We start from the raw sequence: 227,455 nt of genomic DNA on the forward strand, positions 1-227,455 counted from the left end.
CCGCTTTACCGCACCGGTCGTCTTGGAATCGAGTTCCCTTGGCTTCCAGCCGATCTGCGCACGGCGGACGTCCTCATGATGGACGAACATCTCATGAATGCTCGCCACCGGGTCGAGAATCTTGAACGCGGAAAACAATGGCGGCCCTGCGGCGAACAGTGCGATGAGGTCGTCCCACTTCGTCGAGGTGGTCAGCTTGTCCTGGACGCGCGCGGTGTAAGGCGCCAGCGGGCCGAACAAGATGCCGGGCAACGCATCTGGTCGGCGTTCGCGCACCAACAGGTGCGCGGTCAGATCGCGCGTCGTCCAGTCGCCACACAGGGTCGGGGCATCCGGCCCCACCGTACGGAAGGTCGCGACCATCGCGTCGCGTTCGCGTTGCACAATCGACATTCGCCCACGATATGCCGCCGCGGGGATGTGTGATCGGCATGGGCCGGTATCGACGTCTTCGCTACCCGGTCAGGATGACGGGAGAAACCGCAGCTAAGAGTGGTTCGGACCGTTAGTGCTACTTTTCGCTACAGCCAAGTGTTTGCGTTTGAAAGCAGCTCAGGAAACGCGGCCAGTGCTTCGTTGCTCCGGTAGCTGCCCTCTGCCTATGATGCGCTGACTGGCAAACAGCTGAGCACCTCGTGTGGGGTGCCTGTGCGCTCGGCGGGGATATCGGGGGATAACCATGGGGCAGCATCGCGCGCTTGAACAGGCATCCGGGGGAGGCGCGGCCAAGTACGTCGGCCGCGTTGGCGCATTGGCGGTGGCCTTGGGCATCGGGGCGTGGGTCGGCGGGGGCGCCGGTATTGCCTACGCCGACGACGGCACGGGCAGCTCGGACAGCGGCACCCATACGGCCAGCGGTGCGAGACCCTCAGGCTCAAACAGTGCAGGCACGGCCAACGCCAACGGGCCCGGTAAACCGGGAACCTCGCGAATCCCGCGCGCGGTCGTGAAGAGCAATGGCGGCGCGCAAACCGGTGCCGTACAGGGTGCACTCGATCCCGCCGCGGCACGGGTGACTGCAGCACCGAGCCAAGCCCGGCTCCATGTACCTCAACAGCGGGCCCGCGCAACCTCCGTCGGGCTTGCCGACGATCCCACGCCGGATCGCGTCAGTACCCAAACCGCCGACCTCACGCCTGCAGTCGCGTCGCCCGTGGCGGCTGCACTGCCGGCGAGGCAGATCGCCGCACCAGTCTCACGCCTGCAGGCCGCGGTCGGCATCGCCAAGCCCACCGGACTGACCTCGAATAGCACGCCGTCGTCGCCGTTGTCGGGGTTGTTCAACGCACTGCAGCTCATCCGTCGCGAAATCGAACACAGCCTCGCCAACCGGGCCCCACGATTCCCTGGCAACACGACCTCGGTGAGTACCTATGACGAAACCCCAGTCGTGGTACCGAATCTGGCCGCCACTGACGCCGACGGCGACACCATCACCTACAGCGCGCCCGGTGGGCCCAGCCACGGGACAGTAACCATCATCGGCAACACCGTCACTTACACCCCCGATGAGGGCTTTGTGGGTGAGGACAGCTTCACCCTCAAAGCCAGTGACGGCGCGAGCGTCAACGGCTTTCACTTCCACGGTTTGGCCAGCTTGTTGAATCCAGCCACCGCGCACGCTGACACTGAGGTCGTCAACGTCCACGTGGCGGCCGTGGATCCGCCGGCACCGCCTGATCCGCAAAACCCCTACACTCCCGACGTTCTGCACGAGGGCGATCCCGCCGGGACGGTGCGCGGTCACGTCAATGCCACTGACCCGCAGGGCCTTCCGATCACGTACAGCTACACCGGAGGGGCACCGGCCGACGGGAGCGCGCTGACTGTCGGCTCCGATGGGTCGTTCGTCTACACCCCCAGTGCAGCTGCCCGCCACGACGCGGCGAGCACCGACGCCGCCACAACGGGTGCCGACACTTTCGCGTTCACCGTCACCGCTACCAACAGCCACGGCGTCGCAGCCGACATCGCCATCAGCGTGCCGATAGATCCGGCGAATGAGGTTCCGGTGGCGCCGGTTTCGCCACCGGCTCCCACGGTCAGCGATCATGGCAGCGGGATCGCCACTGGCAGCGTGGGCTATGTGGATCCCGATGGTGATGCGTTGACCTACACCGGCCCGGTTGGTGGGCATACCAGCGGTGGGGGCGCCGTGACGGTCCATCCCGACGGCACCTATACCTACACTCCGGAGCCGGCTGATCGGCATGCCGCTGCGGCTGATGGTGCGTCGTTGTCGGATTCGTTTGATGTGACGATCACCGATGGGCATGGTTTCACTCAGACGGTGACGGTGCATGTGCCGATCGATCCGACGAATAAGGTTCCGGTGGCGCCGGTTTTGCCGCCGGCTCCCACGGTCAGTGACCATGGCAGTGGGATCGCCACTGGCAGTGTGGGTTACGTGGATCCCGATGGTGATGTGTTGACCTATGCCGGTCCGGTTGGTGGGCATACCAGCGGTGGGGGCACCGTGACGGTCAATCCCAACGGCACCTATACCTACACTCCCGATCCGGCTGATCGGCATGCCGCTGCGGCTGGAGGCGCGGCGGCGACGGATTCGTTTGATGTGACCATCGCGGACGGGCATGGTTTCACTCAGACGGTGACGGTGCACGTGCCGATCGATCCGACGAATAAGGTTCCGGTGGGGCCGATTTCGCCGCCGGTTGCGACTGTCGACCATGGTGGCGGATCCGTCACGGGAACCCTGGGTTATACCGATCCCGACAACGATGCGCTGCACTACGCCAATCCGGCAGGCGGCACCTCGACGAGTTGGACCACCGCGAGCGGTGGCAGCGTCACGATCGACCCGACCACCGGCGCGTACACCTATACTCCCGATCAACAACGACGCCTCGACGACTACGCAAGCGGGAACACCACTGACACTGACAGTTTCGATGTCGTCGTCACCGACGGACACGGTTTCACCAAGACGGTGACGGTGTCGGTACCCGTGGATCCCACCGCCGCCGCCGCCACGTCAGTGACTCGACTCGACACTCCGGACCAGGGTGGTGCCCTGGTGATCGCGAGTGACGGCACGATATACCGCGTGACCTTCCGCGGAGGGTTGGACGACTATACCGTGGTCTCCAAAGTCAATCCCACCACCGGCGCTCTCACGCCAATCGGCCAGCCGCTCAACGGTTACCCCAATGGCGACCCTGTTCTGGGCGCCGATGGAACCATCTATCAGGTCACTGGCGTGTTCGGCAACGATCCAGGAACGTCGACCACAACGGTGTGGGCGATCGATCCCGATACCGGAGTGACGACCGATCTTGCCGTCATCAACGACCGCGTCAATGGGCCGTTGACGGTTGGGTCCAACGGCACGCTCTACCAGAGCACGTACGACGTCGACGTCGACGGCAATGCCCATCTCCAACTGACGGTCATCGATCCGGCGCACTCCACCTCGGTCACGATTCCCATCGAGGGACAGGGCGGAAACAGCTTCACCGGATTGTTCACCAACGCCAATGGCAACGCCTACTTCGTGACCGTCAACGACACGAGTAGTTCCGATGACGACTCCAAGATCACCGTTGTCGTGATCGATGCGGATAACCCCACCGATGCCCATCCTGCGACGGTCGTCATCGACGGCTATCCGCGAGGCGTCACCGTCGCACCCGACGGCACGGCGTACGTGACCACCGACGACGAGACGTGGATGGTCGATCCCGATACCGCGGCCGCGACGCAAATCGCGATGGGAAGTTCGGCCATCAGGCCGTGGGGGGCGGTGGCAATCGGATCGGACGGCAAGGCGTATCAAGCTGTGTCCATCTACGACAACACCGACTCGCGACCGGCCGTCGTTCGCATCGACCCCGGCACCGCCACCGCGACCGTCGTCGCCACGACCACCGACACCGGTTATCCCATCGTCGGGCTGCAAATCGCGCCCGACGGCACCTACGTCGTTAGGGGGTACTACCCCGATGGCGTCAGTGCCAACTGGAAGCTGGTCGCCTTCCATCCGGACGGGACGTCGGCGAGTATCCCACTCGAGTTTCAGCCGTCGGATGCGATTGTGTTCCAGGGGGATAGGGCCTACTGGTCCACCTACGACTACACCCCGGACTGGGTGGCCCATTTCACCACCGTGGACCTGGCCGCCGGTACATCCACAACGACCAGCGTGCCTGGCCTACCGGGACCGGCGGTCGTTGGACCAGATGGGACGGGATACCTCACCGTCTCGTCGGCGTTCTCGGATAATGGCGTAGGCAGCACCCCAGTGGTACTAGTCAGCAATCCGGCGAACGGAACGACCACGGCAGTGCCCCTGCCGGATTGGCCCTTGGGACCGGTCACGTTCGGGGCGGACGGCACGGCCTACCAGCTCGTCAGCGACGGCACCGCGACCTACCTCCTCGTGATATCTGTCGCAGGTCCGACCACTGTGTCGGTCTGACCTGACCTGACGTTCCGGGGCGCCATCGGGCCGGACGGCATGATGGGCGTATGAATGCACGATCAACGAACCGGCCGCTTCGGGCCGTCGGGGCGGTCCTCGGCCTACTGGTGGCGCTACTCATGTGCGGACCGACCGGCGGAGTCGCGCACGCGGCCGTAGCGGCACCGGCAGGCGATGCGCTGTCGATAGGCGATCCCGACGCGCTGGCACAGATCGATCTGTACGTGGATCCGCTGTGCCCGTACAGCGGCAAGTTGGTGCGGGCTCAGGGCGACAAGATCGGTAGCCGCATCGAGGCCGGCACGCTGCGGGTCAATCTGCGATTCGTGGATTTCCTCGACAAGTACTCCGCCAGTGGCACATACGACAGCCGAGCGATCTACGCGGCGTACGTGGTGGCCGACCAATCGCGATCGAGTGACGTCACGTGGCGCTTCATCGAGTCGATCTATTCCTCAGATCATCAGCCCAAAGAGGGCGGCCCCACAGACCTGAGCAACGACCAACTGGCCGACATGGCCAATCAGGTCGGCGCGCCGCAACTGGCCCAAGACCTCATCCGGATCGGCCTGCCGATCGGCTTCGACCCGCATGTCATCGCGGCCAACAATCTTGTTGTGCTGCACCAATTTCCCGAGCCGGGAGTGCCGCTCATCGTGATCAACGACCAGCCGGTCGACGAAGATTCGGACTGGCTGTCTCAGCTCCCCGGCTGAGGAGAAAGGCCGTCCACGATCAGCGCGATCACACCGTCGCCAACTCCTATGTGAGTGGACTCTCCCTCGCCGACTGCATCGTCGCGGGCCGCCGTGCGGCACCAAGTGCGGTCCCAGGCGGCCAGGTCGAATGCTCTCATTGAGAGATACTTCGATTAGTGACGCAAACTCCTATCTTGATAGCTACTGTCAAACGGGAACTCACACATAGGGGCAACGGTGGCGAAATATACCGAACGCGAGTTGGAAGCACTCGAGTCCTATCGGCGCTATGTAGCGCAGCGCGAACGCTGCGTCGCGGGGGAAGCCGCTTGGTCGACCATCGGCGAATGGTTCACCGACGACGCAGTTTTCATCGACCCAGCCTGGGGCAGGGTGCAAGGCCGCGATGCGATTACAGCCTTCCTCGACCACTCGATGGCGGGATTCGAGGGCTGGAGCTTCCCGGAAGAATGGACCATGGTCGACGGCGACCGCCTGGTCACCTACTGGTGGAATCGCTTGCCCGGGAGTCGCGCAGACGGCACCCCGTATCAAGCACCAGCGTTCTCGCTGCTGCACTACGCGGGTGACGGCCTGTTCGATTATGAGCTGGACGTGCTGAATATCGCCGAGGTAGGCGATCTCGTGGTCGAATCCGCCTGGATCCCCGGTCCCGGCATATCCATGCCGGGGCCAGGCGCCGACCGAAATATCACCCCGCCACGCCTAACGGCACCCTGACCAAGGCGCCCGCAACCGCGCTGATGGATTGTTGGCCAACAATATTCGCGCGTACCTGGCCGGGCGTGCAAGATTGCATCTATCGCGGTGTGCGGCGATCCTGAATGGGCCAGAATCGGTAGGCCACCAGCAACGGCACGATTGCCCACGGCAGGTTCATGGGCAGGTAGGTCAGCAGGTGTGGGGGACTGTCGGGTCCAAGGAACGTCTGCATGAAATAGAAGTACATGTTCATCACCGCGCTGACGGCGTAGGCCAAGGCGAGGCCGCGGAGCCACGGCCACGGTTTGAGCTTCCAGACTCCGATGGTGAGTATTACGAGTAGCGGTAGTTGCACGAACGCGTCGTAGAGGAGCGAGGCCTGCAGGGCTGGCGGCATGACGAGGTGCTGCGGCTCCTGCTCGACGGCCCAGGTGTGGAGGGCACGTAACACCGGCCACGGGCTGTCAGGGGCGACAGGCAATCTGAGTGCTTCCGGGAGGCTCAGTAGGAGGGCGTTGACGATGCCGAGCACGAATGCCGGAATCAGGACGTAGTCGAGCCGATGACGGACGAGGGTGCCGGAGTTCACGATCATGCCCGTCGCCTGCGGGCTCGACTCGCCGGGATCGGCCCGGCAAGTCCCCGGGCCACCTGCTGGAGCGCCTGCTCGGTGAGGGCGTGCAGGGATTCGCTCTGGCCGTAGGTGAGCCACCATTCGTAGGCGTATTCGACCGCGGCGACTGCCGCGCGGACCAGCACTCCCGCGCGCATGTCGGCCGCAGGGTCGGTGGCGTCCAAGCGGGACGCCACTGCGCCGATGAGTTCGTCGCAGTCCTCACGATTGAGGATGGAGGCTCTTCGCAGCTCTGCCGGCGCCGAGGCCATCGCTCGCCGCCACAGTTCGAGCGTCTCGTCGTCGTCCACGAATTGCGAGGTGCGTGCGAGGATGGCCGCCGCGAGTGAGTCGACGATGTCCTCGTCCTGTGGGCGGCCGTGGAAGTTGGCTACTACCTTGGCTCGTCCCCGCTGGGTGGCCCCGAGCAACAGGTATTCCTTGCTCGGCACGTGGCGGAAGAACGTGCTCGGCGAGATGCCGACCGCCTCGGCGATCGCCTCCGTGGTGATGTTGTCGAAGCCCTGTTCGGCGAACATGCGCAACGCCGCTTGCTGGATGTCGGCACGAAGCGCGATGCGCTGCCGTTCACGCAACGAAACCAAGGCATTGCCCTCGGAAGGGCCGGGGCCGCTTTTGGTCGTCGTCATTCTCACGTCGTCCTTCTCGTCTCTCGCCAGGGCTTCATCTCTAGAACATGACGGTAGCTGTCATTTTCGATGTCACTGTTGTTTTGAACGTTATTGTCAGAGACCTGCGCCGGCAGGTTCCAGACCTCGCGGTGAACGCCACGCTGGTGCAGTCCGACCCGCATCGCGCAGCCGCGAAAAATGTTGCAAATCAATGACTCACGAGGCTTCCGCAATTTCGGTGATTTCGCGTCGGCTGGTTGCGCTCCCGGGATCCGGGTACTACCTGATCAACCAGGGCCAGCCCGCCCGCGTCACCACCCAGGAGTACCGATGCCGCCCCGCCGCAAGCCAGACCAAACCGCCCCCAAGCCAACAAGCCCCACCGGCAATTCCACCGGACAGGCCGGCGATCTCGACGCGCGCGCCCAGTCCGGGAAGCACCTCACCACAGCGCAGGGCCTGCGGCTCCCTGACACCGACCACTCACTCAAGGCCGGTGACCGGGGTCCATCTCTGCTCGAGGACTTCCACCTGCGGGAGAAGATCACGCACTTCGATCACGAGCGCATCCCCGAGCGCGTCGTGCACGCCCGCGGCGCCGCAGCACATGGGGTTTTCGAGTCCTATGGTGTCGCCGGGTCGGTCACCAAGGCCGGCTTTCTGGGGCGCAAGGGCAAGAAAACCGATGTGTTCTGCCGCTTTTCAACAGTTTTAGGTTCGCGTGGATCAGCCGATACGGTGCGCGATACCCGGGGCTTCGCGGTGAAGTTCTATACCGACGAAGGCAACTTCGACCTGGTCGGCAACAACATGCCGGTGTTCTTCATCCAGGACGGCATCAAGTTTCCCGACATCATCCACGCCGCCAAGCCCCAACCGGATCGGGAGATTCCCCAGGCGCAGTCGGCTCACGACACGTTCTGGGACTTCGTGTCGCTCCACACCGAGGCCACCCACCACGTCTTCTGGAACATGAGTGATCGCGGCATCCCGCGCTCGTTTCGGACGATGGAAGGATTCGGCGTCCACACCTTCCGGTTGGTCAACCGCAAGGGTGAAACCAGCCTGGTCAAGTTCCATTGGAAGCCGGTCGCCGGCGTGCATTCACTGGTGTGGGAAGAGGCGCAGATCGCTGCGGGTTGCGACCCCGACTTCCACCGCCGCGACATGGCCGACGGTATCGAGGCGGGCGCGTACTTGGAGTTCGAGCTCGGTATCCAGGTGATGCCCGACGACGGAACCGACAGCTACGAGGGCATCGACCTGCTCGACCCGACCAAGCTGGTGCCCGAAGAAATGGTCCCGGTCCAACTCATCGGGAAGCTCACCCTCAACCGGAATCCGACCAACTACTTCGCCGAGACCGAACAGGTGGCATTCCACACCGGGAACCTCGTGCCGGGCATCGAAGTGACCAACGACCCGCTGATGCAGGCCCGCTTGTTCTCCTACCTGGACACCCAACTCACCCGGCTCGGCGGCCCGAACTTCTCGCAGCTGCCGATCAACCGCCCGCACTGCCCGGTCAACGACATGTTGCGTGATGGTATGCACCAGAGCGCGATTCACACCGGGCAGGCGCCCTACCACCCGAACAGTATCGACAACGGGGAGCCTCTGGTCGCCGGTGCCGACGAGGGGGGTTACGTGCAGACACCGCGGCAGGTCGACGGACCGACGGTGCGCGCGCAACCGGCGTCTTTCGACGATCACTTCAGCCAGGCGGCGATGTTCTACCGCAGCCTGACCGACGTCGAACAGGCACACATCGTCGAGGCGTTCACCTTCGAACTCGGCAAGTGCTACGAGCAGTCGATCAAGGAACGCCAGCTCCAGGTGCTGGCCAATGTCGACGCCGACCTGTGTAAGCAGGTGGCCGTCGGACTCGGATTGCCTGCACCGAAAGGCAAACCGCCGCAAGACGTTGTCGAGTCGCCGGCACTGTCGCAGATTATCGACACGCCGGGCCCGATCGACGGCCGCAAGATCGGCATCATCGCGGGCGCAGACTCCGACCTGGCCGGTGTGGCCAAGCTGGTGGCATCGATTCAGCGTCTGGGGGCGACCCCGCTGGTGACCGCACCGCTGGGCGGTGTGCTCAAGTCCGGGCGGCGCAGCGTCATCGTGGAGCGGACACTGTTGACCGCGAGATCCATTGAGTTCGACGCGCTCGTCGTCGCCGCCGGAACGAAGCCGACCCGCGATATCAAGTTAATTGTCATGCTGCAAGAGGCATTTCGACACTGTAAGACCATCGCGGCGTGGGGTGACGGGGTCGACGCTCTCACCGCAGCAGGCATCGATCTCGATTCTCCCGGCGTGCTGGTCGCGGGCAGCGTGGACAAGTCGTTCACGGACGCGTTGGCCGATGGGGTTGGTCTGCATCGGGTGTGGGCGCGCGCCATCGACGTCATGGCCTCGGAAGTTGCGCCGGCGCGGTGACCGCGTTCGAAAGGGAAGTCATGACCTCTCCGTCGGAAAGCCGCAACCCGCTCGTCGTCACGCGAGACACCACAGCCTCCCGTCAACAGGTATGGGACGTCATCGCCGACGGCTGGACGTATTCACAGTGGGTTGTGGGCAACACCCGCATGCGCGCGGTGGACCCCTCCTGGCCGAACCCGGGCAGCAAAATTCATCATTCGTTGGGTGTGTGGCCCGTTGTTCTCGACGACGAGACGACTGTTGTCGCCTGTGAACCGCTCCGCGAAATCGTTCTGGCCGCCAAGGCGCGTCCGTTCGGGGCGGCGCGAGTCACCTTGCGATTACACGACATTGCCGAAGGGTGCCGGATCGAGATGTCCGAGGTGCCGATCAGCCGGCCGCTGAAATGGTTACCCCAATCGGCGACGCTAGCGGCGGCATGGCCGCGCAATCGGGAATGCACGTGGCGGCTTGCGGCTGTTGCTGAACGCCGCAAGCCCAACGAGCCTCACGACTGAAAGGGCCGCTCGCCAGCGACCGCCACTCATCGGAGCGTTTAGCCTGGTGAGCGGCGGGGTACACCGCAACGGCAGGTTCAGATTCGAGCCGGTGACCCCCTACGGCGAATCTATAGAGGAACTTGCTCATGCCTGCATCAAGTGTGTCCAATTCAGATTATTCGGAAGTGACGGACATGTTCCGGCGCCTCAAGCAACTTGACGAGGGATCGCCGGCATTTCGCCGTCTTCGGGAAGCCATCATCGAGGCCAGCCTGCCGCTCGCCGACCACATCGCACGGCGCTATCGCGGGCGTGGTGAACCCTTCGACGATCTTGTGCAGGCCGCACGAGTCGGCTTGGTCAACTCTGTGAACCGCTTCGACGTCGACACCGGTGCAGCGTTTCTGTCCTTCGCCGTCCCGACAATGATGGGCGAGGTGCGGCGTCACTTTCGTGACTACGGATGGGCCGTCAAAGTGCCTCGTGGTATCAAAGAGCTTCAGCCACAGATGATTAGGGCGCGCTCCGATCTGTCGCAGCGGTTGAACCGAGCGCCGACGGCCACCGAAATCGCGCAGTATCTCGGTATCGACCGGGAGCTGGTTGTGCAAGCGACCATCGGTGGCGGCAACTACGCCACTGTGTCAACCGATGCCCCTGCGGGATCAGGCGACGGCCCTAGAGTCATCGCCGATACCTTTGGTGAGGTCGACCCCAACCTGGACAGGGTGCTCAGCGTCGAGACGGTCCGTCCCCTGATCGCCACACTGCCGGAGCGGCAGCGAGTTGTTCTGGCGCTCAGGTTTTTCGATAACCTCACCCAGACTCAGATCGCCGAGCGCGTCGGCTGCTCCCAAATGCACGTCTCCCGTCTGCTCGCGAAGGCGCTCGAGACCCTGCGCACGTATGCCGGGGATTCCGAATTGGCGGCGACCGCATGAGGAAGTCGCGGTGTGACTGGTGACGGTTGCTAGCCGGCGCCCTTCCCGTTGTCGACGCGATACACCGCGCCATGAATAGCGGCGGCGGCATCGCTGGCAAGGAACGCGATGACGTTCGCGACGGACAGCGGCGACATCATCCCGCGTGGTGATGCAGTACGCATGATCAGGTCGAAGTTCGCACCTTCTGGCGCACTGAACTTCTCGATCTGAGGCGTGATCATGCCGCCTGGGCACACGGCATTCACTCGCAAACGATCTGCCGTGTACTCGACGGCAAGAGCACGGGTAAGCCCGACCAGTGCATGTTTGGCCGCACAATAACCGGCTGAGTAGGCCTGGCCCTCGACGCCGGCGATCGACCCGACATTGACGATGTTGCCACCACGTTCGAGCAGGTGCGGCAGCGCCGACCGGCAGAGATAGAACGGGCCGTCGAGATTGACAGCAAGGTCGTACCGCCAATCGCTGTCGGTCATCGACTCCGTGCGCCGCATCTGATGCTGCCCGGCAACATTGACGAGGATATCCAACGCGCCAAATTCGTTGAGGCACTGCTCGACTGCTGTCCGGCATGCCTCCGGGGAGGTGATATCCAACGAGGCGTACGAGCCGTTGTGAACGTCCGCGAAAACCGATGCCAGGCGGGCCTCATCCCGGCCGATCCCGAACACGGACGCGCCCTGCTCGGCGAATAGTCGCGCCGTGTCGGCTCCCAGACCTGACGAGGCGCCGGTGACCAGCGCGATCTTGCCTTGCAAAGCGGACACGAAGTCTCGCCTCTCTCATCGATTCTGCGGAGGTTCGGTCCTCAGCGAACGACCGCGCCGGACGCCGCGGATTCGCCTGCACGCCGGATGTTCTCGGCGACCTCGCGGTGCCAGACCGTGTTTGCGTGAGAGGTGTCGACCTCAACCTCGAAGCGATCGGTCATCTCGGGCGTCACGTCGTCGACGTCGACGTAAAACTGCTCGTACCAACGACGATGGTGATAGACCGGCCCGTCCTCTTCGGTGAGCAGTGGATTGTCGATACGCGCCTTGTGCTGCCAGATCCGGACGTCGTCCATAAAACCCTCGCCGAACGATTTCGACATCGAGGTTGCCAGCGATGCAGCCTTGGCGGCGGGTAGGCCCGGAAGGCTCTGAACGGCGACACCCCACTGAAGCACGAAGGAGTCCTGGGTAACCGGGTAGTGGCAGTTGATGAGGGCTACCTCGATGGTGAAATCCGGGGCGACGTCGTTGTGCAACCAGTTGATCATGTAGGCGGGACCGAAGTAGGTCGCCTCCGACCTCAGTTTCGTCCCCTCCCACAGGTTCTCGAAGTTCGGCGTGGTGTCGGGCCGCGGATTGGACTCCATGAACTGCGAGGCGGTGTGCCCTTCGATCACGTTCTTGAAGTACGTCGGGTAGGCGCGATGAATGTAGAAGAAGTGCGCCATGTCGACGTTGTTGTCGACAATCTCCCGACAGTGCGAACCCTCGATCACGAGCTTGCTCCACGCCCACGGTGACCAGGCTCCTTCGGAGTATCCCTCGATCTCGGGGGGAAAGAGCTCGGCGGGCGGGGATGACCCCTCGGGGTCGTGCCACACCAGGAGCTGGCCGTTGACTTCTCTGACCGGCCAGCGCCTGGTGCGGGCAAGGCGCGGTGTCCGCTTGGCGTAGGGAACCAGAGAGCAACGCCCGGTTGCCCCCTGCCAGCGCCAGTCGTGGAATGGGCAGGCGACTGAATCGCCCTTGACGGAGCCCTGGGAGAGATCGCCGCCCATATGGCGGCAGTACGCGTCCAAGACGTGAAGTTCGCCCGCGTCGTCTCGGAAGACAACGAGCTTGGTGCCGAACGCCTCGATGCCGTACGGGGTGTCGGCGGAGAAATCGTCGGCGAGTCCGAGGCAGTGCCAGCCCCGAGCAAACCTCCGCATGGGCACACCCGTGTCGATCTCGCGTACCGGAATGCTGTCGGCCATGTGATCGCTCCCTTATCGTCCGCTCTGATATTAAGCACTTTCGCTTAAACCGCAAGGGCGGGTGGGCCGCGTCGGCTTCCAAGGGGTGCCGGCTGCCGTCAGCCGGCCAACCCCAGCAGCCCGGGAACGAGGTACCGGCGTGCGAACGATCGGGCGGCGTCGTCGTCGCCGAGGGCGACGTTCTGCGAGGGCGTGAGCACGAACGACACGATGACCCGAACGGTCACCTCGGCGACCTCGAGCAGCTCGATCTGTGTGCGGCGGTCATTGGGCAGGGCCACGGCCAGCTGATGAGCGAGGAACGACGAGGCCGTCTGAATGACGCTGTCTCCCTCGACCGTGAGGAACGGCAGCACGGTCTCGGATTCGGTGGCGAGCAACCGCTGCAGAAGCGCGTGCTCACGCATCGTGGTCAGGGTGAACACAAACCCTTCGACCAGTTTGTCTTCGGCTTCGGCGTAGCCGCCGGCCTCCGCGGCGAGCTCGGAGAGGAACCGCCCGAGTTCACGCAACAGCACCGCCTCGACGATGGCGTCCTTGTTCGCGAAGGTCCGGTACAAGGTGACGCGGGCCAGCCCCGAGCGGCGGGTGATGTCCTCGACGGTGGAGCGGCGGATCCCGAACAGTTCGAACTGCTTGAGCGCCGCGTCGAGGATTCGTTCGGCGTTGCCTTCCGCCTTCGGCGACCCGAAACGCTGCACCGCCTTGGCGAGCAGGCCGCTGTGCTTCATCGGTGCAGTGTAAAGCCTGCATCGAACTATTGATACAAACAGACGCAGAATGTATCTTCAGTCTCAACGGCGCAGACACCCCGATGTGCAGGAGGCTCTTCCCATGGTCACGGCTCCTTCGAAGACGGCGACGACGCCGCCTAGTCGAGAAGAATTCAGCGACCGGCTGCTCCGGGGATCGGCCAAAAAGTCGTACGCCCCCGTCGTCGACATCGACTGGGAGTCGCCGGTCGAACCCGACAAGTTCTTCCTTCCGCCCCGCGTGGTGTCGCTGTACGGCACACCGATGTGGGCCGACATGACTCGCGAACAGCAGATCGAGCTGTCGCGTCAGGAATTCATCAACCTGCTCTCGGCCGGCGTGTGGTTCGAGAACATCCTGAATCAGGCGCTCCTTCGCGGCCTCATGCACGCCGACGTCACCTCGGCCTCGACCCACTATTCGTTGACCGAACTGGGTGACGAGACCCGCCACATGGTGATGTTCGGCCGCACCATCAAGGCTGTCGACGGAAAACCGTTCCAGCCCGGCCGCTTTCAGCGGATGATCATCAACACGCTGCCGTTGATGTTCCAGAAATCGGTGCTGTGGATCGCCGCGCTCGTCGGGGAGGAGATCTTCGACGCGCTGCAACGGCTGATCCTCGACGATCCCGAACTGCAGCCGATCGTGCGCCGCATCATGCGGATACACGTCACCGAGGAGGCGCGCCACATCCAGTTCGCCCGCGATGGTGCGCGCCGCGACGTCCCGATGATGCGGCGGCGGAACCGATTCCTGCTCGCCACGATTCACGGTGCCGGTGGGCCGTTCTACCGCTACCTGTTCACCAACCGCGCCGTGTACCGGCGGGCCGGCCTCGACGGCGTCCAGGCGCGTCGGCAAGCTCGCAGCAACCCGCATTTCCACCAGACGATGCGTACCGGATTCGCGCCACTGGCGGCATTTTTGGAGGAGATCGGGCTGATGAACCGAATCAGCCGGCGCATGTGGAAGCGCAGCAGCTTCCTGTGACAGCCATGGCGGATGAAAGCGGTGTCTTCGACGGCGACGCCGAATTGGACGCCGCCGGCGTGTGCTGCTCAGTCCGCGTCCGCCTTGCCGGTCACCTCAGTCCGATCGACGGGCGATACCACTGGCAGGGACTGATCTACGGAGCACCAGAGGATCTCCCGGCGGGCAAGGCGGCCCAGTTGCGAATCGGGAACCGCAGCGCGGCAGCGCGGCTCGTCGAGAAGATCCCCTCCGGCCAACTGATGGTCAGCGGCGTCGGTCCGCCGCCGTACGACCTGCTGCCCGCATAACAACCCTGAGGTGCCATCCGCGACCCCTTCAGTGACGAATCACTGTCATGGACGCGCGGCGGGAGATGCAGTCGACCGTCGCGACGCTGCCCCCGAAACGGGATCACGTGGCCTGCGGGGATTCAGCGGGATCCGGCACGGGTGTGTGGCTAGGCTATGGCTCGATGAACGGATCGTCGCAGCCACGCAATGAGCTGGAGACATTGCTGGGCCGGGCAGCGCATCAGGACGCTGAGGCATTCGCCCAGTTTTACGATCTGACCAAGGCGCGGGTCTACGGGCTGGTGTTGCGGATTCTGCGCGACCCGGGCTACAGCCAGGAAACCACCCAGGACATCTTCCTTCACGTATGGCGCAATGCCGCCAAGTACGACCCAGCGGCCGGATCAGCGATGGCGTGGCTCCTGACCGTTGCCCACGGGCGCGCCGTCGAGCGGGTGCGATCCGAGGAGGCCGGGCGTCGGCGCGAGGATCGCTACGGCGCGGCCACCGTCGACCGCCCAGGCGACGAGGTTGTCGACGCGGTGATTGGGGCAGAGGAGCGCCGCCGCGTCGCCGAGTGCCTCAGCTCGCTGACCGACGTCCAGCGGGAGTGCATTGACCTGGCCTACTACGGCGGACTGACCTACCCCGAAGTGGCGGCGCGGCTTTCGGCCAACCTGTCGACCGTCAAGTCGCGGTTCCGAGATGCGTTGCGCGGGTTACGTAACTGTCTGGCTGTGCCGTGACGGGCCCGGCGGATTTCGAGTTGATGGAACTCGCAGCGGTGTATGCCCTCGGAGCCATCGACGATCACCAGCGCGCCGACATCGACCGCCGTCTCGACGCTGCACCTGCGGCCGTGGCACACGCCTTTCACGACGAGGTCCGTGCCTGCCGCGAGACCATGGCCCTGGTGTCGGTCGGCACCGCCGTCGAGCCGCCGCCCGAGCTGCGGGAGCGGATCCTGGCGGCGGTGGCAGCGCAGGCCACGTCACCCCGGCGTGCCTGGCGCAGGCCGCTCATCGCCGCCGCTGCTGCGGTGGTCATCGGGCTCGGGGTGCTCAGTGCGGTCGTCGTGCTACGCCCCCCGAGCACCCCGACGGCCGCGCGAGTCCTCGAGTCTGCCGACGTGCGAACCAGCACCGCCAATATCCCGTCTGGCGGCGTCGCGACGTTGGTCTATTCACGAGACACCAATGCTGCGGTGTTGGTGATGAATAACGTCGCACCGCCCCCGCCGGGCTCGGTCTATCAGATGTGGTTGCTTGACGGTGGGACCCCGAGATCGGCGGGCACGATGAGCACCGCTGCAGTGCGGCCGTCGACGACGGCGGTGCTCACCGATCTCGGCAACACCAACACGCTGGCGTTCACCGTCGAGCCCGGGGAAGGTTCGCCGCAACCGACGGGCGAGATCTTCGCCAAGTTGTCGCTGACCTGATCCCGCCCGAGCCGCCGCGTCTGTACCCATCCGGCGGGTCAGCAGTGACGAATACCCAAGGTGAACGTTGCGCAGCGCCTCGAGGCACTCGTCGGTACGACACTCGAGATGGACCTGCCGGTCCGCATCCGGGCTTGGGATGGCAGCGAGGCCGGTCCAGTGGGCCCGGTCCTGGTCATCCGGTCACGGCGTGCGCTGCGCCGGTTGATGTGGGCACCAGGCGAACTCGGTCTTGCGCGTGCCTTCGTGGCGGGGGACCTCGACGTTGACGGCGATCTAGGTCAGGGTTTGCGTGAGGTGTGGCGTCGATCCGGTGGCAATACGCCCTCTGGTCGCGGCCTGACAGCACGCAGGCTGGCCGCCGGACTTCGGCTGGGGACACGGCTCGGGGCACTGGGCCCGCCACCGCGACCGCCGCGCACTGAAGCGCAGCTCCGCGGCCGTCGGCACAGCAGACGGCGCGACCGCGCCGCGATCGCACATCACTACGATCTCTCCAACGACTTCTATCGCCTGCTTCTCGACGACCATATGGCGTACTCGTCGGCATACTTCACCGACGACCAGCAGACCCTGCATGAGGCCCAGACCGCCAAACTCGACCTCATCTGCCGCAAACTCGGTCTCGCCGAGGGCATGCAGCTGCTTGATGTCGGCTGCGGCTGGGGCTCACTGATCCTCTTCGCTGCGCAGCATTACGGAGTGCAGGCCACCGGTATCACCTTGTCGGCAAGCCAACACGAGTTCGTGACAGCCCGAGTGGCAGAGCGCGGGCTGGCCGGTCGGGTCAGCGTGGTGCTGCAGGATTACCGCGAATTCGGCCTCGCACCTGAATCGTTCGACGCCGTGGCGTCGGTGGAGATGGGCGAGCACGTCGGCGAGGAGCACTACGGGACGTACGCCACGATGCTGTATCGGTCGCTCAAACCCACGGGCCGGCTATTGCTGCAACAGATGTCGCGGCGCGCTGACGCCGCGCCGGGTGGCGGAGCGTTCATCGAGTCCTACATCGCCCCCGACATGCACATGCGGCCGATGGCGCAGACCCTGAACCATCTGCAGGGCGTGGGTTTTGAGGTACGCGACGTCGAGGCGATGCGCGAACACTACGTACGAACCGTTGCCTGCTGGATCCAAACCTTCGAGGACCGTTACGCGCAGTTCGTCGCTCTGGCCGGCGAGGAGGTTTGCAGAGTCTGGCGGTTGTACCTGGTCGGCGGCGGGCTTGCCTTCGAGCAAGGCCGCATGGGTGTGGACCAAATCCTGGCCGTCAAGCCTGACGCCGGGGGAGGCGCCGCCATGCCGTGGGGACGGCCCTGGTCGATGTAGGCCGCGTCACCGCGCCCGCGACTTGGGCGGCAGCGGTACGAAATATGAGGTGCGCGAGCAGTATTCGCCGAAGCCAGGACGGTCTCTCATATAGCGTTCGGTCAGCCGTGCCCCGGTGACATGCACCAGGAAGTAGGTCATCAACACGGGGCTGGCCACAGTCGCTAGCGAAATCCATCCGGCGATGCTCACCAGCCACAGCCCCCACCACACACAGGCATCCCCGAAATAGTTCGGATGGCGCGTCCAACCCCACAGTCCGCGGTCCATGATCGTGCCCTTGTTCGCGGGATCGCGCTTGAACGACCGCAATTGCTGATCGCCCACCGCCTCACACGTCAGGCCGGCCAGCCACACCGCTACGCCGAAACCCGTCACGGCGACCGCATTCGTCGGCGTCGGGCCCAGCGTCGCCGACAGTACGAGAGGCAGCGCAACGAACAGCGTCGCTGCGGCCTGTGTGCCAAAGATCCGCCGGATCACATTGCCCGGTGCGAAGTTTCCCCCCAGCAGGTCGCGGTAGCGGGGGTCTTCGCCGTGGCCTTTGGTCTTGACGTACATGTGCCGGGCCAGTCGCAATCCCCACACCGAGGTCAGCGCCAGCAGTAGCAGCCGTCGAAACAGATCGCCGTTGCCGAGAACCGCGGCGACAGCGGCGACCGCCACAAATCCAAGTCCCCAGCTGATGTCCACAATGTTGTAACGCCCGATGCGTCTCGCGATCAGGAATGTCACACCGTGTACCACGACGATAGCCGCCACCGAAGCTGCGACGACGATGAGAAAGTTCATTGTGCGGCTCCAGTTGGGGCGAACGTCCATTGGTATACATCAAGGTATCCCGAGCGGAACCCGGCTTCCGAATAGGCCAGATAGAGTTCCCACATGCGGGTGAAGACGCCGTCGAAACCCAATGTGCCCAGCACATCTCGTCGTTCAATAAACCGCTGACGCCACAGTCTCAGGGTTTCGGCGTAATGATCGCGCAGCGACATCATGTCGACGGTACGCAGCCGGGTCTGGTCCTCGGTGATCGCAGCGATGGCTTGTGTGGACGGTAGTAGTCCGCCGGGAAAGATGTACTTCTGGATCCAGGTGTGGGTGTTACGGCTGGCCAGCATTCGAGCGTGTGGCATCGTGATCGCCTGGATCGCGACCCGTCCGCCAGGGCTGACAAGTTCGTCCAGAGCGCGGAAATACCCGGGCCACAACGAGTACCCGATGGCCTCGATCATCTCCACCGACACCACCGCGTCGTAGCGCCCCTGTACCTCTCGGTAGTCGGTCAGGTCGATGCGCACGCGATCGGACAGCCCGGCGGCGGCCACCCGCCGCAGCGCGTAGCGGCGTTGCTCCGCCGACAACGTGATCGAATGTACCGTTGCGCCTCGGGCGGCGGCCCGAACGCACAATTCGCCCCAGCCCGTGCCGATTTCGAGGACCCGGCTTCCCGCGCCGACCCTGGCCATATCGAGCAGGCGGTCGATCTTGCGGTGCTGCGCTTCGGCAAGCCGGTCCGTCGATGCGGGCAATTGGTCGAACAGCGCGGACGAATACGTCATGGTCTCATCGAGAAACTCGCCGAACATCGCATTGGACAAGTCATAGTGCGCGGCGACATTGCGTCTGGCCTGGGCCGGGCTGTTGCCTGCCGAGCGGGGCTGGCGGCTCAGCAGAAAGGGCCGCAGCCACTGCAGCCCGCGCGGCACAAAATCTGCGATCCCGGTTGCCAGCACGGTGAGTGCGCCGGCCAGATCGGCACAGTCCCACTCTCCGGCCATGTAGGACTCGCCGAAACCGATCAACCCGCTGGTGCCGACCCGTCGGGCCAACCGATCCGGTTGGTGCAGAATCAAACTCGGCAATGACGGGTCGGCGGCACCGACCACCGAACCGTCGGGGTAACACAACCGCAGCGGCAGCGCCGCAACGGTGCGGCGCAACAACCGGTCGGCCACCGCGCCGGAGATCGCCGCGAATGGTCCGCGGGGAACGCGTGCGACGCCCGCCCAGCGGGTGTCGTCAACGGTTCCGACGGACATTGCCGGGGACTCGATAGTCATCGCAGGACCGCCTTATCGTCGCGCCGTACGACCGGAACTCTTCGCAACCACAACGCAATCCCGTGTATCCGGATGGCCAGTGCCGCCATCAGCGGGGCCAACGGTGCGACCACCTGCAGTCGCAGGAGTTGGGCGGCGCTCACCGGCAACCGATCGCCCCGCAATGCCGCGACAAACGGCGGCTGGTCATCGCGCAGCAAGGTGATGGTCACGTCCAGGGTCTCGGCCGGGCGTGGCGCGTTGATCAGGTAGCGGCCCGAAACGTCGTTGAACGGAGACACGTAGAAGGCTTTGGCCACCGTGGCCAGCCGACCATCGCCGGTCACGACATAGGCGTGGCGGCCGCCGTAGGTGTTGTGTACTTCGGCGATCACGTGCCGCACAGCGCCGTCGGCATCATGAACCCAGTACAGGCTCAGCGGGTTGAACACATAACCGAGGACGCGAGCCTGAAGCAACGCAGTCACTTTCCCGCCGCAGGCATCCAGTCCGTGGCGATTCAGTTCGGCGTCGACGCGATCACGCAGCGAGTCCCCGGGCTGACCCTGGAGGTGGTCGCGCGCGTCGAACCGGGCGAAGGGGCGTAGCAGCAGTGGCAGCGTCGGAAGCTCATCGACATCCACGTACCAGCTGTAGCCCCGATGCCGAAATGAATACTCGACCGGCGCGCCCCGGCGATGCCAGATCCGGGTCCGATAAAGCGCGGGACTCAACTCGCAAGGCTTTCGACGTGATGTTCCGATTCGACCGCGGGCCAGTCGGCGCCCAGGCGGCGAGCCGCGCGCAGCCCCGACGCGGCGCCGTCCTCATGGAAGCCCCACCCGTCATAGGCGCCGGCGAAGACGAGTTGGGCATCACCGAGGGTGGGTAGAAGCTGCACGGCGGCAACCGATTCCGGGGTATAGAGCGGATGCTCGTAGGTCATCTCCGCCAGTACCCGGTTCGGGTCTATCTGGTGCCCATCGCCGAGGGTGACCAGGTAACGCCGCGGCCCAGTGAGGCCCATCAACCGGCTGACGTCGTAGGTGACCACCACCTCGTCCTGGTTGGCGGTGGCGAGATAGTTCCACGACGCGCGGGCCCGCCGCCGCCGCGGCAACACCGATTCGTCGGTGTGCAACCGCGCGTGGTTGGTGCTGTAGGGAATCGCTCCTAACACCCGGCGTTCGTCGGCGGTGGGCGCCACGAGCATCAGCAGTGCCTGGTCGGGATGCGTTGCGATCACCACCGAGTCGAACAGTTGCGGCCCCAGACAGCCTGCCGTCACCTCCACGCCGTCGTCGGTGCGCTCAACGGCGTGAACCCGCGCGCCCGCGTGCACTTCATCGATGTGGTCCGCCATCTTGGCGACGTAGGTGGCCGAACCGCCTTGGACGGTGCGCCATTTCGGCGAACCGGACACCGACAGCATGCCGTGGTGGTGCAAGAAGCCGAAGAGGTAACGCGCGGGGTACGACATTGCCGCACCGGGCGCGCATGACCATACGGCGGCGACCAGTGGTGTCATGAAATGCGTCACGAAGAACGGTGAGAAGTTGTGCCTGCTCAGGAACGAGCCGAGCGTCTCGAGGATGCCGGTGGGCTCGCTGGCCAGGAGCCCGGTCGCCGCCCGGTGAAACCGCTTCACCTCCGCGAGCATGCGCAAATACTGGGGCCGCGCCAACAACGCCAACGACGGGAACAATCCACCGATGCCGCGGGCGCCGGCGTACTCGAGTCCGATCCCGTCCGCGCGCACCGACATGGACATCTCGGTTTCGTGGGTGGCGATGTCCAGATCGTCGAACAGGCGGCACAACGTCGGGTACGTGCGGTCGTTGTGCACCAGAAACGCGGAGTCGACCGCGACCGTCTGCCCGTCGCCGCCATCGACGAAATGGGTGTGCGCGTGTCCGCCGATACGGCTGTCAGCCTCGAACAACGTCACCCGGTCACGCTGCGCCAGCACGTACGCGGCCGTCAGACCTGCAACCCCACTACCCACTACCGCGATTGATCGCCGACCAACAACACCGTGCCTCATAGCCGTCATTCGACGCCGCGACGTCATCGGATGGGCAGCAACCGCAACTAATTCTGAAGCCCAATCCGTCCACGACGTCGTCGGCGGCGAATACCCCGATATGAGCACATCGGAGTTTTCGGAGACCCGCGTCCTGACGCCGTATTTCGACGATGTTCAGGCGCACTACGACCTGTCCGATGAATTCTTTCGGCTGTTCCTGGACCCCACTCAGACCTACAGCTGCGCCTACTTCGAGCGCGACGACATGACCCTGGAACAAGCCCAGATCGCCAAGATTGACCTGTCGCTTGGCAAGCTGGGCCTGCAGCCGGGCATGACGCTGCTCGACGTCGGGTGCGGCTGGGGCGCGACCCTCAACAGGGCCGTGCAGCGCTATGACGTCAACGTCATCGGGCTGACGCTGAGCCGCAACCAGCAGGCCCGCGCGCAGCGGCTCCTCGACGAGAACCCCAGCGCACGAACCAAACGAGTCCTGCTGCAGGGCTGGGAGCAGTTCAACGAGCCCGTCGACCGGATCGTCTCCATCGGCGCCTTCGAGCACTTCGGCCGCGACCGCTACGACGACTTCTTCCGGACGGCCTACGCGCTGCTGCCGCCCGGTGGAGTCATGTTGCTGCACACGATCATCCGGCCGTCCGCCGGAGAATTCGCGGCGGACGGGCTACCCATCACGATGACCCTTGTGCGATTCGTCAAGTTCATCCTGGACGAGATCTTCCCCGGTGGTGACCTGCCCCAGCCGTCCGCTGTCCTCGAGCACGCGGACAGTGCGGGTTTCGAGTTTCAGCGAAGCCAGCGTCTTCGGCTGCACTATGCGCGCACGCTGGATCTTTGGGCAGCAGCGCTGACGGCCCGTAAGGACGAGGCGATCGCGCTGCAGTCCCAGGAGATGTACGACCGCTATATGCGCTACCTCACCGGTTGTGCCGAACTGTTCCGCGACGGCTACACCGACGTGTGTCAGTTCACGCTGACCAAGGCAGGTGCGCACCAAACTTGGGATGGCTCACCCCGTTGAGGACGCGGCGCCCGGTGTTCGCGAGTGCCGGGATGCCGGCCAGCCGATGGAATAACCGGCCGTTGCGGTACTCCCGACCCCACGTCGCGGTGATGCGCTGTTCGTAGTTGGTGAAGTCGCCGGGGCCGCCGTTGGTCAGCGCGGCGATGGCGCACTCGCCGGCAGCAAGCCCGGACTGCAGCGCCTTGGAAATACCGGCGCCCGACGCCGGCCTGGCCGCACCCAACGCGTCGCCGGCGAACAGCACGCCCGGGCGCCACGGCGGCCAGGCCGTGAAGCCCATCGGCAGCCGCCAGGCCTGCACAGCTTTGTTCTTCCGCAGCTCGTCGATGGGGGGCAGCTCCCACTCGGGAGGCAGCGTCGCGAGGAACTCGCCGAGCAGTTGGGTGACGTTGATCTGCTGCCAGCGTTTGTAGCTGTTGACGTAACCGAGTCCGATGTTGAGGCGACCCCCGCCCATCGGAAACACCCAGCCGTAACCGGGCAGCTGATCGCCCTGAAACGCCAGCTTCAGATAGATGTCGAGGGAGTCGGAGTCGGGACGGTTCGCCATCATCTCGGTGCGAATCGCGATCGCCGAGTAGCCGTTGTATCGCGAGGTCAGGCCGAGGCCCCGTTTGACGGGCGAGTAGGCGCCGTCGGCGGCGATCACCGCATCGGCGAATACCCGCTCCCCACCCTTGAGCATCAACCCCGTCACTCGGCCGTCGCCATCCATGATGGGGCCGGAGACCTCGGTGGACTGGCGCACCTCGGCGCCCGCGGACTGGGCGTTCTTGAGCAGCAGCGTGTCCAGTTCGCGACGTGGCGCACAGTGGCCATGGTTGGGCATGCCGGGCCGGCTGGGGAACGACAACTCCAACCGATTGGGACTGAAGACTGTCGCCCGATTGACGCGGTGGAATGTGTCAACCTCGCTGGCCAAGCCCATCTTCTGGATGAGACTGACCGCGCGCGCGGTCAGGCCGTCGCCGCACGGCTTGTCGCGCGGGAACTCGGCCTTGTCGAGCACGACCACCCGCGCTCCGCTCTGCACTGCCTGCCAGGCCGCGGAAGCCCCCGCCGGACCGCCGCCCACAATTGCCACGTCATATCGCTCCATATGCCGTATTCGAAGCTGTCGCGGTTGCGGACGGGTGTGAGCGCGATCGAACTCAGATCACATGCGGCAGGACCGCCCTAAACGGTCTGCGCCAGTCGCTCCGCCAGCAGCGTCGCGAACTTCGCCGGATCCTCCAGCGTGCCACCTTCGGCCAGAAGTGCTGTGCCGTAGAGCAGTTCGGCTACCTCACCCAGCGCGGCATCGCCGCCACGGCTCAAGAACCCGTCTCGCAATCCAGCGATCAACGGATGGCCCGGGTTGAGCTCGAGGATGCGTTTCTCCTGCGGCACCTGCTGCCCGGACGCCTCCAACATGCGCGCGAGCGCGGGCGTCATGCCGAAACTATCGGTGATCAGGCAGGCCGCCGACTCGGTCAGCCGGGTGGACAAGCGCACCTCTTTGACGTGGTCGGTCAGGGTTTCGGCCAGCCAGCCGAGCAAGTCGGCGTAGTCCTGCTCCAACTGCGAGCGCTCGGTCTCATGCGCGGTCTTGTCGTCCTCGGAGTCGAGGTCGACCTCACCCTTGGCGACAGACTGCAGTCGCTTGCCGTCGAACTCGGGCACCATGTCCACCCAGACCTCGTCGACCGGATCGGTGAGCAGTAGCACCTCATAACCCTTGGCCTTGAACGCTTCTAGGTGCGGTGAACTCAGCAGCTGCTGACGCGATGCACCAGTGGCGTAGAAGATCTGCTCCTGACCGTCTTTCATGCGACCGACATACTCGGCCAGCGTGGTGGGCTCCTCGTCGCTGTGCGTCGAGGCGAACGATGACACCGCCAGCAGCGTGTCCTTGTTGTCGATGTCGGACAGCAGGCCCTCCTTGAGGACCCGGCCGAATTGCACCCAGAACGTGCGGTAATTCTCCGGCCGCTCGGATTGCATCTCCTTGATCGTCGAGAGCACCTTCTTCGCGAGCCGGCGGCGGATCGCCTTGATCTGACGATCCTGCTGCAGAATCTCGCGAGAAACGTTGAGCGACATGTCCGCCGCATCGACGACGCCCTTGACGAAGCGCAGATACGACGGCAGCAGTTCGTCACAGTCGGCCATGATGAACACCCGCCGGACGTACAGCTGCACACCCACTCGGGCATCGGAGTTGAACAGGTCGAACGGGGCGTGCGACGGGATGAACAACAACGCCTGGTACTCGAAGGTGCCCTCGGCCTTCATCGGGATGACCTCCAGCGGGTCGTCCCAGGCGTGGGCGATGTGCTTGTAGAACTCCGTGTACTCCTCGTCGGAGACGTCGTCTTTGGACCTGGCCCACAACGCCTTCATCGAGTTGACGGTCTCCGTCTCGACGGTGACCACCTCGTCTCCGCCGTCCTCGGTCGCGGGGCTGCGTCGCTCGACTTGCATCCGGATGGGCCAGGCGATGAAGTCCGAGTACTGCTTGACCAGCGCCCGGATCTTTCGTTCGGCGGTGTAGTCGTGCAGCTCGTCCTCGGCATCCTCGGGTTTGAGGTGCAAGGTGACCGACGTGCCCTGCGGCGCGCCGTCGACGGCGGCCACCGTGTACGTGCCTTCGCCGCTGGACTCCCATCGGGTTGCCGAAGTCTCGCCCGCTTTCCGGGTGAGGAGGCTGACCTTGTCGGCCACCATGAACGACGAGTAGAAGCCGATCCCGAATTGGCCGATCAGTTCCTCGGACGCCGCGGCATTCTGGGCCTCCCTGAGCTGCTGGCGCAGTTCGGCGGTACCGGACTTGGCCAGCGTGCCGATCAGGCCGACCACCTCGTCACGGGTCATCCCGATCCCGTTGTCGCGGATCGTCAGCGTGCGGGCGTCCTCGTCGATGTCGATCTCGATATGCAGATCGGAGGTGTCGACATCGATGTCCTTGTTCCGGAACGCTTCCAGGCGCAGCTTGTCCAAAGCATCCGAGGCGTTCGAGATCAACTCCCGCAGGAACGAGTCCTTGTTGGAGTACACGGAGTGGATCATCAGATCAAGCAACTGGCGGGCCTCGGCCTGGAACTCCAGCTGTTCGACGTGTTCAGTCATGGTAAATCCGATCGAGAGGGACGACGATTGGTGCCGGCAGGATGATAGCGACTGTCAAATGACATGAGGCGCGATGAGCATGGTGGCACCCAGTACCACGAACCCGATCAGGAACGCGACGATCGTAAAGCCCATCACCTGACGGACATTGAGTTTCGCGATCGCCAGTAGGGGCAGCAGCCAGAACGGCTGGATCATGTTCGCGACGCCCTCGCCGACGGCCACCGCCATGGACATCAACCCGAGATAACCCGACGAGTGCTGACCGAGCGCCACCGCCGAGTCGACCGCGATCGGGCCCTGTACGGCCCAGTGCCCGCCGCCGGAGGGCACAAACAGGCTGATGATCAGCGAGCCGACGAAGGTCAGGAACGGCAGCGTGTATTCGGTCGCTCCGTTCACGAGCGCCTCGGCCAGCAGTGTCTGCAGCGGCTTGATGTCCTTGGCCGCCTGGTAACCCAGCAGGCCGATCAGCCCGCCGTACAACGGATATTGCAGCAGCAGTGGACCGGAGACTTTCGCGGCGCCGGTGAAGGCCCGAATGAACCGGATCGGGGTGCGGTGCAGCAGCGCACTGGTGATCGTGAGCAACATGATCATCGAGGAGATGTTCAGCGCGAAATCACTGATCCAGAAGTAGGCAATGCCCGCGGCGAAGATGAGGACGTTGAGGATCCACAGGTTTTCCAGCCACTCGGCGAACGACTTCTTGCCTTCAGGTTGAACGGGCGGTTGGTCTTCCTCCTCAAAAATCGCGGGATCGGGAGCAAGGGTCTGCGACGGCGCCATCCGCCAGATCGCCAGCGCCAGTACCGCGACCACGACGATCACCGACAGCCAGCTGTAGGGCTGAAAGATCGTGTCCGACAGGGGCACCGTCATGCCGGTGATCTTGTGGATCACGTTGATGGGGCTGCTGCCGTCGGTGTTCGCCAGCGCGATCGACGACGAGAGTCCCTGCGTCCAGATGAGGAAGCCCATGAATGACGCGGCGATGAGGTAGCCGAAATGTATGTCGGTGAGGCGCTTGGCGATCTGCCGGGCGATCAACGCACCGGCGACCAGGCCGAGCCCCCAGTTCAGCAGGTGCAGGGCAGCGCTCACGCCGAAACAGAGCAAGGCCGCCTGAACCTGATTGTTCGGCTTGCCGGCGATGTAGACGATGGCGCGCTTGAGGACCGGTGCCTCGGCGAGCGTGTAACCCGTGACGAGAATCAGCACCATCTGCAGGGCGAACGTGAAGATGTTCTGTGATCCCCACACGCCGCCGTACCACGCCTTGAGCATCCCGCTGGGCGTGGCGCCCTTCACCAGAAATGCGACCAGCGCGGCGACGATGATGGTGAGGACGACGGCGAATAGGTACGGATCAGGCATCAGCCGTTCGACGTAGCGGACCGAGACGTCGGTGAGGACCTGCATGACGCCGCGGCGTTTTGTTCTCGGTTCTTCGCTCGTTGTCATTGACCGCCCCCGCCGCTGTTTAGTGCCTGTTCGGCACGGACTCTAGCGCCTGCGTCCGCGGAATCCCGCGCGAAAACGGTGCAAGGTCGCCGCGCTATCCGACCAGAAGCCACTGGCGCCTTCCTGGCCTTTGCTGGTATCCATGAGTCAGCAGGTCTGAGGGGGATGGGATGTCGCTTCGGGTCAATATCGAGGATCTGGCCGCATCGGGTGTTGCGGTCACCGGTCACGGCGAGGACGTGGCCGCCAAACACGCGGCGGCCGCCAGCCGGATCGATGCCGCCCAGGTCGGGTGGCAGGGCACCTCGGCACTGGCCATGACCGCCCTGTCCGAGCAGTGGCTGGCCACCACCAGCACGCTGCTCACCCGCCTGAGTGATCACGCCCAGGGGCTGCACACCAGTGCCCAGGGCTTCGCCGAGATGGAGCAGCGCCACAGCCAGGCGCTGCAGGCACCCGCGCAGGCGGCGAACGCGATCGCCAGCCAGACCGATCTCTGAGCCGTCGTGACCCTGACCGTCGCCGACATCGAGCGCTGGAATGCCGGCGATGTCCGTGAGGTCTTTCACGCCGCCACCAGCCGCGCGCAGGCGGCCTTCGACGCGGCCGACGGCCTGGCGACGCTGCCGGCCCTCACCAGTTGGGGCGGCGAGTCTGCTGAAGCGGCCAAAGAAGCGATCGGGCAGACCCGCAAGGATCTGGACTCGCATGGCAATGAAGCGCTCGCGGTCGCCAACGCAGCCCGGGGTGCTGCGGACAACATCGAGAAGATCAAGTCGGAGCTGGCCACTCTGAAGGCCGATGCCGAATCGTTGGGGATGGAAATCGATCCCGTGTCCGGCACGGTGGTGCCCGGCCCGAAGATTCGCAACCCGATGGAGGCCGAACTCAAGCAAGCTCAGCTGCAGCCGCGGCTGAACAAGATTGTGGCCGAAGCCAATCTCGTCGACATGGCGCTGGCCAACGCCATCAGCATGGCTGGCGGTAAGACGCCGATCCCGCCGTCGCTACATGCCAATGACCCGGAGCTGCAGCAGGCGCTGAATCAGCCGCTGCCCGAGGACCCCAAGCAGTTTGGTGACCTGTGGGACAAGCTATCCCAGGAGGACAAGGACTTTCTCTACAGTCGCGACCACAGCATCGGCAATCACCCGGGCATGCCGTTCGTCGACAGGGACAAGTACAACCAGCAGCACCTCGGTGAGCTGATCCAGACCACGCAGACCAACATCGATTCCATGCAACGTCGCTATGACGAGCTGGCGCGCCAGGTGTACATGGGGGACAAGACCAACCAGACCGGCGGTGAACTCAACGCGCTGGGGTCGCAACTCTTGGCGGCTCGCCACAATATGGATGGCTATAAGGCCGTGCAGAATTCACTGCATCCGTCGACCGATCCGAATAGCAACGATCCGCTCGGCAAGGTTCCGCGGATGCTCGGCTTCATCGACGACCAGGGACATGCCGCCGTGTCGGTCGGCAATCCAGATACGGCCAGCCGCAACGCCATTCTGGTTCCGGGGACCGGCCAGGACATGGCCGCCTTCCAGGGGAGCAACGGCAAGTCGGAGGCGATGTTCCGGTCGACGCTGTTGGCCGATCCGAGCTTGTCGGCCAAGGACGTTTCGGTCACGACGTGGATGGGGTACGACCGGCCGATGAACCTCGCCGAAGCGGCATTCCAGGACCGGGCGGTCAACGGTGGCGCGGCGCTCGACTCCTACCTCAACGGCATGCACGGTTCGCACACCGGTCCGGCAGCCATCGACACGGTGATCGGGCACAGCTATGGCTCGACGCTGGTGGGCGGTGCGTCCAGCGGCGGCAATCACCTTGCCGCCGATAACGTCATCGGCGTCGGCAGCCCTGGCATGCTGGTGAAGCATGCGGGCGATCTCAATCTCGACCCAGGCGCGCACGTGTATTCCATGACGGCAAGCAACGACATCATCACCATGGCCACCGATACGACCCTGGGCCCCGATCCCTTCGGTCGGGACTTCGGGGCGACCCGATTGTTCGCCAACCCCGGCCCGAGCTGGGACCCGACAGGCATCATCGGCGACGTCGCCGCCCACAGCGCCTACTGGGACAGCCCCACCAATCCCGCGTTGCAGAACATGGGCGCCATCATCGCCGGTCTGCCACCGACCCAGATCGTCACACCCGACGGGGTGGTGCCGGGATCATGAGGTACGTGAGGGTGTGCACTCGCCGGGTGGCGGCACTGCTTGGGGCACTTACCTTGAGCGCCATGCTTTCCGGCTGTGGTGGCGGCACGCTCGGGCCGCCGAGCCCAACCGGCGCGACTGACATTGGAGGACCCACGATGACGTCCACACCACCGACACCGGACGGCTGGAACCCCAAAGATGTTGTGCCGCAGAGCCAGCAGCAGGCTCAAGACACACTGTTCGGCTATCTGCAACGAACCGTGAAAGGCCTACCGCCGGGAATCGCGTTCGACGCCACCAGGTTCGGCGGTGTCGGCAGCGGCAATGTCGGCTGTGACGACAATGCGGCGACGCCGGACGCTTCGATGCGCTTCAACGTCGCCTTCGATATCAAGGTGCCTCCGGGCACCGACAATGCGAACCTCATCCAGTCCATGGGCGGCGTATGGCGCAGTTGGGGCTGGTACGTCTATGAACGTGACGGGTTCCGTAAGCCGAACTTGTTCGGTTTCAGCCCGGACGGCTACGTCCTGCGGATTGTCACCGCGGCCCGTGACGGATTCCCGCCGGGCCTCGAGGGCTCAACGCCATGCTTCCCAGGCAACCTGGCGCGCAACGACATTGCGTTCCCCACAGTGGTTACGCCGTAATCGCGGCGATCGCTGACGCGGTGTCGAGATCACCGTAAGCGTTGGCATAACGTTGCGCCAGCGCGACAGCCACCTCGAGGCGTTGCCATAACCCGCCGCCACTGCTCGCGGTGGCCAGCCACAGCGCCAGCCCGTGCGCGACCGACGCGCGATACCGCAGCCAGACCTCGTCCATGCTGGGCAGCTCGACGGCAGGCAAGCCGAGCGCGTCGCGATATTCCTCCAGCAGCGCCCGCTCGTGCAGCCTGCGGTCCTCGACGGTCAGGGCGCCCTGCAGGAAATATCCGACGTCCAGTGACCAGTTGCCGCGGCGGGCGACCTGCCAGTCCAGGAAGCCGACCTCGCCGTCCGGCGTCACATAAGTGTTGCCGATATGCGGATCGCCGTGCAGCAGCGTCTGCGGCGAGGTGATCAACGTCCTGATGTACGGCTTCCACACCTCTTCGACCAACTGCTCGATCGACAGCGACAGCACCTCCGGGGGAGTGCTCGCATCGAGTTGTTCCAGCGCACTCGGCAGCGGCGCGTACTGCAGCCCGTCGAACGGCTCGAAGGGCTCCAGCCAGCCCAGTCCTGGCTCCTCGATGACGCGCGATCCCCAATACCGTCCATGCATACGTCCGAGCCCGCGCATTCCCGAGCGCGCCTCGTCGATTGTCAGGGGCCGCAACGAGTCCCGCGGGTCGGCCCCACGCGCGGTGAGGTCCTCCATGACGAGGCAGAAATCGTAGGCCTCTTCGTCGATGAGCGCGGCGTACACCACGGGATGCTCCAGCGGGAGTTCGACGCCGGAGCTGAACAGCCGCGGCTCGTGGAACATGCCGCTGGTCATCCGGATGAGTTCCTTGTGATCCGGGTCGGCGGCCTTGACGAACACGGTCGCCGGGCCCTCGCCCGCGGAATAGGACAGGCGAAGGCGCGCACGGCGATTGGTGCCGTCGTCGCGCAGATCGATGGCGACGTCGCTGACAGTGGCACCGGGATGGTGAGCAGCCAGGGCCTGCGTCATCCAGCTCGGCGAAACGTCGGCGAAGTCGGTGGGCACCGTCAGTTCGGGTGTGCTCATCGCGGGCGCGCTCCTGTGGTCGGCTCGTCTAGTATTACGACACGATATGGGTCGTAATAGCGGGAACCTACCGCACCCCATCCGCGACCGATAGTGAATCGACGAAGTTAGGCTCGCGACATGTCGCAACCGCCCGGCCGGCCCAGGGACGCCTCGCTGCACGCGGCGATCCTCGATGCCGTGCGCGAGCTGCTTCTCGTGTCCAGCTACGCCGAGCTGTCGATGGACGCCGTCGCGGCGCGCGCGCAGGTCGGCAAGAAGACGCTGTACCGGCGCTGGGCCTCGAAGGCGCCGCTGGTGGCCGAAGCGGTGCTGGATGCCTATGGGCGCGGCGGCTCGTTCGCGGTACCCGACACCGGCGACCTGCGCGCCGACCTACGCCGGTGGCTGATCGAGCACGGCGAGTTCATCGGCGAACCCGCCAATGCGAAACTCATCCGCGCTCTGGTTGCGGCGGCGGCCGCAGGTTCCGGCGACAGCGAAGCGCTTTACGAACAACTCAGCGTCCCGCAGCGCAGCGGACTCGTCGAGCGGGTGCGGCTCGCGGTGGACAGCGGAGCCGTCCGTGCCGAGATCGATCCCGACGTGGTCGCCAACGCCTTGATGGGGACGCTGCTGCTCCAAGTCATGAGCGGTCCCGTTCCGGGGGATCACGCTGTTGCGCAACATGTCCGGCTGGTGGATGCGCTATTGGACGGCATGGCCTAGAACATGCACCTCGAGGAACTCCAATGGTTCGTAGTGCTGGCCGAAACCGAACACGTCACCGAGGCCGCGGCCGAATTGGGGGTGAGTCAACCCACGCTGTCGCGTGCTTTGAGCCGGATCGAACAGAAGGCAGGCGCCCCACTCTTCGATCGCGTCGGCCGGCGTCTTCACCTCAACGAGTACGGCCGCATCATGCTCGAACACGCGCGCCGCAGCATCGCCGAAGTGCAGGCGGCACTCGATCGCATCGCTGCACTGCGAGATCCCGACACCGGCCGCGTCCGGCTGGCGTTCCTGCACTCGTTGGCGAACTGGTATGTGCCCGAGCAGCTTCGGCGGTTTCGCGAAGCCGCGCCGAGGATCGCGTTCGATCTGTTTCAGGGGCCGGCGCATGAGGTCGCGCAACGAGTTCTCGACGGCGGGGCCGATCTCGCGATCACCTCACCGCGCCCCGACCCGGCTGCCTTTACCTGGCATCGGCTGTATGTCGAGCGACTCTGCCTGGCGGTGCCGCCCGGACACCGGCTCGCGGCGCGCAGTCGGGTAAGCCTTTCGGTGGCGGCCGATGAATCGTTCGTCGCACTCGAGAAGCCGCTCGGCCTGCGGCAGCTGACCGATGACCTTTGGGCCGAGGCTGGCATCGACCCCGAGATCGTGTTCGAGGCCTCCGAGATTCCGACGATGGAAGGCTTGGTGGCGGCAGGATTCGGGGTCGCCGTCGTGCCGGTGCCGCGCGAGGGGGCCGACACCCGCGTGGTCCATGTCCCCTTGACGAACAGTCGTGCCAAGCGCGAGGTCGGCCTGGCGTGGGGACGTGACCGCCCACTGGCTCCGCCGTCGGAGCGGTTTCTGGACTTTCTTATCGGCACCTGACACGGGCTAGTCGCGTGCTTCAACTGCAGTCATGTTCTCAATGCATGAATGGTGAACTCTTCATGCATTGGACACATCAGTAGCCGATTCTTACCGTCGACTGAGTGACCATTGACCAATCCCTGGAACCTGCCTGGACCGGGCACACCCGGGGATCGGCGGCCTACGCGCGACTGCTGGCAGCGCTGTTCTGCGCAGGCGTAGCGACGTTTGCGCAGTTGTACTCACCGCAGGCAGTCCTTCCGCTGGTTGCGTCGGACCTCGGCATCGGGGCGGCCAATGCGGCGCTGGTGGTTTCGGTGTCCACCGCGGGGCTGGCGATCGGTGTCATTCCGTGGTCGGCGCTGGCCGACCGGATCGGCAGGGTCAAGGCGATCACGATCTCCGTGACGGGCGCGACGGTGGTCGGGATGCTGGTTCCGTTCGCGCCGACGTTCGGGCTGCTGATGGCCGGCCGGTTCGTCGAGGGTCTGTTGGTGGGAGGTGTGCCCGCCATCGCGGTGGCCTATCTGACCGAGGAAGTTGATCCGGTGCATGCCGCAAGGGCGGCCGGCACATTCGTGGCGGGTACGACGATCGGGGGTCTGCTCGGCCGGCTGGTGTCCAGTCCGATCGCCGAGATCGCCGGATGGCGAATCGGCGTCTTCACCGTCGCGGTGATCTGCGGGTTGGCGGCCATGGCCTTCGTCAAGCTGGCGCCCGCGCCGCGCGGCTTCACCCCGGCGTCGGGACGTGGCGCCAACCCCGAAGGGAACCTCGGCCATCGGCTGGCCGTCAACCTCCGCACACCCCGCCAGTTGGTGCTGTTCGCGCAGGGCTTTCTGCTGATGGGCGGCTTCGTCGCGCTATACAACTTTCTTGGCTTCCGCTTGACTGCCGCGCCGTTCCATCTGCCCCCGTCGTTGGTGAGCCTGGTGTTCCTGGCGTACCTGGCCGGGACGTGGGCGTCGTCGCGGGCAGGTGCCGAGGCCGCGCGCTTCGGCCGCAGGCGGGTGCTGCTGGTCTCAGTGCTGGTCATGATGGTTGGCGTCGCTATCACCCTGAGCGACAACGTGTTCGCGGTCCTCATCGGTTTGGTGGTCGCCACCGCAGGCTTCTTCGGAGCGCACTCCACGGCCGCCGGGTGGACCGGCCAGGCCGCACCGGTCGGCAAAGCCCAAGCCTCATCGCTGTACAACCTCTTCTACTACGCCGGCTCCAGCGCCATCGGCTGGTTCGGTGGAGTGGCGTTCGACGCTCGCGGTTGGACTGCCGTCGCCGTCACGATCCTGGTGCTGGCCGGCGTCGCCGCAGCACTGGCGGCTTTGGTCCTGCGCGACGCCTGAGGTCCAAGCGTCCCCACGCGCGCTTGACCGATCGGCTACTGTCGAGACAACAGTAAATATCTCAGTTTTGCTGGCCTGACCGAGAGAAGGTTGCCGTGAACAAAGACGACATGATTCTGATCAGCGTCGATGATCACATTGTCGAACCGCCTGGCATGTTCAAGAATCATCTGTCGACAAAGTACGTCGATGAGGCGCCCCGGCTGATCCACAACCCGGATGGCTCAGATTCCTGGCAGTTCCGCGATGTCGTGATTCCCAACGTCGCGTTGAATGCGGTGGCCGGTCGGCCTAAGGAGGAGTACGGCTTGGAGCCGCAGGGTCTCGATGAGATCCGGCCTGGCTGTTATGACGTCGATGAGCGGGTCAAGGATATGAACGCCGGGGGCATTCTCGGGTCGATGTGCTTCCCGTCCTTCCCCGGCTTCGCCGGCCGGCTGTTTGCGACTGAGGATGCGGAGTTCTCGCTGGCGTTGGTGCAGGCCTACAACGATTGGCATGTCGAGGAGTGGTGCGGGGCCTATCCGGCCCGCTTTATCCCGATGACGTTGCCGGTGATCTGGGATCCGGTGGCCTGTGCGGCCGAGATCCGCCGCAACGCCGCCCGCGGTGTGCACTCCCTGACGTTCAGCGAAAATCCCTCGGCGATGGGTTATCCGAGCTTCCATGACTTCGACCACTGGAAGCCGATGTGGGACGCGCTCGTCGATACCGACACGGTCCTCAACGTGCATATCGGATCGTCGGGCCGGCTGGCGATCACCGCCCCGGATGCGCCCATGGACGTGATGATCACGTTGCAGCCGATGAACATCGTGCAGGCGGCGGCGGATCTGTTGTGGTCGCGTCCGATCAAGGAATATCCCAATCTGAAGATCGCGTTGTCGGAGGGTGGCACCGGCTGGATTCCCTACTTCCTCGAGCGCGCCGACCGGACCTACGAGATGCATTCGACGTGGACGGGGCAGGACTTCGGCACGCAGAAGCCCTCGGAGGTGTTCCGGGATCACTTCCTGACGTGCTTCATCTCCGACAACGTCGGGGTGCAGCTGCGCAACGACGTCGGTATCGACAACATCTGCTGGGAGGCCGACTACCCGCACAGCGACTCGATGTGGCCCGGTGCCCCCGAGCAGCTCGATGAGGTGTTGAAGAAGCACAACGTGCCCGACGACGAGATCAACAAGATGACGTACGAGAACGCGATGCGCTGGTATCACTGGGATCCGTTCACGCACATCGCCAAGGAGCAGGCCACCATCGGCGCGCTACGCAAATCCGCTGAGGGACATGACGTTTCCACCCAGGCATTGTCCAAGCATGAGCACGCGAAGTCCGATCCGACCGCTCAACTCAAGGCGGCCACCAGCTCACAGCGATGACTCGCGGGCGGCGCTGATGAACGGCGACGCTTAGCCGGTACTAGCCGACGCGCAGGCTGATTGATGCTGGCATCGGCGCCGTCAACTGGGCGCGAGAACTACCGCCTGTGGGTCAACTTAGGCCCCTATTGGCCATCCAGGTCTGGTGTTTGATCGCCGCTTTACGGGCCTGCTTGGCCAACGCTCGGTCGGGCAGGTGCTGCCCGAGGGCTTCCAACACTGCGGCCGTCTCGGGTGCGCAATGATGCCAAAAGAATTCGAGCATGCCTGCGGGATCGTGGCCGCGAAGAAACTGCTCGCACAGCACGTCAGGGTGGTCGATCAGTTGTGCCAGGATGTCTACGATGATGGCTGGGGTAATGAACCCGCCGACGGCGTCGCCGTCCGCCAGTCCGTGGTCCAGTAACCAGACCGCGGCATGCCCCGCCGCCGCGGTGTCGAGCAGTTGCCGCATGTGCGGCTCTGCCACGGCGGCATCGAACATCCCTAAAAAGCGAAGGCCGACGAGTCGCATGCGTGCGTCCTCGGCTGCGGTGATCATTGCAGCAACGAGTCCGGCGCGTTCGGACGGCGGTAGCGCTGGCTTCCACACCGCGAGCATCGCCGAATGTCGTTCTGGCGGTTGGGTGGCCATCGCGTCCATCAGTTCGGCCAAGTCGACCTCGGCGAGGTCTGGCGCGGTGTGTTCGTCGATGCGCCGTTGCATCGCTGCCAGTAGTTCCTGGTCCGACATCGACTCCGAGCCCTCAATGTCGACCAACAGCGACTTGGCCATGCCGTAATTGCTCGGGTCAGCCATCTTCGAAGTCATTTTGCCGGCCAAGCCGTTCGTCGTCCGCATGAGAGCCCGGGCGCGCTCGGGACCACCGGGTAAACGGCCTGTGCCGCCGAGGAAGTGAAGTAGCTCCACCACGGTCTCGCACACCGACCAGGATTCGTCGGCGGGCAGTCTGAGGCGGCGTGGACACCAATCGAGAAGGAAGGAGCGAATGGCGTGCTCGTCGAGCGTCGCCAGTGAAGATTCCGCGTGCCAACGGAGGAAGGTCCGGGCATGGGAAACGTAGTTGATGCCGTGTCCCAGAGGCTGTTCGCAGAGCCAGTCCTCGAACTCTTCGATCAAATCGTCGGCCACTTCAGCAGTGTGGCTTGCAGTACCGACAAACGGCAGTCACCGTTGCCTTCTGTTGTGGAGCGTCTAGATAGCCAGTTAGGTACTACATATATGTACTACACTTGTCGGATGGCTGAGATACCGGTGCGCGTTCTGAATCAAGAGACCGCGAAGGTCCTCGCGCGGGTCAAGGCGGGTGAGGAGATCACCCTGACCGAGCGTGGCACCGTGATTGCTCGAATCGTGCCGGCCTCACCGGGTCCGCTCGACGATCTGGTCGCTGCTGGCCGGGTGCGGCCGGCCGCGGCGCACGGTCCGGCCCCTCGGCCGAAGATCCACGGCGGCGAGGATCTCGATGCAGGCGCTCTGCTGCGCAGCATGCGTGACGACGAACGGTACTGATCGACGTGATCTACCTTGATACGTCGGCGCTCGTAAAGTTGATTCGCGTCGAGTCAGAGTCCGGTGACCTGGCGGACTGGCTCGATGAGCGGATCGAAATGCCCTGGATCACATCGACTTTGGCCGAGGTGGAACTGCCAAGGGCGCTTATTCGGGCGGGTATCCCCGAAGGTCTACCGGCCGTGCCGAGCATACTGGCTCGCCTGGACATTTTCGAGATGGACCCTGTCGTGCGCTCTACCGCCGCAGCGTATCGAGATCCGGCGTTGCGCTCACTTGACGCGATCCACCTCGCGACGGCGCAGGTGGCCGCCTCGGCTGACACGCTCACTGCGTTCGTCAGCTATGACAATCGGCTGACGGAGGCCGCCGAGACGCTTGGTATGGCGACCGTCGCACCCGGCGTCAACTGAAAGTCCAAGCGGCACCGCCGGGCTCAGTAATCCCAGCTGGCCGGTACACACCGGAAGACATCGCCGGCGGGCGCCACGTGGCAGACCGACGGGAACGGCAGGTGGGTGGCCACCAGTGCCCCGCCAGTTGCCGCCAACTCTCGCAGGAGATTGACCCGGACGCGGGCCGCCTCTGCGGGATCGTGCTCAAAACCGTTCTGCCACTCGGGGTTATCGAATCCGACAGCGAACACCGCGTCCCCGGCGAACGTCAGCTGATCACCACGAGACTCCAGCCGGACGATGCTGTGTCCGGGAGTGTGACCACCGGTACGGCTGATGAGCACTCCCGGCACCACCTCGTACTCGGTCTCGAACGGCCGCAGCTGGCCGCGGTAATCGTTCAGGAACTGTGTTGCGGTCCGCCGCAACACGTCCGGTATCGGCTGCGGCATGACGGTTTGGGAGAAGTCGGGCTTCTCCCAGAACTCCGCCTCCGCGCTGGCCAGGTGGACTCGCAGGTCTGGGCGCAAGCGGGCCTTCAGCCCGTCGGTGAGGAGCCCGCCGATGTGATCCATGTGCAGGTGGGTCAGCACGACGTCGGTCACGGATCCGGGATCGATGCCTGCGGCTTCCAGTCGGTGGACGGTCTGCCCGGCCCGAGGAAAGTCCGGGAACTCCACCCCGAGACCGGCGTCGACCAGAATCGTCCGGCCGCCGGTACGCACCACGACCACGTTGAGCGGCCAGTCGACCACGTCACGCGGTAGGAACATGTCATCCAGCCAGCCACCCAACTCGGCCGACGCGACGTTGGTGCCCAGCGTCGAGGCCGTTATCGGTAGCACCCCGTCGCTGATCACCAGCACCTCGATGTCGCCGACCTGCACCGCGTAGCGCGACGGAACCAACTCGTCCACCTGCGAAATGTTGTCCACGCTCATGTCTGTTCTCCTGACCGCCTTGCCGGGCGACGTCGTGAAAGTGCTTCTCGACTGCCTGAACGCAAGGTGGTTCGACGATTCATCCCGTACCCCGAAGGTCATCCCGGCAGGGTCAGAATTCGCTTCGCCCGGTGATGTGTTCGAACGCGTTATTCAACCGTCGCGTCATGCGTCTCGTGTCGTGGAGATCGCGGTCGGGCTCGATGTCGGCGGAATCCCCAATGCCCGCCGCATAGGTGCCGGACACCACTGCCGACCACACCCTGACCGTGCGGAGTATCAAGGGGTCGTCCGGGTCCATGCCGTAGTGATCCGCCAGCGCGAGCGGCAGCGTCTGTTTACGTCGTTCCGCGATCGCGGTCGCCACGATGGGTGAGGCCATCGACAACAACCCCATCTGTTGCATCCGGTGCAGCGGGACCGCTCCGGTACCGGCGATGATCGCGCCCAGCATCTCCTTGTGGGCTCGGCTGAGTGCATCGACGAGATCTTCGTCCTGCTCGCCCTCGGCCAAGTACTTGACGACAGCCGTGAACATGTCGTCGACGATGGCGAGCACGTACGATTCCTTGGTGGGGAAGACCGTGGCGAGGGTCTGGACGGGTAGGCCACATGCTTCGGCGACGTCGTCGAGTGCCGTGGAACCGAATCCGCGCTCGAGGAACAACGCGAGTGCGCTATCGATCACCGCACCGCGATCAAACTCTGGTGTCGAATACATGGCCAGAGGATCGTAGGCCCGCCGCCGCGGTCACGCCTGTCGACTACGTCAATTCGAGTAAAGCCGGCCCCTGAAATTCGGCGCAATGCGAAGGTAGAGCAGATGTGTCGACGACCCTTCAGCGTGCCGCTCGCTGCCGCCGCGGCCGCGATGTTCCTGGCGGCCGCACCCGTGGCGGCGGCCCGCGATGATGACTGCAGCCTGCTCCTGCCGGCGGCCGATCGGTTGGAAGCCGTGTTCAATCAGCTTGCGCCGTCGGGAACTCCGCCGTGGGTGGCTGCCCAGGTTCGGGCCCCGTTGAGTCCGCTGCACAACTTGAGCAGCCCGCCAGGGATCGATCTGCGGATTCGGTCGAACATGGTGGCCTCCCAGATCGACAACAGCGATCCGTACCGGCCGGCGAGCCCAGAACGACTTGCCAGCGATCTGGCCAAGGCCAGGGATCTGTTGGTCGCGGTCCGTGACTACTGCGCGCCGTAGCGTTAGTTTCCGCCCAGGCCCCAGCGCTTGATCTGAACGCGTTCGGCGTCAGGCCAAATCGCTTTGGCGGCTGGCGAATTGCAGAAAAAATCCTCGGCTTGGCGGATGCTCATATCGACCGCGTGCAGGCCATCTTCCTGGTGGGCGCGGCAGTTGACGGTCAAGGCCCGGTTGGTGGCCGGATCGGCATCCAGGACTTCGATGGTCAACACCGTAACGAGCGTGTACCCCGCTCCGGTCGGCAGATAGAAGGTGAGGTCCCGGCTGGCCGGGCCGCCGCCGTTGCTGACCAGATAACCGTCTCCACTGGGATATACGGCCTGCCCGACCATTTGGGTGCGCTCGTAATGCCGGCTGTCACCGGGGGCGCGCCACACCGCGAACCGCGTGTTCGGGTTCCCGCCGTTGAGCAGATTCTGCGAGATCGGGATGATCAGCTCGTCGCGACCGTCACCGTCGACGTCCTGTAGCCCGACGCCTCCCGGGGTCGATGGCTCCAGGAGTTCATCGATCGTCTGCACCACCGCGCCCGAGGGATCGGTCACGGTGACTTTCACGGCTCTGGGCCGCGGCAATTCGGGCACACTCCAGTACTTGACCGCGAAGTCGAGATCACCGGAGTGCAGAGTGCAGTCGACCATTGGCGACGTGCCTGTCGGGGTGATCACCGGGTTCGATTGTGGGCAGGGTGGCAGCGTCGTATCCGCGCGCGCCGCGGGAGACACGGTGCTCGCGATCGCCATCGTCACGGCGGCGACGAATAGCGACGGCCGATTCACGGACGCGGTGCCGGTTTGGCCGGAGCCGGTGCCGGAGCAGGCGCGGGGGCAGGTGCCGGACCGGCGCCGGGCGCGGGAGCAGGAGGAGCGCCGGGCGCGGGCGGAGCGGCCGGAGCACCACCGCCCGGGATCTGTTGCTCCTCGGGTGCCTTGGTGCCGGTCTTGGGGCCGATATCGGTGACCTGCCAAGCATTGCCGACCTTGTTCACCGTGACTCGCAGCAGGATGATCGACACCTTCGGCGTCGGGTTCTGCAGATTGCGGGTGGTTTGATGGGCCGACACCACCACTTCGTAGGAGCCGTCGGGCGCAAGGACGGGATCGGTGGCCAGCACCTCGCCGGTGGAGCTGACCTGCGCCTGCAACATGACGGCTTTGAGTAGGTCGGTGGCGTTGACGTACTTGTCTTTAAGCTGCTGCGACACACCATCTTCGACGGAGTGGAAGAAGGCGTCGGGGTCCTCGAAGCTGTAGGTCAGTGACTTCATCGCGTAGTCCCTGGCGAGCTGAGCGGCGGCCGCGCGATCTGCCTCGCTCTGGCGCAGCTCGGCGAGCTGGCCGCTTGTCTGGTGGTATTTGATGAACCCGAACACGCCGCCGGCGATCAGCACCACAGCCAAAGCCACCGCGACCCAGAACCAGCGATTCTTCGATCCCTGTCGCGGCGCGGGGGAGTCGTCGACCGGCACAGCGTCGACGGCTGGCTCGGCCTCCTTGGCGGGCTCGGTCTCGACGGCGCTGGACGTTTCGTCATCGCCGGCAGTTGACTCGGTCATGTAGCGATCTTCCCTTGCTATTGCTTCGTTCGTGGTCACTCGTGCCACGCAGGTACGTTGAGTTGAACCCGCACGCCGCCGGTGTCGTTGAACGTCGATTCCCAGAAATCGAGCCAGTGCCCGGCGTCCACCTTAACGTCGTGCAGTGGAGCCATCGCGGGCTGCAGGATGGTGGCGAAAGTACCCAACGGGCCGGCCAGCATGTCGAGCCATTCGCCGAACTTGGCCACCAGGATCCCGGCCGGGTCCTGGGGGCCGATCACGCCGATGCCGGTGTGCGACAGGATCTCGATCTGGTGGATCAGCTGCAAGAACGCCGGCACCGACTTCGGCAGTATTTTGCCGGTCTCGCTGATGATTTCACCGGCATGGAGCTCGCCCAGGTTGGTGGTGAACGTGGACACATTGCTGAACAACGTGCCGAGCAGTTCCTTGTCGTCGCGGATCACCTTGGCGGTCAATCCGGCGGTGACGGCCAGGGAATCGATGGTCTCGTCGTTACCCTTGAACGCCGCCGACATGTCATTGATGATGCCGTGGATCTGGTCGAGGTTAAGCGCGGTGAACAAGACGTTGGCCTTGGTCAGCAGATCGCTGGCGGTGACGATCGGTGCGACCCGATCTGGGGGAATCACCGCCCCGTCGGTGAAGTACGGCGGCGCAATCAATTTCGGCCGAAAATCGATGTACTGCTCGCCGGCCGCCGAGAGGTTCTCCACGCTGATCATGCTGTCGGCGGGGACCTGGTACTTGCGGTCGACGTCCATCGACACGGCCAGACCGCTGTTGGTGGTCTGGATGCCGGTCACCCGGCCGACCTTGATGCCGCGCATCGTCACTTCCGAGGTGGGCATCAGGCCACCGGAACTGTTGAGCAGCAGGGTAAGTCGAGTGATCTGTTTGGTCGGGCCCATGTCGAGCACGCCGAACGACATGTAGGCCGCCCCGGCCAGCGTCATCACCACCAGGATGGCCAACGTGGTGCGCGCGCTGAATTTCATGGCACCAGCCCCATCGTCTGCATCGCCTGTACCGCCGCATCGGCCTTGTCGGCGGGATCGACGCCCTCGTGTCCGGTCGGTGCGTGAAGTTCGGTGATGGTGTATTTCGGGCCGCCGTCGCGGAAGAACCCGAGGAGCTTGTAGCGCAGCAGCGCGACGAACTTGTCGGCGATCACCGGAATCGTGGTGTCCGCGGTTGCCAACGTGTGGATCATCGGCGTGATGTAGGAGAGGATCTGCATCAAGTCACCGGCAATGGGGTTGATGAGATCGCCGCCGAGTTTGCCGACATCTCGAGACGCGCCGACCACGTTGAGGATGGCGATCGTGACCGCCGACAGGCCTTGGAGTTTCGCCGGACCTTCGGTGATCAGCCGGTTGAACACCTGCGTGTTGGCGGCAAACCCGGAGGTGATGTTCTCCATGCCGTCGAGCATCTCGTTGATGGTGTCCTGATTGGCGGCCAGATCGTTGAGTACGCCGGCGACGGTGTGCTGCATCCGGGTCAGCTCGCCGGGGTCTTGCGGAAACGCCTTGTTGACGTTGACCACGGTGGTTTGCAGCGTGCCGATCGCGCCGCCGGCCACCAGATTCGACATCGACCGCAACAAGTCTTCGACGTTGTCGGCCGGGGCGGTGTTGCGCAGCGGGATGGTGTCGCCATTGCGCAGTATCGGCCCCGACTTGTCCTCGGGCGGAAGCAACGCGACGTAAATATCGCCGAGCGGGGTGGCCTGGCGGAGTTCAGCGCGGGTGTTGACGGGAAGCTTTGTATCACCGGCTATTTCGACGTACGTGACCGCGGTGGTGCCCTCGAGCTGGACGCGGTCGAGCACACCGATCTGTACGCCGCCGGAGTCGACCTTGGCCCGGGCCGGCAGGTTGAGCACGCTGGCGAACTCGATCTTGATGTTGTAAGAGTGTCGCGGGGTGTAGGCGCCGGGGACCGGCAGCCGGGTCGGATCCAGGGAGCATGCCGCGGTCAGGCTCAGCGCCACGGTGGCCAGCAGCACGCACAGCGCGCGCAACGATCGTCGGGTCATGGCAGCGCCGCCCCCAGGACGAGATTGGTCAGGCCGAGGGTGACCGGGTCCGTCGGGGTTCCCGACGCGCATGCCGCGGCCGCGCCGGGGATATTGCGATCCTTGAGTCCTTGGCAGATGGCGCCGGCCTGGGTCGGGGCGATCGAGACCTGCGGTGGGATGTAGGTGACATTGTGGGTGCCCCACGACGGTTCGTAGATGTCGGCGATCCAATGGCTGAACTGCGGCCACGAATTGATCATCGCGGTGATGGCCGGGATGTGTCTGTTCAGCAGGTCCCGCAGCCCGCCGAACCGGACATCGAATTTCTCATACCACCGCGGTCCGAACCGGTTTATCGCTTCGATCAAGGTCGGAAGCAGGTGTGACACATAGGCCATCGCCGCACCGAAGTTGTCCGACAGGCCCTCCATCAATTGGGTGGTCACCGGAAGAGACTGGATCACCGAGGCGAAGCTGTCCCAGTGCGTGAGGAAGTCCGAGGTGAGGACTTCGCTGTTCTCGAACAGCGCGCGGTAGTCGGCGTCGGCCTTGTGCGGGTCGGCGAGCATGGTGACCAGATTGCGCATGGTCTTGTTGATGCCGGGGCCGGTGCCGTTGAGTGAATTGCTCGCCGCGGACAAGCTGTCATTGATCGCCTGCACACCCGGTGCCTTCGACGGGTCCTGGCCCGGTTGGGATCCCAGGATGGCGTCGGTGAGATTGCCGATGGCAGAGAATGTTTCGCTGACACTGATCGGGGTCTTGGTTGACTTCAGCTTGATGCACCCGGGCCCGGTGAATTTCGGGCCGCCGGTGTACGGCTTGGTCAGTTCGACATGGCGATCGGTGACGATCGATTGTGAGTAGGTGACCGCACCGACGTCGGCAGGCAGCACCAGATCGGCGGGCACGGTGAAGTCCACCTCGACGTGGTCGGGCTTGTTGACAATCGCGCTCATCGAGCCGATCTCGATACCCAGCAGCGCCACCTTGTTGCCCGGATACAGCCCTACCGCGTCGGTGAATTCGGCGCACATCGCGCGGGTGGGGTTGATTTTGGGCGACAGGATCTTGACACCCACAACGACCGCGACCGCGAGGATGGCAAGGATGGTCACTGTCACCGCGATAACCCGACGTGACCGTAGCCGCGAGCCGATACCCGACACCCTGGCCATGTCAGCAGGCCTTCATGATGCTGGGGAGACATAGGTCTTGGCCGGGGACCAGCCGGTTGTGCTCGTCGAACGTGACCCCGTTCCCGCTGAGCATCGGCCCGACGATGTTGAGCGTCTGCCCCAAGCCGTCGAGGGCCATGCCCCAACGCTCGGGGTGGGCCGCGAGTGTGTCACTGATGTCTTCGATTCCTTCGGCCATGGGCATCACATCTCGCCCGTACCACACCGTGAGGCGATCGAGGACGCGGGTCAATTCCTTGATCAGACTGAAGAATTCGACGATGTCGACGGCCTTCGAGGTGTACATCCGGCTGAGGATGTCGAACTGCTCGAACAGCGCGATGAGCTGTGCACGTCCGGCGGTCATGGCCCGCAGCCCGTCGTTGATGAAGTCCAGACCGCGATGGAAGTCGGTGGTGGATTTACTCATCGATTCGGTCAGCTGATCTGCGGACTGGAGAAGGTTGCGAATCGCGTCGGGATACCTGTTGGCCGCGTTGGCGACTTCGGCGAAGGTGTCGTGGATGACTTGACCGTCCACCTTTTTGACCACTGGCGTGGCTGCCTGGATGATGTCGTTGACCTCGAAGGGCAGGGTGACGCGCTGCGGTGGAATCCCGTTGCGGCCCAGCGGTGACGCGCCCTTGGGGTCCAGCGCCACGTAGTGGCCGCCCAGGGGGGTCAGCAGCTTGATGTCCAGGGTGGAGTCCAAGCCGACATGCACCGAGTTCTCGACGTCGAACGTCATCTCGACCAGCGCGCCGTCGAGACGAACGCCGGTGACCTTGCCGACCGGAATGCCGGCCACCCGGACCTGATCGCCGGCGCGCAGACCGGCGGAGTTGGGCATGTGCGCGGTATAGCGGCCCTCATCCGCCGGATTCAGGTAGGCCATCGCGGTGCCGGCGAGCGAGGCCATGATGACCGCGACGCCGATGAGGCCGTTTCGGCGATTGCGGATGGCGGTGGCGCGTTCGTCGCGCGACGCGTGCCGCCCGCCGATTCTCGCGCGCAATGCGCTGAGTCGATCGCCGCGATCCGTCACTGGCACACCACCAGGTTCTGTTGCGCGAACGAAACCTCGCCGATCCCTGGCAGGGTGACTTCGCCGCGCGAGCAGGAAAACGTTGGTGTCGCGGGTTGTTCGTCGACCAGCCAGTCCCGCATGCCCTGTACCAACGACGGGGCGAGCGACAGGCCCGCGATGATCGTCGGGGTCTGTGGCCACATCCGGCTGGTCAAGTCGTAGAGCGCTCCGGTGGTCCCGTCGAACGTGCGCTCGAAATATTGCATGACGTGGGTGGTGTTCCGTAGGACCGGCAGGCCGCTGTCCAGGGCGGCGCGGAATTCTTCGGCCTTGGAGCCGAACTTCGCGAGCACCTCGTTGAGCTGAGAGATGAGTGCAAACAGCTGCCCGGACTTGCCGCCCAGATCTTGGGAGATCGCGCTGAGATTGCGAATCATCGTGGTGATCACGACCTGGCGGTCGACCGCCAGTTTGGAGATCTCGTCGAGGTCGTGAAGAAACGGGCCGATGCCGGATTCGTCGCCCTGAATCAGCCGCAGCAGGTTCTCGCCCAACAGATTGAACTGGGCGGGGTCAAGCGTTTGGAACATTGGCTGAAACCCGTTGAACAACTTCGCGACATCGAATGACGGGATCGTCTGTCCGATGGGAATGGTGCCGCTGTCCGGCAGCCGGTTATCAGGCTTGGGCGGCTGGACGAGTTCCACATAACGCTGACCGATCAGAGTTTGATAGCGCACCGCGGCAACGGTATTGGTGTACAGCGGATGGTCGGCTTGGGCGGTGAAGTCCACCTTGGCGACCCGCCCGTCGAGCCGGATGGTCTGGACCTTGCCGACCTGGACGCCGGAAATCCGAACGTCATCGCCGACGTAGAGCCCCGACACATCGGAGAACGTCGCCGTGTAGCGGGACAACGCCCCGGTGACCGGGCTACGCAGGGCGGTCAGCACGACGAGCGTGCACACGACGGCGACCGCGGTGAAGATCGTCAGCCAAATCACGGATTTGGTAACGCTTCTCATCGGCCGCCGCCCTGCGGTGGGGCGGCCGCGGGGGCCTCGGCGGGCAGCGCCGCCGCGAGCCCGGGCATGGTGTCCAGGGTGAGTTCGAGATTCAGCCGGACCTTGCCGTTGACGATCGGGAACGCCGTACTGGTGCGGTCCAGCAGGCCGGATATCCGGTCGTAGGCCGGCGACATGCTCCCGTACATGTACGAATACGGCAGCAACACACTCATGATCCCGCCGAACAGCGGGACGAGCCACGTCAGGTGCCTGGCGAAGATCCCGTCGGCGGTGAAGAGCAGCTGGGAGAGCTGGTCCATGATCAGGTTCATCCGAGCCACCCCGTCGGGATGCGCCAAGAATTCCATGCCGTTGAGCAGGTCATAGGCCAAGCTGACGAGGGGGACGGCGTCGCTGACACCGTTGACCACCGAGGCGAGCACCGAAAGTGACTGCGAGAAAGGCACTTTCTGGGAGTCGGTGAGCATCTTGATCAGATCGAAGTAGGACCGGGTTACCGGCTCGGTGAGGTCGGCGTGCTTGCGCACTATCCCGATGATGTGGTCGATGTCGGGCGAGTCCATGATCCGGCCGAATTTCTGGCCCTGCCGCAGCAGCCCGGTGATGGAAGCCGACCGCACGTTGGTGTCGACCATCAGCGTCTGGTTCGGACTCAGCCGGGGGCCCGCTCCGCTGCTGACCAGTTCGACCGCGGCAAGGCCAAAGGTGTTGGACGACATAAAATTCGCCGTGGTGTCGACGGCCAGGGCCGCGGCCTGGCGTGGCTCGAGCTCGAGGGTGATCTTCTGTTTGTTGAAGCCGGCCGATTGCAGCGTCTTCACCGAACCGATGGTCAGTCCGCGGAATTTCACCTCGGCGCCCGGCGTCAGGCCCTCGCCGAGGGTGTCAGCCATCACGGTCAGCTTGAACGTGTCGGCGTAGCTCCCGGTGCCGAATTGATATAGCACGGTGCCCGCGACAATCAGTACCACGGCGGCAATGAGACCCCGTATGCGCAACGCGCGCGAAGTGGGCGTCCGCCCTCCCTGGTCGGCAGTTACCGGCATGCCCTATCCCGAAATCCGAATCCCGGGGCTGTTGCCCCAGAACAGCAGCGTCAGAACCATATCGGCGGCGACCACGGTGACGATGCTGGCGCGGATGGCGCGACCCGAGGCCCGCCCGACACCCTCGGGACCGCCGACGGCGTAGTAGCCCTGATAGCCATGAATGGCGATGATCAGGGTCACGAAGATGACCGCCTTGAGCACCGAGAACACGATGTCGGAAGGCTGGATGAACGAGTCGAAGTAGTGGTAGTAGGTGCCGGAGGACTGCCCGTGCAACACGTTGACCACCAGCGCGCACGACACATAGCTCAGCGCCAGCGTCACCACATAGAGCGGAATGATCGTCAGCATCCCGGCAATCACCCGGGTGGTGACCACGAACGGGATCGATCGAATACCCAGCGCTTCGAGCGCATCGATCTCCTCGGAGATCCGCATGGCGCCGATCTCGGCGGTCATTCGGCACCCGGCCTGGGCGGCGAAACCGATCCCGGCGATCATCGGTGCCATTTCCCGGGTGTTGGCGTAGGCGGAGACGAAACCGGTCAGCGGGCCCATCCCGACCATGTCCAGGGCGCCATACCCTTCGATGCCCACCGAACCGCCGACCGCCGCACCCATGAACACCAGCACGCCGATGGTGCCGCCGCCGACGATCAGCGACCCGTTGCCCCACATCACGTCGACCAACAACACCCCCGTCTGTTTGCGGTAGTGCTTCAGGGTGTGCGGAATCGCGCCGAGCACCTGAGCCAGGAAGCTGACTTGGTGGCCGAGGCGCTGGAACACCGAGTCGCCCTGCTCGGCGATCCACAGCGGCGCCGAAACGACGCCAGGTAGGTGGCGGGACGGGGTGGCCATCAACCCATCCTCAGCGGCATGGACATCGACACGCCCTGCGTGATGATGAGGTTGAGAACGAACACCGCGACCACGCCGATCACGACCGAGGCGTTCACCGCGTCGGCCACGCCTCGCGCCCCGCCCTTGGCCTCCAGGCCGCGCTGACAGGCCACGAGGATGACCACCAGGCCGAAAAGCCAGGTCTTGAGCATGGCGACCACCACATCGCTGACGCTGGCGAACGACGCAAAGGATGCGATGTAGCTGCCCGGCGTGCCGGACTGGAAACCGACGTTGATCGCGTAGCCGGCCGCCAGCCCCATGAAGATGATGAAGGCGCACAGCACCGGCGCGACGAACACGATCGCCGCCAGCCGAGGGGTGACCAGTCGCTGCACCGGGTCGACGCCCATCACGCGCAGCGCGTCGACCTCTTCGCGGATCGTGCGGGCGCCGAGATCCGTCGCCACGGCCGAACCGGCCGCACCGCCCAGCAACAACGCGGCCACCATCGGTGCGCCCTGCCGGATCACCCCGAGGCCGCCCGCCGCACCCGAGACCGACGACGCGCCGACCTGCTGAATGAAGTTGCCCACCTGCACCGCCACGATCACCCCGAACGGGATGGACACCAGTAGTGCCGGTATCGCCGTGACGCTGATGATGAACCAGGCTTGGTTGAGGGTGTCGCGCCACGGGTGGCGCAGCCGGATCAGATCCGTGATCAGGAAGCCGAACGCCTGAGCGCCAAGGCCAAAGAAGCGGCCCAACGTCTGCAACGACGAATCCGTTTGGGCGAGCACATGCCTAAGCGGTCTGCTTAGTATCGTGACGACCTCACGGCCGGTCGACACCGCTGCGACGGGTTCGCTCGCCTCCGGCGTAGCGGGCGCAGCCGCAGTGCCAGTGGGGACGGTTTCGCTGTTCGTGGTGGAGGTCGCGTCGACATCGACGCAGGCAAGGTCGATGTCTTCGGGTTCGGTCGCTGCTTCAGCCGCAGTCGCGTCGTGGACACCTGCGGTCAACGGCAGGCACCTCCTTATTCGCTGGCAAAACTACTTCCCCCCAGCAAAGTTCGAGCTTGGTTGTCGTGCGTTTACCAGCGGTACGAGTACGTGCGTTGTACCAGCGGCGGAGGGCGTGTGTTCACGGAAAGAAGTTCAGTGTGATGTACGCCACAAACCACCGTCAAGGGCGGTTGTCGCGTCACGACGCAGACTGATGCTGACCGAGAGTTGCGGCAGGGTCAATAACGTGCGCGGACGTGCGTTTAGCGCGGCGATGGCCGTAAGTTCCCTGGCTCAGCGACACTTCGTGTCCGGCGATGTCATTTTTGACCGTGGACCCGCGGTTGCGGATAACCGGCGACTGCACAGGAGATTGACAGTCTGTCCAATTGGCGGTGAGACGACGAGGGGGGCCGTGCCCGACCATCGGGCCGGGGGCCGAAGCCGGGTTGGTCGCCGGGGCACGTGACCGGACACCGTCGTGTTCACATTTCGCGCACGCCCGGTTGGCGCTCGGTTCGGGCAAATACCGCTACGACCCGGTGCGATTGTCTGCCAGTTCGCCAAAGCTCGGCGAACAGCCGGGCATCTGCACTAGGGTTTCGTCCAAGTTAGACGGACTAGGTGGGGGTCATGGCGAGCGCTGTTTCTGGGCAGGTGCCGGGGGCGACTGCGCTCGATCGTCATGCCGGTCAGCTCTGAGCACAACGGCGCAGGGGATCGGCGCACGCGAGTAGTCGACTACATCGTCGAACGCCTGGCCCTGCGCGGTGTCCGGCACGTATTCGGCGTGGACGGCGCCAACATCGAGGACCTTTACGACGCCGCCCACGCGTGCCCCGACGTCACCGCCGTGGTGGCCAAGCATGAATTCTCCGCAGCGGCCATGGCGGATGCCTACAGCCGTACCGGCGGTGGCATCGGCGTCGTCGCCGCGACGTCCGGCGGTGGCGCCCTCAACACCGTCCCTGGGCTGGGGGAGTCGTTGGCCAGCCGCGTCCCGGTCCTGGCGCTGATCGGCCAGCCGCCGACGACGACGGACGGCCGCGGGTCGTTCCAGGACACCAGCGGCCAAGGCGGCGCACTCGACGGGGACGCGCTGTTCGCGGCGGTGTCCGTTTTCTGCCGGCGGGTGCTGACCCCGGCCGACATCGTGACCGCGTTGCCCCAGGCGCTTGATGCCGCGATGGCCATCGGTGGGCCCGCGGTGTTGTTGCTGCCCAAGAACATTCAGCAGGCGCCTGTCGAAGCTCCGGCCGAGGTGGCGACCGAGGGGCCTGCGCGCCGGGTCGGGCAGGTCGACGCGCTGGTCGAGCTGCTCGGCAGCGTCGACGGCCCGGTGACGATCATCGCCGGGGACCAGGTTGCTCGCGACGACGCCCGCACCGAACTGGAGAACCTGCGAGAGGTGTTGCACGCCAGAATCGCCACGGTGCCCGACGCGAAGGACGTTGTCACGGCCGAGGCGGCCTTGGGCGTGACCGGGGTGATGGGCCATCCCGCGGTGGGTGCCGCCCTGGCCGAGAGCGGGGTGTGCCTGCTGGTGGGTACCCGGCTGCCACTGATGGCGCGCGGCGGCCTGGAGCAGACACTGGACTCGCTGCCCATCGGATCGATCGGCTCAGCGCCGCCATACCTGCCTGCTACGCACGTCGACAGCGGCGACTTGCGCGCCTCGCTGACCCTGCTCGCCGCCGCGTTGGCTGACTCCACGCATCGCGAGCCGGTCGCCGAACAGGTCCTCAAAGGTGAGCTGACACCACCGGCCCACGACGGGGCGGGGGTGCGCTACCGGGATGCGATGCTCACGCTGGACGCGCTGCTGCCGCAGGACGCCGACATCGCCGTCGACGCGGGCAATATCGGCGCGGCCGCGATCCACTGGCTGCCGGCACGCCGCGACGGCCGATTCCTGGTGGCCCTCGGAATGGGCGGCATGGGATACAGCTTCGGCGCCGGCATCGGGATGGCCTTCGCGCGCGGTGATTCGACGGGCCAGAAGCCGCGGCGCCGCACGGTGGTCGTCGCCGGTGATGGATCATTCTTCATGCACGGCATGGAAATTCACACCGCAGTGCACTACCGGCTTCCGGTGACGTTCGTCCTGTTCGACAACCACGCACACGCAATGTGTGTCACCCGTGAGCAGTTGTTCTTTCGCGACCGGTACAGCTACAACCGGTTCGGCCCCAGCCGGCTCGGGGCCGGCCTGGCCGCCATGTTCCCCGCACTGCCGTCGATCGACGTCACCGACATCGGCGACCTGGCGGTGGCGATCAAGGCCGCATTGGACGTCGAGGGTCCGTCCGTGGTGTCGGTCGAGTGCTCGGCCGACGAAATCCCGCCCTTCACAGCCTTCTTGGACGCATCACTACCGAGGGAACCCTGATGACACTGCCCGCGCTCGAGGACATCACCACCCACCACAATCACCGGATCGGGGGCGGCGCCGATCCGATTCCCGGGCTGATGCGCATCGAGACGTCGCCAAGGGAGAAGGCCACCCCGATCCTGATGGAGATGATCCATGCGGTCTATCCGCACGACGACGTGTTCGGGGAGTTCTGCACCGTCAGCGATTTCGTCGACTGCCCGCCCGACGAATTGTTCGACTATCTGTCCGACACCCGGTCGCTGGAGGAGTGGACATACAGCCTGCGCGGCTTTACCCCCACCGAGGAGGACGGGCTATGGCTGGCCTATGACCGGCTCGGCAGCGAGACCGAGATCTACACCCGCACCGTTGCCAACCGGGAGGCGCGCACCGTCGACTATCACTGTGCCTGGGATCAGGGCCGGCACTTGTGGATGGTTTATCTGATGCGCGTGGTGGATGCGCAGGTGGTGTTCAACAAGCCCGGCTCGGTGGTGCTGTGGACGAACTGCCACCACCCGTTCTACGACGACAATCCGTATCCCGAGACCGCCCCGCCGGAACGCCCGGTCTGGGTGGGTGACTTCTGGGAGATGTTCGGTGCTGGTCATCTCCTGGAACTGAAGAACCTCAAGGCAATTGCCGAATACCGCCACCACAACGGGCTGCCCATCACCCCGGACTGGATGCGCACATCATGAGCCCGAGCGGCACTGCGCCCACAGTCAGCCTGATCGACGTCGCCACCTATCTGCCCGAAAACCGGGTCCCCGCCGAGTGGTACACGCAATACAGCGACAACGACGACCTGCGCGACAACCCGATGTTCCGGCCACCGGACTTCCGTCACCACGCGGCCGACGACGAGTCCAACGTCGACATGATCGAGCGTGCTGTCGCGGAATTGGTTGCCCGCCACGGGCCCGACGTGCTTGGCGAAGTCGACGTCCTGCTCACGCACTCTCAGCTGCCCGATCTGCCGATCCTCGGGGCAGGCGGCGAGGTCGCGAAACGATTGGGCATCAACCCCGAGTGGATCATCGACGTGCACAACGGCGGCTGCGCGGCGTTCGTGTTGATGCTCAAGCTGGCGCGCCAGCTCCTGAGCGGCGGAGCGGGCCGCACCGCGCTGATCGCCGTCGCGCAGAACGCCGCAGGCAAGATCTTCGAACAGGACCAGGTACGCAAGCTGGCCCAGGCGTCGGTCCCCGGCGACGGCGCGGCGGTCGGGTTGGTCACGCTCTCGGACAGTTCGCCGGTGCTCGACATCGAATGCCGCTACTTCGGCGAGAATGCCACCGATATGACCCTGGCCGCCGATCCGGCGCGCCGGTGGTGGGAGGCCGGCGAGGGCCAGGGCTACGTCGGCTTCAACGAGGGCAAGATCATCAAGGTGCTCGCCCGAGGGAACCGGCAGGTGCCCCAAGTTGTGCGTGCGGTGTGTGACCGTATCGGGGTGAAGCCGGGCGACCTCGACCTGCTCGTGACCAACCAGCCGAACCGGTTGCTACTGCGGAACTGGAATGAGGCGCTGGGGATTTCGCCCGAGCGTCACCGTGACACGTTCCACGAGTGCGGCAACCTGTTCGCGGTCGCGATCCCGGTCAACTTCGAGGCCGCGGTCCGAGACGGCCACATCGGCGCGGGCGACATCGTCATGATGGCCGGGTTTGCGCACGCCGGCGACTTCGCCGGCGCCGCCGCCATCCAATGGGGTGGAACGCGGAAATGACGGCGGCCGGCGGACAACCGACGACGTTGGGCGCGGTCACCCAGGACATCATCGGCTTCATCGCATCCGAAACTGATGGCGCTGCAGCCAATCTCACAGCCGACTCCGGCCTGCAGGACGCAGGCATGGATTCGGCCAGGGTGCTGTCGCTGGTGTTCCGGATCGAAGCGCGCTACGACATCGACCTGGACGCCGAGGATGGCGACGACCTGCGCACGGTTGGTGAGTTGGCCCAATTGGTGCTGCGCCGCATCCAGGAGCGGGCATGAGTGGTGCCCTCGCCATCCTGCCCAAGTTCGGGACGCTCACCGAAATGCTCGATACCGCAGCGCAAAGTGGCCAGAGCCTGATCTTCGTCGACCGCAACGAGAACGACACCGAAGTCCCTTTTGCCCAGGTCCGCCAGCAGGCGCGCGAACTCGCCGCAGGCCTGCGCGCCGCCGGTGTGCACACCGGCGATCGCGTCGCACTGGTACTGCCGACCGGACCGGAATTCGTCGCCAGTTTCTTCGGCGTGCTCTATGCGGGCGCCGTACCCGTGCCGTTGTACCCGCCGGTGCGCCTGGGCAAGCTCGACGAGTACCGTGCGCGGACGGCCGTGATGTTGCAGGCGGTTCAGGTGGCCCTGGTGGTCACCGAGGATCGAATCCGTCCACTGTTCGAATTCGTGGAGACGCGATGTGTCACCGCAGCCGAACTGAGTGGTTCGGACGGTGTCGAGATCGAGTTGGCCACCACCGATCTCGCGCTGATCCAGTTCTCCTCGGGTACCACGCACGATCCCAAACCCGTCGCCCTCACCCACCAGAACCTGCTGTACAACCTCGCCGCGATCGCCGACTACTTCGTCAGCGCGGGCATGCCCGACCAGGTGGGTGTCACGTGGCTGCCGCTGTACCACGACATGGGGTTGATCGGAAACCTGTTGATGGCGTTCTATCTTCCGCGCCCGTTGGTGTTGCTGCCACCCGAGCTGTTCCTTGCCGTGCCTGCCGCGTGGTTGCGCGCCATCTCGCGGCACCGCGGCACGGTCACAGCGGCTCCCAATTTCGCTTTTGGCTTGTGCCTGAAGCGGATTCGCGATGAGGACCTGGCCGGCGTCGACCTGAGTTCCTGGCGTCTGTGCCTCAACGGTGCGGAGCTGGCCAACGCCGACGTTCAGCGCCGATTCAGCGAGCGCCTCGGGCGGTGGGGATTCGACGCCTCGGCGTTCACTCCGGTCTACGGCCTTGCCGAGGCGTCGCTGGCGGTCACGTTCAAGCCGGCGGGCAGCATGTTCAGTGTCATCGAATTCGACGACAAGGAGCTGGTGAGCACCGGTCGCCCGCTGGCGGGCATCGAGGTCGAGATCCGCGGTGACGATGCCCGGCCGCTGCCCGAGGACCAGGTGGGGCACATCTTCGTTCGGGGGTCCAGCGTGATGGCCGGCTACTACGGTCGGGCCGATCTCACCGCGCAGGTGCTGCACGACGGCTGGCTGGATTGTGGTGACCTCGGATTCGTCCATGACGGTGAGCTTTTCGTCTGCGGACGCAGCAAGGAGACTGTCATCATCCGCGGCGCCAATCACGCACCCCAGGACTTCGAGGTGGCGATCGACGGGTTGGCTGGTGTTCGCACCGGCTGCACGGTGGCGTTCGGCTACCTGCCGGTCGACGCGGACGACGAGGCGCTGGCATTGCTCGTCGAGACCACCGCCGATGCACCCGACGGCCTGGCGGTCGACGTGGCGGCCCGGGTGCTGGCGCGCACCGGTATCGCCGTCGGGCACGTCGAGCTCTTGGCACCGGGCACGTTGCCACGCACATCCAGCGGAAAACTACGTCGGCTCGAGGCGCGTACGCAATGGCTGGCGGGAACGCTGTCACCGTGTTAGCGGGCATCGCTCGGCTCGCGACTCGTGCCCCTCGGCGGATGATCGCGGTCGCGGTGCTCGTCCTGATCGGCACAGCAGCATTCGGCATTCCGGTGGCCGGCCGGCTGTCCGCGGGTGGTCTCACCGACCCCGGTGCGCAGTCGTCGCAGGCGAGGACGGTGCTGGCACACACCTTTGGGCAGGGTGACATGCCGCTGCTGATCACCGTCAGCTCACCCGACGGCGTCAACTCCAGTGCAGCGCGCACGGTAGGCACCGAGATTGTGCAGACTCTGAGCCACTCGGCCACGGTGGCGACGGTTACCTCACCGTGGACCGCTCCGCCGTCCGCGGCCGCGTCGCTGATCAGCAAGGACGGCACGATAGGCGTCATCGTGGCCGGCATCACCGGCGGCGACAACGGCGCGCCCAAAAACGCTGCGGCGCTGATCGATACAGTGGCCCACAATCGTGACGGGGTGACCGTGCGGGCCGGCGGCGAGGCGGCCATGATGCTTCAGATCACTCAACAGAGCGAAAAAGATCTGAAGATCATGGAAGGCGTGGCGATTCCGCTGAGCTTTCTGGTTCTGGTCTGGGTGTTCGGCGGCCTGGTGGCAGCCTCGCTGCCGGTGGCGGTGGGTGCGGTCGCGATCTTCGGTGCGATGGCCGTGCTGCGCGTGATCACCTTCGCCACCGACGTCTCGATCTTCGCGCTCAATCTCGCTGTCGCCCTGGGGCTGGCGTTGGCCATCGACTACACGCTGCTTCTGCTGAGCCGATTCCGCGACGAACTGTCAGCTGGCGCGGAGCGTGACGATGCGCTGATGCGCACCATGGTCTCGGCAGGCAGGACAGTGTTGTTCTCCGCGATGACGGTCGCGCTGTCGATGTCGACGATGGTGCTCTTCCCGATCTATGCACTCAAGTCATTCGGCTACGCGGGCGTCGCCGTGGTCGCATTCGCCTCTCTGACAGCGGTGTTCGTGACACCGGCGGCCATCGTTCTGCTCGGAGATCGCCTGGACTCACTGGACCTGCGCCGGTGGCTGCGGCGCCCGGTCGCGGTGGCACGCCCCGTTGAGGAAAGCCCCTGGTATCGGCTGGCGACGTTCTCGATGCGCAGGGCGCTTCCGGTCGCCGTGGCGATCGTTGGGTTGCTGGTGGCGCTCGGCGCGCCATTCCTTGGCGTCAAATGGGGTGTGCCTGACGACCGGGTCCTGCCGACGTCGAGTTCGTCGCACGTGGTCGGCGACCAGCTGCGCACCCAGTTCAGCTCTGATCTGGCCAAGAATCTGACCATCGTCATACCGGACGTCAACGGCATCAGTTCGGCGCAGCTCGACGCGTACGCTGCCGCGCTGTCGCAGATATCCGACGTGTCGTCGGTCTCGTCGCCGGGCGTCACCTTCGTCGCCGGCTCCGCCGTTGGGCCCCCGACGGCAGCGACCGGGATCACGAACGGCAGCGCGTTTCTCACCGTCGCCAGCACCGCACCGCTGTATTCGCAAGCATCCGAGACGCAGCTCGACAAGCTGCAAGCTATTCCCGCCCCGGCGGGCAGGCAGGTGCTGATCGGTGGGACACCGCAGGTCAACCAGGACACCGCCAGCGCGATCGCGTCCCGGCTCGGTGCGGTTCTCGCGATCATCGCCGGGATCACGTTCGTGCTGCTGTTCCTGATGACCGGCAGTATCGTGGTGCCGCTGAAGGCATTGATACTCAACGTCTTATCGCTGAGTGCCGCGTTCGGGGCGCTGGCGTGGATCTTCCAGGACGGCAACCTCGGCGCCTTGGGTACCACCTCGACCGGAACCCTGGCGATCAGCATCCCGGTGCTGCTGTTCTGCATCGCCTTCGGTCTGTCGATGGACTACGAGGTGTTCCTGGTGGCGCGGATCCGCGAATTCTGGCTGGCAAGCGGCAAGACTGCTGCCGACAATGACAGAAGCGTCGCACTGGGACTGGCCCGCACCGCGCGAGTGATCACAGCAGCGGCGCTCATCATGGCCATCACCTTCGCGGCACTGTCCGGCGCGCAGGTGTCGTTCCTACGGATGCTGGGTGTCGGCCTGACACTGGCGATCCTGGCGGACGCTACGCTGGTGCGTGTCCTGCTCGTCCCGGCCTTCATGCACTTGATGGGCCGATTCAACTGGTGGGCGCCGAAAGCACTGGCGCGCCTGCATCAACGGGTCGGAATCCGGGAGGCACCCCATGCCTAAGGCCGCGAAGGTGCCACCCGCTCGGCTCGCCCGCGCCGTCGAGTGGACACGCCATCACCTGCTTCTGCTTCATCAACGGATGCTGCCCGCGCCCATGGCGATGATGGAGCTGGTGGTGTCGGGATGGCCCGCGCAGGCGATCACCACAGCCGCTCAACTCGGTATCGCCGATGCGCTCGCGGACGGACCGCTACCGATCGAGGAGCTGGCCGCGCGGGTGGGCGCCGACGCCGACGCGCTGCGCCGGCTGATGCGGGCGTTGATCGGCCGCGGCATTTTCCGTCGCCGCCGCGACGGGCGCTACGCGCTGAATTCCGTTGCCGCCACTCTGCGTTCCGACGCACCGATCTCGCTGAAAGGCGCGGCGCTGTTCCAGGGTTCCCAAGAGCAGCGCGAGCGCTGGACTCTGCTGACCGACGCGGTTCGAACGGGTGAGTCGGTGGTCCCGGCATTGCGTGGCATGGACGGGTTCGACTACCTCATCGAGATACCCGACCACGCCGACCTTTTCGACCAGACGATGACCAGCCTTGCCCAGATGACGCTGGCTGTCGTGGTGGCCAGCTATGACTTCACGGCACACCACACGATCGTCGACGTCGGTGGGGGACAGGGGGCGATGCTGGCCGCCATCCTCCGGAGCACGCCCGGGTCGAGGGGAGTCCTCTACGATGTGCCTCGGGTTGTTGCCGGCGCCCCAGAGTTGTTGAACGCCAACCGTGTCACGGACCGCGTTCAGATCGTCGAGGGATCCTTCTTCGACCATGTTCCCGGCGGGGGCGATGCCTACCTGCTCAAGAACATCATCCACGACTGGGCTGACGACAAGGCACTGCAGATCCTGCGCAATGTCCGGGCGGCGGCAGGGCCGGGTGCCACCGTGCTGCTGGTCGAGATGGTCGTTCGGGAGAACGGCCGCGACGGCCCCGAGAACTGGGTGGATCTGGAGATGCTCCTGAACCTCGGTTCTCGCGAGCGCACCGCGCAGGAGTACCGGAATCTGCTGCAGCAAGCCGGGTTCCGAATGACCCGGGTGGTGCCGACCGCCTCGCCGCTCAGTGTGGTCGAGGCCGTCGTCGACGACGCGGCACCGGGCTAGGCGGCGGTGGCCCGGATGGACATCGCAACCATGCCGCGCGGCGGGTTCGACGCCACATGGCTGGATCGCCGTCTGCAGACCGACCGGCTGGAATACCTGGACCGCGACGATGTCGCCGACCGGGTCAAACGGCAGGTGATCTGGTCGCTCGACTGGATGGGGCGGATCCTGCGCGATCATGATCACCTCGCCGCCCGGATACTACCGCTCGTTGGCGATATCGGTGACCCGAAGATTCTGGAACTGGGGGCGGGCCACGGGGCGTTGTCGCGCGCAGTGCTGAAACTGCACTCCACAGCCCAGGTTACGGTGACCGACATCGATCCAGTCTCGGTGGCGAACATCGCCGCAGGCGATCTGGGCAGCCATCCGCGTGCCGCCGTCCGCCCGATCGACGCCACCGACATCGACGCGCCCGACCGGTCCTACGACCTGGCGTTGTTCGCCCTGTCGTTTCATCACCTGCGGCCGGCCCAGGCCGCGAAGGTGCTCGAAGAAGGCACCCGGGTGGCCGACAAGCTCGTGGTGTGCGACCTGTACCGTCCGCCCGCCCCGGTGCACGTGCTGCGGCTGGCGTCGATGCTGCCGTTCGTGTTCGTGCCGTTCGCCCACGACGGGCTGATCAGCTCGTTACGCGCCTACAGCCCCTCGGCATTTCAGGCGTTGGCCGCGCACTGCGACCCGGCGATCACACTCGAGTTCAGCCGGCTGGGGCGTAACCAGGTCGTCGTGGCGTCGAGGGTGCCGTGAGGGCGCCTGCGACGCTGGCGGCACTGGGCCGCGCCGCCTGGGCCGGCATCGACCCGGAAGGGTTCTTCCGCAGGCACGCCAGCGACCCGAAGCCGTTCCCGGTGCGGTTTCCTGGACTCGGCGAGGTCCTGTTCTTTTCGACGGCCGAGGGTGCGCGCGACATACTGACCGCTCCCGGCTCACAATGCCGGGCACCACTGCCCAACCCGATCGAACCCGTCGTCGGGCAGAACTCGCTGATCCTGCTGTCCGGCGAGGCTCATCGTCGGGCCAGAAGTATTCTGACGCCACCGTTTCGGGGTGAACTCATGCGTTGCTACGTCGATGTGATCGCCGAGGTTGCGAAGGACGAGATCGCTACCCTGCGGCCGGGCGATCACCTGCTGGTCGGTCAGGCGGCCCAGCGCATCACCCTGGACGTGGTGATCCGGGTGATGTTCGGCGTGACGAACCGAACGCGGCGTGCCGAATATGCCCGGGTGACAACGCAATTACTGCGCTCCGGCAGCGCGGCGCTGATGCTAGTGCCGTGGCTGCGTCGCGACATCGCCGGACGGGGGCCGTGGGCGCGCCTGGTTGGCTTTCGCGCCCAGCTTGACCGGCTGCTGTCCGAGCAGATCGAAGAGCGAAGGGGCAGTGGCGAACACGGCAGCGATGTGCTCGGACTGATCCTCGACGCCACCGACGACGAGGGCAACCTGCTCGGCGACGACGTGCTGCATGACCAACTGCGGACCATGCTCGCCGCCGGGCACGAGACCAGCTCGACCTCGTTGGCGTGGGCGCTGTTCCACATCCACCGTGACGAAGGCATTCGCGCACGTGTCGGCGAGGAGCTGGCGACCGCGGCCACGCCGGCGGAGGTCACCGCGCTGCCGTATCTCGGTGCGGTGATCCAAGAGACTCTTCGCGTGCATCCGACGGTGCCGATCGTGTTACGTCGGCTCACCGCACCGCTGACGGTCGCCGGTGTTGCCTGTTCGGCTGGCGATGTGGTCGGAATCGCCTTGCCCGCACTGCATTTCAACCCCAAACTGTGGCAGGATCCGGAGTCCTTCCTCCCCGAGCGATTCCTGGACGCCAAGCCGTCGCCGTTTCAGTACGCGCCCTTCGGCGGAGGGTACCGTCGCTGCATCGGCGCGACGTTCGCGCACAACGAGCTGGCGGTGGCGATCGGCACCATCATGAAGACGCTCGAATTGCGCGTGCCGGCGGCCGAACAGCGCGGAAAGCCACCTCGTGCGGTGCCTCGCGGTATTGCTACCAAGCCCAGCCGCGAGATCGCGCTGGAAGTCATTGCGCGACGCTAGCTACTGGCGATAGGTCGCCAGGAACTGCCCGATTCGCTCGATGGTGGATTCCAGTTCGTCGGCCTGCGGCAGGGTCACGATCCGGATGTGGTCGGGCTCAGGCCAACTGAGACCCGTCCCGGGAATGATGTGGATCTTCTCCTGGATCAGCAGATCGAGGACGAACTGCTCGTCGTCGCGGATCGGATACACGCTGAGGTCGATCTTCGGAAAGGCATAGAGCGCGCCCTTGGGTTTGACGCACGACACGCCAGGAATCGCGTTCAGGGCAACCCAGGCGCGATCGCGCTGTTCGTGCAGCCTGTCGGTGGGGAGGGTGAGATCGAGGCCCGATCGGTCGGCTTCCAGCGCAAGGCGAATCGCCTGCTGGGCAGGAACATTCGCGCAGCGACGCAGCCCAGCCACGGTCGTCAGACCTTCGAGATAGCTGGTGGCATGGTCGGTGGGTCCGGATACCGCGAGCCAGCCGGCGCGAAAGCCCGCACAGCGGTAGGCCTTTGAGAGACCGTTGAAGGTCAGGCACAGCAGATCCGGTGCCAGCGACGCCGTCACGGTATGCGTGGCGTCGTCGTAGAGAATCTTGTCGTAGATCTCGTCCGAGCAGACGATGAGGTTGTGCTCCCGTGCGACTTCGAGGATGTCGGTGAGCACTTCGGGCGGGTAGACCGCGCCAGTCGGATTGTTGGGGTTGATGATCACGATCGCCCGCGTTCGCGCGGTGACCTTCGACGCGATATCGGCGACGTCGGGATACCAGTCCGATGATTCGTCGCATCGATAGTGCACCGCGCGGCCACCGTTGATGTTGATTGCGGCGGTCCAGACCGGGAAGTCGGGCGCGGGCACCAGCACTTCGTCGCGGTCTTCGAGGAGCGCGGTCATCGCCATCGTGATCAGTTCGGAGGCGCCATTGCCGAGGAACACGTTGTCGACGTCGACGTCCGGGACGGCGCGGGCCGCGTAGTACTGCGCCACCGCATGCCGCGCTGACGGCAACCCTTTGGGGCCGGTATAGCCGGCCGAGGCCGCCAACGTGCCGGCGATCTCCCGAACCAGTTCGGCGGGTGCCTCGAACCCGAACGGATGCGGATCGCCCGCATCCAGTCGCACGATGTGGTGACCCGCCGCCTCCAGCCGGGCGACCTCTTCAGCGATCGGACCCGGCGTCTCGTGCGAGAGGTTGGACAACCTGCTCGACTGCGCGAACTTCATTCGGTTCCTTTCACCGCAGAAAGCATCGCAGACAGCGCCGCGCTCAGTGCGGTTAAGCGATGGCCGATGTGCTCGCCGGATGTCTACCGGTCAAAATCGCAGGTCATCTGGGGTGGTGAACCTATTAACGAGAGCGTCAGAAGCCTAGCGCTCGGTTACTCAACTGATCAATTAATCAGTAGGGGGTCGGCCCGCCAGGTGGGTTGGGTTTGCCGTTCCCCTTTCCGGGCTAGAGAGAAGGGATGACCGGCCACGAAATGCTCGTGGACCGCTACGAGCTACGCGGGATCCTGGGTCGCGGCGGCATGGCCGAAGTGCGCGATGGCTGGGATACCCGGCTCAACCGGCCGGTGGCGGTGAAGCTGCTGCATCCGTCCCTCGGGGCGATGCCCGATATCCGGCGCCGGTTCGAAGACGAAGCCCGGTCGGCGGCCCGGTTGTCGCACCAGAACATCGTCGTCGTATTCGACTTCGGTGAACATGAAGGCAGCCCCTTCATCGTGCTGGAACGGCTGCCGGGGCAGACGCTGGCCGACGTGATCGTGGCGGGCCCGATGCCGCCCCTTCGTGTCCGTGCGATGCTCGACGACGTTCTGGCGGGTCTGCACGCGGCGCACAGTGCCGGAATACTGCATCGCGACATCAAACCGGGCAACATCCTGGTGTCGGCGCCCGGTGACGCGATGAAGGTCGCCGATTTCGGCATCGCCAAGACCGCAGATGGGGCAACCACGATGACCGGCCAGATCGTCGGGACCATGAGCTACCTGAGTCCAGAACGAATCGCCGGTGCGCCCGCCACGGTCGCCGACGATCTCTACGCGGTCGGCGTGATGGCCTACGAGGCATTGCTGGGTAGGCGCCTTTTCACGCAGGACAATCCAGCCGTGCTGGCCCGCGCGATCATGGACAATCCACCGCCGCCGGTGGCGGCGACACGAACCGATCTCGATCCGTTTCTCGCAACAGTCATCGACCGGGCGATGACGCGAAACCCGTTGCAGCGCTTCGGCAGCGCCGCCCAGATGCGCGCCGCCTTGGCCGGTGATCGCCGCGCGTTGCTCGACGTTGGCACTCCGGTCGCAGTCCCGCCCCGGCCGGCAACCAAAGTTCTTCCAGGGCCGCCGATTCCGGCAACCCCCTATTTCGCGCCGCTCCCGCCTCGGCCACGACGTGGCAAGGGCCGAATCTATGCGTCCGCGGCTGCGGTCCTGATCGCCCTGGCCGTTTCGGTCTTGGCATTGGCGATGGACCCGTCATCGTCGACGCCGGCGCCGCAACCGGTGAGTACCAGCACACCCGTGGTTGCGCCGACGAGCGTCGCGCCACCGCCGAGCCCCGTCGTCCAACAGCCTCCCGTCCCGAATAGGGAGGTCGGACCTGGCGGCCCGGGACATGGGAGAGGTGACAAAAAGCACCCATAGCGCGGGTGCGCTTTCGATTCCCGTTGGTCGGTAATCGCCGGTCAGCGGCCATCCGGCGCTAATATCTACTCGCTACGCAGGGACCGTGCGCCGCACGGATAAGCCCTACTGAGGGAAGGCGGCCTTCCATTGGAGTGGCCGTTCGTTGCCCGCTCGGCAGAGATCCATCAGGCGATGGACGCCGTCGACAACTCCTCGTTCAGCGGCGTCGTTTTCGTGGGCGAGGCCGGTGTCGGTAAGACCGCGCTGGCGCGGCACGTAGCTGAACTGTTCAGTAGTCGCGGGATGCGGACCCATTTCGTCCTGGGGACGCAGACATCTCGGGACGTGCCGCTGGCGGCCTTCGCCGGGATCGTGCAGATCCCAGGAGCGCTTGAGCCGATCCGCCTGCTCGCCGCGGCTCACGACGCGCTCGACGGCGTGGAAAACCTGCTGCTGGTCGTCGACGACGCGCATTTGCTCGATCCGCTCTCCGCGATCGTCGTACACCAACTCGCCGTGCGCGGGGCGGCGACGCTGGTCGTCACCATGCGGTCGGATACCGAGGTCCCCGACGCCATCACCGCGCTGTGGAAGGACCAGTACCTTCGTCGGATCGAGGTCGGCACGTTCACGCACGCCGAGACCGGGCGGCTGCTCACCGAAACGTTGGGTGGCCCCGTCGCAGGCACCGTCGTCGATCAGCTTCACGAACTGTCGGCGGGCAGTCCGCTGTTGTTGCGTGGTCTGATGGACACCGCCGTGGACGACGGCGCGCTCACCGACGACACCGGCAGATGGCGGCTCACCCATTCGCCGCGCTTGGGCTCCGACATCGAGCAACTGCTGGAATCGCGGGTTCGGGGGTTGCCGCCGAAGGAGCGCGACGTTCTCGAAATCGTTGCAGCCGCAGAGATTCTGGACTGGAATGCGCTCCGCTCGATGTGTGATATCGATGCGATCAGCGATGCCGAACGCCATGCTGTCATCAACGTGATCAGCGATCCGCTCCGAATGCGGGTCCAGGTGGCACATCCGGTTTTGGCTGACGTTGTCCGCAAGAGCTGCGGTGTGGCCAGGCTGAGGCAGATCAATACCTCTCTGGCCCAGAAGTTTTGGTCGCTGGTCGGCGATCTGGGCCCGAACACCGCGCGGGACCCGAGGCTGGTCATCGAGCTCGCCCGGCTGATGATGAACAGTGATGCGACACCGGACGCCAACCTGGTGATCGATGCCGCCGAGAGTGCGATGACGATGTCCAGCCTGGCGCTCGCCGAACAGTTGGCGCGATTCGCCTACGAGCACGGCGGGGGATTACGGGCCGCCATCGCGCTTGCTGATGCGCTGGGCTGGCAGGGTTTCAACGAGCAGGCCGAGGAACTGTTGGCGCCCTTCGATCCGCGCGACGAGGTCATGCTTGTCCGTTGGGGGTGCCTGCGGGCCACCAACTTGTTCTTCGGCTGCGGTCAGCGGGCGATGGCCGAGGAGGTGTTGGGCACAGTCCGGTCCCGCGTCACGCTTCCCGCACTGCGCAGCTATGCCCTGGCGGTCGAGGCATCGATCGCCTACTTCGCCGCTGACCTCGACACCGCCGACGCCGCGAGCGCGGCCGTCATCTCCGATCCGAACGCGATGCCGATGGCAGTCCTGTGGGCGGCGGTCCCGGCTGCGGCGTCGGCGAACCTGCGGGGCCGGCCCGAGGTGCTGGCGGCAGCGGCCAGCCGTGGCGCCGACGCGGCACTGCACTGTGCGTCTGGGCCACAGCAGTACGCCATCTCATTGTCCGAGGCGCTGTCGGCACTCAACCACGGTGATATCGCCGCCGCTCAGGCGATCGTCGACCGGCAGCAGGCTCAGGCCCATGGGGCTCCGCACGCCGAAGCGATTGTCGCCGCGATGTCCGGCCGCGTGCAGCTCGCCGCGGGCCGACCGCAGGCCGCCTGCGACTGGCTTCAGCGGGCGTTGTCGGCGATGGTGTCGACCCTGTCCGGGGGTTGGGTGCCGCTGGTCGCGGCCTGGACCGTCCAGGCCGAGGTACTGCGCGGCGACACCGGTGCGGCCGCGCGAGCGCTGAGCATGGCCGAAGGCGCGTGGGGGCCCGCGGTGGAGGTGTTCCGGCCGTTGCTCGAGCTGGCCAGGGCGTATCACAGCGCTGCCACGGGTGCGACCGCAGAAGCCCACAGTGCGATCGAGCGGGCGGCGGACGCCGCCCACCGTTCCGGTGTCATTACCGGTGAGCTGGAGGCGCTTTATACCGGGCTGCGATTCGGGATGGAGCCCGACGTGGCTCGCTTCAAAGCCCTTGCAGAACAACTGAATACACCCACCGCGGCTCTTGCGGCCAGCCATGCCGAGGCGGTCGCGGGCGACGACGGCGACGGCCTCGACCGGGTGGCCAGTGAATGGGAGTCGCTGGGGATGGCGGCGCACGCGGCAGACGCCTTCGCGGCGGCGGCGCTGGTGCACCGGCAAGCCGGCGCAAGGCTGCCGGGACTTCAATCGTCGACGCGGGCGCACTGGCTTGTCAGCACCTTTGGCCTGCACACACCTGCGACGGCAACCGGCGGAGTTCCGTTGCCGCTCAGCGGTCGTGAGCGTGAGATTGCCACCCTGGTCGCCAACGGGCTGACGAACCGTCAGATCGCCGAACGCTTAGTGGTGTCGGTTCGTACCGTCGAAGGCCACCTCTACCGGGTGTTCAAGCAGCTGGGCATCAACGAGCGCGAGCAGTTGATCCGGCTGATGCGCAGCGCCGATCCCGACACACCGGCAAACGGCTAGCGGTGGGAGAACTCCGGGTTCTCAACCGGGGTCGGTGGTTGGTCGTCGTCTGACGACGCGGCGGTTTGGGCTTGGACGGGATGGGAAAATAGTGGGTCCATGAAGTGTCCCCTTTCAGGCACAGACTGATTCGAACTTGCCGTCACGAGATATCGGCAGTTCGTTGGACGGATCGCAGATGTTTGCGATCCGCGAGATGCACGGCGCCGGTTGGACCATCCACGTGACGTTTGCCTGGCGGCATCGCTCACCGATGTTGGCGAGCGCCGAAAAGCCCGCGCAGTCAAAGAATGTCACCCGGGTCATATCGAGGTTCAGCACCTTGCAGTTGCCCGCACGGCGGAATACGTAGTCGCTGAATTGTTGGGCTGTGCACATGTCGACGGTGCCGGCGACGGTAATCAGAACGTCAGTAGTGCTGAGCCATTCGGTGACGAGTTGCAGTGGCTGCCGGGTCTCGCCATCGACGGGCGGTCCGGATGTAGACAAAGACATCGGGGCGGCTCCGGTGGGTACTAGAAGGAAAACGTAAGTTTCGGTGGAACACGCACGAAAGGCTCGCATTGCGGGTGCGAGGCACACCGCTCGCCTGCGACGAATACCGCGGCTGGAAAGTCAACCTTCGCCCAGCTTACACGTAGGCGGCAGGTACTGGCACTTCGTCAGGCGCAGGGGGCGTCGGCCGGCGTGTAATACGGCCCGCCGTCGGGGGTGTAGCAGGGCGGTCGTCCGGCAGCCGCCTGGGCCGCCGCGTCGAGGGGATCGGCGAACGCTATGCCGGGACCGACCTCGACCCCCGGACCGACGACGACGTCGGGACCGTAGATGACATCCGCGTGGGCCGACGCTGGGGCCAAGAGCAGCGCCGCGGCCGTGATCCCAGCGGCGAACAGTGTCTTCATCTGCTTATTTGTACTCGAAAGTGCGCTGGGATTTTGCACTTCTTGGTATCAAGTCCGGTATATCTAGGCGCATGGCATTGACGAAAATGTCCCTCACAGTTGTCCTCACCGGGGCCGTAGCCGCGGCGATCGCGGCCGCGCCCATCGCCGGCGCCGAACCGGGTTGCGTCAACGCCGATGGCAGCCAGTGCGGCGTCGCGGGCGGCATTCCCGGTGGCCCCGGCGGTACGGCCGGCTGGGGCGGCGCGAGCGGCGGCTTCCCGAACGGACCCAGCGGTTCGGCATGGCCGGGCGGGGCTACCGGTTGCCTTCCGGGGTTGGGTTGCTACACCGTCGGCCGCTAGCTATGAAACCCGTTTAGCTCCAACGGTTCTCGCTGACGAACTCGGCGAGCGGGCGGCCGAACGTCCATTCGTCGATCTCCAGCGCAGGCCGGTCAGGAAAGTCGGGCACCGGACCTACACACAGGATCGCCACCGGCTCGGCGTCGGCCGGCATCTCGAGTAGTTCACCAAGGCGTGCTGGATCGAAGATCGAAACCCAGCCCATGCCGAGGCCTTCGGCACGGGCGGCCAGCCACATGTTCTGGATGGCGCACGACACCGAGGCCAGATCCATGTGCGGCATCGTCCGTCGGCCGAAGACGTGGCCGTCGCGGTCGTCCCCGAGGGCGACCACCAGCAGCTCGGCACAGTCGAGGATGCCTTCGACCTTCAGCGCCAGGAACTCCGCGGCCCGGGGGCCCAAGGCAACCGCGGTCTGCTGACGTTCCTCGTCGACCAGCCCATGGATTTTCTGCCGGAGTCCGTCGTCGGTGATGCGCAGGAACCGCCAGGGCTGCATCAGGCCAACGCTGGGTGCGGCGTGCGCGGCTGCCAAAAGTCGGGCCAGGACCGCCTCGGACACGGTGGCATCGGGGCTGAACCTGCGCATATCCCGGCGTTCGTTGATCACGCGGTAGATGGCGCGGCGCTCTTCGGCGGTGAACGCGTGGTCGGTCACCGGGTCATCCTAGAGAGGGGCACGGAGCTGTAACGACGGGCGCGGTCTGCCAGTTCGGCCGGGCTCTGACAGCTACTCTGATAACCCCGGTGAGGCAGCGTTGCCGTACCGAGCAAGGGGGAATCATGTCGACGTCCCATGCGCCCGATCTCCGCGGCGCCACGCTGCCGTCCAGCCAAACAGTCGAGGTCAGGGCCGCCGACGGCACCCGCCTGCACACCGAGGTCTTCGGCCCCGAGGATGGCTACCCGATCGTGTTGGCGCACGGCATCACCTGCGCCATCCGGGTTTGGCACGAACAGATCAACGACCTGTCCCGCGACTACCGGGTGATCGCCTACGACCACCGCGGACACGGCCGCAGCGGGCTGGCGCGTCGGTCGGGGTACAGCCTCGGGCACCTGGCCGGTGACCTGGATGCCGTCTTGTCGGCCACCCTGCGCCCCGGGGAGCGGGCCGTGATCGCTGGGCATTCGATGGGCGGGATCGCGATCAGCGCCTGGTCCGACCGCTACCGGCACCGGGTCGCGCACCGCGCCGACGCCGTCGCCCTGATCAACACCACCACCGGTGACCTGCTGAAAGAGATCAAACTGCTGCGGGTTCCCCCACTGCTGGCCGGCGGTCGGTCAGTGGCCGCACGCCGGCTGATCACCACGTTCGGCGGGGCGCCGCTGGTCCGCGGCGCCCAGCCCGGCAGCCGCTGGTTCGTCGCGATGATGGCCGTCGGCGCCGGCGCCGACCCAGCGGTCGCCGACCTCATCCACGAGCTGTTTGCCGCCACCCCGGCCGCCGGGCGCGGGGCGTGGGCGCGGGCACTCGTCGACGAGATGGGTCCGCGCCACATCGACCTCAGCGGTCTGACCGTGCCGACCCTGGTCATCGGAAGCAGCAAGGACCGGCTATTGCCGATGTGCCAGGCTCGCAAGATCGCCGATGCCGCCCCCAACCTGGTCGAATTGGTGGAAATCCCGGGTGGGCACTGCGCCATCCTGGAACACCCCGAGGCGGTCAACGCGCGGCTGCGGGCATTGGTCGAATCGGTGACCGCGCAGCGCATCAGCTCCTGAGGGTCGCGGCGACTTCGGTTGCCGCGCGGTGCCCGGAGCGCACCGCGCCGTCCAGGAAGCCCGTCCACTCGTCGGCGGTCTCGGTGCCGGCCCAATGCAACGGACCGACGGGCTCACGCAGCAGTGGACCGAACTCTGTCCACGCCCCTGGCGGCACCGCTGCCGTGGGGCCGCCGGGTGCGAAAGCCTCTGCGCCCCAACAATGGTCGACGTATTCGATGGGGTTCTCGGCGTCGGGGCCGAACAACGCGGCGAATCCTTTGAGCGCGGCTTGACGGCGCTGCTCGGGGGCGAGTGCGTCGAACCCACGAGAGTCGACGAAGCCGAGTAGCACTCCCGGGCCATCGTCGGAGGGGCTGACGTCGAAGGTGATGAAGACCGGCCCCTGGTCGGACAGCGCCTGACCGGACAGCTTCTTGTCCCGCCAGAACGGGCGGGGATAGGCGGCGTAGGCCTTGCTCAGGGCGCCCTGCGGCCAGCTTTGGGCGAGCTGCTGATAGCCGATCGGCGGGGCAGGGGCGATGTCGATGCCCTGACGATGCGCCGGGGGAATCGCCAGGATCACGCGTCGTCCCTCGACGACACCACCCGAGGACATCACCGCCACCGCGTCGTCGGACCACTCGATGCGGGAGACGACACAGTCGAGCCGGACCCGCTCGCCCAGTTCGGCAGCCATCTTGAGGGCGATCTGCTGGGTACCGCCGGGGAAGTGGTCCTGCTGGGCCCCGCCGACCACGTCGAGCATGCGATCCAGACCGCCGGCGGCCTTGACGTAGCGCACGGCGTGCAGCATCGACACCTCGTCGGGCTCGGCGCCCCAGGTCACCCGCGCCATGACGGCCAGCAGGTCCCGGGAGGACGCGCTGGCGCCCACCGAGTGCAGCCAGCCGCCGAGCGTCGTGCTGTCGAGCTGTTTGGCCCTGGGCGCCGCCCATGGCTTGGTGATGTCGATGTCCCGGCCGAGCCGCTCGACCTGCCATTGGATCCGGGCGATGTCGAGCAGCTGAAGCAGCGAGAGCCGGGGGATGGTGCCGCGGTATGACCGGACCTTGCCGCGCCACCGGATGAGATTGGCGCCCTCGCAGTAGGTCGGTTCGGTGGGGCAGTCGAGTTCCTTGGCCAAGGCGATGACCGCATCCTGGGTGGGGCCGACGAAGGTGCCGCCGAGATCGACGGGAACTCCGGCGACCGTCGTGGTGCTCGAGCGTCCGCCGACACGGTCGCGGCCCTCCAGCACCACGACGGCGAACCCGTCTTTTACCAGTTCACGTGCGGCTGCCAGGCCTGCGAAGCCGGCGCCGATGACCACAACGTCGTAACCCACCCCACCCATGGTGCCCGCCCCTTGCGCCCAAACCAACGTTAGGCCGCGAAAGTGCGAGTAAAAGCCGCCAATACGTCGATCTCGACGCGGGCTCTCAGTGGGCCAATTCGTCGACGATCTCGGCCAGCGTGTCGATCGCGATGGGACCGGGCTGGTAGAGGCAGACGGTGTCGCCGACGCCGTCGACTCGGTCACGGATATGTGCGGCGATCTGCTTGGGGGTGCCGCACGCCGCGATGGTGTGCAGCACCTCGTCGCTGATCAGCCCGGCCATCTCCAGCCATTTACCTTGTTTGGACATCGAATTCAGCTCGGGCTGCAGGTCGCCCCAGCCGTGGATGTCCAGCACCGGACGGTAAGCCGGGGTGGACCCGTAAAACGCCAGCAGCCGCCGCGCCGCGTCGTGATCCTCGCCGGCCGACAGGATGATCTCGGGCACCACGTTGAACGACGACTCCGTCCGCCCCGCGGCGGCCAAGCCCGCACGTACCGCAGGCATGGTCGACTCATGGAGGAACTTCGCCGAGCCAAACGGCATCACCAGTAAGCCGTCGGCCACCTCGGCGGTGGCGCGGGTCAGCCGTGGACCCAGTGCACCGACGTAAATCGGCGGTGGCCCAAAGGGATTCGGGCCAGGATTGAACACCGGTGTCATCAGCGTGTGCCGGTAGTACTCGCCGCGGAAGTCCAGGCGTTCGCCGGTTTCCCAGGTTCTGAAGATCGCCTGCAGCGCGCGGACGAGCTCGCTCATCCGCGCCACCGGCTTGTCGAAAGCCGCGCCGTAGTGCTTCTCGATCTGCGCGCGCACCTGGGTGCCCAGCCCAAGGATGAACCGGCCCTCGGCGAGCAGCTGGTGATCGTAAGCCTGATGTGCCAGCTGGATCGGGTTGCGCGGGAACGCGATTGCCACATTGGTCATCAAGTCCAGCCCACCGACACCGGCGGCCAGCGTCAGCGGCGCGAACACGTCGTGCGGCCCCTCGAACGTGAACACACCGCTCGCGCCGGCCTCACGCAGCGCACGCGCGCGGTCGACGGCATCGGTCGGCCCATAGAGGGCAGTCATGACTTTCACGGCGTAATCACCTAGCGATCGAGATCGACGTTTTGTCGGGTTTTACTCGCACTTTCCCGCCCAAACGTCGGTTTGGGCGCAGGCAGTGGCGAAAGATTTACGGTGCGACCGTCAACCAGTCCGCGAAGCCGGACGGGTCGTGGCGGCCCAGCGCGCCGTGCTCGAACAGGCCCCAGCCCTCGACCGACGAGTTGCCGTCGTGGCAGACCGCGCGACCGACGTGGTCGATCACCCCGAACGCCGAACGCCCAATGACCGCCGGGTCGTTCATGTCATAGGTGAGCCGCTCGGCGAACTTCTCGCCCTTCCACACGCCGTGAATCCAGTCCGAGTCGCCGCCGTAGCCGCCGCCGACGTGGATCGGGACGGGAAGCTTGGACTCCACATCGAACCGCAGTGGCGCACCGTTGGCGTCGGTCGCCTCGATGGTCGCGCCGGTGGGAATGCGAGTGCCGGAACGGTAATGGATCTTCACCCGCGGCCAGCCCAGCTGCTCGACCCGGCCGTCACGCCAGATCCGCGTGCAGTCGTTGAGTGAGCGGAAGCCGTCCGGCGCCTCCTGGATGATGAGCACGATCGCAAAATCGTCGAAGGCCATCGGCACGTACAGCCACCACATGCCTTCGAACGGCGGATCGGCCGGCCGTCCGGCAGGCTCGGCTTCCCCGATCGGTCGGATGCCCCACGACCGGTCCCGGCTGCCGATCCACACCGACGGGTCGACGGTGATCTCCTCGCCGTCGATGACGATATGCCCTGCCCACGAACCCAATTGGGCGAACCGCTGCGCATTCAGCGTCACCCGGTTGCCCTGGCGCATGATGTGCGGCTGTTCCTGCACGACCGGGAAGAGGCCTTCCCAGGTGAGATCGAGCGCCATGCCCTCGGTCTCGTCCATTACGATCCGGATCTTCTGCAGCGGCTCGAGCACCTCGAGGCGGTAGCTGTTGACGTGCTGGTTCAGCCGGTCCTGATCGATAGCGTCGGACACGTGCACTGCGGTCTGGGTGTCACCCCGCCTCACCAGCACGTAGGCGTCTTTCACGCCGAGGTTGGGGTAGTAGCCCATGCCGGTGATCAGGAAGATGTCCCCGGTGCGGTCGTGGGCGTTGAAATAGTTGCGGTCGTAGAAGTTTCGGTCCGAGGAGCCCGGCCAGGCGATCGGCAGCGGCGCCTGGTGGACAGGATATTCGTCGAGCGGTCCGAGCATGTGGGGCTAAGCCTCCTCGATAAGCCGGCGCAGCAAGCCGGCGTGGTAGAACATCGACTCGACGTCTTCAGGCTTCTCGATCTCGCCGAAGTGCACGCGCCGCGCGCCGGTGCGCATGAACACACAGCACCAGATCACTCCGGAGTAGACGTAGAACCATCTCAGGTCACCGAGTTCGGCGCCGGTCAAGTTCTGATACGTGGCGCGAACGTCGTCCTCGCGCATGACATCCGGCAGACCGGGCATCCCGGCCAGCCCGGCGAGTTCCTGGAACACCATGTGCGCGAAGATGATCCACGCCACGTCCAGCTCGCGCGGACCCAGCGTCGCCATCTCCCAGTCCAGCACCGCGACCGGGCGGAAGTCTTCGTAGAGGACGTTGCCGACCCGTGAGTCACCCCATGCCAGAACGGGTTCTCCTGCCGCGACGTCGGCGGGAAAGTTGTCCTCGAGCCAAGCCAACGCGGTCTCGACCAGCGGCGATCGGCCGATGTCGGGGACCGCGAACTCGTACCACCCTTTGAGCCAATTCAATTGGCGGCGCAGCGGGGTATCGCCCGCGGGCACGGCTTCGGCGAGGAAGCCGAATGTCTCGCCCGCGTTGGGGATTGAGTGCAGCTTGGCCAGGACCTCGACTGTCGAATCTTGCAGCACGCGCTGTTGCTCGACGGGCGCATCGGCAAACCAGTTGTCGCCGAAGGTGTACGGCATTACGTCGGGCGGAACGATGCCCGAGACATGGTTCATCAGGAAGAACGGGGCACCGAGGATGTTGCCGGTCGGATCGATCCAGCGCACCTTCGGTACCGGCACGTCGGTCAATTCCTCGACCAGGCGGATGACCTCGAACTGATGGTCCATCCGGTAGGTGATGAAGACCGGAACGTCCTCCTCGGTGGGGGCCACCCGGGCCACCCACTTCTGCTCGACGTTCTTGCCGTCCTCTTCCCAGCGGCCGGTCAGGATGATGGTCTCCGACGACATGCCGTTGGAGTCGATGCCGCTCTCGACGGTCACCTCCGGCTTCACGCCGCCGGGCATGACGGTGGACAGCCACTCCGACAACACCGCCGGAAGGGTGCTGACGTCACGGCCGGAACGCTGTAACCGCTCGACGTCGGTTTCTACGCTCGGTTGGTTGGTCACCTTTGTCCTCTCCAACCCTATTACGATACGGTGGGTAGCGTTATGAAAGCAGACCCGTCTTCGCTTGACAAGGCCGCGGTCCCAGGGCGGCCCCGCGATCCGCGTATCGACGCTGCCATATTGCGTGCTACGGCGGAGCTGCTTGTCGAAATCGGTTATCCGAATCTGACTTTGGCGGCGGTCGCCGAGCGGGCGGGCACGACCAAGACGGCCCTGTACCGCCGCTGGTCCAGTAAGGCCGAGCTGGTTCACGAAGCCGCGTTCCCGACCGCGCCCACCGCACTGGCGACCCCTGCGGGCGATATCGCCGCCGATGTGCGCGCCATGCTCGCCGCCACCCGCGACGTCTTCACCAGCCCGGTGGTGCGCGCGGCGCTGCCCGGTCTGATCGCCGACATGAGCGCCGACGCCGAACTGAACGCCCGGGTGATGGCCCGGTTCACCGCGGTGTTCGCCGCAGTGCGGGATCGTCTGGTGGAAGCGGTGCACTGCCATGAAGTTCACGCCGACGTCGACCCGGAACGCCTCATCGAACTGATCGGTGGTGCGACGATGATGCGGTTGTTACTGCGCCCCGAGGACGTTCTCGACGCGAACTGGGTTGACCAGACCGCGGCGATCCTCGTCCACGGGGTAGCGCTCTGACCGGAGGAATGCGATGACTGCAAGACTGGCCGGCCGCACCGCCATCGTGACCGGCGCCAGCCGTGGACTCGGCCGCGCGACGGCGCTGGCCCTGGCCGCCGAGGGCGCCGCGGTGGCAGTGGTGGCCCGAACCGAACAACAGTGGGACGAACGGCTGCCCGGCACCATCGGCGAGACCGTCGCCGCCATCGAGGCTGCCGGCGGTCGGGCCGTCGCCATTGCGGCTGACCTGCTCGAGCGCGACGACCTGCCCCGGCTGGTCGCCGAAGCCCGTGCGGCACTGGGTCCCGTGACGATCCTGGTCAACAATGCCGCGTTCACCGCGCCGGGCCGCCCGCCCAAGCCGGATGCCGCACCGAAACAGCCCAAGCCCAAAGGGGCGCCGGGCGCGGCCAAAGCCGACTGGCCCGGCTTCCTGGCGATCCCGCCGAACGCCTATCGCCGGCATTTCGAGATCGGTGTATTCGCCTCCTACGAGCTCATCCAGCTGGTCTGCCCCGACATGCTCGAGGCGGGCGCCGGCTCGATCATCAACGTGACGTCGGTGGCCTCCCGGGTGCCAGGCGACGGGCCGTATGAGAACTTCGCCGGCGGTGTGCTGCCCGGCTACGGCGGATCCAAGGCGGCGCTGGAGCACCTGACCTGGTGTGCGGCCTACGATCTGCAACGGCACAACATCGCGGTCAACGCGCTGTCGCCGTCGCGGCCGATCCCGACTCCGGGCCTTTCGTACTACCGCAATGAGTTCGCCAGCGTGTCCCCGGAGGACGAATTCGCCCGCGCGGCAGTCGAACTCGCGCTGGTCGACGCCAATGTCGTGACGGGCCGCACCATCGGCCACCTCGAGGTGCTCGACGGCAGCTTCGCGCCGTTCACGAACACGACGTCCGCACTGGGCTAAGGTTGGCGATTTCGGCGCGCTTTCGTTCGCCTAGCGGCGGTTTGCGCGCCGAAATCGCTTGTTGCGCTCGGCGACCTCGCGCTGGCGAGCAGCGAGCTGTCCGGTGTCCACCGACGCCGCGCCGGCCACCGCGCGTTCGGCCTTGAGCGCCGGCCCGGTGACCGCCGCGGTTCCGGTGCGATAGATCTCCTTGAGGCCTGCCATGGTCGGTGCCGGCACCTCGGCAATCTGGCTTGCGAGTTCGAGCGCCCGGGGCAGAAGCTGTTCGTGGGCAACCACTTCGGTGACCAGTCCGATACGTTCGGCGCGCTGCGCGTCGACCACCTCACCGGTCATCGACAGCCGCCGGGCCATCCCGGAACCGACCAGTCGCGGCAACCGCGCCGTCATCCCGCCACCGGGAAGAATCCCGACGCGGGCGTGGGTATCGGCGAAAAACGCTCGCTCCGAGGCGATCAGGAAGTCACACGCCAGCGCGATCTCCAATCCGCCGGTGAACGTCGCGCCGTTCACCGCGCCGACGACGGGCTTGTGCAGCTCGACGATGGCGTTCATACAGTTCATCTTGTCGAACCGGCCGAAGTAGTCCATCCCCAGGCTCTGCGCCTGCTTGAGATCGACACCCGCGCAGAATGCCGGATCTGTGCCGGTGAGCACCACGGCGCGAACCGAGTCGTCGGCGTCGGCCTCGCTAAGGGCGGCGTACAGCGCCTCGAACAGCTCGGTGCTCAACGCGTTGCGCACCTCGGGCCGGTTCATCGTCAAGACCCGGACGGCGCCGTGGTCATCGCTGAGAAGAATCATCAGGTCAGGAATCTAGCCGCATGGTCGACGAGGTCGAGCAGCGGCTGGGGTAGTGCGCCGAGCGCGAACGTGATGGCCGCGGTCAGCGTGATCGTCGCGACGCTCAGCGCGCTGGGCGTGACGACCTCCGGAGCGTCCTCGGGCGGATCGGTGAAGAACATCAGCACGATCACCCGCACATAGAAGTAGGCGGCGATCGCCGACGCGATGACACCCACTACCACCAACGGGATGGCGCCACCTTGCCCGGCGGCTTTGAACACCGCGAACTTGCTGACGAATCCACTGGTGAGCGGGATGCCGGCGAAGGCGAGCAGGAACAGCGAGAACACCACGCCGACAAGGGGATAGCGCCGACCCAACCCAGCCCAGCGGGCCATGTCGGTCTCCTCGACGCCGTTGGCGTCGCGGACCACGCTGACCACCGCGAAGGCGCCCAGGGTGGAGAATCCGTAGGCGAACAGATAGAACAGCGTGGCCGACAATCCGGCGGGGTTGGCGGCGATCACCCCGGTCAGGATGAAACCGGCATGTGCGACAGCCGAATACGCGAGCATCCGCTTGATGTCGGTCTGGGTTACCGCGGTGACGGTGCCGACGGCCATGGTCAGGATGGCTACCGCCCACAGCATCGGTCGCCAGTCGTGGCTGAGGCCGGGCAGCGCGACGTAGAAGATGCGCAGCATGGCGCCGAAGGCGGCGACCTTGGTGGCGGCGGCCATGAAGGCGGTGATGGGGGTCGGTGCGCCTTGGTAGACGTCCGGGATCCAAGAGTGGAAGGGGACAGCGCCGACCTTGAACAGCAGACCGACGGCGACCAGCGAAGCACCGATGAGAGCCAGCGTGGTGTTGTCGCTGCGGGCGTCGATGGCGTGCGCGATCCCCGTCAGGCTCAGCGTGCCGGCATAGCCGTACAGCAGCGCGATGCCATAGAGGAAGAACGCCGACGAGAAGGCCCCGAGGAGAAAGTATTTCAGGGCGGATTCCTGCGACAGCAGCCGCCGGCGGCGGGCCAGCCCGCACATCAGATACAGCGGCAGCGAGAACACCTCCAGCGCGATGAACATCGTCAGCAGGTCGTTGGCGGCAGGGAAGAGCATCATGCCGCCGACGGCGAACATGGTCAGCGGGAACACCTCGGTCTGCACCAGTGCGGCCTTGGTCGCGATCTTCTCCGCGATGCTGCCCGGCACCGTCGATGCGTCGGGCGTGAACGCATCCAACCCCGCTGCGCTGTCCTCGAATTCGTGAGGAACTCGTCGTTCCGCGATCAGCAGGACGCCTAGCACGCCGATCAGCAGGATGGTGCCCTGCAGGAACAACGCGGGCGCATCGACGGCAACGGCACCGACCACGACCGCCTGGCCGACCCCGCCTCGCAGGTCGCGAGCCAGCAGCACCACGGCGACGAAGGCCGCCACCAGGCCGCCCACGCTGAGGGCGACCTGGGTGGGATAGCGGCTCTTACGGGGCGCGAAGGCCTCGACGAGCACCCCGGCGACGGCCACTCCGAGAACGATCAACATCGGTGAGAGCTGGCAATATTCGACGCTGGGCGGGGTCATGGATGGGTCCCCTCTGCCACGGTGGGTGTCGGGTCGGGTTGGTGAATCGACGTGAGGGTCGCGGTCACCGCGGGGTTGATGACGTCCAGGGCAATCTTGGGATACACCCCAAGTCCGATCAGCAGCGCGATCAACGGTGCCACCACGAGCAGCTCCCGCGGCCGCAGATCCCGAACCTTCTCGTTGCCGTCCGTGACCGATCCGGTCATCATCCGCTGATAGAGCCACAGGATGTAGACCGCCGACAGCACCAGTGCGGCGGACGCGATCACGGCGAAGGCCGGGTAGCGGGTGAATGTGCCGATCAGAACCAGGAATTCACTGATGAACGGCGCCAGACCGGGAAGCGACAACGTCGCCAGTCCGGCCACCAGGAAGGTGCCCGCCAGGACGGGTGCGACTTTCTGGATCCCGCCGTAATCGGCGATGAGCCGGCTGCCGCGGCGGCTCACCAGGAACCCGGCGATCAAGAACAGTGCGGCCGTGGAGATGCCGTGGTTGACCATGTACAGGGTGGATCCCGCCTGGCCCTGGCTGGTCATCACGAAGATGCCCAGAATGATGAAGCCGAAGTGGCTGATCGAGGTGTAGGCGATCAGCCGCATGACGTCGGTCTGGCCGATGGCCAGGATGGCGCCGTAGACGATCCCGATGACGGCAAGGGCGATGATCACCGGCCGGAACAGGGTTGCCGAATCGGGGAACAGCGGCAGGCAGTACCGCAGCATCCCGAACGTGCCGACCTTGTCCATCACCGCCATCATCAACACCGCCGACGCCGGCGTGGCCTGCACCGCGGCATCCGGCAGCCACCGATGGAACGGCCACAGTGGGGCTTTCACCGCGAACGCGAACATGAACCCGAGGAACAGCGCGTTGGAGATGCCCGGACTCATGGTGAATTTTCCGGTGGCGACGGCGTCGGCGATGGCGCGGAAATCGAACGTGCCGGCATCGAACGCCTTGCTGGCGGAGGTGACCACGTAGAGCCCGATGACCGCGGCGAGCATGATCAGCCCGCCGAACAGGTTGTACAGCAGGAACTTCACGGCGGCCTTGGAGCGGTTTTCGCCGCCGAACCCACCGATCAGGAAGTACATCGGGATCAGCATGGCTTCGAAGAACACGTAGAACAGCAGGATGTCCAGGGCGACCAGAGACATCATCACCATGCCCTCGACGGCCAGCATCAGCGCGATGTAACTGTGCGCTGTCCGCCCGGACAATCCGGGCCGGTCGTCGGCGTCGTTCCAGCCGGCAATCAGCAGCAGCGGCATCAGCACCGCGGTGAGCACCACCAGCGCCAGCGCGATGCCGTCGAGGCCGAGGATGTAGCCGGTGCCGAATGACGGTATCCACGGATGGTTCTCGACGAATTGGAACTGACCGCCTGCCGGGTCGAACCGCACGGCGAGCAGAAGCGACAGCGCCAGCACCGCCAGTGAGACGGCCACGCCGGCGTATTTCGCGAACTGTCGCAATGAGGCGGGGAGCACGATGATCACGGCCGCGCCGACAACGGGGATGGCCCACAGCACGGTCAGCCAGGGGACGTTCGTCATGGCGCTCACCTCCACGCCGTGAACAGGACTGCGGCGATCACCAGTGCCGTACCGGCCAGCATGGACAGCGCATAGGAGCGGGCGAACCCGGTCTGCAGCTGGCCCAGCCGCTCCGAAATCCGGCCGACCGTGTAGGCAAGCCCCTGCGTCACGCCGTCAACGCCCTTCTCATCCACGACCACAAAGCCTTTCGTCAGCTCCTGGCCGCTGCGCATGAACGCCACCTCGTTGAACGCATCACCGTAGAGGTCGTTGCGCGCCGCGACGGTCAGCGCGGAGACGTCGAGCGGGGCGGTCTGGGGAACCTTGTGCATCGCGTACTGCCGGTAGGCCACCGCGATGCCGATGGCGACGACACCCAGTGCGGTGACGGTGATGATCCAGGCCGGGATCAGATGTTCGGCCTCGTGGCTGCCGACGACCGGCTCGAGCCAATGCTGCAGTGTATTGCCCAGGGCCAGAAGGGCGCCGGCGCCGATAGAGCCGACCGCTAACACGATCATCGGCGCGGTCATCGTGGCAGGTGATTCGTGCGGATGTGTATTCGGCTTCCAGCGCTTCTGCCCGAAGAACGTCAGCAGCATGACGCGGGTCATGTAGAAGGCGGTGATTCCCGCGCCTAGCAGCGCGGCGCCGCCCAGTACAAAGCCCTTGAATCCGCCGCTGTTGAAGGCAGCTTCGATGATGGCGTCCTTGGAGAAGTATCCGGCGAACGGCGGCACGCCGATGATCGCGAGATAGCCGAGCCCGAAGGTGACGAAGGTGATGGGCAGCAGGGTCCGCAGGCCGCCGAAGCGGCGCATGTCGGTTTCCTCGTCCATGGCGTGCATGACGGAGCCGGCGCCGAGGAACAGGCCGGCTTTGAAGAAGCCGTGGGTGAGCAGGTGCATGATCGCCACCGCGTAGCCGGCCGGCCCGAGCCCGGCGGCCAGCACCATGTAGCCGATCTGGGACATCGTCGATGCGGCGAGTGCTTTCTTGATGTCGTCCTTCGCGCAGCCGATGATCGCGCCGAACAACAGGGTGACGGCGCCGACGGTGACGACGGCGGTCTGAGCACCCGGTGCCGCGTTGAAGATCGGGCCCGAGCGGACGATGAGGTAGACGCCAGCGGTGACCATGGTGGCGGCGTGGATCAGCGCGGACACCGGGGTCGGGCCTTCCATGGCGTCGCCGAGCCACGACTGCAGCGGCACCTGCGCGCTCTTGCCGCAGGCCCCGAGGAGTAGCAGCAAGCCGACGGCGGTCAGTGCGCCCTGGCTCATGGCCGGCACCGAGGCGAACACGGTGTCGAACGTGACCGAGCCGAGGCTGGCGAAGAGCACCATCAACGCGATGGCCAGCCCCATGTCGCCGACGCGGTTGACCACGAAGGCTTTCTTGGCCGCGGTGGCCGCCGACGGTTTATGCGACCAGAATCCGATCAACAGGTACGACGCGAGTCCCACGCCCTCCCAGCCCATGTAGAGACCCAGGTAGTTGTCGGCCAGCACCAGCAGCAGCATCGCGGCGACGAACAGGTTGAGGTACGCAAAGAAGCGTCGCCGGCCGGGGTCGTCCTTCATGTAGCCGATCGAGTAGATGTGGATGAGCGCGCCCACCCCGCTGATCAACAGCACGAAACACATCGACAAAGCATCGAGTTGCAGTCCGAAGTCCACCCGCAGGACGCCGACCGGCACCCAGGAGAACAGCACCTCGTGGACCACCCGGTCCTCACCCGGCAGTCCGAGCAAGTGGGTGAACAACACTGCCCCGCAGGCGAACGCGCCGATCACGGTGGCACAGCCCAGGAGATGCCCCCACGCGTTGGTGGCCTTGCCGCCCAGCAGCAGGATCACCGCCCCGGCCAGGGGCAGCGCGATGGTCAACCACACCAGTGTGGGCATCAGTGCCGCAGCAGGTGGGCGTCGTCGACGTTGGCGCTACGTCGGGTGCGGAAGATCGTCATGATGATCGCCAGTCCGACGACCACCTCGCAGGCGGCCACCACCATGGTGAAGAACGCCACCACCTGACCGTCCAGATGGCCGTGCATGCGGGAGAACGTCACAAACGCCAGATTCGCGGCATTGAGCATCAACTCCACGCACATGAACATCACGATCGCGTTGCGCCGCAACAACACCCCCGAGGCGCCGATCGTGAACAACAACGCCGACAGGTACAGGTAATTGTCCGGGTTCATCGCTGCCCGTCCCCGTTGTCGTGCTGAAGGATCGTGCTCACCGACGATTCCTCGTCTGAGCCGTCGGGCAGGCGGGCGAAGGTGTTCACGGCGTTGTGCCGGGCGAACACCCCCGGGCTGGGCAGCGGGGTGGCGCGGGCGCCAGTCTGGAAGCGTTCGATGACCAACTCGCGCTGGGTCTTTCGATGCTCGAAGCGCTCTCGATGCGCCAGCACCATTGCCCCCAAGGCCGCGGTGATCAGCAGCGCACTGGTCAACTCGAACGCCCACAGATCCCGGGTGAAGATCAACATCGCGAGGCCCTGCACGTTGCCGCCCACATTCGCCTCAGTCAGGCCGACGAATCCCGTGGTGGTCACGGTGCCGATTCCGGCGATCAGCAGGATCCCGAAGCCCAGGCCGGCCAGGATGGCCGCGATGCGTTGGCCCCGAATGGTTTCCACCAGCGATTCTGAGGAGTCGACACCGATGAGCATCAGCACGAACAAGAACAGCATCATCACCGCACCGGTGTAGACGACCACCTGCACGACCCCGAGGAACAGCGCGTCCTGTGCAACGTAGACCATCGCGAGCGCGATCATCGTCGTGGCGAGAAAGATCGCCGAGTAGACCGCCTTGGGGGCGGCGACGACGCCGATGGCACCCGCGACCGCGATCGCGGCGAGGATCCAGAACACCACCGCCTCGGTTGTGGATGTCCGGGTGAGGGTTTCGGCTGCCAGCAGGGTCATGGTCACCCGGCCACCCCCTTGCCGACGGGCTCAATCCCCAACTCCACTCCGACGATCCGCCCCAGGTAATAGTCCTCGTCGGTGGCCCCGGGTGCCATCGGGTGTGGTGCTGGTTGCATGCCGGGTTGCATGGGTGCCAGCAGCTTGTCCTTGCCGTAGATCAGGTCGGAGCGGTTGTCGTCGGCCATTTCGTAGACGTTGGTCATGGTCAGTGCGCGGGTGGGGCAGGCCTCGATGCACAGTCCGCAGCCGATGCAGCGCAGGTAATTGATCTGGTAGACCTGCCCGTAGCGTTCGCCCGGGGAGAAGCGTTCGTCCTCGGTGTTGTCGGCGCCCTCGACGTAGATGGCGTCAGCGGGACACGCCCAGGCGCACAGTTCGCAGCCGATGCACTTCTCCAGCCCGTCGGGATAGCGGTTGAGCTGGTGGCGCCCGTGATAGCGCGGTGCGACCGGACCGGGTTTCTCCGGATACTCCTCGGTGATGGGATGTTTGAACATCGTCGAAAACGTCACGCCGAAACCCTTGACCGCATCGAGGAATTTAGGCATCTGCTTTCTCCTTGCGTGGCGCCGCCGTGTCGGGCAGCGGCGGGATCGGGAACGCCCGGGCGTCCGCCGGCGGCGGTGGTGGCACGGTCTTGCGTTGGATGATCTTCTGCCGCAGGGAGTTCGCCGCCAGCAGGACGAGCAGCAGTGCAGCGGCCGCGATGAGGTTTTCGATGATGCCGACGTGGCCGATGCTGCGCAGGACGGCCACGATCATGATCCAGACCAGCGAGATCGGGATCAGCAGTTTCCAACCCAGCGCCATGAACTGGTCGTAGCGCAGCCGCGGAAGAGTGGCGCGCAGCCACATGAAGATGAATAGGAACGTCCACACCTTGGCCACGAACCAGATCAGCGGCCACCACCCGGTGTTGGCGCCATCGATGAGGCTGATCGGCCACGGGGCATGCCAGCCGCCCAGGAACAAGGTGGTGGCCAGGGCGGAGACGGTGGTCATGTTCACGTACTCGGCGAGCATGAACATCGCGAACTTCAGCGAGGAGTACTCGGTGTGAAACCCGCCCACCAGTTCGCCTTCGGCTTCGGGCAGATCGAACGGGGCCCGGTTGGTCTCGCCGACCATCGACGTCAAGTACACCGCGAACGACGGCAGCAGCAGGAAGACGTACCAGGTGTGTTCCTGGGCGGCGACGATCCCCGACGTGGACATGGTGCCCGCGTAGAGGAAGACCGCAGCGAATGACAGCGCCATCGCGATCTCGTAGGAGATCACCTGAGCGCTCGAGCGCAAGCCGCCCAACAAGGGGTAGGTGGAGCCAGACGACCAGCCCGCCAGGACGATGCCGTACACCCCGATCGAGGTGACGGCCAAAATGTAGAGCACCGCGACCGGTAAATCGGTGAGCTGCAACGGCGTCCGGTGCCCGAAGACCGACACCACCGGACCAAGGGGGATCACCGCGAAGGCCAGGATCGCCGGGATCACCGAAATGACCGGGGCCATCAAGTAGATGGGTTTGTCCACCCCGGCCGGCGTCAGCCCCTCTTTGAGTGCGAGTTTGATGCCGTCGGCCAGGGATTGCAGGATGCCCCACGGCCCGACCCGGTTGGGCCCGTACCGCATTTGCATGCGGCCCAGGATCTTGCGCTCCAGCAGGATCGCCACCAACACGGTCAACAACAGGAAGGCGAAGACCGCGACCGCCTTGACCACGATCAGCCACCACGGATCCTGGCCGAACACAGTCATATCCGGGTAACTCATGCGGTCCCCTCCCGCTCGATGCACACCACGGCACCGACGGTGACACCGAGTTGCTCGTGCACCGCGCTACCGGGTGAGTTCAGCGGCAACCACACCACGCCGTCGGGCATCTCGGTGATCATCAGCGGCAGGCTGATCGCGCCACGACCGGTCGACGCGGTGACCACATCCCCGTCGGCCGCCCCGATTCCGGCCGCGGTCGCCGCCGACAACCGCACCACAGTTGGGTGCGCCGTGCCCGCCAGGAACGGCTCGCCGTCCTGTAATCGCCCGGCATCCAACAACAACCGCCACCCCGCCAGCACCGCCTCGCCACGTTCCAACCGCGGTAGCTCCTTCGCCGCGACGGACGGGGGAGCGGGGCGATCGCCGTCCCACAATCCCAGCGTCGCGAGCTCGGCGCGGGCGGCCTCGGCAGTGCGGAATCCCAGGTCCACGCCGAGTTCGTCAGCCAGGATCTGCAGCACCCGCAGGTCGGGAAACGAGTTGGCCGGCAGCGCGGGTTCGAAGGGGCGAATCCGGCCTTCCCAGTTCAGGAATGAACCGGCCTTCTCGACGACGGGTGCGATGGGAAACACCACGTCGGCCAGGGCCGTCACGGTGGATTCCCGCAGTTCGAGGCTCACGACGAAGCCGGTCGACTCGATGGCCGCCAAGGTGGCGTGCGGCTCGGGCAGGTCGGTCGGGTCCACCCCGCCGATGAGCAGTGCGTCGAGCTCACCATCGGCGGCGGCGGCCAGGATCGCGGTGGCATCGCGTCCTGGCTCCGCGGGAAGGTCGTCGACATGCCATGCGGTCGTGAGCTGTTGGCGGGCAACAGCATCAGTGACGGGGCGTGCGCCAGGGAGCAGGTTGGGTAGGCAACCGGTATCCAGGGCGCCGCGATCACCGGCCCGACGCGGAATCCAGGCCAGCCGCGCACCACTGCGCTCCGCCAGCTGCGCTGCCGCAGACAGTGCACCGCGGCTGGTCGCCAGTCGTTCCCCTGCCAGGATGATCGCTGAAGATGGCAGTTCGTCGGCCAACCCGTCGAGGGCCGACGCCTCCTGGCCGGGTTCGGTCAGTATCACCCGGGCGGTCAGCTTGGTGGACCCCGGCGAGGCGAACGGTGCGATCGTCACCACCCGCAGGCCGTGCTTGCGGACCGCCTTGCGCAGCCGGAGGAACACGATCGGCGACTCGTCCTCGGGCTCAAACCCGACCAGTACCACCACCGGGGCAGCCTGCAGATCGGCGTAGCTCACGTCGCGGCGGCCAGCGACCGAAGCGGCCAGGAACTCCTGCTCTTCCACCGAGTGCGCTCGAGAACGGAAGTCGATATCGTTGGTGCCCAATACGATTCGGGCGAACTTGGCGTAGGCGTAGGCATCCTCGACCCCAGCCCGCCCGCCCACCAACACGCCGGTCCGAGCCGATCTCAGGCCGGCGGCAGCCACCGCGACAGCCTCCGACCAGGACGCCGGGCGCAGCGCGCCGTTCTCGTCGCGCACCAGCGGAGTGGTGAGTCGATCGCCGACGCGGGTGTAGGTGAACGCCCAGCGGCCCTTGTCGCAGTTCCACTCCTCGTTGACTTCCGGGTCGTCGCCGGCCAGCCGGCGCAACACCACGCCGCGGCGGTGATCGGTGCGCTGAGCGCACCCCGACGCGCAGTGCTCGCACACGCTGGGGCTGGACACCAGATCGAACGGGCGGGCCCGAAAGCGATACGCAGCACCGGTCAATGCCCCGACCGGGCAGATCTGCACGGTATTGCCGCTGAAGTAGGAGTCGAACGGCTCACCCGGGGCGATGCCCACCTGCTGCTGTGCCCCGCGCTCCAGCAGCGAGATGAACGGATCTCCGGCGATCTGCTCGGAAAACCTTGTGCAGCGGGCACACAACACGCAGCGCTCCCGGTCCAGCAGGACCTCGGTGGACAGGTTGATCGGTTTGGGGAAAGTGCGTTTGATGTCGGTGAAGCGCGTCTCGACCCTGCCGTTGGACATCGCCTGGTTCTGCAGCGGGCATTCCCCGCCCTTGTCGCACACCGGGCAATCCAGCGGGTGGTTGATCAGCAGCAGTTCCATCACTCCGTGCTGGGCTTTGTCGGCCGCTTCCGAGGTGTACTGGGTACGCACCACCATGTCCGGCGTGCAGGTGATCGTGCACGACGCCATCGGCTTGCGCTGGCCCTCGACCTCGACCAGGCATTGCCGGCACGCGCCTACGGGCTCCAGCAGTGGATGATCGCAGAACCGCGGGATCTGCACGCCGATCAGCTCGGCGGCCCGAATCACCAAGGTGCCCTTGGGAACACTGAGCTGGTGATCGTCGATGGTCAGGCTGACCATCTCGACGACGGCCTTGCTCTCGGTCTTGTCCTCCGCGGTCGTCATCAGGCTCCCACCCCTTCCGGTGCGGCCAGCATCGAGGCATACGGGTCGAACGGGCAACTGCCGTTCAGGTGAGCCTCGTACTCGGCACGGAAATATTTGATCGACGAGATGATCGGCGAGGCCGCGCCATCGCCCAACGCGCAGAACGACTTTCCGAAGATGGTGTCGGAGATGTCGAGCAGCTTGCCGATGTCGTCCTCGGTGCCGCGCCCGGTCTCGAGCCGTTCGTAGATCTGGCTGAGCCAGTACGTCCCTTCGCGACAAGGAGTGCACTTGCCACACGACTCGTGAGCGTAGAACTCGGTCCAGCGCCGCACGGCGCGCACCACGCAGGTGGTTTCGTCGAAGATCTGCAACGCCTTGGTGCCCAGCATCGACCCGACCGAGGCCATGCCTTCGTAATCCAACGGCACGTCGAGGTGCTCGGCCGTCAACAATGGGGTCGACGACCCGCCGGGAGTCCAGAACTTCAGTTCGTGACCGGCGCGGACTCCGCCGGCGTACTCCAGTAATTCGCGCAGCGTGATACCCAGCGGCGCCTCGTACTGCCCTGGGGTGGTGACATGCCCCGACAGCGAATACAGCGTGAAGCCAGGGGATTTCTCCGAACCCATGGACTTGAACCAGTCCACACCGCCCAGCAGGATCGGCGGCACGCTGGCGATGGACTCGACGTTGTTGACCACCGTCGGGCAGGCATACAGTCCGGCGACGGCGGGGAACGGCGGTCGCAGCCGGGGCTGGCCGCGGCGGCCTTCCAGCGAGTCCAGCAGCGCGGTTTCCTCCCCACAGATGTAGGCCCCGGCCCCGGCGTGCACGATGAGATCGAGATCGAAGCCCGAGCCCTGGATATCGGTGCCCAGATAGCCCGCCGCGTACGCCTCGGCTACCGCGGCCTGCAGCCGCCGCAGCACCGGCACCACCTCGCCGCGCACATAGATGAAGGCGTGGCGGGCCCGGATCGCGTATGCGGCGATGATCGCGCCCTCGACTAGGAAATGTGGGGTGGTCAACATCAGCGGAATGTCTTTACACGTCCCGGGTTCCGATTCATCGGCGTTGACCACCAGATACTTCGGCTTGGCGCCGGCCCCGGTCGCATCTTGGGGGATGAACGACCATTTGGTGCCGGTCGGGAAGCCGGCACCGCCGCGCCCACGCAGCCCGGACTCCTTGACCATCGCGATGACGTCGTCGGGCTTCATGCTCAGCGCGGTGCGCAACGCCTGATAACCATCATGGCGCACATAGGTTTCCAGCGTCCACGGCTCGGGCTCGTCCCAGAACCGGCTCAGCACCGGCGTCAGCGGTGTCGCGGGCGTCATCAGCCCTCACTTTCGGGAACCGGAGGTGCGGACATACCGAGTTCGCGTGCCACCCGCAGGCCGGCCAGTGTCGCCTCACCCGGTGCGCCACCGCCGGATTCGCCGTCCCCGGCTAGCCCGGCCAGTGTCCGCGCGGTCTCCCGGAACGAGCAGACTTGCGTGCCGCGGGTGGCGTGCGGGGCTTGACCGGCGCGGATGTCATCGACGAGTTGCCGTGCGGTGGCGGGGGTTTGGTTGTCGAAGAACTCCCAATTGACCATGATGACGGGCGCGTAGTCGCAGGCCGCGTTGCATTCGATGTGCTCGAGGGTGATGCGCCCGTCGGTGGTGGTGCCCCCGGCATGGACACCGAGTTCGGTTTCCAGAATGTCCAAGATGGCGTCACCGCCCATGATGGCGCACAGGGCGTTGGTGCACACCCCAACCAGGTACTCGCCGGTGGGGGTGCGGCGGTACATCGAATAGAAGGTGGCGACGGCAGCCACCTCGGCATCGGCGAGACCGAGTTGGCCTGCGCAGAAGGCGATTCCGGCTCCTGTGACGTACCCGTCTTCGGATTGCACCAGGTGCAGCAGGGGCAGCAGCGCGGAGCGGGCCTGCGGGTAGCGGGCGATGATCGTTGCTGCGTCCGCCGCCAATCGCTGGTGCACCTCGGCCGGATAGCTGGTGGGCCCGCTGATGGGCGGTCCGGGTTCGTCGGGCCGCGGGCCCAACACCAGGTCGATGCTCACCTGTCGACACCTCCCATGACCGGGTCGATGGAGGCGACCGCGGCGATGACGTCGGCGACCATGGCGCCCTCCGACATCGCGGCCACCGCCTGCAGATTGGTGAAACTCGGGTCGCGGTAGTGCACCCGATACGGCCGGGTGCCGCCGTCGGAAACCATGTGCACCCCGAGTTCGCCGCGCGGGGATTCCACCGCGATGTACACCTGGCCGGCCGGCACCCGGAAGCCCTCGGTGACCAGTTTGAAGTGGTGGATCAGGCCCTCCATCGAGGTGCCCATGATCTTGGCGATATGGGCGGGGGAGTTGCCGAGTCCGTCGGGGCCGAGTTCCAGGTCGGCGGGCCAGGCCAGCTTCTTGTCGCTGATCATCACCGGGCCCGGCTCCAGCCGATCGAGGCACTGGGTGACAATCCGCAGTGACTGGTGCATTTCGCCGATCCGGATCAGATACCGGCCGTAGCAGTCGGCTCCGGTGTCGGTGATGACGTCGAAGTCATACGTCTCGTAGCCGCAATAGGGTTGAGACTTGCGCAGATCGTGTGGCAGCCCGGTGGAGCGCAGCACCGGGCCGGTGATGCCCAGCGCCATACAACCGGTGAGATCCAGATAGCCGACCCCTTGGGTACGGGCCTTCCAGATGTAGCTCTCGGTCAACAGATCTTCGAGTTCGCGCAGCCGCCCCGGCAGAATCTTGAGCAGGTCGCGGACCCGCTGAGGTCCGTCATCCGGGAGATCAGTGGCCAGCCCGCCGGGGCGGATATAGGCGTTGTTCATCCGCAGACCCGTGATCGCCTCGAAGACATTCAAGATGAGTTCGCGTTCGCGGAAGCCGAAGAACATCGGTGTCATCGCCCCCAACTCCATACCACCGGTGGCCAACGCGACCAGATGACTGGAGATGCGGTTGAGTTCCATCAACATCACCCGAACCACGCTCGCCCTGGCCGGGATGTCATCGGTGATGTCGAGAAGTTGTTCCACGCCAAGGCAGTAGGCGGTCTCGTTGAAAAACGGTGAGAGGTAGTCCATCCGGGTCACAAACGTGACGCCCTGGGTCCAGGTGCGGTACTCGAGGTTCTTCTCGATGCCGGTGTGCAAATAGCCAATGCCGCAACGGGCTTCGGTAACCGTCTCGCCTTCGATCTCCAAGATCAACCGCAACACTCCGTGCGTGGAGGGGTGCTGGGGACCCATGTTCACCACGATCCGTTCGCCTGCCTCGCCCTTGCGGGCCGCGGCGACGATTTCTTCCCAATCCTGGCCGCCCAGGACGATCACGTTCTCTTCGCCGCTCATCAGTGATACGACCTGCGTTCGTCGGGTGGGGGGATCTGGGCGCCGTGGTATTCGACCGGCACGCCGCCCAGCGGGTAGTCCTTGCGCTGCGGGTGGCCCACCCAGTCATCGGGCATCTCGATGCGGGTCAACCCCGGATGGCCGTCGAAGACGATGCCGAAGAAGTCGTAGGTTTCCCGCTCGTGCCAGTCCACGGTCGGATACACCGAAAACAACGACGGCACATGCCGATCGGCGTCTGGGCAGGTCACCTCGACATGCACCCGCCGGTTGTGCGTGATCGACATCAACGGGTAGAAGGCATGCAATTCCCGGCCGGTTTCCTGCGGGTAATGCACACCCGATACGCCACAACACAATTCGAACCGCAGGCGCTCGTCGTCGCGCAGGGCCTTGGCGACCGCCGGTAGATGTTCGCGGCGGATCTCCAGGGTCAGCTGGCCGCGGAAGACGACGACGCGTTCGACGGCGGCGCCGAACGCGTCGGGGCCTAACACCTCGGCCAACCGGTCGACGAGCTCGTCGAAATAGCCGCCGTAGGGCCGCGGTGTGCTGCCGGGTAATGCGACCTCACGGACCAGTCGGCCGTACCCGGAGGTGTCACCGCTGCCGTTGATGCCGAACATGCCATGGCGAACACCGAGGCGTTCCTCGTCCGGCCCCTGTTCGTCGCTCAACGCAGCAGCCCCTTCAGCTCAAGCGTGGTGGGGGCGGCCAGTGCGGCCTTTTCGGCCGCCGCGATGGCCTCGACTCGGTTTACTCCCAGAGGCATCTCGGCGATCTTGGCGTGCAGGGCCAGAATCGCGTTGAGCAACATCTCCGGGCGCGGGGGACAACCGGGGAGATAGATGTCCACCGGCACCACGTGATCGACGCCCTGCACCACGGCGTAGTTGTTGAACATCCCTCCGCTGGAGGCGCACACCCCCATGGCCAATACCCATTTCGGCTCGGCCATCTGGTCATAGACCTGCCGCAACACCGGGGCCATCTTCTGGCTCACCCGTCCGGCCACGATCATCAGATCCGCCTGCCGCGGGGTGGCCGAAAACCGTTCCATGCCAAACCGGGCGATATCAAACCGGGGCCCAGCCGTGGCCATCATCTCGATCGCGCAGCAGGCCAACCCGAACGTCGCCGGCCAGAGCGACCCCTTGCGGACGAACCCCGCAACCTTCTCCACCGTCGACAACAGGATGCCGCCCGGCAGTGCTTCCTCTAATCCCATTCCAGTCCGCCCCGGCGCCACACATACCCGTACGCCACGAACACAGTGCCCATGAAAATCAGCATCTCGACCAGTGCGAACGTTCCCAACGAGTCAAACGAGACCGCCCATGGATAGAGAAACACGATCTCGATGTCGAACACGATGAACAACATCGCGGTCAGGTAGTACTTGATCGGGAACCGCTGACCGGCGGGCTCCCCGGCTACCGGCTCGATCCCGCATTCGTAGGCCTCGAGTTTGGCTCGGTTGTATCGCCGCGGACCGATCACCAACGCGATCACCACCGAAACGATCGCGAACCCTGCCGCAATAACCCCCAACGCCAAGATGGGTGTGTAGAGACTCATATCGCTGTGTCACTCCTCGCTTGGGCTGGAGATGTGAGCTATGACACAGCCTAGCGATCTTGAGACCTGCTGTCGCGATTTCGTTAGGATGGCTCGAAGAGCTGAACGCGGCCCATCTCTCACCGAGAGGGCAAGGGCGACAGCGTAATTGGCGTTTAGGTCACTGCACGGGAGTTCGCAGCAAACCAACGACCGCGTCGCCCAGCCGAATCGGGTCGATCGGGTGCGGCACCGCGGCCTCCGCGCGCGACCAGTTGGCCAGCCACGCATCGTCGGGGCGGCCGGTCAGGACCAGCACCGGCGGGCAGTTCTCGATCTCGTCTTTGAGTTGTTTGGCAATGCCCATCCCCCCGACCGGGGAGGACTCACCGTCGAGGATCACCAGATCGAATCCGCCGGCGTCCATCAGCTGAATCACCATGGGGCCGGTGGCGACGTCGGTGTAGGTCAGCTCCGGCAGTTCGGGATGGACGCGCTTGCCCAGCGCCAGGCGGACCTGCTCCCGGGTGCGGGCATTGCTGCTGTACACCAGGATGTGCAGGGGTTGTGCACCGGGACGAGACACGCCGCCGATGCTACTGCGAAAACCCCTGCCGCCTAGCGCGTTCGGCAGGTTCTATCCGGACTTGGCAAAGACGACGTCGGCAAGCAGCGTGGTGGTCGCCGGCATCATGCCGACCATGTTGCCGCTGACACCCCACTCAGTGCGGTCGATCGCCGCCCGCGCCGTCAGCTGCACCGTGCCGTCGTCCAGCAGCTGAACGGTGACCGGCAACGGCAGCGGCTCGGTGGTGCCCCGCACCGTCAGGGTGGCGCGCAAGTTACCGCTGGATTCCACCCCCGTGACCTCGACGCGGATTACCGGATGGTTCTCGACGTCGAAGAAATCGGCCGAGCGCAGGTGCTCGTCGCGTTTACTGATACCGGTCTTCAGCGACGCCGCCCCGATGACCAGCTCGCCGGAGAGCGCGCCATTCGCGGTGACCTCGCCGGCACCGCGCACCTCGGTGAATTCGCCGGTGACGGTGGCCAGGCCCCAGAAGGTCTTGTTCTTGAACCGCACCGAGGATCGGGCGGGCACCAGTTGCCATCGCCAGGCCGAATTGGGGTCATTGAGTAACGCCTGCAGCGCGGACATTGCGATCTCCTTGTCAAAAAACCCTCAGGACAGAAGCGGAGCCAACTCGGCGGGATCGAGGTATTCGTCGATCCGCTGGATGAGGCCGTCCTCGTTCATCTTCACTATCAGGCATACCCGCAGTGTCACCTCGTCGCCGCGGCCGGTGGTGGAGTGCAGGATGTGCTGCTGCACGAAGCCGCCGTCGAACACCTGCCGGTCGAGCACTTCGTAGCGCCGGTGAGTGGTGGCCCGGACGTACCACTCGATCACTCTCAGTGCCCGCGCCTTGTCGTTGTCGCGGGTGTCGCCCTGGTGCCAGACGGTGACGTCGTCGGACCACTGCGCTGCCACCGCCGCGACGTCGCCCGCCGAGATGGCGGCGAACAGCCGGTCGGCGGCCTCGGTGATCTGGTCGTGGGTGGGCATCAGGGCGCTCCTCCTTTATCGGGTTGGTCGTATCCGGCCTTCGGGTGGTCATATCCGGGATGCGCGATGGCCAGCCGGTGACGGACCAGGGCCCGCAGGGTCCCGGTGATATCGCCCGCTCGATCGTCGAGGTCACCGGCACGGATCGCGGCGGCCAGGGCGTCTTCGTCGGGATAGCCGAGCAGCTCCAGTGCGGCGAGTGGTTCGGCGGAGGTCTCGTCGAGCAACTCGCGTTCGACGGTGCGTAACACGTTGGCGGCGACGAGGGCGTGGAAGTTGACCGACCCGGTGGTGTTGGCCCGGACCGCACCCTCGATGAATTCGGCGACGGCGGCGACCAGTTCGGCGGCGGTGGGTCGCCCGTTCAGTCCGGTCATGACGCCCCCTCCAGTAAGTCGAGGAGATCCCATTCGGTCTCGCAGACCCGCCTGCCGATCGCGGCGAGTTCGACCGAGCGGGTTTGGCCGCTCAAGTGGCGCTCGGCCTGGAACCGGCAGATCACCCCCCAGCGCAGGGTGGCCACCACCAGCCACCAGCGCAGCGCCGCGCGGTCGACGGTGGCACCGCCGGCGTCCTCGTAGGCCGCGACGAAGTCGTCGACGCTGCCCAGCCCACCGGCGGCCATGCCGGCCGGGGCGCCGAAACGCCAGGCCCGGATGCAAAACCAGGCCAGGTCCTCATAAATCTCGCCGATATGGACCAGTTCCCAGTCCAGCACGGCCGCCAGATCCGAGCCGTCGACGATCAGGTTGCCCATCCGGAAGTCCCCGTGCACCAGCCGCAGGGGTGACGGCGGCGGCCGGTGCTTCGTCAGCCACCGGAACGCCCACTCGAATGTGGCTGTGGTGTCGCCCATTTCGTCGAGTCGCAGCCGCCATTCGGCCAGGTCGTCCTGCTTGGCGAGGCCGGGCGCGTCGGCCGCGCCGCGGTGGATGGCGGCCAGCGCCTGCGCGCACTGGCGGAGCAGCTTGGCCCGGCCGTCGTCGTCCAGTTGGCGTTGAATGCGCCGGACGATGGTCTCACCGGCGATCTCGTTGCAGATCAGAAACGGATTACCCAGTGTCTCAACCACATCGGAGGCAATGAGCACATCGGGCACCGGTGCGCCGGCCGCGGCTGCGGCCACTTGCACGGCCGCCTCCAACTCCATACCGGCGTGTACGTCGTCGGGCGGCCCGGTGCGCAGGATCAACGCGCGCCGCTGCGATCCGGTCACTGCGTCGAACGCCCACGTGGTGCGGCTGGCACCACCCGTCAGCGCGCGCAGGTTGTCGATCTCGGTGGCCGAACCGAGTATGGGGCGCAACACCCCCGTCAAATCAGTCGATAACGTCTCGGTGGCCACGTCAGCGGGCCGGCTTGCCGAACTTGAACATCCGTTGGGCGACCCGGCGCATCTGAATTTCCTCGGCGCCCTCGGTGATTCGGTAGCGGCGGTGATGGCGATAGATGTGCTCGAAGGGTTCGTGGCGGCTGTAACCGATGCCGCCGTGCACCTGCATGGCCCGGTCGGCGGCCTCGCACACCAGCCGGTTGGCGCGATAGTTCGCCATCGACACCTTGTCGGACACTTCGAGGTGATGGTTGCGGTCAAGCTCCCAGGCCGCGTAGCGAACCAGCAGCCGCACCATCTGCGCCTCGGTCTGCAACTCCACCAGTGGCCACTGCACCGCCTGGTTGACCGAAAGCGGCTTACCGAACGTCACCCGCTTGCCGGCATACTCCACCGCGCGGTCGATACAGTGCTGGGCGGCACCCAGACTGCTCGCCGCCTGCCGAATCCTGTTCTCGTGCAGGAACGTCTGGGCCACTTCCAGCCCGTGATCGAGCTCACCGAGCACCGCGTCGGCGGGCACCCGCACGTCGCGCAGTTCGACCTCGCCGTGGTCGGTGGGCATGTTGAAGGTCCACCAGTAGAACGGCACCGTGAAGCCCGGAGCGTCGCAGGGGACCAGGAATGCGGTGATACCGCGGGCTTGGCCGGCTTCGCCGGAGGTACGGGCGAACACCAGATCGTGCGTGGCCCGGTGGACGCCGGTGTTCCAGCGCTTGGCTCCGTTGATCACCCAGTCGTCGCCGTCGCGTTCGGCGCGGGTTTCCAGCCAGGTGGCGTCCGAGCCGTGGTCGGGTTCGGTGAGGCCGAATGCCATCGACCGCGTGCCGGTCAGCATCGCCTCGATCCACTCGCTCTTCTGCTCGTCGGTGCCGAACCGGTCCATCATGATGACCTGCGGGAAATTGCCGACGATCGACGACTCGTCCTGTAGGTCGTTGTGCAGTCCAAGGCCCTTGTGGGCCAGGTGTTCCCGGATGACCGCCATGTCCACATTGGTGCCGTCGCGGCCGCCGAACTTCGACGGCAGCCCGTAGCGCAGCCAACCGGCCTTATCGGCGCGACGGCGCATCTCGTCGAGCAGGTCCTCCCATTCCCGGCGTGGGATGCCGCCGTTCTCGACATCGGTGCGGGCGAACTCGCGGCGCTGGTCGAAATACTGCATGTGCTCGCGCTCGAGTGGTTTGATCTCGGCCTCGATGAACGCGTCCATTTCCGCCAGTAGTGGCGGAAGATGTTCGGGCAGAGTGAAATCCACGTTGATCTCCTTGCTTGGCTAGAAGCCGTAGAGCGTTTTCTTCCAGATGGTGGACAGTGTCGTGATCGCTTCGGTGTCCGACAAGCGCAGGCCCAGTCCGGCGCTGTCGGGGCGCAGGCACACCGTGGTGAATTGCTCGAATAGCAGCGCGATCGCCAGAGCGGCGTGTTCTGGCTGCAGCCCGACCGCGTAGCCGTGTTCCTGGGCGCGCAGCACCGACGCGGAGACGATGTCGATACCGAATTGGCGGAACTGATTCTGCAGGCCGGCGAAGCGGGGCTCGGTGGCTGCGAGCTGATCGACGGCGACCATGACCCCGATGCTCTGTTTGAACATGTCCCAGTAGGCGGTGACGACGGTGACGAAGAATCGGGTGTCGTCCGGGGATTCAGCCAGGTGCAGCCGTAGGCCCGACGGCTGCACGACGTCATGCAGGAACGAATCGGCCAGTGCGGCCAGCAAGTCCTCTTTGTCGTTGTAGTAGCGGTAGAACACCGCCGGTGACCTGCCGGCCGCCGAGGTGATGTCGACCAGCGTGGTGCCGTGAAAGCCCCGTTCGGCGAACAGTTTCCGGGCCGCGTCTTCGATGGCCTGACGGGTCTGGCGACCCTTGGAACTCAGCGTGCGCGAGCCGTCGCCGGCTCCGTCCGCTTTGTCCGGACGGCTGGACGGTTCCATGGTTGCCCCCGTGCTCGCCGTGAGAAAACTAAACCTGACGTTACTTTTTGTTCGGGTGGTTGGCAAGAGCGTCACCGTCCCCGGAATTTCGCCTTGACCTGCCTCAACGGGCCCGCCATCGAGGTTCCTGGCAACGATCCTCAGTATCGTTATGTAAGCTCACCGTTGAGTCGGGGAGGCTCTTGAACAGTCTGGAGCTGCACGCATTCCAAGCCCAACGTCAAAGGCCTTTCCCTTGTCACACGCCATCAGCTACACAGCCCCGTTGAAACCACACTTCGAGGACGTCCAGTCGCACTACGACCTCTCTGACGACTTCTTCCGGCTGTTCCTCGACCCGACGCAGACATACAGCTGCGCCTACTTCGAGCGCGACGACATGCCTCTGCACGAAGCGCAGCTGGCCAAGATTGATCTGTCACTAGGCAAACTTGGCCTGGAACCCGGAATGACGCTGCTTGACGTCGGCTGCGGATGGGGCGCCACGATGCGCCGGGCGATCGAGAAATACGACGTCAACGTCATCGGGCTGACGCTGAGCCGCAATCAGCAAGGACATGTGGAGCGAACCTTCGCCGAGATGGATTCGAAGCGGACCCGCCGCGTGCTGCTGCAGGGCTGGGAACAGTTCACCGAGCCGGTGGACCGCATCGTGTCGATCGGGGCCTTCGAACACTTCGGGGCAGATCGCTACGACGCGTTCTTCGATTTCGCCTACGACGCATTGCCCGCCGACGGCGTGATGATGCTGCACACCATCGCGCAGGTCCGGCGGGCCGACATGGAAGCGCGCGGGCTGCCGATCACGATGAGCATGTTGAGGTTCTTCAAGTTTCTTTCGGTGGAGATCTTTCCCGGCGGCCACCTGCCGACAGCCGACATGGTTGTGGAACTTTCCGGAAAGGCGGGCTTCGCAACCGAGCGCGTGCAATCACTGCAGCAGCACTACGCCAAGACGCTCGACTTCTGGGCGGCGGCGCTCGAGTCGCGACGCGACGAGGCCATTGCGATCCAGTCCGAAGAGGTCTACGACCGCTACATGAAGTACCTGACGGGGTGCGCGGACCTCTTCCGCAAGACCTACACCGACGTCTGCCAGTTCACCCTGACGAAGTAGGGCCGAGGGCTCACCCCTGGCTCGCGCGCCACTTCTCCAGGGCTCGGCGTTCACGTTTGGTGGGCCGGCCAGACCCGCGATCGCGGGCCGCTACCGGCACCGCTGATGTCGGCGGCGGCGGGGGCGTCCGGTCCAGGTAACAGGTCACGGCGTCGGCCGCGCCGACCCGTTTGAGTATGACCCGTGCGACCTCGACGATCCGTGTTGTATCGCCCACCCGGACGCGTACCTCGTCACCGGGCGACACCGTCGTCGAGGGCTTGGCCAATCGATCGTTGACTCGTACGTGCCCACCGCGGCACGCTGTGGCGGCATCCGGCCGGGTCTTCGTCAGGCGGACTGCCCATAACCACCGATCAACCCGGGTCGACTCCATCGAATCCGATTCAGCTCAGGTCAGGATTCGGTCGCCGGCTCGCAGCAGCGCGCTGGGCAGATCGTGACCGATCAGCGACCGGGCGACAGCTGCGGCGCGGATCGCAGCCTCCAGGTCGATATCGACGCCAATTCCACTGTCGCGCAACAGATATACGAGGTCCTCGGTGGCGATGTTGCCGCTGGCGCCGGGCGCGAACGGGCAACCGCCAAGGCCGCCAACCGACGAGTCGAGCCGTGTCACTCCGGCCGTCACTGCGGCGTACGCGCTGGCCAGCCCCGAGCCGCGGGTGTTGTGGAAGTGGGCCCCCAGCGGAAGGTTGCCGATGCGGGGCTTCACCTGGTTCATCAGCGACGTGACCCGGCCGGGAGTGGTGGTGCCGATGGTGTCGGCGATCGCCAGCCGATCGGCGCCGGATTCGCATGCGGCGTCAACGATGTCGAGCACCCGCTGCGCAGGAGTCGGGCCGTCGAACGGGCAGTCCCAGGCCGTGGCGACGATCACCTCGACACTGACACCGCAGTCGTGGGCGATCGCCACGATCTCGGCGATCTGCGCGGTGGCTTCCGCGCTGCTGCGCCCGACATTGGCGTGGCTGTGTGCGTCGGCGGCCGACACCACGTATTCGAGTGAATGCAGACCGGCCGCGATGGCCCGTTTGGCACCGTTGGGGCTGGCCACCAGAGCGGAGAATTCGATGTCGGGGTAGTCGGCCAATCGAGCGGCGAACTCCGGTGCGTCGGCCAGTGCGGGAACCTTCGACGGGGAGACGAACGCGGTCGCCTCCACTTCGCGGACGCCGGTAGCGGCGATGGCGGCCAGCAGTTCCAGCTTGGCCGACAAGGGGATTGGATCTTCGATCTGCAGACCGTCGCGCAGGGCGACCTCACGGATCGTGACGTGTTCGGGTAGTTCGTTCACAGCACCCCCTGGGACTCGAGGTCGGCGATTTCTTCTCCTCGTAGGCCCAGCAGATCGGTGTAGATCTCGGTGTTGTGCTGTCCTGGCCGCGACGATCCGGCCGACCGGATGGTTCCCGGCGACTCGGACAGCACCGGCACCACGCCCGGGCCCTTGACGTTGCGGCCGATGCGCTCATCCCAGTGATCGGCGATCATGCCGCGCGACACCAGTTGCGGGTCGACGACGACCTCGGCCACGGTGTTGATCGGGCCGCTGATGACGCCGGCCGCGCTGAGTGTGCTGATGATGTCGTCGGGTTCGCGGGCCGCGGCCCAGTCGCCGATGATCTTGTCGATCTCGTCCTGATTGCGCCCGCGGGCAACGTGATTGACGAATCGGTCGTCGTCGGCGAGCTCGGGTTGGTCCATCGCTGCGCACAACCGGCGGAACACGGTGTCCTGGTTGGCGGCGATCACCACCCAGCTGCCGTCGGCGCTGCGGTAGATATTGGACGGGGCGATGCCCTCGAGTCGGGTGCCCGACGGTCCGCGGACGACGCCACCGATGTCGTAGTCGGGGATCGTCGACTCCTGTACTGCCAGGCACGATTCGGTCAACGCCGCGTCGACGATCTGACCCTCACCGGTGACGGTGCGCCGGTACAGCGCGGCCAGTGCGCCCTGCGCGGCGAACATGCCGGCCAGGCTGTCACCGAGCGACAGGGCCAGCCGCGGTGGGGGACCGCCGGGGAATCCGTTCATGTGGCGCAGCCCGCTGGCTGCCTCGGCGACCGAGGCATACCCGGCCTTCTTGGCCTCCGGACCTGTCTGCCCGTAGCCGGATACCCGGACGAGGATGATGCCCCGATTGCGTTCGCGCAGAACGTCGTAGCCAAGACCCCACTTCTCGAGCGTGCCGGGCCGGAAGTTCTCGACGATGATGTCGGAGTGCTCGACCAGATCGAGGAACAGGTCGCGGCCCCGGGCTTCGCGCAGATTGAGGGTGACGGCTTTCTTGTTGCGCGCGTGCACCGTCCAGAAGAAATGGTGGCCGTCCAGCTCGGCCTGCCCCCAGGTGCGCAACGGGTCGGGGGCACCCGGCGGCTCGATCTTGACCACCTCGGCGCCCATATCGCCCAGCAGCCGGCCCGCGAAGGGTCCCGAGATCAGCGTGCCGACCTCGATCACCCGAATGCCGTCCAACGGACCGGTGACATCTCCCGGGTCGCTGCGCTCCTGCCCTCCAACGACCATTTAGTCCGCCTTCGCGAAATCGTGCCGAACCAGCCAGTCGGTGACGATCCCGACCGCTTGACGCAGCGTGTCCCGTTGGTCCGGCCCCGAGTAGTAGTGGTTGGCACCGGGGATCTCGTGCATCTCCTTATCGGGGTGCCCGATCGCCTGAAACAGCCGCCGGGTGTGGCTCGGCGTGCAGGCGTCATCGGCGAGGTTGCCGATCACCAGCGCGGGCACCGCGATGTCCGGGCCGGCCTTCACGGCATCACCGTTGGCATCGTCATAACTCCACTGTGACAGCCAGCTGCGCAGCGTGCAGAACCGTGCCAGCCCGACCGGGCTCATGTTGACCACCTGTGGGTCGCCGAGGTAGCAGGTGCCGGGTGCGCGATCGTTGGGGTCGACGGTCGGGTCCAGCCAGCGCGGGTCGGCCATGGTGCCGTGCACGACGAAGCCGAACTCGTCGTCGGGCCGTCCGGCCGCCTTCAGCTCGGCGAGCTTTTCCTTGACCCACTTGGTGATCCGCCGGTTACGGGCGACCTGCGCCTGGTGATAGCGCTCCAGGAACTCCGGAGTGTAGGGCGGCTGGTTGGGGTTGTCCGGGTTGTACAGGTCGAGTTCGGGATCCCGTTTGGTCGGGTCGCTCTCGTCGAGGATCGAGGCGTCCATCCACTCGGTCATCGTGCCGTGCCTGCTGATGTGCGCGGCCAGCAGCATGATGCCGTCGGCGGGCAGCAGACCGAGCGTGGTCAGGTCCGGGCCGTCACCTGACGGGCTGGCCGTGATCGTCGGGTTCTGCGCCTGCTGCTGGTAGAACACCGACAGCGAACCGCCGCCGCTCCAGCCCGCCAGGACCACCTTGGTGTAGCCCAGCCGGTTCTTGGCGTCCTTGATGCATTCGCCGAGATCCTCGACCACCTTCTCCATCAGGAGTCCGGAGTCGGTGCCGCGGAAGCGGCTGTTGCAATAGATGACGTGATGACCGGCCCGCGCCAGTGCGTTCATCATCGGCAGGTAGGCGCCACCGCCGATCGGGTGCATGAACACCAGCACGGTGTCTGATGGGGCCGTCGGCCTGAGCAGGTAGCTTTCCAGCACGACCAGTTCCGCGACTCCGCCGTAGACATCGCGGACGGCCGAATTGTTCTGGTAGGCAATCAGATACGGGATGCGCTCGTAGGCACGCTTGACCGCGGTAGTCATCAGTGTTGCCCCAGATCGTTGGCCAGAACTTCCGGCGACGGAACCAGACGCCTTCGGGTATCGATGGCGATCACCTGCCAATCCACATGGGCGAAATCGTCGAACTTGCGTCGGGCACGTTCGCGCGCCTTCTCCGGTGCGCCGTGGTGAACGCCCTGCGGCGCGTGGCTGATGAGCCCCGGTGGCATCGGGATGCCGTAGAGGGAGCCGCCGTGGAAGAACGCGATCTCGTCGAAGTCCACGTTGCGGTGATACCAGGGAGTGCGTTCGGTGCCGGGCACGGATTCGGCCGGCTTCGGCAGGAAGTTGCAGACGTACACACCCGTCGCCTCCATGAACAGATGAACCATCGGCGGCAGGTGCACGCTGTCGGAGGTGATGACGTTGTAGTCGTCGATGTTGAACGTGAACGCGTAGTTGTCGCCCCGCCAGCCCTCGACGTCGATCGGATTGTGCGGATAGATCAGCGTCGTCGTCTCGACGCCGTCGATCGGCCGGTGATACAGGCGCACCTCATAGTCACCGTCGTTGTGCGGACCGTCGCCGTCGGCGATGGCCACCGGGTCGGGGATGACGGCCTGCGACGGGTCGAAGGGCCAGTGGCGCCCGAGCGGGCCCGCCGGCGGCACCCGGAACTCGTCGGTGGCCTCGATGATCAGCCAGGTACTTTCTGTGTCCGGAATCTGGCGCCAGGTACAGGCCTTCGGGATATAGATCCAGTCGCCGGGGCGGTAGGAGAGCGGGCCGAACTCGGTTTCCAGAGTTCCGGTGCCCTGATGGACGAAGCACAGCAGGTCGCCGTCGATATAGCGGACGTAGAACGGCATCTCCGCCTCCCGCCGGCTCAACGAGATGCGGCAGTCAGGGTTGGTGAACAAGACCAGCGGCGCACCGGCGGGGTCGGTCAGGTCGCTCGGTTTGAGCTCACTGGAGAGGACGTCGAGCGGCCGTAACGGGCCGCTTGCCCGAAATGTGGTCGGATCGTTGCGTCGGTAGATATTGGCGGTCCGGCCGGTGAATCCACCTCGGCCCAACTCGTCGTCTTTGAGGCCGTCCAGGTCGGCGTGCAGCCGCCGGGGAGTGGTGCCTTTGCGCAGGTGAGTGAAGGATTCCATGGAATCTCCCGAGATCAGCGTCGAGGTACGGGTGAGTCAAAAACTAAAAGTGACATTAGTTTTTGTTTGGCCCGCTGACAAGGGGTGAATAACTAGTGTGTAACGTGGCGGACTTTCACAGGTTCGAGACGACATGTTTTACTCAAGTCTGCAATCCGAGTACCGGGGTCATAGAAAGCTGGGTGGATTTGTGAAGTCCTTGTTCAACAAGGTGCGCTCTTTGCCGCGCCGATTCGCGGTCGTCGCGATCGTGGCGGCTGCGCTTCCGGGCCTGATCGGCCTGGTCGGGGGATCCGCAACGGCGGGCGCGTTCTCGCGCCCCGGCCTGCCCGTGGAATACCTGATGGTTCCGTCGCCCTCGATGGGACACGACATCAAGATCCAGTTCCAGAGCGGCGGCACTAACTCTCCGGCGGTCTACCTGCTGGACGGCCTGCGTGCGCAGGACGACTTCAACGGCTGGGACATCAACACCCAGGCCTTCGAGTGGTACTACAACTCCGGTCTGTCGATCGTCATGCCGGTCGGCGGGCAGTCGAGCTTCTACGCCGACTGGTACTCGCCGGCGTGCGGTAAGGCGGGTTGCCAGACCTACAAGTGGGAGACGTTCCTGACCTCCGAGCTGCCGCAGTGGCTGGCCGCGAATCGGGACGTCAAGGCCACCGGCAGTGCCGCAGTCGGTCTGTCGATGGCCGGCTCGGCGTCGATGATCCTGTCGGTGTATCACCCGCAGCAGTTCATCTACGCGGCGTCGCTGTCCGGCTTCCTGAACCCGTCCGAGGGCCAGTGGCCGTTCCTGATCAACCTGTCCATGGGTGACGCGGGTGGCTTCAAGGCCAACGACATGTGGGGCCCGACGCAGGACCCGAACAGCGGCTGGAAGCGCAACGACCCGATGGTGCAAATCCCGGCCATCGTCGCCAACAACACCCGCATCTGGGTCTACTGCGGTAACGGCCAGCCCAACGAGCTGGGCGGCGGCGATCTGCCCGCCACCTTCCTCGAGGGTCTGACCATTCGCACCAACATCACCTTCCGCGACAACTACCTCGCCGCGGGCGGTAAGAACGGTGTGTTCAACTTCCCCGACAACGGCACGCACAACTGGGCCTACTGGGGTCGCGAGCTTCAGGCCATGAAGCCCGATCTGCAGAGGACGCTGGGCGCAGCCTAAGCAGTTCAACGAAAAGCGGGTCGTCGGTCTCAGGACCGGCGGCCCGCTTTTCGTCGTCCTCGGCTGACAGTTATCGGGCTAGAAGCCGCCGGCGACCCGTACCACCGCGCGCCCGGAGTACTTCCCGGCGCGCACCTGGTCGATGACCGCGACGACGTCCTTGACGTCGACCTCGTGGGTGACGTCGTCGAGGTGGCGGGGCTTCAGGTCGCCGCCCAGGCGCTCCCACAGCGCACGGCGCGGGCCGATCGGTAGTTGCACCGAGTCGATGCCCAGTAGGGACACAGCGCGCAGGATGAACGGCATCACCGTCGTACTGAGGCCCGGGCCGCCGGTCAGGCCGCTGGCTGCCACCGCTCCGCCGTATTTCAGCGTGCTGATGACATCGGCCAGGGTGGCTCCGCCGACACAGTCGACCGCACCCGCCCAGCGGGTCTTGGCCAGCGGGCGGGGCTTGGCGTCGGGATCCTCGGGCAGGCGGCCGATGACCGCCGCGGCACCCAGCGCCTTGAGATGCTCGGTGGCCTCGGGCTTGCCGGTGGACGCCACCACGTCGAAGCCGGCCGCGGCAAGGATGTCGACGCTGACCGATCCCACGCCGCCGGTCGCGCCCGTCACCACGATCGGACCGTCCTGCGGTGTGATGCCGTGCGAGAGCAGCGCCTCGACGCTCATCGCGGCCGTGAAGCCGGCGGTGCCGATCGCCGCACCTTCGCGCGGCGTCAGCGAGCCAAGCGCGACGACCTGCTCGGCCGGCAACCGGAGGTATTCGGCATAGCCGCCGTGGTGGCCGGTGCCGATGTCATACCCGTGCGCCAAAACCAGGTCACCCACGGCGAATTCGGGGGACTGGGATTCCACGACCTCGCCGGTGACGTCGATGCCCGGCACGATCGGATACTGCCGGACCACCCCGCCCCGGGGTGTCAGCGCCAGCGCGTCCTTGTAGTTGACGCTCGAATAGGCGACCCGGATCGTGACGTCGCCGGGTGGCAGTTCGGTCGCGTCGAGAATCTCGATCGCAGCGGTGATCTGATCGCCGTCCTGACGTGCCAGCAGTGCTGTGAAGGAATCCATAGCCAAGACGGTAATGCTCGGGGAGGGGATTACCCGTGGGTTGCCTCGTGGCTGGCAGTGAACCGCCGGATCGTTCGCTCGATGGTGGGCAGGATGTCGGTGATCGCGATCTCGCCTGCGGCGAAGCGTCCGGACAATCCGTAGACCAGGCTGGACAACACGGTGTCGACGTCGTCCACAAAGTCCTCGTCGACGCCGTCCAGTACCTCCATGGCTGCCGGGATGACCATATCGAGACCGCGGTGCAGAAGGATTTCGCGTCCGGTCGCCGCCCGCGAGCGGTGGTAGGCCTTCAGCATTTCGGGATGCCGTTCCCACGGCTCGAAGATGGTGCCCAGCACGCGCATCAGCCCGTCGTAGATCGACTCGCCAGGGTCATGGTGTTGCTGCGCCAAGGGCGCGTATCGGTGCTCGTCCATCCAGGATTCGAGTGCGGCCAGGATCAGACTGTCCCTGGTGGGGTAGCGCTTGTAGATCGTGGACAGCGATGTGCGCGACCGTCGCGCGACCTCGCGCAGCTGAACCGCTTCGTACCCTTCGGTTTCCAGCATGTCGATCACGATGTCGAGGATCCGGTCGCGAGCATCGACAGTGGTGCCGGTCGTCTTTTCAGCGCTTTCCACGGATGCCCTTGCCGTCGGTGAGTAACGCGGTTACTGTACCGCAGTAACACGGTTACTGTGTGGCTTGATTCCAACGGCGACGACGCCGGCGCAACGAAGGCGGGAATGATCGATGGGTTCTCTGGACGGCAAGGTCGCGTTCATCACCGGTGTTGCTCGCGGGCAGGGCCGCAGCCACGCGGTTCGGCTGGCAGCCGACGGCGCCAGCGTCATCGGCCTGGACATCTGCGCCGACATCGAGTCCAACGGTTATCCGATGGCCAGCCGTGACGAGTTGGACGAAACCGTCGAACTCGTTGAGGCCAAGGGCGGCAAGATGATTGCCGCGGTCGCCGACGTCCGTGACTTCCACGGATTGAAGGCCGCGCTGGACGCCGGGGTCGAGCAGTTCGGCCGCCTCGACATCGTGTGTGCCAACGCCGGCATCGCGACCATGGCCTTTCGCGAGTTGACGATCGACGAAGAACTCCAGCAGTGGACCGATGTGCTGAACGTGAACCTCGTCGGCGCCTTTCATACGGCCAAGGCTTCGATCCCGCACCTGATCGCCGGGCACCGCGGTGGCTCGATCGTGTTCACCAGTTCGACGGCAGGGCTGCGCGGATTCGGCGGGCTGCAAGGTGGCGGATTGGGCTATGCCGCGTCCAAACACGGCCTCGTCGGGCTTATGCGGACGCTCTCGAATGCGCTTGCCCCGGAAAGTATTCGGGTCAACACTGTTCATCCGACCGCAGTGCGCACGATGATGGCCGTCAATCCCGCGATGACGGCCTTCCTGGAGAACTACCCCGACGGCGGTCCCCACCTACAAAACCCCATGCCGGTGGACCTCCTCGAACCCGAGGACATCAGCGCTGCCATCGCGTATCTGGTCAGTGATGAAGCCAAATACGTTACCGGCGTGACCTTCCCGGTCGACGCCGGCTTCACCAACAAACTCTAGGGACGTCGTGAGACAAACAACTGGACGGGTCGCCGGCAAGCGAGTTTTGGTCACGGGTGCCGCCCGCGGAATGGGCCGCAGCCATGCCGTGCGGCTGGCGGAAGAAGGTGCCGACCTGATACTGGTCGACATCTGCGAATCACTGCCGGAGGTGGAGTATCCGCTGGCAACCCGAGAAGAGCTGGAAGAGACCGCACGGCTGGTCGGGCTGCACAACCGCCGAGCGGTCAGCCACGTGGTCGACGTCCGTGACGCCTCCGCCTTGGCCGCGGCGGTCAACGACGGCGTCGACCAGCTCGGCGGCCTCGACGCGGCGGTGTCCAACGCGGGAGTGCTGACGGTGGGGGCCTGGGACGCTACGACGCCGGAGCAATGGCGAACAGTGTTGGACGTCAACCTCATCGGAACGTGGAACACTTGTGCGGCGGCGCTGCCACACTTGGTCACTCGTGGCGGGAGCCTGGTCAACATCAGCTCGGCGGCGGGGTTGAAGGGTACGCCGTTGCATCTTCCGTATACGGCCGCCAAACATGGTGTCGTCGGGCTGAGTCGAGCGCTGGCCAACGAGCTTGCCGCGGTGAGTGTTCGGGTCAACACCGTGCACCCGACCGGGGTCGAGACGGGTATGCGCCCCGAGTCGCTACACCGAGTGCTCGGCGAAGGCCGGCCCGACCTCGTCCCGATCTTCCTGAACGCGTTGCCTGTCGTGATGGTCGAAGCGATCGACATCAGCAATGCCGTCCTGTACCTGATCTCCGATGAGTCCCGTTACGTGACGGGCACCGAACTCAAGGTCGATGCCGGGGTCACCATCCGATGAGTGACAGCGACAGGCGTGAGCGCGGCAGGCAGTCGTTCGCCGATGTGATGACCTTTCCCGCGCCGCAGGATGACACGCCTGCGGCCACCGGGCTGATCGACTTCGTGTACGGCGAGATCTGGTCACGTCCGCTGCTGAGCCGTCGCGACCGGCGGTTCGTCACCCTGGCGTGTGTGGCGGCGGCCGATGCCGAGGCGCCGTTGCGTGACCATGTGTATGCCGCCCTTAACAGCGGCGATGTGTCCATCGGTGAGATGCGGGAAACGGTACTGCATTTCGCGGTGTACGCGGGGTGGCCCAAGGCGTCGTGGTTCAACATGGTCGTTGACGAGCAATGGGAGCGGATCCATCGGGACCGCGGGCAGGGTCTACCGCCACCGGACCCGCTGCTGCCGCTGATCACCCCCAGTGACCCCGAGATCCGGTTGTTGGTCGGAGAGCAGTCATTCAAAGACATCAACTGCATTCCGTTCGCCCCGACGCGTGATAACCCGTATTCCGGTGCGGGCATTTTGAACTTCGTCTTCGGCGAGATGTGGCTTCGTCCCGGTTTGGGCATGAAGGAACGTCGGCTCATCACCGTGGCATGTGTGGCGTTTCAGGACACGCTGATACCTATCATCAGCCATGTATACGCCGCGTTGAAGAGTCGGGACGTTTCCTTCGACGAGATGGACGAGTTGGCACTGCATTTCGCCGCGTATTACGGCTGGCCCAAGGCGTCGCACCTCAACCAGGTCGTCGACGAGCAGCAGCAGCGAGTCCTCGAGGAGTGGCGCAGCGAAGCGGGCGCATCGTGATTCCCCCTGTGGGGCCGCTGATCGACGGCGAGCGGATCACGTTCTCCTCGGCGGGCACCCACGACCACATCTATCCCGCCACCGGGCAGCCAAACGTGGTTGTCGCGCTGGCCGGCCCGCAGGAGATCGACCGCGCAGTCGCCAGCAGCCGGCAGGCGCAGCGGGCCTGGATGTCGTTGACGGTAGACCGGCGTCGCGACCTGCTCATCGACCTGGCCGACCTTGTCCACGAACATCTGGACGAGCTTGCCGAGCTCAACGTCCACGATTACGCCGTGCCGATCTCCTTCGCCGGGACGGCCGTGCTGCTGGAACGCTTCCTGCGCCATTTCGCCGGCTACGTCGACAAGCCGCACGGTGCCAGCACACCGGTCAACGGGTCGTTCGACATCAACCTGATCGAACGCGAGCCCTACGGTGTCGTGGCCGTCATCGCACCGTGGAACGGTGCGCTGGCCGTCGCGGCCTCCTGTGTGGCACCCGCACTCGCCGCCGGAAACGCGGTCGTGTTCAAGCCTTCTGAGCTCGCGCCTCTGGCGGCTCTCCGATTCGGCGAGCTGTGTCTACAGGCGGGACTGCCGCCCGGCCTGGTCAATGTGGTCCCCGCGGGGGCCGAAGGTGGCGATGCGTTGGCGCGCCATCCGGACATCCGCAAGGTTCACTTCACCGGCAGCGGTGCTACTGCTCGTAAGGTCATCGCCGCGGCTACAACAAATCTGACACCGGTGGTGGCGGAGTTGGGCGGAAAATCGGCCAACATCATCTTCGACGATGCCGACGTGCAGGCCGCCGCAACGCTCTCGGCTCACCAGGGTCCCCTGATGCAATCCGGTCAGAGCTGTGCCTGTGCCAGCCGGATCCTGGTGCAGCAGTCGGTGTACGACGATTTCGTGGACGTGTTCCTCGCCCGCATTGCGGAGGCGAAGATCGGTGACCCGCTCGATCCTGCTGTCTCGTTCGGGCCGGTGATCGGTCAGGCAGCGCTGGATCGGATCCTGACGGTGGTCGGCGATGCCGTCGACAGGGGGAGTGGTCGGCTGCTCGCAGGGGGCGGGCGCATCGGTGGTGACTTGGCGCAGGGCTACTACATCGAGCCGACCGTGTTTGGTGATGTCGACAACTCTTCGGCACTGGCGCAGGTCGAGACGTTCGGACCGGTGGTGTCGGTGATCAAATTTCGCGACGCCGATGAGGCTGTCTCTATCGCCAACGACAGTCCCTACGGGCTCAACGCTTTCGTGCACACCCGCGATCTCGTTCGCGCCCACGGCGTGGCACGACGACTCGAGTCCGGATCGGTGTGGGTCAACACGTTCAGCGACATGGCGCCGCAAGGACCCTATGGCGGCTACAAACAAAGTGGTTTCGGCCGTACCGGCGGCATCGAGGGTTTGCACGAGTTCCTTCAGGTCAAGAACATTCGCATCGGGATGCACTAACCGCCTACTCGATGGTTGACATGAGGCCTCGAGACTGCGACAGTTTTGATCGATCGATCAAATTGTGATCACGGTATCGGAGGCGAGAATCTATGACTGGACGAGTTGAAGGCAAGGTCGCTTTCATCACCGGTGCAGCGCGCGGCCAGGGCCGCAGTCACGCAGTTCGGTTGGCACAGGAGGGTGCCGACATCATCGCTGTCGATGTGTGCAGGCGCATCAGCAGCAACGACGACATTCCTGCGCCCACACCCGACGACCTGGCCGAGACCGCGGATCTGGTCAAGGGTCTCAACCGCCGGATTGTGACCGCTGAGGTCGATGTCCGTGACTATGACGCGTTGAAAGCCGCTGTCGACAGCGGGGTGGAGCAACTTGGCCGGTTGGATGTCATCGTGGCCAACGCCGGTATCGGCAACGGCGGTCAGACGCTCGATCAAACCAGCGAGTCAGACTGGACGGACATGATCGACGTCAACCTCTCCGGCGTCTGGAAGACGGTGAAAGCCGCGGTGCCGCATCTGATCTCGGCCGGCAGGGGCGGATCGATCATCCTCACCAGCTCGGTCGGCGGACTGAAGGCGTACGCGCACACCGGACATTACATCGCGGCCAAGCATGGCGTGGTGGGGCTGATGCGAACCTTCGCCGTCGAGCTGGGACACCAGTCCATCCGAGTGAATTCGGTACATCCCACCAACGTCAACACCCCGCTGTTCATGAACGAGGGCACGATGAAGCTCTTCCGTCCGGACCTGGAGAATCCGGGGCCTGACGATATGGCTGTAGTGGCCCAGATGATGCACGTACTTCCGATCGGCTGGGTCGAGCCGGTCGACATCAGTAATGCGGTGCTGTTCTTGGCTTCTGACGAGGCCCGCTATGTCACCGGCCTGACGATGACCGTGGACGGTGGGAGCATGCTCAAGTAGCTTGCGCCTGCTCGGTGGGGGCGAACCGGTTCAGGAAGCGGTCTACCAGCTCTCGCATCTCCTTATGACCCTCGGTCATCCCGATGGCGCTCTCGTTGCCCAGGCTGCGGGCGATCTGTGCAACGAGCATCGAGATTGCCACGGGCGGATACTCGTTCAGATCGAGGCCCTGTGAGCGCAGCGCGACTGTGGCGGCAGCGGTTTCGATATCGCGAACGCGTTCAGCGTAGGACTTGAGCTCGGCGCTGATCATCTTGCGATGGTTGGCCAGTGCGACGAACTCTGCGTACAAGGCCGTCCAGCGCGGATCGGTATTGATGGACCACATGGCTCGCAACGGTTCATCGGCGGTGATCGCCTGGCGCATCCGGGCCAGCGAGGCCTCGGCGCCCAGTCGCATTACCGCGACAAACAGGTCATCCATCGCTGGAAAGTAGTAGTACACGAGGGCGGACCGGACCCCGGCGCGCGCCGACACGCGCCGGGACGTCGCGGCGGCGTACCCCTCCTCGAGCATGATCTGAGCGGTCGCCTCCATCAGGCGTTCACGCGCGCCGGCATCTTTCTCTTTGGTCTTTGCGGTCGATGCCATAGCGGTCATCCTCTCAGGACCCATCCTCGCTTGGCTAGACGATGCCCCGGCCCACCTGTTGACCCCCGATTTCCGCCCGTGGTAAAAATGTCCGGACGCAAAAATTGATCGATCGATCAAAATCGATTCACGACACGGAGGGGCTCAATGACGGCGGCTCGATGGCGCGTACAGGTGGACCGGACCTTGTGCGAGGGCCATGCCCTGTGCGTCGAGCTCGCCGCTGAAGTCTTCGATGTCGATTCCAGCGACCAGGCCACGAGCGTCGCATCGCCCGCGGACGAGATGCGTGAGCGGGTCGAGGCCGCGGTGGCCGCCTGCCCTCGCCAAGCCATCAGCATCGTGAAAGGCCCCCAACAATGACCGATTTCGCGACAACGGACTACTTCTCCGACCCGGGCATTGCCCAGGACCCCTACGACTACCTGGACTACCTGCGCGCGCAAAACCCGGTGTTCCGCGAGCCCAACTACGGAGTCGTTGCGGTCACGGGATACGAAGAGTCCGTCGCGGCATTCAAGGACTACGAGACATTTTCGGCGGTGAACGCCATCGGCGGGCCATTCCCACCGCTGCCATTCGTCCCCGAGGGCGACGACATCTCCGAGCAGATCGACGCCCACCGACACCTCTTCCCCATCAACGAAATGATGGTGGTGATGGATCCGCCCGAACACACCCGCGCCCGCTCACTGCTGAGCCGACTGTTGACGCCCGCTCGGCTGAAGGAAAACGAAGACTTCATGTGGGAGCTGGCCGATCGCCAACTCGACGAATTCATCGCCAACGGCAGATGCGAACTACTGGGCGAGTACGGCAAGCCCTTTGCCACGTTGGTGATCGCCGACCTGCTGGGCGTGCCCGCCGGGGACCGCGGGGAGTTCCGCCAGAGTCTCGGGGCGGGCAGGGAACCGGGAAGTGCTGTCGGCGCACTGGATCACACACCCGTCGCCGTAAACCCCCTGGAGTGGCTGGACGGCAAGTTCACCGGCTATATCGATGAGCGGCGCCTGCGACCGCGTGCGGACATCCTGAGTTCGCTTGCGACGGCGACGTATCCCGACGGCACGACACCGCAGACCGTCGACGTCGTCCGCGCGGCGACTTTCTTGTTCGCAGCCGGACAGGAAACTGTGGTCAAGCTGCTCAGCGCCTCGACGAGAGTGCTGGCCGAGCGCCCCGACCTTCAGGACAAGCTGCGAGCGGACCGTAGCCTTATCGGCAACTTCATCGAGGAGTCGCTGCGCATCGAGAGCCCGACAAAGGTCGACTTCCGGCTCGCGCGCAAGACCACCAAGCTCGGCGGCGTCGACATCAAGGCCGGAACCGTAGTGATGCTGTGCCTCGGCGCCGCTAACCGTGACCCCCGCAAGTTCGAGCGGCCCGACGAATTCATGCTCGACCGCAAGAACGTTCGGGAGCACATCACGTTCGGCCGTGGCATCCACACCTGCGCCGGTGCTCCTCTGGCCCGTGTCGAGGCCAAAGTCACGCTAAACCGGCTGCTGGACCGGATGACCGACATCGCCATCGACGACATCCACCATGGTCCGGCCGGTGACCGTCGTTACCGCTACGAGCCGACGTTCCTGCTGCGCGGCCTGAGCGAACTGCATCTCACCTATAAACCCATTGCGTGAGCAGCCAACCCCAGGAAGCATTGACCGGCATGTTGATCCATCCCTGGGATGCCGCGCGTGATGCCACCGAATGGCAGGACTGGCTGGCGACGACCGATCGGTTCGGGGTGCTTGCGGTCAACAATGTGGACGCCGGTCAAGCCCCACTGCTGGTGCCCACCCACTTCACGCTGGCCGGCGAGGAGCTGCTGATCCATCTGGCGCGGCCCAACCCGGTCTGGCCGCACCTGGAAGCCGCCGCCGAAGTGCGGCTGGCCGTGATCGGCGACTACGCCTACATCCCGACGTACTGGCGGGCCAAGGCGGGCGGTCCCGACGAGGACGGTGTGCCCACCAGCTACTACTCGTCTGTTCAATTCGTCTGCCGCCCAACGGTTGTCGACGATCCGCAGGGCAAGGTCGAGATCCTGAAGACCCAGCTCGGCGACTTCCAGCCCGAGGGTCGTCATGCCGAGGTCGCCGTCGGGGAGGACCCGTACGGCCGGATGCTGCCGGGTATCCGTGGCGTGCGGCTCGCGGTGGTGCGGGTGGAGGCCAAGTTCAAATACGACGACGCCAATCCCGTCGAGCATCGGCAGCGGGTCATCGGCAATCTCGAGGAGCGTGACCGTGGCCTCGACGCGGGGACCGCCGCCCAGCAGCGGCGACGTCTGTCGGCCATGGGTGAGTGGCGCACCCGTCGAGAGCAGCCCTGACCCATTGTGCTGGCCGTTGCGGCCTGCCTAATATGGACAGGTGTCCAGACAGCCGTCGGATAGTGCTCTCGACTCCCACCGGGTGACGTGCCCGCTGTGCGAGGCCATGTGCGGCCTTCGGGTGACGGTCGACGGCGACCGGGTCACCGATATCCGCGGCAATCCCGACGACGTGTGGTCGGCAGGGCATCTGTGCCCCAAGGGGACCGCCCTCGGTCAGATCCACGACGACCCGGACCGGCTGCGATCACCGATGATCAAGCAAGCCAACGGAACTCACATCCCGGTCTCCTGGGAGGAGGCGTTCGCCGAGGCGGAGCGGGTCTTGCGGCCGGTGCTCGACAGCGACGGCGCCCAGGCGATCACGGTGTACGTGGGCAATCCGGTGGCGCACAACTTGGGCCTCAGCTCCTATATCGGCGCCCTGGTCGGAATGGCCTCCGCGGCCGGGATGGGCGCCTATTACTCGCCGGGCACCGTCGACCAATGGCCGCTCAACGTGGTCGGGACCTTGCTGTTCGGCGGGATGTGGAACGCGCCGATCCCCGACCTGGCGCGCACCGACCACCTGGTGGTCATCGGGGCCAATCCGGCGGCCTCGCAGGGCTCGATGCTCTCGGCGCCCAACGTCACGGGCCTTCTCGCCGATATCCGCAAGCGCGGCGGCCGGGTGGTGGTCATCGATCCCCGGCGCACCGAGACCGCCCAGCGGGCCGGCGAATGGGTGCCGATCCGGCCGGGCACCGACGCGCTGGTGTTGTTCGCGCTGCTGCGGACGCTCGCCGCCGACGGCCTACTGCGCGCCCATCCGCACCTGGACGGTCGGGTCCAGGGGCTCGACGACGTGATCGCCCTGGCCGAACCGTTCACCCCCGAGGCCGTCGCAGGACCAAGCGGGATCCCGGCTGCGACGATCCGCCAACTGGCCCACGATCTCGCATCAGCGTCGAATCCGGTGCTCTACAGCCGGATCGGAGCCTGCACCCAGGAATTCGGCACGCTGGCAACCTGGTTGGTGTTCGTCCTCAACACCGCGCTCGGGGCTGTCGATCGCCGCGGCGGTGCCGTGTTCCCCACTCCGGCGGTGTACTCGCCGATGTTCATGAAGCCACCGGACCAGACCGGCCCGCGTTGGGAATTCGGCCGTTTCACCTCACGAGTGCGTGGCATCGGTGAGGTGCTCAGTCAGTTTCCGGTGAGCTGCCTGGCCGAGGAGATCCTCACCCCGGGGGAGGGCCGGATTCGCGCGATGATCGCAGTCGCGGGAAATCCGGCGATCTCGGCGCCCGCAGCGGGCCGCGTCGACGAAGCGCTGGCATCGCTGGATGCCCTGATCTGCGTGGACAATTGGCTCAACGAAACCACCCGGCACGCGCACGTCATCTTTCCTGGACTCTCACCGCTGGAACGCCCGCACGCCGACGACCTCTACTGGATGTACGCCATCGCGTCCTGTCTGAAGTGGTCGGAGCCACTCTTCGCTCCCGACCCGGGGCGACCGGCCGAATGGGAAGTACTCCTACGGCTTTCGGGTGCCGTACTGGGTACGCCGGTGCCCGATGTCGACCTCGTCGCGATGGACGACCTGTACACCGGTGGCCTGGTCGCCACCATGTGCGCTCAGCCGGGCACGCCGCTGACCGGGCGCGATCCCGTCGACGTCATGGGTGCACTGAAAGGCCAAGGACCCGAGCGAATTTACGATCTCTACGTCCGGTTGGGGCCATGGGGTGACGGGTTGGGCACCAACCCGGGCGGCCTGACTCTCGACGATGTCCGCGCCCAGCCCGATGGCCTGCGGCTGGGGGAGCTGCAGGGCGGGCGGCTCGACCTGGCGGTCACGACGCCGTCGGGGGCCATCGAACTGGTGCATGACCTCTTCGTCGACGATGTGCCGCGGTTGCGGGCGAGACTGGACCGCTGCGAGGAGTCGCTACTGCTGACCAGCCGGCGGCATCTGCGGTCGAACAACTCGTGGTTGCACAATGTGCCGTCGCTGATGCGTGGCCGCGACCGGTGCACGTTGCTCATCCATCCGGACGACGCGCGGCGGGCCGGGCTCGGCGACGGCGATGTCGCCGAGGTCAGCACGTCGGAGGGCAAGGTGTCGGTGCCGGTGGAAGTCAGTGACGAGATGATGCCCGGTGTGGTGTCGTTGCCGCACGGCTGGGGCCACGGTGTGCCGGGCAGCCGGCTCGGCGTCGCCAATGCGCATCCCGGCGTCAACTCGAACCTGCTCAATCCGCCGGATCTGCTTGACGTGCCCAGCAATACCCAGGTGGTCAACGGGGTGCCCTGCCAGGTTCGTGCGACGGGCTGACCGTTAGTCGCCGACCGAGTCGGCCAGGCGGTGCAGCAGCTCGGTGAGGACCAGTTGCTCTTTGGCGGACAGGATCGAAAACAACTCGTGCGCGGCGGCGGTGTAGGCGGTCGCCCAGGTTTCGGCCTGACGACGCCCCGTGGTGGTCGTCTGTAGCAAGGTGACTCGGCGATCGGAGTCGTCGGCGAAGCGCTCGACGAGACCCTCGCGGGCGAGCGCGTCGATCAGGGTCGACGCGGTGCCCTGGGTGATGCCGACCGCGCGGGCGAGGTCAGTCAGTCGGACCGGTCCGCACCGGTTCACCTCGAATAGGACCTTCGAGCGGGGGGTAGACACCCCGTGGTCACCAAGTCGATCGTCGAGCGCGCGGACGAGGGTCTTACCGGCGCGGCCGAACGCGTCGGCGAGTTCGACGGCCCGCTGCGGGGATTCGGCGCCGTGTGCTGGGCTTGGAATGTGGCTTCACCTCCCTGGGTTGACAGGAAGCGTATCGCGGCCGCAAGATAGTTTGACATCAAACAATTTGACCTCAATGCGAATGGAGCATCCATGACACGCTTTCCGCTGGCCGGCTACAACGTCCACCGCGTTGGATTCGGCGCCATGCAGCTCCCCGGCCCGGGTGTGTTTGGGCCACCGAAGGACCACGACCAGGCACTGGCCGTCTTGCGCCGGGCTGTCGAAGCCGGTGTCGACCACATCGACACCTCGCAGTTCTACGGACCCGACGTGGCCAACGAGCTGATCCGCGAGGCGCTGTACCCCTATTCCGACAGCCTGGCGCTGGTGAGCAAGGTCGGCGCCCGCCGCGACGACCAGGGGGCGTGGCTGCCCGACGCCGAACCCCACCGGTTGCGTGCGGGCATCGAGGAGAACCTGCGCACCCTCGGCGTCGAACGGCTGGCCGCGGTCAACCTGCGGGTGATGGAGTCCGAACCCGATGCGTTGTTCACCGACCAGCTCGGGGCGATGATCACGGCCCGCGACGAGGGCCTGATCGCCGGAATCGGGCTGAGCAACGTCAGCCACGAGCAACTGCTGCATGCCCTCGAGATCACCGACATCGTGTGCGTGCAGAACCCGTTCAACCTCGTGGACCGCACGTCGCAGCCCGTGCTCGACGAGTGCATCGCCCGCGGTATCGCGTTCGTGCCGTTCTTCCCGCTCGGCTCGGCGTTCCATGAGGTGAATCCGGTGCTGACGCACCCGCTCATCTCCGGCGCCGCCAGCAGGCTGGGTTACACCCCGGCGCAGATCGCGCTGGCGTGGACGCTGGGTGTTGCGGACAACGTCCTGCTCATCCCCGGCACGTCATCGCTGGGCCACCTGGAGGAAAACCTCGCGGTCGCCGACATCGAACTCGACGAGGAGACTCAGCGCGAGCTGAACGCCATTGGCTGACTTAGCCTGATTACTTCAGTTCGGTCGACGACAGCCCGAGCAACCGGCGGGCCACCACCAGCTGCTGGATCTGCTGGGTGCCTTCGAAGATGTCGAGGATCTTCGAGTCGCGGGCCCACTTCTCCAGCAGGGTCTGCTCGGAATAACCTGCGGTCCCAGCCAATTCGACGGCCTTGAGGGTGATGTCGCTGGCCACTCGGGCGGCCTTGGCCTTGCCCATCGACGCTTCCTTGGAGTTCGGGATCGCGTTGTCGGCTTGCCACGCAGATCGCACCGTCAGCAGGTAGCCGGCCTCCCAATCAGCTTCCATGCGAAGGAATTCCGCGGCGGGCGCGCTCTGAGCATGGGCGGGTTTGTCGTAGTCGATCTCCACGCCCGCCTCGGTGAGGATCGTGCGGAGTGCCTCGAGCGCCGCTCGGGCCACCCCGACGGCCATCGCCGCCACGATCGGCCGGGTGTTGTCGAAGGTCTCCATGACCCCGGCAAATCCCTTGTCCACGTGGATCTCCGGGTCGCCGAGCAGGTTCTCTTTGGGAATGCGGGCGTTGTCGAACCGGATCACCGCGGTGTCGGAGGCTTTGATGCCGAGCTTGTGCTCGAGACGCTCGACGGTGACGCCGGGGTGCTCGCGCGGGACGATGAACGACTTGATGGCCGCGCGGCCCTTGGACTTGTCCAGCGTCGCCCACACCACGATATGGGTGGCCCGGGATCCGGCGGTGACGAAGATCTTCTCACCGTTGATCACGTACTCGTCGCCGTCGAGGACTGCTGTCGTGGATACCGCCGCCGAGTCGGAGCCGAATGACGGCTCGGTGATCGCCATTGCGGCCCAGACGTTTTTGCCCAGCCGCGCCAACTGCTCGTCGGTGGCCACCCCCGAGATGGCGGCGTTGCCCAAGCCCTGGCGGGGTACCGACAACAACAGCGCGATATCGCCCCAGGAAATCTCGAGCGCATTGAGCAACGCGGACATGTTGCCGCCGTTGATGTTTCCCTTTGGCCCGTCGTCGCTGTCCCGGAAGGCCTCCGTGCCGGCGAACGAAATCGTGTTTGCCTCCGAGATGCCCTCGAACAGCGTGGCCAGGGTGTCCAGCTCCACGGGGTAGGCGTGCTCGGCGACGTCGTACTTGCGCGAGATCGGCCGCAACATCTCCGCGGCACCCTGGTGCGCCTTCTCGATCACGGCTTCCAGCTTGGGCGGCAGTTCGAGATTGATTGCCATGGCAGTCTTTTCCGTTCGTTAGCCGGTGACGTTTACAGGACGACAACACCCTCGGCGACGCCGATGGCCCGCAGATCGCGGTACCAGCGCTCGACCGGGTGTTCCTTGGTGTAGCCGTGACCTCCGAGCAATTGCACACCGTCCAAGCCGATCTGCATGCCCTTGTCGGTGCCGAGCTTCTTGGCCAGTGCGGCCTCACGCGCGAACGGCAGGCCGCGCTCTGCGCGGGCGGCGCCGCGCCAGGTGATCAGCCGCAGGCCGTCGAGCTCGATGGCGATATTGGCGCACATGAACGCTACCGCCTGCCGGCGGGCGATGGGCTCGCCGAATGCTTCGCGTTCCTTGATGTACGGAATGACGTAGTCGAGTACCGCGTGTGAGGTGCCGACCGCCAGTGCGGCCCAGCCCAAGCGCGACAACGCGATTGCTTCGGAATAGTCCGAATCCGTTGCGCCGTCCTCGCCCAGGCGTGCCGACACCGGCACCGTCACGTTGTCCAGTACCACCTGGCCCAGCGCGGCAGCGCGGATCCCCATGCTGGGATCGGCTTTCACCGAAACGCCGGCAGTGGCGGCCTCGACGATGAACAGGGCCGGCTTGCCATTGAGTTGCGCTGCGACAATGAACAATTCGGCGTCGGCGGCGGCCGGCACCAGCGACTTGACTCCGTCGAGGCGATAGCCGCTAGGGGTGCGCACCGCGGTGGTCTTCAGTGCGGTCGGGTCGAATAAGGCGTGCGGTTCGGCGATCGCCACGCAGGCTTGCGGCACGTTGTCGCCGGCGAAGTCAGTGAGATAGGTGGCCTGCTGGTCGGCGCTGCCCCAGTGCGTCAATGCTGAGGCGACGCCGCCGGGTGCCAGGATCGGCAGCGCCAGGCCCATGTCGCCATAGGCGAGCGCCTCGGCCACCAGGGCGTTGGTGACCGTGGTGCGCTGCTCGGCGATACCGTCGAAGTCCTCGGGGATATTGATCGCGGTGATCCCGAGTTCGGCGGCCTTGGCGATGAGGCCCGGGGGATAGGTCGCCGCCTCGTCGGCGTCGTGAGCGGCCGGGCGCAGAATCTCCTCGGCGAACTCGTCGACCGTCGCGACGATCATCTTCTGATCGTCATCGGGGGTGAGGTCGAAATAGTCGGCGCCACTTGGCCGCAGCCGGGTCGGGGCTTTGCCGACGCCTTGGACCCTCTTGAATTGCCTGGTGGCCGCGCCTGCGGTCGAGAACACCTGTTTGACACCGTATTTCAGGCCGCGGTTGAACGGGTCGCGCAGGTGGTAGCGGTCCAGGAAGTCCTGTCCGACTAGCGGGGTGACGATCGCCAGTGCGATATCGGTGATGGACCGCTTGTGCTTGAACTGCCCGACCGCGCTGTCGCGGGCCCGGGCGCTCGTGGATGTGGGCGGAAGAGTCTTGGTCATTTTCGTCAGCCTCGTCGACGGTGGGCGGTGCTGGTCAGATCACGCTGAACCTATCTTACTCCAAAGTAAGGTCGATCCCGGACCGGTTGGCGTCCCCGGGTTTTGTTGAGTGAGTCACATAAGTCCGGATATCGGGTAGCGGGCTACTCGCATTCCCGCCGCATCGCCGTTCGAGACTCAGCGGAGGAGATATCCGAGCAGGTCTGGGGGTTGACATGACCATCACAATCGACGCGCCGCGAATGCCGAATGTGTTCGACGCCGGCTTGCCGGCCATCGACTACGACACTGTGACGGACCCGGCCGAGGCGATGGCGATGTTGATGCGAGCGCGCGAACGGGCTCCCATCGCGATCGGCCCGCATGGTCCGGAACTGCTGACCTACGAGATCGTCCACGACGCACTGCGCGATCACAGATTTCGCGTGCCGCAAGGGATGTTTCTTGCGTCCCAGGGGATCACCTCGGGTCCGTTGTGGGACAGGGTCGTCGCCACGATCATCAACATGGACGGTGACGAGCACCATCGACTACGCCGACTGGTGTGCAAGGCGTTCACGCCAAGGGCGACCGCGAGGCTGCGCACCACGGTCACCGATGTCATCAACGGACTGGTCGACCGTTGCGCCACCGACGGCCGATGCGACGTGGTTGCCGATATCGCCCGGCATTACCCAATTCCGATCATCTGCGCTCTGCTCGGCGCCCCAGCCGGGGACTGGGAGCAGTTCGCGACGTGGACCGACGCCTTCTTCAAGGCGTTCAGCTGGAACGTCGCGGATGAGATGCCGTCGATCCTGGCCGCCTGGGACGAATTGGACAGCTATGTCGACGAGATGGTCGCCGAACGACGGCACCGGCTCACCGACGATCTGGTCTCGGATCTGATCCGGGCCGAAGACGATGGGGATCGTCTCACCATCGAGGAACTGCGGATGTTGGTGGCCGGGCTCCTGATGGCGGGTACCGACACCACCCGAAACCAGCTCGCCGCGTCGGTGTCCGTCTTGTGTGACCATCCCGACCAATGGGCGCTGTTGGGGCGGCAGCCGGAACTCGCCGCGAACGCGGTGGAGGAGACGATGCGCCATTCGCCGATCGTGTTCGGCACGCTACGCACCGTGGTCGAGGACGTCGATGTCGCCGGATATGTCATCCCGGCGGGGACGTTGGTCATCCTCAATTCTGCTGCCGCCAACCGTGATTCGGGCGTGTGCGATGAGCCGGGTCGCCTGGATATCACGCGGACTGCCGCGCTGCCGATGCAAACCTTCGGCGGTGGCATGCATTACTGCGTCGGGGCCAACCTTGCCCGCCTCGAACTGACTGAAGCGCTCACGGTGATGGCGCGACGGATGCCCAACATTCGGCGTGCCGGCCCCGCGCCGTGGAAACCGCTCAGCGGACTGAGCGGACCCGCGACCCTGCCCGTCGCATTCGCTGCCGGGTACTAACGCCCAGCCAGGCTCGCCAGCGTCGCGTCGTGCAGCAGTCCGTTGGTGGCCACGGCGTGCCCGCCGTGCGGACCGGGCTGGCCGTTCAGGTTGGTGAAGGTGCCGCCGGCCTCGCGGACCAGGATGTCGAGCGGGGCCAGGTCCCACAGCTTGACCTCCGGCTCGGCGACCACGTCGACGGCTCCCTCGGCGACCAGGCAGTAGGAGAAGAAGTCGCCGTAGGCGCGCACCCGCCACACCGCGTCGGTCAGCTCGATGAACTGCTCGCGCAGGCCCAGGTCGGCCCACCCCGACAGGCTGGAGAACGAGAGGCTGGCAGAGCCCAGGTCGGCGACTCCCGACACCGCAAGTTTGCGTGCCGGTCCGCCGCCGGTGCTGGCGAAGGCGCCGAGTTCGCGGCCGGCCCACCAGCGCCGGTTCAACGCCGGGGCGCTGACCACGCCCACGGTCGGCACGCCGTCCTCGAGCAGCGCGATCAGGCTCGCCCACACTGGCACGCCGCGCACGAAGTTCTTGGTTCCGTCGATCGGGTCGATCACCCACTGCCGGCCGTGGAAGGCGGCCGTCCCGCCGTACTCCTCGCCGAGGACGGCGTCGTCGGGGCGTTCACGCGACAGGATCGCCCGTAGCTCGGCCTCGACAGCTTGGTCGGCGTCGGTGACCGGCGTCAGGTCGGGTTTGGTCTCGATCCGCAGATCCAGGGCGCCGAATCGGTCGAGGGTGATCGCGTCGGCGCGGTTGGCGAGTTCTACCGCTACCGAGAGGTCTGCCTGTACACCGTGGCCGCTCATGCCGTGCCCTCGCAGGCTCGGGTCCGGCATGTCCGCTGTTGATTCGCTCCGCAAGCGTCGCTCATGGCAGCAGTCCTACCATGGCCGCATGTGGGAATTCGTGGTGATACTGGTCATCGTCGGTGCGCTGGTCCTCGTTCTGGCCCCGCGCATCATGGGGCGCCGCGGCCCACGCGGTGAGATGGCACAGGGCACGCTGCTGGTGACCGGGGTGAGCCCGCGCCCGGACGCCACCGGTTCGCAGTACGTCACGATCAGCGGCGTCATCAACGGCCCGACCGTCAACGAGCACGTGGTCTATCAGCGGATGGCCGTCGACGTGAACAGCTGGCCGACCATGGGGCAACTGATTCCGGTGGCGTATTCGCCGAAGAATCCTGACAACTGGTACTTCGCGCCGGGCGACGCGCCAGGTCGGCGGGTCGATCCACACATCCCCTATTGACGTGCGGCGCGGGTCAAGGCCGCGGCGCGTCCGCGCACTGGTCGATGATGCGGTCGATCACCGCGAGTAGGCCCTCGTCGAGTTCGGTTCGCGGCTGGCCGCCGAGCGCGCTGAACAGCGCGTGGTGGTAGAGGCCGTCGCCGATCAACTTGACGGTGCGCGCGACGTCACGGTCGCCGAGCGCCTCGGTCAGCACGCTCAGCCATTGGTCGGAAATCGTCTCGATCGCCGCACGGGCTCGCGCATCGCCGGCCTGCTGCAGCCGGGCCACCGCGACCAGGGTGCGATCTAACGGGGTGTTCGCGTAATGCGAGGTGCGGATGTAATGCCGTGCGGGTCCGTCTGGCGCGTTGCGCATTTTCTGAACGTCGTCGCCCGCCAGGGCGATCAATCGATCACACAGCGCCTCGGCGAGCTGATCCTTGGCGGGGAAGTGGTAGAGCAGGCCGCCCTTGGACACCCCCGCGCGTGCCGCGACCGCGTCCAGCGTGGCGTGGCGTTCGCCATCGACGGCCAGCGCGTCGGCGTAGGCATCGAGAATGCGCTCACGCGAGGTCGTCATCCGCCGAGTTTATCGGTTTCCCACTGTACCGTCTGGACGGTACAGTGGAGGAAAGCTCTAGAACCGATTGAGGAAGTGATAACCGTGCGTGCCTACGTTGAGCTCGTTCGGGTTCCGGGCGTGGTCAATGTGACCGCCTCGCAGCTGTTTGCGCGGTTGCCGCTGGGCATGCTGTCGCTGGCGATCCTGTTGCACGTGCAGGCCCGTACCGGGTCCTATGCGGTGGCGGGGGCGGTGGTCGCCTTCACCAGCGTCGGCGAAGCGGTGGCCATGCCGATGACGGCGCGTCTGCTCGGCCGGATCGGGATGGTGCCGACCCTGGTGTCCGCCGCCTTGATCAACGGCGTCAGCATGCTGGCGCTGGCGTTCATCCACGTCCCCACGTCGTACCTGATGGTGTTGGGGTTCCTGATCGGTGCGTCGGTGCCGCCGCTGTTGCCCGCGGTCCGTGCGCTCTACCCGCAGATGGTGCCCGGTGAGGGGTTGCGTGCGTTGTTCGCACTCGATACCACTGCTCAGGAACTGATCTGGGTGATCGGCCCGGTGGCCGCCACGTTCCTCGCGTCCGCGATCTCGACCTCGATCCCGCTGCTGTTTTCCGCGGCGGTGACGGTGGTGGGGACTGTCTGGTTCCTGCTCAGCGCGCACCAGTTTCGGCCGCGAATCGTCAGTAGCGCGGTCGCGTTCGGCAAGGTCCTGGCGAATCGTGCCGTAATTCTGGCGATGGCCGCCAGCCTCGCGCTGGTCGCATCGTTCACCGCGCTGGAAGTCGGTGTGCTCGCCCTATTCGGCAACCACAACCTCTCGGCCGGCATCGCGCTCGCGGCAACCGGTCTTGGCTCGTTGCTCGGTGGCGTGTTGTTCGGGCATCGGCACTTGGGCGTGCGCGGTCTGGCGTTGTCGATGGCGGTCGTCGCCGCAGGCACGGTGCTGTTCGGGCTGGTCAACGGGTACGTTCTGCAACTTGCCGCGTTGTTCGCGTCGGGGCTGGGTTTCGCGCCCGCACTGGCCACGCTGTACGTGATGGTGTCGCATGAGATCGCCGCGCACGCCACCGCCGAGGCGTTCGGGTGGCTCAACAGCGGCGCGCTTGTCGGCGGCGCACTGGGCACGGCGCTCGGTGGTGTGGTCGCGGACAGTTACAGCCCGTTCGCGGTCGTCATGGTCTCGGCCGCGTTGGCCCTGGCCGCCGCGTGCACTCCGCTCATCGCTCGCACTGCCGGTCCGGTGAGCGGCCTGTCCCGCGAGCGGGAGCCGGTCACGGTGACCTGCGAGGTCTGATCGCTACCCGTGCCCGATCCGCAGTAGCTCGGCGACGTTGGCGACCTTCACCCGCGGCCGCCCGTGCGGTTCGCCGGCGCCGCGCTCGTGGGCGTCGATGAGCTGCCAGTGGTCGTCGGTCACCAGCTTCGGCTGTCGGTCCACCAGCCACCGGACCAGCTCGTCGGCGTAGTCGGGTCCGACCTCGGCCAGCTGCGCGCCGTCCAGGTCGGCCAGCAGGGTGTCGACGGTGTCCTGGGAGTCCTTCTTGTTCGTGCCGATGATTCCCGACGGGCCGCGCTTGATCCAGCCGACGACGTATTCGTTGGGCCTGCCGGCGATACGGCCGTCCTCGTGCGGGATGGTGCCGGCACCTTCGTCGAACGGCAGGCCGGGGACCGGGATGCCCTTGTAACCGACCGCGCGCACCACGAGCTGGACGGGGAGCGCCTCGCGTTCACCGGTGTCCTTGGCGACCACCCGTCCGCTCTCGTCGGAGACCAGCTCGTTGCGGCCCAGCACGATCTCTTCCACCCGCTCGTCGCCGTGGATCTCGATCGGCGACGTCTGGAATCGGAACACGATCCGCCGATGCCCCGCGGTGTGCTCCCGCCCGGCGTAGGCGCGCAGCACCTTGATGTTGGCCTTGGCGATCTTGCCTGCGGCTTCGGCGTCCTCGTCGGAGATGGTGGCCAGGTCCGCGGGATCCACCACCACGTCGACACCTTCCAGCTCGCCGAGTTCACGCATCTCCAGGGTCGTGATCGCGGACTGCAGCGGTCCGCGACGGCCCAGGATCACCACTTCCTCGACACCCCGGTCGTGCAGCGACTGCAATGCGTGGTCGGCGATGTCGGTGTTGGCCAGCACGTCGGGGTCGGTCACCAGGATGCGGGCGACGTCGATGGCGACGTTGCCGTTCCCCACCACAACAGCGCGACCGCTCGAAATGTCGGGCATCATCTCCTCGAAGTGCGGGTGTGCGTTGTACCAGCCGACGAAGTCGACGGCGGCCACACTGCCTGCCAATTCCTCGCCGGGGATGCGCAACGCCCGGTCGGACTGGGCGCCAACGGCATAGACCACGGCGTCGTAATGCTCGGCAAGCTCCGCGGACTGGACGTCTTTGCCCACGGTGATGTTGCCGAAGAAGCGGAACCGCGGATCGTTCGCCGTCTTCTCGAAGGTCTTGCTGATCGATTTGATCTTCGGATGGTCCGGCGCCACTCCGGAGCGCACCAAACCCCAGGGGGTAGGCAGCATCTCGAGCATGTCGACGTGCACATCCGGTCCGCCGCCGGGGACGGCACCGTCCGCGAACTTCAGCAGCGACGCCGCCGCGAAGTATCCCGAGGGTCCTGCACCGACGATCGCGACATAGTAAGGACGCATTCTCGCGCTTTCTGTCCGGACTCGGCCGCGCGCAAGGGGCTGTCGCGTCGCAGCCGAGAAGCGCCGCAAGGGGCTGCGCGGCGCACAATCCTGGTTACGAATGTGATGTTAGACGCGCGATCGGCTCAACCACCCCAGAAGTCCCAGCAGCCGCCGCGGATAACAACGTGTCGCGACGCCGGTACCCTGAGAACCCGTGGACCTCGATCGTCAGTCAGATATCGCCGCCCTCGATTCCACCTTGACGACGGTGGAACGAGTGCTCGACGTCGATGGTCTGCGCGCCAAGATCGAGAAGCTCGAGCACGAGGCCGCCGATCCGAATCTGTGGAACGACCAGAGCCATGCCCAGAGCGTCACCAGTGAGCTCTCCCATGCCCAGGGCGAGTTGCGTCGAGTCGAAGGCCTACGAGGGCGCCTCGACGACCTGCCGGTGCTCTACGAGATGGCCGACGAAGAAGAGGGCGCGGGCGCCGCGGATGCTCTCGCCGAAGCCGACGCCGAGCTGAAGTCGCTGCAGGCCGACGTCGAGGCCATCGAGGTCCGGACCCTGCTGTCCGGTGAGTACGACGAGCGCGAGGCGCTGGTGACCATCCGCTCCGGCGCCGGTGGCGTCGACGCCGCCGACTGGGCCGAGATGCTGATGCGGATGTACATCCGCTGGGCCGAGCAGCACAAGTACCCCGTCGAGGTGTACGACACCTCCTACGCCGAAGAGGCCGGCATCAAGAGCGCGACGTTCGCGGTGCACGCCCCGTACGCCTACGGCACGCTGTCGGTCGAACAGGGCACCCACCGGCTGGTGCGGATCAGCCCGTTCGACAACCAGAACCGCCGTCAGACGTCGTTCGCCGACGTCGAGGTGCTTCCTGTCACCGAGACCACCGACCACATCGACATACCCGAGCAGGATGTGCGCGTGGACGTCTACCGGTCCAGCGGCCCCGGCGGTCAGTCGGTCAACACCACCGACTCGGCGGTTCGACTCACGCACATCCCCACCGGCATCGTCGTGACCTGCCAGAACGAGAAGTCGCAGCTGCAGAACAAGGTGTCTGCGATGCGCGTCCTGCAGGCCAAGCTCATGGACCGCAAACGCCTGGAAGAGCGCGCCGAGATGGACGCCCTCAAGGGTGATGGCGGCAGCTCCTGGGGCAATCAGATGCGCTCCTACGTTCTGCACCCCTATCAAATGGTCAAGGACCTGCGCACCGAATACGAGGTCGGCAGCCCTGCGGCGGTACTGGATGGGGACATCGACGGATTCCTGGAAGCGGGGATCCGGTGGCGCAACCGACCAGATGACGACTAACCTCCTGGCGCTTCCGTTCGCCGATCGCTGGCATGACTTCTGGCATGGCACGATCGGCGAGTGGATCCTGACCAGGGGTCTGCGGATCACCCTGCTGGTCCTCGGCGGCCTGCTGGCGGCCCGGTTCATCAACTGGTCGGCACAGAAGATCTCCCGGCGCATCGACGCCGACTTCCGGGAGAGCGACGCACTGGTCCGCTCGGAAAGCGCCAAACACCGCCAGGCCGTCGCGTCGGTCATCTCCTATGTGGCGATCGCACTGCTTGGCGTCATGGTGGTGGTGGAGGTCACCGATATCCTCGCGGTTCCGGTCAGCTCGCTGGTGGCGCCCGCGGCGGTTCTGGGTGCGGCACTGGGCTTCGGCGCTCAACGCATCGTGCAGGACCTGCTCTCAGGGTTCTTCATCATCACCGAAAAGCAGTACGGCTTCGGCGATCTGGTGTCGCTGACGGTGGCCGGTATCGCCAAGGAGGCGACGGGCACCGTCGAGGACGTCACGCTGCGGGTGACCAAGCTGCGCTCGTCGGAGGGCGAAGTGCTCACCATCCCCAACGGGCAGATCGTCAAGACCCAGAACTTGTCCAAGGACTGGGCGCGGGCCGTCATCGACATCCCGGTGCCGACCACCGCCGACCTCAACCGGGTGAACGAGGTCCTGCACGGGGTGTCCGAAAAGGCAATCGCGGACCCCGGGCTCAAGGACCTTCTTCTGGACGCCCCGCAGCTGATGGGAGTGGAAAGCATCGAACTCGACACCGTCAACCTGCGCATGGTGGCGCGCACGCTGCCCGGCAAGCAGTTCGAGGTCGGCCGCAAACTTCGCGTGCTGGTGATCGCCGCACTGATGCGCGCCGGCATCGCCAGCCCGTCGGACGGCTCGCCGATGGTCGAGGCCATCGTCCACCCGGCCACGGCGGGCGGTGCCGAAGGTAACCAGGGGCCGGTGACGCCGACGTGAAGCTGACGCCGACGCGCAGAGAGGGCCGCGGCTGGCCCCACTACATCCTGTGGGGACGGGTTCGCACCTCCACCGCCACGCTGCTGGCCGCGTTCGTCGCGGTCTGGTGGCTGTATGCGACCTATCAGCCCGAGTCGGCGGCCCCGGAGGCGCCGGCCACCCAGATGGTGCCGCCGGGCTTCGTCCCCGATCCCTCGTATACGTGGGTGCCGCGCACGGAAGTCCGGGATCGGACCCCAACCACCAGGACGACGACGCCGACGACCACAACGACGACGGAGACGACGACGACATCGGAGACGTCCCCAACGTCGCCCACATCGCCGACCTCGCCCACAACCACGACGCCGACGGCGCCTGCGCCGTTCCAAATACCTGGGCTGCCGACACCGACACCCACGCCGATTCCGTCACCGGCGCCGGGGCAGGGGCCGATGCTCACGCCCGCGGCGCCGACGCAGTAATCGGGCGGACGGCTACACTGGCGTGCCGTGATGATCACCCTTGACCATGTGAGTAAGCAGTACAAGTCGTCGGCACGGCCTGCCCTCGACAATGTCAGCGTCAAGATCGACAAGGGTGAGTTCGTCTTCCTCATCGGCCCGTCGGGTTCGGGCAAGTCGACGTTCATGCGGCTGCTGCTGGCTGAGGACAGCCCGACCTCCGGTGAGCTCCAGGTGTCGAAGTTCCACGTCAACAAGCTCTCGGGCCGGCACGTCCCCAAGCTGCGCCAGGTGATCGGCTGCGTGTTTCAGGACTTCCGGCTGCTGCAGCAGAAGACCGTGTTCGAGAACGTGGCTTTCGCACTCGAGGTGATCGGTAAGAAGCCCGACACCATCAACCGGGTGGTGCCCGAGGTGCTGGAGATGGTGGGTCTTTCGGGTAAAGCCAACCGGCTGCCCGCCGAGTTGTCCGGCGGTGAGCAGCAGCGGGTGGCGATCGCGCGGGCGTTCGTCAACCGCCCGTTGGTGCTGCTGGCCGACGAGCCCACCGGAAACCTGGACCCGGAGACCAGCAAGGACATCATGGACCTGCTCGAACGGATCAACCGGACGGGCACCACAGTGGTGATGGCCACCCACGACCACCACATCGTCGACTCCATGCGCCAGCGTGTGGTGGAGCTGTCCTTGGGCAGGCTCGTCCGCGATGAGAAGCGTGGTATCTACGGAATGGATCGTTAAGTGCGCTTCGGCTTCCTGATCAACGAGGTCCTCACCGGACTTCGCCGCAACGTCACCATGACCGTGGCGATGATCCTGACCACGGCGATCTCGCTCGGCTTGTTCGGTGGCGGTCTGCTGGTGCTGCGGATGGCCGAGCAGTCGCGCCATATCTATCTCGACCGGGTCGAGAGCCAGGTTTTTCTGACCGACGACATCTCGTCCAACGACCAGACCTGTGACGGCGATTTGTGTAAGGCGTTGCGCGCCAAGATCGAGGCGCGTAACGACGTCAAATCCGTGCGATTCCTCAACCAGACGGACGCCTACAACTTCGCGCTGGTGAAGCTCCCGCAACTCGCCAAGGACGCCACGAAGGACAAGTTCCCGGCGTCGTTCATCGTCAAGCTCGACAACCCGGACCAGCACGAGGATTTCGACAAGGCGATGCAGGGCCAGCCCGGTGTGCGCGGCATCCTCAACCAGAAGGACCTGATCGATCGTCTGTTCGCGGTGCTCGACGCGTTGTCCGCCGTCACGTTCGCGATCGCGGTGGTGCAGGCAATCGGCGCGGTTCTGTTGATCGCCAACATGGTTCAAGTGGCGGCCTACACCAGGCGTACCGAGATCGGCATCATGCGGATGGTGGGTGCGACCCGTTGGTACACCCAGCTGCCGTTCCTGTTGGAAGCCATGCTGGCGGCGTTCATCGGTGTCGTGATCGCGGTGGTCGGGCTGGTACTGGTGCAGGCGTTCTTCTTGGATGACGCACTCAAACAGTTCTATGCGGCGAATCTGGTCGCCCGCGTGGATTGGCGGGACATCGCCGTCTATGTCGCGCCGTGGATGACCGGGGTCGGTCTGGCGATGTCGGGGCTCACCGCGTACGTCACGCTGCGCCTGTACGTGCGGAAGTAGCCGTGCCCAAGAAAGACAACAACCCGGATCGCAAGATCGTCGCCACCAATCGCAAGGCACGGCACAACTATTCGATCCTCGATACCTTCGAGGCCGGTGTCGTGTTGCAGGGCACCGAGGTCAAGAGCCTGCGCGAGGGCCACGCCTCAATGGCCGACGCGTTCGCCACCATCGATGACGGCGAGATCTGGCTGCGCAACCTGCACATCCCGGAATATCACCACGGCACATGGACCAACCACACGCCGCGGCGCAATCGCAAGCTGCTGTTGCACCGAAGCCAGATCGACACGTTGATCGGCAAGATCCGCGACGGCAACCTGACCTTGGTGCCGCTGTCGCTGTACTTCACCGACGGCAAGGTCAAAGTCGAGCTGGCGTTGGCGCGCGGTAAGCAGGCACACGACAAGCGGCAGGATCTGGCTCGCCGCGACGCCGAACGTGAAGTGATCCGGGAACTCGGCCGGCGGGCCAAGGGCAAGTCCTGATCGGGGTCGTGCTCGCGCTGGCCTCCGCAATCGGCTACGGCGTCAGCGATTTCGTCGGGGGCATCGCATCGCGACGAGTGGCCGCCCTACGGGTGGTTCTGCTCTCCTACCCGCTGGCGATGGTCCTGCTCGGCATCCTGGCGGCCGTCGTCGGCGGCACGATATCCACGCCCGCGGTGGTGTGGGGTCTGCTGTGCGGAGTGAGCCAGGCCTTCGGCGTGTGGTGGTTCTACGCCGCTCTGGGTGCCGGTCCGATCTCGGTGGTCTCGCCGTTGACGGCGGTCCTGGTGGCCGGCGTGCCGGTCAGCGTCGGACTCGCGATGGGGGAGCGGCCGGGCCTCGTGGCCGGCGTCGGTACCGTGCTGGCCCTGCTCGCCGTCGTGTTGGTCAGCCGCGAAGCCACCGACGAGGACGAGCGCCCGCACCGGTTCACCGCGAAAGTCGCCTGGCTGACCGTCGGCTCGGGTCTGGCGTTCGGGCTCAACTTCGTTCTCATCCACCAGGCTCCGGTCGATGCCCACCTTTGGCCGTTGTTCTTCGCGCGGGTGTCGGCGACGGCCGTCGTGGTTGTGGTGGCCGCACTCACCGGGAATTTCCATGCGCCGCGTGGCTTTCCGCTGACGATGGCACTGGCGGCAGCGGTGCTGGACACCGGCGCCAACGTGGCGATGTTGCTGGCGTTGCAGGCTTCGATGCTGTCGCTGGCCAGCGTGCTGATGTCGCTTTACCCTGCGGCGACCGTGCTGCTGGCCATCGTGGTGCTGCGTGAGCGGGTCACCCGCTGGCAGGCGCTGGGCATGGTGCTGGCGCTGGTCGCCGTCGGGTTGATTTCGATCCGCTAGCGCAGCGTTTCGCTGGGCACGTCGTAGCGCTCTTGGTAGGCGCGGACTTTCTCCCGCAATTTGGTGGCATTCAGTCCGGTATCGGCCCAGGTGTAGCGGTTGCCGCCGCCGTCGCCCGGGTGGGCCGAAAGATGGTCGCGCATGCGCTGTTCGGCAATCGGTGTGAGATCCCGGCCCAGTCGGGCGTAGATCGTGTTGATCGTCGCCAACGGGTCGCTCATGAAATCGGCGAAGCGCACGTTGATGATCCGATCCGGCCCGACGACGCCCTCGTCCGCCCAGGTCATCAAGCGGTCGAGACCGAGGATGTTCTCGGCGGCGCATTGTCCCGCCGCGCGTTCAACGGTCGCGTTGTCGCTAGCCAGCTTCTGCAAATGCGCGATCAGCGCGCTGATCGATGAGATCACCACCAACGGATCACGGTGCGTCTGAACCAGAATCGCATCGGGATACTCGGCCAACAACTTGTCGAGGGTCCAGAGGTGCGCGGGGCTCTTCAGCAGCCACTGACCGGGCACACCGGACTGCAGATGCTGCAGATACTGTCGGTGGTAGCGATAGGCGGCGCCGTGGTCGGCCTCGTACATCAGCCAGTGTTGGTAATTCGGCATGCGGTATTGCGTGGGAAAGATCATGCTGCAGAACGTGCCACCGGTGATCCGCACGCACTCCTGGCCGCCCCGCGCGCTCATCGGGTGGAACTTCATGAAGCCGGGCATCAACTGCTCGACCATCTCCAGTTGCGCCTGAGTTTCGGCGATCCGCGGATCGGTCTCGTAGGTCTCGGGCGTCGGCACCGGGAAGGGCTGGTCGACCTCCCACGTCAACGGGGCCCGCAGGTCGGGATCCTGGGCGAGCAGGTCGTAAAGAATGGTGGTGCCGGTGCGCGGCTGGCCGAGAATGAAGATCGGCCGCTCGATCCGCTGCTCGGCAATCTCGGGATGTTCCTTGCGCCAGGCGGTGATCTGCAGTCGATTGCGCAGCGGAACAACGATGTCCCCCGCGGCGATCTCCACACCCAGCGGAGACAGATCGGCCTCGGTGACGAGGTCGTCGAGCACCCGGGACAGGTTCTCCCGCCAGCCGTCGTCCGCACCGAAGTCGTCGCTGCCGGCCAACTCACAGGCCTGCTCGATCAGCTTCTCCGGATCAAGCCGGGCCTGCACCGCACTGGTCATCGCTGAACCTCCCTCTCCAGCAGGCGAACTGTCACATCAGGGGCATTCGGGTTGTCCAGCCAGCGCACGATCATGAAACCCCGTCGACGTCCGCCGGTGTCCAGCCAGTAGCCGTCACCGATGTCTTCGGCGCCGATCGTCAGGCGGACGAATCCGTCCGGGTCGGCGCTGACGCCCTTATTCGTCACCGAGCTGGTGCGTACCAATGGCTCGAGGCATTCGTGCCAGATGCTCTCCAAAGTGACTGACCAATACCGGGTTTCGGGCGGTTGAAAGGTCAATTGCAGGCTCTGGTGCGGCTCGAGGTCGAACATGCCGAGCATGTAGAGGTTGTCCGGGGTGGTGTTCTCGCCGCCCAGATTCTCCGCGCCCGAGGTGATCAGGATGTTGGGGGTGTCCAGCAAGTCGGGCCGTACGGTGCGGTGCAGGGTGGTGAGCTTGACGATCGTCCAGCCCATCGCGGTGAGCTGGCCGGCCAGTGCCTCGTCGGTCAGCGGTCCGGGCGGCGGTGCCTCGCCGATGAGGGAGACATCAAGCTGCGCAGGGATTTCGGTGGACGGGTCGCCGACGTAGTCGCGCACGACGATCGAGGTGGCGTCGTCGGGGATTTCGATCCACTGGGCGCCGGCCAGATCGCTATCGGCCGGGCGGGCGGCGGCGAAGACGACGTTGAACCGGCCACCGTCATCGACGACCAGATCACGGTCGGACAGGTAGTTGCTCATCCGGCGCGGGTTCATCCCGGTGCCGGCCAAGACCTGCAGGCCCAGATAGGCCGACGTGCCGCGGGTTCCGGTCACGCGATAAGCCCGGTCGCCGCTGATCATGGCCAACGGATAGGAGCCGTGCGGATTGGGTCCGCCGACGAGGCGGACCGGCGTGCTCATGTCGACGAAGTGCGGATGGTCCGGGTCGACGTCCACCGACAGTTCGGTGCACAGCGCCGTCACGCGATTGAGCACGCGCAGCCCCTCGAGCAACTCGCGCTCGTCGCGGGCGTCCGCGGTGATCTGGCCGGTCAGGTCGTCGAGGACCTTGCGGACGAATCCCCATGCCTCCAGCGACTTTTCGCCACTCATCTGCTCCTCATTCCTGGTTTGGGCACGGGGCCATTGAGTTGACCGCGCGGGAGATCCGGTCGGACAGCGATCCGCCGTCGCGTAGCCAGTCGTCGATAGAGATCCGGACCGAGGCCATCGCCAGCGCACCGATCAGCCGCGGGCGTGGGTCGTCGACCGTCAGGTCGGGCAGCCGGGGAGTGATCACCTCGGCGATGGCGGTCTCGAAGTTCAGGTAGCACAGCAGGGTCCAGGCGCGCAGGCTCAGCGAGTCGCGGGTCTGGCGCTCGATCTCGGCGATGTTCTGCTCGACGAGCTCAAAGCCCGGGGTGAGCTCCGCGAACGCTGCCGCCAGCGCCTCGTTGACGGACAGCTCCGAGGGTTGGCGGCGCAGGGCGTCGGTGATCGCAGCGATCCAGGTGGCGGTGAAGCCCTCGGCGACCGCATATTCCTTGGACTCGAAGTATCGGAAGAACGTCGCGCGGGCAACGTCGGCCGCTTCGGCGATCTGGTCGGCAGTGGTGGCGCTCAGCCCGTTGCGCGAGACCAGTTGCGCGGCCGCGGTGGCGATGCGCTCGCGTGTTCGCTGCCGCTTCCGAACCCGCAGACTTTCAGACACCGTCTCACTATAGACAGAGTCTCATTTTCTGGGAGGAGTTTTCGGGGACTTCGCGCCGAGCATCACTCCAGAGTCACGTTCGGCGCTCAACGTGGCTCTGGGGTGACGTTCGGCGGGGCAATCTCGACGCGTGGATTAATGCACTTCAGTCCGCGGTTGTAACTCGCGTAGCATGGGATGTCCGGCCGTACCTCGGCCGGGGTGCGAGGGGCTGAACGGTTTCGACTTCGCGCATCGAATCAAGGGAAGCGTGCCGGTGCAGGCAAAGACCACCGTAAGCGTCGTTGCAAACCAATTAAGCGCCGATTCCAATCAGCGCGACTACGCTCTCGCTGCCTAAGCGATAGCTGGTCCGTCAGACCGGGAGTGCCCTCGACCCGGACCCTGGCGTCATCAAGAGGGACAAACCGTTAAGTCCGGTCGCGGGATTCAGCGGGAAATCAAACAGCGACTGGGATCGTCATCCTGACTTGTTCGCGTGAGCAGGAGATCCAAGTAGAGACATAGCGAACTGCGCACGGAGAAGCCTTGAGGGAATGCCGTAGGACCCGGGTTCAATTCCCGGCAGCTCCACAAGGGTATAGGCAGGTCAGGGAGCATTTTTTCCCTGGCCTGCTTCCTTTTTGGGCATATTTTGGGCACACCCCGATACCAGGTCGTCCATCTTGTCGGCTATGTCGTCAAGGTCGTCAGGAAACAGGTGGCCGTACTGATCGAGTGTCATGGTCGCCGACTTGTGGCCCAACTGGGCCTGCACCGTCTTCACGTTGGCGCCGCTGGCGATCATCAACGACGCCGCCGTATGCCGTAGCTCGTGGACAGTCACCCGAGGGAACTTCTCATCGTCCGCCTGGCAGCGCTTGACCGCTGCGCCGAACCAATGCGTTGTGGTTGGTGGTCGCAACGGCTGCCCATCGGCGCGAGACCACAAGAGCTCATCAGGGGCTTTGCCGACCATCGCCGGCGCCAACAGCTTGAGCACCGATGCTGATGCCGCCACCGATCGGGCCTGGTGTGTCTTGGTTGTGCCAATGATGGTCTTGGAATTCACCTTCGATGCTGAGCGCTCGACGCGGATGCGGCCACGTCCGAGGTCGATGTCGCGGACCCGCAACGCCGCCATTTCGCCCCACCGAAGTCCTGTCGTCGCAAGCAGCAAAACGATGTCAGGATGTTTGGATTCGTAGGCCAATGCCGACGCTTGCGTGGCGGTCAAGTAGTTACGAGCCTTCGGGGTCTTGCGGGGAAGCTTGACACCTCTGGCCGGATTGGTCGCCAGTCGACGGTCGGCCACGGCATCGTCCAGGATGCCTGCGAGCACGGTATGGGCGTGGGCCACGGACGATGCCGAGAGCTTCAACTCGGCAACCCACTTTTGGACTTCGGTTGGACGAATGTCAGCGATGCGACGGCGGCCCCATTTCGGTTCGACGTGGACACGCCACACCGATTCCAGTCGCGCCGACCAGCTGGCTTTATGGTGCACCTGCCGAGTCAGCCATTCCCTACCCAACTCGCCGACGGTGACCTGACCAAGCGACGGCGCAACGTAACTGCCGGTGAGCTTCTCGACTTCCACTGTGTTAGCGAAGGCTTCGGCGGCTCGCTTGGTGGCGAACCCGCGCTTCTTCGTTTGTGTGTGCTGGGGTGTCCGGTATCGGACCATGTAACGGGTTGCACCCGTTGCGGTTTGGTACCTCTCAATCGTTGCCATCAGTTGCCCTGTTTCGTTGATGGTGTGGATATTTCAAACCTCAGGGCGGGCGGAGGAACGGACCGTGCTACCCACATCGGACTTGTGACCCATGAGGCCAGGTGCTTGGTCGGGTGCACCTGAGCCGTAAGCCATCCCCAAAGCAACTCTGCGGTGGTGCCTTTCGGCAATCCGGTGGTTTCGACTTCGGAATCGTCCCATTCAGTGGTTGTCACTTCGGGCATGAGCAGCGTGGCCGGTGACACCTCAAGTGCGACCGCAATCGCCATGAGGTCATCGACATCGACGCGCCGCGTTCCCCGCTCGATCTTGTCGAGTGCAGTATGCGGGAGCGGACGACCGGCGTCGGCGAGGCGAGCCGCCAGGGCGCGTAGACCCAGATTCTGTCCTTCGCGGAGTCGCTTGATGTTGGCAGCGACGGTCTCAGCGGTCGGTCCCCGCTGTACGGCATGTGTACCCATGTTGCTGACACTACGTCATCAAGACGTCCTTGCGCCACTGGGATCTATTGTGCTCAAATGATGTCATCATAAATGTAACGAGTCGTACCTATTTTGGGTACGAGCCGGACGGCCCCACAGATAGGACTCTCATGGAACACCCGAAGCTGGACGACGACGGGACCGATGGCTTGATACCAGCATCAAAGATGCCGTCGCTGTTTCCCGGTACAACAGCCCAAACCTGGGCAGCACTGCGGCACAAGGGGAATGGCCCGGTGTTTGTGAAGGTAACGCGCAGGGTGTACTACCGCCGTTGCGACGTGGACACGTGGCTTGACCGGAACCGCAAGGTGCGTACCGACGAATACGCATCATGAGCCGTTCTCGCGCATCGTCAACCCACGCTTCGATGGCTGAAGCGTTTGACCAAGAACGAGATTGAGGGGGCCGCAGCATGACCGCGAAACTAAGTAAGCAGACCGGATCGGGGTCGGCAGCGCCGACAACCCTCACCGCTGAAGTCGGCAGATCGGACGCTACCGCCCGTGTGCGACGCGATGAGTGCACGCAAACGGAGGTATTACGCGTTGAAGCCAACGCGATCCGCGAGCTCCGTGCCACAGTTCTGGGTACCGACGACATCGGCACTCACGCGATCGAGTACGGCGTCAACAACTGGCCGAACATGCCGCTTAACGGCAAGCTCCCGGCGATTCCGAATCCGCACCCCAAGGGAAGCCGCGAACGCCAGGAATGCCACGGAGAGTGCGGCCTCCACGGTCACGGCCTGTACGACGCTACTACCGACGTCGCGATCATCGCCTCATGGTGGGGTGGCCGTTACGCGGGCTGCAACGTCGGCGGCCGAGTACCCCAGACCATGTTCGTGATCGATGTCGACCCGCGCAACGGCGGCCTCGAATCGGTTGCAGCACTGGAGAAGCAACATGGCAGGCTACCGGAGACCTTGACGACGCTTTCAGGGCGCGGTGACGGCGGTTGCCATCGCTTCTACCGGCGACCTCCTGGCAAGCTGTCCCATAAGCGTCTGGGCCCCGGCATAGACGTCAAGACGTCGAACGGCTATGTGGTGCTGCCACCGTCGATTCACCCCGATACCGGGCGCCCCTACGTGAGGGTCGATGCCCCGGTCGCCGCACCACCGGTCTGGCTCACAGACCTGTTGAGGTTCGAGGCGCTCAAGACCCCATCGCGCGAACCCCGACTACCGTCGGCTTTCCGCAGCGGCTTTTCAATCGCCGAAGAGTTCACCGCTGGCACTTCCTGGTTCGACATACTGACTCCACACGGCTGGATTTGCCGTGACCTCGACCCTGATGCCGACGGAGCCCGCTGGCTGCACCCAACACACACGTCCTCGTGCTCGGCTACTGTCCGCAACGGCTGCCTGTTCATCTACAGCCCCAATACCGTCTTCGACGTCACCGAACCCGGATATCCACGCGGGTACACCAAGTTTCGGGCCTATGCGCTGCTCAATTGCGACGGCGATCTGTCCGCAGCAGTCCGCGTCATGAGCCGGAAGGTGGCATGAATTGATCGACGCAGACACCGTCGAGTCGATGCCGGAAGAGGATGACGACCGGCCCAATGCTGATCCGATTCCTTTGACCCAAACGGTAGAAATGCCGCAGTTCCCAGTGGATGCGTATCCCGAACCGTTCGCGAACATGGTTCAGGCCGTCAGTGTGGCGACCCAGACCGATCCGGCGATGGCAGCCGTTTCGGCCCTATCGGCCCTTTCGGCATGTACTGGTGGCCATGCCGAGATCGAAATTCGGCACGGCTGGCGTGAACCTCTGAACGTCTATACGGCGACGGTAGCGGGTCCTGGGGAACGCAAGTCGTCGGTCCAGTTGTCCATGACGCGCCCGATCCTGGACGTCGAAGAACGACTCGCGGCTGAAGGCACCGGCGCAGCACTGGAGGCCGAGACCCGAAAGCAAGTTGCCGTCAAGATTGCGGAGAAGATACGCAACACCGCTGCCGCCGCCCAGAAGGGGAATCAGGACAAGGCGTTGGCTGACGCGATCGCAGCAGCCAGATTCGCCGATGACATCACGATTCCGGCGATCCCTCGGTTGATCGCTGATGACGTGACCCCGGAGGCAGCAGCATCGCTGATCGCCGAACAAGGTGGCCGCCTCGCGATCATTTCCGCAGAGGGAGGGATATTCGACATCATTGCCGGTCGGTATTCCAAGTCCGTACCGAACATGGATCTGTGGCTCAAGGGTCACTCCGGTGACCCGCTTAAGGTCGATCGCAAGGGACGGGCGCCGGAGTACGTTCGACGTCCCGCGCTGACGCTCGGTCTGATGATCCAGCCGTTGGTCCTGTCTGCTGTCGCCGGTAATCGTGAGTTCCGAGGCCGAGGCTTGCTCGCTCGAATTCTCTTTGCCTTTCCGGTCTCTAAAGTCGGGCGCCGCAAGATCGCCCCCGCCCCAGTCGACCCGTTGATCGAGAAGGCTTACGACAAGGCGATAGCCGACCTTGCTACGGGAATGGTCGACCGGATAGGTGAGCCCACGATCCTGACGCTCACCGACGGAGCCCAGGAGGAGATGCAGAACATCGAAACAGCCGTGGAACCCACCCTCGCTGGGGACGGTGAGCTAGCCGCACTGGCCGACTGGGGTGCCAAGTACTGCGGTGCAGTCGCGCGCATCGCGGGAATGCTTCACTTGGCCGAGCACGGTCCTGTCGACGGGCCGCGAACCGAGGTGACGGCTACGACGGTGCGGGCGGCTTCGCGGATCGGGGATTACTTCAAGGCCGCCGCGATCCACGCCTTCATTCAGATGGGTAACGATGTAGGTACCGCTGACGCTGTCTACCTCCTGGAGCGGCTCCACCATCTCGGCATGGACGAGGTGTCGGAGCGTGACCTGCAGCGAGCTGCTAAGCGGTTGAGGACAAAGCAAGACCTCCGGCTCGCGGTGGGTCGGTTGGTCGACCACGGGTACCTAGTTCGACTACCCGCTCCACCGCCAACCGGGGGACGCCCAGCTTCCGCGCACTATGCGGTGACAAAAGGGCCAGAAGGGCCAAAAGGTAGCGACAGAAAGACTTCTGGCCCTTCTGACCCTTCTGTCCCGCCATGACAACACCGACAACGACAAAAAACCGCGGCTCCACCACAACTGCCGACACCTTCGGGCGTGGTCGAGACGGCGAATGGTGATTAACAGCCGGACCGTCAGCCACAACCTCTGGTACGGAAATCGAAAGGAAGCGAAGATGACTGACCCATCGAAGGCTGTACCTATCGACCGTTGGGAGCAGAGCCTCCATCCAGAGCGTCGTTGCACTGCGCACCGGAAGAACGGAGATCGGTGCAAGAACGCCGCTCGAATGGGGACCAGCGTGTGTGATTTCCACGGAGCCAAGGCGCCGCAAGTTAAGCGCAAAGCGCGGCAGCGCATCGAGGAAGCGGCCGATCGGATGGCGTGCGAACTGTTGAAGATGGCGACCGACGACAACGTCGCTGACTCGGTCAAGCTTGCGGCGATCCGGGATGCCCTTGACCGTGCTGGATTGTCGGCCAAGACTGCCGTGGAAATGGAGGTCGGACCGCCCAAACCGTGGGAGCAGATCTTGGGTGGGCTCACCGAGGTGGTCGGGGGTTCACGTGCCGAGTTCCGACGAACGCAAGGTATCCCCGATTTTTCCGATCTGACGCCTACTGCAGTGGAGTCAGCCCGCGAACTGCCACCCGCCCAGGGCGATCGAACAGTTGCTGAGATCGTTGACGGTTCGAATGAGGCGATCGCCAACGCGAGGAGCGGACGGACAATTCGCCGCCCTCGCTGATACCGAGCCCGGTCGCTGCCGTCGGTTGCATGAGGATGCAAGAAACGTACCGATATTTGCTGGATTTACATGCCCGCGCTTCACAGCGATCTGATATACATCGTCCAGCGTTGTAACAGGAACCGGGGGCGGCTTTCATGGCGGGTGGGCATCGAATGAAGTCTTCGGCACCCAACAAGCACAGCAAGCGCCGGTACCGTGTTGGGCGCCGCGGTCTGACGCCTTACACGTGGCTGGGTGCCGGCGCGATCACCCTCGGGGTGGGCGCAGCCTTGGCGAGCGGATCAGGAGTGGCCCATGCTGACACCTCCCCGCCTAGTGGGGCGCAGCACGCGTCCAAAGCTGGCGAGAATGCCGACTCTGCAAAAGGTCCTGGTTCGGCGACTGGTGTGTCGAAACGTGCGGCCGCCGCAACCCGTCGGGCCAACGTCGATGCAATAGGCAACCAGCCGCCGCTGACCTCCCGTGTGGCGAAAAGCTCTGCTGCAGAAATACTTTCGGTCTCGCCGACAGTCGTGAACGCCGCAGAAAATACCTCACCGCTTGCGAACGCCGGGAAAGCGACAACGACTTCCGGCGTCGCGGGTTTTCAACCTGCACCGAAGTCGCAGGCACCGCGGGTCGTTGCTGCCTCGACGATGACAAGTGCGACCGCGCTAGCTGCCGCCCCGTCGTTCGCCGAGATCATTCAATACACGTTTTCCAACAACCCTCCAACCGCTAACCCCGCGCAATCTGCTGGCCAGTCACCCACCGCGGTCGTCACGGGACACCTAAACGCCAACACGCAAACCGGTGCACCGCTGACATACACGCTTGCCCACGCACCCGCCAGGGGCAGCGTGGACATCGGCCCGGACGGCACCTACACCTACACTCCCGCCACAGATCTTGCCCTCAACGGCGGCACCGACACCTTTTCAGTCAGAATTGACAATGGCAGCGCCTACCGTATGACCGGAGTTGCCGGGGCAATCCAAAGGGTCTTGCATTCACTGGCACAGGCCATCGGGCTGAGCGGACGCGACGCAATCACAGTGACAGTCCCGGTCACCATCGCCGCGACCAACCTCCCGCCCACGGTCAGCGGCTACACATTGAACAGTCGCGACCCCAGCGGGGTGGTGACCGGAAAGGTCGACGCCACCGACCCCCGCAACCACCCCCTGACCTACAGCACCGCAGCCACCACGGCCAAGGGCAGTGTGACCATCGACGTCAACACCGGGGCGTTCACCTACACTCCCGGCGCTGCCGCCCGGCTAGCCGCCGCCCAAGCTGGGGCCACCGCGGCTGACAAGCACGATGAATTCACTATCACTGTGTCCAACAGCGACGGCGGCGTTGCGACCATCAAAGTGCCGGTAGCGATCAGGCCAGCCCCGACGGTAATCGCCACCATTCCCGTCGGCGATACCCCCCAAGGAGTGGCGGTCAGCCCGGACGGCACCCGTGCCTACGTCACCAACTATCAAGATGACAATTCTGTCTCGGTGATTGACACCGCCACCAACACTGTCACCACCACTGTCCCCGTGGGTTCCTACCCATACGGAGTGGCGGTCAGCCCGGACGGCACCCGTGCCTACGTCGCTAACTACACAGCCAGCTCCGCCAGCGGGACGGTGTCGGTTATCAACACCGCCACCGACACCGTTACCGCCACAATTATTCTCACGAGCGGCGCTTACCCTGTCGATGTAGCACTCAGTCGCGACGGCACCCACGCTTACACCGCTAACTTTCGCGGCAACTCCGTATCGGTGATCGACACCGCGACACGCAAAGTCACTGCCACTATCGCCGTAGGTTCCTTCCCAGAGGGGGTAACGGTCAGCCCAGACGGGACCCACGCCTACGTCAACAACATCAACAGCAAATCGGTGTCGGTGATTGACACCGTCACTAACACCGTCACAGCCACCATCTCTTTCGGCTATGCCCCGGAAGGAGTCGCGGTCAGCCCAGACGGGACCCGTGCCTACGTCACCAACTACGAAGGTGTCTCAGTGATTGACACCGCCACCAACACTGTCACCTCCACGATCCCCCTCGTCGCCTCTGGGGTGGAAGGAGTGGCGGTCAGCCGCGATGGCAGTTGCATCTATGTCACCCAGAAGAGTTCCCGCGGCACGGTATTGGTGATTGACACCGCCACCAACACTGTCATCTCCACCATCGCCGTGGGCTCGTTTCCGGACGAGGTGGTTGTTAGCCGCGACGGGACCCGGGCTTACGTGGCTAACACCGGTAGCGACACAGTGTCGGTGCTCTCAATCTGATTACGTAGCAGAGTGAAGCGGCGACTATTCAGATAGCGGGCAGGGCTGTGCGTTAAAACCATCTGATTAACCGCGGGTGGCCGATTTACTCCGTACGACGAACTTCCGTGCGGAGGGGCATTACCGGCGCAGAATCCATGCGCTGACGGTCAGAACGCCGGCAGATGAAATCGACCAACTGTCGCAACTGCGGCCGGCGAGTTCGCGAACCCGCCGGCCGAGCGATCAATAATATTGAGGACCATCAATGTTAAACTGTGTCGTGACTCGAAGACTGGTCTCCGAGGGAGCGGTGCGCCAACGGCGACGTCGTGCACGTGTTTGGGCTCCAACCGGGACTGTCGTCGCATATTTGCGAGTATCCACGTCCGAGCAGGCACTGTCTGGCCTTGGACTCGAAGCCCAACGCGCAGCAGTCGCTGTCTACGCTGAACGCAAGGGTCTAACGGTCGTGGCTGAGTACTGCGACGAGGGCCTGAGCGCGAAGTCCCTCAAGGGACGGCCGGCTGCGCGTGCGGCGCTCGAAGCCGTAGCCAGCTGCCGCGCCGCCGGACTGCTGGTGGCCAAGATGGATAGATTGAGTCGTTCGGTGGTTGACGGCGCGGGACTTATGGAACGGGCCGCGCGGGAAGGTTGGGCTCTACACTTCGCCGATCTCGACCTCGACACGAGCACACCGGCTGGAGAGATGGCGGCCAACATCATCATTTCCGGCTCGCAGTACGAGCGTCGGCTAATCAGCCAACGCACCCGAGACGCCCTGGCGGCCAAGCGCGCTCGGGGAGAGCGACTCGGCGCAGCGCCAGCACTACCGCTGGAGATCACGCGCCGGATAATCGCCGAGCGTTCCAACGGACGGACGTTTCAGGCGATCGCTGACGGGCTGATTGCCGACGGGATTCCCACCGCGAGAGGCAAAACTCTTTGGTTTCCGGCGACGATAAGGGCTGTGACGGTCAGCGACAATGCGGCCGCCCTTTGCCTAGGCCTCAGCTGATCTGCAATCACTGGATCCATGGCGGTCACCGGCGGGTAGGAAGTCCATGAATCGCCGAGCCTCCAACGCACGCAAGTTCGCTATGCCAGAATCGGCGGCGTGCGCAGTGCGGCGAGGCTACCCGACCCTATCCCCGCGCCCGCCGGGACCTGGTATGTGCTTCCTGAAACCAAAATGAAGTTCAGTGCGACACGAGTGGAGCATCCCTGGATTTTGGTGCGGGAATGGAGTGGGAGAACCGTGTTCGGTCACGGGTGCCCGCGCACATCAGGAAGATGTGACGACGGTATTCAGCATCCGCGTCATCAAGCCGGTCACGAACCATATTGCTATTTGGACCGGGGAGGGTGGGTGCTGCCCAATTCATACCGGCAGATCCGCAGTGAAGCACGACACGCTGGCTATAGATGCTGTTCCGAGGATGAGGCGTCCGATCTCGTAGAAAAGCTACGTCAGGTGATCCCCTCAACGTGACCGGCGACGAATTGCAGGCGTTACGCGACGAATACTCCTCCGACTGCATCGGCGGGTTGATCTACACGCGGATTCATGGACTCGTAAATAACCTCCTGTCTGGACGCGACCCAGCGGTTTACGCCCGGGGTTTTGGCGGGTCCGATGGGGGCCCTGACGTTATGCACGACTTCGTCATCGACGTGCTTATCGAGGAAGGGCAGCTTGACTACATATTCGCCGTTGCGCTGACGATCAACGACTTCGATCGCCTCGTCTACTTCCAGGCTCGCCGGTATCTTGCACGAACCCGTGTCCGGACGGTTGTAGACAACCTTATTGACAGAGCCCTTCGCATACTTCGAGCCGCAGATGATCTCGAGACGTCAATGATCGGCGACCGGGAACTGTTTGTTTCCGCTCAGGTCGGTCATGACCAGGCCGCAGTTGGCTCGGGAGGTCATCTCAACAGGGCAGTTGCTCTAGCAGCGGTTGTACCTAAACAGCACAGTGACGGCGACGAGAGAGCGCCCGTTGTCTACGCTGCGGAGGAGCTCGAACAGGTGTTACGAATACTCCTCGAGACGTATGGCGAGCCAATTGGGGTCACTGAGCTCGATGCGTTCTTCTCGAAGCTCTTGACAGCGTGGAAGCCAAGCTTCCTTGGTCTTGACAGTGGCCTAGAACCCACAGACCATGCCCTACTTGCGGAAGACGTGACCTTGGCGACGGACTTGGCGATCAGCTTGGCGGAGAGCTTCACCCCTCAAGAACGCGAGATTTTCGCGTTTAAGTACGCGAACCTCCCCGACCATGAGCTCGCCGCGCACTTGAACCTCAGCCGGCAATCACTTTCGCCGCGAAAGCTAGCGCTGTTCAGGCGCTTAGCAGACGAGTTGGGCGAGCTAGCTGACGAAGTGCAAGCAGCCGTCATCGAGCGAATTGCGGCGGTTGTCGCGCGCAAAAGGAGTGAGACGTGATTCCATCCGATATACGACGTGCCGCGCGGCGCAAACTCGCGGAGCAGCGAGCTCGCCTCGAGCCGAAGCGCGAGATCGCAATTGGTCACATCGTGAAGGTTCAGTCCTATCCCGACAGCGACGGCAGTCAAATTGCGCGACTGGCCGTAGTTGTGGCGGTGAATGAGGAGGACCAGACGATTCGGATTCTCCTCGCAGCGTCGGCAACAGAATTCGCGACGGATCTAGATCTAGTCGTTCCGCCGGAGGCCTCGGGACTGCCACACGACCTGCTCGTCCAAGGGGAGCTATACGGGACGATTTTCGAGGAACAAGTCGTCGCAAACGTCGCGACGCTTGATCCTGCGCTTGCGGTCGCGGCCGCTGCCGCCGTCGCGTCGGACGGCGAGTCGCTTGAGACACACGAGACTGGCTGGCCGCTGGGATCGGTTGGAGACCCACGCCGCACGTTCAAGGAACTCGAGCTCGATGAGCTCGACGCGGTCGTGCGCGAGTGGCGCCGGGCGACCGATGGTCTCGCCGCGGATCAGCGAATTCTTGACGTCAGCCTTCTTGTGCCTCCGCCGGTCGGTACCGATCCCGACGTTGCCGGCGAACTATTCGTCGAACTCCTAGATGTTGTTGACGAGCTCGGACCAGGAGAGATTGAGCTGCCGCGCGAGTGGCTGGACGACGAGATCCTGCTCGACGAGCTTCACAGGTGGCAGTCGGAGTTCGGACTGCCGGTCGCGCGCATCCTTGACCGCTATACCCTCGCCGCGGGGGACTCGGACGCCCCCTCGGGTGGTGAGCCGTCGGTGAGTGTCTCAGCTGAACCACGCGACCGCGCTGACCGGGTCGTTCAGCGGGTCCTGGATCGAAATGGAGCGGCCGGATCGGTCGTCGTCGACATCTACACAACGCGGGCTGAGTGGTGTCGGCGGCACGACAAGATGTTCATCAGAGAGCGAGTACGCTCGGGCGCTTTTGTCCGTGCGTTTGCCCGAATGCGCGAGGAGGCAACTGCCGCATGACCCGCATGACTCATGTTCCGATGACATGGATTTCGAAACTTCGGATCGAGAACTACAAGTCGATCGAATATGCTGACTTGGACCTGGGACCGTTGACGGTATTGGTCGGCGCGAACTCCGCGGGCAAGAGTTCTGTGCTTCAAACCCTCGTACTATTGAGCCAGATAGTCCGGGGGCGGTCGCAAAGCTCGGTTGTTAATCTTAACGGTGCCGAACTCCAGTTAGGAACGTTCGCCGACATCAAGCACTCGGCCAACAAGAAGTCAACGATCTCGTTATCTGTGGTTCTCAACGCGGATGAATTTGGGCCGGCGGCGCGACACATGCGACGAGGGCGACGCCAAAACATATCAATGCGCGAGACCCTGCGCTGGGGGCTCGTGTTGGGTCGTCCCGACTCAAAACAGATCGGCTCGGCTAAGGTCACGAAGCTGGAGCTTGAGACCGAGAGGCCAGCAGGCCTAATGCGGGCAGTCTTTACGCCTACGCGCGATAGGGAACGGCTCGAGGCTGCTGCGAGCCGCGATGAAAGGCTCGATCAGTACCGGGTCCGCGGGGAGCTAGCCTACCGAACGACAAGCGTCGACCCAAGCAAGGTCTACGACGCCCGCCTCTCCGGCCATTTCCAGGTTAGAGATCGACCCTACGGTCGTGTGGTGGTGGCGAGCAAGTCACCCGCCTCTCTTACGTATTTCTCCAATGTGGAGAATGGACTTCCGGATGGGATATTCGAGTTCACCCCGGACTCAGTCGAATTGGCGAGGGCCTGGCTGAATTGCGTTGAAGCGCCGCTGCGGATTTCAGGTAAGCTCGATACCACAGAGTGGAGCGAGGAGGCCACTTCACCCGACGAAGAGGGCGACTCTGCTCCCGAGCCTCCTGGCGAGATGATCGCTCTGCTCTTTCCCAGCTTCCGGACGTGGGTCGAGGCATTCGACCATGGCGATTCGCCTGAGGCTCTTTTGCCGCCCAACGACCTAGACCGCTTCACAGAACTCCTCAGCGAATTTCCGTTAAAGACCGACACCGTTGAAGAGAAACTGCCGCAAGCCTTGGCCAAGCGTCTAGAGCAAGAACGACCGCCGCGGGACACACTCACTTGGGGACCGAGAACTCGACTTATTGGAATGGCTGGCCTCCTCCACGAGCGGATGTCTACTGCGCTGTGGTATCTGGGGCCGCTTAGAGAAGATCCCAGTCCCGCGTATCGGCCTGGGCAAGGTGTCGGGATTGCGCGGCTGGGGCTGAAGGGCGAATACACGGTTCCTGAGCTTGAACGGTTTGGTTCGACCGAGATTGAGGCGCTGCTGCCGCCGAATCCCGGCGAACCCTTCTCCCTGCGCGTTTCCAATGACGAGCTCGTACATAGCGACCTGGATCGCCCGCCCGTGAAAACGTCTCTGAAAGACGCCGTCGACAGGTGGATGAATTATCTTGGAGTAGCGAGCGCAGTGCGGGTACGCGAAACAGGAAGAGCAGGTATCGAACTCGGGATTGTTGACAACCAAATTCCTACTGAGCGGAACCTAACGAATGTCGGTGTTGGGGTCAGCCAGCTCCTGCCAGTGGTGGTGACATGCCTACGGGCACAGCGGGGCGATGTCGTGCTGATAGAACAGCCTGAGTTACACCTACACCCTGCTCCGCAACAGGCTTTGGGAGATTTTCTACTGGCGATGTCTATGTCGGGAAGACAACTGATCATCGAAACGCATAGCGAGTATCTGATTAATCGCCTGCGTCTTCGCATAGCTGAGGATGACTCAGATTCGGACGCAATATCCGGCCTCGTCAAGATCATTTACGCCGAGCGGCGGAATGGGAAGACTCAATTTAGGCCGATCAAGCCCAATGCCTATGGTTCGTTTGACGATTGGCCTGAGGACTTCTTTGATCAAGCCCCTAAGGAGACCGAGAAAATCCTGCGCGCGGCGATGAAGAAACGGAAACTTCAACGAAGCCGATCGGAAGATCGTGACCGTTCCGTGGACTGACCTCATCCTATAGGGCGACGGCCAACGTCTGAACGAATCCCTTCGGAGTTCTCTGGGAAATGAGCGCATCCGGCACGCCGTAGTCGTGGTTGCAGCATGTTCCGGACCGCTGCAACGCGCAGCTGACAACCACTTCACCGGTACCGCACCGTTGCCGCATGACCGTTGCACCCAAAGTCACTGACGGGGCTTGTTCCGGAGTTCCGGTAGCACCTGTGGCCGTCGCTCCGCCCGAGAGTTTGGAGCCGCACCCGATGGGTGTCATCCAGTGATCGACGGAGTGTCCTGACGCACGGCGTTTACACCCGGTGGTCTACGCCTCCTTGATGTTGACGGAGGGGAATTGCGCGCACCAACTAGCCGAGGTGCTGAACACCCATGAGGTCGATTAGCGAGGGCAAGGAGGACAAATGAGCAGCAGCTGTCACGCCCATCTCGACTGCGACCAGTCCGCCGTAGTTATTGAGAACCTGACCGTGAGAGATAAGGATGTCGCGCGTGAGGCCCAACGCTGGACCGCCGGCGAGCGGGGACCCGTGGTCGATGACCCCGCTGCTCTCGCCGCCGCCGATCTGACTGCGTTTGTCACCGAAGCAGTCAAGATTGGTGCGCACGCCCTCTCCGCAACGGGCCAGTCCCAGGACGCGCGTGCTCTGGAATTGATGGTCAAGGAGGTAGGGGAGAAGGCCGAGAATTCTACGACGAAAGCGGCCGAGCTCACCGAGCGTGCAGTGACGGCGGCAACGGAGACTGTGGCCAAGGCAGCCAAGGACGCTAAGACGGCGATCGTCGAAGCGGATGCAGCGAGCCGCAAGGAATTCGTCGAAGCAGTGGCGGCCGCCAAGGAGGACCTCACTGTCGAGGTCCGTCGGATATTCGGCGGCGATAGCCCCGAGCTTCTGGAGCGCTTGCGGCCGTTGCTGGACAAATTCGGTACAGACCTCGACGCAAAGTCGAGGGCCGGCGCCACCGAGCTTCTGGAGAAGGCCGTCAAACAGTTTGACCCGAGTGACCCCACCTCGCCGATGGCGAAGCACGCGGCGGATCTCACCACGCGACAGCGTGAGCTGACCGAGCTGATCGACAAGAATCACGATCAGCTTGACAAGAAGCTCGACGACTTAACCGTGGCGCTTAAGCTCCAGGAAGCGCGCACAAGCCTGTCAAAGGTCACGCCGATCAAGGGCGACACCTTTGAGAACCAAGTCAACGTCGTTGTCTCGGAAATTGCGGCCGGACTCGGTGACGAATACGTCGACACTCGAGCGACGGTCGGGAGCCTCTCTAGATCGAAGAAGGGGGACGGCGTGCTCACCGTTGACGGCGGCGCGGCCCGCGTCGTGCTCGAGATGACGGACTCGGCTCGTACGGGGTGGGCAGAGTATCTCAACGAGGCCGAACGTAATCGCCAAGCCGTTGCCGCGTTGGGGCTCGTTCGGACTACTGATCAGAATGGCGGTCAATCAATCCGCGTCCTCGGTCCGCGCCGAATCGTGTTGGCATTCGATCCCATGTCGGACGATCCGGACCTGGTGCGGACGGTTCTGATGCTCTTGCGAACCGCCGCGCTGGCCGCCCAATCCCGTCGGGGCGCCCCCCAGATGGCGACTGCCGAAGAGAAGATCACCGAGGCGGTCGCGCAACTTGAACGGCTCGAAGATGTGAAGAAGACGGCCGGCTCCATTCAGAAGAATGCGATGAAGATCGAAAGCTCCTGCACAGGGATTACTTCCAGCATCCAGCGATTGCTGACAGACGCGCTGGTTTCGCTGAACGAGGCTCGAGATGATGCGCCGAGAAGTCAGGCCGACGCTGTTGCTTGATTCCTATTGAGCCCGTCCAGTTGAAACGACAGGCTATCGCTCCTGCCAAACACGGCCATTTCATCCCAGGATGCGTGCCGTCTCTGTAGCTGCGATGCTGCGTCATCGAATGTCCCTGCGCAGCAGGTTACTTCATGCGGATTTCTAGTTTGATCGCCCGCTCAGATAGACGGAAGCCGAAAGTGTGCTTTACACATGGTCGGTCATGCTTCCTTGAAGTTGATGGAGAGGAGGAACACCCATGGTCCAGTCGAAAGAATGCTCAACCTCAATGGCACTGACGGCCATGGTCATCCAGTGAATACGGGGGCAGAGACATCCGATGGTCGCGACGGTGACGTGAATGCACCGGGGCTGCGACGCGATCCACGCCGCCTCTTTAGCGCGCATCAGCGCACCGAGATTTCGAGCCGCCAGCATCACGCCTGCGTGGAGTGCAGTGAAGATCTCCCCGACGTCTTCCACGTCCACCATGTGATTCCATGGAGCGAAGGTGGTTGCACCGACATCGATAACGGTGTTGCCGTTTGCGCGGAATGCCACCTGCGCGCCGAGGTCCGAGAGTTGCCGATCTTTGAACCGCGCCGTTGGCAGCGTGAAGCTGTCGACCGTGTCCTGCCGCTGTTGCGTGCTGGCGAGTTCGCCACTGTGAGCGCCGCGCCGGGCGCAGGTAAGACTTTGTTTGCTTCGTGGGTGTATCGGCAGCTGCTCGACGGCGGCGACGTTGGTCGCCTGGTGGTGTTCGTCCCGAACGCGAATCTTCGCACCCAATGGGCCGATGAGGCCAAGGCACTCAACGTCTTTCTCCATGCAAGGGGTACCACGGAGAGGCGCGGCTACGACGGCATGGTGATGACCTATCACGCGCTGTCGGATGCGGTACAGGTTCAGCAGATTATTGCCGACGCGGAGGAGGAAAGCACCGTGTTTGTTCTGGACGAGGTCCACCACCTTGCGAAGGACCAGAGCGGGCAGGCCGGCTCGTGGGCGGTCAACGTGGCGCGCATCGTCGGTAGCCACAACAACCCGCGCCACCGTGTGCTCAACCTGTCCGGCACCTTGTTCCGGTCGAACCGCCAGGAGCGGATTTCCACCATCCGCTACGAGGTGGTTGGTGGTGACCGCATCGATACCATCGCGGACTACGCGGTGACGGCCGGCGAACTCATCCGCGAGCGGCAACTGCGCCACATCAAGGTTTTGGGCTTCGACGCCGACATGCATTTGGACGCCATCGATCTGAGCGAGTTCGACGACAATGACATGATCCGCGCGGTGGACATTAACGCCGATAGCAGGATGCGGGGTCCGTTGATTCGCAAGATGGTGCGCGACGAGCGGTATCTCGATGGCGTGATTCGCGAAACTGTTAGGCGCCTGGGGCATTCGTCGGTCGCGTTGGAGGGCGCTGCGGTCAAAGGCCTCATCATCGCCGACAGTGTTCATCACGCGGAACAGATTCACGCCATGCTCGCGGCCGAGGTGGGCGCACGCAATGCATTTATCGCGCATGGCCAGATGTCCTCGGCCGAGGCTGAGATTCAGCGGTTCCGCATGTCCAGCGAGCAGGCCATTATGGTCGCGGTACAGAAGATCACGGAGGGTTTCGACGTTCCGGACATCTGTGTGCTCACTTATCTGCGGTCTTGGCGTGCACCGCTATTCATCAATCAGATGGTAGGCCGGGCCATGAGGGTCACCAAACGTGAGCGTGATCTTGGTCTGATCCTGCCGGCGACAATCTTGGTGCCCAACGATGCGGCAATCAAGGCGGCGTTCGCGGATGTGTTGGTGGGCGCGATGCGTGTCCTGGATGCGCCCGCAGATCCGTGCCTGCGGTGCCACGCGCTTGTATGCATCTGCCCGCCGCGACCTCGGGCCCCGCGCCCGTGGGACCCGGCAGAGAAAATCTGTTCAGGATGTGGATACCCGTGGAGAATGTGCACCTGTGACTGCGAGCGCTGTGGGCTGACGCGTGCCACAGGCTGTGTCTGCTGTCGAGCCGAGAATTACCCCGTCACCGTTGAAGTCGTCGGCGAGGGCGAGGTAGTCCACGTCTCGGTGGACGGTGCCGAAATCGATCTGCACATCGTGCACGCGTTACACGGAGCTCTGGACCAGATGGGTATCCCAGAGGTCCACCTCGAGCAGGCAGCAGCGGCATTGCAGCTGCAGATGCGCAGCGACCCGATGACATTTCTAACGGCGCTACGCGGTCAGGATCAGGAGCACCAGTAATGGCTAGTTACGAGAAGGTCGTCGACCTTGTCAGCAAAGTACGTAACGCTCGCTACGGCGAGATGGTCAAGTATCTCGAAGCTCTCATCGATTCAGGTGATTGGCGTGATTTCAGCACGCCAGCCGGTACCCGGTTTCAGTTCCGCGAGTGCGAGTTCGACTATTTCCTTCTCGCGCTGGAGGTCGACCCGACAATTGTCAGGCATGCCTACCTGTACGCCGACGGCGTGGACGGACTGATGGCCAAACAGCTGCGGCTGGCCGACATCACCGGTCGGGGCAAGGCCGCGGAGGGCGACCGCCGACCGTGGAAACAGGTGGCCGACGATTTGGAGGGTGAGCCATCGGGGGCGGCTGCCCGGATTCGTATGGCGCGGGACAACGCGGGGGATTGGTTCGTAACGCAGCGAACCGGAGAGCTGGCGAGGGATCCGATTCGCCGGCGGAACGTCGAACAGGGCAAACGGGTGCACCGAGATCGCCCGAACGCCAAGGTCTGGCGGGTGCGGTGGTCGGACGATAAATCGACCGCCGATGCTATAGCCGAGAAGTTGCTGGCAGAGCCTGATCTGGCCGCACAGGTACAGAAGGTGCTGAACGCATCGACGCCGTGGAACTGATGATCGGAATCATGGACACTATCTGGCGACGGTGGCTCGGGAGGGCCGAGGCGCCTCCGCCGGTCAAGCGTCGGCCACGCAAATGACCGGCAACGCCCACCTGCCGGTGCTGCAGCGTCTGATCGGGATGACGCGCGGCGTGGACGCGACCCTGCAGGACCCGTGGATCATGCCGAGCGCGAACGACGCGGTGAAGTTCGACATCCAAGTCGCCGCTGACATCGCGTGGGATCGGGTCCAGAAGACCGGTGTAGTCGAGGCCGACAGTGGCGGCGTACTCACGCCGCCTTATCCGCTGCTGTGGATGGAGTGTAGCAACGAAGACCGCAACGAGCACATCGTGGCGGTGGTCGAGAGCGACGACAACCGTTTGCTATCAATGCGATTCATCGCCCTGAACGAGGTCGACATGGTCGCCTTCACGTACAGGGTGGCACCCGTGGTCGCGATGGTCGAGATCGACGCGGCAGGCAACTTCCTTGGGTGGTACCCCGAGGGTGGCGAGGAGATTTCCGACGACATCATTGACCTCACCAACAAGGTGATCGGGGTTGTGACGGTCGCGTTGTCGCTAGTTAATTGCCGCAACGTGAAGACGCCCGAGTCGGGTCAGATCAAGATGGCACGCAGCGGTGCCGAGAAGCGTCGAGGGCAGGTCGCGCGGGTTATCCGCTATCACACGATCGTGCTGCCCGGCGGTGGCACCGAGTCCGACGCGCGCACTGGGCGACAGCGAGCCACCGCCGTGCACCGTGTGCGTGGTCACTTCAAGACGTTCACCGAGGAGCGCCCGCTGATGGGCAAGCACGTCGGCACCTACTGGTGGGGCTGGCAGGTGCGCGGGGACTCGGCGCGGGGCGTCATCGACAGCGACTACTTATTGGGTGAGTCGTGAGTGAGTCGTCCCACGAGGAATGGCTGCCCGTCGTCTCTTGACCGATAGCCTGACGGCACGGCGATGTAACTCGATCGCCAGAGTCAGCCGACCCCAAGCGATCAATGGATCGCGACGTTTCGGAGGACCCGTCGTTACTTGCCACACCACCGCGTCAGGCGGGACATCGTGATCGCGATCGGCGAGCCGTGCGACATGGCAATGGTGCACTGGGGATCGACCACGTTCGTGCACCGAAATAGCCGACTGATGATCATGACGGACATCCGCCGCAGTCGTCGGGATCGAAGTTCTCAGAATGCGTTGAGGAGTTCGATTCCGCGGCCATGGAACACGTGAGGACTACGTACGGTTCGAAGACTTGCGGCGACCGCATTCTGGGCAGCCATGCCCTGCGCCGGCTCGGCTATAAATAGCGGCGGCCCAACTATATTCACAGATGGGACAAATCCACCAAGCCTTCTGACGGCTTCCGGGTGTCACGTCGGCGGGTGTTAGTAGGCCATTTTTCTCTGGGTCCCACTGGGCAGCGAGTTCGGGGTGCAGGGTCGCAAGAGACTCGTCGATCCGCCGACGCTTGATGTAGGTTGCGGCGGCATCGCTGCCCCAAGGGCGGTCTGTATTGAGGTAGTCGGCGTACTTGGCGGCCTTAAAACCGAGGCTCTGCAGCTTCAGGAGGACCGCCTTCGCTCGAACGGTTTCGTTCGAGAAGAGCGGCACCACGACGTCGTGTTCGCCGATGGAGGGCAGTCCTTCGCGGACTCGAATGACGGTCCAGCGTTCTTCGATAAGCATGCGTGTCTTGCGCGCATCTTTCTCGGCACTTTCTGGCAGCTTATGAAACCTGTTGCCGTCGAACTCAATTACTAAGTTCCATGCCGAGCAGAGCATGTCGCACTGCAAGACCCGCCCGGATACCTTGTGGATGACCTCGTGGTGCGGGTCGATCGGGACTCCGGCGGCGAGCAACTCGTGCCGCAGGCGGATCTCTTCGAGACTAGTACCCCATAGCGTGCACTGCGGGCAGCCCCGTGCCTTGCGTCGGTTGTTGATCATGGCCTGCCACTCATGTCGTCTCTCACAGAGCCACCACACCGTTTGACCGCTATTCGCAGTGACGTCCGAGGCAGTGAGCGCACCGTTGCGGATGGGATGCCACTGGGCGGCGATCTCTGGATCTCGATCTGCGAGTGACTGTCCGGCACTTGGTGCACTGAAGTCGGCTGCTCGTTGCCGGTCAGCGCAGGCTCGACATCCGTGGCCGCTTGCGCGGCTGTATATTCCTGCCTCCCAGACATTCTCACATATTGGACATTGCCACCAGGCGGTGCGACGACTTCGAGCTGCCACCTCTTCCGGCTTTAGCGGATCATTGAGCTCGGTGTGCCATTCCGCGGCTAGGGCTGGAAACACCTCGGCGAATGAACCGCCGGGCTTTGGTTTGGCATTGGCGCGTCCGGCTCTGCGCCTGCCACATTCGCGGCAGCCAGCTCCTTTGCCACGACTCTGGATAATGGCTTTCCACTCGTGGCCACAAGTGCGGCAGAGCCACCACGCTCGTCGGTTGCTTGAGTACGTGACCATTTCGGGCGTCACGTCGTCGTTGAGCGTCGGGTGCCATTCAACGGCAATTTCGGGGAAGCGATCCGCGAACGATCGGCCGGATCGCGGGACGCTATTCGATGTCTTCGTTTTTCGAGCTACGGGCTGTTTCGAGCCGCGAGGTAGTTTTCGGCCTCGCAAAGCTCGCGCTGCGGCGGCGCGCCCGCAAGGCGGACAACCAGCTCCCGCGGCACGGTTACCGATTGATGCGTCCCAGACGTTCCCGCATTTTGCACACAGCCACCACGCCTTCTCCTTCCTCGAGAAGGCGACGTCCGCGGGTGTCAGGTTCGCATTCAGCGTTGGATGCCACTCCGCGGCGGCAGATGGACAGCGCTCTGCCAGTGAGTTGCCGGGCTTGGGGATTGCCAGTGCCCTGCTGGCGCACTTTTTGCAAGTAGCGCCGTGTCTTCGGTTCGCCACTTGGATTCGCCATTCTTTCCCACAGGTGCGGCAGAGCCACCAAACTTTCTTGTTGCTGGCGTAGCCGACGTCGGCTGGCGTGAGATCGCCGTTCAGTGTGGGATGCCATTCGGCGGCGACCTCAGGTCGCTTCTCGGCCAAAGACTCGCCCCGGCGAGGAATGCCTTTCGCCTTACCTGCGGCGCGGCGTCCACAGGCGGGGCAGCCGCAGCCACCGCGGGTCCGACTATTGATCCGCGCTTGCCATTTGTACTGACACGTCGCGCAGATCCAACCGACCTTCTTCTTACTCCCCGGCGTAGTCATCTTCGGCGTAAGAGGCGCGTTGAGTTCGGAGTCCCACTCAGCCGCGACTTCGGGATAGAGATCGGCAACTGATCCCGCACCATCCTGCTGCTCGGTGACCATCACCGAATCAACCCTGTCTTGGACGGCCTAGTTTGACTGGCCGTGGACCGTTTGGTTGCGCATCGCCGACACCCGGGCCGGCCCGGAGTCGCTTGCCACTCGTGAGCGCAGTCGGGGCACTGCCACCACACCCTGGTGTGACTGTTTGGCTTCAGGTCTGTGGGCTCGAGACCTACATTTTTGCTTGGATGCCAAAGCACTAGCAGTTCGGGCTTGACGTCGGCCATCGAGCAGCCCGGTCTAGGGCGCCGCCGGCTAATGCTGAGATGGGCCGAGGCGCATTTCTTGCAACCGTGGCCCCGGAGGGCCCGCGTGTCGATTCTTGCGCTCCACTCATGACCGCACTGAGAACACCGCCACCACGCGAGTTCCATGCTGTTGCTCTTTAGCGACTTGGGTGACAGCCCTGGATTTCTGTCATCGATCCACTCGCGTGCGAGATGGGGGTGAGTGTCTAACAATGATGCCCCAAGCGACGGCTTCTTACGAGCGCTGCCAGCCCGCCTTGCCGAACAACGACGACAGCCTGCACCGGTTGAAATCCGTAGCCCCGGACTGCGTTGCCACTCGCGTCCGCACTTACGGCATTGCCACCAAACGGGTTTAGTGGAAGTCTCTCGGACTTGCGTCGGAAGTAGATCTGCGTTCTTGGTGGGGTGCCATTCATTGGCGATCGCTGGATGGAGGTCACCAAATGAGTGGTCCGGCTCGGGCATATTGATCTGCTCAACGCGTCTCTTCGCCGCGCATCGTCGACATCCGGTACTTCTTGGTGTGCGCGTTGACCATTCGTTGTGGCAGTCAGGGCAGAACCACCAAAGTTCAACGGTGGTGCCATAGTTTAGTTCCCAAAGCGAAGTGTCGCCGTTCTTCGTTGGATGAAAGATTCGTAGAAGCTGTGGGAACATGTCGGCGACTGAGCGCCCTGGTTTCGGCTGTCGACGAGCGGCGGCACGACGATCGCGGGCGCAATTGGGACACCCGCTGCCATCGCCGGTGCGTTTCTTTGGTGCAGTCTTCCAGTCATGTCCGCAGGATGAGCAATGCCACCACGCCCTATCTCGTGATCCGGGGTTGGTGAACTCCGGACGGCGGTCGCCGTTCAGGCTTGGATGCCACTCGGCTGCAATCTGGGGGAACAGCGTTGAGAGGCTGCGAGCGAATCGCGCTTGAATCTCTTTGTCAGCTTCGGCGACTGCCCACAACTGTGGGTCAGCGCAATACCGTTCGGCGTGCGCTGGTGCGTATCCGAGCTGCTGAATCCGTTGCAAGACAGCGTTGGCAGCGCATTTTGTGTCCCTGCCATCGGCAATCATCACGTCTTCTGGGCGCAGTTGTTCAAGAGGTGCCGGACGAACTCGGATCACTCGCCAACCCGCAGCTTCGAGAGCTTGAGTCTGGCGAATGTCGCGCGCCGCCGCGTCCACGCCGAGGTGAAATTGCGATCCGTCGAACTCGATGACAATCTGGTAATCGAGAACGACGATATCGGCGTTGACGGGACTTCGGCTCGGGACCGGTATGCGGTCGTGATTGTGGACGACCGGACACCCTGCCGCCTCAAGCTCATGAGCAAGTCGGATCTGTTGTTGCGACGTACCCCAGGTGCGGCATTGTGTGCAGCCACTCCCATCCGGTTTGGCCCGATTCACGATGCGCGCCCGCCAGACATGGCCAATTGGGCATTGCCACCAAGCCAGAAACGCGCTTCCCAGGGAAAATTCATGTGGTTGGCGCCCTTCGTTGAGGGTCGCGTGCCACTGCTGTACGAGATCGGGCCGCAAGTCACCTAGCGAATCCCCATCGGCCGGAAGATCGCGGCAGTCGGGGCACCCAGTCTTATCGGTGCCGGTCCTCGCGTACACATGCGCCTGCCATACATGACCACGCGCGCAGATCCACCACGCCCGGAGGTCGCTACCTTGTCTAAGTTCCTGTGGGCTGCGATCGTTTTGGGTGGGATGCCACTCAGGCACCAGAGCGGGGAACAAATCCGCTAGCGACCGGCCCGATTCGGGTCGATCGCGTTCTGCGATCCTCTGTCGGTAACTGCAGGGGGCGCAACCCGTTTTGCCCGCCGTCCTGTTGGCCGGTGTGGCTCGCCACACGAAGCCGCAGTCAGCGCACACCCACCAGGCCTTCTTCTGAGATCGCGGCTTCACTGTGTGGGGATCCAGGCGCCCATTGAGCGTGGGATGCCAGTCGGCCACCACGTTTGGGTGCAGAGCCGCAAGAGACTCACCACGAGCAGGCATATCTGAATCCGGGCGGTGACACACCGGGCACCCTCGACGCTTCCCCGCTGTTCTGGTGGTGATTCGCGCTATCCACTCATGTCCGCAGCTCGAGTCCGGGCATCTCCACCACACCTCCTCCTCAGAGTCCGAGGCGTAAGAGTCGGGACCTCTAGCGTCATTTCGCGTGACGTGCCATTGCTCCGCGACGCCAGGGTGTGTATCGCTCAATGCGCCGCCACGCAGAGGATGTGCGCCGACGGGGGGTCCTGCGCATTGGGGGCACCCTCGATCAGTCCGTGCATTTCGAAACTCCGGCGGTAGTGCCCACTCATGCTCGCATTTGTTGCAGGTCCACCAAATGTTCTGACCCCAACCGACAGGAGTCGATTTGGGCGTTAGTGGCTGGTTCTTGGTGGGGTGCCAATCGGAAGCTAGTGACGGCGCGCGCTCGGCGATCGAGTCTGCGGGTGTTAGTTCTGCTTGCGCTTGGATTCGCTGCTTACGCCCTCGATTGCAGTCCACACAGTTCAGCGATTGTTTGACAGTCCTGTTGTTGATGATGGCCAGCCACGCTGCGCCGCACCGGCCGCACTTCCACCACACCTTGTTGTTGTTGCCCGGCGACACGTCGGGGGGTTTCAGGTCACCGTTCTTCGTCGGGTGCCACTCATCAGCTTGGGCTGGGAACAAGTCAGCGAGAGAACATCCAGGCTTCGGGCCGCCACGCGGCATCTGATCCCCTTTTCGCTAAAGGCTCGCGTTCGCTGAGCACGAAACTGTCTGTGGGAGTGGCAGGTTGGTCTGACACCGGGCGAAGGCCACTCGCTCTGGACGTCGGGTGGTTCCGTCGAACTGACCGGGCACCTTCGCCTCCACCAATATCAAGGAGTCGTTGACCCTTGCGTGTAAAGGCGCACGAAGGTTTCGTTTCTTGAGATGAACGGCGGCTCCTTTGGATCTGTCCGAGCATGCGGGCCGGGTGCGCAGATATATCGGCGATATAAAGCGGCTGCCGCGTGTGCTAATCAGGCCGTAGCAGCCTCTGAGGGGAATAGGTCTGCCAGAACTCCAGATCGCGCGGCCAGTGCCTCCAATTCTTGACTGCTGACCTCGGCGGGAGTGGTGAGCAAATCCTCACCTTTGTCTGGTAGGTAGTCGATCGATCCGTCAGTCTGCAGGATGACCCGCCAATTTCTGTCGGTCGAATAGATCGCGACGCCGTCGCACTTGCGGTATTGGCGCATCGCCACGCCAAGACGCGGCGTCCGAGGGTCGATGAGCGGATTATCGATGCCCGCAACTTCGACGCGGAATTTGATTTGGACTGACCCAGGTGACGGCTTCAGGCGCACTGACGACAGTCCTAGTTCTTCGGCCTGCCGCTTGCACCATAGATCATCATCAATGAAATCGATTGCCGCCGTGAGGTCCTGGTCGATTTGATTCGGTGTGACCGGGGCACCTGTCACTTTGGTTAAGAACTGGGCGGTGACGGCGGATGGGTCGAGGAGTCCATGCGCGAGAGCGGCGGTAATTACGCCTTGGCTGGCGATGATTCGTCCCCGTCGGTTGCTAGGCCCGCGCCGGATCATCAGCCAGCAAAGCGCAGTGGCGGCTTCGGCGAGTTCCGCAATGGTGTCCTGTCGCACCTTGTCGTAGGTGGGGCGATCAAGACGATCGAGCCAACCATCCCCGGTGTCGGTGCCCGCGAAATTGCGTAGCCAACGCAACCACAATTCATCCAGGTCGTCCGGCGTCAGTTCGATCAGTGTCGGATCAGCTGCCGACTTAAAGCGAAGGAAGGTGAGCGCGGCGGTGATCATGTGGAAGTTGCCCGCCGGGGCGAGCGGGTCTATCCAAAGCAGTCTTGGATCAGACTGGGCATCGGCCCAGCGTCTCAACACGTTCCGTGCGCGCACTCGGATCCGTGTGGCCTCCGCCCAGCGTCGTGGATTCTTGGAGGCGTCATCTGCGGCCTCGTCCGGCGGCGGTGTGGAGTCTGGGTCGAGAGCGATCCGGAGAATCTCGCCGAGGACGGACTTGGCGCTTCCGTGGCCGGGCTGTTGCGCCGGCGCACGTGCACCGAACGCTTCAAGCAGCTCGATCAAGGGTTCATCGGCATTTGACGAGCGGTTGCCCCAGAGCCGCGCGTAAATGGCAACGCGCGGATCACGTCCAAGTTTCTCCTTTTCGAGGCGTTCCCATAGATCGTCGTCTTCCGTGGGATCACCTACGGAGACATCACCGCTTGCAGCCGATGCACTCCCGGAATTTTCGCTGATGTCCATGACCATGTTGCAGTGCAACCATGCGATCGCCGAACCGAGTGGCGTGTTGGTGTCCGCGCTGTTGAACTCGACGGGAATCGCCTTGTCGGATCGAGTGTCCCCGCCGTACAGGACACGAGCCAGACTAGCCGGGTCGTCTACGACGACGCGGTTCGACAGTATTGCGCCGCCCGGACCGACTATTTGTACGAGCCGACCATCGATAGGTCCCGCGGTATGCGCAGTGCCTCGTTCGTTTCCCTTGATTAGCTGATGGGTAGTTTGGAGGTCGTCCAACAACCATTCGTCTGCAAATTCCTGCGCTGTTGTGACCTCGACGTCCGAGTCGGTAAGGGTCGCACGGAGGAGTTGCACGGGGGGCGCTGGCGTCTCGTCGACTGTAGAAAAAGTCAGCGAAACGAGGTCCTCGATGTCACGAATAACGACTGCCGTCTCCGGTGGGTGGAAAACCTCCCGGAGTTCATCCGGCCCGTACTCGCTTGTGATGGCCAGCTCGACGTTTCCCTGGTCTGCGGATTGGGTTAGCGCCGCGCGAGAGAGGTTGGCTGACCCAGAGAGCAGCCATCCGCGGTCCTGGGATATCGCGCCAATCAACTTCGCGTGGACAAATTGGTCGGGCTCGTAGGCGGCGATCCGAACGTCGGCGCCCAGGCTGTCGAGGCGCTCTTTGAGACGCTCGCCGTTGACATTGGTCGACGTGGTGATGAACAAAGTGACTCGTTGCGGGTTGAGCAGGTCGAGCAGTCGGCCTGCCGCGGCAGCGTCTGCGTCGAAGAATGGCGCCGCCAGTAGCAGCTCGTCGACATGCTTGCCTTTCCCCACTCGGTCCACGAATTGGTCTGCAATTGGCCGTTCGAGGTTATGTAGGAGGGGTGATTCAGTGGCTCCGTTTGCTGCCCAATTCGCAACGCCAAGACGGACTTCCAGATCCCGGAAGCGGTCGGCGACTGCCGTGTCGTCGGTGAACTCGACAAGCCGGCGCAGCCAGCTAACCCATGCCTGGATAACGAGGTCATCGCTCGCCGACCCCGATCGGAAGATTGAAAACACCTCGCGGCCGTCCGACAATCCTCCGATCGAAAGGTTTCCAGAACCCACCAGCAGTACCGCGCCGCCGCTGTGGACCGAAAGATAGGTCTTCGGATGGAACGCGCCGCCTCCTGGGGATACGCCTCGAAGGAGCCATCTACGGTTGACTGCAACGAGAGCATCGGTCTGCTCTGTTGGGATGCGTTGTAGCGCGGCGCTTAGCCGGTGATGGTCCGCCAGCACAACGACATTCAGCGGGGGATCGCCCAGGCGTGGAAGCAGGTATTCGTTGAATAGGTGCAAGTCCAGGCTATAAGTCGTGGCCCAGAATGCGGAGACATTGTTTCTGAACAGATGATCGATGGGCTTGACGGTCTGTTCGTTTGCGGACTCTGGGTGCGCGGTCATCCAAGGACGTCCTGGATGAACCGGCGTCCGTACGCTGTGAGCGACGGGATGCCGTTTAGCCTTTCCCAGAAGCCGAGATCCTGCGTGAGCGACGCCAACGGCTCCCGCCGAATCGATGAGAGCGGGAAGCGACCTATGCCCGTGTCGTAGAAGTGTAAAAGTCCTTCTTCCCAACGGAATCTGAATGTGAATTCAGGAAGCTTGGAATAGGCGATGTTCTCGTGGACCGGAAGTACAAATCGCGACACAAGCCACCACAGAGTCGCCCCGATCGTCGGATCCGTAGCTAAGTGCGCGTCAAGCGCTACGAAAACAGCGGCCATTGACGGCTGCCATGCGGACCCCACCAATAGCGCTTCGCCCCAGCCCCGGCCTGTCATACGCTTGGCCCGGCGTGAAAGCTCCAGCAGGACAATTAGTCCCGATGCTGCAGTATCTGAATGTCTGGTGTATAGACGCAATTCATCGAGCCGAGCATCGGTCACATTGACCTGAACTGTGTTGTCTGACGCACCAGGCATGGTAGTCACCGATAGATTCGCGGCAAGGTTTTGGGTGAGCCGATCGCGCAGAGTCTCTGGGTGTCCGGTGAAGAGGTTTTCGGCAAGTTCTTTCACCTCGTGCCACGCAAGATCCGCGTCAGTGCTACGGGTCAGGGCGAGGCCCGTCCGGCAGAATTCTGACCACACCGAACATAACGCTTCCTGCCACACGTCTTTGGCGATGAGTGCCGCCCACTGACCCGCAGTCATTTCGTGTAGGCCGCCGTGGATGTTGGCAGGTGACCAAAGTGCATCTCGGTACGCTGTCTCCGCGTCAACTACGGCGGGAGTGTCCCGGACCAGTGTGAGATAGTGCGCAACGCTTAGCCGTCGCTGTTGCACACCGCGGTCTGCGAGTTCAATAGGTTGGCCATCTGGGCGCGGGTCTTCCTCGAAAATTGCCGCGCGGATGGCATCACGCTCCATCTCGTGCTGGTCGAGGCGGCAGAGGCACACGGCCTCGGCGAATTCATCGATGACATCTGTGGGAATCGCATTTTCAGTCGTCATCCACTGCCTGTAATACTGCGTTCCCGCGATCGCTTCACGCATCTTTACGGCGAGATTGGTGGCGCGCGGTGAATCGCGAATGACATCTATTGGGATCGGCTCGTCGCCGAGCATCGTGCCAGCACCGGCAACGACGCCGAACGCGATTAGTGGAGTCCGGTAGTACAGCCCATAGCCACCCAGACTGCTTTCCACCGATTCGCCTCGTGCGAAGGGTCCGGGGCCTTGGGAGACTTTGCCTAGTCGGCGCGCCCCGACGGGACTTGACTGGCAGCGCGGACACCGTTGCACTGCGAGCCCAAAGTCCCACTCCCTTCGCCGCAAAAATGCCGACAAACTAGCTTGATCGGCGGGAAAACGCCTCTTGCGGTACTCGTCAAGCAGAAATGCGTGGAACGACAGGTACCGGGCGCGCCTCGTCAACTCCATGAGACCAGGCAAGAGGACCGGCATCAGCCCGTCCTGTGTGGTGGTCTGCAAGCCGAGCGGGTCTCTACCCTCTCTGACGTCTAACGATGCAGCGATCCACTGCACCGGCGGCCCATGAACCGTGACCTTCGGCTCCCTTCGGTTCGCGCGACGACCGTGACGATCGCGACGTGTGAAGGATAGGTTTTCGCGCCGCTTAGAGCTGTGAATTGAGTGAAAGCTCATGTGGCTGTCGGGCCGGAGCAGGCGCGGGCCGGGCACATTTTGGGCACATTCGATCGCAAAAGTGCTCAATTCTGGTGAATCACAGTTCATGTTATTTCGCAGCTCAGCGCCGTTTCGGCTAAGAGACCAGCACCCCAAAACGGGTTCAATTCCCGGCAGCTCCACCGAAGTAGGAAGGGCCCCCAGCAATGGGGGCCTTTCTTGCATCACGGCGCGGGTGCTTACGGACCAGCGGAAACTCGCAACGGTATCGGCCCACTGAGATAGATTTTTCGTAGTGTGCGGCCCCGGATCCGCTGTCTAAATCGTGAGGTGGCGGGGCGCAAGGCCCCGCGACGAGCGGTGACACACTGAATGGGGGGCCGCCATGGCCGGTGAACGTCAGGTGAAGGCTTCGGCCCGGGGTGGGGCGGGATGCACGAAGGGTCGCCACCGCGCCGCGCACCGTCATCGTGAACCGTATGTCTGGCTTGGGGCGGGCGCGATCACCCTGGGGGTGGGTGCGGCACTGGTAAGCGGGTCGGGGGTGGCCAACGCTGACACATCTTCGCCCGCACCATCTCCGCACTCCAACGCAAGCCAAGGCAAGAGCTCGACCGAGGCGGCGAGCCGCCCCGGCGGTAACAACAGCTCTAGCGTCAGTAGGACTTCGACCGGCAGTTCACCTCGAGTGGCTCAAGCAAGACCGGCGACCAGAGTCGCAGGCAGGACGCCGCAGCACACCGGCCTGAGCCATCAAGCACCCGTCACCGCGACGGCCATCGCCTCGACGACCATCGGCAGGAGCCCGTCAGCCGCGGCGGCGGCCAATCCGTGGCAAGCGTTACAGCAGAACGTTCTCAACGCGATCAACGCCCCCACCGAGGCTCTATTGGGTCGCCCACTGATCGGCAACGGTGCTAACGCAGCGCCAGGGACGGGTCAGAACGGCGGTGCCGGCGGTCTGTTGTGGGGCAATGGCGGCAACGGGGGATCCGGCGCAGCCAACCAATCCGGCGGCCGCGGCGGGGCTGCCGGGCTGTTCGGCAACGGCGGCAATGGCGGCGCGGGCGGTTTTATTAGCGGCAGCTCACCCAGCGTCGGCGGCGCCGGTGGGGCCGGCGGAGTGTTCTTCGGCAATGGCGGTGAGGGTGGCCCCGGTGGGACCTATTTCAGCGCAACCCCAGGCGGCCATGCCGGTGCCGGCGGCGCGGGCGGGAATGCGATCGGGCTGTTCGGTAATGGGGGCACCGGCGGTGTCGGCGGGTTGGCACAGGGAACCGGTATTTCGGGGACCGGAGGCGCTGGCGGACATGGCGGCCACGGCGGCCTGTTGAACGGCCGCGGCGGTGCCGGCGGTGACGCCGGGATCGGCGTGACCGGCGCCGTCGGTGGCGACGGCGGGGCCGGTGGGATGCTGAGCGGCTCGGGCGGCGGCGGCGGCAACGGCAGCGTCGATCAACACGGCGGCAGCGGTGGCCATGCCGGCCTGACCGGCAACGGGGGCACAGGTGGTGGGGGCGGCAATGGCAATGGCGCGACCACGCCCGCCGGCACCGGCGGCACCGGCGGCACCGGTGGCACATTGTTCGGCGACGGCGGCCGCGGCGGCGTCGGTGGACAACATTTCAACGGTTCCAAAGGTGGCGTCGGTGGAATCGGCGGCAACGCCATCGGACTCTTCGGCAACGGCGGCCACGGCGGCAACGGCGGACAATCCACCAACAGCGCCGGCGGCATCGGTGGCGCCGGCGGCAACGCCAAGGGATTGGTGGGCAACGGCGGCAGCGGCGGCACAGGGGGTAGCGGCGCGTTCACCACCAGCGGCGGCAACGGCGGCAACGCCGCACTGATCGGCGGCGGGGGCAATGGCGGGAATGCCGGTTACGGTTTCAACAGCTCCGGCGCCTCAACGAAAGGCGGCACCGGCGGCAATGCCCAGCTGATCGGCAATGGCGGCGCCGGCGGCGACGTCTACTTCGCCAGCAACACCGTCGGTGAGGGCGGCGACGGCGGCTTGTTACTCGGGGTGGTTGGGCCAAACGGGTTGTAGCGACCCGAAACCCATCGCCGGCCGCCGTGAACCGCCTCCTCGGGAAGTCCGCCGTCATCACCGGTGCTGCGTTCGGCATCGGCCGGGCGACGGCCGAAGTGTTCGCACGCGAGGGTGCGCGGCTAACTCTGACCGATATTCAGGGTGACGCGCTACTGGCGCTGGCCGATGAATTGCGGAGCGCTGGCGCGCAAGTCGAGACAGTCGTCGGTGACGTCTCGGTCGAGGACGACGCCCGGCGAATGATCACGGCGGCGGTCGACCGCTTCGGCGGGCTCGATGTGCTGGTGGCCAACGCCGGCATCATTCCACTCGGCGACGTGCGGGAGGTGAGCGTCGCGGGCTGGGACGAGGTGATGGCCATCGACGGGCGCGGCATGTTCCTCACGTGCAAGTTCGCGATCGAGGCGATGCTGACGAGCGGTGGTGGCGCCATCGTCTGTCTGTCTTCGATTTCCGGACTGGCCGGCCAGAAGCGACAGGCGGCCTATGGCCCCGCCAAGTTTGTCGCCACCGGGTTGACCAAGCATCTGGCGGTCGAATGGGCAGACCAGGGGATCAGAGTCAATGCAGTTGCGCCCGGGACGATTCGGACCGATGCAGTCAAGAGGATTCCGGACAAGCCCGGCGGTGCGGAATACCTGGCGGAAATCGAGCGGATGCACCCGATGGGTCGACTCGGCGACCCGATCGAAGTAGCAAGGGCGATAGTCTTTCTCGCCTCCGATGACGCGTCCTTCATCACCGGTGTCGTATTGCCCGTCGACGGGGGATACCTGGCGCAATAGCGTCCGGAGAACAGCGCCTAGAACCACAACCCCGACGTCAAGATCGAATAGAAGAAGTAGATCCCCAGGGGTATTTCGATAGGCAGGGCCACGACGAACAAGACGCCCCCCACGAGTTGCCCGATCCGGCCGAGCATGGCATCGACCGCTCTGCCGACCGTCTGAATGACGGTGTGGACCGGGTTGATGAGGGCAGTTTGGACGGCATGCACGACATCGAAGTTCTGGATTGAACTGCCCAGCGCGACGAAGCGCCCGAGTAGATCGTAGAGGGCGCTCGGCGCCGCGCTTGCGTGAGCCGTCGACTTCGTCACGCGCAGTGGGCCGGCCGAGGACACGCTATTGACCACTCTCGCAGCGGGTCTGGCGTTGTGGCTCGGGGCCGCCACCGCGGTAACCGTGCTCGCCGCTACCAGTGCCGCGGACTTTTTCGGGCGCGGCGCGGCATGGGCGACCGGCCTGGCCCGGCTCGGAGAGTGACTCGCCGACACGGTATGACGCGTTGACGAGCCTGTCCCGGCACTGTCCGCGTTCGCCACTGCCGTACCGCAACCCAGCGCAGCGGCACCCATTCCGATGGCGAGCGCGCCCGCGCCTAACCAGGCCGCATAATGCTGTCGCTTGGCCGTGCCCCGCGCCGTCTGAATGTCAGTAGACATAGCAACCCCCCGGTGTGCTGAATTGTCCGTTGGCGCCGAGCCTACCTCAGCAAATTTGCGTGCGGGAAATATCTACGCGGTGTCGCGGGCCCGCTCGAAGAGTGTCGGGTCGTGAGAGTTGACGACGAACAGGTCCGGATCCTGGCGCTGGTGGAGCTCGGCGATGCGGTCGTGGTTGTCCCGGACCTTCTTCAGGTCCCACGCGATCGCCGATTCCATGACTGTGAGTACCCGAGGCACCCGTGACCGGCCATCGAGGGTGGCCCAGTGATAGAAGGCATCCCCGCAGTGCAGGATCCAGCGGTGGCCGGCGTCGACGGCGACGCACGCGTGACCGCGGGTGTGGCCGGGCAGGGCGATGAGCGCGATCCCGGGCGACACATCGTCGAGTTCCTTGGCCGCGGCGAATCCGCGCCACTTCTCGCCGTGCGGATCGTGCTCGACGATGTGGGGTTCGTGCGACCACTGCGCTGAGCGGTAACGCACTTTCTCGCGCCACGACGGCGGCCTGATCGCGCCCAGCGCTTCGGCCGCCGTGACATGGATCTGCGCGTCGGGAAAGTCCGATAGACCGCCGATGTGATCGATGTCGAAGTGCGTGATGATGATGTGGCGCACGTCGTCTCGTCGGAAGCCGAGGCGTTCGACTTGGTGTGCGGCGGTTTCCCGCTGATCGAGGATCGGCCGCACGAGGTGCCGGCTGGGGCCGAGGCGTTTGGCCGGATCGAGGCAGTCGTGTGAACCGAACCCGGAGTCGACCAGGACGAGGCCGTTGGCGGTTTCGACGAGCAGGACGTGGCACACCATGGGGGCACTCGGCATCTTCATGGTGCCGCAATTGAGGTGATGCACCTTCATGATGAAATCCGTTCAGCCATAGGTGGGTTCGCCTTCGGTGGTCACGTCGAACGTGTTGAGGAAGTTGCAGACCAGTTGGTAGAAGCCAACTGTCATCACCAGATCGGCCAGCTGGGTGGTGGTGAGCAGTGTGAGGGCAGCGTCACGGTCGCTGCCGCTGAGAGTGTGGTCGTCCAGGAGTCGATCGGTCCACGCGAGGATGCCGACCTCGTCGGCGGGCAGCCCATTGGTGTCACCGCTGGCCGCGGCCGCGATCGCCTCGGCCGACAGTCCGGCGTAGCCGGCGATCATCTCGTGTTGGTGTGTTTCGTACGGTGCGGCGTAGCGGTAGCCGACTCGCAGGATCGCCAATTCACGCAGGTGCGGCGGGAGCGAATTGGCTTGGAACATCGCGTCGGCCATGACGAAGAACCCTGGTGCCAGGCCCGGTGAATGCATGACCATGCGATAGACGTTGACCGGCGCGTGCTGCGCGAGGGTGTCCTTGAGGTGCTGGGGCAGGACGTCGACGTCGGAGTAGTCCATGGCGCTCACTCCCTGCCGCGGATCGGGTCGGTGCCGTCCCAATTGGCGGCGACTTCGCGAATGTATTGGAAGAATTGGCCTTTGGGGCCGCTGACATCGGAGATTTCGATGACGGTGCCTTGGGTGGTTTCGGTGTCGAGGTAGGCGAAGCGGCCCTTTTCACCGCCGATGCTGCCTTCCTGCCCGATGGTGTAGCCGTCGCGAAGCGCCTGATCGAGCAGGCTCTGATAGTCGTTGGACCAGTAGGCGATGTGTTGCATGCCTTCGCGGCCGGCGTCGAGGAAGTCCTTGTACATGGATGGCGCGTCGTTGCGCGGCTGGATCAGTTCGAGTTGGACGTCGCCGGAGTTGGCCAGCGCCACGCTCATCTGCATGTCCGATTCGACACCGCGGTAGCGGAAGTAGTCGGTTTGCACGCGGTCGACGTAGAACCACGGCCCGACACCGTGTTTCACCCAGTCGTCCATCGCGACGTCGATGTCGCGCACGACGTAGCCGATCTGGGCGATGTTGCCGAACATTCGGCTCATGATCGATCTTCTTCCTGTTCGGTGCTGAATCGGCGGGTGAGGAGTGCTTCGATTTCGCTTCGGGCTGCTTCGAGGTCGACGTCGTCGTCGATCAGTGATTGCAGTGCCACGCCGCGCAGCACGGCGACGACGACCGTGGCCAGCCCCTGCGGGTGAATCGTGTTGGGCGCCAAGCCCGCACTGATCGCGACCGCGATGCGCTTCTCGATCTCCTCCCGGAACTCCCGATCGGCGGCGACCATCGTCGCCCGAGTGTCGCCGGCGGGGTTGGCGACCGCGTCGGCCCAGAGCACCAGACGTGCCCGGTTGACCGGTTGAAGGTCGGCCATGACGTCGAAGTAGATGCCGATCAGCGTCCTGAGTTCGGTTATGGGATCGGCGGATTCACCGCGATCGAACATCGCGCTACGGAACTGGTGGGTCACGGTCTCGACGAGGCGCTGCATCAACGCGCCTTTGGAACCGAAGTGATGGGTGGCCAGCCCGCGGCTGTAGCCGGCGCGTTCGCCGACGTTGGCCAGGGTGACTCTGGCGGGTCCGACCTCGCCGACCAGGTCGGCGGCGGCGGCGATCAGCCGGCTTTCGGCCTCGGCTCGGCGGACCTCTTGGGTGCGGGGCGCGGCGTTGTCGTCGCTCACGATCGCCTCCGTCCATCAACTAACTTGTTGACTAACAAGTTACTGTGCCACGTGCGACCACGTCAAGAAGCCCGCGATGGTTAGGTCCCGTATTTCACAATCAGCGCCAGCGCGTCGTCGATCTTCTGCTGAACGAATTCGTTATCGCGACCGCGCATTGCCAATCCAGCGCTATAACCGGTCAGCCGAACGACCAGGTCAACGGGATCGTCAACCTCGTGAATCGCGCTGCGAAGCCGCACTTCCCAGGGACCGTCGAGATTCACGCCGTCAAGGCGGCGCCGCACGTCGTCATAGAGGGCGTTCCACGCACGCTCGCGATCACTCATCACGGGCACCTTCGGCAGACACGGGCCGGAGCCTAGGGGCGCCGGGGGCTCGGTGTCGTGCGTAGTTGACCACTCTAAATTCACCCATCCGGGGGAGTGGGACTCGTCACAGATGTTTGCCGGAGCGGGATGCGGGTTACAGGACTGCATGTTGTCTAGCGGCACCCCCGGCTTTCGCGCGGGCAGAGTGCGGTCAGCCGGTCGTTGGGTTGGGCTTGTCGCGGCGGCGCCGTTGTCCGTGGGCGTCCTGCTCATCGCCCCACACACGCTGCCGGTAGCGTCGGCCACCGATTGCGCCGACGTCGAGGTCATCTTCGCGCGCGGCACCGATGAGCCCGCAGGTATGGGTCGGGTCGGCGATGGGTTCGTCGACGCGCTGCGCAAGCAGACCAACGGTCTGAACATTGACACCTACGCGGTGAACTACAAGGCCAGCAAGCTGCAGCTGCACGGTGGCGACGGCGCCAAAGACGCGATCTCCCATATCAAGTCCACGGCGGCGGCCTGCCCCGACACCAAGATCGTCCTGGGGGGCTATTCGCAAGGCGCAAGCGTGGTGGACATCGTGGCCGGCATTCCGGTGGGCGGCATCCCCTGGGGCGATCCTTTACCGCCCCAGTACGTGAACAACATCGCAGCCGTCGCGACCTTCGGCGACGTGGCCACCCGCACGGGCCAAGCGCTGCCGACCACGAGCACACTGCTCGGATCCAAGGCGATCGACCTGTGCAACCCCGCCGACCCGATCTGCCATGCGGGTCCGGGCAACGAATGGAGCGGCCACACCCAGGGTTACGTGCCTGGGTACACCGACCAGGCGGCGGCGTTCGTCGCGGCCAAGCTGTTGGCTGGATACGCCCAGCACTTGCCAGGGTATGGGCCGCCGCCGGGATATGGCTCGGCAACGACGGGATATGGCCCCGCGATTATGGGCGACGAAGCGGACACCGCGATGCATGGTCCGTCAACCGGATACACCGCCGCGACGCCGGCGTACGGTCCGGCGGCTCCAGGGCCCAGCCCGGCGGCAATCGGGCCCAGCCCGGCGGCTCCAGGGCCAAGCCCGGCGGCAATCGGGCCTAGCCCTTCGACGGTCGCCCCGGCCTCGCCATCAACTCAAACTCCGTTGGCCGCCGAGGTGCACTGACCTCGGACGAGGTGCGCCGATTATCGCGGCGTCTTCTTCGCTTCCTGCTCGGCCGCGTGGTCTTCGATGGCCTTGCCGATGGCGTGTGCAGCTCGGTCGACGAACTCTGTCCCGCTTCCGATCACCCAGTCGCGGGAGGCCTGCGGCCCCTCGGCTTGGCCGGTGAAATGTGGCATCACGTACTGCGCGAACAATTCGTAGCTGCGCAGCTTCGCCGCCGGCGGTGCCCAGTCGTGATCGAAGAGCAGGAACGCACCGAAGCCGCCGTTACTCGCCTCGACCAATTCGGAGATCTTGGCGACGGCGTCGTCGGGCGTGCCGATGACCGCGAAGCCCGATTCGTGATTGTTGGCGATGATCTCGGCTGCGGTGTCGCCCTGGACCGGACCCGCGGGCAGGATGTGGCTGAAGTAGCGGGAGAACTCGGCGATGCCGTGCTCGACGTCACGCTCGGCCTGCTCGCGGGTGTCAGCGAGGTGCATCGGCCCGACGAGCCGCCACTTCGAGCGGTCGGCGACGTGGCCGTGCTCGCGCGCCACCTCCTCCCAGGTGTCCCAGTGGTGGGCGAGAAGGTTCATGCCCTGCTTCGCGGTCGCCGCGATCGACAACATGCCGATGCCATGCTTGCCGGCGCCGCGCGGCCCGGTGGGTGAAAAGGACGCTGCGACAGCGACATCGAAGCACGGATCGCTATAGGGCTTCAGCTGCAGGCGCGCGTCTTGAAGGATGAATCCATCGGTGTGCATGGTCACGATCTCGCCGCGAAGTAGCCGCATGATCGCGTCGAGGCACTGCTCCATGCGCGGGCGCTGCTCGTCTGCGGGAATGCCGAGCATGTGTGCATCTGACGTCAGCTGTCCTGGCCCGCAGCCCAGCATCACCCGGCCGCGAGTGAGGTGATCGAGCAGCACCATCCGATCGGCCAGCATCAACGGATTGTGGTAGGGCAGTGAGCTCACGCCTGTGCCGAGCTTGATGTGTTTGGTTCGCTCCGCGGCGACGGCGATCACGACCTCGGGTGAGGCAATGATCTCGAATCCTGCGGAGTGATGCTCGCCGATCCAGGCTTCCTCGAACCCGAGGCGGTCCATCGCCACGATCAGGTCGAGGTCCCGCTCTATCGCGAGAGTGGGGTTCTGCCCCGCCGGGTGGAAGGGGGCCATGAAATTACCGAAGCGCATACGTTGTCCTCACATCGCCGCCCCTTGAATATGCCTCACCCGCACGCTATCGGGTGAGCACCGAGTTCAAGCCCCGCCGAAGCTGCAAAGCCGCGCCAGTAAGCGGGTTGTCCAATCGCTGGGGGAGCGCAAGTCTGCGCGCGACGGGGACAAGGCGACCCAGCCGACGTCGCGTAACGAACGCCGCCATGAACCCGGTGATCAAGCCGAGCACGAAATACGCGCGGACAGGTCGCTTGTTCCGCTGACGTACGACGCCCGCGACGTACCCACCCAAAGCGGCCAGTCCGGCGATCGCGATCAGCAGGCAGCACAACGCTCCGACCGGATCCACACTCCGATCACATCACCGTCTGCGCCGATGCGGCAGTGCTGATCAACGGTCGTGACCGAACCGAGCGGGCAGCGTTACCGTCTACTCGGAAGAGACTCCGTCCGAGCCTCGTCCCGACTATTGCGAATAACTCGTTCCGCCAGGTCATGTTGGCTAGGCTCCGCTTGGCAAGCAACGCCGCCTAACGTCTACGAGTTCGGTTCGGAGCAGACGACTGTGGCAAACATTGTCATCATCAACCCTCGGTTCGAGGTCTCCTACTGGGGCCTGGAACACGCACTCCCACTGCTCGGCAAGAAGTGCAACGTTCCGACGGCCTGCCTTCCGTTGCTGGCTGCGTTGACCCCCGCCGAGCATCACGTGACGCTCATCGACGAGAACGTCGAGGACATCGACCTCGACCGGGTGGCACAGGCCGACATCGTGGGCCTGACCGGCATGATCGTTCAGCGCAAGCGCATGCTCGAGATTCTCAACGAGCTCAAAGCCCGCGGCGTCTTCGTCGTCGTCGGTGGCCCCTGGGTCAGCGTGCAGGAGGACTACTTCGACGGCCTCGCCGACGCGATCTTCGTCGGCGAAGCCGAAACCACCTGGCCGCAGTTCCTCGACGACTGGGCGCATGGCCGGCATCAGTTCCGCTACGAGCAAGCCGACCGCACCGACATGACGCAGGTTCCGGTGCCCCGGTATGACCTGCTGAAGACCAAGCACTACGTGTTCGGCAGCATCCAGTTCAGCCGCGGTTGTCCGTTCCAGTGCGAGTTCTGCGACATCATCGTCACCTTCGGCCGTAAGCCCAGACTCAAGACGAGCACTCAAGTCATCGCCGAACTGGAGGCGATGCGCAAGGCGGGCCTGTCAATCGGCTTCATCGTCGACGACAACCTGATCGGCAACAAGGCCGCCGTGAAGGTCCTGCTGCAGGATGTCCACACCTGGCAGGAGCGCGAGGGTTATCCCTTGCAGTTCTTCACCGAGGCCTCGCTGAACCTCGCCGAAGACGACGAGCTGATGGAGTTGATGGTCGCCGCCAACATCACCGTGGTCTTCATCGGCATCGAAAGCCCGAACGAAGACTCCCTGAAAGAAGCGAAGAAGTACCAGAACGTGAAAAAGGGCGGGACGATCGTCGATCGCGTCCGCAAGGTGCAAGACGCAGGCCTGGAAGTCTGGTGCGGCATGATCGTCGGTTTCGACAACGACGACGCCCGGAGCTTCAAGGAGCAAGTCGATTTCATCAACCAGACCGACATCATGCACGCGATGGTCGGCATGCTCGCGGCCATTCCCAAGACACCGTTGCACGCGCGCTTGAAGAACGAAGGCCGCCTCGACCTGGACGACGACCAGACCTTCGGCACCAACGTGATTCCGCTCAACCTGAGCCGTGAAGAGTTGCGCGACGGCTACATCGGCCTGATGCACGAGCTGTACGATCCGGATTCCTATTTCGATCGGCTCGAAAGCCTTTATCTCACACGCAAATTCGACTTCGGAAGAGCCCGCAACGCGTATCTGCGCGACCATTCGTGGCGGCGACGAAAGACGCAATTACTCGACGGCGGACGGGCGTTGGGCCTGTTCCTACTGCTGATGAAGAACGTTCCCGACCCGCACCTGCGAAAGGTCTACCGGCGCAGGATGATGACGATTCTGCGCAGCCGGCCGGAGCCGGGCGTGCTGTTCGTCTCGGTGGTCAAGTGCGCAACGCACTACCACCACTACACGATGTCGCGAGAGATGTCCGAGCGCCGAACGCTGGTCAATACCTTCTAGCCCTGCTCGCTGGCGTGGTCGGTCACCTTGTCCAGGAAATCGACGGCGAGAACCCGAACCGGAACGTTCGTCTCCTGGCTCTGCACCCGGAGCACGTCGAACGCCTCGTCGGCACCGATGCCGCGCATGGCCATCAGCACACCCTTGGCCTGCTCGATCGGCGCCCGGGTCTGCAACACCCGCTGGATCGACTCCGCGGTGTCCTGCGCGGACTTGAACCGGGCGAAGTCACCGATCGCCCGGGACACCGCGGTGGTCAACAGATCGAGAATCTCGGCGTCGATGCTGTCGAAGGCGTGCTGTTCCCGTCCGTACAGATTGAACGACCCGAGCGTGTGATCGTCGGTAAACAGGGGTGCGGCCAGGAAGCTGATGATGCCCTCGGTGCGGGCGCCGACGGCGAAGAGTGGCCAGCGCTCCATGGCCTCTTCGGAATCCAGCAGCACGATGCTGCGGGTGCGTGCGGCGTGCAGGCACGGGCCGTCGCCGGCCTCGTATTGCTCGCTGTCGATGCGCAGGGTCCGTTCGTCGGTGTGCACCGCGGTATAGGTCAGGCCGCCGAAGTCGATCGTGATTCCTGTGCAGTCGGCGCCGTCGATCGCTTCCTGGGCGATGCCCGCGACGTGCTGCAGCAGGGTCAGTAGATCATTCTCGTCGGCGATGCTGCGGCCGGCGTCGACCAGCATTCGGCCCAGCGCTGCGGGCGAGATGGTCTTGCGGATCGCGGCGTCGACGACGATCTCAGCCGCCTTTTCGGTCTCGGCGTCCAGGACCTCGGTCGGGATGGAGTCTTCGACGCGTGGGTCGCTGGTGTCTTCCATACCGCTGAGTGTCCCACTAAACCGGCGCGAGGGGAGTAATGCGACGTCAGGGCAGCACAGTGTGCATGAGCATCACGTTGTAGGCCGACCACAACGAGAGGTTGTAGTACAGCTCTCGGCCCGTCGACCACGGGTGCAGGAACGGCGCGTAAATGCCGCCGGGGATCTGCATCGATGACACCAGCATCTGCTCGGGGCCCCACGGCCCCTGCGGCGCCGGCGCTGTCCGCATCACCACGTCGTTGTTGCCGTTGCAGTACAGCACCAGGTACTGCTTGAGATAGCTGTTGAATTGGGCCGACATCTCGCCGACCGGACCCGGGATGACCGGCGTCGCCGAGGCCGGACTGCCCGGCACCCACGAGTTGCTGTCGGAGTTCCAGTACTCGTATTTGGTCAGGTCCGGGATGAGCCCCGGGGACACCCGAGCCACATAGGCGGATCCGCCGCGCCCGTCGGGGGTGCCGAACGAGTACATGTACGGATCACCCGGGCCGGGCTTCAGGAATGCACCCATCTGGAACTTCTCGTTGCCGTTTGTCGGTTGACGGACGGTGCCGGGGTAGACGCCCCAGGTCTCACCGTTGTCGGTCGACGTCGCGATGGCCGAGTAGTTCGTGGTCCACGCGCCGTAGTTGTCCCAGCTCTTGATGGACATGAAGTTCATGAATTGGTTCTGGCCGACGGCCACGCCGGAGGTCGGGATGATGCCCGTCTCTTCCGGCGCGGCGTTGATGCTGTTGACGACCTGCTTGGCGATGCCGGGCCGCCACACCGGCGACCCGGAGTATTTGTTGCCCACGGCGCCGTCGGGCACCGCGACGGTGTTGGCCAGCGAACCGTCGGTGCTGCGCATCAGCGTGTTGTACCGCCACTGCTTGCCAGGGATCTGGCAGAAGCCGTTCGTGTCGCCGAAGGCCAACAGGACCTGTCGGTGAGTGGGATCGCCGTTGTCCCACATGATTCCGAGGTCGGTGCCGGTGATCGCGAACTTTTGAACGGTCTGGTTCGGGCTGTCCGGTCCGGTCACCCAGCCGACGACCGAGGTGCCGGGTGGGGCGGTCGACGGCGGTTGCGCCGCGGCCGGGGTCGGCTGGGGCTGGGCGGGCGCGGGCTTCGGCGGAGTGACCGCCGCCTGCTTCTGCACTTGCCCCGCGTTGGGGATCAACGCGTTGATGAGGAGCTTGCCCAACGCCGGAAGCGGGGCTTGGTCATTCGCGCCGACGGGCTTGTGCCCGATCGGGCGGTCGAAGGGGGCGATCGCCGACGGCTGCGGAATCTGGTACGCCTGGTTCGCGGCCGGTTGTGCTGCGGCAGAAGCGCCCTCGCACGGGTCCGCGTTGGCCGGCGCAGCGACGCCGGTTGCCGCGCATAGCCCGACGACGAGCGTCGAGGCCAGTGACAGCGAGGGGATACGGGGGCGCGGCGACACGACACACCTTTCGGAGTGGGGACGTCGCTGAGACGTCTGTTATCCAATGTGACGATAGGGATCCGTGTGCCTCTTGTGACCGGGCCGGTGTCGATAGGTACGTTTCCGTGACCGTGTCGCAACCTGGGCGGCCCGGTTTGGGTTAATGTGCCCATGACAAAAAGGGGGAGCGATGAATCGTGGTTTGTGTGTGGCAGCAGCCCTTGCGCTGGCCGTCGGACTGACCGGCACGGCCTGCAGCAGTTCTGATTCCGGCAGCAAGTCGGCCTCCTCGAGCGCGGCGCCGACGACCACGAGCGCGGCCCCGGTTGATGCCAGCAAGCTCCCCGGCCTGGTGCCGGCGCCGGCGAACACTCAAGACACCAAGGGGCCGGACAGCATCGCCGACAACGGCATTCACCTGAAATTCGCGGTCACCGGGGCGCCAGTTGACGTCATGGCTGCCTACAAGGCGGCGCTGAAGGACAAAGGCTGGACGGTGACCACCATCGTCACCTCGGGCGGTGAAGGCGGCGGTGGCGCCACCTACACCGGAACCAACGGGGGCGCCTACGGGGTGTTCGACGGCGGCGGATTCGATACTTCGACCTACATCAACGTCTGCGCGTGGCCGACAAAGCCCGCGGACCCCAACTGCACACGCAGCTAGGCGGTCGAGCTCGCGTCCTTGCCGTAGATAGATTCCTGTGAGCCACCGCGTGACAGCGCTTGTCGCTGCTCTCTTGCTCTTGTTCACCTTGCCCGCCACGCAGGCTCCCGCCAGCCCCGATCCCCCCGGTGCGCTGATGTTCGGTGGGGTGCAACGCACGTATCTGCTTCATGTCCCCGCGGGGCTGGAGCATCCGAACGCGCTGGTGCTCAACCTGCATGGTGGGAGCCAGACCGGGCGCAAGCAAGCCGCGCTGACCAACTACAACGCCGTGGCCGACCGGCACGGCTGGATCGTGGCCTATCCCGACGGCATCGACTTCAGCTGGGCTGACGGGCGCGGCGCGTCGACGCCCGACCGGCGGGGCGTCGACGATGTCGGCTTCCTCGCGACGCTGATCGGTCGGCTCACCCGCGAGTACGGCATCCCGCCCGGCCGAGTCTTCGTCACGGGGATGTCAGCGGGTGGGTTCATGGCGAGCCGCCTCGCGTGCGACCGCCCCGACCTCGTCGCCGCCATCGTTCCGGTGTCGAGCACGCTGGGTGTCGGGGTGCACTGCAATCCCTCCAAACCTGTTTCGGTGCTTGCGATTCACGGCACCGCTGACTCGGTTGTGCCCTACAACGGCGGCCGCATGGTCGGTCGTGGCGGGGCAAGCACTGTCGTCGCGGCACACACGATGGCTGACCGGTGGCTCGCCTTCGATCAGTGCCCGCCTGCGGTGGTAGCGCCTATCGCCGGCGGAAAACGTATGTCCACCACCGGTTGTGCCGACGGCACTGAAGTCGCCTTCGTCACGATCGACGGGTGGGGTCACACCTGGCCGACCGGAGCTGGTGCGAAGTTCGACGCATCGGAGGCCAGCGCGCAGTTCTTCGCCGCTCACGGCGGCTGACCGAAAGTTCGGTCAGGACCCGGGCGGCAACAGCATCGATTGCCACGTGTCGCCCTGCCCGGCGGGCTCGGCCAGATTGGACTGGCTGTACTCCCGCCCGTTGGGGGCGACGTAGGTTCCGCTGGCCGGATCGTATTCAGCCGCCCCCACCAGGGCCGGCGGTGGCGGAGCGGTGGGCATGCCCAGCGGCGGTGGCGATCCTGGCGGCAGCTGCGGGATGGCCTGGCCGGTGCTGGTGGCGTTGGGGTCGCCCTTCCAGTTGTAGCCGTCGTTCAGCGGAACGTACTGCTCGTTGCTCTCGCACAACTTCACCGTCGGGGCGCGTTTGCCGGGCACGGTCTCGCACGGAATGTTGCGCGCCCCACGGACATTGAACGGCGAGTCCTGCGGTGTTCGGCAGTACAGGTCACCCGCGGGGCGCTCGGGATAGTCGGTCAGGGTGGGAACCCGAGCCTGCTGGGCCGGCAGGAATCCGGTGGTGCAGGCCGGTGGAAGGTTGATGTTGAGATTGAACGACAGATACTCGCCCCGGTAGGCCTGGTTGGTATTGGCATTGGCCAGAAACGTTCCCTGGCCCTCAGATACGGCATGTGGCAACAGCACCAGCAGCTGCTCGATGTCGTTCTGATAAGTCACCGCAACCTGGCCGACGCTGGAGAGGTTGGCCATGATGATCGGCACCGTGGGTTTCAGCCGGTCGATGAGACGCTTCGCTTCGCCCGAGGTCGCCACGAACCCGCCCTGATCGATGACCCCGGCAACGGCGTCGTTCTCCTTCTGCAGTTCGCCGGTGACGGTGGCCACGTGTGACGCCCAGGCCTGAATGGCGGCTGAGGTCTGAACCTGGGAATCCAAGACGGGCTGGGAGTTGTCGATCAGATCGATCAGCGGGTCGAGATTCTTGCGGGCATCGATCGCCAAAGCCGTTGAGCCTTTGACGATATCGGAGAGCTGCGGCCCCAGGCCGCCGACAGCGGTGTAGGCCTCGTCGATAGCCGTCTTGAGGTTGTCCCGCGGAATCGCATGCAGGCCGGAGTTGGCGGCATCGAGCAATGCGTTGATATCCGGGGGCACCGACGTCTCCGAGCGCGGAATCACATCTCCGTCCTTCAGCGGGCGCGAAGTGCCGTTACGTGGCTTGAGCTCCACGTACTGTTCGCCGATGGCCGACTGGCTGTGAACTTCCGCACTGAGGTCGGAGGGAATATCGATGCCGGATTTCAGCGAGAGTTGTGCTTCCACACCGGTATCGGTCAGGTGTACCGACTGCACGCGCCCGACCTCGACGCCGCGGTAGGTGACGTTTCCGGTGCCGTAAAGCCCGCCCGTCTCGGGGAGCTGCATGCTCACGGTGTAGCGACCGACGCCGAACATCTTGGCCGGCAGCTTGAGGAAGTGCAGACTCATCAGGGCGACCGCGGCCAGCGCGATGACGATGAAGATGGCTAGCTGGAACAGTATTCGCCGGGACAGATGCATATCAGGGTCCCTGATCGAAGCTGTACGGCACGGCCAACGGGTTGACCTTGGTGTACGGACTGGGGAACTGGCCGATCGTGCGGCCCCATTGCATTTCGAGCTCGGTGAGATTGCCCTCCCAGCGGGTTCCGGTGAACAGCCCTTGGTCGATTCGGCTCAGGGTGAGGTCGACGACGGCGGTCATGTTGGCGTAGTCGCCGCGCTGCCACTTCTCGATGGTCTCGTTGGGGAACGGGAATGTCAGGATGAGGCTGAGTGCGCGAGTCATGCTCGGCCCGGCGTTGGCCAGTGACTCCAGCACCGGGCCAATGTCGTTGAGCTCCTTGACCAGATTCGCCTTGCTGCCGTCGACAGTGGTGACGACAAGGTTGGAGAATTTGCCCAGTTGGTCGGCCGCCTCAGCGAGGTTGTCGCGTTCGCTGTTGAGTACCGCCAGTGCTTCGGGGATGGTCGTCAGAGCCCTGTCCAGCACGGGCTGGCTGGCCGCGAACGTCCCGGCCAGTGTGTTGAGGCCTTCGGTGGCGGCAATGATGTCGTCGCTCTGGTCGTTGAGATTGGCGGTGAATGTGTCGATCTCGCCGATCATGCTGCGCAGGTCTTGCTCGCGACCGCGGAACGCGGTGCTGAACGCCTCGGTGATGTCCTGGATCTGACCGAGACCGCCACCGTTGAGCACCGTCGAGACGGCGGCGAGGGTTTGTTCGACAGTGGGGTAGGACGCCGAATTCGACAGCGGGATCAGCGATCCCTCGTGCAGTCGGCCCTGGGACGCTTCATCGCTGGGGGCGCTCAACTCGATGTGCTGGGAGCCGAGGATGGAGGTCAAGCCGATCTTGGCCGTCGCATTGGCCGGCAATGTGACATCGCCGTTGAGGCGCATCGTGACCAGGGCGTGCCAGCCGTGCAGTTCGATCTTGGTGATATGGCCGACGGTCGCATCGCCGACACGAACCCGGGAATTGGGCTGAATGTTGTTGATGTCGGGCATTTCTGCCTGGACGGTGAACGACCCGGGTCCGTTGCCCTCGGTGCCGGGAAGTGACAACGAGTTCAAGCCTTGCCATTTGTTCAGTCCGCAGCCCGATGAACCGACAGCCAGAGCCAGGACCACCGCGACGGCGGTCAACCCGCGAAGGCGACGCATCATGAGCCACCGCCGGCGGGCGCCATGATCCCGGTCAGTCCGGCCGTGGGATCCGTGGCCAGCGTCGTCGCGGCCGGGGGCGCAGGGGGCGGGGGTGCGGGGGCCGGCGGAACGTAGTCCGGGCGCAGCCAGTCCTCGCTGTAGGTCACCTCGTTGGGTCGCGCCTGCGCGCCGACCAGGAAGTCCTCGCCGATCGGCGGGAAATTGAACTGCCGGTTCTTGATGATCGGGGCCAGGTACTGAACGCAGAGTTTCGACGATTGTTCGGCGTTGAGCCGGGAGGCCGCCTGAATTGCGCCGCACAGGAACGAGATCGGGTTGGCGAAGTTGTTGACCGCAAGAGCCCCGGTGAAGGCGCCGTTGGACGCTTCGTAGATGTTGGTGAAGTTGCCCACCGTGGTCGGCGCGATGTGCAGCGTCTGCTTGATGTCGTCGAGGCTGTCGTTGAGCGCCGTGCTGATCGAGGCCAGCTTGTCGGTGGTCGTGCCGATCGTCTCACCGGTGTCGTCGATGAAGGTCTTGACGTCTCCGATGACCGAGTTCATCACCGCGAAGGCGTCACCGATCTTGGTCGGATCATTCGCTAGGAGGCCGGTCACCGACGCCAGGTTCTCGTTGAGCGCACCGAGCAGGTCGCTGCTGCCGCGCAACGCAGTCACCAGAATAGAGAGATTCTTGAATGTCGCGAAGATGTCGCCACTGTGATCGCCGAGCGCCGACATCGCCTGGGACAGTTTGATGATCGTGTCCCGGATATTGCCGCCCTCACCGCGCAGATTGTCCGCGGCGGTGTTGATGAACGAACCGAGCGTGCTCACCCCGCCAGGGGCGGTGGGCTTGAGTAGCTCGGTGAGGCGCTGCAGCTGCTCGCGCACCTGATCCCACTCGACAGGGACCACCGTGCGGCTGCGGGGGATGACGGCACCGTCGCCCATGGCTGGACCGCCGGTGTAGACCGGCGTCAACTGAATGGCACGGCCGGTGACCAACATCGGCGACAGGATCGCGGCCTTGGCATCGCTAGGGACCTTGTATTTGCGATCGAACCAGAACGAGATCTTCACCCCGTCGGGCTGCGGCTCGACGTTCGCCACCTGGCCGACGGGCACACCGAGGATGCGGACGTCATCGCCGGGGAAGAGCGCTGTGCTGTTGTCGAAGTAGCCGACCACCTCGATTCGGTCGGCCCGGTTGTAGGCACGTATGGCCAGCACCGCCCCCCCGACGAGGATCAACACCAGGACGGCGGCCAGCACCGTGCGTGGGTTACGCAGCGTCGTCACTGTTGTCCTCCCTGTCCTTCACGGGGTGCGGGTACGAAGAACGGCGCCTGCACCGGATCGGGGACCGACGCGATCTCGGGCGGTGATACCGCGGGCGGGCCGGGCGGCGGGCCACCCGGCGGCGGTGCGGGCAGCGGTTCGCGATAGGGGTAACGCGGGTCGCCTGGGTTGCCGGTGATCGCATCGGGCAGATTCAGGTGCGGTTCACCGCCCTGGCCGGTGCGTGGGTAGGGCACCGGTAGCGCTGGCGTGCCGGGCTGGCCCACCTGAGGATCGGTGCGCAGCGACGGCAGCAGGGTGGCCGGGTCGAGACCGAGGTCGGAGAAGGCCGCATCGATGAACGGCTGAACGAACTGTCCGGGGAAGAGATTCACGAGGTAGGCCTTGAAGAACGGGCCCGACGACACCGACTCACCCAATGACATGGCATAGGCATTGAGGCGCTTGATGGCCTCCTGCACCTTGGCTTTGCGATCGTCGACGATGGTCAGCACCCCGTTGAGCTTCTCCAGGGCCGGCTTCAGCGTCGTACGGTTCTCGGCGATGAACGCCTTGAGCTGTTGAGAGATCTCGGAGATGTTGCGCCAGATGCGATCCAGGGACTGGCTCTGGGCTTGCAGGGCGACCAGCAGGGAGTTGGTCTGCCGTACCAAGTCGACGATCTGATCGGTGCGCTTGGCCAACACGTCGGTGGTCTTGGCTGCATTGGCCAACAGGTTGCGTAACTGAGTGTCCTGGCGATTGAGGATGTCGGCGAAGCGAGCCACCCCGGCGACCGCGTTGTGCAGATCCGGCGGGGTATGGGCGAACGTTTGCGCCATCGTGGCGAGTGAGTCCGACAACTGGTCGGTGTTCAGACCGCTGATCGTGGTGGTCAGATCGCCGAGAGCATCCGGCAATTGGTAGGGCGAGGTGGTGCGATCGATCGGGATCGGGCCCGACAGCTCCCCGTCCCCGCGGGGGATGACGTCAAGCATCTTGGTGCCCAACAGGCCCTTGGTTTTGATCGCGGCGACTGTGCGCTCGCCCAGATGCACGTCGCCGTTGATGCGGAACGTCACCAGAACCTGCGGACCGTCGAGTTGGATGTCGGACACCTTGCCCACCGGAAGGCCCGACACTTCCACTCCGGCACCGGTGAACAAACCACCGGCGTCGGCGAAGTGGGCGGAGTAATTGTGGCCGGGATTCAGGAACGGCAACTTCTGCCAATTGAGCGCGCCCATCACGACGCCGGCGATGACGACAGCGCCAATGACACCGAGAACTAAAGGATTACGTTCGGAGAAGGACTTCACTTGGGCGTGCACCGCCCGGTGTCCTGGCCGGCCACCTTGACGAAAACCGGTTGCCCGCCTTTGCCGTTGACCTTGAGGACCAGGTCGCAGAGATAGAAGCTGAAGAAGTCGCCGTACATACCCTGACGGCCGAGCGCGCGGTACTTGTCGGGCAGTGTGTCGATCAGCTTCTCCAGGTACTCATGGTCGGCCACGGCGATCGAGGACACCCGATCGGTTTCGTGCACCACCTTCTGGAACGGCCCCCGCGCCTGCGTCAGCAGGTCGGCGACCGTCGCGGCGGCCGCATTGGTGCTGGCAAAGGCATTCGCGATGTCGGTCCGGCGTGCGTTGAGTCCGTCGACCAACCCCGACAGATTCGTCACGGCCTTGTCCAGTTGGCCGCTTTGGCTACCCAGTGAGCCGAGCACCGCGTTCAGGTTGGTGATCACTTCACTGATCAACTGGTCCCGGTCGGCAAGGGTATTGGTGAACACCGCGGCCTGGCTCAGGAAGGCGCCGATGGTGGCGCCCTGACCCTGCAGGGCCTGATTGAGCTGACCGCTCAGCGCATTGACCTGCTCAGGGCTCAGCGCCCGGAACAGCGGCTTGAATCCGCCGATGACCGAATCCAAATCCAGGGCCGGCGCAGTGCGGTCCACCGGGATCGTCTGGCCGGGTTGCAGACGTTTGACCCCGCCGGTGCCCTCGTCGAGGGCTAGGAACCGGCCACCGATCACGTTGTCGTAGCGGATGATTGCCCGGGTTCCCTCGGTGAGCACCACCGCGTCCTTGGCCGAGAATTCCACCCGTACCGTCGCGTCGCGATTGATCGCAATGTCGTCGACTCGGCCGACCTCGACTCCGGCGATGCGCACGAAATCACCGTTCTTCAGTCCGGTGACGTTGGTGAACACGGCGTTGTAGGTTGTGCCGCCCCCGAAGCGGAACTGTGCGAAGACGGCGAGCAGGGCGAAGGCGCCGAACAGGCAGACCGTCAGGAAGATGCCCAGGCGCCAGACCGTGCCCTTCAGGTTGTCCTTCACGGTTGGTCTCCTGTCGGCGGCCCCGGCTGGGGTTGGGCTGCAACGGGATCCGGTGCGGGTGGTACGCCCGGCCACAGTGGCACGCCATCTGGGCCGTACCACGCGGCCCCGTAGGGCGGCATTCCTGGCGGCACGACCGGACCTGGGGCCGGGCCGGGCAGGCACTGGCGAATGCTCGGCTGCTTCGGTGCTGCGCGAGTGACGGGGAACCAATCGCCCCAGCACGGATGCCCGAGGCCGGGATTCGGCCGGATGTCCAGGCCGGTGCCCCAGCCGGTGTTCGTCACGAGCTGGCGAACCGGGAAGTTCTTGGTGGGATCAGGCATCGATCCGCAGCCCGGCTTGCCGCCGGGTCCGCCCTTAGCCGCCACGATCGGCAGATTGTCCGGGTATTGGTAGGGGTCGTTGCCCAGGAGTAGTGCGATGTCGTACACCGCCGACTTTCCGTCCTTGCCGCCCCAGGCCTCGTAGCCCCCGTGGTCCAGAGTCCAGGTCGCGCCTTGCAGCCAACACGTGTAGACCGGGTTGTACTTCATCAGCAACGCGGTCGTGGGTTCCAGGGTGTTCACCGCCTGCACCAGTTTGTCGCCGCTTGTCTCGAGGAGGTCATGGCCGGATTGGGCGAATCCGATCGTGTTGAGCAGCAACGTATCCAGGGCTTGGGCGCGGTCGGCGATCGTGGTGCTCACCGTGGTCGCGGAATTGAGGATCGCCACGATGTCGGGTGCCGCGGCGGCGTAGGTGTCGTTGAAGTTCCTGAACGAGCGCCAGTCATCGCGGATCGTGTCGCTGCGAGCGTTGAGCGCTTTCAGCACCTCGTTGAGATCGGTGGTGGCCTCGCCCATGCGCGGGCCTTGTCCGCGCACCCCGTCGGCCACGGCGGTCAGCACCGCGTTCAGCTTGGCTGGGTCGACCATGTCGAGAAGGTTGACCACATTCTCGAAGACAGTGTTGACCTCGGTGGTGACGTTGGCTGACTGCAGAACCGCGCCGGCGGCCAAGCGCTGCGGGCTGGGTTCGGATGGATAGACGAGGTCGACGAACTTCGCGCCGAATGCAGTTGTTGAACGGATCTGAGCACCGACATTGGCTGGGATATAGCGGATCTGGTCGGGCTCGATCTCCAGTCGCAAACTGGTGTCGCCCTGGCGGCCGCTGATTCCGGTGACTCGACCGACCTGGACCCCGCGCAACTTCACCTTCGCGCCGGTTTCCATCACCAGCCCGGACCGGTCCGATGTCAGTGTGACCGGAACGAACGACCGAAACGTGCCCGCGAATGCCGTTGTCGTCACGAAGAAGAACGCGCCGATCGCCAGCAGGAGTACGACGGTCCACCAGCCGTCGGAAAGACGGTTCTCACCTTGCCGGTCCTCCATCGCTACCCGGCGAGGTTGAAGTTGCCGGACTGGCCGTACACGGCCAGCGAAATCATCACGATCTCGACCGCCGCGACCACCATGGACGTTCGCACCGCGCGGCCCACTGCCTCGCCCACACCCGCGGGCCCACCCTTGGCGGTGAACCCGTAATAGGTGTGCACCAACATGATCACGACAGTCATCGCCACCGACTGCATGAACGACCAGATCACGTCGGTGGGGTTGAGGAAGGTGTTGAAGTAGTGGTCGTAGACGCCGGAGCCTTGCCCGTAGATGGCGACCGTCCCGGTCCGGGCGGCGACGAACGCCATCATGACCGCGATGCAGTACAGCGGGATGACCACGATGACCCCGGCCAGCACCCGGGTGGCGGCCAGGTATGTGACGGAACGGATCCCGATGACCTCCAGTGCGTCGATCTCTTCGTTGATGCGCATCGCGCCGAGCTGGGCGGTGGCGCCAGCTCCGATGGTGGCCGACAGCGCCACGGATACGGTCCCGGGCACGATGAGCCGGACATTGAAGAATGCCGAGGCGAACCCCGTCAGCGCTTCGAATCCGACTGAGGACAGCTGGTTGTAGCCCTGAACGGCGACCAACGCGCCGGTGGTCATGGTCAAGAAGCCCACGATCGCGACGGTGCCGCCGACGACGGCGAGCGCCCCGGCGCCCAGCCCCATCTGCGCGATGAGCCGCAGCAGTTCCTTGTGGTAGCGGGTCACCGCTTCCGGAATTGCCCCCAGTGTCTTTGCGTAGAACCGGGTTTGGGCTCCGATACGGTTCCAACCCCCGAGCACGCCATGCAGGCCGTCCGCCAGCCTAGGGTGCAATCTGCTTGGCGCGTTGACGCTCACAGAACCACCCTCACGAGACGGTGAACTGAATGCCGACGGCTGTCACGATCACGTTGATCGCGAACAGGACCATGAACGTGAACACGACGGTCTCGTTGACGGCGTTACCGACACCGGCCGGGCCACCGCCGACGGAAATGCCCTTGTAGCACGCGATGAGTCCCGCGGCCAAGCCGAAAAGTGTTGCCTTGGTGAGGGAGACGATGACATCGCCCATACCGGTCAGCAGGGTCAGCCCCGCGGCGAATGCCCCTGGTGAGACGTGCTGGATGTAGACGCAGAAGATGTATGCGCCGGTCAGGCCGGCCAGGATCACTGTTGCTGAAAGCGCCAGTGCCACAGTGGTTGCCGCGAGCACTCGGGGAACCACCAGAGCCTGGATCGGGTTGATTCCCATCACCCGTAGAGCGTCGAGCTCTTCGCGGATCGTGCGCGCTCCGAGATCGGCGCACATTGCGGTGGCCCCAGCACCGGACACCACCAGCACCGTCACGATGGGACCGATCTGGTTAACGGTGCCGATCGCGGCGCCGGTACCGGAGAAGTCGGTCGCACCGAATTCGCCGAGCAGAATATTGAACGTGAACACCAGCAGCACCGAGTAGGGCAGCGTCAGCATGAGCGCGGGCAGCACCGACACCCGGGCCACGAACCAGGTCTGCAACAGGTACTCACGCCATGCGAACGGCGGCCGGAAGATCATCACCAGGGTGTCCAGCGACATGGCGATGAACCCGCCGAACGCCCGCACGGGCTTCGCCAACGGGTATGTCGCGATCACGGCGTCCCGCCAGGCGCCGATGGGGTCGGCGGCCCGGATTCACTGTTGACGACCGACGGCATGGCGGAACGCTATCGTGCGCGTTGCTACGCCTGCTGCTCCTCGATGGGGGCGAATATCTACCCCCAAAGAGTTAGCGGGGGATCACGTCGAGCGCACGCCCGCGACTCTGCGGCAAATAACCATTGGGTTTGCTAAGGGGCTACGGCCGGTGTCCGCCGCCGCCGGGCAGCCGAACCACCTGGACGAAGAACTCGTCGATCTGGCGCACCGCGCTCATGAACCGGTCGAGGTCGACCGGCTTGGTCACGTAGGCGTTGGCGTGCAGCTTGTAGCTGCGCAGAATGTCCTCTTCCGCCGACGACGTGGTGAGCACCACGACCGGAATATGGCAGAGGTCGTCGTCGGACTTGATCATCTCGAGGAGCTGGCGCCCGTCGTACTTGGGCAGGTTCAGATCGAGCAGGATGAGGTCGGGCCGCGGTGCCTCGGCGAACGGGCCACGCCGATAGAGATAATCCAGGCCTTCTTCGCCATCGTGCACGACGTGCAGCGTGTTGCTGAGCTTGTTGTGCTCGAACGCTTCCCGGGTGATCAATTCGTCACCGGGGTCGTCCTCGATGAGCAGGACATCGATCGCGCGACCCTTGTCGGTCATGAAGCGGTTCCTTCCAATAGCGGTTCGTGCTTGGCTGCGGTCATGGCGGGCAGGGTGAACCGGAAGCGCGTCCCGTCGTCATAGGACGTGTCGATCCAGATGACGCCGCCGTGATGTTCGACGATCTTCTTGACCAGAGCCAGACCGATTCCGGTGCCGGTATAGGCGTCCCGGCCATGCAACCGCTGGAAGATCACGAACACCTTGTCGACGAACTCTTCGCCGATACCGATTCCGTTGTCGGAGAAGGTGAACATCCACTGACCCTCCTGCTCTCCCGAACCTGGTTCGCAGGTGATCGCGATGCGGGGTGCTTGGTCTTCGCGGTGGAATTTGACAGCGTTGCTGACTAGATTCTGCCACAGCATGGTCAGCAGCGTCGGATCACCCAAGACCCGGGGTAACGATTCCGGACGGGCGATCTCGGCGCCGGACTCCTCGATCGCCGTGGCCACGTTGTCGATAGCCTCGCTCAGCACGGCGTCGAGGTTGACCTTGACCTGGGTGGAGTTGAGCCGGCCAACCCGGGAGAACGTCAACAGATCGTTGATCAGGACCTGCATGCGCTTGGCTCCGTCGACCGCGAAATCGATGTACTGGATTCCGCGTTCGTCGAGCTGATCCCCGTAGCGCTTTTCCAGCAGCTGGCAGAACGATGCGACCTTACGAAGCGGTTCCTGTAGGTCATGGGAGGCGACGTAGGCGAATTGCTCGAGCTCGGCGTTGGAGCGGCGCAGCTCGCCGGCTTGTTCGTTCAACTGTTCGCGCGCCGACCTGGTCGCTTCGAGCTCATCGACGATGCGGCCCCGCATCTCCTCGACATCGGCGGCGATGGCGCGAATATCCTTGGGGCCCTGCGGAACGATGTGATCACCGAAGCTACCGCTGGTAATTCGCCGACACGCGGCCGCCAGAGCCTCCAGTGGCCGGGTGATCGCATTGCGAGACAGGATCGCAATCACGAACCCGGTGATCAGGAAGGCTGCGATGATGCCGCCTAGAACGCGGTCACGCCAGGCTTGGGCGGTGTTGAGTTGCGCGAGTGCATCAGTCCGAGCGGTCGCCAGGCGCTGATTCTGGGTATCGAAGAGTGCTCTCAGGGAATCGAATTGCGACTTTCCGGCCACGACATTCGCTTTGGTGGCCACGCTGGGTGTCCCTGGGGTCACGCTGGCGATCAGTGGCTCAGCGTATTGGCTGCGCCACGTTGCCGCTGCTTGCTCTATGGCGTTCAAATCGGCGATGAGCTCGGGCCGGTCATCGAGGAGCTTCCGAAGCGCGTCTGCCGCACTTTGTTCGGTTTTCTGCCCGTCGTAATAAGGCGCGAGGAACTGCGAGTCGGTCGCGATGACGTAGCCGCGCACGGCGGTCTCCTGGTCGGTCAGCGCGGCCTGCAGTCGATAGGCGGCGACACGGGCGGGCTGGATGTCGTCGATGAGTTGCCTGCTGGTCTCATCGGTGCGGTTCAGCAGCGTCGCCGCACCCAGCGCCCCGCCGAGCACTACCACGCCCACCACGACCAGCACCAGGCTGAGCCAGCCCCGTACGGTCAGACCCGACAGCCGGGTACCTGCCACCTCTTGCATCAGCGCGTCCGTTCCACGCGCAGCACCGCGATGTCGTCGCTGATCCCGCCGTGCGATTGAGCAAGGGTCTCGGCGCCTTCGATGAGCGACTTGACGAATTCGGGGCCTGGCAGTGTTGCTATCGACCGGGCCAGTTCCAGCAGGCCCTCTTCGCCAAGGCGCTGGTTGCCGATGCCGGAATGCCCCTCGAAGATGCCATCGGTGAGCAGCACCAACCCGTGACCGTCGGGTAGCTCCAACTCGTTCTGCGGCCATTTCTGCGCGCCAAGGCCCAGTGCGGGTCCGGCGGGAGGTTCGAGCCATTCGACGGTGCCCGGTCCGTGTAGCAGCATCCCCGGGTGGCCGGCGCGGACCGCGGTGAAGCCCCGGCCGTCGGGCCACAGCGCCACGCTGAGCACGGTCGCGAAGATTCCCGATCCGGCTCGCTCGGCCCGGAGGATCTGCTCAAGGCGCCGCATCCGCTCGTTGCCGCGAAGCCCGGCGAAGGTGAAGGCGCGCCACGCAATTCGCAACGCCGCACCGAGTGCCGCCTCGTCGGGCCCGTGGCCGGCCACGTCGCCGACCATGACGTGCACGGTGCCGTCCGGCGTCTGGACCATGTCGTAGAAGTCCCCGCCCAGCAGCGCGTTCTCCCGGCTTGGCCGGTACTGGGTGACGATCTCGACGCCGGGATCCTCGTCGAGTAGGGGTAACGGCAACAGCGCCCGCTCAAGCCGCGCGTTCTCCTGGGCCCGCACCTGGCTGGTGTGGAGGTCGACAGCGATCAGCTCGGTCCGTTTGCGTTCGATGGCGTACAACAGCGAGCGGTGCAACGTCTCGGGTTCGACATGCCCCTTGACGTGGTAGTCCTGCGCGCCGGACGCCATCGCCGAGATGCCGAAGTGTTCGTCGTTGAGGCCGGTGAGCACCACGATCGGCAGCGTGGCATCGAGCTGGGCCACGCGATGGACTGCTGAGATCCCGTTCGCGTCCGGCAGGTTGAGGTCCAGCAGGACGCAGTCGGGCCGGTGAACCGACAGCTTTTCGGCGGCGATCGCGATCGACGAAGCCCACTCGACTGTGATGTCGGCGCCCGCGTCGTCGATCAACTCCTCGACCAGGATGGCGTCACCTTGATCGTCCTCGATCAGCAACAGCGAAATCGGTCGGTTGCTGGCCCCTGCGAAGCCGACAGGGTTCAGTCCCTGTGGGTCATGAGGTGCGCGCATGGGCCATCCAGATCCTTATCTGCAGATCGGCCGCGCTTTGACCTGGGAATTCCTGAAACAACGTGTAGACCCTACCGGCTGGACCTGGGTCGCCCAACCCGAATTGGTACCGGCGCGCCATCAGCGGTGCGCCGAGCCGATCAGCGGTTGCCCGTCGGCGGCCTGCAGCAGGCAGATCACCGTGCTCGGATAGGGGTTGTCGGAGGTCCGGTCTTGGTCGGAGTCGATGAGGTAGGTGCTGGTGTACTTGCCCGTCGCGGGCGTAGCCCCGGTGTACTGCTGGAAGCCAGTCGTGCACTCACTGGTCACGACGTCGGCCAACGCGGCGTTCACCGGGATCGGCGCGCGCAGGTATGCCTCGGCCAGATGTGGCTGGCCACAGTCGACGACGCTGACCATCACCACCGCCGGATCCGTCGGTGGTGGATCGGCCAGACAGTCACCGGCCTGCAGGTCCACCCACTTCACCGCCCGGGGCTGCGGCGCCGGTGCGGCGGCCACCGTGGCGGTCGTTGTTGTCGTCGTGGTGGTCAGCGTGGGTGTGGTGTCGCTACTCCCACCGCAGCCCGCCAACGCGGTGACGGCAAGCCCGACCACCGCGCACCACCCCGTTGTGCGCATCTCCATGTGTTTACCGGACCGGGCTGGCCGGGTACAGGACTTCCCACCATGACGATCCTGAAGACTGCCAAGGTGGCATTCGCGGCCGTGGCCGGCGCGATCGCGTTGGGAGCAGGGGCAGGCCTCGCCCAGGCCGATCCGCACCCGCCGCCTGCACCGCCCCCGATCCCGGGCGGCCCGGGCGCCAACGTCGGCGGGCCGGGCACCCCGCTTCCGCCAGGTCAGGGATACCAGCCCCCACCTGGGCATAGCGCCCTGATTGACGATGTCGTGCCGGTCTGGGCTCCGCCGCCGCCACCACCACCGCCGTGGGCGCCCTGGCTGCCGGTGGTCTGGAACGCCGACTTGCCGGCGTGGGGCGTCTGGTGGAACGGCGGCTTCATCCAGCTCTAGAAGGTGCTGTCGCGATCCCGCACGTACACCAGCAGCGCCGGATCGGCTGAGGTGAATCGGTCGACCTCTTCGCCGCCGTCACAGCGATACAGCCCGACGGTGACCTCATCCGCATGACGATCGATCACCGCCCAATGCGCGCCGGCATCCTCCCACCGCTGCAGCGCCGCCACCGGGTCATCGCTCATAGCGACCATCATGACCCGTGCGATGATGCGCAGTATGCGACTCGGGTTGCACGCTCTGGGTATCGGCGCCGGCGCTGAATCCGCGGTGATCCAGGCGGTGGCCATTGCCGCCGAACAGAGCGGCTTCGCCACACTGTGGGCGGGGGAGCACGTCGTGATGGTCGACGACTCTGTATCGCACTACCCGTACGCCGACGACGGCAAGATCGCCGTGCCGGCCGACGCCGACTGGATCGATCCGATGATCGGCCTGTCGTTCGCTGCGGCCGCCACGACGACGATCGGCATCGCCACCGGCGTGCTGCTGTTGCCCGAACACAACCCGGTGATCGTGGCCAAGCAGGCCGCCAGCCTGGACAAGCTCAGCGGTGGCCGATTCTCATTCGGCATCGGAATCGGTTGGTCGCGTGAGGAATTCGATGCGATCGGGGTCCCGTTTGAGCGTCGAGCGGCCCGCACCGCCGACTACGTCGCTGCGATGCGCGCCATCTGGCGTGACGATATCGCCTCCTACGCAGGAGAATTCGCCAACTTCGAGAACATCCGGGTCAATCCCAAACCGCGGGAGCGCGCGATCCCGATCCTGTGCGGTGGCAATAGCGATGCCGCCCTTCGCCGTGTCGCGCAGTGGGCTGATGGCTGGTACGGCTTCAACCTGCGTGACGTCGACGACGTCGCGGCCAAGATGGCGACCTTGCGCCGGCTGTGTGAGGAAGCCGGACGTGATCCGGCCGAACTGCGGGTGGCAGTCGCGCTGCGCCAACCCAACCCGGCGCAGGCGGAGCGTCTGACACAGTTGGGTGTCGACGAACTGGTGTTGGTCGCGTCGCCACCGGAGGACCCGGCGCAGGCCGGCGCCTGGGTGGCCGAACTCGCCACGGACTGGCGGTAAGGGGACGTGGTGGCGCACTGGACGGCGACCGCGGTGGCAGCGTTGTTCGTTTGGCTGGGCATGGTGCTGGCCATCTCATTCCTCGAGGCGCCGCTGAAGTTCCGTGCACCCGGGGTCACCATCGCGCTCGGGTTGGGCATCGGACGGCTCGTCTTCCGTGCGCTCAACACCTGCGAAGCAGTGCTGGCGGCGGTCATCGTCGTTGCCTTGGTGATGGGCACGCCCAGCGCCGGTGTCATTGCGGCCGTCCTGGTCGCCATCGCCGCGCTGGTGATTCAGGTGGGCCTCGTGCGTCCGGCCCTGACTCGGCGCTCGGATGCGGTGCTGGCCGACGCGAGTCAGGCGCAGGCCGGGCGATCACACGCGCACTACGTCTACGTCGTAGTCGAAGTTGTCAAGGTGGTGGCGCTGCTCGTGGGTGGCGTTCTGCTGCTTAACTTTTGAAAAACTGGAGGATGTTATGGATTCGATTTCGCTGTCCCAGCTCGCCGACGAACAGCTGGCTGCGGCCCGCTCGTCGAACAGTGGGCGGGCCGCACACACCGTGCACGGCGGCCACGAGCACCAGCTGCGGCAGACGTTGATCGCCCTCGCCGGTGGCCGTGACCTCAGCGAGCACCACAGCCCGGGGGAGACCACGCTGCAGGTACTGCGGGGCAATGTCCGGCTGACCACCGCCAATGACGCCTGGGAGGGTCATGAAGGCGATCTGCTGGTGGTTCCGCGGGAGCGGCACGGCCTGCATGCGATCGAGGACTCGGTGATCCTGCTGACGGTGTTGACCGACAGCTGATCGCCTAGTTCCGGTAGTCGGCCAGATCCGTTGCACCACTGCGCACGTCGCCGTCGAGCATCAGCATCGCGGGCACCATCTCGGAGGTGACCAACCCGTGGCGGCCGGTCAGCTCGTCGACGAGGTCGAAGCACCGCGCGATGATCTCCGGGGTGTCGACAACCATCGTGGTCACCGGCACCTGGCGGCCGTATTGAATCAGCTTGTCGCCGTGGGGTTTATGGTCACCGTGAAAGCCCCAGATGCCGCGCAGTACGGTCGCGCCGCCGACGGTCTCTGATTCCCACAACCGCCGTACCAGTGCCCGGTGAATGGGCACCCCGTCATGGTGGGTGGACTCGTCGGTGTAGATCGTCAGCTGCTGGTGCAACGCGCGCCCGTGGGCGTCGACGGCGGGCAGCGTGGGCGGGCGGGCCAGCAGCTCGCCGTCGCGCTTGCACACCTGGACACGCTCCACTGTCACCAGCGGCTCGTTCATCAGTGCTTCGAGTTCGGGCAGCGCCCGCTGTGCCTGTGCGGCGGAGCCGACGGCGACGATCATGATCGGTACATCGGTGTTGCTGCCGAAGAACCGGGCACGACGCCGTCGACCGAGCGCGGTGCCGTCCACGCCGAGGAACACCGTCGCTCCCGCGAAGTGGTGGCGGTGCAACAGGTCGCACACCGCGTAGAACGCCGCTGCGCCGTTGATCCGGCGTCGACGGCCGACGTAGACGGTGACTTTCACCGCGTCGTCGTCCTCGGGCAGGTCACCGGTGTACAGCCGGGCCCGTTCCAGGGTGATCAGGCCGCGGGTGGTGGTGCCGACGACGTCGTCGATCAGCCCGTTGATTTTCGCTTCGGTGTCGACGGCGGCGATCGCGACCGGCAGATCCTCGGACAAGGTGAGCGACTCGTCGGTGCGGACGATGTGCCGCGGGCCGAAGCTGGCGATGCCGCGCAGCATCACGCTGTTGGCCACCCCGCGTTCGGCGTAGAGGTCGAGCATCGCATCGGCCAGCAAGCGGGAACCGGCGCGCTGACGGTCGCTGAAGAAGGTGGTCAGCTTCAAGTAGGTGTCGCTCATAGCAGGCTCGCAATCCATTGGCCGAGCATCGCCGCGGCGACGCCCAGGGCGACGCTGACGACGAGATTGGTGACCGCTGGCCAGATCTGGCGCTCCTCGGTCAGCCGCTGGGTTTCCAGCATCCAGGTCGAGAACGTGGTGTAGGCCCCGACGAAGGCGGTGCCGGCCAGCAGTGCCACGTGGTGGCTCAGCGCCAGCCCGCTGACGAAGCCGAGCAGCACCGCGCCGCTGATGTTGACGGTGAGGGTGCCGAACGGAAATGACCGCGCCACGCGGCGGGCCACCGCACGATCGACCATGAACCGGGCCACCGACCCCAGCCCGCCGATGACCATCACCCCGGCCCATACCGCGAGGCTCACGCCCGGATCCTGACCCGGCGCACCAGCGCTGTCGCCACGTACACCGCCAGCAGGCCGGCGATGATGCTGACCACGGTGTAGCCGGCCGCCAGGCCGTAGTGATGGTGCTCGATCATCTTCAACGTCTCGACCTGCATGGTGGAGAACGTCGTCAGCCCCCCGCACAACCCGGTACCCAGCAGGGGGCGGCGATAGCTCGACAGCGGCAGGCGCTCCAGCAATCGGGTGGTGAAGTACCCCAGCAGGAACGCGCCGACGATGTTGACGCCGAATGTCGCCCACGGCCAGTGCGCCGGGTCATCGGCGAAGACCGTCGCCAGGCTCGCGCGCGCCAGGGTCCCGACCGCGCCGCCGACGAATACGGCCGCCAACTCCCGGTTGTCATGGCCGAACATGGGCCACCCCCTTAACCGTCGATGAATCCGCGAGCAAGTATCGCCCCTAGGGGGGCAGAATTGGCGTCATGGCGGCTAACCCCCGCGCCGGTAAGCCGGCGCTCCCCGAAGACCTCGTCGATCTGCCCCATCTGGTCACCGCGTATTACACGGTGAACCCCGACCCCGACGACATCGACCAACAGGTGGTGTTCGGCACGTCGGGGCACCGCGGCTCCAGTCTGGACGGGGCGTTCAACGAGGCACACATCCTGGCCACCACACAGGCGATTGTGGAGTACCGGGCTGCGCAAGGCACCACCGGTCCGCTGTTCATCGGCCGCGACACCCACGGGCTGTCCGAGCCGGCGTGGGTGTCGGCGCTGGAAGTGCTGGCCGCCAATGATGTTGTGGCCATGATTGATTCGGCCGACCGTTACACCCCGACCCCGGCGGTCAGCCACGCCATCCTCGCGTTCAACCGCGGCCTGACCTCTGGCCTTTCCGACGGTATCGTCGTCACCCCGTCACACAACCCGCCACGCGATGGCGGGTTCAAGTACAACCCGCCCAACGGCGGCCCCGCCGACACCGACGCCACCGGCGTGATTGCCAAGCGCGCCAACGAGATTCTCCGCGGCGGGCTCAAGGATGTGAAGCGGGTGCCGCTGGCGCGCGCACTCCCACGCGCCCAACGCCACGACTACCTCGATGCCTACATCTCGGATCTGCCCAACGTCGTCGACATCCACGCCATCCGCGCTCAGAAGATCCGCATCGGTGCCGACCCGCTGGGCGGGGCCAGCGTCGACTACTGGGGCGCCATCGCCGAGCGCCACGACCTGGACCTCACCGTGGTCAACCCGCTTGTCGACGCGACGTGGCGGTTCATGACACTGGACACCGACGGCAAGATTCGGATGGACTGCAGTTCACCGAACGCGATGGCGTCACTGATCGCCAACCGGGACTCCTATCAGATCGCCACCGGCAACGACGCCGACTCCGACCGGCACGGCATCGTGACCCCCGACGCCGGGCTGATGAACCCGAATCACTATCTGGCCGTGGCGATCGATTATCTGTACTCGCATCGGCCGGACTGGCCGGCCACCGTGGCCGTCGGCAAGACCGCAGTCAGCTCGTCGATCATCGACCGGGTGGTGGCCGGCCTGGGCCGCAAGCTCATCGAGGTACCCGTCGGGTTCAAGTGGTTTGTCGACGGATTGATCAGCGGCACAATCGGTTTCGGTGGCGAGGAGTCGGCCGGTGCGTCGTTCCTGCGCCGCGACGGCTCGGTGTGGACCACCGACAAGGACGGGATCATCATGGCCCTGCTGGCTTCGGAGATCCTCGCGGTCACCGGGTCGTCGCCGTCGCAGCGCTACGACGAGCTGGCCGCCAAGTACGGTGCGCCGACCTATGCCCGCGTCGACGCCCCGGCCAACCGGGAACAGAAGGCGCGGCTGGCCAAGCTGTCCCCGGAGCAGGTCACCGCGACCGAGTTGGCCGGCGAGCCGATCACCGCGAAGCTGACCACCGCGCCGGGCAACGGCGCAGCGCTGGGCGGGCTCAAAGTGACTACCGCCAACGGCTGGTTCGCCGCGCGGCCGTCGGGCACCGAGGATGTCTACAAGATCTACGCCGAGTCGTTCAAGGGCCCCGAGCATCTGGCGGAGGTGCAGGACGCCGCCCGTGAGGTGGTGAATACAGTCATCTCGTGAGTTCCGTCGCGGAGGGTGACTGTCCCTCGGAAGCCGAGGCCAAGCTTCCGCGGGAAGTCTGGGTTCTGATCGCGGCCAACGCGGTCATCGCCCTCGGCTACGGCGTGGTCGCGCCGGTGCTGCCGCAGTTCGCTCGCAATTTCGGAGTGAGCATCAGCGCCGCGACGTTCGTGATCACCGCCTTCGCGGTGATGCGGCTGTGCTTCGCCCCGGTGTCGGGCATGTTGGTGCAGCGCCTGGGGGAGCGGCGCATCTATGTCAGTGGCTTGCTGATCGTGGCGGTGTCGACGGGGGCGTGCGCCTTTGCCCACACCTACTGGCAGCTACTGGTGTTCCGGTCGCTTGGCGGGATCGGCTCGACGATGTTCTTCGTCTCGGCGTTGGGGCTGATGATCCGGATCAGTCCGAACAACGCCCGCGGTCGGGTGGCGGGCATGTTCTCCAGCGCGTTCCTGGTCGGCTCGGTCGCCGGTCCGCTGATGGGCAGCCTGACCGCCGGCCTTGGCCTGGCCGCGCCGTTCCTTATCTACGGGGTGGCGCTGCTGATCGCCGCGGCGGTGGTGTTCATCAATCTGCGGCATTCGCATCTGGCCGCGCCGGCCCCGGCCGACGAGCTGACGGTGACGTTGCGAGTCGCGCTGCGCCATCGGGCCTACCGCGCGGCGCTGTTGTCCAACTTCGCCACCGGCTGGTCGGCGTTCGGGCTGCGGGTCGCTCTGGTGCCGCTGTTCATCACCGAAGCGCTGCACCGCGGGCCCGGGGTGGCCGGTGCGGCGCTGGCCACATTCGCGGCCGGCAACGTCGCGGCCGTGCTTCCGTCGGGACGGCTCTCCGACCGGACGGGGCGTCGGCCGCTGCTGATCATCGGTCTCGGTGTTTCCGGGCTGACGACGGCGGTGGTCGGTGCGGCGACGTCGCTGCCGGTGTTCCTGGTGGGTGCGTTCATCGCGGGCGCGGCCACCGGGGTGTTCACCGCGCCGCAGCAAGCTGCGGTCGCCGACATCATCGGCAAGGCCCGCGGCGGGACGGCGGTGGCGACGTTCCAGATGATGTCGGATCTGGGGTCGATCGCGGGGTCATTCGGGGTCGGGGAGATCGCTCAGCACCTGTCGTTCGAGGCGGCCTTCGCGATGAGCGGCGCGATCCTGGTCCTGGCCTCGATCGGGTGGCTGCTGGCGCCGGAAACCCGGGATGGCCCGCCGTTGGAGCACACCCCGCCGCGGCCGCTGGGCCCAGAGGCCGCTGGCGAGCTGCCCTGACCAGCGATTTTGAAGCGCGCCTGCCGGTGGTGTAACTTCGGTGGGCACACCTGGGGCTATGGCGCAGTTGGTAGCGCACCACACTGGCAGTGTGGGGGTCAGGGGTTCGAATCCCCTTAGCTCCACTTTTCCAAGACCCGCTCTGACTTCGGTTGGGGCGGGTTTCTTGGTTTACGGAACCCGTAGGTCGGGCGAGAACGCACATGAGGCTGTAGATCCGCGGAGATCGCGACCCTGCGCGCAGTTTGGATGACGGCAACGGTCATTGGCGGTCGTGGTGGCAGACGGCGTAAAGCATCCAATCGAAGGGGCTACGGCCTGGCCTCGAACACCATGTTGAACGGAGTCTGGGCCGCGCGACGGAAGCGGGTGAACCCGCCGTCACTCATCACCTCAGCCAGCCGCTGTTCGCCGGCCTGCGCGCCCAGCGCGGGTCCGTTCTGTGCGAGCGATACGGGTACGCAGATGAGTGAAGATGCCCCGTAGAAGACCCTGCCTACAGGATTGAGGTTGTCCGAGACGCTGTCGCCCGCTGCCGGTTCGACCAGCAGGCAGTGCCCGTCGGCATCGAGTGACTGCCGGGCGTGCCGGGCCGCGCCGGACGGATCAGCCATGTCGTGCAGACAGTCGAAGAAGGCGATCAGGTTGTAGTCGCCTCCCTGATATGACGTCGCGTCCGCTACCTCGAAGCGCGCGTTGGTCACGCCGGCCTGTGCGGCATGCTCGCGAGCGGTCTCGATCGACGCGTCGTGGTAATCGATGCCGACGAACTGCGCATCCGGAAATGCTTGCGCCATAAGGATGGTCGTCACACCGTGCCCGCATCCGATGTCGGCGGCGCGGCCCCCGGAGTTCAGTTTCTCGACAACGCCGTCGAGAGCGGGCAGCCAGTCGGACAGCAGGCTTGCGTTATAGCCGGCCCGAAAGAACCGCTCGGTGCCGCGGAACAGACATGGATGATGCTCGCCCCACTCCATCCCGGATCCCCCGCGAAAGTTCTGGACGGCTCGCTCCTTGACGTGGAATAGATCCTCGACGATGGAGTAACCGCCGGGTAGATCCACCGGCCCCTCGGGGTTCGCCAGGCACAGCGCCTGCTCCTCGCTCAGGTGGTATCGGTCAGTCGCGCTGTCGTATTCGACGTAGCCTCCGGCGGCCTGGTTGGCGAGCCACTCTCGCACGTAGCGCTCGCTCGTGCCGGTGCGATCGGCCAGTTCGGCAGACGTCAACCGCTCCTCGGCCAGCGCGGCATACAGTCCGAGCTCATCGCCGATAAGTACCAGGACCGCGCTCATCGCAGCGCCCAGATCGCCGATGGCCTTGCCCAGAAATTCGTTGAGTTTGACTTCGTTGACAGCCATTGCAGCCCCTTCGCGCTTCGTCGCGCGTCGGCTAATAACTTACTCACCGACGCAGCCCGGCCGCGGGTGATTTCGGGGTTATCGCTCAGGCCAGGGCCAGGGCCAGGGCCAGGGCTAGGTCGATGGCGACGGGGCCGCTCACGGCGGTGACACCGCGACGACGATCGCCTTCCTCAATCGCCCTAGCGGGCGCGCAACGGGACGGCCGCCGCGAGGGTCGATCCCGCCGAATCGCCGGCGACCGCGATACGGGCGCGCTGTCGCCATCGATTTCGTGGGCGTTGTCGACCACCCAGCTGTAGACCTCATAGGCATCATCGAATGGTGTAGGGAACGGGAACTCCGGCGCCATCCGATAGTTGGCTGACACCACGACCGCGTCGTTGGTGAACGCCAACTTGCGCGACAGGAAGTCGCAGTCATCAGACGAACCGACCGTGAATCCACCGCCGTGGTAGTAGACGATCACCGGAAGACGCTGATCAGCCGGTGCTGCCGAGGGTCGGTAAAGCTGGCATCGCGCTACCCCGTCGGTGACCGGCAGGTAAACCTCATCGACATCGACATTCGGTACTGCCTCGGCGCCTGCCATCGGGACCAGGGTCGGATCCTGTGGGTGGCCGTCGCCGACATACCCGCTCCGCACGGGCGCAATCATCAAGTCCCGCAACGCTACCGGCTGTCGCAAGTTGGCAAGTATGCGGTACATCGGCATCGCCGGGTCATCGCGGGCGACAAAGCTCAGACCATCAATCGAGATTGGCGCGGTGACATCCACCTGGCCCTGCGGCACCGAACGCAGCGAGTCGCGTATCACCCCGATGATCCTAGAAGGTCATACCGTGGCGCCGCTGCGTATGTACCGCAATCGAATTGAGAGATATCGATGCGGCGCGCACCTTGTATGGATCGGGTAGTACACCGTCGATGCTTGCCTGGCGGATAGGAAACCCTGCCCTTGAGCCAGTGGATCCTGGCTTCCCGGCGATTACCCAGCCCGTTGCTGAGCGCGACTATTGCGACACGGGTGAACGGCCAGGGAACCCGACTAACTCAAGGACACGAAACATGACAACCACCTACCAGGGCGGTGCCGGTCGGCGCAGCCACACCATCGCCGCGATCCTGCTGGCCGCGGCGGCGACCGTCGTCGGAATGGTCGGCGCAGCCGCGCCAGCGCACGCAGCTGACCAGTACATCGCACTCGCCCTCGGATACGTCAACGAGAATCCCCCCGTCACGATGGCCGGCGGCTCCGCGATCAACGGCAGCCGAGACCAGGCCGCCCAAGGGGCGCTCACGAACTGCGTGAACAACGGCGGCAGCCACTGCGTGACCGAGGTCATCGCCACGAACGAGTGTGCGGCGGCCGCCTCGAACGACTACGGCGAAGAGGTCGGGGCATCTGCCCCATCGCTCGCCGCCGCGCAGAGCAAGGCCAAGAGCATGCTGCAGAACCAGCAGGGCGCAAAGGTCATCGTCTCGGGTTGTGCGAACGGGGCCACCCCGCCGCCGCCGAATGACCCGCCGCCACCGCCGCCCGCACCGAAGCTGGGGCCGACGGTCTCGTTCGACACTGTCGTGGGTGGCATGGTGGCTCACATCACGGACCGCAGTGGAGTGACGTCGCAATGCACGTATGCGACGGACAACTTCAACCGCGGCTTCGCCCTGCCGGCCAACTCCAAGTACGACCTGAGGATCGTCCCCGCTGTTCCCCGATTCCGGAACTGGACCGTCACGATCACATGTGACAACGGCACGAGCACGACGGCGACGACGTTCTTCTGAGTCCCGGCGTTGCCGCTAACCCGATCCGCCCGGGCCGTGATGCTACGGCCCGGGCGTGTATCGGGTTTTCTGTTGATGCCATCAACGGTGCCGGGGATCGAATCCGTACCGAACCCGTCAGCTCGCAGGTTTCGTTCGGCGATCGTCGCAGCTCAAGCAACATTTCCGCCGGAACTGTCAGGGGTTCGAATCCCCTTAGCTCCACCAGGAAACGAGCAGTTCAGGGAGTTGGTCGCGCCGGTTAGGGTCGCGTAGGTTCTTACAGAATCAAACCCAAGAACCCAACGCAGCATTTAACGAAAGCCATCATGTCCGAGGATCAGAGCACAGACGTTCCACCGAATCACCTCTCCATCGATCCGCGCAGCGCCTTCTACAGCGAAGAGGTGCTTCAACGCGACGTGGGTATTCGCTTCAACGGCGTCGAGAACACCAATGTTCACGAATACAACGTGGCCGAGGGTTGGGTGCGTGTTGAAGTCCCCACCGCCAAGGATCGCCGCGGAAATCCTATGGTCATCAAGCTGAGCGGCACGGTTGAAGCGTATTTCCGCGTAGCGGAATAGGCGCCCTGGTTACTGGCGCGGCTGTCAATCGGCCCCGGCAGCGATCCTGTGGCTCTAGTGGCTGCGTACGGCACAATCCGGCCGATTGGTACGTCAGGATTGCTGGTTGATCAGCTCGATGATTGCCCGTTGGGCTTCGCCGACTTCGAGCGGCAGTGTGGCGAACATTTCGGCGATCATCATCGCGACCGGGGTCGTCCACAGCAGCATGCCCAGTGCAACGGCGTTCTGGCCGCCATGACTGGTTTCCAACCGTTGGGTCAGACTCACGAGGGCCGCACCGAGTCGCTCCATGTGCCGGCTATCGAGGCCGGAACGCAGCTCTTTGGTGGATATGAGGATCTCGAGACCGGCCATCGCTTTGGGGTTGGCGAATGCTTCCCAGGCGCCACGCACCAAGTCGGTGGTGTCGATCGGTTGCTCTGGGTCGGACAACGCTTCGAGCGAGGTAACCAGGCGGTCAACGGCGTCGTCGATGACCGCGATCAGCAGGCCGTCGCGGTCGCCGAAGTGGTGCTGGATGACACCCCACGTCACACCGGCGCGTTCGATGATGTGCCGTGCGCTCGCGGCTGAAAACCCTTCTTCGCGGATGCAGAGGACTGTCTCGTCGATGAGGCGTTCACGAGTGCGGTCGCCGCGTTCGCGGCGGCCGGTGGTGGGACGGTCGGGACTCCTGCGCCCACTCATTGCCGCCCCTGCCTAGCGTGTCGCCTCATCCGTAGCACTTTATGACAGCACCAGCACCGACCCAGCGCATACGCGTGCTATCGGCACGGGCGTTGACCCTTGCCATTCAAACATGGCATGTGCCATGCTAGCGAAGTTGCCGGTGTCTGCGAGGCGGGACGAAATCGTCAAGCAGAAGCGGCGGGTCTTCGGGCACTTACGACTGAATGTGACTGCTGCCAGTAGCGCTTCGCGGTGCTAGTTCCGACGGGCGAGTCCGCCAAAGGCATGGAGGTTTGACTATGACGGAGACGATCCCTCAGGACGGCAAACGCGATTCATCGACGAAGCGCGGACTCTCCTCCCTGCAGAAGTCCCTCTTCGGCATCTTGGCGTTCTTCTTCGTCATCCACATCGTGTTCTGGTACCTGGAATTTCATGCCGGGGTGTCCCATGTCGTGGCATCTACGGCGTTGGTTTTGTTCGTCGTCGGCTGTTTCGTGACGGCACTTGTTCTTCCGTGGCTACCCCTTCCGGGGCAGCGCGATTGGACGAAATCGCAACGGCTGGGTGCGATGGTGATCGTGTGGGTATTCATCGCCCTGATACCACGTTTCATCTGGGAACTCCCGTGGCTTCTGTTCTTCAACGAGATCCGAGCCGGCGTTGAGAACGGCGCGCTCTGGACGTACATGTGGTCGCCCATCCTCTTAGGTGGCGACGCGCGCTACCTGAACGGTGACCCGCTCATCGTGGTTCTTGAGTGGATCGCGTTCTTCATCGGCCTGTTCGAAGCGTATGCGATGGTGCAGTTCTTCCGAAATGGCAAGCGGTTCACCAGCACTCAACTCTCGTTCATTATGGGTGGAATGATAGTGGAGGTCACGCTGCCGGCGGTTTACTTCGGTGTGGAGATCGCGAACAACATGCAGAGCATGACCAGCCCGGCCGAGATGTGGATCAAGTTCGTGGTGCTGAACCTGTTGTGGTGCACCATGCCGCTGGTCACCTACTTCTGGGGCGTACGCAGATTGACGCGCCAAGACTTCGCCGTTGCGTTCTGACTTTGTTCGTGTTGTCGCGGCTTTGCAGGGCGGACTGGTGACATGACCGTGATGCGTTGTCGCGCAGACGTAATGGATTTGGGCAGTTGATGAAAGAGCATGCGCGCACGTTGTCTGGTCTGGCCATGGTTGTGGCGATCGTGGGCATTGTGATCGTGGCGGCGGGGATGTTTCGCGGCAGCTTCGCCGACACGGTGCCCCTGACGGTTCTGTCGCAGCGGGCGGGCCTGGTGATGAATCCGGACGCGAAGGTCAAGCTGGTCGGTGTTCCGGTGGGTAACGTCGTGTCGATCCAAGACCGTCCCGACGGTCAGGCCGCCATCTTGTTGGCCATGGATCCGGCTCAGCTGGCTCAGATTCCGGACAACGTCAGAGTCGACATCTCCTCGGCGACGGTCTTCGGCGCCAAATCGATTGACCTTGTGGCGCCGCCGAACCCATCGACGCACACGCTGCGGCCCGGGCAGGTGCTGACCGCAGAGCATGTGACGGTCGAGTTCAACACCATTTTTCAGCAGCTCTCCTCGGTGCTGTCGGCGATACAACCAGAGAAGCTCAACGAAACACTCGGGGCGATCTCCTCGGCATTCAACGGCCGCGGCCCGCAACTCGGGCGCACCCTGAGCGATTTCGACGCACTGCTGGCCAAACTCGAACCCAGCCTCCCCAACCTCACCCACGACACCGAAACGGCACCGGAGGTGCTCAACGCCTACGCCGACGCCGGCCACGATTTCGTCACCACACTCGATGACGCGACACACATCGGCCAGACAGTTGTCGAGGAACAGAACAGTCTGGATACGTTCCTCGTCAGCACCATTGGGCTTGCCGACGTCGGCAACGACGTCCTCGGATCGAACCGCGCGGGCATCAGCGACGTGTTCCGAGTGTTGGTGCCCACCACTGATTTGACCAACCAGTACCACCAAGGGCTGAACTGCGGGATCGGCGCGCTGGCCACGATCGCATCGGGTCCGCCACTGGAGAAACCGGGCATCACCGACTCCATCGGATTCCTGCTGGGCCGTGAGCGGTACCGCTATCCGATGAATCTGCCGAAGGTCGCCGCCACCGGCGGGCCGCAGTGCACCTCGCTACCGACCGTCCCGTTCGACACCGGCCCGCCATTCGTGGTCACGGATGTGGGAACCAACCAGGCGCAATACGGCAATCAAGGCATCCTGCTGAACTCCGATGGACTCAAGCAATTGCTCTTCGGACCGATACCCGGACCTGCCCGCAACACCGCTCAGATCGGAGAACCAGGGTGAGCGGCACACGGGGACACATCCTGAAGTTCGGTGCCTTCGGCGTCGTCATGGTCGTGCTGACCGCATTTCTGTTCATGATCTTCGGGCAGTACCGCAACGGTTCGACCAACGCCTACTCCGCAATGTTCGTCGACGTATCGGGACTGAAAACCGGTGATTCGGTGCGCGCCGGCGGTCTGCGTGTCGGCACCGTCGCCGACATCTCGATGCGGCCAGATCACACCGTGACGGTCGCGTTCGACGCTGACCGCAACGTCGTGCTGAGCAGCGGCACCAAGGCGGCCGTCCGCTACCTCAACCTGGTCGGCGACCGATTCCTGGAACTCATCGACGGACCAGGCTCAGCCAGAGTGATGCAGCCCGGCTCGCAGATCCCCGCCGACCGGACTGCACCGGCGCTGGACCTCGATCAGCTACTGGGCGGTCTCAAGCCGGTCATCCAGGGCCTGAATCCTCAAGACGTCAACGCATTGACCAACGCTCTGCTGCAGATCTTTCAGGGCCAGGGCGACACGGTGGACTCGTTGCTGACCAAGACAGCATCGTTTTCCAATGGGCTGGCCGACAACAACCAGATCATCGAAGCGCTCATCGACAACCTCAACGCTGTGATCGGCACGCTCGCCACCAGTGGAAGTCAGTTCGCCGATGCTATCGACCGTTTCCAGCGGTTGGTCTCCGAATTGGCCGCCCACCGTGACCCCATCGGCGAGGCCATCAACGCCCTCGACAGCGGCACAACATCGATCGCTGATCTGCTCGGCCAGGCCCGCGCGCCGTTGGCCGGCACCATCGATCAACTGAGCCGCTTGGCGCCCCTACTCGACGATCAGAAAGGCCTTCTCGACGGGGCACTGCAATCGGCCCCGGACAACTACCGCAAACTCGTGCGCTTGGGCGCCTACGGAAGCTGGATCAACTACTACATCTGCGAACTCACCGTCCGCGTCACCGACCTGCAAAACCGAACCGCCGTCTTCCCGTTCGTCAAACAAGACAACGGCAGGTGCGCTGAGTAATGCTGAAATACCGCGAATCACGCCTGGTGCGCACGGGATTCATCGGCGCCGTGCTGATCATCCTCGTCATCACTGTGGGCCTGCAACCCGAACGGCTCAGTTCGTGGGCCACCTCCTTGCGATTTCAGGCGCTGTTCACCGAAGCCGGGGGACTGACCGCCGGCAACGACGTCCGGCTGGCGGGAATGAAAGTCGGTCAGGTCGACGATGTTTCGCTCGACGAGGAAGGGAAGGCGCTGATCACCTTCAGCGTCGACAGTGCGATCACGCTCGGCAACGACACGTCGGCGCACATCAGGACCGGTACCCTGCTGGGGCAGCGCATCCTCACGCTGGAATCCGCAGGCAGCGGTCTGCTGCGTCGCGGCGCGGTCATTCCGCTATCGCGCACCTCGTCGCCGTATTCGCTGACCGAAGCGGTTACCGACCTCACCACGAACACCGCGGGTACCGACACTGAAGGCATCAACGCGTCGTTGGATGCGTTGTCCGACACCATTGAACAGATCACGCCCCAGCTGGGTCCGACGTTCGACGGGCTGACGAAGGTCTCGCGGTCCTTGAACGCGCGCAACGACAGCCTGCGGGAGCTACTGAAAAGCGCGGCGTCGGTCACCGGCATCCTCGCTGAGCGAAGCGAAGCGCTCAACACCCTGATCCTGGACGCCAATGACCTGGTCGCCATGCTCAACGAGCGGCGTGAAGCCATCGTCAGCCTGCTGGCCAGCACCTCGGCGTTGTCGCGCGAACTGTCAGGACTGGTCGCCGACAACGAGAAAGAGCTGGCACCCACATTGCAGAAACTGAACTCGGTGACCGCGATGCTGGAAAAGAACCGCGACAACATCGCCAAAACCCTGCCTGGTCTAGCCAAATACGAAATGACCCAGGGTGAAGCCGTGGCCAGCGGGTACTTCTACCAGTCCTACGTCCCCAATCTGATACCGGCGCAGGTTATCCAGCCGTTCCTCGACTACGCGCTCGGGTTCCGACGCGGCGTCAGCAACGGGCAGCCGCCGGACAACGCCGGGCCCCGGGCGGAACTCCCGTTGCCGTACAACGGGATTCCGGGTGGTTCACGATGAACGCCAGGAGGTTACGGCGGGGGGCCGTGGTGGTGCTGGTTGTCTTGCTGCTGGCCGGTGCCGCCGTGCTGATCCGCAACTTTTATTTCGCGCCGAAGGTGATCACCGCCTATTTCACGAGTGCCACCGGGATCTACCCGGGCGACGAAGTCCGCATCTCGGGGGTCAAAGTGGGGACCATCGCTGCGATCGAACCGGCCGGCGCCAACGCCAAAATGACCCTTGACATCGAGCACCGGATATCGGTTCCTGCCGACGCCAAGGCCGTCATCGTCGCGCAAAGCCTGATCTCGGCTCGTTACGTGCAACTCGCCCCGGCCTACGCCAAGTCCGGTACCACCATGGCCGACGGCGCGGTGATCCCGGTCGAGCGAACCGCAGTGCCCGTGGAATGGGACGAAGTTAAAGCCCAACTAACCCGCCTGGCAACAGATTTAGGACCGCACAGCGGCGTCTCGGAAACATCGGTGTCCCGTTTCATCGACACCGCGGCCAACGCGATGGACGGCAACGGCGCCAAGCTGCGCCAGACACTGGCCGAGTTGTCCGGACTGGGGCGGATTCTGGCCGACGGCAGCGGCAACATCGTCGATATCCTGAAGAACCTCCAGACGTTCGTCACCACGCTGCGCGACAGCAACCAGCAGATCGTCGAATTCCAAGGCCACTTCGCGACCCTGACCAGCGTGGTCAACGACCGCACCGACCTCGACTCCACCCTGAAAGATTTGAACGCCGCGGTCAGTGACGTGCAACGATTCGTCAAAGGCAGCCGCGATCAGACGGCTGAACAGCTGCAAAGGCTGACCAACGTCACTCAAACCCTGGTCGACCACAAGCGCGATCTCGAGAACATCTTGCATGTCACGCCCAATGCCATCGCCAACGGCTACAACATCTACAACCCGGACACCCACAGCAATATCGGCTCCTTCGTGTTAAACAACTTCTCCAACCCGGGAGCGTTCCTGTGTCAGGCGATCGAAGCCGTCGCCGACGTCACTGCGGGGGAGACGGCAAAACTGTGCAGCCAATATCTCGGTCCGGCACTCAACACGGTCGGGTTCAATTATCTGCCGTTTCCGTTCAGCTCCTACCTGATGAAATCGCCGAGCCCAGAAAACCTCATCTACTCCGAGCCGAACCTCGCCCCCGGCGGGAGCGGGCCGAAACCTGCCGCACCCGATGTGCCGCCAGCGATCTCCGCCTATACCGGCCTCAACGACCAAGCGCCCCCACCCGGATACGGCGCGCCACCAGCAGTCGCCCCGGGCTCCTCGGCGCCCGATCACCTGCCCGCCGACCCCTCTCCGGCCCTCTACCCGGGGGCCCCGGTTCCGCAGTCGCGAAGCCTGAATGACATGCTGCTGCCCGCTGAGGCGACCCGGGCACCGGCACCGGCAGCGGAGGTACCGCCCTCATGACCAATCGGCAACGCAGCCGCACGCTGGCGGTCATCGCCAGCTGTGCAGTACTGACGCTGTCCGGCTGCGGATTCAACGGCTTGAATTCCCTACCATTGCCCGGTGCGGTCGGACGAAGCCCCAACGCCAGTGCCTACCACATTCAATTCGCCAATGTCGGCACCCTGGAACCGAATTCGCCGGTGATGATCGATGACGTCGTCGTCGGCAGCGTCCGACAGATGACCTTCTCCAACTGGCACATCGACGTCGAAGTGTCGGTGAAGCCGGACGTCGTCGTTCCGACCAACGCCGAGGCCAGCATCGGCCAGACCAGCCTGCTTGGCTCGATGCACATCGCGCTCGACCCCCCGCTCGGCCAACCGCCCACCGGAAGGCTTAATCCCGGTGCGACCATTCAACTCGACAAAACCTCGACCTACCCGTCGACCGAACAGACCCTGGCGTCGCTAGCCGCCGTTGTCAACGGCGGGGGACTGGGCCAGATCGGCGACGTCATCCACAACTTCGCTGCCGCCCTAACCGGCCACGAAGGCGACATCCGGGATCTGCTGACCCGCCTGAACACGTTCGTCGACACACTAGATCGCCAGCGCGACAACATCATTGACTCCATACAGGCTCTCAATCGACTGGCGGGGACCTTCGCCGAACAGCGAGATCTCATCACCAGCGCCCTGAACAAAATTCCGCCGGCACTCGACGTGCTGATCCGCGAACGTCCCCGCCTCACCACGGCACTGGACAAACTGCGCACCTTCAGCACCACCGCCACTGGTTTGGTCAACGACACCCAGGCGAACCTGGTCAAAGATCTCCAGAACCTGCAACCCACCTTGCAAGCGCTGGCCGATGTGGGGCCAGACCTCGACAACGCCCTGGTATTCGGCTCGGTGTTCCCGTTCGGACAAGACCTGATCAAGCGCGGTGTTCGGGGTGACTACATGAACTTCTTCGGCCAAATCGACCTGACCGTGCCCCGGCTCAAACGCTCACTGCTGCTGGGCACCCGGTGGGAGGATCAGAAGGCCGCGCTGGTTCCTGCCCCCGGCGAACCGTATTGGCAGAAGTACACCTACGACCCACTGGGCCTACCGCTGGCTCCGCCGCCCCCGGGTGGGCCGCTGGGCCCGGTACCGGGGAATCCGCCGACACCCGGGCTGAATGCACTTCCACCCGGCGTTGTACTGCCGGTCAGCCCACCACCGTCTGTTGCCTCCGCCGAACCGGCGCAGCCAGGCGCATCGCCGGTCTTCGCCGGGCCTTATGGCACAGCTGACGCGACACCCGCACCCGGAGGCCGCTGATGCTCACCCGTTTCATCAAAACGCAACTCGTCATCTTCACGATCGCCTCGGTGGTCGGACTGGGGCTGATGGTGTTCAACTACCTGCAGGCGCCGGTGTTTCTGGGTATCGGTCGCATCACCGTGACACTGGACCTCCCCGCCGCCGGCGGACTGTACCCGTTGAGCAACGTCACGTACCGCGGCGTTCAGATCGGCAAGGTCACCGACGTCAAAGCCGTCGACGCCAGGTACGCCCAAGCGACGTTGTCATTGGACTCCAACGAACAGATCCCCGCTAATCTCATCGCCCAAGTGCGCAGTGTGTCGGCCGTCGGCGAACAATACGTCGACCTGCAACCGGTCGACCAATCCCCGCCATATCTGTATGACGGCTCGGTCATTGGCATGGGGCAGAGCAGAATCCCGCAACGAGTCGGCCCGATGCTGGATCAGCTCAGTGCGCTGGTTGGGACCATCCCGAAAGACAAATTGAACTCGCTGCTCGACGAATCGTTCACCGCGTTCAACGGCGCCGGCTACGACGTCGGTTCTCTGCTGGACTCCTCATCCCGAATCACCGGCGACCTCAACGGCGTCGCCGACCACACCCGCGCTCTCATCGACGACAGCGGCCCACTCCTCGATGGGCAAGCAGCGACCACCGACGCGTTGAAGACCTGGGCGCACAATCTGGCCGGCATCGCCGGCCAGATCAGACAGAGCGATCCGCAAGTGCGGACACTGCTGCACACCGGCCCCGGGTTCGCCGACGAAGTCTCGGCTCTGCTCAATCAAGTCAAACCCACACTGCCGGTTCTGCTCGCCAACCTCACCACAGTCGGCCAAGTTCTCGTCACCTACAACAAGTCTGTCGAGCAGCTCCTGGTCTTACTTCCGCCCTACATCGGCGCAATCCAGTCGTCGACACCGGTCAACAATCCGACGGGAGATGCACTGGGCGACTTCTCCATCACCATCGCCGACCCACCCGCCTGCACCGTCGGATTCCTACCCCGCTCGGCCTGGCGCGCCCCGTCGGACACCACCGAAGTCGACACACCCGATGGGCTCTACTGCAAACTGCCGCAAGACTCACCGATCGCCGTCCGCGGCGCTCGCAACTATCCCTGCATCGAGCACCCCGGAAAACGTGCCGCCACCGTGCAGGACTGCGACAGCGACAAACCCTTCGAACCATTGGCTCTCCGTCAGCACGCGCTGGGTCCCGCCCCACTCGATCCCAACCTCATCGCACAGGGAATTCCCCCCGACGCCCGAGTGTCCGCCAATAACCAGATCTTCGGCCCCCTCGACGGCACGCCATTGCCACCCGCGGCCACCCAGCCACCCGGAACAACCCCGCCCACGCCAACTCCACCCGCAGAGCCTGAGCCGGCGTCTGGAGCCCAACCCGTGGCGCCAAGCGCGTACACCAACCAGCCCGCACAGCAGGCACGCGTCGCCGTTGCCCGATACAACCCCCAAACCGGTTCCTATATGGCACCCGACGGACACCTGTATGCCCAATCGAACCTCGTCGCCCCGGCAGCACCGAAGTCGTGGACCGACCTCGTCATGACGACGGGATAGCTTGATGCGGAACATAACTCGGCTCACGAATGCCTGTGCCACATACCTCCTCGCGGGCGGTGCCGTGCTGACAACGGCGCCGCCATCTGCCGCCGACTACGACCAATACGCCATGAACGGAACATTCACCGTCGTCTCAAACGGTGAATGGGCGCAGATGAACGGCCGCTATCAAGACCAGCCGACGGTGCGAAGCACCTGGACGGTGACCTCGACGTGCAGCACTGGCATTACCTGCGCAGGCAAAGTCACCAGCTCGCTGGGGTGGACCGAAGACGTCTACACCGAGGGCGGCTACTCCTGGTTCGTTCGACACCCGGTGCCCGACTGGATACCGTGCCCCGACGGCAGCACCGCCCCCGGACTCCAGGTCTACAAGTTCTACCCAGCCACCGAAAACGGCACATCTCAGCCAATCTCTGATCTCTGGCTCGGCGAAGACCAAACCACAGGCGCCAGCGGAAACTGCGGACGCAACCGCTCACTCGTCCTGAGCCTGCCGCTCAAAATCACCAAGATCGGGTGAGTCGGGTCGCTGAGCTCTCGCGGCCCCTACACGCAAAACGCCGACTCGAGTGGTCGCGGTCTGCTTTCACGGAGTCGTCGAACCACGAGGCTTGGTGGACCAGCCCGAGGTGATCAACTGGGTGAGGTCGTCCACCCACGCAGCGTCCAGCGGGGCATCGTGCCGAATGATGATGCGGAATATCGCGCTGCCGACGACCACCTCGGCCAGCAAGGGTAGGTCGGCACCGTTCTCGTCATCAGGCTGATCGAGTCTGGACCGGAAGGTCGCGAGACCGTCGGCGAACCGGGAGATCATCCTGCTGTGCACATCGGGATCGGCGACCGTATCGGCGATCAACGCCGGGAGAGCAGCCCGGACCTCCGGGCGGTCGAACATGGTGCGCGTCGATCCCACTAGGGCTCGGATGTCCTCCTCGACGTCACCAGAAGCACTGGGCATGGCCATGACTTCGGCAGGCAGTATCGCTTCGTGCACCAGCTGCGCCTTGCCCGACCAGCGCCGGTAGATGGCGGCGGTGGTGGTGCCGGCACGCGCCGCGATGGCCGACAGCGACAGTGCCGAGTAGCCGGTCTCGAGGAGTAGATCGCGGGTGGCCTGAATGATCGCGGCATCGATCTTGCCGTCGCGAGGCCGGCCCGCCGATGACCGGGTAGGTCCCTTGTCATCTTCGGGTCGATCTGTTCTCATAATTCCAATATAGCTCGCATCGTATCGTTATTTGGAGAGTCTGTTGATCCTGAGTCCGCTCGACGAGTACCCCATCCACCAGGCGCCGGTGCCGATCAGCTCCCCGGACACCTCGGATCGCAACTTCTACGACCGCTCGTACTTCAATGTGCTTGACCGCGACGGGCGTTTCATGGCGCTGACCGGGATCGGCTATTACCCCCGGCTGGGTGTCAAAGACGCTTACCTGCTCATCCGGCGTGACGACGTCCAGACCGCAGTCCGGTTCAGCGATGCGATCGACGGTGACCGTCTCAATCAGAACGTCAACGGGTACCGGCTCGACGTGGTCGAACCCTTGCAGGAACTGCATCTGACCGTCGCGAAAACCGAAGGTATCTCGGTTGACCTGCGCTGGCGTGGCCTGTTTCCCGCCGCGTTGGAGCACCCGCATTCCATGCACTCAGAACGCCGAGTGACGTTGCAGGCGTGCCGCTTTGCCCAGCTCGGCAACTGGGAGGGGTGGATCGACATCGACGGCGACCGCCTTGACGTCACCCCCGACACCTCGGTGGGCAGCCGGGACCGGTCGTGGGGGATCCGGCCCATCGGCGAGCCCGAGCCCGCAGGCCGGCCGGACACCGCGTTCGGCGGGATGTGGTGGTTGTATCTGCCGCTGGCCTTCGACGACTACCAGATTTTCCTGATCATCCAGGAGGACCCGGACGGCCATCGCAGCCTGTATGACTGCTCTCGACGGTGGCCAGACGGCAGGGTGGAACAGCTCGATGGCGTGCGTGCGACAATCCACTACACGCCCGGCACCCGGATCCCTTATGGCGCACACATTGAGATGATGACCAGGGACGGAAGCCGACTGCAGCTCGATGTGGAGTCGAAGTTGTTCGCCCCCATCGCTTTTGGATCCGGATACGGCGGTGACTCCTCGTGGGCGCATGGCACATGGAAGGGCGGACCTTCCGCTGACCGCGTCTCCTACGACCTGACCGATCCCGACGTGATGGCGCGAGCTCCATTCAGTTTGATCGACCATGTCGGTCAAGCTGTCTGCACCGAACCCGACGGCAGCACACAGCACGGGGTGGGACTGTTCGAGCATGCCGTCATCGGTCCGCACCACCCGTCGGGATTCTCCGACTGGACCGACGTGCTGGCAACGGCGACCCCGTGAAGGTCATGACAGCCCTGTTCGACCCGAATGGCGCGGTCGAACGGGCGGCACTGCTGCGCGAAGCCGGGGCATCGGGGGTGTTCACATTTGAGGGTCCGCGGGAGGTCTTCACCCCGTTGGTGTTGGCCTCGACGGTCAAAGGCCTGGATCTGATGACCAATGTCGCTATTGCGTTGCCCCGCAACCCGATACAGCTGGCCCATCAGGCACATGACCTTCAAGAGATCTCCGAGGGCCGGTTCATCCTCGGCCTTGGCACCCAGATTCGCGCGCAGATCGAGAAGCACTACGGCGCGGAGTTCGACCACCCGGTGGCCCGCATCAAAGAGATGGTCGGCGCGCTGCGAGCGATCTTCGCCGCCTGGCACACCGGCGAGCGGCTCGACTTTCGCGGTGAGTACTACCGGCATACGTTGATGACGCCGACCTTCAATCCCGGGCCCAACGCGTTCGGGCCGCCGCCGATCTATCTCGGGGCGCTGGGCCCGCGAATGACCAGGGCCACAGCCGAAGTGGCCGACGGTCTGCTGGTGATGCCGTTCGGGTCGAAGCGGTTCCTGCACGAGAAGACCATGCCCGCCGTTCGCGACGGACTGGCCGCCGCGGGCCGAGAAGCCGATGACCTCGCGATAGTTCCCGAGATCATCGTGTCGGTCGGCGAGGATCACACCGCAACACGGATGCTGCTGGCGTTCTACGGCTCCACACCCGCCTACCGGCCGGTGCTGGACGCGCATGGCTGGGGCGACCTGCAACCCGAGCTGAACGCCATGTCCAAACAGGGTCGGTGGCAGGAGATGGCCACGCTGATCGACGACGAGATCCTCCACACGATCGCGGCCTGCGGTACCCCGGCCGAGGTGGCCGCGCACATCCGGGACCGCGTGGACGGCGTATCGGACCGGATCTGTCTTTATCAACCCGGGCCTATCGCTGTTGAAGCACTGGCCGAGATCATCGACGCGTTGGGCTGACGAATGCACACCACTGAGTTCGGCGAGATCACCGATGACCGGTTCGGTGGTAAGGCGCTGGGGCTGGCCGAATTGACGCGTCTCGGGCTTTCTGTCCCAAGGGGTTTCGTCATCGCGCACGCCTCATCGCTGACCCTTTCAGGCGAAGTAATAGCCCGCTTCACTCAGATGCAGGCGACGGGTTCGTCACCGGTGGCGGTCAGGTCCTCGGCGACCGGAGAGGACGGCGCCGAGCAGTCGTTCGCCGGACAGTACGACACCGTGCTCGGGGTGGATTCGCTCGACGGGTTCGCCGCGGCCGTCCGCCAATGCGTTGCTTCCGTCAGGTCCGAACGTGCCTCCGCTTACGGCGCCCACGATGAAGGCCGTGGTGCGGTCACCATGCATGTCGTCGTCCAACACATGGTCGATGCCCGCGCGGCCGGAGTGGTCTTCACCGCAGACCCCACCACCGGCCGTAGGGATCTCATGGTGATCGATGCCATCGCCGGGCTCGGGGAAGCGCTCGTCGACGGATCCGCCACCTCCGATCATCTCGTGTTGACATCCGACGGTGCCCAAGCGGTGCGTGAGGTCGGTGACGTCCCCGTCCTGTCCGATGAGGAAGTTGCCCAGATCCGCGCCGGCGCACTGCGCGCCGCCGAGCACTGGGCCAGGCCGATGGATCTGGAATGGGCGATCGACAAAGCCGGGCAGCTGCGGTGGCTGCAGGCCCGGCCGATCACCACGCTGCCCGGGGATCTCAACGAGATGGATACTCCGGTGGCCGGCCCGTCGCACGTGTACACCCGATGCAACATCGGGGAGATGATGCCCGGGGCGTTCTGTCCGCTCACCGCATCGGTGTCAGGGCACGCGATCGACTACGCCATGCAGATGACCCAAGTCGTGGCGCGGGCGCAGGACCGCTACGACAAGCAGTGGCTTCAAGTGGGCTACTTCTACGGGCACATGTTCTTGAACATGACCGAAGGGACTGCCCTGAGTTCGGGCATTCTTGGGAACTCGTTGGAGCAGTTCTCCATGTCTATCTGCGGTCGGGTGGTCGATGAACTCGAGCCCATGGCACCAAAACCGTTCGCTTCCAAGCTGATCAACACGGTCCGGTTGACGTCGTATTCGCTGTTTGCGGGGCCGGCGATCCGGCGCCTGGGCGATCAGATCGCCGCGTGGCCCATCCCGGCTTCTCGCGACGCCAAAAGCGTGCTGCGGCAGCTGGAGTCGGGTGTCGAACTGTACAGCCACGTCACCTTGGTCCACGTCCGGTCGTCATCGCGGGCGGCGGTGGGCGCGAACGTGCTGGAGAGCTACCTGGTACGTGATGCGGTGAAGAACGGCCGCGATGAGAACGAGGGTCAAGCGCAGGCCGCCCGGCTGATGGCGGGCGCGGCCGATGTCGAGAGCGCGATGATGGTTGAGGAACTGCATGCGGTGGTGGGGAAGATCGCCGACGACGAGACCGTCGCGGGCGAGTTTCTCGCTGCGGCCCCAGCGGATGCGCTGACCCGGTTGCGGAACGCGAACAATCCCGGCGCGGTGGCGTTGCGGCAGTTCCTCATTCGACACGGACACCGCGGATACCGCGAATTGTGCATGCGTGACCCCGCGTGGGCCGAGGACGCCGAGGGGCTAGGTTCGATGATGCAGGTCATGGTGCAGTCGGCCCGTGAATCCACCGGTGCGGCTCCGACACGCAAAGTTGTCGAGACACCCGAGTCGCGGACGGTCCGGCTGCTGGCGCGCCTGGCCCAGGGCGGCGCCCGCGGACGTGAGGAGACCAAATCGAAGATGGCGCTGATGGCGCATCGCCTGAAACTCGGGTACCGCCATCTCGGTGATGTGCTGGCCGAGTCCGGGCGCCTTCCCGACGCCGACTTGGTCTTCTTCTTCGATCGCGCGGAATTGGCCACCGTGGTCGGTAATGCCGATATCGCCGACCTCGTGCAGCGTGCGCTGCAGCGCCGACATGCCTTGGGGTTCCAGCAGTCACTGGAGTTCGAGGATGTCTCGGTCGGACGGCCCGCGCCGATCCTCGCTCGACCACTGAGTGCGCTTGACGACGGTCAGATCGTGGGACGGCCTGCCAGCAGGGGGACGGTGGAAGGCCTTGTGCGGGTGGCGAAATCGATCAAGGATGCGCGCGAAGTACAGCGTGGGGAGATACTCGTCGCACCCGTCACCGACGTCGGCTGGACTCCGTACTTCACCGTGATCGCCGCGCTGGTCACCGACATCGGCAGCTCGGTATCGCACGGCGCGGTGGTCGCCCGGGAATATGGGCTGCCCTGCGTCGTCAACACCCTTGTGGCCACCCAGGTGCTCAAGACCGGCGATCGTGTCAGGGTGGACGGCGACCGGGGCCTGGTCACGCGACTCACCGAGGCCGAATAGGGTCCAGGCATGACTACCGCAGCCAACCAGTCGGCCGTCCAGTCGGCCGTTGTCGTAGGTATCGACGGATCGGATACCGCGCTCGGCGCCGCCCGGTGGGCCGCGGAGTTCGCCAGCAGACATGCTCTTCCGCTGACGCTCTTGCACGCGGTCCCCAAGCTGGACTGGCATTTCGCCAGCGCCGACCCACCCGCCGGACTCGACCGAAGCACGGACAGCGACAGGGTGCTCGCCGCGGCGGAGACGGCCGTGCGTTCGACGCATCCAGATCTGGCGATCCGCGCGGCGACCGTCAAGGACGCGGTCGCGACAGCCCTCGCAGACGCCTCGCAATCCGCCCGGCTTCTGGTGGTGGGCGCGGGTGCCGGGGACCATCCCGCGCTTGGTGGGCACGCCGTAAGGGTCGCGCATCGGTCCCACTGTTCCGTCGTGGTCTGGCGGCAGCCGGTCGCCAAGCGGACCGGCAAGCCGCTACCCGTCGTCGTTGGCATCGATGAGTCCGATGACTCGACGCGCGCGCTGGCAGAAGCGTTCGACATCGCCGACATGCTGCATGCACAGCTGACGGTGGTGCATATGTGGGAACTCGGCGCGGCGGTCGGTATGGGCGATCTCGGCGGCGAGGGGATGATGGACTGGCAGCTGCTCGATGTGTTGCAGTCCCGGCAGCGCCAACGGATGGACGAGTTGGTCGCACCGTTGGCCCATAAGTACCGGAACGCGCACGTGACCAAGGTTTTTCAGGACATCAGCCCGGCAAAGGGACTCACCGATCTGTCCCGGGAAGCCCAGCTGCTGGTCGTCGGCAGTCACGGCCGTGGGAAGCTCGCCGACTTGCTCCTTGGCTCGGTCAGCCAGACCCTGATCCATCACGCGGAGTGTCCGGTGCTCGTGGTTCGGTAACGAACGTTTCGGTTGGCGACATCCGGGGAATAAGCGCGCTCGTCAACTTCAGTCGGTACCCACCGTGAGGTGATGCCCTCGCGGCGGCGGAAAGGGGATGATGATGAGCCAGCACGTCACGGATCCTGAATACGCTGACGTCCTTCCGATGTTCCGCCAACTGGCGACGCTGGATCCTGGGACAACCGCACACGTCCGACAACGCGACGCCATCATCGAGCGATGCTTGCCGCTGGCCAACCACATCGCCCGCCGGTTCGCTAATCGAGGCCAGCCATACGAGGACCTTGTCCAGGTGGCGCGGGTGGGTCTCGTCCAGGCCGTGAACCGATTCGATGTCGAGACCGGTTCCGATTTTCTGTCATTCGCCGTGCCCACCATGATGGGGGAGGTCCGCCGGTACTTCCGTGACTACAGCTGGTCGCTGCGGGTGCCACGCCGCCTCAAGGAATTGCACGTCCAACTCCAACGAGGCCGCTCGGAGCTCTCTCAAACTCTCGGGCACTCGCCGAATGCGACTGAGCTTGCCGAGTACCTGGGAATGGATCGTGAGGATGTCGTCGAAGGCCTCATCGCTGCCGATGCGTACTCCACCCAGTCGACCGATGTGCCCACGGGTGCCGGCGATGACGGTCTGGCGTTGGCCGAACGGCTCGGGGCCGACGACGTCAACATCGATCGGATGCTCAACGTGCAGACCCTTCGCCCACTGCTGGCAGCCCTGCCGGAACGCGAGCAGGCCGTATTGGCACTGCGGTTCTTTGAGAACATGACGCAATCGCAGATCGCCGAGCAGATCGGCGTTTCGCAGATGCACGTCTCCCGCATTCTGAAGCGGGCGATCGCCGGCCTCAGGGAGCGTCTGGAGAATGCCGAATCTGCCTCGCCCACGCTGCCTCTCAGTCCTCGCCGGGCAGCGATGGCGGCCAGGGATGTCGCGTCCGCACACTCGGCTGAGGCAAGAATCGCGGCTATCTCGAAGCGCTCTAAAACCGGCGCATCTGGGGCCGTGGCCTGAGGCTGGGTGCGCAGCGTTTAGGAACGCGTCAATTCGGGCTACTCGCTGTCGGAAGATTCCTGTTGGCTCTGGAGGTTCCGGTGCGACTACGGCGCAGCGTTCTCGACAAGCCCGGCATCACTCGTAAACGGAGTGGAACCGGATTCGCCTACCACGAGTCCGACGGCGCCAGGGTTGACGACCCGGCGACGCTTGCCCGGATCAAGGACCTGGTGATCCCACCGGCGTGGAAGAAGGTGTGGATCTCACCGTGGCCCAACGGCCATATCCAGGCGGTGGGCACCGATGTGGCCGGTCGCCGGCAGTATCTGTATCACCAGGGCTGGCAGGACGAGCGGGCCGAGGAGAAGTTCGACCGCGTGCTCGAATTGTCTGCGAAGTTGCCCGACCTGCGGGCGCAGATCGCGGCGGATCTGAGTTGTCGTGGGCTGCAACGTGATCAAGTGCTGGCTTTGGCTCTGGTATTGGTCGACCGCGGCTATTTCCGGGCCGGTGGCGAACAGTATGCCGAGGACAACGACTCCTACGGGCTGGCCACGTTGCTCTGTGATCATGTGGTGGCGCGCGGGAACGTCGTGTGCTTCGACTATCCGGCTAAAAGCGGCGTGCAGCGCGCCTGCGAAATCGAGGATGCAGAGGTGGCCCGCGCGGTCCGGGCACTATTGCGTCGCCCCGAGCGTACCGATCGGCTTCTGGTGTGCCGCACGTCATCCGGTTGGACGGACATCCATGCTGAAGACCTCAATGCCCGATTCAAAGAACTCGTCGGCGACGAGTACAGCGTCAAGGATCTGCGGACCTGGCATGGCACGGTGCTGGCCGCGCGCTCCTTCGCGCTGGCCGATCCCGCCGTCAGCGGACGCATCGCCAAAAAGGTGACCGCGGTGGTGATGAAGGAAGTCGCTGAGTCCCTGGGAAACACGCCCGCGGTGGCGCGCAGCGCCTACGTCGACCCGCGCGTCGTGCGTGCATATGAGCGCGGGAATACGATCGCGGTGGCCTGCCGGCGAGCGTCGCGTGCACGCCGGCCCGACACTGTCCAAGACATTCTCGAGAAAGCCACCCGCTCGATGATCCGCCGCGAGGTCAAACACCGCCCGGCCACGGAGATGCCCACAGCGGCCTGATCTCGTGTGGCGCCCGTCTGCAGCTCGCTAAGGCAAATTCGTCGGACGCACCGCTCATCGAACGCGTGGCCACTGCAGCAGTACGGCGCGCCGGCAGTCTGGGAGTAGTGGGTGGCTGTTGCAGAGTTAATTAATGATGCAAGTAGATTTGTTTAATTAGGTAAATAAGTTCGATTATTGTCACACGCAAATAATTGCACTTCGGTCGCTGCGTCAAAGTTTAGAAAAAATATTGACGCGATTCGATTATTCCGCCCGCAGCTAACTGTTACGGTCATGCTGTTCGCGTGGGCCGAGCTCAGGCGAACGACATGGTCGGGCGTGGGCCTGCACAACAGGAGCTCCTGTGACTGATCGCGGTGCTTAAAGCGTAGGCACTGTGGCCAGGGGTCCAATCTGCCTAGCTGGGCACTGCTGTGTCGCAGCTATTTCGCATCCATAAGTGCATCAATCACCGGATCAGACATCAGAGCTCCGAAGGGGAATTCACCATGTCCGCACTAATTGCCATGGGCAAACACCGTAAATCAGAAACTACTCGCGCCACAGTGGCCAAGCGGGCCGCTGGGGGTGCCATGATCGGCGCCGCCTTGACTGCCGGGATATCCGGCACATTTGCGGCCGCGACAGCGTCGGCCGCACCAGCTTGCAACCTTGCTCAGCTCTGTACCGGCCTGCCCGCCGCCGCCCCGCTGATTGGTGACGCCGGTGGCGGCAAGGTCACCCAAGCACTCGTGCAAGCGAATGCCGCGCCCGGTATCCCCGGCCTTGATCCGATCACGATCATCAATGCGTTCGCGGAGCCCATCCTCGCCAATCCGCTGACCCTGGTCTTCACCGCCGGGATGATCGGTGACGGCACGCTGCCGGGTCAAAACGGTGGCTTCCTGATCGGCAACGGCGCGGCCGGTGTGCTGCCCGGCCAGGCTGGCGGCAACGGCGGACTGTTCTACGGATCCGGCGGCAACAGCTTGCTCGGCAATGGCGGCAACGCGGGATTCATCGGCAACGGCGGCAACAGTGTTGCCGGCGGAAACGGCGGCAACGGCGGATTGTTCGCAGGCAACGGCGGTACCGCCGGCGCAGGAAACGGTGGCAACGCAGGGCTATTCGGCAACGGCGGGAGCAGTATCACCGCTGGCAACGGGGGCAACGGCGGCCTGATCTACGGCAACGGCGGCGACGGTGGCGCGGGGAATCCCGCGACGATCGCCAGCGGCGGCCGGGGTGGCAACGGCGGCTTCTACGGCAACGGTGGTAACGGCGGTAACGGCAGCGTGCTCGGTGGCGCCGGCGGCGACGGCGGTAATTCCGGCGGAGTCGGCTTCGGCGGCAACGGCGGCAACGCCGTCGTCGACCCTCTGCTGGGCACGCCCTACGACGGCGGTAACGGCGGCTCCGGTGGCCAGTTCTACGGCAACGGCGGCAACGGCGGCAACGGCAGCTCCAACCTGGGGGCGACCGGAAATGCCACTGGGGGCGCCGGTGGCGACGGCGGCGTGTCCGGAGCCGTCGGCAACGGCGGTAACGGCGGTACTGGCGGTTCGGTCGTCTCGACGGCCGGTACCGCTACCGGCGGAACCGGCGGCAGGGGCGCAGCCTCTGGCATGGGTGGCAACGGCGGCAATGGCGGCAATGGCGGCAGCGGCACGTCCGGTACCGGCAACGGTATCGGCGGTGACGGCGGCAATGCCGGCCGGAGCGGCACCTTCGCCGGTAACGGCGGTAAGGGCGGCACCGCTGGTGGTGGTACATCGGTGAGCGGTAATGGCACCGGCGGTCTCGGCGGAAACGGCGGCGGCGGTGGCGCATACACCGGCTCCGGCGGCGCTGGCGGTCCCGGCGGCAAGGGAACGTCGGTCACCGGCATTGGCACCGGAGGCAAGGGTGGCAACGGCGGCGGCGGTGGCGGCGTGTTCGGCAGTCGGCCAGGCCCCGGCGGCAAGGGCGGCACGGGTACCACCACCAATGGTGGGGACGGACAGAACGGTCAGTAGTCAATAGCCGACTCGGTGGCTCCGGCCCTGTGCCGGAGCCACCGTAGCCGGGTGATGCTGCTAACCCATCGCGCTACATTGAAATCGAGCCCACCGCAAGCCAATTCGGCGCGGTGGGCTCGGTCGCGCCTCGATATGTTATTCATGGTCGGCCAACAGCCGTGTACTGCCGATGAGGCTAGACGCGCCCGACGTCTGTCGCCGATAGGAATTGCGGTATGCCTATGCGCACTGCGGTCTACCGAGTATCGCCGATCGCTCGACGCGATCGAAATCGCCTGTCCGGCAAAGTATCTGAGTAGTGGAAACGCTTGGCGGCTTTCACGTGAAAGTCCATCGCGCGCGGAGAAAGCTGCGGCGGGCGAAACGCACGCTCTCGGACCACTATCTGTTCGTACGACGTCCGGTGCAGTACGCGGTGCTGGCTGCGATGGTCGTGGCTGCCTTGCTCAGTGCCTACGTGGTGATGTGGCCGCACGGTTGAGCGTGCGTCACTCCCGGTCGTGGTGACAGACGGCCTCGAGCATCAAGCCGGAGGGGTCGAGCCAGAAGGTCGCAAAGTAGGGCGGCGGATACTGCGGGAAGAATTGCGGCTCATGCAGAACCTCGCCGCTGAGTTCCTGCACCAGGCGATGCACGTCCTTTACCGCTGAGCGCGACGCGACCATGAAAGCCAGGTGTTGCAACCCGGTGCGCTGAAGCGAGTACGGCCCGGGTTCGGTGGCTGGATAGAAGAACAGATACGTCCCCGGCTTACCGGCCGCAGGACGGAACGCGAATTGGTCGTGATCGTCCAGAAACGGCTCGAACCCGACCAGCGGCATGAGCGCCGTGTAGTAGATACGCGCCGCCGCTAGATCAGCGACGTTGATCCCGAGGTGTCCGAGCATGAACCATGCTGCAACGGATCCCGACGGTGCTGCAATACGGGCAGAACGTCTTGGGAGCTATTCAGCGGGTGCCGGCGGGGCAAATTGACTCCGCCGCAGAGCCAGGTCCCGTATACACAGAGATATGAACGCGTCCGCTCATATCGGTCGGGTAGGTGGTTTGGCCATCGCGTTGGGCATCGGCGCGGCGTTGGCCTCAGCAAATGCGGTGGCGTGGGCGGACGCGGGTGACTCCGGGGCGGGTCACTCAACCGCTGCATCCGCCGGGGGCCACGCGGGCCCGCGAGCGGCGAAGGCAACTGCGAACGCGAAACCCAAACCCTCGACATCGACGCAGAAGGTGACGAGCCAACCGGCGGCGAAGTCGACGGTGTCGGCATCCGCTGCTCCCCGGCATCCGGTGAATGCTGCCGAGGCAGCGATCTCGAGTGTGTTCGCGGCGCTGGAGACCTCGTATGCGCGGAACCGGTCGGGGAGTGGCGCGGCGGCGACGCCGAGGCCCGCCGCCGTGGTGACCAACGGTGCGACGATGCCAACGTCGGCCGCGGTGACACCGATATCGGTACCGCACAACCTGACCGGGCTGGTCCAGCAGCTGGTCTACACCCCGCTGCATGCGGTCGTGCAGGCCTGGATCGTCAGCGAGGTCGGCAGGCAGGTCGACGGTTTCGTCAACACTGTGGCGGGTTCGTATGTGATCGGCAATGGCGCCGCCGGCACTGTGGATCGCCACAACGGTGGCGCCGGTGGGTGGCTCCTCGGCGACGGTGGTGCCGGCTGGGGCAGCGACCAGGCCGGTGTTGTCGGCGGCAATGGCGGCGCGGCCGGGGCGCTGGGCAACGGCGGAGCAGGGGGAGCGGGCGGCGCTGGTGCTGCCGGTGGTGCGGGTGCGGCCGGCGGTTCGTTGATGGGCATCGGCGGGAGAGGCGGTAACGGCGGTGCCGGCGCGGCGGGTGCAGTCGGCGGTGCGGGCGGTGCGGGCGGTGCCGGCGGCGACGGGGCAGGCGTGGTGTTCGGCATCGGTGGTCACGGCGGCCTCGGTGGCGACGGTTCCGACGGTGGCCGCGGTGGCAACGGAGGTAACGGTGCAGCCTTCCTGGGCAGTGGGGGCGCCGGCGGCGATGCAGGCAAGAGTGGTGTCGGTGGTGACGCCACGGGACTCCCCGCACTCGGCGGCGCGGGTGGCACCGCGGGCTGGCTCGGAAGTCACGGTGCGGTCGGCAATTCCGGCGCCACGGCCGCCGCGGGACCGCTCAGCGGGCCGCTGCCGCCTCTGTCGCATAACGGTACCTGGCTGACCACCAGCGACGGGCAGGTTGTCATCCTGCACGGCGTGAACGAGGTATACAAGCTGGCGCCGTACGAGCCGTCGCTCAGCGGCTTCGATGAGGAAGACGCACAGTTCCTGCAGGACAACGGTTTCAACGTGGTGCGGTTGGGCGTCATCTGGGCCGGTGTGGAGCCTCAACCTGGCCAGATCAGCACCACCTATCTCGACTCGATCAAGCAGACCGTGGATATGCTGGCCGACCACGGGATCTACACCATCATCGACATGCACCAGGACCTTTACAGCGAAGAGTTCTACGGTGAGGGCGCGCCCGCATGGGCCTCCGATGGCGGCGGCCGGCCCAACAAGAACGCCGGATTCCCGGGGAACTACTTCGTCAACCCCGCGCAGAGCCATGCCTGGGATGCCTTCTGGGGTAACGCTGCCGCACCGAATGGCATTGGGCTGCAGGACAATTACGCGCTGGTCTGGGAACACGTCGCGAGCTACTTCAGTGGAAATTCGGCTGTCATCGGCTACGACATCATGAATGAGCCCTTCCCGGGCTCCAATTATCCGGTCGCCCTGCTTGGCGGTTCGTTCTTCGCGACGCAACAGCTGACCCCCATGTACAACCAAGCGGCCGCCGCTATCCGGGCCGTCGACCCGACCACCCCGCTGTACCTGGAACCGCCTAACCCTGCGGTGACCGAAGTTCCCACTCTGCTGGGTCTGCCTGTGGCGCTGCTCGGGCACGTCGGCGACCCGAATTTTGTGCTGGCATTCCACGATTACTGCGGACCCATCGGTGGTGCGTTGTGCACCAAGATTGCCAATACGCTTGCCGCGCAGGCGGAAACCTATTCGAAGCGACACAACGTTCCGGCGGTGATGAATGAGTTCGGCGCCACCAGCGACGCTTCGATACTGACCAAGGAGATATCGGCGGCCGACCGGTACCTGATGGGCTGGGCGAATTGGGCGTACACCGGCAAGGGCGACATCACCGGATCACCGGATGTGGAGGCGCTGGTGTACGACCCGGCACTCCCGCCGGTTGGCGACAACGTGAATGCCGGCAATTTGGCGTTACTGGCCGCGCCGTACCCGCAAGTGGTGTCGGGTACCCCGAGCGCCTGGTCGTTCAAGAACGGTACGTTCGACTTCAGCTATTCCACGGCAAAGGTCGACGGCTCCGGCGCTTTCGCCGACGGCTCGCTGACCACGATCTCGGTTCCCGCCGTGGAGTATCCGAACGGCTATAACGTGACGATCACCGGCGGTCATGTTGATGGTGCGTTGTCCACTGCTACCCGACTGGTCATCGCATCCGACCCGAACGCCACCACCATCCGTGTCGTCGTGAGCCCCGCGCCTTAAGGCGAACCGATGCCCGAGCGCATCAAGCCGGCTGGATCGTACTTATGACGAATGGTGTTGAAGCGCTCCAGGTTCGGCCCGAGATACCGGGATAGCGGATCGCCCGTTTCCGGGTAGTTGATGTAGCCGCCCACTGACGCCGAGCCCAGCGTGCTGTGCGCAGTGGTCAGCCAGCCGCTCGCCGCGTCCGATGGTGACTCGGTGTACCACTGCACCGACGCCGCCTGCCGTCGCCAGGGAAAGGCGCTGCCCGCAGGGGCGACATCGTCGACCGCGCCCGACAGCGATTCGACGACCGCGGTCGCCGAACCTGCCGACTGCGGCCACGCCGACATCACCGCGACGATGGAATCCGCTGCCGCCGAGTTCATTTCACCGATGATGTCCGAGCCGGCGACGAACGCCCGCGGCACGCGTGCTGCGTCGCCGCCTTCGAAATAGTGCACGAAGTCGACGCGGTTCATTGTGCGGGTGCGGGTTGACGACGCAGACAACCCTGCTGCGGCAAGCATGTCGCCGGCGACCGAGGATCCGGTGCCAGGCGGCGTCGCCAAGATGACCGTGCAGCGGCCGGGTCCGTCGCCGACGGTGATGTTGACCATGCCCCAGATGTCCCGGGCGGCGGAGCGCAGCCAGCTGTGCCAGCCGATGATCGCCGCCGCGGCTGATGCCATCGGGAATGTCAGGGTGACCACGTCGCGGTCGGTGGCCGGAAAGGTCCGGAACGTCAGCGAGGTCACCACCCCGATGTTGCCGCCGCCACCGCCGCGCAGTGCCCAGAACAGATCGTCGTGGTCGTCGGCGGACGCGGTCACTACTGTCCCGGTGGGCAATACCAGCGATGCCGACACCAAGGCGTCACAGGTCAGGCCGCACCGCCGCGCGTCCGAACCCAGTCCGCCGCCCAACGTCAGTCCCGCAACACCGACGGTCGGGCAGCTTCCGGAGGGGATCGAGCGCCCGCGTGCTGCGAGCTGGGTCTGCACGGAGTCGAGATCCGTCGCGGGTGCCACCGTCACCAGATTGCGCCCGGCGTCGACGTCGATCCCGCCGGGGAGCCGACGCAGATCGATCACCAACGTCGCGTCGAGGGCGGATGCACCGATGTAGGAGTGCCCGCCGCTGCGGGCGCTGATTCCGATGTGGTTGGTTGCGGCGAACGCCACGGCTTTCTGTACGTCGGCGATGGACGTCGCGGCGACGACAGCCACCGGAGTGGAGCCGCCGAAGCGGGAGTTGAACACCCCTTTGGCGGCGGCGTAGTCGGCGGATGACGGCAAGACCAAGCTGCCGTCCAGCTGGCTGCCCAGCGCATCCCAGTCGGGTGGGGACGGACTCGACAGTGCTTTCGGCGTCACCGATCGGCACGAAGCCAGCAGCGCCGCCCCCGCTAGCCCGCCGAGTGCTCGTCGTACGAACGCCTGGCGGGAAATCTCGCCCGACATGGGCTGAATGGTAGTGCTACTCCAATACGAAAACCGGGATCAACCGCGAGGTCTTGGTCTGGTACTCGGCGTAGGGCGGGTATGCCTCGACGGCCAGGTCCCACCAGTGGGCCCGCTCGTCTCCGGACACCTCGCGCGCGGTCAGCGTGACGACCTTGTCGCCGTCCTGAGCGGTCACGGTGGGATTGTTCTTGACGTTGAAGTACCACGACGGGTGCGCCGGATCGCCGCCCTTTGAGGCGACCATGGCGTAGCGGCCGTCTTCCTCGACGCGCATCAGCGGCACGTAGCGCTTCTTGCCGGACTTGGCTCCGGTGGTGGTGAACAGGACGACCGGGCGGTCCAGGATCTGCACCCCGTCGGTGGTGCCCTGCTTCAGAATCTGTTCGGTTTGCTCGCGCACCCAATCGGTGGGGCTCAGTTCGGCATGTTCAGTCACGGACTCGGCAACACTTCCCGCCGCGGGGCTATTCCCCGAAAATGAGATTCACGCCGATCCGATACCTCTGGTTGCGCCGCCTGCCGGCGGAGGATTGCGAGCGTGCAACTGCGTGGCTTCCTTCCCCAACCGACCGTCTGGCATT

217 protein-coding genes, 1 tRNA gene, 1 other RNA gene and 1 pseudogene (2 of these 220 only partly in view) are annotated in these 227,455 nt (G+C 64.8%); 106 read left to right on the plus strand and 114 right to left on the minus strand.

Annotation, left to right across the window (positions count from 1 at the left end):
• Positions 1–393, minus strand: the 5' portion of a protein-coding gene (locus SLQ31_RS08305; protein ID WP_319431363.1) for a TIGR03085 family metal-binding protein. It extends 243 nt beyond the left edge of the window; the window shows 393 of its 636 coding nt (coding positions 1–393); its start codon is at positions 391–393; the stop codon falls past the left edge of the window.
• 286 nt (positions 394–679) lie between these two features.
• Here SLQ31_RS08305 and SLQ31_RS08310 point away from each other — a divergent pair, with 286 nt between their 5' ends.
• The 3 genes from SLQ31_RS08310 (at position 680) to SLQ31_RS08320 (ending at position 5,880) form a co-directional block, all read left to right on the plus strand.
• Positions 680–4,438 (plus strand): Ig-like domain-containing protein, encoded by a 3,759-nt coding sequence (locus tag SLQ31_RS08310; RefSeq protein WP_319431365.1) that lies wholly within the window; start codon positions 680–682, stop codon positions 4,436–4,438.
• A 50-nt stretch (positions 4,439–4,488) separates the two neighbouring features.
• Positions 4,489–5,157, plus strand: a complete 669-nt coding sequence (locus SLQ31_RS08315; protein ID WP_319431367.1) for a thioredoxin domain-containing protein — start codon at positions 4,489–4,491, stop codon at positions 5,155–5,157.
• Between the two features lie 219 nt (positions 5,158–5,376).
• On the plus strand, positions 5,377–5,880 hold the full coding sequence (locus tag SLQ31_RS08320; RefSeq protein ID WP_319431369.1) for a nuclear transport factor 2 family protein: 504 nt from the start codon (positions 5,377–5,379) through the stop codon (positions 5,878–5,880).
• 79 nt (positions 5,881–5,959) lie between these two features.
• Here the strand turns inward: SLQ31_RS08320 and SLQ31_RS08325 are convergent, their stop codons facing one another.
• Both SLQ31_RS08325 and SLQ31_RS08330 read right to left on the minus strand, forming a co-directional pair.
• The gene (locus tag SLQ31_RS08325; protein ID WP_319431371.1) at positions 5,960–6,457 is read right to left on the minus strand and encodes an emopamil-binding family protein; all 498 of its coding nucleotides are present in this window, start codon (positions 6,455–6,457) and stop codon (positions 5,960–5,962) included.
• Positions 6,454–7,125, minus strand: a complete 672-nt coding sequence (locus SLQ31_RS08330; protein WP_319431373.1) for a TetR/AcrR family transcriptional regulator — start codon at positions 7,123–7,125, stop codon at positions 6,454–6,456. Before SLQ31_RS08330 ends, SLQ31_RS08325 begins: the two co-directional genes overlap by 4 nt.
• 47 nt (positions 7,126–7,172) lie before the next feature.
• On the opposite strand from SLQ31_RS08330, the gene SLQ31_RS08335 reads away from it, so the two are divergent.
• The 4 genes from SLQ31_RS08335 (at position 7,173) to SLQ31_RS08350 (ending at position 10,972) form a co-directional block, all read left to right on the plus strand.
• The gene (locus tag SLQ31_RS08335; protein WP_319431375.1) at positions 7,173–7,322 is read left to right on the plus strand and encodes a hypothetical protein; all 150 of its coding nucleotides are present in this window, start codon (positions 7,173–7,175) and stop codon (positions 7,320–7,322) included.
• Between the two features lie 115 nt (positions 7,323–7,437).
• The gene (locus SLQ31_RS08340) at positions 7,438–9,549 is read left to right on the plus strand and encodes a catalase (protein ID WP_319431377.1); all 2,112 of its coding nucleotides are present in this window, start codon (positions 7,438–7,440) and stop codon (positions 9,547–9,549) included.
• Positions 9,550–9,569: 20 nt separating this feature from the next.
• Positions 9,570–10,049 carry an SRPBCC family protein gene (locus tag SLQ31_RS08345; protein WP_319432957.1) on the plus strand — a complete coding sequence of 160 codons (480 nt, stop codon included), beginning with the start codon at positions 9,570–9,572 and terminating at the stop codon, positions 10,047–10,049.
• 128 nt (positions 10,050–10,177) lie between these two features.
• A complete protein-coding gene (locus SLQ31_RS08350) occupies positions 10,178–10,972 on the plus strand; it encodes a SigB/SigF/SigG family RNA polymerase sigma factor (protein WP_319431379.1) in 795 nt (264 codons plus the stop codon).
• 29 nt (positions 10,973–11,001) lie between these two features.
• Here SLQ31_RS08350 and SLQ31_RS08355 read toward each other — a convergent pair whose 3' ends face one another.
• From SLQ31_RS08355 to SLQ31_RS08365, 3 genes are all read right to left on the minus strand, one after another.
• On the minus strand, positions 11,002–11,742 hold the full coding sequence (locus SLQ31_RS08355; protein WP_319431380.1) for an SDR family oxidoreductase: 741 nt from the start codon (positions 11,740–11,742) through the stop codon (positions 11,002–11,004).
• Between the two features lie 41 nt (positions 11,743–11,783).
• On the minus strand, positions 11,784–12,944 hold the full coding sequence (locus SLQ31_RS08360; RefSeq protein ID WP_319431381.1) for a Rieske 2Fe-2S domain-containing protein: 1,161 nt from the start codon (positions 12,942–12,944) through the stop codon (positions 11,784–11,786).
• Between the two features lie 98 nt (positions 12,945–13,042).
• Positions 13,043–13,675, minus strand: coding sequence for a TetR family transcriptional regulator (locus SLQ31_RS08365; protein ID WP_319431383.1), 633 nt, complete (start codon positions 13,673–13,675; stop codon positions 13,043–13,045).
• A 103-nt stretch (positions 13,676–13,778) separates the two neighbouring features.
• Between SLQ31_RS08365 and SLQ31_RS08370 the strand changes: the two genes are divergently transcribed.
• The 5 genes from SLQ31_RS08370 to SLQ31_RS08390 all read left to right on the plus strand — a co-directional run bounded on the left by SLQ31_RS08370 (position 13,779) and on the right by SLQ31_RS08390 (position 17,732).
• Positions 13,779–14,690 carry a diiron oxygenase gene (locus SLQ31_RS08370; protein ID WP_319431385.1) on the plus strand — a complete coding sequence of 304 codons (912 nt, stop codon included), beginning with the start codon at positions 13,779–13,781 and terminating at the stop codon, positions 14,688–14,690.
• Positions 14,691–14,695: 5 nt separating this feature from the next.
• Entirely contained in the window at positions 14,696–14,980 is a 285-nt protein-coding gene (locus SLQ31_RS08375; protein WP_319431387.1) for a DUF4873 domain-containing protein, read from the plus strand.
• A gap of 164 nt (positions 14,981–15,144) precedes the next feature.
• A complete protein-coding gene (gene sigK, locus SLQ31_RS08380) occupies positions 15,145–15,708 on the plus strand; it encodes an ECF RNA polymerase sigma factor SigK (RefSeq protein ID WP_319431389.1) in 564 nt (187 codons plus the stop codon).
• Complete coding sequence (locus SLQ31_RS08385) at positions 15,705–16,403, plus strand: anti-sigma factor (protein WP_319431391.1); 699 nt, start codon at positions 15,705–15,707, stop codon at positions 16,401–16,403. Before sigK ends, SLQ31_RS08385 begins: the two co-directional genes overlap by 4 nt.
• A 60-nt stretch (positions 16,404–16,463) precedes the next feature.
• Positions 16,464–17,732 (plus strand): cyclopropane-fatty-acyl-phospholipid synthase family protein, encoded by a 1,269-nt coding sequence (locus tag SLQ31_RS08390; RefSeq protein ID WP_319431393.1) that lies wholly within the window; start codon positions 16,464–16,466, stop codon positions 17,730–17,732.
• A 6-nt stretch (positions 17,733–17,738) separates the two neighbouring features.
• Here the strand turns inward: SLQ31_RS08390 and SLQ31_RS08395 are convergent, their stop codons facing one another.
• From SLQ31_RS08395 to SLQ31_RS08410, 4 genes are read right to left on the minus strand one after another with little or no spacing between them, the layout of a single operon-like run.
• On the minus strand, positions 17,739–18,524 hold the full coding sequence (locus SLQ31_RS08395; protein ID WP_319431394.1) for a DUF1295 domain-containing protein: 786 nt from the start codon (positions 18,522–18,524) through the stop codon (positions 17,739–17,741).
• Positions 18,521–19,795, minus strand: a complete 1,275-nt coding sequence (locus SLQ31_RS08400) for a class I SAM-dependent methyltransferase (RefSeq protein ID WP_319431396.1) — start codon at positions 19,793–19,795, stop codon at positions 18,521–18,523. The genes SLQ31_RS08395 and SLQ31_RS08400 overlap by 4 nt, the downstream gene beginning before the upstream one ends.
• Positions 19,792–20,508, minus strand: a complete 717-nt coding sequence (locus tag SLQ31_RS08405) for a DUF1365 domain-containing protein (protein ID WP_319431398.1) — start codon at positions 20,506–20,508, stop codon at positions 19,792–19,794. Before SLQ31_RS08405 ends, SLQ31_RS08400 begins: the two co-directional genes overlap by 4 nt.
• On the minus strand, positions 20,505–21,818 hold the full coding sequence (locus tag SLQ31_RS08410) for an NAD(P)/FAD-dependent oxidoreductase (protein ID WP_319431400.1): 1,314 nt from the start codon (positions 21,816–21,818) through the stop codon (positions 20,505–20,507). The genes SLQ31_RS08405 and SLQ31_RS08410 overlap by 4 nt, the downstream gene beginning before the upstream one ends.
• A gap of 100 nt (positions 21,819–21,918) precedes the next feature.
• On the opposite strand from SLQ31_RS08410, the gene SLQ31_RS08415 reads away from it, so the two are divergent.
• On the plus strand, positions 21,919–22,839 hold the full coding sequence (locus SLQ31_RS08415) for a cyclopropane mycolic acid synthase family methyltransferase (protein ID WP_319431401.1): 921 nt from the start codon (positions 21,919–21,921) through the stop codon (positions 22,837–22,839).
• On the opposite strand, the gene SLQ31_RS08420 is transcribed toward SLQ31_RS08415, so the two are convergent.
• The 3 genes from SLQ31_RS08420 to SLQ31_RS08430 all read right to left on the minus strand — a co-directional run bounded on the left by SLQ31_RS08420 (position 22,787) and on the right by SLQ31_RS08430 (position 27,414).
• The gene (locus SLQ31_RS08420) at positions 22,787–23,941 is read right to left on the minus strand and encodes a geranylgeranyl reductase family protein (protein WP_319431402.1); all 1,155 of its coding nucleotides are present in this window, start codon (positions 23,939–23,941) and stop codon (positions 22,787–22,789) included. The genes SLQ31_RS08415 and SLQ31_RS08420 overlap by 53 nt on opposite strands.
• Positions 23,942–24,018: 77 nt before the next feature.
• Positions 24,019–25,950 carry a molecular chaperone HtpG gene (gene htpG / locus SLQ31_RS08425; RefSeq protein WP_319431403.1) on the minus strand — a complete coding sequence of 644 codons (1,932 nt, stop codon included), beginning with the start codon at positions 25,948–25,950 and terminating at the stop codon, positions 24,019–24,021.
• Positions 25,951–26,004: 54 nt separating this feature from the next.
• Positions 26,005–27,414, minus strand: coding sequence for a TIGR00366 family protein (locus tag SLQ31_RS08430; protein WP_319431404.1), 1,410 nt, complete (start codon positions 27,412–27,414; stop codon positions 26,005–26,007).
• A gap of 170 nt (positions 27,415–27,584) precedes the next feature.
• Here SLQ31_RS08430 and SLQ31_RS08435 point away from each other — a divergent pair, with 170 nt between their 5' ends.
• The 3 genes from SLQ31_RS08435 to SLQ31_RS08445 all read left to right on the plus strand — a co-directional run bounded on the left by SLQ31_RS08435 (position 27,585) and on the right by SLQ31_RS08445 (position 30,241).
• Positions 27,585–27,914: a WXG100 family type VII secretion target gene (locus SLQ31_RS08435; protein ID WP_319431405.1), complete on the plus strand. Its 330-nt coding sequence runs from the start codon at positions 27,585–27,587 to the stop codon at positions 27,912–27,914.
• A gap of 6 nt (positions 27,915–27,920) precedes the next feature.
• Positions 27,921–29,609 carry an alpha/beta hydrolase gene (locus tag SLQ31_RS08440; RefSeq protein ID WP_319431406.1) on the plus strand — a complete coding sequence of 563 codons (1,689 nt, stop codon included), beginning with the start codon at positions 27,921–27,923 and terminating at the stop codon, positions 29,607–29,609.
• A 137-nt stretch (positions 29,610–29,746) separates the two neighbouring features.
• Positions 29,747–30,241 (plus strand): hypothetical protein, encoded by a 495-nt coding sequence (locus SLQ31_RS08445; RefSeq protein ID WP_319431408.1) that lies wholly within the window; start codon positions 29,747–29,749, stop codon positions 30,239–30,241.
• Here the strand turns inward: SLQ31_RS08445 and SLQ31_RS08450 are convergent.
• On the minus strand, positions 30,231–31,307 hold the full coding sequence (locus tag SLQ31_RS08450; protein WP_319431409.1) for a phosphotransferase: 1,077 nt from the start codon (positions 31,305–31,307) through the stop codon (positions 30,231–30,233). The two genes, SLQ31_RS08445 and SLQ31_RS08450, sit on opposite strands and share 11 nt — an antisense overlap.
• A gap of 120 nt (positions 31,308–31,427) precedes the next feature.
• Here SLQ31_RS08450 and SLQ31_RS08455 point away from each other — a divergent pair, with 120 nt between their 5' ends.
• From SLQ31_RS08455 to SLQ31_RS08470, 4 genes are all read left to right on the plus strand, one after another.
• Positions 31,428–32,015 carry a TetR/AcrR family transcriptional regulator gene (locus SLQ31_RS08455; protein ID WP_319431411.1) on the plus strand — a complete coding sequence of 196 codons (588 nt, stop codon included), beginning with the start codon at positions 31,428–31,430 and terminating at the stop codon, positions 32,013–32,015.
• Positions 32,016–32,018: 3 nt separating this feature from the next.
• Positions 32,019–32,888: a LysR family transcriptional regulator gene (locus SLQ31_RS08460; RefSeq protein WP_319431413.1), complete on the plus strand. Its 870-nt coding sequence runs from the start codon at positions 32,019–32,021 to the stop codon at positions 32,886–32,888.
• Positions 32,889–32,992: 104 nt separating this feature from the next.
• Positions 32,993–34,213, plus strand: coding sequence for an MFS transporter (locus SLQ31_RS08465; protein WP_319431415.1), 1,221 nt, complete (start codon positions 32,993–32,995; stop codon positions 34,211–34,213).
• A gap of 95 nt (positions 34,214–34,308) precedes the next feature.
• Positions 34,309–35,595: an amidohydrolase family protein gene (locus SLQ31_RS08470; RefSeq protein ID WP_319431416.1), complete on the plus strand. Its 1,287-nt coding sequence runs from the start codon at positions 34,309–34,311 to the stop codon at positions 35,593–35,595.
• 112 nt (positions 35,596–35,707) lie between these two features.
• Here SLQ31_RS08470 and SLQ31_RS08475 read toward each other — a convergent pair whose 3' ends face one another.
• The gene (locus SLQ31_RS08475; protein WP_319431417.1) at positions 35,708–36,727 is read right to left on the minus strand and encodes a hypothetical protein; all 1,020 of its coding nucleotides are present in this window, start codon (positions 36,725–36,727) and stop codon (positions 35,708–35,710) included.
• 108 nt (positions 36,728–36,835) lie between these two features.
• Here SLQ31_RS08475 and SLQ31_RS08480 point away from each other — a divergent pair, with 108 nt between their 5' ends.
• Both SLQ31_RS08480 and SLQ31_RS08485 read left to right on the plus strand, forming a co-directional pair.
• A complete protein-coding gene (locus SLQ31_RS08480) occupies positions 36,836–37,108 on the plus strand; it encodes a type II toxin-antitoxin system prevent-host-death family antitoxin (protein WP_319431418.1) in 273 nt (90 codons plus the stop codon).
• A 5-nt stretch (positions 37,109–37,113) separates the two neighbouring features.
• A complete protein-coding gene (locus SLQ31_RS08485; protein ID WP_319431419.1) occupies positions 37,114–37,521 on the plus strand; it encodes a type II toxin-antitoxin system VapC family toxin in 408 nt (135 codons plus the stop codon).
• 23 nt (positions 37,522–37,544) lie between these two features.
• On the opposite strand, the gene SLQ31_RS08490 is transcribed toward SLQ31_RS08485, so the two are convergent.
• Both SLQ31_RS08490 and SLQ31_RS08495 read right to left on the minus strand, forming a co-directional pair.
• Positions 37,545–38,444 carry an MBL fold metallo-hydrolase gene (locus SLQ31_RS08490; RefSeq protein WP_319431420.1) on the minus strand — a complete coding sequence of 300 codons (900 nt, stop codon included), beginning with the start codon at positions 38,442–38,444 and terminating at the stop codon, positions 37,545–37,547.
• A gap of 112 nt (positions 38,445–38,556) precedes the next feature.
• Positions 38,557–39,165, minus strand: coding sequence for a helix-turn-helix domain-containing protein (locus tag SLQ31_RS08495; RefSeq protein ID WP_319431421.1), 609 nt, complete (start codon positions 39,163–39,165; stop codon positions 38,557–38,559).
• 102 nt (positions 39,166–39,267) lie between these two features.
• On the opposite strand from SLQ31_RS08495, the gene SLQ31_RS08500 reads away from it, so the two are divergent.
• Entirely contained in the window at positions 39,268–39,645 is a 378-nt protein-coding gene (locus SLQ31_RS08500; protein WP_319431422.1) for a hypothetical protein, read from the plus strand.
• Between the two features lie 2 nt (positions 39,646–39,647).
• On the opposite strand, the gene SLQ31_RS08505 is transcribed toward SLQ31_RS08500, so the two are convergent.
• The 10 genes from SLQ31_RS08505 to SLQ31_RS08550 form a co-directional block, all read right to left on the minus strand.
• Positions 39,648–40,388 (minus strand): hypothetical protein, encoded by a 741-nt coding sequence (locus SLQ31_RS08505; RefSeq protein WP_413641931.1) that lies wholly within the window; start codon positions 40,386–40,388, stop codon positions 39,648–39,650.
• 32 nt (positions 40,389–40,420) lie between these two features.
• Positions 40,421–41,200, minus strand: coding sequence for a hypothetical protein (locus SLQ31_RS08510; RefSeq protein WP_319431424.1), 780 nt, complete (start codon positions 41,198–41,200; stop codon positions 40,421–40,423).
• A 35-nt stretch (positions 41,201–41,235) separates the two neighbouring features.
• Positions 41,236–42,201, minus strand: a complete 966-nt coding sequence (locus SLQ31_RS08515; protein ID WP_319431425.1) for an MlaD family protein — start codon at positions 42,199–42,201, stop codon at positions 41,236–41,238.
• Positions 42,198–43,244 carry an MlaD family protein gene (locus tag SLQ31_RS08520; protein ID WP_319431426.1) on the minus strand — a complete coding sequence of 349 codons (1,047 nt, stop codon included), beginning with the start codon at positions 43,242–43,244 and terminating at the stop codon, positions 42,198–42,200. Before SLQ31_RS08520 ends, SLQ31_RS08515 begins: the two co-directional genes overlap by 4 nt.
• Positions 43,241–44,404: an MlaD family protein gene (locus tag SLQ31_RS08525; protein WP_413641564.1), complete on the minus strand. Its 1,164-nt coding sequence runs from the start codon at positions 44,402–44,404 to the stop codon at positions 43,241–43,243. The genes SLQ31_RS08520 and SLQ31_RS08525 overlap by 4 nt, the downstream gene beginning before the upstream one ends.
• A gap of 1 nt (position 44,405) precedes the next feature.
• The gene (locus tag SLQ31_RS08530) at positions 44,406–45,449 is read right to left on the minus strand and encodes an MlaD family protein (RefSeq protein ID WP_319431429.1); all 1,044 of its coding nucleotides are present in this window, start codon (positions 45,447–45,449) and stop codon (positions 44,406–44,408) included.
• Positions 45,446–46,456, minus strand: a complete 1,011-nt coding sequence (locus SLQ31_RS08535; protein ID WP_319431431.1) for an MlaD family protein — start codon at positions 46,454–46,456, stop codon at positions 45,446–45,448. The genes SLQ31_RS08530 and SLQ31_RS08535 overlap by 4 nt, the downstream gene beginning before the upstream one ends.
• Positions 46,453–47,430 carry an MlaD family protein gene (locus tag SLQ31_RS08540; protein ID WP_319431432.1) on the minus strand — a complete coding sequence of 326 codons (978 nt, stop codon included), beginning with the start codon at positions 47,428–47,430 and terminating at the stop codon, positions 46,453–46,455. The genes SLQ31_RS08535 and SLQ31_RS08540 overlap by 4 nt, the downstream gene beginning before the upstream one ends.
• Positions 47,431–47,508: 78 nt before the next feature.
• Positions 47,509–48,369, minus strand: a complete 861-nt coding sequence (locus SLQ31_RS08545; RefSeq protein ID WP_319431434.1) for an ABC transporter permease — start codon at positions 48,367–48,369, stop codon at positions 47,509–47,511.
• Positions 48,369–49,205 (minus strand): ABC transporter permease, encoded by an 837-nt coding sequence (locus SLQ31_RS08550; protein WP_319432959.1) that lies wholly within the window; start codon positions 49,203–49,205, stop codon positions 48,369–48,371. The genes SLQ31_RS08545 and SLQ31_RS08550 overlap by 1 nt, the downstream gene beginning before the upstream one ends.
• Before the next feature lie 838 nt (positions 49,206–50,043).
• On the opposite strand from SLQ31_RS08550, the gene SLQ31_RS08555 reads away from it, so the two are divergent.
• Genes SLQ31_RS08555 through SLQ31_RS08595 form a run of 9 tightly spaced genes read left to right on the plus strand, consistent with a single transcriptional unit; the run spans position 50,044 to position 60,703 of the window.
• Entirely contained in the window at positions 50,044–51,747 is a 1,704-nt protein-coding gene (locus tag SLQ31_RS08555) for a thiamine pyrophosphate-binding protein (protein ID WP_319431436.1), read from the plus strand.
• Positions 51,747–52,433 carry an SRPBCC family protein gene (locus tag SLQ31_RS08560; protein ID WP_319431438.1) on the plus strand — a complete coding sequence of 229 codons (687 nt, stop codon included), beginning with the start codon at positions 51,747–51,749 and terminating at the stop codon, positions 52,431–52,433. Before SLQ31_RS08555 ends, SLQ31_RS08560 begins: the two co-directional genes overlap by 1 nt.
• Positions 52,430–53,464: a ketoacyl-ACP synthase III family protein gene (locus SLQ31_RS08565; RefSeq protein ID WP_319431440.1), complete on the plus strand. Its 1,035-nt coding sequence runs from the start codon at positions 52,430–52,432 to the stop codon at positions 53,462–53,464. The genes SLQ31_RS08560 and SLQ31_RS08565 overlap by 4 nt, the downstream gene beginning before the upstream one ends.
• Positions 53,461–53,733, plus strand: coding sequence for an acyl carrier protein (locus tag SLQ31_RS08570; RefSeq protein WP_319431441.1), 273 nt, complete (start codon positions 53,461–53,463; stop codon positions 53,731–53,733). Before SLQ31_RS08565 ends, SLQ31_RS08570 begins: the two co-directional genes overlap by 4 nt.
• Positions 53,730–55,340, plus strand: a complete 1,611-nt coding sequence (locus SLQ31_RS08575) for an AMP-binding protein (RefSeq protein WP_319431442.1) — start codon at positions 53,730–53,732, stop codon at positions 55,338–55,340. Before SLQ31_RS08570 ends, SLQ31_RS08575 begins: the two co-directional genes overlap by 4 nt.
• Positions 55,334–57,544 (plus strand): MMPL family transporter, encoded by a 2,211-nt coding sequence (locus SLQ31_RS08580; RefSeq protein WP_319431443.1) that lies wholly within the window; start codon positions 55,334–55,336, stop codon positions 57,542–57,544. Before SLQ31_RS08575 ends, SLQ31_RS08580 begins: the two co-directional genes overlap by 7 nt.
• The gene (locus tag SLQ31_RS08585) at positions 57,537–58,643 is read left to right on the plus strand and encodes a methyltransferase (protein ID WP_319431445.1); all 1,107 of its coding nucleotides are present in this window, start codon (positions 57,537–57,539) and stop codon (positions 58,641–58,643) included. The genes SLQ31_RS08580 and SLQ31_RS08585 overlap by 8 nt, the downstream gene beginning before the upstream one ends.
• 15 nt (positions 58,644–58,658) lie before the next feature.
• Entirely contained in the window at positions 58,659–59,393 is a 735-nt protein-coding gene (locus SLQ31_RS08590; protein WP_319431447.1) for a class I SAM-dependent methyltransferase, read from the plus strand.
• A complete protein-coding gene (locus tag SLQ31_RS08595; protein WP_319431448.1) occupies positions 59,390–60,703 on the plus strand; it encodes a cytochrome P450 in 1,314 nt (437 codons plus the stop codon). The genes SLQ31_RS08590 and SLQ31_RS08595 overlap by 4 nt, the downstream gene beginning before the upstream one ends.
• On the opposite strand, the gene SLQ31_RS08600 is transcribed toward SLQ31_RS08595, so the two are convergent.
• On the minus strand, positions 60,704–61,915 hold the full coding sequence (locus SLQ31_RS08600; protein ID WP_319431449.1) for a pyridoxal phosphate-dependent aminotransferase: 1,212 nt from the start codon (positions 61,913–61,915) through the stop codon (positions 60,704–60,706).
• Between the two features lie 242 nt (positions 61,916–62,157).
• Here SLQ31_RS08600 and SLQ31_RS08605 point away from each other — a divergent pair, with 242 nt between their 5' ends.
• Both SLQ31_RS08605 and SLQ31_RS08610 read left to right on the plus strand, forming a co-directional pair.
• Positions 62,158–63,339 (plus strand): serine/threonine-protein kinase, encoded by a 1,182-nt coding sequence (locus SLQ31_RS08605; RefSeq protein ID WP_319431451.1) that lies wholly within the window; start codon positions 62,158–62,160, stop codon positions 63,337–63,339.
• A 129-nt stretch (positions 63,340–63,468) separates the two neighbouring features.
• Positions 63,469–66,099, plus strand: coding sequence for a LuxR C-terminal-related transcriptional regulator (locus SLQ31_RS08610; protein ID WP_319431452.1), 2,631 nt, complete (start codon positions 63,469–63,471; stop codon positions 66,097–66,099).
• A gap of 114 nt (positions 66,100–66,213) precedes the next feature.
• Here the strand turns inward: SLQ31_RS08610 and SLQ31_RS08615 are convergent, their stop codons facing one another.
• Positions 66,214–66,594, minus strand: coding sequence for an STAS domain-containing protein (locus tag SLQ31_RS08615; RefSeq protein ID WP_319431454.1), 381 nt, complete (start codon positions 66,592–66,594; stop codon positions 66,214–66,216).
• Positions 66,595–66,761: 167 nt separating this feature from the next.
• The gene (locus SLQ31_RS08620; protein WP_319431455.1) at positions 66,762–67,001 is read right to left on the minus strand and encodes a hypothetical protein; all 240 of its coding nucleotides are present in this window, start codon (positions 66,999–67,001) and stop codon (positions 66,762–66,764) included.
• Between the two features lie 86 nt (positions 67,002–67,087).
• Here SLQ31_RS08620 and SLQ31_RS08625 point away from each other — a divergent pair, with 86 nt between their 5' ends.
• On the plus strand, positions 67,088–67,345 hold the full coding sequence (locus tag SLQ31_RS08625) for a hypothetical protein (RefSeq protein ID WP_319431457.1): 258 nt from the start codon (positions 67,088–67,090) through the stop codon (positions 67,343–67,345).
• Between the two features lie 13 nt (positions 67,346–67,358).
• Here SLQ31_RS08625 and bluB read toward each other — a convergent pair whose 3' ends face one another.
• Entirely contained in the window at positions 67,359–68,003 is a 645-nt protein-coding gene (bluB, locus tag SLQ31_RS08630; RefSeq protein ID WP_319431459.1) for a 5,6-dimethylbenzimidazole synthase, read from the minus strand.
• 125 nt (positions 68,004–68,128) lie between these two features.
• Between bluB and SLQ31_RS08635 the strand changes: the two genes are divergently transcribed.
• A complete protein-coding gene (locus tag SLQ31_RS08635) occupies positions 68,129–69,073 on the plus strand; it encodes an alpha/beta hydrolase (protein ID WP_319431461.1) in 945 nt (314 codons plus the stop codon).
• Here SLQ31_RS08635 and SLQ31_RS08640 read toward each other — a convergent pair.
• The 4 genes from SLQ31_RS08640 to SLQ31_RS08655 form a co-directional block, all read right to left on the minus strand.
• A complete protein-coding gene (locus SLQ31_RS08640) occupies positions 69,063–70,409 on the minus strand; it encodes a flavin monoamine oxidase family protein (RefSeq protein ID WP_319431463.1) in 1,347 nt (448 codons plus the stop codon). The genes SLQ31_RS08635 and SLQ31_RS08640 overlap by 11 nt on opposite strands.
• Before the next feature lie 85 nt (positions 70,410–70,494).
• Positions 70,495–71,466, minus strand: coding sequence for a TIGR03617 family F420-dependent LLM class oxidoreductase (locus SLQ31_RS08645; RefSeq protein ID WP_319431465.1), 972 nt, complete (start codon positions 71,464–71,466; stop codon positions 70,495–70,497).
• 106 nt (positions 71,467–71,572) lie between these two features.
• Entirely contained in the window at positions 71,573–72,685 is a 1,113-nt protein-coding gene (locus tag SLQ31_RS08650) for a hypothetical protein (protein ID WP_319431467.1), read from the minus strand.
• Positions 72,686–72,691: 6 nt separating this feature from the next.
• Positions 72,692–73,831 carry a phosphotransferase family protein gene (locus SLQ31_RS08655; protein WP_319431468.1) on the minus strand — a complete coding sequence of 380 codons (1,140 nt, stop codon included), beginning with the start codon at positions 73,829–73,831 and terminating at the stop codon, positions 72,692–72,694.
• A 42-nt stretch (positions 73,832–73,873) separates the two neighbouring features.
• On the opposite strand from SLQ31_RS08655, the gene SLQ31_RS08660 reads away from it, so the two are divergent.
• Positions 73,874–74,476: a TetR/AcrR family transcriptional regulator gene (locus SLQ31_RS08660; protein WP_319431469.1), complete on the plus strand. Its 603-nt coding sequence runs from the start codon at positions 73,874–73,876 to the stop codon at positions 74,474–74,476.
• 13 nt (positions 74,477–74,489) lie between these two features.
• Positions 74,490–75,377, plus strand: coding sequence for an SDR family NAD(P)-dependent oxidoreductase (locus SLQ31_RS08665; RefSeq protein WP_319431471.1), 888 nt, complete (start codon positions 74,490–74,492; stop codon positions 75,375–75,377).
• A 30-nt stretch (positions 75,378–75,407) separates the two neighbouring features.
• On the opposite strand, the gene SLQ31_RS08670 is transcribed toward SLQ31_RS08665, so the two are convergent.
• From SLQ31_RS08670 to SLQ31_RS08775, 22 genes are all read right to left on the minus strand, one after another.
• Complete coding sequence (locus tag SLQ31_RS08670) at positions 75,408–76,181, minus strand: enoyl-CoA hydratase (protein WP_319431472.1); 774 nt, start codon at positions 76,179–76,181, stop codon at positions 75,408–75,410.
• On the minus strand, positions 76,181–77,746 hold the full coding sequence (gene nuoN / locus SLQ31_RS08675; protein ID WP_319431473.1) for an NADH-quinone oxidoreductase subunit NuoN: 1,566 nt from the start codon (positions 77,744–77,746) through the stop codon (positions 76,181–76,183). The genes SLQ31_RS08670 and nuoN overlap by 1 nt, the downstream gene beginning before the upstream one ends.
• Positions 77,743–79,308 (minus strand): NADH-quinone oxidoreductase subunit M, encoded by a 1,566-nt coding sequence (locus SLQ31_RS08680; RefSeq protein WP_319431475.1) that lies wholly within the window; start codon positions 79,306–79,308, stop codon positions 77,743–77,745. Before SLQ31_RS08680 ends, nuoN begins: the two co-directional genes overlap by 4 nt.
• Before the next feature lie 5 nt (positions 79,309–79,313).
• A complete protein-coding gene (nuoL, locus tag SLQ31_RS08685) occupies positions 79,314–81,197 on the minus strand; it encodes an NADH-quinone oxidoreductase subunit L (RefSeq protein WP_319431476.1) in 1,884 nt (627 codons plus the stop codon).
• Positions 81,197–81,496, minus strand: a complete 300-nt coding sequence (nuoK, locus tag SLQ31_RS08690; protein WP_132166064.1) for an NADH-quinone oxidoreductase subunit NuoK — start codon at positions 81,494–81,496, stop codon at positions 81,197–81,199. Before nuoK ends, nuoL begins: the two co-directional genes overlap by 1 nt.
• Positions 81,493–82,230: an NADH-quinone oxidoreductase subunit J gene (locus tag SLQ31_RS08695; protein ID WP_319432961.1), complete on the minus strand. Its 738-nt coding sequence runs from the start codon at positions 82,228–82,230 to the stop codon at positions 81,493–81,495. Before SLQ31_RS08695 ends, nuoK begins: the two co-directional genes overlap by 4 nt.
• A gap of 2 nt (positions 82,231–82,232) precedes the next feature.
• Positions 82,233–82,781, minus strand: coding sequence for an NADH-quinone oxidoreductase subunit NuoI (gene nuoI, locus SLQ31_RS08700; RefSeq protein WP_413641576.1), 549 nt, complete (start codon positions 82,779–82,781; stop codon positions 82,233–82,235).
• Positions 82,774–84,003 carry an NADH-quinone oxidoreductase subunit NuoH gene (nuoH, locus tag SLQ31_RS08705; protein ID WP_319431479.1) on the minus strand — a complete coding sequence of 410 codons (1,230 nt, stop codon included), beginning with the start codon at positions 84,001–84,003 and terminating at the stop codon, positions 82,774–82,776. The genes nuoI and nuoH overlap by 8 nt, the downstream gene beginning before the upstream one ends.
• Positions 84,000–86,378, minus strand: coding sequence for an NADH-quinone oxidoreductase subunit G (locus SLQ31_RS08710; RefSeq protein WP_319431481.1), 2,379 nt, complete (start codon positions 86,376–86,378; stop codon positions 84,000–84,002). Before SLQ31_RS08710 ends, nuoH begins: the two co-directional genes overlap by 4 nt.
• Positions 86,378–87,706 carry an NADH-quinone oxidoreductase subunit NuoF gene (gene nuoF, locus SLQ31_RS08715; RefSeq protein ID WP_319432962.1) on the minus strand — a complete coding sequence of 443 codons (1,329 nt, stop codon included), beginning with the start codon at positions 87,704–87,706 and terminating at the stop codon, positions 86,378–86,380. Before nuoF ends, SLQ31_RS08710 begins: the two co-directional genes overlap by 1 nt.
• The gene (gene nuoE / locus SLQ31_RS08720; protein ID WP_319431483.1) at positions 87,703–88,434 is read right to left on the minus strand and encodes an NADH-quinone oxidoreductase subunit NuoE; all 732 of its coding nucleotides are present in this window, start codon (positions 88,432–88,434) and stop codon (positions 87,703–87,705) included. The genes nuoF and nuoE overlap by 4 nt, the downstream gene beginning before the upstream one ends.
• Entirely contained in the window at positions 88,431–89,729 is a 1,299-nt protein-coding gene (gene nuoD, locus SLQ31_RS08725) for an NADH dehydrogenase (quinone) subunit D (protein ID WP_319431485.1), read from the minus strand. The genes nuoE and nuoD overlap by 4 nt, the downstream gene beginning before the upstream one ends.
• Entirely contained in the window at positions 89,729–90,355 is a 627-nt protein-coding gene (locus tag SLQ31_RS08730; RefSeq protein WP_319432963.1) for an NADH-quinone oxidoreductase subunit C, read from the minus strand. The genes nuoD and SLQ31_RS08730 overlap by 1 nt, the downstream gene beginning before the upstream one ends.
• A 47-nt stretch (positions 90,356–90,402) precedes the next feature.
• On the minus strand, positions 90,403–90,957 hold the full coding sequence (locus tag SLQ31_RS08735) for an NADH-quinone oxidoreductase subunit B family protein (RefSeq protein ID WP_319431487.1): 555 nt from the start codon (positions 90,955–90,957) through the stop codon (positions 90,403–90,405).
• Positions 90,948–91,307 carry an NADH-quinone oxidoreductase subunit A gene (locus SLQ31_RS08740; protein ID WP_319431489.1) on the minus strand — a complete coding sequence of 120 codons (360 nt, stop codon included), beginning with the start codon at positions 91,305–91,307 and terminating at the stop codon, positions 90,948–90,950. Before SLQ31_RS08740 ends, SLQ31_RS08735 begins: the two co-directional genes overlap by 10 nt.
• A 160-nt stretch (positions 91,308–91,467) precedes the next feature.
• Complete coding sequence (locus tag SLQ31_RS08745; protein ID WP_319431490.1) at positions 91,468–91,872, minus strand: hypothetical protein; 405 nt, start codon at positions 91,870–91,872, stop codon at positions 91,468–91,470.
• A gap of 51 nt (positions 91,873–91,923) precedes the next feature.
• Positions 91,924–92,445 carry a YceI family protein gene (locus tag SLQ31_RS08750; protein ID WP_319431492.1) on the minus strand — a complete coding sequence of 174 codons (522 nt, stop codon included), beginning with the start codon at positions 92,443–92,445 and terminating at the stop codon, positions 91,924–91,926.
• A gap of 24 nt (positions 92,446–92,469) precedes the next feature.
• A complete protein-coding gene (locus SLQ31_RS08755) occupies positions 92,470–92,853 on the minus strand; it encodes a nuclear transport factor 2 family protein (RefSeq protein WP_319431493.1) in 384 nt (127 codons plus the stop codon).
• Entirely contained in the window at positions 92,853–93,230 is a 378-nt protein-coding gene (locus SLQ31_RS08760) for a DUF6285 domain-containing protein (protein ID WP_319431495.1), read from the minus strand. The genes SLQ31_RS08755 and SLQ31_RS08760 overlap by 1 nt, the downstream gene beginning before the upstream one ends.
• Positions 93,227–94,198, minus strand: a complete 972-nt coding sequence (locus SLQ31_RS08765) for a phosphotransferase family protein (protein ID WP_413641581.1) — start codon at positions 94,196–94,198, stop codon at positions 93,227–93,229. Before SLQ31_RS08765 ends, SLQ31_RS08760 begins: the two co-directional genes overlap by 4 nt.
• A 1-nt stretch (position 94,199) precedes the next feature.
• Entirely contained in the window at positions 94,200–95,444 is a 1,245-nt protein-coding gene (locus SLQ31_RS08770; protein WP_319431499.1) for an acyl-CoA dehydrogenase family protein, read from the minus strand.
• Positions 95,445–95,462: 18 nt separating this feature from the next.
• Complete coding sequence (locus SLQ31_RS08775; protein WP_319431501.1) at positions 95,463–96,122, minus strand: TetR/AcrR family transcriptional regulator; 660 nt, start codon at positions 96,120–96,122, stop codon at positions 95,463–95,465.
• Positions 96,123–96,387: 265 nt separating this feature from the next.
• On the opposite strand from SLQ31_RS08775, the gene SLQ31_RS08780 reads away from it, so the two are divergent.
• Positions 96,388–97,239: a cyclopropane mycolic acid synthase family methyltransferase gene (locus SLQ31_RS08780; RefSeq protein WP_319431503.1), complete on the plus strand. Its 852-nt coding sequence runs from the start codon at positions 96,388–96,390 to the stop codon at positions 97,237–97,239.
• Between the two features lie 10 nt (positions 97,240–97,249).
• Here SLQ31_RS08780 and SLQ31_RS08785 read toward each other — a convergent pair whose 3' ends face one another.
• From SLQ31_RS08785 to SLQ31_RS08805, 5 genes are read right to left on the minus strand one after another with little or no spacing between them, the layout of a single operon-like run.
• The gene (locus SLQ31_RS08785) at positions 97,250–97,615 is read right to left on the minus strand and encodes an RNA-binding S4 domain-containing protein (RefSeq protein ID WP_319431505.1); all 366 of its coding nucleotides are present in this window, start codon (positions 97,613–97,615) and stop codon (positions 97,250–97,252) included.
• Between the two features lie 15 nt (positions 97,616–97,630).
• Positions 97,631–98,536, minus strand: a complete 906-nt coding sequence (locus SLQ31_RS08790; RefSeq protein WP_319431507.1) for a hydroxymethylglutaryl-CoA lyase — start codon at positions 98,534–98,536, stop codon at positions 97,631–97,633.
• Positions 98,533–99,771 (minus strand): CoA transferase, encoded by a 1,239-nt coding sequence (locus SLQ31_RS08795; protein ID WP_319431509.1) that lies wholly within the window; start codon positions 99,769–99,771, stop codon positions 98,533–98,535. The genes SLQ31_RS08790 and SLQ31_RS08795 overlap by 4 nt, the downstream gene beginning before the upstream one ends.
• Complete coding sequence (locus SLQ31_RS08800; protein WP_319431511.1) at positions 99,772–100,956, minus strand: alpha/beta fold hydrolase; 1,185 nt, start codon at positions 100,954–100,956, stop codon at positions 99,772–99,774.
• Complete coding sequence (locus SLQ31_RS08805; RefSeq protein WP_319431513.1) at positions 100,956–102,071, minus strand: homogentisate 1,2-dioxygenase; 1,116 nt, start codon at positions 102,069–102,071, stop codon at positions 100,956–100,958. The genes SLQ31_RS08800 and SLQ31_RS08805 overlap by 1 nt, the downstream gene beginning before the upstream one ends.
• Positions 102,072–102,261: 190 nt before the next feature.
• Here SLQ31_RS08805 and SLQ31_RS08810 point away from each other — a divergent pair, with 190 nt between their 5' ends.
• The gene (locus SLQ31_RS08810; protein ID WP_319431515.1) at positions 102,262–103,245 is read left to right on the plus strand and encodes an alpha/beta hydrolase family protein; all 984 of its coding nucleotides are present in this window, start codon (positions 102,262–102,264) and stop codon (positions 103,243–103,245) included.
• 78 nt (positions 103,246–103,323) lie between these two features.
• Here SLQ31_RS08810 and SLQ31_RS08815 read toward each other — a convergent pair whose 3' ends face one another.
• Positions 103,324–104,322, minus strand: a complete 999-nt coding sequence (locus SLQ31_RS08815; protein ID WP_319431517.1) for an oxidoreductase — start codon at positions 104,320–104,322, stop codon at positions 103,324–103,326.
• Positions 104,323–104,351: 29 nt separating this feature from the next.
• Positions 104,352–104,945: a TetR family transcriptional regulator gene (locus SLQ31_RS08820; protein WP_413641586.1), complete on the minus strand. Its 594-nt coding sequence runs from the start codon at positions 104,943–104,945 to the stop codon at positions 104,352–104,354.
• 112 nt (positions 104,946–105,057) lie between these two features.
• Between SLQ31_RS08820 and SLQ31_RS08825 the strand changes: the two genes are divergently transcribed.
• The 5 genes from SLQ31_RS08825 to SLQ31_RS08845 all read left to right on the plus strand — a co-directional run bounded on the left by SLQ31_RS08825 (position 105,058) and on the right by SLQ31_RS08845 (position 109,879).
• Entirely contained in the window at positions 105,058–105,888 is an 831-nt protein-coding gene (locus SLQ31_RS08825; protein ID WP_319431519.1) for a mycofactocin-coupled SDR family oxidoreductase, read from the plus strand.
• Positions 105,889–105,895: 7 nt separating this feature from the next.
• Positions 105,896–106,708, plus strand: a complete 813-nt coding sequence (locus tag SLQ31_RS08830; protein WP_319431521.1) for a mycofactocin-coupled SDR family oxidoreductase — start codon at positions 105,896–105,898, stop codon at positions 106,706–106,708.
• A complete protein-coding gene (locus SLQ31_RS08835; RefSeq protein ID WP_319431522.1) occupies positions 106,705–107,508 on the plus strand; it encodes a carboxymuconolactone decarboxylase family protein in 804 nt (267 codons plus the stop codon). The genes SLQ31_RS08830 and SLQ31_RS08835 overlap by 4 nt, the downstream gene beginning before the upstream one ends.
• A complete protein-coding gene (locus SLQ31_RS08840; RefSeq protein ID WP_319431524.1) occupies positions 107,505–108,947 on the plus strand; it encodes an aldehyde dehydrogenase family protein in 1,443 nt (480 codons plus the stop codon). Before SLQ31_RS08835 ends, SLQ31_RS08840 begins: the two co-directional genes overlap by 4 nt.
• 92 nt (positions 108,948–109,039) lie before the next feature.
• Positions 109,040–109,879: a mycofactocin-coupled SDR family oxidoreductase gene (locus SLQ31_RS08845; RefSeq protein WP_319431526.1), complete on the plus strand. Its 840-nt coding sequence runs from the start codon at positions 109,040–109,042 to the stop codon at positions 109,877–109,879.
• On the opposite strand, the gene SLQ31_RS08850 is transcribed toward SLQ31_RS08845, so the two are convergent.
• A complete protein-coding gene (locus SLQ31_RS08850) occupies positions 109,872–110,471 on the minus strand; it encodes a helix-turn-helix domain-containing protein (RefSeq protein ID WP_319431527.1) in 600 nt (199 codons plus the stop codon). The two genes, SLQ31_RS08845 and SLQ31_RS08850, sit on opposite strands and share 8 nt — an antisense overlap.
• Before the next feature lie 147 nt (positions 110,472–110,618).
• On the opposite strand from SLQ31_RS08850, the gene SLQ31_RS08855 reads away from it, so the two are divergent.
• The 4 genes from SLQ31_RS08855 to SLQ31_RS08870 are packed head-to-tail and all read left to right on the plus strand — an operon-like array spanning position 110,619 to position 115,126.
• Positions 110,619–110,834 carry a ferredoxin gene (locus SLQ31_RS08855; protein WP_319431528.1) on the plus strand — a complete coding sequence of 72 codons (216 nt, stop codon included), beginning with the start codon at positions 110,619–110,621 and terminating at the stop codon, positions 110,832–110,834.
• Positions 110,831–112,111 (plus strand): cytochrome P450, encoded by a 1,281-nt coding sequence (locus SLQ31_RS08860; protein ID WP_319431529.1) that lies wholly within the window; start codon positions 110,831–110,833, stop codon positions 112,109–112,111. Before SLQ31_RS08855 ends, SLQ31_RS08860 begins: the two co-directional genes overlap by 4 nt.
• The gene (locus tag SLQ31_RS08865; RefSeq protein ID WP_319431530.1) at positions 112,108–112,806 is read left to right on the plus strand and encodes an FMN-binding negative transcriptional regulator; all 699 of its coding nucleotides are present in this window, start codon (positions 112,108–112,110) and stop codon (positions 112,804–112,806) included. Before SLQ31_RS08860 ends, SLQ31_RS08865 begins: the two co-directional genes overlap by 4 nt.
• Before the next feature lie 40 nt (positions 112,807–112,846).
• A complete protein-coding gene (locus SLQ31_RS08870; protein WP_319431531.1) occupies positions 112,847–115,126 on the plus strand; it encodes a molybdopterin-dependent oxidoreductase in 2,280 nt (759 codons plus the stop codon).
• A gap of 3 nt (positions 115,127–115,129) precedes the next feature.
• Here SLQ31_RS08870 and SLQ31_RS08875 read toward each other — a convergent pair whose 3' ends face one another.
• Positions 115,130–115,462: a MarR family winged helix-turn-helix transcriptional regulator gene (locus SLQ31_RS08875; RefSeq protein WP_319431532.1), complete on the minus strand. Its 333-nt coding sequence runs from the start codon at positions 115,460–115,462 to the stop codon at positions 115,130–115,132.
• Positions 115,463–115,675: 213 nt separating this feature from the next.
• Between SLQ31_RS08875 and SLQ31_RS08880 the strand changes: the two genes are divergently transcribed.
• Entirely contained in the window at positions 115,676–116,527 is an 852-nt protein-coding gene (locus SLQ31_RS08880) for an oxidoreductase (RefSeq protein WP_319431533.1), read from the plus strand.
• A 10-nt stretch (positions 116,528–116,537) separates the two neighbouring features.
• Here the strand turns inward: SLQ31_RS08880 and SLQ31_RS08885 are convergent, their stop codons facing one another.
• Both SLQ31_RS08885 and SLQ31_RS08890 read right to left on the minus strand, forming a co-directional pair.
• Positions 116,538–117,752 carry an acyl-CoA dehydrogenase family protein gene (locus SLQ31_RS08885; protein ID WP_319431534.1) on the minus strand — a complete coding sequence of 405 codons (1,215 nt, stop codon included), beginning with the start codon at positions 117,750–117,752 and terminating at the stop codon, positions 116,538–116,540.
• 32 nt (positions 117,753–117,784) lie between these two features.
• Positions 117,785–119,167, minus strand: coding sequence for an acyl-CoA dehydrogenase family protein (locus SLQ31_RS08890; protein WP_319431535.1), 1,383 nt, complete (start codon positions 119,165–119,167; stop codon positions 117,785–117,787).
• A gap of 215 nt (positions 119,168–119,382) precedes the next feature.
• Here SLQ31_RS08890 and SLQ31_RS08895 point away from each other — a divergent pair, with 215 nt between their 5' ends.
• Positions 119,383–120,621, plus strand: a complete 1,239-nt coding sequence (locus SLQ31_RS08895) for a cytochrome P450 (RefSeq protein WP_319431536.1) — start codon at positions 119,383–119,385, stop codon at positions 120,619–120,621.
• On the opposite strand, the gene hisN is transcribed toward SLQ31_RS08895, so the two are convergent.
• A complete protein-coding gene (gene hisN, locus SLQ31_RS08900; RefSeq protein WP_319431537.1) occupies positions 120,618–121,412 on the minus strand; it encodes a histidinol-phosphatase in 795 nt (264 codons plus the stop codon). The two genes, SLQ31_RS08895 and hisN, sit on opposite strands and share 4 nt — an antisense overlap.
• Before the next feature lie 88 nt (positions 121,413–121,500).
• Here hisN and SLQ31_RS08905 point away from each other — a divergent pair, with 88 nt between their 5' ends.
• Positions 121,501–121,857, plus strand: a complete 357-nt coding sequence (locus tag SLQ31_RS08905; RefSeq protein ID WP_319431538.1) for a hypothetical protein — start codon at positions 121,501–121,503, stop codon at positions 121,855–121,857.
• 13 nt (positions 121,858–121,870) lie between these two features.
• Here the strand turns inward: SLQ31_RS08905 and SLQ31_RS08910 are convergent, their stop codons facing one another.
• Positions 121,871–122,419, minus strand: coding sequence for a TetR/AcrR family transcriptional regulator (locus SLQ31_RS08910; RefSeq protein ID WP_319431539.1), 549 nt, complete (start codon positions 122,417–122,419; stop codon positions 121,871–121,873).
• A gap of 84 nt (positions 122,420–122,503) precedes the next feature.
• Between SLQ31_RS08910 and SLQ31_RS08915 the strand changes: the two genes are divergently transcribed.
• Positions 122,504–123,700, plus strand: coding sequence for an MFS transporter (locus SLQ31_RS08915; RefSeq protein ID WP_319431540.1), 1,197 nt, complete (start codon positions 122,504–122,506; stop codon positions 123,698–123,700).
• A 3-nt stretch (positions 123,701–123,703) separates the two neighbouring features.
• On the opposite strand, the gene SLQ31_RS08920 is transcribed toward SLQ31_RS08915, so the two are convergent.
• The gene (locus SLQ31_RS08920) at positions 123,704–125,071 is read right to left on the minus strand and encodes an FAD-dependent oxidoreductase (protein WP_319431541.1); all 1,368 of its coding nucleotides are present in this window, start codon (positions 125,069–125,071) and stop codon (positions 123,704–123,706) included.
• A 196-nt stretch (positions 125,072–125,267) separates the two neighbouring features.
• Between SLQ31_RS08920 and prfB the strand changes: the two genes are divergently transcribed.
• The gene (prfB, locus tag SLQ31_RS08925) at positions 125,268–126,383 is read left to right on the plus strand and encodes a peptide chain release factor 2 (RefSeq protein WP_319431542.1); all 1,116 of its coding nucleotides are present in this window, start codon (positions 125,268–125,270) and stop codon (positions 126,381–126,383) included.
• A complete protein-coding gene (locus tag SLQ31_RS08930) occupies positions 126,373–127,341 on the plus strand; it encodes a mechanosensitive ion channel family protein (RefSeq protein ID WP_319431544.1) in 969 nt (322 codons plus the stop codon). The genes prfB and SLQ31_RS08930 overlap by 11 nt, the downstream gene beginning before the upstream one ends.
• A 124-nt stretch (positions 127,342–127,465) precedes the next feature.
• On the opposite strand, the gene SLQ31_RS08935 is transcribed toward SLQ31_RS08930, so the two are convergent.
• Positions 127,466–127,783 (minus strand): hypothetical protein, encoded by a 318-nt coding sequence (locus tag SLQ31_RS08935; protein WP_319431546.1) that lies wholly within the window; start codon positions 127,781–127,783, stop codon positions 127,466–127,468.
• 52 nt (positions 127,784–127,835) lie between these two features.
• Between SLQ31_RS08935 and ftsE the strand changes: the two genes are divergently transcribed.
• The 4 genes from ftsE to SLQ31_RS08955 are packed head-to-tail and all read left to right on the plus strand — an operon-like array spanning position 127,836 to position 130,752.
• Positions 127,836–128,525, plus strand: a complete 690-nt coding sequence (ftsE, locus tag SLQ31_RS08940; RefSeq protein WP_319432965.1) for a cell division ATP-binding protein FtsE — start codon at positions 127,836–127,838, stop codon at positions 128,523–128,525.
• A complete protein-coding gene (gene ftsX, locus SLQ31_RS08945) occupies positions 128,526–129,422 on the plus strand; it encodes a permease-like cell division protein FtsX (protein ID WP_319431548.1) in 897 nt (298 codons plus the stop codon).
• Between the two features lie 2 nt (positions 129,423–129,424).
• Complete coding sequence (gene smpB / locus SLQ31_RS08950; RefSeq protein ID WP_319431550.1) at positions 129,425–129,910, plus strand: SsrA-binding protein SmpB; 486 nt, start codon at positions 129,425–129,427, stop codon at positions 129,908–129,910.
• Positions 129,911–129,918: 8 nt separating this feature from the next.
• A complete protein-coding gene (locus SLQ31_RS08955) occupies positions 129,919–130,752 on the plus strand; it encodes a DMT family transporter (protein WP_319431552.1) in 834 nt (277 codons plus the stop codon).
• On the opposite strand, the gene SLQ31_RS08960 is transcribed toward SLQ31_RS08955, so the two are convergent.
• From SLQ31_RS08960 to SLQ31_RS08970, 3 genes are read right to left on the minus strand one after another with little or no spacing between them, the layout of a single operon-like run.
• A complete protein-coding gene (locus tag SLQ31_RS08960; RefSeq protein ID WP_319431553.1) occupies positions 130,749–131,930 on the minus strand; it encodes a sulfotransferase in 1,182 nt (393 codons plus the stop codon). The genes SLQ31_RS08955 and SLQ31_RS08960 overlap by 4 nt on opposite strands.
• Complete coding sequence (locus tag SLQ31_RS08965; RefSeq protein WP_319431555.1) at positions 131,927–133,009, minus strand: DUF1214 domain-containing protein; 1,083 nt, start codon at positions 133,007–133,009, stop codon at positions 131,927–131,929. Before SLQ31_RS08965 ends, SLQ31_RS08960 begins: the two co-directional genes overlap by 4 nt.
• 7 nt (positions 133,010–133,016) lie before the next feature.
• Positions 133,017–133,607, minus strand: coding sequence for a TetR family transcriptional regulator (locus tag SLQ31_RS08970; RefSeq protein WP_319431557.1), 591 nt, complete (start codon positions 133,605–133,607; stop codon positions 133,017–133,019).
• Positions 133,608–133,814: 207 nt separating this feature from the next.
• On the opposite strand from SLQ31_RS08970, the gene ssrA reads away from it, so the two are divergent.
• Positions 133,815–134,183: a transfer-messenger RNA gene (gene ssrA, locus SLQ31_RS08975) on the plus strand.
• Between the two features lie 13 nt (positions 134,184–134,196).
• Here ssrA and SLQ31_RS08980 read toward each other — a convergent pair.
• Together SLQ31_RS08980 and SLQ31_RS08985 are read right to left on the minus strand one after the other, a co-directional pair.
• Positions 134,197–135,186: a tyrosine-type recombinase/integrase gene (locus tag SLQ31_RS08980; RefSeq protein ID WP_319431559.1), complete on the minus strand. Its 990-nt coding sequence runs from the start codon at positions 135,184–135,186 to the stop codon at positions 134,197–134,199.
• Positions 135,187–135,320: 134 nt separating this feature from the next.
• On the minus strand, positions 135,321–135,782 hold the full coding sequence (locus SLQ31_RS08985; protein WP_319431561.1) for a helix-turn-helix transcriptional regulator: 462 nt from the start codon (positions 135,780–135,782) through the stop codon (positions 135,321–135,323).
• Between the two features lie 436 nt (positions 135,783–136,218).
• Here SLQ31_RS08985 and SLQ31_RS08990 point away from each other — a divergent pair, with 436 nt between their 5' ends.
• From SLQ31_RS08990 to SLQ31_RS09045, 12 genes are all read left to right on the plus strand, one after another.
• Positions 136,219–137,319, plus strand: coding sequence for a bifunctional DNA primase/polymerase (locus SLQ31_RS08990; protein ID WP_319431563.1), 1,101 nt, complete (start codon positions 136,219–136,221; stop codon positions 137,317–137,319).
• Between the two features lies 1 nt (position 137,320).
• Complete coding sequence (locus tag SLQ31_RS08995) at positions 137,321–138,889, plus strand: YfjI family protein (RefSeq protein ID WP_319431565.1); 1,569 nt, start codon at positions 137,321–137,323, stop codon at positions 138,887–138,889.
• A 136-nt stretch (positions 138,890–139,025) separates the two neighbouring features.
• A complete protein-coding gene (locus SLQ31_RS09000; RefSeq protein ID WP_319431567.1) occupies positions 139,026–139,598 on the plus strand; it encodes a hypothetical protein in 573 nt (190 codons plus the stop codon).
• 389 nt (positions 139,599–139,987) lie between these two features.
• Entirely contained in the window at positions 139,988–141,880 is a 1,893-nt protein-coding gene (locus tag SLQ31_RS09005) for a DUF5074 domain-containing protein (RefSeq protein WP_319431569.1), read from the plus strand.
• Positions 141,881–142,127: 247 nt separating this feature from the next.
• Positions 142,128–142,877, plus strand: coding sequence for a recombinase family protein (locus SLQ31_RS09010; protein WP_319431571.1), 750 nt, complete (start codon positions 142,128–142,130; stop codon positions 142,875–142,877).
• A 470-nt stretch (positions 142,878–143,347) separates the two neighbouring features.
• Positions 143,348–144,310 carry a hypothetical protein gene (locus tag SLQ31_RS09015; RefSeq protein ID WP_319431573.1) on the plus strand — a complete coding sequence of 321 codons (963 nt, stop codon included), beginning with the start codon at positions 143,348–143,350 and terminating at the stop codon, positions 144,308–144,310.
• Positions 144,307–145,323 (plus strand): hypothetical protein, encoded by a 1,017-nt coding sequence (locus SLQ31_RS09020; protein WP_319431575.1) that lies wholly within the window; start codon positions 144,307–144,309, stop codon positions 145,321–145,323. The genes SLQ31_RS09015 and SLQ31_RS09020 overlap by 4 nt, the downstream gene beginning before the upstream one ends.
• A complete protein-coding gene (locus SLQ31_RS09025) occupies positions 145,320–147,317 on the plus strand; it encodes an AAA family ATPase (protein ID WP_319431577.1) in 1,998 nt (665 codons plus the stop codon). Before SLQ31_RS09020 ends, SLQ31_RS09025 begins: the two co-directional genes overlap by 4 nt.
• Positions 147,318–147,727: 410 nt before the next feature.
• Positions 147,728–149,140, plus strand: coding sequence for a Fis family transcriptional regulator (locus SLQ31_RS09030; RefSeq protein ID WP_319431578.1), 1,413 nt, complete (start codon positions 147,728–147,730; stop codon positions 149,138–149,140).
• Between the two features lie 258 nt (positions 149,141–149,398).
• On the plus strand, positions 149,399–151,378 hold the full coding sequence (locus SLQ31_RS09035; protein WP_319431580.1) for a DEAD/DEAH box helicase family protein: 1,980 nt from the start codon (positions 149,399–149,401) through the stop codon (positions 151,376–151,378).
• Positions 151,378–151,998: a hypothetical protein gene (locus SLQ31_RS09040; RefSeq protein ID WP_319431582.1), complete on the plus strand. Its 621-nt coding sequence runs from the start codon at positions 151,378–151,380 to the stop codon at positions 151,996–151,998. The genes SLQ31_RS09035 and SLQ31_RS09040 overlap by 1 nt, the downstream gene beginning before the upstream one ends.
• 82 nt (positions 151,999–152,080) lie before the next feature.
• Positions 152,081–152,893 carry a hypothetical protein gene (locus SLQ31_RS09045; protein WP_319431584.1) on the plus strand — a complete coding sequence of 271 codons (813 nt, stop codon included), beginning with the start codon at positions 152,081–152,083 and terminating at the stop codon, positions 152,891–152,893.
• Positions 152,894–153,235: 342 nt separating this feature from the next.
• Here SLQ31_RS09045 and SLQ31_RS09050 read toward each other — a convergent pair whose 3' ends face one another.
• The 4 genes from SLQ31_RS09050 to SLQ31_RS09065 all read right to left on the minus strand — a co-directional run bounded on the left by SLQ31_RS09050 (position 153,236) and on the right by SLQ31_RS09065 (position 162,535).
• Positions 153,236–155,326 carry a zinc-ribbon domain-containing protein gene (locus tag SLQ31_RS09050; protein ID WP_319432967.1) on the minus strand — a complete coding sequence of 697 codons (2,091 nt, stop codon included), beginning with the start codon at positions 155,324–155,326 and terminating at the stop codon, positions 153,236–153,238.
• Entirely contained in the window at positions 155,326–158,295 is a 2,970-nt protein-coding gene (locus SLQ31_RS29475; protein ID WP_413641601.1) for a zinc-ribbon domain-containing protein, read from the minus strand. The genes SLQ31_RS09050 and SLQ31_RS29475 overlap by 1 nt, the downstream gene beginning before the upstream one ends.
• Positions 158,296–158,588: 293 nt before the next feature.
• Positions 158,589–161,288: a hypothetical protein gene (locus SLQ31_RS09060; RefSeq protein ID WP_319431588.1), complete on the minus strand. Its 2,700-nt coding sequence runs from the start codon at positions 161,286–161,288 to the stop codon at positions 158,589–158,591.
• Positions 161,285–162,535 carry a hypothetical protein gene (locus tag SLQ31_RS09065; protein WP_319431590.1) on the minus strand — a complete coding sequence of 417 codons (1,251 nt, stop codon included), beginning with the start codon at positions 162,533–162,535 and terminating at the stop codon, positions 161,285–161,287. The genes SLQ31_RS09060 and SLQ31_RS09065 overlap by 4 nt, the downstream gene beginning before the upstream one ends.
• Positions 162,536–163,520: 985 nt before the next feature.
• On the opposite strand from SLQ31_RS09065, the gene SLQ31_RS09070 reads away from it, so the two are divergent.
• On the plus strand, positions 163,521–165,026 hold the full coding sequence (locus SLQ31_RS09070; protein WP_413641604.1) for a PGRS repeat-containing protein: 1,506 nt from the start codon (positions 163,521–163,523) through the stop codon (positions 165,024–165,026).
• Between the two features lie 26 nt (positions 165,027–165,052).
• Positions 165,053–165,814: an SDR family NAD(P)-dependent oxidoreductase gene (locus tag SLQ31_RS09075; RefSeq protein WP_319431594.1), complete on the plus strand. Its 762-nt coding sequence runs from the start codon at positions 165,053–165,055 to the stop codon at positions 165,812–165,814.
• Positions 165,815–165,831: 17 nt separating this feature from the next.
• Here SLQ31_RS09075 and SLQ31_RS09080 read toward each other — a convergent pair whose 3' ends face one another.
• Complete coding sequence (locus SLQ31_RS09080; RefSeq protein WP_319431596.1) at positions 165,832–166,152, minus strand: hypothetical protein; 321 nt, start codon at positions 166,150–166,152, stop codon at positions 165,832–165,834.
• Positions 166,153–166,156: 4 nt separating this feature from the next.
• Here SLQ31_RS09080 and SLQ31_RS09085 point away from each other — a divergent pair, with 4 nt between their 5' ends.
• On the plus strand, positions 166,157–166,294 hold the full coding sequence (locus tag SLQ31_RS09085) for a hypothetical protein (protein ID WP_319431598.1): 138 nt from the start codon (positions 166,157–166,159) through the stop codon (positions 166,292–166,294).
• 251 nt (positions 166,295–166,545) lie between these two features.
• Here the strand turns inward: SLQ31_RS09085 and SLQ31_RS09090 are convergent, their stop codons facing one another.
• From SLQ31_RS09090 to SLQ31_RS09110, 5 genes are all read right to left on the minus strand, one after another.
• Complete coding sequence (locus tag SLQ31_RS09090) at positions 166,546–167,331, minus strand: MBL fold metallo-hydrolase (protein WP_319431600.1); 786 nt, start codon at positions 167,329–167,331, stop codon at positions 166,546–166,548.
• Between the two features lie 12 nt (positions 167,332–167,343).
• Positions 167,344–167,856, minus strand: a complete 513-nt coding sequence (locus SLQ31_RS09095; protein ID WP_319431602.1) for a carboxymuconolactone decarboxylase family protein — start codon at positions 167,854–167,856, stop codon at positions 167,344–167,346.
• 5 nt (positions 167,857–167,861) lie between these two features.
• Positions 167,862–168,386 carry a VOC family protein gene (locus tag SLQ31_RS09100; RefSeq protein WP_319431604.1) on the minus strand — a complete coding sequence of 175 codons (525 nt, stop codon included), beginning with the start codon at positions 168,384–168,386 and terminating at the stop codon, positions 167,862–167,864.
• A complete protein-coding gene (locus SLQ31_RS09105; RefSeq protein ID WP_319431606.1) occupies positions 168,383–169,024 on the minus strand; it encodes a TetR/AcrR family transcriptional regulator in 642 nt (213 codons plus the stop codon). Before SLQ31_RS09105 ends, SLQ31_RS09100 begins: the two co-directional genes overlap by 4 nt.
• An 80-nt stretch (positions 169,025–169,104) precedes the next feature.
• Complete coding sequence (locus SLQ31_RS09110; protein WP_319431608.1) at positions 169,105–169,353, minus strand: hypothetical protein; 249 nt, start codon at positions 169,351–169,353, stop codon at positions 169,105–169,107.
• Positions 169,354–169,501: 148 nt separating this feature from the next.
• Here SLQ31_RS09110 and SLQ31_RS09115 point away from each other — a divergent pair, with 148 nt between their 5' ends.
• Positions 169,502–170,500 carry a cutinase family protein gene (locus SLQ31_RS09115; protein ID WP_319431610.1) on the plus strand — a complete coding sequence of 333 codons (999 nt, stop codon included), beginning with the start codon at positions 169,502–169,504 and terminating at the stop codon, positions 170,498–170,500.
• A gap of 20 nt (positions 170,501–170,520) precedes the next feature.
• Here SLQ31_RS09115 and SLQ31_RS09120 read toward each other — a convergent pair whose 3' ends face one another.
• Positions 170,521–171,681: an LLM class flavin-dependent oxidoreductase gene (locus SLQ31_RS09120; protein ID WP_319431612.1), complete on the minus strand. Its 1,161-nt coding sequence runs from the start codon at positions 171,679–171,681 to the stop codon at positions 170,521–170,523.
• 550 nt (positions 171,682–172,231) lie between these two features.
• Here SLQ31_RS09120 and SLQ31_RS09125 point away from each other — a divergent pair.
• Positions 172,232–173,791 carry a B12-binding domain-containing radical SAM protein gene (locus SLQ31_RS09125; RefSeq protein WP_319431614.1) on the plus strand — a complete coding sequence of 520 codons (1,560 nt, stop codon included), beginning with the start codon at positions 172,232–172,234 and terminating at the stop codon, positions 173,789–173,791.
• Here SLQ31_RS09125 and SLQ31_RS09130 read toward each other — a convergent pair.
• Positions 173,788–174,612, minus strand: coding sequence for a GAF and ANTAR domain-containing protein (locus SLQ31_RS09130; RefSeq protein ID WP_319431616.1), 825 nt, complete (start codon positions 174,610–174,612; stop codon positions 173,788–173,790). The genes SLQ31_RS09125 and SLQ31_RS09130 overlap by 4 nt on opposite strands.
• Before the next feature lie 46 nt (positions 174,613–174,658).
• Positions 174,659–176,044 carry a DUF4185 domain-containing protein gene (locus SLQ31_RS09135; RefSeq protein WP_319431618.1) on the minus strand — a complete coding sequence of 462 codons (1,386 nt, stop codon included), beginning with the start codon at positions 176,042–176,044 and terminating at the stop codon, positions 174,659–174,661.
• A gap of 172 nt (positions 176,045–176,216) precedes the next feature.
• Here SLQ31_RS09135 and SLQ31_RS09140 point away from each other — a divergent pair, with 172 nt between their 5' ends.
• Together SLQ31_RS09140 and SLQ31_RS09145 are read left to right on the plus strand one after the other, a co-directional pair.
• Positions 176,217–176,693: a hypothetical protein gene (locus SLQ31_RS09140; RefSeq protein WP_319431620.1), complete on the plus strand. Its 477-nt coding sequence runs from the start codon at positions 176,217–176,219 to the stop codon at positions 176,691–176,693.
• A gap of 49 nt (positions 176,694–176,742) precedes the next feature.
• Positions 176,743–177,588 carry an alpha/beta hydrolase family esterase gene (locus SLQ31_RS09145; RefSeq protein ID WP_413641610.1) on the plus strand — a complete coding sequence of 282 codons (846 nt, stop codon included), beginning with the start codon at positions 176,743–176,745 and terminating at the stop codon, positions 177,586–177,588.
• A gap of 12 nt (positions 177,589–177,600) precedes the next feature.
• Here SLQ31_RS09145 and SLQ31_RS09150 read toward each other — a convergent pair whose 3' ends face one another.
• From SLQ31_RS09150 to SLQ31_RS09205, 12 genes are all read right to left on the minus strand, one after another.
• A complete protein-coding gene (locus SLQ31_RS09150) occupies positions 177,601–179,067 on the minus strand; it encodes an MlaD family protein (RefSeq protein WP_319431622.1) in 1,467 nt (488 codons plus the stop codon).
• A gap of 1 nt (position 179,068) precedes the next feature.
• The gene (locus SLQ31_RS09155) at positions 179,069–180,211 is read right to left on the minus strand and encodes a virulence factor Mce family protein (protein WP_319431623.1); all 1,143 of its coding nucleotides are present in this window, start codon (positions 180,209–180,211) and stop codon (positions 179,069–179,071) included.
• Positions 180,211–181,494 (minus strand): MCE family protein, encoded by a 1,284-nt coding sequence (locus SLQ31_RS09160; protein ID WP_319431625.1) that lies wholly within the window; start codon positions 181,492–181,494, stop codon positions 180,211–180,213. Before SLQ31_RS09160 ends, SLQ31_RS09155 begins: the two co-directional genes overlap by 1 nt.
• Positions 181,491–182,804 (minus strand): MCE family protein, encoded by a 1,314-nt coding sequence (locus tag SLQ31_RS09165; protein WP_319431627.1) that lies wholly within the window; start codon positions 182,802–182,804, stop codon positions 181,491–181,493. Before SLQ31_RS09165 ends, SLQ31_RS09160 begins: the two co-directional genes overlap by 4 nt.
• Positions 182,789–183,817 (minus strand): MCE family protein, encoded by a 1,029-nt coding sequence (locus tag SLQ31_RS09170; protein ID WP_319431629.1) that lies wholly within the window; start codon positions 183,815–183,817, stop codon positions 182,789–182,791. Before SLQ31_RS09170 ends, SLQ31_RS09165 begins: the two co-directional genes overlap by 16 nt.
• Positions 183,814–185,196 (minus strand): MCE family protein, encoded by a 1,383-nt coding sequence (locus SLQ31_RS09175; RefSeq protein WP_319431631.1) that lies wholly within the window; start codon positions 185,194–185,196, stop codon positions 183,814–183,816. Before SLQ31_RS09175 ends, SLQ31_RS09170 begins: the two co-directional genes overlap by 4 nt.
• Positions 185,197–185,198: 2 nt before the next feature.
• Positions 185,199–186,053: an ABC transporter permease gene (locus SLQ31_RS09180; protein WP_319431633.1), complete on the minus strand. Its 855-nt coding sequence runs from the start codon at positions 186,051–186,053 to the stop codon at positions 185,199–185,201.
• Between the two features lie 10 nt (positions 186,054–186,063).
• Entirely contained in the window at positions 186,064–186,777 is a 714-nt protein-coding gene (locus SLQ31_RS09185; protein ID WP_319432971.1) for an ABC transporter permease, read from the minus strand.
• Positions 186,778–187,036: 259 nt separating this feature from the next.
• Positions 187,037–187,492: a response regulator gene (locus SLQ31_RS09190; protein WP_319431635.1), complete on the minus strand. Its 456-nt coding sequence runs from the start codon at positions 187,490–187,492 to the stop codon at positions 187,037–187,039.
• Positions 187,489–189,078 carry a sensor histidine kinase gene (locus SLQ31_RS09195; protein WP_319431637.1) on the minus strand — a complete coding sequence of 530 codons (1,590 nt, stop codon included), beginning with the start codon at positions 189,076–189,078 and terminating at the stop codon, positions 187,489–187,491. The genes SLQ31_RS09190 and SLQ31_RS09195 overlap by 4 nt, the downstream gene beginning before the upstream one ends.
• Entirely contained in the window at positions 189,078–190,286 is a 1,209-nt protein-coding gene (locus SLQ31_RS09200) for a PP2C family protein-serine/threonine phosphatase (RefSeq protein ID WP_319431639.1), read from the minus strand. Before SLQ31_RS09200 ends, SLQ31_RS09195 begins: the two co-directional genes overlap by 1 nt.
• Positions 190,287–190,406: 120 nt before the next feature.
• Positions 190,407–190,907, minus strand: coding sequence for a hypothetical protein (locus tag SLQ31_RS09205; protein ID WP_319431641.1), 501 nt, complete (start codon positions 190,905–190,907; stop codon positions 190,407–190,409).
• A 48-nt stretch (positions 190,908–190,955) separates the two neighbouring features.
• Between SLQ31_RS09205 and SLQ31_RS09210 the strand changes: the two genes are divergently transcribed.
• A complete protein-coding gene (locus tag SLQ31_RS09210; protein ID WP_319431643.1) occupies positions 190,956–191,300 on the plus strand; it encodes a hypothetical protein in 345 nt (114 codons plus the stop codon).
• Here the strand turns inward: SLQ31_RS09210 and SLQ31_RS09215 are convergent.
• Entirely contained in the window at positions 191,297–191,488 is a 192-nt protein-coding gene (locus SLQ31_RS09215) for a hypothetical protein (protein ID WP_319431645.1), read from the minus strand. The genes SLQ31_RS09210 and SLQ31_RS09215 overlap by 4 nt on opposite strands.
• 34 nt (positions 191,489–191,522) lie before the next feature.
• Between SLQ31_RS09215 and SLQ31_RS09220 the strand changes: the two genes are divergently transcribed.
• From SLQ31_RS09220 to SLQ31_RS09230, 3 genes are read left to right on the plus strand one after another with little or no spacing between them, the layout of a single operon-like run.
• Positions 191,523–192,380: an LLM class F420-dependent oxidoreductase gene (locus SLQ31_RS09220; protein WP_319432973.1), complete on the plus strand. Its 858-nt coding sequence runs from the start codon at positions 191,523–191,525 to the stop codon at positions 192,378–192,380.
• 60 nt (positions 192,381–192,440) lie between these two features.
• Positions 192,441–192,824, plus strand: a complete 384-nt coding sequence (locus SLQ31_RS09225) for a hypothetical protein (protein WP_413641934.1) — start codon at positions 192,441–192,443, stop codon at positions 192,822–192,824.
• Between the two features lie 16 nt (positions 192,825–192,840).
• Positions 192,841–193,173 (plus strand): cupin domain-containing protein, encoded by a 333-nt coding sequence (locus SLQ31_RS09230; protein ID WP_319431649.1) that lies wholly within the window; start codon positions 192,841–192,843, stop codon positions 193,171–193,173.
• A gap of 4 nt (positions 193,174–193,177) precedes the next feature.
• On the opposite strand, the gene SLQ31_RS09235 is transcribed toward SLQ31_RS09230, so the two are convergent.
• From SLQ31_RS09235 to crcB (SLQ31_RS09245), 3 genes are read right to left on the minus strand one after another with little or no spacing between them, the layout of a single operon-like run.
• Positions 193,178–194,239: a DUF190 domain-containing protein gene (locus tag SLQ31_RS09235; protein WP_319431651.1), complete on the minus strand. Its 1,062-nt coding sequence runs from the start codon at positions 194,237–194,239 to the stop codon at positions 193,178–193,180.
• On the minus strand, positions 194,236–194,574 hold the full coding sequence (gene crcB, locus SLQ31_RS09240; protein ID WP_319432975.1) for a fluoride efflux transporter CrcB: 339 nt from the start codon (positions 194,572–194,574) through the stop codon (positions 194,236–194,238). The genes SLQ31_RS09235 and crcB (SLQ31_RS09240) overlap by 4 nt, the downstream gene beginning before the upstream one ends.
• Before the next feature lie 23 nt (positions 194,575–194,597).
• Positions 194,598–194,996 (minus strand): fluoride efflux transporter CrcB, encoded by a 399-nt coding sequence (gene crcB, locus SLQ31_RS09245; protein WP_319431653.1) that lies wholly within the window; start codon positions 194,994–194,996, stop codon positions 194,598–194,600.
• A gap of 68 nt (positions 194,997–195,064) precedes the next feature.
• Between crcB (SLQ31_RS09245) and pgm the strand changes: the two genes are divergently transcribed.
• The 3 genes from pgm to SLQ31_RS09260 all read left to right on the plus strand — a co-directional run bounded on the left by pgm (position 195,065) and on the right by SLQ31_RS09260 (position 198,083).
• The gene (pgm, locus tag SLQ31_RS09250) at positions 195,065–196,699 is read left to right on the plus strand and encodes a phosphoglucomutase (alpha-D-glucose-1,6-bisphosphate-dependent) (protein ID WP_319431655.1); all 1,635 of its coding nucleotides are present in this window, start codon (positions 195,065–195,067) and stop codon (positions 196,697–196,699) included.
• The gene (locus SLQ31_RS09255; protein WP_319431657.1) at positions 196,696–197,958 is read left to right on the plus strand and encodes an MFS transporter; all 1,263 of its coding nucleotides are present in this window, start codon (positions 196,696–196,698) and stop codon (positions 197,956–197,958) included. The genes pgm and SLQ31_RS09255 overlap by 4 nt, the downstream gene beginning before the upstream one ends.
• A 52-nt stretch (positions 197,959–198,010) precedes the next feature.
• Positions 198,011–198,083, plus strand: a tRNA-Ala gene (locus SLQ31_RS09260).
• A gap of 186 nt (positions 198,084–198,269) precedes the next feature.
• On the opposite strand, the gene SLQ31_RS09265 is transcribed toward SLQ31_RS09260, so the two are convergent.
• Together SLQ31_RS09265 and SLQ31_RS09270 are read right to left on the minus strand one after the other, a co-directional pair.
• Complete coding sequence (locus SLQ31_RS09265) at positions 198,270–199,319, minus strand: class I SAM-dependent methyltransferase (RefSeq protein ID WP_319431659.1); 1,050 nt, start codon at positions 199,317–199,319, stop codon at positions 198,270–198,272.
• Between the two features lie 85 nt (positions 199,320–199,404).
• Positions 199,405–200,136: an alpha/beta hydrolase gene (locus SLQ31_RS09270; RefSeq protein WP_319431661.1), complete on the minus strand. Its 732-nt coding sequence runs from the start codon at positions 200,134–200,136 to the stop codon at positions 199,405–199,407.
• 251 nt (positions 200,137–200,387) lie between these two features.
• On the opposite strand from SLQ31_RS09270, the gene SLQ31_RS09275 reads away from it, so the two are divergent.
• Both SLQ31_RS09275 and SLQ31_RS09280 read left to right on the plus strand, forming a co-directional pair.
• Positions 200,388–201,110, plus strand: a complete 723-nt coding sequence (locus SLQ31_RS09275; protein ID WP_319431663.1) for a DUF4189 domain-containing protein — start codon at positions 200,388–200,390, stop codon at positions 201,108–201,110.
• Positions 201,111–201,418: 308 nt separating this feature from the next.
• Positions 201,419–201,676 (plus strand): DUF3297 family protein, encoded by a 258-nt coding sequence (locus SLQ31_RS09280; RefSeq protein ID WP_319431666.1) that lies wholly within the window; start codon positions 201,419–201,421, stop codon positions 201,674–201,676.
• Between the two features lie 93 nt (positions 201,677–201,769).
• Here the strand turns inward: SLQ31_RS09280 and SLQ31_RS09285 are convergent, their stop codons facing one another.
• Positions 201,770–202,366 (minus strand): TetR/AcrR family transcriptional regulator, encoded by a 597-nt coding sequence (locus SLQ31_RS09285; protein WP_319431668.1) that lies wholly within the window; start codon positions 202,364–202,366, stop codon positions 201,770–201,772.
• 281 nt (positions 202,367–202,647) lie between these two features.
• Between SLQ31_RS09285 and SLQ31_RS09290 the strand changes: the two genes are divergently transcribed.
• The 8 genes from SLQ31_RS09290 to SLQ31_RS09325 all read left to right on the plus strand — a co-directional run bounded on the left by SLQ31_RS09290 (position 202,648) and on the right by SLQ31_RS09325 (position 211,615).
• Positions 202,648–203,409: a hypothetical protein gene (locus tag SLQ31_RS09290; protein WP_319431670.1), complete on the plus strand. Its 762-nt coding sequence runs from the start codon at positions 202,648–202,650 to the stop codon at positions 203,407–203,409.
• A gap of 89 nt (positions 203,410–203,498) precedes the next feature.
• Positions 203,499–204,683 carry an MCE family protein gene (locus tag SLQ31_RS09295; protein WP_319431672.1) on the plus strand — a complete coding sequence of 395 codons (1,185 nt, stop codon included), beginning with the start codon at positions 203,499–203,501 and terminating at the stop codon, positions 204,681–204,683.
• Positions 204,680–205,702 carry an MCE family protein gene (locus SLQ31_RS09300; protein ID WP_319431674.1) on the plus strand — a complete coding sequence of 341 codons (1,023 nt, stop codon included), beginning with the start codon at positions 204,680–204,682 and terminating at the stop codon, positions 205,700–205,702. The genes SLQ31_RS09295 and SLQ31_RS09300 overlap by 4 nt, the downstream gene beginning before the upstream one ends.
• Positions 205,702–206,787 carry an MCE family protein gene (locus tag SLQ31_RS09305; protein WP_319431676.1) on the plus strand — a complete coding sequence of 362 codons (1,086 nt, stop codon included), beginning with the start codon at positions 205,702–205,704 and terminating at the stop codon, positions 206,785–206,787. The genes SLQ31_RS09300 and SLQ31_RS09305 overlap by 1 nt, the downstream gene beginning before the upstream one ends.
• Entirely contained in the window at positions 206,784–208,211 is a 1,428-nt protein-coding gene (locus SLQ31_RS09310) for an MCE family protein (protein ID WP_319431678.1), read from the plus strand. The genes SLQ31_RS09305 and SLQ31_RS09310 overlap by 4 nt, the downstream gene beginning before the upstream one ends.
• On the plus strand, positions 208,208–209,518 hold the full coding sequence (locus SLQ31_RS09315) for an MCE family protein (protein ID WP_319431680.1): 1,311 nt from the start codon (positions 208,208–208,210) through the stop codon (positions 209,516–209,518). Before SLQ31_RS09310 ends, SLQ31_RS09315 begins: the two co-directional genes overlap by 4 nt.
• A complete protein-coding gene (locus tag SLQ31_RS09320; protein WP_319431682.1) occupies positions 209,518–211,089 on the plus strand; it encodes an MlaD family protein in 1,572 nt (523 codons plus the stop codon). The genes SLQ31_RS09315 and SLQ31_RS09320 overlap by 1 nt, the downstream gene beginning before the upstream one ends.
• 4 nt (positions 211,090–211,093) lie before the next feature.
• Positions 211,094–211,615, plus strand: coding sequence for a hypothetical protein (locus SLQ31_RS09325; RefSeq protein ID WP_319431684.1), 522 nt, complete (start codon positions 211,094–211,096; stop codon positions 211,613–211,615).
• 66 nt (positions 211,616–211,681) lie between these two features.
• Here the strand turns inward: SLQ31_RS09325 and SLQ31_RS09330 are convergent, their stop codons facing one another.
• A complete protein-coding gene (locus SLQ31_RS09330; protein ID WP_319431686.1) occupies positions 211,682–212,305 on the minus strand; it encodes a TetR-like C-terminal domain-containing protein in 624 nt (207 codons plus the stop codon).
• A 43-nt stretch (positions 212,306–212,348) separates the two neighbouring features.
• On the opposite strand from SLQ31_RS09330, the gene SLQ31_RS09335 reads away from it, so the two are divergent.
• From SLQ31_RS09335 to SLQ31_RS09370, 8 genes and pseudogenes are all read left to right on the plus strand, one after another.
• Positions 212,349–213,476 (plus strand): hypothetical protein, encoded by a 1,128-nt coding sequence (locus tag SLQ31_RS09335; RefSeq protein WP_319431688.1) that lies wholly within the window; start codon positions 212,349–212,351, stop codon positions 213,474–213,476.
• Positions 213,473–214,450 carry a TIGR03617 family F420-dependent LLM class oxidoreductase gene (locus SLQ31_RS09340; RefSeq protein ID WP_319431690.1) on the plus strand — a complete coding sequence of 326 codons (978 nt, stop codon included), beginning with the start codon at positions 213,473–213,475 and terminating at the stop codon, positions 214,448–214,450. Before SLQ31_RS09335 ends, SLQ31_RS09340 begins: the two co-directional genes overlap by 4 nt.
• Before the next feature lie 3 nt (positions 214,451–214,453).
• A complete protein-coding gene (locus tag SLQ31_RS09345; RefSeq protein WP_319431692.1) occupies positions 214,454–216,841 on the plus strand; it encodes a PEP/pyruvate-binding domain-containing protein in 2,388 nt (795 codons plus the stop codon).
• A gap of 9 nt (positions 216,842–216,850) precedes the next feature.
• Positions 216,851–217,744, plus strand: a complete 894-nt coding sequence (locus tag SLQ31_RS09350; RefSeq protein ID WP_319431693.1) for a universal stress protein — start codon at positions 216,851–216,853, stop codon at positions 217,742–217,744.
• A 97-nt stretch (positions 217,745–217,841) separates the two neighbouring features.
• Positions 217,842–218,612 (plus strand): annotated as a pseudogene (locus SLQ31_RS09355) (SigB/SigF/SigG family RNA polymerase sigma factor); the annotation flags it as partial.
• Between the two features lie 230 nt (positions 218,613–218,842).
• Entirely contained in the window at positions 218,843–219,889 is a 1,047-nt protein-coding gene (locus tag SLQ31_RS09360) for a DNA topoisomerase IB (RefSeq protein WP_319432977.1), read from the plus strand.
• A 548-nt stretch (positions 219,890–220,437) separates the two neighbouring features.
• Positions 220,438–221,886 carry a hypothetical protein gene (locus SLQ31_RS09365; protein WP_319431695.1) on the plus strand — a complete coding sequence of 483 codons (1,449 nt, stop codon included), beginning with the start codon at positions 220,438–220,440 and terminating at the stop codon, positions 221,884–221,886.
• Between the two features lie 301 nt (positions 221,887–222,187).
• A complete protein-coding gene (locus SLQ31_RS09370) occupies positions 222,188–222,370 on the plus strand; it encodes a hypothetical protein (protein WP_319431697.1) in 183 nt (60 codons plus the stop codon).
• Between the two features lie 7 nt (positions 222,371–222,377).
• Here SLQ31_RS09370 and SLQ31_RS09375 read toward each other — a convergent pair whose 3' ends face one another.
• The gene (locus SLQ31_RS09375) at positions 222,378–222,776 is read right to left on the minus strand and encodes an extradiol dioxygenase (RefSeq protein ID WP_319431699.1); all 399 of its coding nucleotides are present in this window, start codon (positions 222,774–222,776) and stop codon (positions 222,378–222,380) included.
• Between the two features lie 243 nt (positions 222,777–223,019).
• Positions 223,020–223,295: a hypothetical protein gene (locus tag SLQ31_RS09380; protein ID WP_319431701.1), complete on the minus strand. Its 276-nt coding sequence runs from the start codon at positions 223,293–223,295 to the stop codon at positions 223,020–223,022.
• Positions 223,296–223,305: 10 nt separating this feature from the next.
• On the opposite strand from SLQ31_RS09380, the gene SLQ31_RS09385 reads away from it, so the two are divergent.
• Positions 223,306–225,426: a cellulase family glycosylhydrolase gene (locus tag SLQ31_RS09385; protein WP_319431703.1), complete on the plus strand. Its 2,121-nt coding sequence runs from the start codon at positions 223,306–223,308 to the stop codon at positions 225,424–225,426.
• Here SLQ31_RS09385 and SLQ31_RS09390 read toward each other — a convergent pair.
• Entirely contained in the window at positions 225,423–226,871 is a 1,449-nt protein-coding gene (locus SLQ31_RS09390) for an FAD-binding oxidoreductase (RefSeq protein ID WP_319431704.1), read from the minus strand. The genes SLQ31_RS09385 and SLQ31_RS09390 overlap by 4 nt on opposite strands.
• A 16-nt stretch (positions 226,872–226,887) precedes the next feature.
• A complete protein-coding gene (locus SLQ31_RS09395) occupies positions 226,888–227,310 on the minus strand; it encodes a nitroreductase family deazaflavin-dependent oxidoreductase (RefSeq protein ID WP_319431706.1) in 423 nt (140 codons plus the stop codon).
• A gap of 102 nt (positions 227,311–227,412) precedes the next feature.
• Between SLQ31_RS09395 and SLQ31_RS09400 the strand changes: the two genes are divergently transcribed.
• Positions 227,413–227,455, plus strand: the beginning of a protein-coding gene (locus SLQ31_RS09400) for a WhiB family transcriptional regulator (protein WP_319431708.1). The gene runs 278 nt beyond the window's last position; only the first 43 of its 321 coding nucleotides appear in the window; its start codon is at positions 227,413–227,415; its stop codon lies beyond the right edge, outside the window.

It is taken from the genome of Mycobacterium sp. RTGN5 (assembly GCF_033804465.1).
In the GTDB taxonomy this organism is placed as follows: domain Bacteria; phylum Actinomycetota; class Actinomycetes; order Mycobacteriales; family Mycobacteriaceae; genus Mycobacterium.

Excerpts from the sequence above, each read along its gene's own strand:
- SLQ31_RS08590 (WP_319431447.1), top strand. The coding sequence starts at position 58,659 with ATGGACATCGCAACCATGCCGCGCGGCGGGTTCGACGCCACATGGCTG.
- SLQ31_RS09115 (WP_319431610.1), top strand. The coding sequence starts at position 169,502 with ATGTTGTCTAGCGGCACCCCCGGCTTTCGCGCGGGCAGAGTGCGGTCA.
- SLQ31_RS08960 (WP_319431553.1), bottom strand. The coding sequence starts at position 131,930 with ATGACCAGTGCGGTGCAGGCCCGGCTTGATCCGGAGAAGCTGATCGAG.
- SLQ31_RS08450 (WP_319431409.1), bottom strand. The coding sequence starts at position 31,307 with ATGAGCACACCCGAACTGACGGTGCCCACCGACTTCGCCGACGTTTCG.
- SLQ31_RS08435 (WP_319431405.1), top strand. The coding sequence starts at position 27,585 with ATGTCGCTTCGGGTCAATATCGAGGATCTGGCCGCATCGGGTGTTGCG.
- SLQ31_RS08625 (WP_319431457.1), top strand. The coding sequence starts at position 67,088 with ATGTCCCTCACAGTTGTCCTCACCGGGGCCGTAGCCGCGGCGATCGCG.
- SLQ31_RS08930 (WP_319431544.1), top strand. The coding sequence starts at position 126,373 with ATGACGACTAACCTCCTGGCGCTTCCGTTCGCCGATCGCTGGCATGAC.
- SLQ31_RS08710 (WP_319431481.1), bottom strand. The coding sequence starts at position 86,378 with ATGACGACCGCGGAGGACAAGACCGAGAGCAAGGCCGTCGTCGAGATG.
- SLQ31_RS09235 (WP_319431651.1), bottom strand. The coding sequence starts at position 194,239 with ATGAGCGACACCTACTTGAAGCTGACCACCTTCTTCAGCGACCGTCAG.
- SLQ31_RS09175 (WP_319431631.1), bottom strand. The coding sequence starts at position 185,196 with ATGGAGGACCGGCAAGGTGAGAACCGTCTTTCCGACGGCTGGTGGACC.
- SLQ31_RS09090 (WP_319431600.1), bottom strand. The coding sequence starts at position 167,331 with ATGAAGGTGCATCACCTCAATTGCGGCACCATGAAGATGCCGAGTGCC.
- SLQ31_RS09000 (WP_319431567.1), top strand. The coding sequence starts at position 139,026 with ATGACTGACCCATCGAAGGCTGTACCTATCGACCGTTGGGAGCAGAGC.
- SLQ31_RS08640 (WP_319431463.1), bottom strand. The coding sequence starts at position 70,409 with ATGGGTGGGGTGGGTTACGACGTTGTGGTCATCGGCGCCGGCTTCGCA.
- SLQ31_RS08755 (WP_319431493.1), bottom strand. The coding sequence starts at position 92,853 with ATGCCCACCCACGACCAGATCACCGAGGCCGCCGACCGGCTGTTCGCC.
- SLQ31_RS08415 (WP_319431401.1), top strand. The coding sequence starts at position 21,919 with ATGAGCACATCGGAGTTTTCGGAGACCCGCGTCCTGACGCCGTATTTC.
- SLQ31_RS08350 (WP_319431379.1), top strand. The coding sequence starts at position 10,178 with ATGCCTGCATCAAGTGTGTCCAATTCAGATTATTCGGAAGTGACGGAC.
- SLQ31_RS08680 (WP_319431475.1), bottom strand. The coding sequence starts at position 79,308 with ATGACGAACGTCCCCTGGCTGACCGTGCTGTGGGCCATCCCCGTTGTC.
- SLQ31_RS09310 (WP_319431678.1), top strand. The coding sequence starts at position 206,784 with ATGAACGCCAGGAGGTTACGGCGGGGGGCCGTGGTGGTGCTGGTTGTC.
- SLQ31_RS08835 (WP_319431522.1), top strand. The coding sequence starts at position 106,705 with ATGAGTGACAGCGACAGGCGTGAGCGCGGCAGGCAGTCGTTCGCCGAT.
- SLQ31_RS08730 (WP_319432963.1), bottom strand. The coding sequence starts at position 90,355 with ATGTTCGGCATCAACGGCAGCGGTGACACCTCCGGGTACGGCCGACTG.
- SLQ31_RS09040 (WP_319431582.1), top strand. The coding sequence starts at position 151,378 with ATGGCTAGTTACGAGAAGGTCGTCGACCTTGTCAGCAAAGTACGTAAC.
- SLQ31_RS08990 (WP_319431563.1), top strand. The coding sequence starts at position 136,219 with ATGACCGCGAAACTAAGTAAGCAGACCGGATCGGGGTCGGCAGCGCCG.
- SLQ31_RS09210 (WP_319431643.1), top strand. The coding sequence starts at position 190,956 with ATGACGATCCTGAAGACTGCCAAGGTGGCATTCGCGGCCGTGGCCGGC.
- SLQ31_RS08850 (WP_319431527.1), bottom strand. The coding sequence starts at position 110,471 with ATGGCATCGACCGCAAAGACCAAAGAGAAAGATGCCGGCGCGCGTGAA.
- SLQ31_RS08460 (WP_319431413.1), top strand. The coding sequence starts at position 32,019 with ATGCACCTCGAGGAACTCCAATGGTTCGTAGTGCTGGCCGAAACCGAA.
- SLQ31_RS09150 (WP_319431622.1), bottom strand. The coding sequence starts at position 179,067 with ATGCATCTGTCCCGGCGAATACTGTTCCAGCTAGCCATCTTCATCGTC.
- SLQ31_RS09130 (WP_319431616.1), bottom strand. The coding sequence starts at position 174,612 with ATGGAAGACACCAGCGACCCACGCGTCGAAGACTCCATCCCGACCGAG.
- SLQ31_RS08570 (WP_319431441.1), top strand. The coding sequence starts at position 53,461 with ATGACGGCGGCCGGCGGACAACCGACGACGTTGGGCGCGGTCACCCAG.
- SLQ31_RS09385 (WP_319431703.1), top strand. The coding sequence starts at position 223,306 with ATGCCAACGTCGGCCGCGGTGACACCGATATCGGTACCGCACAACCTG.
- nuoN (WP_319431473.1), bottom strand. The coding sequence starts at position 77,746 with ATGACCCCGCCCAGCGTCGAATATTGCCAGCTCTCACCGATGTTGATC.
- SLQ31_RS08505 (WP_413641931.1), bottom strand. The coding sequence starts at position 40,388 with ATGGCGATCGCGAGCACCGTGTCTCCCGCGGCGCGCGCGGATACGACG.
- SLQ31_RS09010 (WP_319431571.1), top strand. The coding sequence starts at position 142,128 with ATGTTAAACTGTGTCGTGACTCGAAGACTGGTCTCCGAGGGAGCGGTG.
- SLQ31_RS09030 (WP_319431578.1), top strand. The coding sequence starts at position 147,728 with ATGAGCAGCAGCTGTCACGCCCATCTCGACTGCGACCAGTCCGCCGTA.
- SLQ31_RS09050 (WP_319432967.1), bottom strand. The coding sequence starts at position 155,326 with ATGGTCACCGAGCAGCAGGATGGTGCGGGATCAGTTGCCGATCTCTAT.
- SLQ31_RS08395 (WP_319431394.1), bottom strand. The coding sequence starts at position 18,524 with ATGAACTTTCTCATCGTCGTCGCAGCTTCGGTGGCGGCTATCGTCGTG.
- SLQ31_RS08360 (WP_319431381.1), bottom strand. The coding sequence starts at position 12,944 with ATGGCCGACAGCATTCCGGTACGCGAGATCGACACGGGTGTGCCCATG.
- SLQ31_RS08825 (WP_319431519.1), top strand. The coding sequence starts at position 105,058 with ATGGGTTCTCTGGACGGCAAGGTCGCGTTCATCACCGGTGTTGCTCGC.
- sigK (WP_319431389.1), top strand. The coding sequence starts at position 15,145 with ATGAACGGATCGTCGCAGCCACGCAATGAGCTGGAGACATTGCTGGGC.
- SLQ31_RS08565 (WP_319431440.1), top strand. The coding sequence starts at position 52,430 with ATGAGCCCGAGCGGCACTGCGCCCACAGTCAGCCTGATCGACGTCGCC.
- SLQ31_RS08535 (WP_319431431.1), bottom strand. The coding sequence starts at position 46,456 with ATGAGAAGCGTTACCAAATCCGTGATTTGGCTGACGATCTTCACCGCG.
- SLQ31_RS08310 (WP_319431365.1), top strand. The coding sequence starts at position 680 with ATGGGGCAGCATCGCGCGCTTGAACAGGCATCCGGGGGAGGCGCGGCC.
- SLQ31_RS08365 (WP_319431383.1), bottom strand. The coding sequence starts at position 13,675 with ATGAAGCACAGCGGCCTGCTCGCCAAGGCGGTGCAGCGTTTCGGGTCG.
- crcB (WP_319431653.1), bottom strand. The coding sequence starts at position 194,996 with ATGTTCGGCCATGACAACCGGGAGTTGGCGGCCGTATTCGTCGGCGGC.
- SLQ31_RS08750 (WP_319431492.1), bottom strand. The coding sequence starts at position 92,445 with ATGTCCGCGCTGCAGGCGTTACTCAATGACCCCAATTCGGCCTGGCGA.
- SLQ31_RS08880 (WP_319431533.1), top strand. The coding sequence starts at position 115,676 with ATGACACGCTTTCCGCTGGCCGGCTACAACGTCCACCGCGTTGGATTC.
- SLQ31_RS08555 (WP_319431436.1), top strand. The coding sequence starts at position 50,044 with ATGCCGGTCAGCTCTGAGCACAACGGCGCAGGGGATCGGCGCACGCGA.
- SLQ31_RS08795 (WP_319431509.1), bottom strand. The coding sequence starts at position 99,771 with ATGGTCGTTGGAGGGCAGGAGCGCAGCGACCCGGGAGATGTCACCGGT.
- SLQ31_RS08800 (WP_319431511.1), bottom strand. The coding sequence starts at position 100,956 with ATGACTACCGCGGTCAAGCGTGCCTACGAGCGCATCCCGTATCTGATT.
- SLQ31_RS09220 (WP_319432973.1), top strand. The coding sequence starts at position 191,523 with ATGCGACTCGGGTTGCACGCTCTGGGTATCGGCGCCGGCGCTGAATCC.
- SLQ31_RS08605 (WP_319431451.1), top strand. The coding sequence starts at position 62,158 with ATGACCGGCCACGAAATGCTCGTGGACCGCTACGAGCTACGCGGGATC.
- SLQ31_RS08430 (WP_319431404.1), bottom strand. The coding sequence starts at position 27,414 with ATGACAACGAGCGAAGAACCGAGAACAAAACGCCGCGGCGTCATGCAG.
- SLQ31_RS08740 (WP_319431489.1), bottom strand. The coding sequence starts at position 91,307 with ATGAGTCTCTACACACCCATCTTGGCGTTGGGGGTTATTGCGGCAGGG.
- SLQ31_RS09190 (WP_319431635.1), bottom strand. The coding sequence starts at position 187,492 with ATGACCGACAAGGGTCGCGCGATCGATGTCCTGCTCATCGAGGACGAC.
- SLQ31_RS08905 (WP_319431538.1), top strand. The coding sequence starts at position 121,501 with ATGTGGGAATTCGTGGTGATACTGGTCATCGTCGGTGCGCTGGTCCTC.
- ftsE (WP_319432965.1), top strand. The coding sequence starts at position 127,836 with ATGATCACCCTTGACCATGTGAGTAAGCAGTACAAGTCGTCGGCACGG.
- SLQ31_RS09265 (WP_319431659.1), bottom strand. The coding sequence starts at position 199,319 with ATGGCTGTCAACGAAGTCAAACTCAACGAATTTCTGGGCAAGGCCATC.
- SLQ31_RS08340 (WP_319431377.1), top strand. The coding sequence starts at position 7,438 with ATGCCGCCCCGCCGCAAGCCAGACCAAACCGCCCCCAAGCCAACAAGC.
- SLQ31_RS08775 (WP_319431501.1), bottom strand. The coding sequence starts at position 96,122 with ATGGAACCGTCCAGCCGTCCGGACAAAGCGGACGGAGCCGGCGACGGC.
- SLQ31_RS08325 (WP_319431371.1), bottom strand. The coding sequence starts at position 6,457 with ATGATCGTGAACTCCGGCACCCTCGTCCGTCATCGGCTCGACTACGTC.
- SLQ31_RS09155 (WP_319431623.1), bottom strand. The coding sequence starts at position 180,211 with ATGCGTCGCCTTCGCGGGTTGACCGCCGTCGCGGTGGTCCTGGCTCTG.
- SLQ31_RS08615 (WP_319431454.1), bottom strand. The coding sequence starts at position 66,594 with ATGTCTTTGTCTACATCCGGACCGCCCGTCGATGGCGAGACCCGGCAG.
- nuoL (WP_319431476.1), bottom strand. The coding sequence starts at position 81,197 with ATGCCCACACTGGTGTGGTTGACCATCGCGCTGCCCCTGGCCGGGGCG.
- SLQ31_RS08480 (WP_319431418.1), top strand. The coding sequence starts at position 36,836 with ATGGCTGAGATACCGGTGCGCGTTCTGAATCAAGAGACCGCGAAGGTC.
- SLQ31_RS08445 (WP_319431408.1), top strand. The coding sequence starts at position 29,747 with ATGACGTCCACACCACCGACACCGGACGGCTGGAACCCCAAAGATGTT.
- SLQ31_RS08860 (WP_319431529.1), top strand. The coding sequence starts at position 110,831 with ATGACCGATTTCGCGACAACGGACTACTTCTCCGACCCGGGCATTGCC.
- nuoI (WP_413641576.1), bottom strand. The coding sequence starts at position 82,781 with ATGCCTAAATTCCTCGATGCGGTCAAGGGTTTCGGCGTGACGTTTTCG.
- SLQ31_RS08695 (WP_319432961.1), bottom strand. The coding sequence starts at position 82,230 with ATGACCCTGCTGGCAGCCGAAACCCTCACCCGGACATCCACAACCGAG.
- SLQ31_RS08370 (WP_319431385.1), top strand. The coding sequence starts at position 13,779 with ATGGTCACGGCTCCTTCGAAGACGGCGACGACGCCGCCTAGTCGAGAA.
- SLQ31_RS08920 (WP_319431541.1), bottom strand. The coding sequence starts at position 125,071 with ATGCGTCCTTACTATGTCGCGATCGTCGGTGCAGGACCCTCGGGATAC.
- SLQ31_RS09205 (WP_319431641.1), bottom strand. The coding sequence starts at position 190,907 with ATGCGCACAACGGGGTGGTGCGCGGTGGTCGGGCTTGCCGTCACCGCG.
- SLQ31_RS09295 (WP_319431672.1), top strand. The coding sequence starts at position 203,499 with ATGAAAGAGCATGCGCGCACGTTGTCTGGTCTGGCCATGGTTGTGGCG.
- SLQ31_RS09100 (WP_319431604.1), bottom strand. The coding sequence starts at position 168,386 with ATGAGCCGAATGTTCGGCAACATCGCCCAGATCGGCTACGTCGTGCGC.
- SLQ31_RS09045 (WP_319431584.1), top strand. The coding sequence starts at position 152,081 with ATGACCGGCAACGCCCACCTGCCGGTGCTGCAGCGTCTGATCGGGATG.
- SLQ31_RS08890 (WP_319431535.1), bottom strand. The coding sequence starts at position 119,167 with ATGACCAAGACTCTTCCGCCCACATCCACGAGCGCCCGGGCCCGCGAC.
- SLQ31_RS08645 (WP_319431465.1), bottom strand. The coding sequence starts at position 71,466 with ATGACTGCCCTCTATGGGCCGACCGATGCCGTCGACCGCGCGCGTGCG.
- nuoK (WP_132166064.1), bottom strand. The coding sequence starts at position 81,496 with ATGAACCCGGACAATTACCTGTACCTGTCGGCGTTGTTGTTCACGATC.
- SLQ31_RS09230 (WP_319431649.1), top strand. The coding sequence starts at position 192,841 with ATGGATTCGATTTCGCTGTCCCAGCTCGCCGACGAACAGCTGGCTGCG.
- SLQ31_RS08525 (WP_413641564.1), bottom strand. The coding sequence starts at position 44,404 with ATGGCCAGGGTGTCGGGTATCGGCTCGCGGCTACGGTCACGTCGGGTT.
- SLQ31_RS08575 (WP_319431442.1), top strand. The coding sequence starts at position 53,730 with ATGAGTGGTGCCCTCGCCATCCTGCCCAAGTTCGGGACGCTCACCGAA.
- SLQ31_RS09120 (WP_319431612.1), bottom strand. The coding sequence starts at position 171,681 with ATGCGCTTCGGTAATTTCATGGCCCCCTTCCACCCGGCGGGGCAGAAC.
- SLQ31_RS08660 (WP_319431469.1), top strand. The coding sequence starts at position 73,874 with ATGAAAGCAGACCCGTCTTCGCTTGACAAGGCCGCGGTCCCAGGGCGG.
- SLQ31_RS08895 (WP_319431536.1), top strand. The coding sequence starts at position 119,383 with ATGACCATCACAATCGACGCGCCGCGAATGCCGAATGTGTTCGACGCC.
- SLQ31_RS08635 (WP_319431461.1), top strand. The coding sequence starts at position 68,129 with ATGTCGACGTCCCATGCGCCCGATCTCCGCGGCGCCACGCTGCCGTCC.
- SLQ31_RS09095 (WP_319431602.1), bottom strand. The coding sequence starts at position 167,856 with ATGGACTACTCCGACGTCGACGTCCTGCCCCAGCACCTCAAGGACACC.
- hisN (WP_319431537.1), bottom strand. The coding sequence starts at position 121,412 with ATGAGCGGCCACGGTGTACAGGCAGACCTCTCGGTAGCGGTAGAACTC.
- SLQ31_RS08330 (WP_319431373.1), bottom strand. The coding sequence starts at position 7,125 with ATGACGACGACCAAAAGCGGCCCCGGCCCTTCCGAGGGCAATGCCTTG.
- SLQ31_RS09035 (WP_319431580.1), top strand. The coding sequence starts at position 149,399 with ATGCTCAACCTCAATGGCACTGACGGCCATGGTCATCCAGTGAATACG.
- SLQ31_RS08735 (WP_319431487.1), bottom strand. The coding sequence starts at position 90,957 with ATGGGATTAGAGGAAGCACTGCCGGGCGGCATCCTGTTGTCGACGGTG.
- SLQ31_RS08855 (WP_319431528.1), top strand. The coding sequence starts at position 110,619 with ATGACGGCGGCTCGATGGCGCGTACAGGTGGACCGGACCTTGTGCGAG.
- SLQ31_RS09110 (WP_319431608.1), bottom strand. The coding sequence starts at position 169,353 with ATGAGTGATCGCGAGCGTGCGTGGAACGCCCTCTATGACGACGTGCGG.
- SLQ31_RS09350 (WP_319431693.1), top strand. The coding sequence starts at position 216,851 with ATGACTACCGCAGCCAACCAGTCGGCCGTCCAGTCGGCCGTTGTCGTA.
- SLQ31_RS09275 (WP_319431663.1), top strand. The coding sequence starts at position 200,388 with ATGACAACCACCTACCAGGGCGGTGCCGGTCGGCGCAGCCACACCATC.
- SLQ31_RS08490 (WP_319431420.1), bottom strand. The coding sequence starts at position 38,444 with ATGAGCGTGGACAACATTTCGCAGGTGGACGAGTTGGTTCCGTCGCGC.
- SLQ31_RS09195 (WP_319431637.1), bottom strand. The coding sequence starts at position 189,078 with ATGCAAGAGGTGGCAGGTACCCGGCTGTCGGGTCTGACCGTACGGGGC.
- SLQ31_RS08515 (WP_319431425.1), bottom strand. The coding sequence starts at position 42,201 with ATGAAATTCAGCGCGCGCACCACGTTGGCCATCCTGGTGGTGATGACG.
- SLQ31_RS09315 (WP_319431680.1), top strand. The coding sequence starts at position 208,208 with ATGACCAATCGGCAACGCAGCCGCACGCTGGCGGTCATCGCCAGCTGT.
- SLQ31_RS09280 (WP_319431666.1), top strand. The coding sequence starts at position 201,419 with ATGTCCGAGGATCAGAGCACAGACGTTCCACCGAATCACCTCTCCATC.
- SLQ31_RS09185 (WP_319432971.1), bottom strand. The coding sequence starts at position 186,777 with ATGTCGCTGGACACCCTGGTGATGATCTTCCGGCCGCCGTTCGCATGG.
- SLQ31_RS08345 (WP_319432957.1), top strand. The coding sequence starts at position 9,570 with ATGACCTCTCCGTCGGAAAGCCGCAACCCGCTCGTCGTCACGCGAGAC.
- SLQ31_RS08510 (WP_319431424.1), bottom strand. The coding sequence starts at position 41,200 with ATGACCGAGTCAACTGCCGGCGATGACGAAACGTCCAGCGCCGTCGAG.
- SLQ31_RS09305 (WP_319431676.1), top strand. The coding sequence starts at position 205,702 with ATGCTGAAATACCGCGAATCACGCCTGGTGCGCACGGGATTCATCGGC.
- SLQ31_RS08985 (WP_319431561.1), bottom strand. The coding sequence starts at position 135,782 with ATGGGTACACATGCCGTACAGCGGGGACCGACCGCTGAGACCGTCGCT.
- SLQ31_RS09345 (WP_319431692.1), top strand. The coding sequence starts at position 214,454 with ATGCACACCACTGAGTTCGGCGAGATCACCGATGACCGGTTCGGTGGT.
- SLQ31_RS08455 (WP_319431411.1), top strand. The coding sequence starts at position 31,428 with ATGTCGCAACCGCCCGGCCGGCCCAGGGACGCCTCGCTGCACGCGGCG.
- SLQ31_RS08600 (WP_319431449.1), bottom strand. The coding sequence starts at position 61,915 with ATGAAGTTCGCGCAGTCGAGCAGGTTGTCCAACCTCTCGCACGAGACG.
- SLQ31_RS08545 (WP_319431434.1), bottom strand. The coding sequence starts at position 48,369 with ATGGCCACCCCGTCCCGCCACCTACCTGGCGTCGTTTCGGCGCCGCTG.
- SLQ31_RS08410 (WP_319431400.1), bottom strand. The coding sequence starts at position 21,818 with ATGAGGCACGGTGTTGTTGGTCGGCGATCAATCGCGGTAGTGGGTAGT.
- SLQ31_RS09140 (WP_319431620.1), top strand. The coding sequence starts at position 176,217 with ATGAATCGTGGTTTGTGTGTGGCAGCAGCCCTTGCGCTGGCCGTCGGA.
- SLQ31_RS09285 (WP_319431668.1), bottom strand. The coding sequence starts at position 202,366 with ATGAGTGGGCGCAGGAGTCCCGACCGTCCCACCACCGGCCGCCGCGAA.
- SLQ31_RS08805 (WP_319431513.1), bottom strand. The coding sequence starts at position 102,071 with ATGGAATCCTTCACTCACCTGCGCAAAGGCACCACTCCCCGGCGGCTG.
- SLQ31_RS09390 (WP_319431704.1), bottom strand. The coding sequence starts at position 226,871 with ATGTCGGGCGAGATTTCCCGCCAGGCGTTCGTACGACGAGCACTCGGC.
- nuoD (WP_319431485.1), bottom strand. The coding sequence starts at position 89,729 with ATGAGCGGCGAAGAGAACGTGATCGTCCTGGGCGGCCAGGATTGGGAA.
- SLQ31_RS08815 (WP_319431517.1), bottom strand. The coding sequence starts at position 104,322 with ATGGATTCCTTCACAGCACTGCTGGCACGTCAGGACGGCGATCAGATC.
- SLQ31_RS08585 (WP_319431445.1), top strand. The coding sequence starts at position 57,537 with ATGCCTAAGGCCGCGAAGGTGCCACCCGCTCGGCTCGCCCGCGCCGTC.
- SLQ31_RS08965 (WP_319431555.1), bottom strand. The coding sequence starts at position 133,009 with ATGAGTGGCGAAAAGTCGCTGGAGGCATGGGGATTCGTCCGCAAGGTC.
- SLQ31_RS08335 (WP_319431375.1), top strand. The coding sequence starts at position 7,173 with ATGACGGTAGCTGTCATTTTCGATGTCACTGTTGTTTTGAACGTTATT.
- SLQ31_RS09290 (WP_319431670.1), top strand. The coding sequence starts at position 202,648 with ATGACGGAGACGATCCCTCAGGACGGCAAACGCGATTCATCGACGAAG.
- SLQ31_RS09215 (WP_319431645.1), bottom strand. The coding sequence starts at position 191,488 with ATGAGCGATGACCCGGTGGCGGCGCTGCAGCGGTGGGAGGATGCCGGC.
- pgm (WP_319431655.1), top strand. The coding sequence starts at position 195,065 with ATGGCGGCTAACCCCCGCGCCGGTAAGCCGGCGCTCCCCGAAGACCTC.
- SLQ31_RS08315 (WP_319431367.1), top strand. The coding sequence starts at position 4,489 with ATGAATGCACGATCAACGAACCGGCCGCTTCGGGCCGTCGGGGCGGTC.
- SLQ31_RS09060 (WP_319431588.1), bottom strand. The coding sequence starts at position 161,288 with ATGACCGCGCACCCAGAGTCCGCAAACGAACAGACCGTCAAGCCCATC.
- SLQ31_RS08665 (WP_319431471.1), top strand. The coding sequence starts at position 74,490 with ATGACTGCAAGACTGGCCGGCCGCACCGCCATCGTGACCGGCGCCAGC.
- SLQ31_RS08910 (WP_319431539.1), bottom strand. The coding sequence starts at position 122,419 with ATGACGACCTCGCGTGAGCGCATTCTCGATGCCTACGCCGACGCGCTG.
- SLQ31_RS09375 (WP_319431699.1), bottom strand. The coding sequence starts at position 222,776 with ATGCTCGGACACCTCGGGATCAACGTCGCTGATCTAGCGGCGGCGCGT.
- SLQ31_RS08500 (WP_319431422.1), top strand. The coding sequence starts at position 39,268 with ATGTGTCGACGACCCTTCAGCGTGCCGCTCGCTGCCGCCGCGGCCGCG.
- SLQ31_RS08560 (WP_319431438.1), top strand. The coding sequence starts at position 51,747 with ATGACACTGCCCGCGCTCGAGGACATCACCACCCACCACAATCACCGG.
- SLQ31_RS08495 (WP_319431421.1), bottom strand. The coding sequence starts at position 39,165 with ATGTATTCGACACCAGAGTTTGATCGCGGTGCGGTGATCGATAGCGCA.
- SLQ31_RS09200 (WP_319431639.1), bottom strand. The coding sequence starts at position 190,286 with ATGCGCGCACCTCATGACCCACAGGGACTGAACCCTGTCGGCTTCGCA.
- SLQ31_RS08520 (WP_319431426.1), bottom strand. The coding sequence starts at position 43,244 with ATGACCCGACGATCGTTGCGCGCGCTGTGCGTGCTGCTGGCCACCGTG.
- SLQ31_RS09325 (WP_319431684.1), top strand. The coding sequence starts at position 211,094 with ATGCGGAACATAACTCGGCTCACGAATGCCTGTGCCACATACCTCCTC.
- SLQ31_RS08670 (WP_319431472.1), bottom strand. The coding sequence starts at position 76,181 with ATGATTCTTCTCAGCGATGACCACGGCGCCGTCCGGGTCTTGACGATG.
- SLQ31_RS08620 (WP_319431455.1), bottom strand. The coding sequence starts at position 67,001 with ATGAAGACACTGTTCGCCGCTGGGATCACGGCCGCGGCGCTGCTCTTG.
- SLQ31_RS08375 (WP_319431387.1), top strand. The coding sequence starts at position 14,696 with ATGGCGGATGAAAGCGGTGTCTTCGACGGCGACGCCGAATTGGACGCC.
- SLQ31_RS08885 (WP_319431534.1), bottom strand. The coding sequence starts at position 117,752 with ATGGCAATCAATCTCGAACTGCCGCCCAAGCTGGAAGCCGTGATCGAG.
- SLQ31_RS08650 (WP_319431467.1), bottom strand. The coding sequence starts at position 72,685 with ATGCTCGGACCGCTCGACGAATATCCTGTCCACCAGGCGCCGCTGCCG.
- htpG (WP_319431403.1), bottom strand. The coding sequence starts at position 25,950 with ATGACTGAACACGTCGAACAGCTGGAGTTCCAGGCCGAGGCCCGCCAG.
- SLQ31_RS09025 (WP_319431577.1), top strand. The coding sequence starts at position 145,320 with ATGACCCGCATGACTCATGTTCCGATGACATGGATTTCGAAACTTCGG.
- SLQ31_RS09225 (WP_413641934.1), top strand. The coding sequence starts at position 192,441 with ATGGTGCTGGCCATCTCATTCCTCGAGGCGCCGCTGAAGTTCCGTGCA.
- SLQ31_RS08845 (WP_319431526.1), top strand. The coding sequence starts at position 109,040 with ATGACTGGACGAGTTGAAGGCAAGGTCGCTTTCATCACCGGTGCAGCG.
- SLQ31_RS08400 (WP_319431396.1), bottom strand. The coding sequence starts at position 19,795 with ATGACTATCGAGTCCCCGGCAATGTCCGTCGGAACCGTTGACGACACC.
- SLQ31_RS09320 (WP_319431682.1), top strand. The coding sequence starts at position 209,518 with ATGCTCACCCGTTTCATCAAAACGCAACTCGTCATCTTCACGATCGCC.
- SLQ31_RS08420 (WP_319431402.1), bottom strand. The coding sequence starts at position 23,941 with ATGGAGCGATATGACGTGGCAATTGTGGGCGGCGGTCCGGCGGGGGCT.
- crcB (WP_319432975.1), bottom strand. The coding sequence starts at position 194,574 with ATGGTCATCGGCGGGCTGGGGTCGGTGGCCCGGTTCATGGTCGATCGT.
- SLQ31_RS29475 (WP_413641601.1), bottom strand. The coding sequence starts at position 158,295 with ATGCCGCGTGGCGGCCCGAAGCCTGGATGTTCTCTCGCTGACTTGTTC.
- nuoH (WP_319431479.1), bottom strand. The coding sequence starts at position 84,003 with ATGAGTTACCCGGATATGACTGTGTTCGGCCAGGATCCGTGGTGGCTG.
- SLQ31_RS09330 (WP_319431686.1), bottom strand. The coding sequence starts at position 212,305 with ATGAGAACAGATCGACCCGAAGATGACAAGGGACCTACCCGGTCATCG.
- SLQ31_RS08760 (WP_319431495.1), bottom strand. The coding sequence starts at position 93,230 with ATGACCGGACTGAACGGGCGACCCACCGCCGCCGAACTGGTCGCCGCC.
- SLQ31_RS08785 (WP_319431505.1), bottom strand. The coding sequence starts at position 97,615 with ATGGAGTCGACCCGGGTTGATCGGTGGTTATGGGCAGTCCGCCTGACG.